The organism is Paenibacillus sp. SRL342 (assembly GCF_984798905.1).
This window is the reverse complement of the sequence record NZ_OZ481790.1, coordinates 461373-692058: the sequence shown is the minus strand read 5'-3', so window position 1 is coordinate 692058 and position 230686 is coordinate 461373. Positions and strand designations below refer to the sequence as shown.

Below are 230686 nucleotides of genomic sequence, written 5' to 3'. Positions count from 1 at the left end.
TAGCATCTCCAGAGACGCTTTCAACCGAGATCCGTACACTGCTTGGCGACAGCCCAGTGTATGACTTCTCACTAGGTCTAGACAGTACTCCTCTTCAGTGGTCGGGTCAACCGGTCACCTTGAAGCTACCGTATATCCTTGAAGCCGGATTCCATCCGAATCAGGTGGTAGTTTACAATGTGGATGAAGGTTTGCATATTATCAAGTATTCTTCTTACGATCAAAAGTCGAATACAATCCATTATAGACCCGAGCAATTGAGTAAGTATTCAGTAACTTTTAACCATGTTGGGTTTACCGATATCGGTTCCCTTCCGTCCGCAACAAGCGATGCCGTTCGTGCCATTGCGGCCAGAGGCATCATCACAGGGAAATCCCCCGAGACATATGATCCGGCTGGAAAACTCACCCGAGCTGAGTTTGTACAGATGTTAGTGAAGTTCTTTGATGCTAATGATGCTGCCGCTGTCAGCCAATTTTCAGATGTTAAAAAAGATGCTTGGTATTACACCGCTGTGGCCTCAGCCGAGAAGCTAGGAATCGTTCAGGGTAGAAACAGTAGCACGTTCGGAACGAATGATATCCTGACAAGACAAGAGATGGTTGTACTCCTCCACCGCGCACTTCTTGTAACCGACCACTCTTTGCAAGCGACTGAACAGGAATTATCGCTTTTCACCGATCAAGTAGATATCTCTGAATATGCTCAGCACGCTGTCACAGATCTGAAACAAGCTAATATTCTGGATGTAAATCCGAGTGGAAGCTTCGATCCTAAATTACAAGCAAGTCGTGCAGAAGCCGCAGTCCTGATCTATAATCTCCTGCTTGTTAATTTGAAGTAAATGATGTTCAATTAAATCAGGATCACCCGTCCAACGGGTGGTTGCCAAACTGCGCCTAAAGACGCTAGCCTGACAGCAGGGCTGTTCAGGCTCAGTGTTATTTGTCACTTTCACTCACCAGTTAAACTGGTTTTACTTCTTTTTGCTCCGATTACTGCTGAATGGATCTTCGTATTCTTTTACACTCAGCTTATCTAACGCTTGATCATGTGCTTCTTGTTCACGAATATACTTTCTTACCGTTGCTTCATTTAGACCCACTGTACTCACATAGTACCCTTCTGCCCAAAACTTTCGATTGCCGTATTTATACTTGAGCTGAGCATGCTTCTCGAATATCATTAGTGAACTTTTTCCCTTTAGATATCCCATGAACGTGGAGACTGCCATTTTCGATGGAATCGCTACCAACATGTGAACATGATCGGGCATCATATGACCTTCTATAATTTCTACTCCCTTGTACTTACACAGACGTTTGAAAATTTCGATTAAATCTTTTCTCACTTGATTATAGATTTCTTTCCGTCTATACTTCGGGGTAAATACAATGTGGTATTTGCACATCCTCTTTGTGTGAGCTAGGCTATAGCTCTTGTTTGCCATCTAAGACCATTCCTTTCTTTTGAGCCTGAACATCTCAATTTTATCGGAATGGTCTTGGTGGTCAAACCCTCGATCCCTCCACCCGCATAGCGGGTGGAGGGATCGAGGGTTTCACGCACTCAACTGGCTAAAGCCATAATCAAAAAAGTCGCTGTAATAGCGACTTAGAATGGAACAATGTTCTTGTCCCCCGACACTATTATCACCTCAAGGTAGACAGTAGAAAAAGAGAGCGTGTTGAAATGGACTAAATACTGAAAAATCGGAGGGTTCTTCACTGTTGTTTCAAGTTCTCTAAATCTTACTTGGCCTTCGCTTATTTGCCCGAAGACTCGGCACCCTCTTTTCCCTTTTGCAAAGCTTTTTGAAGATGTAACAGGCAGGATCCCCAATGAAAGAGGAAAATAGCTTATTAAAAATATGTCGATTTAATAAGCTATTTTAAGAAAGGCTTTTAACGTCATAATAATCAATACTTTTTGCTAATGGGTTGAAATAGATGAATAAGCTTCTTTTAAGATCTCATAAGAGCGAATTTTTATCTCTTGATAATAAATGAAAGAGCCAACCATTAATTCATCTGCCTCATACGTTTTTTAAGAATCAATCAACTGTAATGTAACGCATCTTGATCGCCACTAATCGTTATACCCATTTGTGATGCAATTTATTTTTGCTCAGCAGGGTCTAGGTTTTCAAAAGATTTGTTATGACCAGTACTTGTGTTCAGAAACTGTTGAAACATTTCTGCGAATAATATTTCAACTTCTTCATTCGTATCAGCTGCAATAACATTAAGACCTAAGATCACATATGTTTGTCCGTTATATCTCGTCAGGTCGGGAACAGATCCAATCGTAAACCGGCACTTCCTTTTTTTCCTCTAGAGATTATAAAGGAGAGCTGTTTAGCTGGGGACCATTTCAATTCTTTTGTCATTTGATTCTTTTCCCCTCGCTATACTTGATTGATTTCCCCGCTCATGTGTGGAAGAATCGCCTTGAAGATTACCTTTACAATTATAATTTCTCTTTGTAGGATAAATTAATCAATTAAATATATATTAAAAATTACTTAAATTCACGATATCAAAGCTTTAAGTGAAGCTAAGTTATTCAACAAACGAGTTCATTATTATGCTGAAGAGCAGATTAGATTATGATAATTATTAAGTATGATAACAATGACTTAATGATTCCCTGGTGTCTATTTCATCGTCTTGAAAATGAATCCACTGTCAATGAGATAATCGATTATTTCAGGTAAAGCTTTTGCAGTCTCTTCTTTACCATAAGTATCATGCATTAAAATCATGGCTTTTTCTCTTCCATTTACGGTTCGTTTCAGTTCGTTAAATAACTGTTTTGCATTTTTTGGAGATCCATCCGCATCCCCAGTTAAGGTGTTCCAATCTACTTGGTGATAATCATTTTTTTCCAATATTTGATCTAACTCTGCCATACCGCTAGGATCTTTCCCCCCCCATGTCATTCTTCCTCCTGGTAATCTAATCGTTCTAGTTTTGAAATCCTTGCCAAGAATTTGTTCTATCGTTTTTTCTGTTTCTTTTATTTCACTCATTATATTTGTAACATTAACCTTTCCATTAGGGTACAACTTATCATAATTATGCGAATACGTATGATTACCAATTTGATGCCCTTCCTCATGTATTCTCTTCATTAAATTTTTACTTGTATCATCACGATCAATTGATTTTCCTAGTACAAAAAAGGTCGCTTTCACATTCTTCTCTTTCAAAACCTCTAATATTGTCGGCGTAACTGTCGTTGAGGGACCATCATCGAAAGACAAGTATGCTACTTTTTCACCATTTGCTCCCTCAGGCATTTCTCCTCGCATTTGCTGGTTTAAATATTTCTCTACATATGCTACGTCTTCTTCTGTTTGATTAAACGTCAATTCACTATCTTCTGTTCCTTCGGGTGCGGTGTTCACTTTTACTTCTGAGTCTTGCTGATTTCCCATACTATAATCTTTGGATATTATAGTTAAAGCATGTTCATTCGTTTCAGTTCTCGGTTCTTTCACAGTTAACATTCGGATCACAAATAAAAGGGCTATTATTATACTCACCATTAAAAACAATCTAATTACTTTTTTTCGACGAGATGAAGACCTAAACTTCATATTTTGTTTCATATGTTCCACCAGCTTTTCTTTTCTTTTCTTTTCTTTTCTTTAAACTAATTAACTAGATTAACTATAACAATGAGTTGTATCCCCCCATGGGTGTTATGTATCGAAAATGTAAAATGTTTTAAATCTCTAAATATCTCAAAAAAAGTGTACTAAAAGCAACTAGTTGCTTTTAGTACACTTTCAATCACCATACATTAAATGTAAATCGATACAACTCGCTTTTTTTAATTGAAGTTTCACTTATGAAGAGTTCGTTATCCATCCAAAATATTTGGTTGAAATCCCGAATATTGAAAAAAATTGTAGTGTCACTTGAGAGCTTATCTTCTTTTAGATATGCTGCGTGTAACTCATTTTTGTCCCGATGACTGCTCAGCACTTTAACATATGCTACTCTAGATTTAACACTATCAAGATCAAAGCCAGATATTTTCCCATCAACTAATAATTTATAGTCGTTATGAGACGGCTTGTACAGATACAACCCTTCAACGCCTTTTACCACGCCTGAAAATAAAATGTCATTATTATTCATAATCCTAAATTCTTCAATATAATCCGCATTAGCTAATACTACATCTTCTTTACCAGAATTTAAAGGATATTGATATATAGCATCTCCTTCTCCATTATAACTAACTGTCATATATAAATTTTGATTTTCATCAACGAATGTAGTATCAGCAAATGCTATCATCTGATACTTTGTGAGTTGCTTTAGCCTTTTTTCTAATTCTCCAATAGTAAAAAGAATTTTTCTTTTATTTGAAGAAATATTATATTTATAAAACTGCTGATTATCAAACTCTAAAAACTGACTCCCTGAAATCAGGGTACGAAGTCGTACATTTTTCTGCTCTAACAACTTTGTTTTTTGACTCTTCCAGTCATATTCATATGTTCCTAAGGTTTCACCATTCTTCGCGTATTTATTATATAGTATCTTCTTGTGATCCGCAGTAAACTCCATACCATAATTAACATTGGTGTCAATTTCTTTTGCTTCACCACTGTTCATATTCAGCATAGAAATCTTGATGCCTGAATAAGAAGGGTGCATTTGATTGACCAATACTGTATTAGAATCTGCTACCCAGATTCCATACATCGGAAAATCATAACTTTGTTTTAAAACACTATCTAAACGAAACGCGCTATCTCTTGTTAAACTCGTGTTTGTAGTTAGTATTTCATCAGTCATAATCACGAGCTTCGTTTTTGAATTGCTTTCCGAGAATAAAAAACTGATTGTATAGAGACCTAAAATAAATACAAATAAAAGTATTGTAAGAACAATTAGGTTATTGTACTTTTTTACGCCGTTTATTATGCCCTGCATGACTTATACGGTTCGAGCGTTATTTCAAATTCGCTACCTACCCCTATTTTACTGGTCATCTTTACCTTACCCCCGTGTTAATTAATTATATTTTTTACAATAGTGTCCTAGTCCTGTACTTCCCTTTTCTGAAGAGGTGATCTCAGGATTCCTGTAATAAGGTTCAAATAATGCCATCGCCCTGATCACGGATTGTAGTTGTAGTTGTAGTTGTAGTTGTAGTTGTAGTTGTAGTTGTAATTTTAATTTTATCTTTAACATGAAAAGACTTAACAAATATAGTTGAATTCACAGTTCCAAATTTAATAGAGTTATCAAGAATATTTATAAAAACTCATTTAATCTATCTTTATTACCTAACTAAGAGATCCCTCTCGATCTCGGTAACTAATTTAATGTTATGCTTTGATGGATAGTTCTTCACACGTGTCTTGTAGGAGCACTGACATATCCATTTTCTCCATCGCATACATTTGATTAGATACAGCTGACACAGATCTTTCGAGGATATCTACAACCTTCGCATTCACTCTGCGACTTTCATTAATAATATAAACTATACCTTTTTCAATGGTTTGACAATCCGTATTAATTAATCATTTCTTTTTCGATTGCCCTATACATGTTATTCATACTGACTTTTTTAAAGATGACTAAAAGGGATGCATAGCCCACAAACATGATGATGGTAAACACGACAACCATTCTTATCTGAATAGTCCATCTCATCTTTGTACAATACCAATGTACTTATAGTCCATACTGATAACAGCTTTGTTGTTTGAATCAACACTAATCTACCATAGTTGTAACGACTACCTTCATAACGAATATCTTGTAACATTGTTTAAAACAGATTTCCTTATTTTAAAATACTTAATTACTGGCCTTTCAGCCTAAAAGTACAAGTCTACTAAAATTATATGTAAGAGATGTAACCATCTTTAGAATTTTTGTATCTAAGTTGTAACATTCTTAAAATCATTTTATCCAATTAATGAATTGTAATGCACAAAATATAAGCAGATACAATTCAATTACTCATTCCTAATCCATAAACGGACCAATGTGTCTTTATCCTTTGAGAGCCGACAATTAACAGAATTCGATCAAAGACAGGTGCTATTATCATAATTCATCAGCTCCAGTATTATCTCTCAAAAATAAAAAAGTGAAGGCTCGCTGATCACAGAGTGCTGATCAGCAATCCTTACTTAATTAAGAAGTTGAGATACAGTAACAAAGGAGTAACCCTTGTATTTGTAGCTTTTAATTACTTTATTCAAGAGTTTAATATATTCATTGCGATCATTTCCATGAGGAGACACATCTACTATCATTTTTTTATGAGTATGCTGTTGAATTTCTCCTATAACATCTTGAGGTGATATATTGGCTGTAGCAAAAAAACTTACAAATTCGTTATTTATGAATCCATGAGAGTTCGCTATATCACTACATATCCTAGCTTTAATCAACGCTATTTTATCATCCGTATTTTGCGATTTTGAACAATAAACTAGTTCATGTGCTTTTCTAAAGGAAGTTTTTATGCTATTGAAGTGGTCAAACCCTTTTTCATTATTCGCATAAAAAGTCCCAGTAAGTTCATATGTCTCTAGGGTCCTCATTATATCTTCTATATAGTTAGTACTTGCTTCATGATTAAAAGTTATAGCTACGACTCTATTCGTTAAGTTAAAATTAGTATTTCGGTTCTCAACGAACAAGATAATTATCATAATTGCCGAGCAGATAAGGAGTATGACAATCATCAAGCGAGATAACAATGCTTTCATATTAAAACCCTTTCTGCTATAAACAGATCATATCCATTTGATATACTATATCCTTAAGCTATTATCTTCATTTGTTTACTTGTAGCATCATTTTGATAATCTCCAATCCGTAAGAGGAACTAGGTGCCCAGGCACCTCCAAGTGATTCAATTGTAGGGGCAGTGCCCCAGAGATATGAAAAATGTCTTGGATCTGATGTGTCAGTCTTTGGATAGCCCGGGGCACCTGCATATAAAGCTAAATGATCAACTTGTGCTCGGACACCTTCTTCCCAACTTTTAAATTGTTGATGCGCTCCTGGATCTATATCTGTCCCGCCTTCTGTAGTTTTAAGTCCGGCTGAGTTCAAAAATGTATCATCTAAAACCCCTCCAAATTTACCAAACCCTGTTTCTTTGGCAGATTGAGCATATACGACCAGTGGATCTACACCTACCTTAATCGATTCTCTCCATATAATATCTGCCAAACTCACAAATAATTCTGTAGCTCCTTTAGATTTAGCCCATTTTTTTGCATCAGACACAGAAGATCTTGGCACAGATAAGATCGCATACGAATTCATAGGATTTTCGATAACATTATGATTTGAATCGGTTACGGTATTATCAGTAATGATTACGCTATTTGCAGCGGTGTCCCAAGTTACTTCCTTTGTCACAAGTTCACCTAAGTATCTTAAAGGGACATACGTTTTACCTCGAATAATGAGAGGACTTGTATCCCATACAATCTTCTCATTGTTAATCAAAACTGAATTGACTCCAATTTGCATATGAACATCAACTTGATCATTATTCAGAGTTATTGTCTTCGGAGTACTATTTTGATTCCAATTGACTTTCAAATTTAAAAACTCTGCAATGAATCGCAACGGTACCTGTACTCTATTGTTCTGATCCATAAATGGTTTTTCATCAGGAAAACTAATTTTTTCCTGATTATAAACTAATTGAACCTCTCGCTTAGTATCGGAAGGAGGCAATGAGGAGCTTGGTGCCGTTGGTGATTGATATACAGTTATATACTGTGCATTGCCCCATCCACTCCGGCCGTCAGATAACTTAATGCTGTACCAGTCACCCTCTTTGGAAATTATTTCAAGTTCAGTTCCTTGGAAGATTTTAAATTTGATAGGATACTCCAACCCTTGACCTGACCTTACGTTCAGTACATCTGCAGTAACCACACCGGTTTCTTTCTGATTTGTAGGGGATGGAGAGAATTTGGATTCACTTGACAATCCATTCAACTCAGATAAAGTGACAAAGCTATAGTTTTGGGATTTATAATACTCAATTATTTGAGGAAGAGCTTTTACTGTTTTTTCTCTATTTCCTCCACCGGAATGCATTAATAAATTGATTTTAGCACCTTTATTCGATTTAACAATTTGAAGAACATCGGATACCGAATTTTTAGTCCAATCCAACGTGTCCACAGTCCACAACGACTGAATCAATCCGAATTTTTCAATTTCTTCCTTCACTTTTGGGGATGTTGCTCCATAAGGGGGACGCATGAATCTAGGTACAACGCCGGTACTATCATGAATAGCTTTATTTGTAAGACTTAACTCTTCACGAATTTTGGTTGTACTAACTTTGGTCAAATGGGGATGACTCCAAGTATGATTTCCTAGCTCATGACCTGCACTTGCAATACGTTTCATTGTGTTAGGAAAACGTTTCACTTGCTCACCTATGACAAAAAAAGTACCTTTTATTTGGTGTTTACTAAGTATATCTAAAACCATATCAGTATATTTGCTGTCTGGGCCATCATCAAATGTTAACGCTACTTTTTTTATATTTGCTGTAGTGCTACTTTTTGAGCTCGCTGCTGTTTTTTCCGTCACAGATGCAAAGATCATAACCATTACAAACAAAATATAACCAATTCGTTTGAAAGTGTGATCTCTATCTCTAAATCTCATTTTGAAATACCTACTTTCAGTTATATAGTTTAGCTTTACTGAAAAGTATAGGTAACAGATGTATCTAAGGTTAGTTCTTTTGTATCCAAATTGTAACAAAAATATTAATAATCCGTAATCATCAAGTCTTGATTTCAACTAAGTCACTATAGTTAAAATACAAAATAATAAGTGATACTAAGATCTAAAATCATCAAGTTATGAACAAACCTCTGATTCTAACTTAAGTCTAACTAATTAGCACTACGCTCTAGATTCAAATCCAGTCCAATACTTCTAACCTCAGGTGAGTCTCTTAGTTGATGTATACTGTTCTTTGTCATAATCATATAGTATATCTGCTTTCATAGTTATGCGTTTACAAATTAGAATAGGAATAAATAGTGAGCACTTAATGCCCTCTTACATCTTTCTCTATAGAAACCAAACTTTCCCACATTTCGAAACTCACAAAACAGTAATATGACAAGATTCATAATGTACTAAAGTACAGAGTAAAAACCACTTCAAAAGAATCCCCTTAACTTAGGTTAGGTTCAATTACTTGAAGTATTTTATCAGTATCACGTTAAAGATACACTGTTTGAGATTTTTAATTCTGCAGATAAGATGGATTATTCACCTAGAAATTTCAATCGCCTGCGATTAAAGGTGCATTCAGAAAATATGAGTTGAAGTTTCTTCAAAAAATGGGCGACCTCTCCCAGATTAAATCAGGAAAACAGTCGCCTCTTAATGTATTTTTTTATTATCTATGTCGTAGAGCTATTATCAATGATATGTTACTTATTTATTAGCACTTTTACGATAATTTTGCTTCTCACTCATATCTGATTTTTTTATTACCATGTAATCAGTTTGAAGACACACCCTAGTTGAAGTTGAATTATTATCAAGGTAATCCCACGTTCGAAAATTTAACTAACAACATCCTATTGAGGTCTCTAACTAACTCCAAATCTAATATCTACTACCGATATATCACTTTTTTCAAACAACAAGACATCACACCTAATAATGAAAAAAAAAAACCAATCCTTTATTAAAATGTACCCTATAAGATGGACACTTTGAAAAAAGCCCATCTTATAGGGTATTTTGTTTATAATGAAAAAAAAGAGGTTGGAGCGGAATTGTTATGACGAAAAGATTACTGACAAAGAAAGAACAAGAACTGCTAAAACGGAATCCAAATGTAATCGCTGTTAGCGAAAAGGCGATTACGTACACCGATGAATTTAAGCGCCATTTCATTGCACAAAATGAACAGGGGAAACTGCCACGAGACATTTTTGAAGAAGCAGGCTTAGATGTTGAATGTATTGGTTTGGAGCGTGTTCGTTCTTCCGGAAAACGTTGGCGTGCTTCGTATCGTGAAGCGGGTGTAGAAGGCTTACAGGATACACGTAAGACAAATTCAGGCCGCCCATCGGAACGTGAATTAACATTAGAGCAAAAGATTGAACGATTAGAAGCAAAAAATCAATTGTTACGAACGGAAAATGAACTGCTAAAAAAGCTCGATCTACTCGAAAGGCAGATGTTGAAAAAGAAATAAAAGTGGCACCAGAGCTGAAGTTTGAACTCATTGATCGGACGATCAGAACGTATAAAATGAAACGGTTAATCAGCTATCTATGCGATGTTATGGAAGTATCACGTTCTGGATACTACAATTACTTCTCTGAAAAATCAATGCAGAAGCGTGTAGCTAAAGCCAAAACAGATGAGATTGTAAAGGGAATTATTTTAAAGGCGTATCATTTTCGTGGACGAAAAAAAGGAGCACGTCAAATCAAAATGACGTTAGAAAATCAGTACAAAATGACGTACAACTTGAAGCGGATTCGCCGGATTATGAAGAAATTTGAGATCATCTGTCCCATTCGAAAGGCTAATCCAGCCCGTAGAATGGCAAAAGCAACGAAAGAACATCGCACATGTCCAAACGAATTACAGTGCAATTTTAAGCCAGGCGAGGCGGGAAAGGTGTTATTAACCGATATCACCTATTTAACGTACAAAGGCAATAAACGTGCGTATTTATCGACGATTAAAGACGCACAGACGAATGAAATTTTGGCGTATGAAGTTTCTTCTTCGTTAAGTATAGGAATTGCGCTAAACACGCTTCGTAAATTACAGAAGCATCGCCATTTAACCAAAGAAGCCTTGATCCATTCCGATCAAGGCTTTCATTATACGAATCCAAAATTCCAATCCGTAGTGAAGAAAATGGGATTAATACAATCCATGTCACGTCGAGGCAATTGTTGGGATAATGCTCCCCAAGAATCGTTCTTTGGGCATTTTAAGGATGAAACGAATATCAAAGAATGCGAAACATTAGAAGAAGTAAGACGAGAAATTAAGAGTTATATGACGTACTACAATCATTATCGAGGGCAATGGAATTTGAAAAAGCTGCCGCCTGTAAAATACAGACAGCAGCTTCAACAAGTTGCCTAGTTTTTTTTCAAAATGTCCTTTACAAAGGGTACACTTTATATCAGAACAGGCTTCTTATTGCGTTTCGCGGCAGAATCTCATGCTCAATTGATGCCACCCTGCTTTATTGAGAAGTTTGGTGCGTTCTTTTCTTTTTTCTTGGCTGCCCTTTCCAGGACAAATATGTCCCAATTCGTAGGACGTATTCGACTGGTCCGCTGCTGATTTTTTTGAGATATAGCGGACTGAACCATAATTGAATACCGTATACAGAAAGCGCAATAATCGCTCCAAAGAACACTCCAGCGCGGCCAAACACTCCCAATCCGGATCCGTAATAAACCGTTGTACAGATTACACTCTGCATTAGGTAATTCGTCAATGACAGACGACCAACCGCCTCAAACTTAACGAACAGGCTGGCGCGGCTGTTTACCGTATACAGCAGAGCAAATACGTAAATGTGCCCTAGTGCAAGCAATGTCCCTCCGAGAGTCATAATCATGCCTTGTCCCGCGATCATTAGTACAGTGACTGACGTATCAGAAACGAAGATTCCCGCTTTTACACTTTCCCAAAACGTTCTTGTCCCTCACGTAGTCAGCACTTAATACACAAAGACCCACCGTTACCAATAAAAGATTGGACGATGAGTCTCGAGCGAATATTCTCATGCAGTCTTGACTTTTCGTTGGACTAACCTTCCTTTTTTAGAAATAGTCTCACATAAGTCCGTTATGACGATAATGTCTCGTTCTTAGGCCGAAGTTTTTTTAAATTCGGTTCAAGCGATACATAACAAACAGAAGCTAATAATAAAATTAAGGCAATAATTTGAAGAATACTCAAACTTTGATTTAGAACGATAACATCAAGAACAGCCACCTGGACCAAAACTAGGTTATTAAGGACACTACTTTCATATGCTCGTAATGTTTTTTGAATCCAAGTCCATAAATAGAAAGCTAAGGCACCATTGATAATTCCAAGCCACAATAAAAGAATCCAGAGTTTAAGAGAAATTGTTGGGATACCTGCCTGCAATAAACCTACAAATACCATGAATAACGCCCCAATAAGCATTGGCCGTAGAACAAGATGTTTTGCTTGAGCCATACCATTTGAGATAAAATAACGATCTGCCATCAAATTTATAGAATAACCAATGGATGATAGAAGAACTAAACCTATTCCAATTAGAGCCCCTGTCTCAAAATGCCAAGGATAATAGTACAATATAATACCAACTATTAAACCGAAAACGCCAATGGAAATCCCTCGACTTTTAACTTCACGCAACCATATTATGTCTAAAAGAATAATGAATAAATTGTTTCCTATGCTAAGCATCATACTGGTTTGCGTAGGAGATATAAAATATTGGCCAGCATATTGTAAACCTTGGGCCATTAAATATCCGGTTATACCCAGTAAAATATAGTGCCACATTTTTAATTTCGTTTCAGGAACCTTAGTTACTGTAGAATGTTGTTCTCTCCTATTCTTACGTCTCTGTAAAAAATAAGATAGAATAAATATTACGATTACTGCAATAGGATAACGCAAACCAGCCAGCATAATAGGACTAATTCCCTCATCAAAGGCTAGTTTGTTCAATATATATGATGATGACCAAAGAAAAGTTACAAATACTCCTATCCAAACAGCAACTGTACGGCTCATCTAATGCTATCTCCTTTTGCTATAAATAGCGTTTCAGGTTTTCTATATCTCATATATAGTGTTGTGGTGAATTAAACACAAATTCGTCCCTGGTCCCTGTTTTGTTTAATTGCAGTAAGTGTGGCACATCATATTAAAATCCGTCATTAATATTTGATAATGTTTTCATATTTCTTGTAGCTTCTGTGATATTGGAATATCCAAAAATTCCTATACCAGAGACCACACCATGAATACCTAATGCAGATATTTCTGAAATATTGTGTATTTTAACCCCACCATCAACAATAACTTCAATATTTTCAAGATCCATTTCTTTTAACTTTTTCACTAATATTAGATATTGAAAATAAAATACGCAAAAGAGAAATATTTTGAACGTTTGGTGTGTTTATAACATCAGAAGTCGAAATATCACTTTCTTCCCTTGTTAGAAGAAAAAATGACAAGTCTTCTTTTGTTCCACCAATAGTTACTATGGGTATTCCTTGGGTGGAGATGTGCTCTGGGATTAATAATGATTCTTCCGTGACATAAAAATAAGCATCGATCTTTTCATGTGAGGAAGAGGTTACAAATTTCATATCTGTAACTGGATTGCATGAACGAGTGCGTTTGAAATAGGTCCTTTGCCAATTACACTAATGTGTTTAATAATATCTCCTCCTTATGCAAACAAGAAACTTCTGTAAGTAAATATAATTATATGCATTCAAATTATAAACATCAACAAAAATATCCAATTTTACACAACTTTTACCATTGAGTTCACAAAACTTAAATTGTTATCCTCTTGTTAAAAACGCATTGTAATGTGAAGTGTGAAGCTTAACGAAAAAAAAGGGTAGCCTGTTCTTGTGCCGCATCGGCAAGTCGATGTTCTTTCTCCTGGAGCTGCGACACATCTCTTTCAGTTCTGCTTCGAGTTCCTTCAGTTATCCCATACTGGGAGTCGATTGGTTTTCGAGTTTACGTTATTGGCTTAGATATTGATGTAACAGGATGTTACGCTCATCTGAAAGATCACTGAGCGTGTCCACCTACGGTTAGTCTTATTATCTTGCTTTCGTGAACTGGGTGTCCTTTAGCTCCAGTCAACGTTCTACTAATAAGATTTTTTAACACTCTATATTGTTTTGGCTCCGTCAATCCATAATGATTGGTTTAACGCGCATGACTAAGCAACTAACTAATTTCTCATTTAAAGCTACTACTAGAATATAATCTTTCATCCAACCCTGCTTTTCCGGCATACTCTTTAACAATATTTGCAACAGACTTTCCAGATAGTCGAAGATTTCTAAGTTGACCATGTCTATTAATCGGTCGAAATAAAGCCCCTGTATGGAATTCTGAAACTGCTAACCATTCGTTCAAGGCTAACACAGGACAGTTCTCTTTTTGCACGTTTAAAATTACATATTCTTTTTTTTGATTATGCCCTTGATTAGTAATACCTTTTTTCCAATAGCCAATCCTTACGCTTTTTTTATCATTTGAGAAATCTAAATCTTCCACATTAAGCGTAACGATTTCTTCCCTCAACAATTTGCTATGATATGCCAAAACCAATAAAGCCTTATCACGTACCCCTTTCAAATTCCTAGGTATTGAGTCTAACATTATATCTATGTCTTGTTTGTTAATTTTCTTTTTACTTTCTCTGCCGGTCTCTAATGCAATTTTTGATCCATCAATAATAGAATAAATTATCTTAGTGTTAGGCGGAGGATATCCTTGGGTGAAATGAGCGTGCCTAATCGAGGCAAGTTTCCTAAGGATAGTGCTGGACTTATAACCTTCTAAAACCATTGATACAATATAAATAGATAATTCTCCCTCGTCAGAAGGATATGGATTATAGCCATGAGCAGAACACCACTCTTGATACAAACGGTTATCTGTTTCATAAGATTTGTACGAGGAGGACGATAATTGAGCATTAATTTTTTTGTTTTGCCTCTCCGTAATGTGGCTAAGTAGGCTTGCTATCCTATCCGAATTAAAATTTGGTTTCATATATGAACCCCCTTAATTATTCGCTTTCCCTGAAGTTAGATGAAGCAGTGGATATCAGTTGAGTGATCTTATTTAGAAAGATAGATTTATGCAATTGTTTCTTGCTATTCTTCTCATTTAGATACATATCAATCTCATCTCTAACTGAACTGAAGCAATCCAACGTAAGTTCTTCCTTTAGTCTGATTAATCCGTCACTAAATATCGATTTATCTAATATAATAAGCAACTCACTGAGTTGCTTATTATAATTAGAAATATAGGAAAAGACTCTCTCTAACGAGAGTCGCAGCACTTCATCATTTGGATGATGTGCTGTTAGAAGTGATATTTGATAATTATTCTGATAATCTATGTTAACCAGCCTAAAAAGCAACTCTACATACTCTCGATATAAAAACGAAGATACGTAGTTATTAAGGTGAGAACCTTGTATCAATTGCTTATTAAACAGGGTTTGGAAAAAAGCATTGTGATTAACCTTCGGCTGTTCAATTATATTACGCGGTAAATCCTTCAGTTCTAAGCCACATTTACATTTTCCTAACTCAGGAGATAAACATACTATTTTGCGACCACACAAGCATTGATTTTGCATAAGGCAATCATGTATATGACATGTTGTATACCCCAAACATCTCCAAACACATCTATAATACAAATTCTCGGACAAGCATTGAGGACACACCTTCGTATAATGCGATGAAAAAAGAAACTTTCTGAGGTATTCATTGCTAAGGCACCATTTTCTCTTGTCCTCATCTCTCCATAACTCCACCGTAAATGGAGAATTCATTCGCTTCCTTAAGATTCCTTTATGTGATGAGTTAATTGTGACATGAATTTTTTCATCTAGTTCAAATAAGATATTTAGATCACTAATACTTGTATAACAATTGCCTACCAGTATCCTGCTGAGATAACTCTCGATGGTTTCGTTAATCAGTGGATGAGGTAAATGAAGCACATGCATCAAAATTGCCCCTTCATTACAGTTGTTTTTTTCTTTTCTTTCCCTTTTCGATGAGCTTTTCTTTATGTTTTGTTTCAGCATCATGTTCCTTCGTAAATAACAAACTAAGATCAAACACCTCATGTAGAAAAGGATTACTCACGAATGGTCGACCTACTTGCTTAATTTTGGTTAAAGCTTTAGCTAGATCAATCTGACGGATGGAGTCGGAGCCATTCATAGCTGCAATAACCGTGGCTTCCTCTAAAAGCTTCATCACATAAAATGGAACCCCTTTTGTAACATAATATATTTTTCCTGATAACTCCGGATCAGCTAAATTAGATACTTCTGAAAATGGTAGCTGGCCATCTATTTTTTTCAAGAATGTCCTAAAACTTATGATTTCTTCAGTAGTTCCATATGAGAAGGGCAGTAACTCTATTTTATTGCAATATCGCCGATCCAATTGCGGATTTGCCAAAAACACATGGAGAGATTCCGGCATTCCGCTCAATACAACAGCAATGCCAACCTCTTCTGTGAAAGTTTTAACCCAATTAGAAGCTGTCTTAAGAACATGTTCCGTTTCCGCATCAATTAAATGCTGTAGTTCATCCAGGATTAACATTTTAATTCCTAACTTTTTGACGTAGTGGTGAATGCGGCTGGTTAAGAGTGCTTCGGTACCCTTATAGTGCAAAGGGTCACCCATTTTCTCAAGAATTTTGGAGGCTAACATCCGATTTGTAGCTTTAGGTGGAACACGAACATGCAACACTGGAATACGCGTGTATTCTTGCTCCTCTTCTATGATGTGTTCTTTAGGGTACCTGTCTCTGAATTTTAGAGTAAGCGTACTTTTACCCACACCCGTGTCTCCATAAATATACACTCCTTCGGGACTCACAGAACCTTCAGAGAAATAGAGCATCATCTCTAATTCATTTAGCAATTCTAGAAACTGGGGATGATGAACAATGATCCCTTTAACATGCTCTTTTCTTTTCACCAATTCCTGTATACTCGCACCTTGCCCCATCAGTGATTCGAACAAATGGAACCCTGCCTTTCATCTATAAAGGATTATTCCCATTTTTCATCATCAATTAACCTTCAAAACCAGTTTGTGATTACTTTTATTCGTCCTTACTTTTTCGACTAACGCCCCATGTTTTAGATAATTCATCCAAATCTAAATCCTCAATAATTAAATCGCCAGGCTCAGGAGATGTACTCATTAAAGCATCAATTGTACTGTTACTTTCCTTCTCAACAGTTACACTCTTTTCGGATAAGTTTTCAGTAATATTACTTATAATCACATCTGCGGGAACCATTTTCAGATGCTCAGCGTCGACTCCCTTAGAGGCACTATACATGGTGTGTTCTGCTGCCTCCTCTTTAGCTTTTTTATTTTTGAATTTACGATTCAGCTTTTTGTCCTCTTTCTCGATCTCTTGCACTTCACGAATGGCTTTACCAATATGGGTATCATCAAATGCATAATATTCACTGTGATCCTTGTTATCCCAATATTCGAGCACTTCAGGAAGGATAGGATAGTTTTTATCAATGTTTAATCGATGCAACCCTCCGTCTTTGATATAGGCCTGAATGTATTGATTGTTCTCTTCGTCTCGAACATATATAGTCCTCATATCAGAGCCATAACGAACAGTAATTTTTGTATTTTTTCCAGTTCTCTCTAACTTTCTTCGTAATTTCATTAATTCCTCACTGTAAAAAAAATGCCCCATTAGCTTAATTCCTCTTGAACTAATTACGCGTAGCGCCGTTTTTGTGGAAAACAATACTTCTAAATATTCTCGGCTATGCGGTATTGCGGGATGAATGTGATTTTCTATTAATCCTTTTTTCCATAATTCTTCTGGTACCCCTTGGATACCCTCACCCCGATTGTAATTATTTGCCATTCTATCTACGATGGTAATATGAGCAATATGAAGTAAACTCTTCAAGCTCACTGTTGCTTTTGCTTTAGAATCATAGTTCCCCTTTTCTTGGACATTCGAAAAAAGAGAGCCCGCAAGACCTTGAAATGCCTTATGATTGATATTCCCCAGTGCTTGCTCCACTTTTCCTTTCTGATTACCAGCGCCAATTCCAGTAAACCTGATTCCGATTCCTAAAAAACTACATATCTCTTCTAAATTTTTTGAATCATTCACTTTTGCATTATCCAAAACAATCGTTTGTGGGACACCGTATGCTGACCATTCCTTTTGTACTCGTGGATACAGCTCTTTAAGATACGTTTTAGGAAGAATACAATGTAACAGTAATTGCAAAAAATCTCCTACATCAGGTTCCTTTTTCATAATGATATGAAGTCCCATAGGTTCATTGGTAGCCTGATCTATTCCATACATAAGTATTGGACGGTATAATTCATTGTTTTCAAAGTCTTTAATAAGAGAATCCACGGGAGTCCAATCTATTTCAAGAACTTCAAGCGGTAATGTAGCCCGTTGTGGAGTCTGGACCCCGTTGTGCTTCAAACTAGCATTTGCATATCCCATGATTTCTTTATCTCGCAAAAATGTATTCACATGTTTGTTGTGAATTCGTCGGAATGTGGACTCAGAGGGCAGGTTCAATTTATGTTCCTCTTCTCTCATCTCATTCATATCATGAATGACACTTTTTAAATCTAAATACTTATCGCGAACTGTAAATGTCTCCGATCTCTTTTCATATTTTTCAATAATCTTATGCACTTCGGAGAGCTCCGGATCAAGTAGGCGATTACGTTTTGGACCCATTTTTTTCGGAATAAGATCAATTTTATTGTTTCGTTTTGACCAGAATTTCAGCCAACGATAAAATGAGGTTACAGACAACTTTTCATCTACCTTCAAGTGATCTGGATAGTTATCAATATAAGACTTAATTTCAGAAGTTTTTAATTCACCCTTCAAAAAGGGTTCAATCACTCGATACCGCTTGTTCATGATTTCAAGTTCATCAACTTCATAATCCCCCGGAACATACTCAATGGATAGATGGTTATAATCAGATCCTGAAAACATAAGCCTTGATTTAGGATCATTAGAATTGTAGGCGGCTAGAATATCTTGAATCGGCATTAACTCCTTTTCACCATATGCCAGATTTAAAACTTCAACATCCATATCTCTTTGCAACAAATATTCATACTCTGTTGATCCAATATGAAAACGTGTACCATAAGTAAATTTCATAAACATTTCAGTTCACCTCAACACGGAATATTCATTCAATTTTTCATGAACTAAATCGACTTTGATCATATTGTCATATACCAAACTGTGTAAATGTAAGTAAAATAAATGATCCTCTACATCACTACAACGGTTTCTGAAGGAGATCAGATCGATTTCATCGCATTTACTAAACTCATCTAACAGAGCTTTGAGTATCGCTGGATCCGTTCTATGAAGTTTAACGCGCCTTAATATAGATAAATTCTGTTGGAGTTCACCAGGTCTTATCTCTCTCTCAGTAAACACTTGATATAACCAACCTTTCTCTTCACAGTACCTCCTCCCCACCTCAAATTTGATTTGATTTTTTGGATCATTTAATAGTTCAAATGGTTTGACCTCTACTATAATTGTTTTTCCGTTTTTTAAAATCACTTTGGAATCAGGAAAGTACCGAAGTCTCTCCCCATTTTGCATGTAATGTATACAAAGTGGCTGATGATACAATTCGTCCACATCCTGATCAAAATCAGCCAATCTGATATAATCACGCTCCAAGAAGCTATCCCAGTGAATCATTAAACCCGAACTAAAGAATGGCTCTTTCCCTCGATATCCTTTAACTTTGGCTTTAATCTTCCTAGCGGGTATATACATCAGTCTGTACCTCCTAAGAATATTCAGGCTAATAATAGAAAATTGAGATAGTAGAAAAAAAACAGCCGAAGGTAGAAGTGTGTCTCCCCGGCTGTAATTATGACTTCAATGTATTATTATGTTTTCCAACTTGATGAGTAATATACCTAGTGATCTCTAGTGCCCAATCACTTAAATAAGATTGTTTTATACCTAGATGGTCGTAAATATCCTTTGCTCTCAGTAATGTTCCAGCAAACTTTTGGTTCTCAATTAATCTATCTATCTCAATAATCAACTGTTCCTTACGCTTTTTTAATCGTTCCGATTTTTGTAGGGCCTTAGCATTCGTGTATTCCACATAACCTTCGTTCCAATTTTGGAGTGTGGTCGGTGATATCTCCAAGTAGCTTGCGAATTTGTTTAACGTGATTGTCTCGTCCTTGTCCAGGAAATGTTTCGTCACATGTATTAACATGGCTATTTGATTCGTATGTTTTTTTGGCTTAGTGACTTCCCTCTTCTTAAAATGTCTGACTCTAAGCACATCAATATGATACCTATATAACAAATATTGATCTGCTGAAGTCCAGCAGCTCCAACTTTTAATCTGATTTAGACTGTTGCCCTTAATAATTGCTTTTATAACCCTATCCAATAGTTCCTTTTCAATCAGTATATGATTTTCTAATCTCGTCTGAAAATAAGCCCATACACTATTAGGAATTGAACCTGGTTTGAATTGTTTATCGTTTTGTATATGTTCAATATTCAAGGAGTGTATGATACTAAAGCCATCGATGAAACCATCCCTCTCAAATTGATTGCCCTGCTCACCAAAGTAATACGTACATCCACATTGAGTGCAGAATAGATAATTTTTTTGGACCGAGCCATCTTTTAACTTTTTATATCGTGTTCCCGTCTTCTTCAAGAACTCACCTGAATTATAGTATGGACACCAAGGTGCTAAGCACACCGCATGATCGATACCAGTTGCTACAGAGCTAGCGCTTGATGACAGTTGTGAGCTGATTTGTTCTGGGATAGTTATGGAGAGGAATTGGTGTATCTCTACCTCACACTTAAAAAGTACATTCAGCAATTTGTGAAGATGAAAGCTTCTTTGATGATTTAATGTCCCCCGAGCGAATTGTAATAATTCTTGATAGTTCACTTCATAATTCACACAAGCCTCTTTTAAGGTTAACTTTTGGTCGATATTCTGAAGCAAAAAAGCAACTCTGTATGCTATATCCCTAGGCGAAAAAAACGTTGTACTCGTTCTCAATAAATACTCCCATTGTGAAACTAGCCATTTCTGCTGAAGGAGAGCAGATACATCTTTTATAAGAAGACATTCCCCTTGGCCAAGAAATAATTTACATGAGGGACAACAATTATCCGCCTGTATCTTGTTCAGATCGATAGTTTCACTACAGTAATCACATTTTTGACGTAATTCACAATGGTGTTCTAAGCATAAATTGATGCCATCTATCTTCCACATTAAACGGATATAATTATGCTCTACTAAACACTGTGAACAATAAAAGAGATTTCTTCTGGTGAGTCCGTTCATAAAACGGGAATATGATTCCTTTTCACTGTGACTAAATTTAGAAAAAGCGTAGTAGCATGTCATCTGTAATAATTGTTTTTCTGTTTGTTGAGTACGTTCAGCAAGAACTTCAAGATCTAGCGTCACATGAGGGTGAAGATCTATAAGATACAAACGATCGATTCGTAAGGTGTACTTTTTACTTTTCACATCCTTGATCACATCAGTTAAAGAAAACTCGTTCGCTTCAGCAGTTCTACTCAAGTAACTCAACAAAGACTCATTGTGGTTTGGTTTCAATCGTATTAGATACACCAACTCACTCCCAATCTACCTTACTTCGTAGGGATGACCTCAGAAATCAAATCTTGAGCAAGCATTCGAGAACCACTAATTCCTTTAAGGTACTTAAGAGGACCTTCGGCGGACCATTCTGTATTTTTCATTCTTTTAACACTCTTCTCTATAAATGAGTAATCCATTTTTCCCTTTTGTCGGCTTGTGGCTTCCTTCAAGATCTCCGCGCCTACCATTGCTAAGGCATTAAGACAAACGATATGGGTTAAACGATATTCTTTATAGCTAAGCCATTCGGTATTAAATTGTTCTTTAATAGCATTAAAGTACATTAGACTCCAGGTTAGTTTGGTTTCTTTGTTCAGATGAATAACGGCTTCTGACTTTGTAAGTAATTCAATCACTTTATATAAATTCTGAAGGGTAACATGACGACCCGAGCTGCGTTTCCCAGTTAGTGTCCCTATAAAATGGAAGGGGCTAGCTCCACGAGTTATCAATTCCGTTGCAATCCAGCTCAGTTCATCCGTATTGCGATGAAGATATTTACTTAGTGAGGTGCCTATTCCTTTGGCCATCGTATTAATAATGTCAAATAGATGGATTTCTTCATCTTCATCTAGGTAGTGGTATGCCAAGAATGGAACATTAATTTCAGAGTTTGTGTCCTGTGTATATCGTTTAATCCCGCCCACTCGATGTTGTCCATCCATTATCGATGCCTTGCCTTTGCAAATTAAACGACCTAAATGTGGTCTGGCTTTGTCATATGCGCTGAACTCCCATTGAGATTCAGCATTTAACATGATCGGAGCAAAGAGTGCATCCTCTCCCTTCGAGAGATATAAGGCAAAGTCATTACATCTCTTACTATCCACCGGTCGTTGATACCCTTTTCCCGAAGGATGATCAAAAGGTTTTACGTAGGTAAGTTGTAATACCGATGTCGCAGTTACATTACCTAGGTAAGTAACCTTACCGCGCATTTTGGATTGAAGCACATTTTCAATTACATGTTGTTGTGTCATAGATGTTAATCTCCTTATTGTCATATGCTATTTTCATTTTAGGATATATAACACCTATTTACAAATGGAATTAAGTAGTTAAACATTCTTCATTCCAGGACATAAGTTACCTACTCTTAAATAGAGGTGGCATGAATGTCCAACATATTTTTAAGAGTAGGTAAAAAGGTTCGCTTGTATCGGAAAGCAAGGAAATTAACCCAGGAAGAATTAGGAGAACGACTTCAAATAGATTATTCATACTTGGGAAGAATCGAACGTGGAGAAGTTAATATCACGATAGAGACCTTAAATAAAATAGCCAATGCTCTTAACATTGCACCTTCACAGCTACTTGAAGATGACAAACACGATTCTAAAGATAAATCAAAAATGGCTATCATGGAGAAAATTGATACAACTCTGTTATCCCTATCTAGTAAGGAACTTGAAGTGCTCCACCGATTAATTAAAGATGCACTTGTCTTGAAGGAAATATGATCCATAAAAAATAAAAGCATCTCCTAATCTCTCACGCAAAATGGAGAGTAGGAGATGCTTTTTTATTTCTTTTTACAGATCATCCGATAAGCTTAATGTTCTTTCGCAAACATCACATTTGACTTGGATCACTACGCCAATACTTGTTGGAATGAATGTGTATGCTAACTTAGCCCCTGTTACATCAATAGGTTTGCAATTATCCCAATCGAAAATTTGCTTCTTCATGCCTTCTGTAATTTCAAATTGCATAGTTCACCTCCAGCTGCCCGTCTCACCTATCGTACTCATTGAGAGTGATGACCAATGTTCTAGTGATTTATTTTTTTCTCGACTGAACGATAAGGGCGATTAAGGATACAAATATGCTAACAAGTGTTACGTTTGCAGACAATATAGTGTACTCTTCGGCAACATTCATGTAAATAATTAAAATCATCGCAACTATCACTATAGTATAGATATTAGTTGCAAATTTAATTAACTTTGCTGACATGCCTATAAATATTCCTTGATCTGTTTCAGTAATAAGACTTTGTTTTTCAATCTTACATTTCTCTAATGTATCCTTTAACATTTCCATTGTCATACTATGTTCATTTTCATTTACAAGTTCCGTATTTCTTGTCAGTACCAGCCCTTCTGCGTTTAGATATGTATCTTTTATATAGACCATCAATTCTAGAATATTATCCTTTTTCTTATTTTTTAAGAGATACATAAGATCATCATCAAGAAATTGTTTAATATTTTGAATCAATTCTGATTCTAACTCAGAGCTTTTAAATATAAAAACATTATTAACGTTATTTTCTAAAGTTCCTAAGTACCTTGTCAACTTTCTTCTTACCATTTCAATTTTTGAAAGGCTCTTACCTTCTTCTATAAAATCTTTTAATAAATCAAAATATATATACAATTTATCATTCAGTTCTTTAGATATAACATCTCGTTCTAGTAAGAATGCCGCAATAATAGCCAAAGGTAAAGTGGCAAATGTTATACCAAGAGACGCAGAGGCCCATGTAGTATTTATAAAAGCAAGAATAAAAATAAGACTAACAGAAACTATACAAATAATAAGGAAAGTATACAGTAATCTCAATAAGAATACGTTTAAAGTTATATTGGAAATAATCTTAGATTTTTCATCATAGTTTAATATTTTCCCCTTATATCTCAGTTCATTTTTAATCATTTTCCACCTCATTAGTTGTATTTTTCACGAATTTTAAAAGAGCAGAGAGCTTATGCTCCCTGCTTTTATTCTATCGCTTTGATATCATGATTCCATTTATGGATTCAGAACTATCATGTAAATCTGAAGTGAACTCAATAGAGATCTGCCCGAAGGTATAGGAGATAAGTACATCCCCGTCATAATTTGAGCTTTCATACCTTTCTGTTTTCCCCAACACTTGTTCAATATCCTTGAACGTTTTCATTGGAAAAGCTTTTTTTCCAAGATAAACATTCCTAAGAGAGTCTATACTTTCATCGTCAAAGTTAAAGGATGCATAATCTATCCCTTTTAAGATCCAGAATAGACCTCCACTCTCGTAATAAGACTGCCCCGCACTTGTATTCAGAATACGTGTAACTTCGGCCTGGCTTTGTCCTAAACGAACTCCTTTGAAGCCTGGTATGATCCCTTGGCTTAACATATCGAGAGTAGTTTTGTTTAAATTAAATAAAGGAACTTCGGAGACTGCGTTGATTTTCATTAATGGTACTTTCACTTCAATGAAACCGGCGGCATACGGCCCCACTTCATAAGGATTAAAAACGACTACAACTCCATCATTATAATAATAGAAACTGGACTTATTCGTTAATGGAAAATTATGAAATAAGTCTGAATAGGCTTCTTTACTCACTTTTAAGCTGGCTTCTACTTCATTCAGTAGATTGTACTTTTGTTGATTGTTTTCAGCGACATTATTTAGAAACAATTGTTTCCCTGTCTTCAGGTCAAAGTTGTACGTTGTTGCTATCTCATTACTATGAGCCCCACCACTGTATAGCGAGTCTTCATATACTACTGATAACTTTTGGTCCGATGCATATTTGGTTTTGGCAGTTGAATTTAGGTAGTAATGCTTTTGCAGTTTCTTTACTTCAGCATTACCTTTGGCTGCTGCTACAGCGTGAGATTTTAAGATTTTATTAATTTTTCCAGATACCTTTTTATTCCCACCATCGATCTGAACATATTGTTGACCCTTGTATGAGTATGTTTTCGTTTTAATTGAACCTGTATTAGCTGCATGAATACTATGATTAGGTAGTAGAAAAACAAAAAGAAGAATTAGAACAACGCCTATAATTGACTTACCTTTCATTCCAGTAATCTCCTCGACAATTTAAATTGTTATACGAATTTTATGTTTTACTTAATTAGAGGAATGCAAAAAGAGTCATTTGGTACATCTCACTACTGGTTTAGATCTGGATGTCCAATGTGTTATTGCTTGGATCAAATTCCATAGTTGCTCCCAGGCCTTTGATGGACTGTACTGGGATGTATGTAATTCCATTTATGACCTTTGGAACTACGCTTAACGTGTTGCTGGCACCATTATAAAATACCTTTTTACTTCCTAGGGTCAACGTAACCTTGTGTTTATCTTTTGTTATGCCAATTGTTCCGCTTTCAGGGTAGTAAGCAAATGTCGCTTTCAATGCATCCGTAATATCACGTAAAGGAACTAGATTATTCCCCTCATATTGTAAAGGTTTATTCGTAAAATCTACTTTCTTATCATTGATATACACCTTTAGATTAGATTGCGTATACTTTGGTTTCGACTCTTTAGGTTTTGTAGCTTTTGATGTGGATGATGAACTAGAGCTTTTTGACGAAGAACTACTAGAAGATTTAGTAGAACTGGATGAAGAACTCCCGCCATTATGATAGTGATATTGTCCGTATTCCAATCCCCATTTTGTACAATTAGTCCAGCAAGTGTGACCACCATAGGCATCTGTTCTTCCTGGATGAGCTAAAACAGTTGTTGCATTTAAAAGTAGAGATACAGAGACCAAAGTAACAAAAACTTTCTTTTTATTCACTATAACATCCTCCTAAGGAACTATTTACCTTATCTTATCATACAGATTCTTTTAAATAAATATTCAAATCAAAACACATAAAAAATAATCCATCAAAATATTTGACGGATTATTAGGATTACTGGCTTCCAAAAACTACATAAAATGTAGTCGACTTAAGTTATCTAGCTTTGTCATGATATACGATACAATTCAGCGTCTCAGTGCACCACTCATAAAAGGAGACTAACTCTGTTTTCTAAACAAACTCCTCACTAGATCTTAGATAAAAATAGATAGAATATATAACGCATTCTCGAAATAGTCTAATTACGTCTTACGAAGAAAACAAAATAAAAATTAGTTATATTTCTTATGAGTAGCAAAAGAATATGGAGAAGAGCGTAGGTTTCGATGAAAAGACCTATCGAAATAAAAGGATTTGTTTTCGTAAGTTGTAGAAAAAAGGCAACAAAGAAAACAAAAGCTAGTAGAAATACTTGAATAATTAAAATATACACAAAGGTTATAAGCATCCACTGATACAACGAAATAACTTTATTTCTTACCACTCTATTATCCGAGCTAGTATCTTTAAGATACTTAATTGTATTGTTATCACTAGAGACTAAAATTGTGACACAAGAGATAGTGAAACCAATCAGTATGGCTAAAGCATTTGGTAAGATATCTCTTAATTTCATCAAGGCTCTAAGGGAATCACCAAAGAAAAAGTATATGACCGTAGTAATAACTGCAGTTATTAGGGGAATAAGGATTTCATAGTTTTTCTCATTCTTCTGCAGCGTCTTATAATAATCAGCAATTGGGATTAACCATTCTCCGTATACTTTAGCACCTATCATTGCGCTTCCTCTATAATACCTAGTACCACATACATCTTTTCAAATATTGATTCTGTTTTAATGGTACCATTCTGTTCTAAATCGGCCGTAACGTAATCAACCTTTTTTAGTGGTTGGCTATCAATCCTTAACAGATTACTGTTTTCGTCATGTCCATAAAGTCTAATTCGGCTTACTTTGCTTTCTTCAGATGTTAACTCTCTAAAAATACGTCTGAAGACCCTTTTTCTTAAAGATTCTTTTGGTTGTGCCTTAATAGTAATCACAATTTCCTCTTTCATAGAATTGTCCTCTTCTTGGACAACGTCCATAGCTTCACTTCCTAAATAAACTTTACTAGTATGAAGTTCAGCCACTTTTATATCTTTAGCTGCTTCTAACAGAGAAAGAAAATTCCGAGAAGGTTCCGCACCATAAATAATTTTAAAATTTTTACGCATTCCTCTAATTGTTAAGTATTCACGCAGCATTTTGTTCAAATAATTTGTGACTTCATTAATTGTCACTCCACTTCTTCTCTCTTCAAGCAATAAACTAGCATCAAATGTTGAAATTCTTATGCAAAGGTGAGTTTTTTCTTTGTCACCTTCATGAGGCAGTTTATCACTATCTCTTTCAGTTCCGTCGAGACTAGACATATACTCAGGATTATGGTTGTATTTACATGACTTAAAAACAATTCTAACAACATGATCAGCATGGAACTGAGTAATTAAGTGACTATCAATTGTTATAGCCTTATTAAATCTAGGTATAGATATAATCTGTTGATTAGAAGGCAATAGTAATACATATTCAATAAAATTCTTAAAAACATCCTTATCAAAATACTCTTCTAATGATGCGTGTTTTTTAAAATGGAAATTATAAAATCCTACTTTCCTATTCTGAGTACTCAAGAGAAACCCTCATCTCAATTTTATATTTAGCTAAATTTCTTCCTGTATGTATATTGTCCCTTAATTTTACTACAATATCTTCATTTCTGTAACTTATTGTTTTACAAAGTAGATTGCACATTATTTGGTCTAAACTGTTTTGTAGTGAAGTTCCCTCACTCTTCCATCACATGTGCTTTGGAACGTAAGCATTAAGAAAAATAAATTAACTAACCAACTAAAATTATAAGAGATAAAGGCATGTGTCTCCGTTTTTTTTATGTAGTTTTTTTTATGTAGTTTTTTTTATGTAGTTTGTCTTATGTAGACTGCTTTTACATATAAGTAGTTTTTCTAATGAAAAAATAATATGTAGATGCTAGCCCATTCTATAATAGCACCTACATATTATTTAATCCGCGGATCAACAATAACGAGAATAGCTCCAGCACCCAACATTGCCCCTTAAATAGCCTCCTTAACTCAAGACCAACTGTTAATATTATTTTATTTTGTCGGTGGAATGAGGTATTTCCACTTATAATTTAGATATATTCTGTCGCATTCTTAATTGTATAATGTCGTTTATTAACAAGGGACCACTGAGAATGAAATTGTTACTTTGTATTTAATTAAACCTCCTTGTTTTTATAACTCTGAAATAGAAAAAATCCACACTCAATTAAATGTAGATTTTTTAGGAGATCACCAAAAGGTGATTTTTCAATAGATTTAAGAAGATACAAGCAAGTAAAACCCTAAAGTCAAAGTACTCGTTGCATATTTCAACACGTATTGCCCTTTCACAAAATGAATTCGCAATTATACCGATAAATCTAAATACACAATAGTGTATCCATCCATGCTTTCACATTCGAATTATCGGCATCTAACAATTTGAAATTAATGCAATAATTGTAGTTAATTTTTCAAGTGAGCCTATTGAGTGAAGAGATATGAAATAAAGAGTCATCGGACTGGTTTTTCCACCATTGCAGGTAGTAAGCTGATTATCTGAAGAAGAATTAATGTTAGATAAACAGGTTCAGGCTGAAGTATATCTGAAGATAACAATTTTATATTTTCGAATTTTTTTTATTTACTCTTATAAAATCCATCTTTCCAGTCGTCTTTCTACCTGTAAAATAATGTCCCTTCAAAATGGGCTCTTCATCGGCATCTAAGCTAATGCGTAACTTTGCTGTTCCATCATGATTTGGGTTAGTATCTCGATTTTCATCTGCGTCATTATAATATGTATAACACAGATACTTGCGGCCAGCTTCATCAATCCATATATCGCTTGTGTAACTACTACTGAAACTTTTATCTGTCTCAAGTGTCACTTTAATTCTGTCAAACTCGTGTCTTATTTCCATACTAGTACGTATAGGCTCTACCTTCTCTCCTGTTTCTCTATCAATGTAATCTGATTGAATTATCCCTTCCCATTTCCCTCCGATGTAAGGTACTGTGCACAGCCATGGATGGAATAAGTGGGGGAATTTCATCCATATTATTCGCTTAAATAACAGAGCTTCAATTAATAGAGAAATTCCCGCAGCACTGGCAGCAGAAACAATGATAAAGATGTTATATGGTGGCCCTTTAAACAAGACAATCGTGATAAATATCAATATACCTAAAATAATCCATATTCTCCAATAAACACCTGAATTATACATTAATCCTTACCTCCTTACTCATATTCATAAAAAATTGTGAGAGAATTGATAAACGATTCCAATTTTTTTATCATATCAGGGTTGGGGCACAACATTTTTATACCATTCGCTTCTTTATAAGTACTCAGAGCGTACAAATTACCATTCAAGTAACCTATTAACTTGTAGAACATAAACACTTTACGATAATCTTTAAATTCCAAATAATATTCATCCGGTATATTCCACATTAAAGATTCTAACGCAAATGAACTAACTCCATTTGCAGATGAAATTCCCTTATCTTTCATTAGGTATCTCATTTTTTTCATGATTCGAACCATTTTTTTATAAAAGTGATTTGTTGAAACGTTCTTCTCTTTACCGTTCCTGATGTGTTGCTCTGGGTAATTTATAATTTGTTCTCCAGAGTCCGCCTGTATAATTATTCCACCAACATAATTTGTAGAGTTATTGTAATAATCCGAGCTAAAATCTTTATATCTACGACATGGAACTGCATCCGCATCTTTTCTATACGAATTACCATTAATTTTAATTGATTTATTTTCTCTACTTACATCAGTTCCGAACGTGTTTGTTAACGCAATCTCAATCTCATCTTTAAATGATTGCGAACGAGGTTGGGCATTTACAAATCCATAGTTCGCGTCACCCACACCCGGTCTATAATTAATAGTAAATATATCTTCTTCCACAACTGCTATGTCTACATCACTTTGAGTCCGAACATTTGTATTATTTGCATATGACCCTTGCAGAAACACTTTTATCTTTCTATTGTTAGCAGTTGATTCCAACACTTGGTAATAAGAATATGTATCATCATACATCTTTTCCAAACTTGCACTCTTTTCTTGAAATCCTAAAGGTTTTATTGAGTTTACTACCATGTTAATTGCATTCTTACATTGTTGATCCTCTGTATTACTGAGTGGTTGAGAATAATTATTCAACATGCTTTCAGTGAATTTCATGTGATTACCTCCATAAAACCATATAATAAAAGAACAAACGTTCCCTTTCATTATACCTTTTAAAATTAAAATAGACAATGGAAGAATTAATAAGATTCTTTTTTCTAAATTTTAATGAATCCATCATGATTTATTGCAGTATAAAGTGCTAATTCATTTTAGAGTAGCACCCACATTAACCTAATCTTTTTCACCCACCATATAACTCCTTCGCAAATCAAGGAACACTTCTTTAACTCTCGGATGGGTACTAAAGTACTTTTCGGGCACTTCACTCATTTCAACTATACGTTCATAAGAAGCTTACTCCCCGTGAGTTGAGTTATTAGATCAAATGATTTTTGATGCGTTCAAGGATATACCAGGGTTCCTCCTAAATTTTCATCTTAGAGACATCACCGCTTGTAGCTCTTAGCAAGCGGTGATTTGCTTCATGACAAAGATGGGTAGCCAAATTTTAAAATATTATTCATTTGCTCTAAACCAACATACAATTTCAGAGCAATACAATTGCCAAGTTGAGTCCATGGTTCTTGATTGTTGAGTTCACATTAATCATATAATATTTGGTACCACCTTATATGAAAAAACGAGTATTTAAGTAAGTGAATAAGTATCGTCGATTACAAATAATAGTGAACCTTTATGATAAGTATTTATCACCTCATACTTAAAAGTAAATTATATCTTCCCACTTCGATCATCTAAAACCAAAATAAATAGAATTCAAAAAAAAGACGCCACTCCATTTCTAGAGTAGCACCTCTCTTCTTTTAACTCTACTTATTTCTTGCTACCTGCCAACGTTGTTTTGAATGAATAACTATGCATAAACATACATTTCTCATCTATTGTGACAAAGTTTTTTCATCTATTATGAAAACTTTTTCACCTATTGTGACGACGCACACCTTACCTTCAAACACTCAACCTAGATCTTATATGCCTTCATCGCTTTAAACAATTCCTTGAAGGTTGGGCGTTTACCGTACATCAACACACCTGTGCGATAGATTTTGGCTGCAAGCCATCCGAAGACGATAATGGATACAATGAGAATCGCTAAGGACGTTAGAATCTCCCAAGTTGGCGCAACTCCTGCGCCAATTCGTACCAGAATCGCGGTCGGCGACGTGAATGGAATGAAGCTTGCGATTTTCAACAACAGAATGTTTGGCGTAGAAATACTGAAGATCGCAATATAGAAGGAAACAAGTGACAACATTGTAATCGGCAGAACAGCCTGACCGAGTTCTTCAGTACGGCTTACCATTGAACCAATGGCAGCGAACAACACGGCATACAGGAAGTAACCCAGAATGTAGAATATGAGTCCGTACACAATAACCGCAATATTCACATCACTCAGACTCATATTGAAATCACCTAATACTGCACGGTTATGCGGCAGCAGGATATTTCCGGCAACCACCGCTCCGAAGATCCCGATTTGCAGCATCCCCACCATGAAAATACCGATGATTTTACCAAACATCTGACTGAGCGGTGATACACTCGTAATCAGAATCTCCATAATACGCGAGCTCTTCTCAGCTGTGATCTCGGAGGCAATCATGTTACCTGTCATCATCGTCGAGGTAAACAGCAGGATGATCAGCAAGTACACCACAATATAGTTAATCGGGCTCATTGCACCTTCAGACTCAGTACCTGCTCCGCTCTCATCTGTACTCAAATTTTGCTCGGTGAGCTTCACAGGTGTTGTAATCAGTTCCTTCTGCTCCGCTGTGAGTACATCCTTCACAACCACATCCAGCTTTACACTCTGTAATGCCGCTTCAATGGATGCAATGATCTGAGGTGATACGTCATCTGCAGAATATAGAATGGGCTGCGGGAACTCTTGCCCGGAAACAGATTCAAACTTCAGATAACCATCGGTAAGCCCTGCTTCCACATCCGCCGCAAGAGCAGCTTCATCTTTGTCACCACTGGCAATAAATCGATAGGCCTGATCTCCTTGAGCCGCAGAGAAGCTCTCCAATTTCTCGGAAACTTCAGGCTGCCCTGTACTCAGAAGACCGATATTTACAGGATTACTGCTTGAAGCTCCACCGATGGAACCCCCATTAAATAAGGTAATGAAATACGGGACATTGAGTCCGATTGAAATTAAAAGTGCAAGTACAATGGTCGTCACCATGAATGATTTCGTTTTAACTTTGTTTTTAAATGTAAAACCCGTAATCGTTCCCATTTTATTCATTCGACTCACCTACCTCACGAATAAAGATTTGGTTAAGCGTTGGTTCCTTCAGTTCAAAGTGTTCCACTGTCGTCTGAGTCATGGCTGTTCTCAGAATCTCTTGAGCCGCTTCCACCTGACTAATATGTATCAGGTAACCGCGCTCATTCCGCTCGACTTTCTTCACACCAGACAACTGTTCGAGTCCTTCCACACTACCAATCGTACCCAGGAATACCTGTTCACGCGGATACCGGCTCTTGATCTCCTTGATCTCTCCTTGTACGACTGTGTTGGAACGATGCAGAATGGTAATCTGACGACACAACTCTTCAACGTGCTCCATACGGTGTGTTGAGAACAGGATTGCTGTACCTTCGTCACGCAATTCTTTGACGGTGGACTTGAGTAATTCCACGTTGACAGGATCCAGTCCACTGAACGCTTCATCCAGAATGAGAATCTGCGGTCTATGCACTACAGCCGCGATAAAGCCCATTTTCTGCTGATTACCTTTGGATAACTCCTCGATCTTTTTATCGTAATACTCAGGTACCTCAAACCGATTCAGCCAGTACTTGAGGCTCTGATCTGCGTCCTTACCATTCATGCCACGAAGTCGTGCCAGGTAATTAATCTGTTCGCTGACTTTCACCTTCGGGTACAATCCGCGCTCTTCCGGAAGATAACCCATAATCTGTTGCAGTTCCGTATTATAGGGCTTGCCGTTGTACAGGATATTCCCTCCGTCCGGGTGAATCAGTCCGAGCACCATGCGCATTGTTGTTGTTTTACCTGCACCATTGGCTCCGAGCAATCCGTAAATCTCCCCCTCTTTTACATTGAGCGTGACTCCATTAACGGCTGTTTTGTCTGCATATTGCTTGACGACTTGCTTCAATTCCAATCGGTTCATCATTTATCGTCTCCCTTCGGTTATTTCCACTGTACGGGTGCATACCCGGCAATCCAGAATGCCAGCACTTCATCCAATTCCAAGTTACGGATTTTCAATACTCGGTTATTCGACAGCTCCAGCCTTTCCTGCGCTTCGCTGACCCGGGTTGTAATTACGCGAACCAGACCGCCCTCTTCCAAAGAAGATTCCACAACACCAGGGATGCTCTCTGGCCTTAAGTCTCCTTCATACCAGACTTCCTTCCACTGATCGAGCACCATATCTTTCTCGGCCATCCCCAGCGACTGACCACGGTGCATCAATACGATGTAATCCGCAAGCCTTTTGACTTCGTCCGCAATATGTGTGGCAATTAGAATCGTGGTGTCACCACCTGCCATGAAGGTACGGAACTGCTCAACCATCACTTTCCAGGCAAAGGGGTCCAATCCTGACGAAGGCTCATCCAAAAGCAATAGTCTTGGGCGAGCTGCAATTGCAGCTGCAATCTCAAATTTACGCCGCTCTCCCTTGGACATCTTGTTCAGCTTCACATCAACAGGTACTTCCATATCCTGAATCAGTTGGTCGAACAACTTCATATCCCAACGTGGGTACCAGTACGCCCGGAAATGGGCTGCTTCCTGTGCTGTTATCCGGTTCTCTTCTGAACCAGCGTTATCTGCCACAAAACCAATCTGTTGTCTCAGTTCAATGGGAAGTGGCCCATCATGTTCCTGACCAAACCATATAATCTGCCCAGCATCTGGCAGCACCACTTGCTGCAGCATGTTAAGGAGGGTGCTTTTGCCTGAACCGTTGTGACCGAGAATAGCCACTATATACCCTTCCGGGATGGTCAGATCAATTGGGCCAATAACTCTGCGTTTTCGCATTTTGGATACGCCGTTCAACTGGATTGCTATGGGTTCCACGTATGAATCACTCCCTTACTTCACGTAAATAGCCTTCAGGACTTCCCGGAACAGGCTCTCCATCTCTTCTTCCGTACAGCCTACCGATTTCCCGGACTGCACCGCTGCCTGCATCGCTTCTTGTGCGGCCTTTAATCTATAATTTTCTCTATCGCCGGCTTCTACTTGGGCCACAAATGTCCCTGTCCCCTGCTTCGTACGAAGCAAGCCTTCATTCTCCAGATCCTGATAGACCCGTCTAACCGTAATAACACTGCAATTCAGTGCTCCGGCGAACTCACGAATGGACGGCAAATGTGTTCCCTCCCCCAACTGACCCGTAATTATTAACGATCTTAACTGATTTTCAATTTGGTGATATAAAGGTTCAGCGCTATTTTCATTAATTTGAATGGGTATTTTCACATCTTGCACCTCGCCCTCCGGTACACTCCAGTCTGTTACCTGACCGTGCCGGTTTCATCCTGTATTCGTACATAAGCTCAATTCTCATTTTAATTCAAATCCCGATGAACCAGCTTCTTCAGCGTCAAGCGACTAAACAGCCATAATCCCGCTACGCCAGCCACCAGAGCAATCCACATGATCGGGGAAAGTAGCCCCCATGATTTACTTCCATCCATTACAATCCGTAATCCGTAACTGCCTGACATTCGAATCAGTATGGATATGCCAATGGCGATGGGTATAAAAAGCGTACTGAGAAGCAAGTATTTCTTGCCACTGTTCAGAAACTCACCGTAAATATACAATCCTGTTACCAAAAGGCCATAACCTGTACAGGTAAGGCTGAAGGCCAGGTACTGATCCCATCGGAATCCTTCGGCATGAAAGTTAACCACGTATAACGATCCGTAGAAAAAGATTCCATTGTACGTAAACGCCATCAGAGACTGCTGTAGCCTGGACCACATCACCACTTGTTCAGGGATGGGAATTCTACGATAGTAGGCCAGCATCTGCGTATAAGAATCCTCCTGTATGTAACGAAAGGAACGCCTGCAGAACATGAACCCTTGAAATGGCAACATGATTAAAAAGAAGGAATCCACTACTGGATTAATGATTTCTGTCTGTTGTTGTCCTAAAAACATCACACCGCTCATGCTGCCAGTGTATATCATGAATAATGCAGACCATAGCCATTGGAGCTTATCCTTACTCGTCTGGCTGCGGGTCAACCACCACGCCTGCTTCCATTCGTTCATATGCATGCCTGCCTTTCACCTGTCATTCACTCACTCATCTTGCTTACTGTGTTCACTGTGTTTACTGTATATATCAATATACACAGTATACAGACCAAATTCTCATCCCGTCAACCCCTAAATTTCCTGAATCAGGAAGATGGGATGGGACACTTTTCAAATTTACGTTAAAATAAACTATAGTACCGAATCAAAGAAAGGAAGGTTACAGCTATGGATTGGTTGGTAGAGATCGGATTTGTACTCCTTTTCCTTATCGTCGTTATCTGGTTGGTCCTCCGGGATGAACCTCATCGTCATTCTGCCAAAAAAGGCAGACACCGCATTCGCCGTAACAACGGTTATACGGACTCTGCTTCGGGATACCCGGTCATTATGGGAGATGACTCCTACGATCGACATGCCAGACACACACCGGATCACAAACATCATGATTCGGATTCTTCATCAGGCACACATTCTCATCACAACAGCGATAGTGGTAGCAGCAACGACAGCAGTGGAGATAGCGGTGGCGGAGACAGTGGAGGTGGCGGGGATTAGACTTCATTCGGCAAACACAAAAGAAGGGCTGTACCCATTATTGTGTAAACACAATTCGGGTACAGCCCTTTGCCGTTCTCTAGCACCTGTTTACAGAAGAGGTCTTACGATTAAACGAGGTTGTAGCCACTAGGCAGACTGCGATCCCTGCGGATTGCACGAATCTGAGCCAGCGTTAACCGTTGATTGGTGGAGATCAGGGATTCCACATCATTGCCACGGATAAGATCATCCAAATCTCTCAAGTTGGTGTTGCCTCGGAAGACCCGGAATCCACCTTGGAAGTTAGGACGTGTAAACACAACCAGTGTTGCATTGGAACTTGTTGAGAAAAAGCGCAGGCTCTCCACCCCATCCAAAATATTGTCCAGGTTGCGGAGCCCCGTGTTGCCACGATAGATGCGGCTTCTCCCTCTGTAGTTCTCTTCTGAATACACGGTAAGACGTGGATACGTTTGACTGACGTTGACTGTTTTTTTCATTTTGTTTCCCCCTCTCGAAATCATTCTATGAATGAATGAGAGAGGAAGCGTGGACGAATCGTCTATTAGATTAGTCCATTTTCATATTTTCGGAAGGTTATAGTGACGCACGCCCAAGTAACCGGAGGTTATATCTATACTTTTATACGCCGAGGATAACTTCCCATACCGGACGTGTATGACCACCAGGATATAAGAGATATAGAAGAACATACACAACAACACCCGTTAACGCTGATCCGAACCAGATCATGGACGTGAACTTGCCCCAGCGGCGATGTGTTCCGAACTTCTTTTTGAACCCCAGCACCAGTGTGGAGATGCCGAATATCGCTGCCACGGTAGCCAAGATAATATGAAAGATCAGAAATATCCGATAAAAGATCTCCAGATCTGGGTCCCCACCCCAAGCTGTATTGCCCACAAATACCGTGCGCGACATATAGATCACAAAGAAGATTAGAGCTGCAATCGCACCTGCTACCATGGCGGACTGATGAGCCTTACGCTTACCCCGAATAATCAGTACCCATCCAATCCCTACCAGCACTGCACTAATCACAATGAAAGAAGTACTGATCGTTGGTAGCCAAAAATACATATCCATCGTGTGTTCCCCCTCTTGTCAGAACATTACTTCATTATTTGGCAGCCGGATTGAGCGGCCCCCCTGTGTCCCCTGCAGGATACGAATCATCATCATCTTCCTGCTTCTCTTTCCGATACCATTGGAAAAAGACATAAGCCAGCATGGAGGCAAAGATTCCTTCCTGAATAAACTTCATGACAATGCCACCGACCTGCTGATCTTCTTTCGCAGAAGACAGGAAGTTGAAGAACGCAGGCCCACCGAATGAGCGAAGTAACGCCGTAGAATCTCCAGACACACAATACCGCATTGCTTCAGCCCATACTGCCGGGTTGCTGTACGTCTGATACAACGGCTCGGCCGCAAAAATAATCAATCCACACGCAGGCGTGAGCAGTACCATATTCAGAAAAATAAAACCGATCTTGGATAACCCCGATGCTTGTCTGCCTTCTGGCAACGGATTCAGCAATGTCCACCACATGAGCATCGAGGTGATGAACAATGCAATATAATACAACCGGTGAACGGTAAAATTCAGCATGACGTAATCATGTACAATCGGTAGGTGATACAGCGAGAACAGCCCGTTAAAGAGCACTGCCGCAACGATTGGATGAGCCAGGAACGATAGCTGACGTGTAGGCAACCAGCGTACGACTCTGCGCCATACCCATATCGGCAAACCTTTCATCATCAGCGGCGGAGCTACCAGATAGGAGAACGCCATGCTCACCATGTGGAAGCTAAACATCACGTGACCAAGCAGATTAAATGGTCCAGCTTGAGCCAGATACAGGACAAACAACCCTGTAATAAACATGATTTTCTGTGCAGCACTCGCAGGTTCTGCATCCTTTATTTGCTCGCTTAACGGTCCCACAAGCACCAAATAAGCCGCAGCAATGATCAGAAATAAAGCCAATATAAGCGGACTCCATAAATCGTTGAAGCTAAAATATTGCAACCCGAGCATACGGGAAACCTCCCCGTGACCTGATTTGGTTGTTGCCTTCATTACTTTGTGAAGATTCATTCGCCAAAAAGGGGAAAAGACGGCGGCAATGCGCCGCCGCCATCTCTTTTACCACCAGACCCAATAGAGTGCCATAATGATGCACGTAAAGGCTACGAAAAAGCCAAAGGCCATGAACAGAATCGGCATTAAGTGCCCTTTGTCCTTTAAGTGCATCCAATAACCCAACTGAACGAATACTTGAAGAATAGCCATGACGAGCAAAATAATAATGATAAAGGTTGTGTTGACCCCTCCGGCAGAAGCAGCCGCAAACGCAATCAGCGTGAGAATAATGGAGAAGATAAACACCACGACGTGTTTCTGTGGCCCTTCCGTCCGGTGACGGTGTTTCACAGGCTGTTGATCTGTCTTATCCTGTGCCGACATGTGTTACCCCACCTTTCCGAGCAGGTACACGACCGTAAAGATGAACACCCAGACCACGTCAATAAAGTGCCAGTACATTGCGGAGACGTATACTTTAGGTGCGGTTACGACCGTCAATCCTTTTTTGAACAGCTGACCGATAATGATTCCGATCCACACAATACCAAAAGCAACGTGGGCTCCGTGGAACCCTACCAGTGTGTAGAATGCTGAACTGAATGCACTCGTGGTCATGCCAAATTCTTTATGTTTCACATACTCGTAGAACTCGTAGATTTCCAGTGCGAGAAATCCCATACCAAGTACTACCGTGATGCCAAGCCACAACGCCAATGCATCTCGCTTACCCTTATGCATGGCCTGAATCGCAAATACACTCGTCAAACTACTGACCAGGAGAATGAAAGTTGCAGCGGCCACGAGTGGCAGGTGGAACAGTTCATTCGCCGTAGGTCCATCATTGGTTTGGCCACGAAGAGCCAGGAAGGTAGCAAAGAGTGTACCGAACAGTACCGTCTCGCCGCCAAGGAACAGCCAGAAGGCGATAAGCTTGTTACGGCCTTCCAGCGTTGCTTTCTCCGGTTCATGCGGCAATTTGTCGTTCACCGGTTCGGCATGTGAGGTTGTCATGTTCTAGCCCCCTTCTCATCCTGATCCTCCGGTTCAATATGCCAGCCATGATCATCATAAAGTGAACGAAGTGCCATTGCACCAAATGTGATTACGAGACCAATAATAACTACAATATAATTGTTAAAAATGACGTTCATAAATGCATTACCAAATTCATCGTTACTGAACATCAAGCCAAGTCCGGCGATAAAGATACCTACTGACATTACAAACGGCAACGGCGTTGCTGAAGGCATATGAATCGAACCTACAGGTTCTGCCGGTGTCATCTCCGTATGTCCTGCCATTTTTTCCTTCCAATATGCATCAATTCCGCGTACCAGCGGCGTCTGCTTGAAATTATATTCCGGCGGCGGAGATGGAATAGACCATTCCAGTGTACGGCCGTCTTCCCATGGATCGTTTGGCGCACCAGCCGGTTTTCTCATTGTGATTACGATGTTCACGAGGAACATGATAACCCCAACACCCATTAGAAACGCACCGACGGAGCTGACCAGATTGAGCAGGTCAAAGTCCTGATTCGGCAAATATGTAACGATCCGGCGCTGCATCCCCATCAGACCGAGGAAATGCTGTACAAAGAACGTTAATTGGAAACCGATCATAAACGTCCAGAACGTCCATTTTCCCAGTGTTTCACTGAGAATACGTCCGAACATCTTCGGCCACCAGTAATGTAATCCTGAGAACAATCCAAGTACGAGTCCCCCTACAATAACGTAGTGGAAGTGGGCTACAACAAAGTACGTATCATGGAACTGGAAGTCTGCCGGAGCAGATGCCAGCATAACGCCTGTAACGCCACCCATAACGAAGGTTGGGACAAAACCAACTGCAAACAGGTTTGCCGCTGTAAAACGGATCTGTCCACCCCACATCGTAAAGAGCCAGTTAAAGATTTTGATCCCGGTAGGTACGGCAATCAACATCGTGGAGATGGAGAAAAGCGCGTTGGCTACATTACCCAGACCTGTTGTAAACATGTGATGCGCCCATACCATGAAGCCCAGGAAGGCAATCAGGATGGTGGCAAATACCATGGAGCTGTATCCGAACAATCGTTTACGCGAGAAGGTCGGGATAACCTCCGAGATAATACCAAATGCCGGCAAAATCAGAATGTATACTTCCGGGTGCCCGAAGATCCAGAAGATGTGCTGCCAGAGTACGGGGTTACCGCCACCTGCGACATCGAAGAAATTCGCTCCCAGTATACGGTCAAACGTCAAAAGTACAAGCCCTACCGTGATGGCAGGAAACGCAAAAAGGATAATGGCAGATGTAATAAATGTTGTCCATGTAAACATTGGCATCCGCATGTAGGACATGCCTGGAGCACGCATAGTAATAATCGTTGCGAGAAAGTTAATGCCCCCGATGAGCGTTCCCAGACCCGCGATCTGAAGGCCGATGGTGTAGAAATCCACACCATGCGTTCCACTGTACTCACTGCCCGAAAGCGGCGTATATGAGGTCCAGCCTGCATCCGGCGCTCCACCCATAACCCAGCTCAGGTTCAGCAGTAACCCACCAAACAGGAACGTCCAGAAACCCAGCGCGTTAAGAAACGGGAAAGCAACGTCCCGTGCCCCGATCTGCAAAGGCACGACAGCATTCATTATGGCAAAAATAAGTGGCATGACACCAAGGAAAATCATCGTAGTTCCATGCATTGTAATCAATTCGTTGAAGACCTGTGCCGATACAAAATCATTCATAGGCTTCATCAGTTGAATCCGAATCAAAATGGCTTCAATGCCGCCGATTCCAAAGAAAAATCCACCCGCAACCAAATAGAGAATGGCGATTTTTTTGTGATCGACGGTGGTGATCCAATCCATCAAGCCCCTGTACCTCTTGACGCTATGCGCATGAGCCAAGGTTGTGTACCCCCTTCTTCGTCCTTGCTGTTCTATTCATAGTCCAATTTGTAGTTGGCCAGATATTCGGCAATTCCGTCGATTTCTTCATCCGTCAACCCAAGATCTTTGGGATTCGGCATGGTATTGCCCGGCTTCACGGATTGTGGATCATGGAGCCATTCTTTCATGTTATCCAGTACCGGACTACCTTCTTCCTGTCCCTCGCGAGAATTCAGCAAAATGCCTGCGACAGATTCCTTGCCGCCTATTCCCGTCAGGTTAGGTGCAACCGGTCCACCTTGATCACCAACAGCGTGGCAAGAAAGGCAGTTTGTTTTGAACTTTTCGGCCAATTGAGTATCTTCAGGAAGGACTGCGGGTGCTTTCATCTGGTTCACCCATCTGTCAAACGATTCCTGACTCACTGCTTTTACCTTAAACTCCATGAAAGCATGTGATCTGCCACATAACTCGGCACATTTACCGCGGTAAACGCCTTCATTCGGTGCAGAGAAACTGAACTTGTTAAGTGTTCCATCCGGGTTTGTGTCCATTTTGCCCGCAAGTGACGGCACCCAGAAGGAGTGAAGCACGTCAGCGGTTTTTAATTCGAATGCGATTTTGGTTCCGGTCGGGATGATGAGATCTTGAGCGGTGGTTACGTCATATTGAGGATAAGTGAATTCCCACCAGTACTGATGCGAGGTGACTTGGACCTTAAGTGCGTTTTTGTCATTGGACAGATCTTCGCCTTGGGCAAAAATCGTTTGGACCGTCGGTACTGCCAGAACAATAACCAGCAATAACGGAATGGCTGTCCATATTACTTCCAGCTTGAAATTACCTTCAACCTGTTCGGGCATCTCAGTCTGCCCGGCTCGTCTGCGAAACCGGATCAGAACATAGGCCGCTATGGCAAATACAATGATGAGCACCACGATCATAATCGCGATGGATAACTTCATCAGATCATATTGGCCTTGCGCTACAGGACCCTGAGGTTTCATTACCGACAAGTCTTCCCGCCCGCATGCGGATAGCAGCAAAGAGAACACCGCCAGCAAGGGGAGAATTCGCTTTGCAACCTGCCACTGTTTCATCATTGATCTACCCCACTTTTTTACGTTTTCGTAGATTACCGTTGTCGTTCGGTAGAAAGGCAACAAAAGGTACGTTTCAGCACGATACGCATAATCCTCTTCATCATACAGAACGCTTCCAAAAATAACGCTTCCAGTACTCCCGTGATTTCCTGCTCAGGGCATGTCTGCGCATTCTTCCAATTCATTCTATATGCTTCAATCACTTATTAAATATAAGTTGAGGGTATGATTTTGTCAATCTTTGGACACATGTTCACAAATTGTTCACTTTATGTAAAAAACCGCTCTGCAACTTGATTTGCAAACGATTTCAGTTAAAAGTATTACACTCTACATTTGAAAATTTTTGCCAAATTTCGGTGATAAAACTCGATTTATTGGTGATTTTTCTCACATTGAAAACATGTGCTATTATGCAAAAAAAAGATCAGAATTTATGGAAAACCTCTTCCATATCCATTCAGAAGACATGCCTATCGCTCCATACCGCTATCTTCAAGCTCAAAACAGCATGGAGCATGTCGGAGAAAGTTCAACTCAAGTCCTCTTCTTCACTGACTTCATCTCACGTGCCATCGGTCAGAATCAAGGGGCCATTCCCAGTAATCGCAACCGTATGCTCATACTGGACCCCCCAGCTGCCATCTACCGTCCTTACCGTCCATCCATCTTCATCCCACACAACGGCCCCGGAACTGCCTTTTGTAAAGATGGGTTCAATCGTAATAACCATGCCCTCTGTCAGCATCGTGCCCGTTCTGCGTTTGCCATAAGGCAACACATTTGGGGGTTCATGAATATATTGACCAATTCCATGACCAATGAGAGGCTTCACAATACCGTACCGATACAACCTGGCTGTTCGTTCAATGGCACTTCCAATATCTCCGAGTGTATTTCCTGGAACTGCCTGGGCAATCGCCCGCTCAAGGGCCTTCTCCGTTCGTCTCATCAGCTTGCGAATGGATCTGCTTGTTTCACCAATTCCATATGTCCAGGCCGAGTCAGCAAGCCAGCCGTCTTTGTTCACCACCATATCGATGGTCACTACATCCCCGCTCGCCAGCTCCTCTTCCCCAGGAAATCCGTGGCAGACCACTTCATTAACAGAGGCACATGTCGCGTACGGATATCCTTTGTACCCTTTTTGCTCCGGTGTGGCTCCTCGTGCTGCCAGAAACTCTTCCACCCGCTCATTAATCGCTGCTGTCGTGATACCGGGGATCATCCACTGCTCAATATGCTGGTGACAACTTCGCAAAATTCGGCCAGCTTCCCGCATGTAGCCAATCTCTTCTTTGGTTTTCAAAATAGGGTCCACATGCATTCATCCTTCCCGCTGTAGGTGTACTCCCATATATATGCAGCAGGAACGCAAAAAAAACCGCCTGCCGGAGCTTATCGCCCGGGAGACGGTTCTATTCATTATCGGAACAGTATAATCAGAGTTGTGTGTTGTTTCAGGACACGGAAGAATCCATCTTGACAAGCTCATGCTCAACCACAGAAGTCAATTCTTCCTCGTATCCACCCGTAATCCGGTATTTTCTCACGTACTCCTTCACGAATTTTTTTGGATCTTTAGGACGGAAAATCCGAGTCATTTCCCTCAAACTTTCTTTGACCTCATTGTGACCTTTCGTTGCCATTGTAATTCCCTCCCAAAACGTTGAAAGTGAATGCTCCGTTTAGAGAATGCCGAATAAGTCTTAAATGCCATCCATGAAGTTGTGTGCGCGGCTTAAAGCAAGCTTTAGGTCGGGAACCTCGCTAGAAAGCAAGTACCTGACACTATAAATACCCGATATGATTCGGAATGAATCATAATCTTATTGTAGCATATTCGGAAGTATCTTACGACTTGACGATTTCCTCTAATAAATATAACGGTTTTCAAGCCCAAAAAGTTTAATTCCGAATCATATGTTATGAATGCCGCCATTCTATACGGAATTAATATATCCAGCATAACACTGAACTATTCGGGGGATATTATCACGGACAACCCATACAGTTAAATTACTGGTATCCAAAGGAGGCGTCGTCTCATGGACCGCAAAGAACAGGATATGCTGCCCCTTTCGCATGAAAAGGTGGAAGTAGACGGAGTTTACATTAACGAAGCCGGACGAGAGGAACATCTTCACCGGGGGCAACACTTCCCGTCTGACCCCGTTCTAGGCAAGTCGGAATGGAAACTGACCGAATATGCATTTGATAATCACCACGAAGGACGAACCGATGAACGTTTGGTTCCCAAAGAAAACGACACCGATAAAAAAGGCAAGATCGACAGCCCACGCAGACAGTTTCAGGGTGGGTAGTGATTATTTTTGTTAGAAGTACCGAGTTCTTCATCCGGACAGGGGCAGATCATGCTGTAACTCAGCTGATCCTGTCCCTGTTTCTTGTTTTTGACTGTTCTTTCACTCCATCCTATTATAGGCAAATAAATTCATCGGTTCAGTTCTGTCCACCTCTCTCATAGCCTAGTTAAAAAGGTCAAAGGAGGCTGGACCGGATGTCCCCCATGAAATCGTCTAGCGGTCTGGATGAAAATATTGCTGGCATGCTTTGTTATCTGTTTACCTTTGTAGGTGGGATTGTCTTTCTCGCTGTGGAGAAGCGGAGTCGGTTCGTGTTATTTCATGCGCTACAATCTGTAACGGTCTTTGGCATCATTATGGTCGGGCATGTATTATCAGCTTTCCTTCCGTTGTTCGGACCACTGGTGGCATCGCTGTTATCCCTGCTTGGTGTAGTGGTCTGGCTGATTATGGTCGTTACCAGCCTGCAGGGGAAATGGCTAAAACTGCCGTGGGTTGGTGATTTTGCAGAGAAACAGTTGCGTCATCTGTAGTCCCGCTCATCATAGTTAAATAAAACAAAAACACCGAAGACACAACTCTGTTGAGCCTGTATCTTCGGTGTTTCGCATCTAAAATTGTCTCTTTCTTTCATTCGTTCATGCGCTTGAACATTCATAGCATAAACGATGTATGTCATAAACCATTCATGCTGTATATCATCATGATTAACCTGATTCATTATTCATCTTGTGAATCGTCTATTCATAACAGTTAACATAACAATCCTGCTGGATGATAAGCCAGGCCTAATTCGGCTAATTAAGCTGACTTGCCTGTTTCTCCAAGAATGGCATCTGCCTGTTGTTCAGCCATTTGGGCGGCTGTTTCCTTGGTACCCAGACCGTTGAACAGCAGGTTCATGAAGATCGCTGTGAAACTGCCTGCAATGATACCATTACCGAGCATAATCTGAGCCCAAGCCGGTGCACCTGCGAACAACTCAGGCACAACGGTAACCCCAAGCCCCATACCTACAGAACAAGCGATGACAAACAGATTCTCATGTCGGTTCAGATCGACCTGACTGCCGATAATTCGAATGCCTGATGATACCACCATGCCAAACAAGGCCACCATGGCTCCGCCAAGTACTGCCCCTGGAACGAGTTGTGCGAGGGCTGCAATTTTGGGTACAAATCCAATGACCACCAGGATTCCACCAGCTACTACAATGACATCACGTGTCTTCACACGTGTCATCTGTACCAGTCCTACATTTTGCGAATACGTTGTATACGGGAACGAGTTGAAAATACCGCCTAATACAATAGCCAGACCTTCCGCGCGATAACCACGGGCCAGATCCTTGGACGATAGGTCCTTGTCCAGGATTTTGCCCAGAGCCATAAATACGCCTGTGGACTCGGCCACGCTGACAATCGCCACCAGAATCATCGTCAGAATAGGTACAATCTCAAACGTCGGTCTGCCGAAGTAAAACGGCTGAACAACATGGAACCAACTTGCATCGCGAATAGGGGCAAAGTTCACTTCACCCATGAACCCTGCTGCCACCGTACCTGCCAGCAGACCAATCAGTACCGAGATGGAACGGATAAAACCTGTAGTGAATCGAGTCATTACAATGATAAAGAGCAGCACGCCGAAACCGAGTAACAAGTTCACTCCACTGCCGAAATCTTCTGACCCCTGACCGCCGCCCAGATCGTGGAAAGCAACCGGAATCAAGGTTAAACCGATGATTGTAACCACCGAACCCGTAACCACTGGTGGAAAGAGCCGAATAAGCTTCCCAAAGATTCCGGAGAAGATCAATACGAACAGCCCTGAAGCGATGATCGCTCCGTAAATGGCAGATACTCCACTGTTCATCCCGATTAGGATCATCGGAGACACGGCCTGGAATGCACAACCGAGCATGACAGGCAGCCCTACGCCGAAATATTTATTTCCCCATACCTGAAGCAGTGTAGCCACACCACATGCGAGCAGGTCAATGGCAATGAGATAGGTTAGTTGTTCCTGTGTAAAACCCAATGCATTACTGACGATCAATGGGACAACGACGGCTCCTGCATACATCGCAAGCACATGCTGTAGTCCGAGGGAGAACGTTTTGATTGGATGCCGATGCCGCTGAAAAATACGTTCGCGTGCCATATTAGTTCGTGCCCTCCTCGTCCGCAAATGTAACCTGTCCATCCGACAGTGCCCCGATGCGAACCAATGATTCCACACGGTATCCTGCTTCTTTCAGCAAGCGACCTCCCGGCTGGAATGCTTTTTCAATAACAATACCGATACCCACCACTTCGGCTCCAACCTGCTCCACAATACGAGCCAGACCAAATGCTGCTTCACCATTTGCCAGAAAATCATCAATGATCAGCACACGATCACCAGGCTTCATGAACTTCTTGGCAACGGTAATTTCATTGGTCTCCTGCTTCGTGAAGGAGTAGACCCTCTCTACCAGAATGTCTTCTGTCAGTGTGAGCGACTTCTGCTTCCGAGCAAAGATCAGCGGCACGTTCAGCTCCAACGCAGTCATGATGCCTGGTGCGATCCCTGACGACTCGATCGTCAGCACACGTGTGATATTCTCACCTTCAAAGCGGCGAATGAATTCCTTGCCCACTTCCTTCATCAAAACCGGGTCCATCTGGTGGTTCAGGAATGAATCCACTTTGAGTACTTGCTCGGACAGGACAATGCCTTCCTGTCTTACCTTGTCTTTTAACAATTGCATTGTAATTCTTCCCCCTGAATGCCCTCCGCACAGTAGCTTACAAGCTCTTCCAATCGCATGGTAAAAAAGCAAAAAGCCCGCCTTTTCACACGCTGCGGAATAACCGGAGATGGGAAAGACGGACTTGTACATATATGGACAAGCCGTATGGATGCTGCAAGTGTGCTGGATGGACAGGATGACAAGAGTTCAATCCTGTTGTGAGAAACCTCAAACAGTGTAATCGGAAACAGATAAAAACCACTTGAACCTGCTCTTCAGTCAAACTGCCTGAGAATGATCTCATGCCAACCATACAAACATTGCAACATCTTTCCCGTAGTCCGATCATTCCGGTGATCGGGTAGAGACATGCAGGCCTATTCCTGCACATATACGAGTAACGGCATATTTAATTTTGGCTCCATGATTCGTTACAATGTATGATCGCGAACCTGAATATAAAAGGTTAAACATAACTGACAATGTTAGAAGTATACCGAATCGGCGGCGTGAAATAAAGAAGTATTTTCATGGAAGTTGCGGAAACTTGTCTTAATTTGCAAACAGGGGGTGATTGGAATCACTTTTTTATGTACAATATGAGAACGGAAGCGCGAATCCGAACGGAGAATAGATGGAAACGCGGCCTATATTTTGAATTGAATGATCAAAGGAGATATGCAAACATGAAAGGCGTACTTAAAGAATTCAAGGAATTTGCCGTCCGCGGCAACGTCATCGATCTGGCGGTCGGTGTCATTATTGGAGCTGCATTTGGTAAAATTGTCACATCCCTTGTGAATGATATCATCATGCCCCCGGTTGGAAAACTGCTGGGCGGGATCGACTTCAGTCAGAAAATCATCAACCTGGACGGGGATATCAAAACAGCAAACGGACAGGACATCACCACACTCGCTCAAGCCAACGAAGCTGGGGCTACCGTGATTGCTTATGGTCAGTTCATCAACGTCATGATTGATTTTCTTATCGTCGCGTTCTGTATTTTCATGCTTGTGAAGGGCATCAACTATCTCAAAAGCAAAGAACACAAAAAGCCCGAGCCGCAAAAAACGACCAAGGCTTGCAAGTATTGCCTATCGGAAATTCCAGCCGCAGCTACCCGCTGCTCGCACTGTACTTCAGAGCTTGAAGCTGAAGGCACCGGCGCTCCGGCATAATCACGATAAACGTTTTAAAGACGCGCCGAGTTGAATTACGGATCTAAATCCTGATGCGAGGGACAACCTCTTACTTGCTAGGGTTTATGTATGAAAAGCTAGCCATATGGGCTTCATTAACAATGGGTTGCGTAGCTTAAAGGTTTGAAGGTTCCACCGTAAAGGTGGGGCCTTTTTTGTGTCTATCATACATGTATTACATATGCTCCCCCAAGAATTTCATTCGCGGCCATGCTCATGAATTAGAAACGGCGTGGCAGCAAATGCTCCAGGATCGACTTCAGATCTTTATCTTCTTTGTAAACTTCTTCCCCAGTATCAAGCTCTGTCACACGAATATATTCAAAGTTTGCCGAAGCATCCACTGGCTTGAACAACAACTGTGCCTCATCTTCCAAACGTACATTAAATCCCATATCCTTAAACATGCTGCTTAACTGACTGTTAGCCGGTTCCTGACCTTGCCCTACAAATATAAGTCCTCTAAGACTTTTACGTTCCTGAGGTTGCGGATAAATCACCTGAAAGTGTACAATGCATTCCATACGATGGTTCCCCTTTCGTTTAAAACATACTTTGTGAAATTTTGAACTTTAAAAACTGCTATATAAGGAGATACGTTTCATGACCCCAGAACGTTTCGACATTTATGACGATCAGCAAAATTGGATCGGCACTTCACTACGCAACGAGGTCCATGCCAAAGGATATTGGCACCGTTCATTCCACTGCTGGATCGTGCGTGACGAAGGCGAGCAACGACAGGTTCTTTTTCAGCGGCGACGTGATATTAAGGATACCTTCCCCGGATGTTACGACATTACAGCAGCAGGTCATCTCACCGCAGGTGAACAACTGCAAGACGCCAGTCGTGAGCTGGAGGAAGAACTGGGTGTCCATGTATCTTTCGATGCACTAACCTATCTACTCACAGCTACACAGCAACTCCAAGGAGAGGTGCGTGGTGTTCCATTCATAGATCGGGAATTCAGTGCCGTCTATGGACTATGTCTGAACCAGCCGCTCGAAGCCTACGTTCTGCAGCCCAGCGAGGTGGATAGCCTGTATGAAGTTCCGCTGGATGATCTACTCGCTTTGTTTCGTAATGAGATCGACGTGATTCAAGCTACCGGAGTTCAAGCCCAGCCATTGACATTAACACCACATTCCATCGGTCATAAGGACCCATTAAGTGATCATGCAGCTGATGATCCGGAACGTATCGTTCGCGAGATTCGGGCAGCAGAATTCGTGCCTCATGGCACAGCTTATTATACGGAAGTGCTGGAAGCTCTGTACCACGTGCCCAAAGATTGATCACGTACAATCTTGTTCAACCCGATCCAGTTCAATCGAATGTTCATAGCTTCATTTTCTCAAAAATAGCATAACTTCATACCTTTACTATCGACTTGACTGGGAACAGATGCTGTGACGAACATCACTGTCATATCTCAAACCAGCACAAACAGGCGTCTGCCTTCGGGCAACGCCTGCTTTATGTACACACGTATTCGTTTCATCAAGATAGGTACCTTTGTGCTGGCATGCTCCATCAGAGGTGAATTAGTCGCCGATCTGTCTAGCTCTGTTCACCCTCTCCTGAAGGAGAAGACCAATAACGCGCAGAGAGTTCTTCGTACCGGTGCCCATAGCGGGACTCCAGTTCCTCACCCATATCCTGTTCCAATTCGTACAACACCAGCTCTTGAGCAAAATGATTCAGCAGCAGTCCGGTCATCACCGGATGCTCCGTCACCACTGCCTGTGTGGCGCATGATTCCCCGCGCATGCCCAGCATGCACCAGCGGCGGTCCACCACCAGAGAGAATTTCCGACCATTACCTGTGCCGTACAAAGGCAGACCCGGCAAAGGAACAGGCTGATCGAGCATGCCTTCGCCACCATCACACGACCATAACAACCGCACACCGCGAGCTTCAGCCTGCTGTAAGTCATTACGTAACAGTTCCGCCTCTTCACGCCAGACGTCTACGACAATCTCATGCTGAGCCTCAGCCAACTCACGGCTCAGATTCTCAAACACATTTTTGTCCCCTTCGACGTTATAGAAGACAGGTTTCTCCGGTTCACTCTTAGGCATGCTGCTCTGGACATAATCCAGCGAGGTACGCATTTGATCAGAGATCATGCGTGTCATCTCCTCCGGCTTCAGCACACTATACTTCGCCGGTTCCCCCGGACTACACCGCAAGAATCCACGCTGTTCCAGCCGTTGCAGGGTCGCATATACATTAGAACGGGACACGCCAAGCCGCTTCGCAACCTCATAGCCTGAGGCTGATCCCTGACGGGCGAGTTCCACCATAATTTTAGATTCCATCTCGGTAAACCCAAGATGACGCAAATGATGCAGCAGTTGGTCCATATTCCCGTCCCCCCATGCTGTCAGCAACCCGCACTGCCTCACAATGATGCAGCAGTGCTTCTACTGCATCAGATCAGATCTGTTCGGCACCACAACGCGGGCACCACTTCGAACCTTTGGGCAGCTCGGCTGCACAAATCTGACAATTCACCATTTCGCGTGATACTTCGGTCTGTACGTCCACCGTGTTCACGATCGGGTTGTTTTCTTTCCAGTAGCGGATGCGTTCGTCCAGTTCCTGCTGACGCTCACGTTCCCGTTGCATCTCTTCATCTCTGCGACGTTCCCACTCCGCATCGAACGCTTCCTTTTCTTCCTGGGTAAATTCCGTACTGTTATATTCCGATTCCGTTTCCAGATCCGCTATGGACGGAATGACCGTATGATACGGCTCATCTTCCTCCAATTCCAACTCAGGTGGCGCATCGTAGAAGTCCGACTCTGGAGTTGGGGTCTGAGCTACAGCTGCCTCCTGTCTCGCAGCTGTGGTGGCTCCTGCGACTCCTGCAGCTCCTACTGTAGGTGCTGGCTTCTTGAGTTCACCCAACTTACGTCCGCATTTAGGGCAGAAGTTGGCATCCAGGGAAGCGACGTGTCCACACTCGCACAACCGTTCGTTCTTGAGTTGTGCAATCTTGTTGCGCAGACCATCAATCTCGTCCTGCAATTCGTCGCAGAGCTGCGACAGATCCACCATCTCTTTTTCTGCACGCGTCATATCCTGTGCCCGATAACCCTCATAGAAGATGCGACCCATATCTGTAAAATGGACTTCCTGTTCCTGTTGCAAGCCCACAATCTGGTTGTTCAATTTCCCAATCTCAACGGCGTGCTGGGCACGCTCTGTTGCTTTGTTCGCTCCGTCTTTGATGCGCTGAAGCAGTTTCATGACCATTCCTCCTCTGTCCCGTCAAAACCAATATTATCATTTCAAATTTTAGAGGTTATTCAAAAAGTCCGCTTTTGATTACGAAGGATGCCAGTGGCATCCTCAGCATCGAATATGGCATTCAGCCGAAATGTCCGTTGCTCACGTAGTTTTCCCTACGCTCCGCTACTCCATTTCTAGCTTCATTCCATCTTCTCGGTACTGAAAACCAGACTTTTTGAACACATACTTGTGGTAAATTAGCATATTACATCCTTCATGCAAAATGCTTAGGCATATAACTTATACGAAATCATGCCAAAAAGTTGCGTAATCTCGTGTAGGTGCCCGTTTTATACCGATACTGGATGAAATCGGGGGCTTTCGTCAAGACCATACGTTCGGGTATAATGAAGCTTTGACCATACTTAACCGCCTGATTAGGCGACTAACTCTATCATACCAATTTACAATGTGATTGTGAAAAGGGCAAATGGTTTACTTTTAGCCGGGATAGTCCTATCCCTGAATGCATACAGAGGTGGATGAAACATGTTAAGTCCGAACTCAACGTTCTACCCCCGTCCGCTCGGGGTTACCCCGGCGGCGTCCCTGCCCCAGTCCCCGTCTGCTCCGCTGGAGACCAGTCGACAACTCGTGGGCAATGATCAACAGGATGCCTTTTATTTTCGCTCGCTGGAAGAGGCAGGTATCAAGTTAAACGCACCACAAATCTCGGCAGTCCGTCACGGCAGAGGACCTATTCTGACGCTCGCCGGAGCCGGTTGTGGCAAAACAACTGTACTGGCTGCAAGAGCCGGTTACCTCATAGAGGTCAGCGGCGTACATGCAGGCAGTATCCTGCTGGTGACGTTCACGAACAAGGCCGCCACCGAGATGAAAGACCGGATCGCCGCATTGCCAGGCATACGTCCGGCAGCCGCGAGAGCCGTACAGGCTCGCACCTTCCACTCTTTTGCGCTGACATTATTACGTCATTACGGTGTGCAGGAAGAGATCTTTGGCGAGTCGCGAGCCCAGCATACGGTGCTGAAGATGCTTCTTCGCCAAAATGGCATGAGTGAAGCCTTCCAGCCTGAAAGTCTGCTGGCCATGCTGTCCGCATGGAAGATGCAAGGATCGGAAACAACCGACTTGCCTGAGAAATCGCAGGAAGAACGCGATGCGAAGCGTGTCCTGCTTGGTTACGAAGCCTGGAAGCAAGATCGGGGCAAAATGGATTTTGATGATATTTTACTGCGGGCAGCCGCGCTGCTTCGTGATCCTGCTGTTCTGGGGCCGCTTCAGAAGCGTTTCCAGTACATTATGGTGGATGAGTTCCAGGATACCAACCATCTGCAGTATGAAATTGTGCAAAAACTGGCTTCCGCTCACCGCAATCTGATGGTTGTGGGAGACGATGACCAGACGATCTATACCTTTAATGGCGCACGCCAGGAATCGATTTTGGAATTCGATAAAGTATACCCCGGTGCACGCATCGTGACGCTGGATATCAATTATCGCAGTGATGCACGCATTCTGGGACTCGGAAGTGAACTGGTCGCCCGCAATAAACGCAGACGTGACAAACGGCTACGTGCCGCTGGAAACCGCGGCGATGCCCCCCGTTTCGCTACACCCTCCAATGCGGAGGAAGAAGCAGCGTGGGTCGTAAACCAGCTGTGCCAGCAGGTTGAAGAAGGACAACACACCTATCGTGATATTGCGATTCTTCACCGGACAGCCAGCAGCAGCCGGGCTGTATTTGAGCAGCTTGTGTTGAAAGATGTGCCTTTTGTACAGCATGGTGCTTCTCCGGTGTTCTATGACCAGTCTCTCATCAGACCCCTGATGGATCATTTGCGTCTGTCTCTTGATCCACGTGCCATGGATGCTCTCCCAAGTGCATTAGGACCGCTCTATGTATCACGGGATGCAGGGCTGGAGTGGATTCAGCGCTGTGAACAACAACAGGCGAAGAAATACCCACTCATCCATCTGGTGAAATGGGACAAGCTGAAACCGTTCCAGCAGGAACAGGTCAAGGAACGCATCAAGCTGATCAAATCACTGCACAAACTAAAGCCCATCATCGCCATTCAGGAGATGCGCAGGCAGTTCTACGACAAGTACATGGAAAGTGGTGATCCCAGCATCTTCACCCATTATAAGGAAACGATGCTGGAAACCCTGGATGAATTCGAAGCTGCTGTCAAAAAATTCGAAACGGTAGAAGAGTTCATCCAATTCGCGGATGAGCTGTCCCGCAGACACCGTGAGATGGAATCTTTGCGTCGTGCGCAGGATAGTGACGCGGTACAGCTGATGACGATCCACCGGGCCAAAGGATTGGAGTTCCCTTGTGTGTACTGGATTGGAGCCAGTGAAGGCATTGTGCCTCACAGTACAGCACTTCGCCAGGATATTCCCGAGGATCAGAAAGCTGCGCTTGCTATGCAGCAGACAGATGCCGAACTGGACATGGCGCTGGAGGAAGAACGCAGGCTCGCCTACGTTGCCATCACACGGGCCAAGCAGTACTTGTATGTCACCTCACCGGCGAGCCATCACGGAAAACCAGCGGATGTGTCCCGTTTCCTGCTTGAAGCCTTCGGCATGGAAGTACCGGACAAACGCAAACCTCGTGAGGAGAGCCGGACGAGCAGTCAGGCTTCATATGGTAAAGGCAACGGACAGTATGCCCGCTCGTCCGGCTCAGGTGCCCGTTCAGAAGGTCGGGATGCAGCACAGCGTCGTGCCATCAGCCACAGTGACCGTCGTGACTACGAGGTCCACAACGAACGTGATGAGGATCGCCTCGGTGAACGGCGTGGTAGTGGGGAGATTCGCAACCATAAGGCATTCAGCACCACAGGTCTGAGTCCAACAGCTGCAAGTTCCTCCAGTTCACATTCGCACACTTCAGGTTCAGGTAATGCTGAGCGTACGGAGACCGTTGCGGTCTGGAAGTGTAGTTCATCCACCTGTAAAGCTTGGCTAAGACAGAAGCCGGCTGTGCCTTCAAAAGCAACCAAGAAGGCATCCTCAGGCCCTCCCGCCTGTCCCCTGTGTTCAGGATCGATGGAGGCTGGCACCCGCCAGGTTCCCGTAACGGGGAGATTTGGGAAATAACTCAAAGGAAGAGGTCCCTTATGGAGTTAGCGATGAACCATCTCTCGTGTCAGTCAGTATTACAGTAGATGGAATTGATTTTTTTGAACAAAGTCGATTAGAAGGAAAAGGTAATGGCTGGTCATATGTGACTGAACATGTGGATGAGTAAATAACACACGAGCATAGTAGCTCGTTTCAGGGCGCTTTTTGCTGTTTATTAACAGTAGAAGCGTCTTTTTTCCATTTCAGAATGGGGGTTGGATTATGCAGGACGACAAACAACATCTGTATGTATCGGTAACTCATAATCTTATTGAGCAAACAAAGAACGAATCTACACCCTTTGAGGTGTTGGTGGATGACGAACAGTTGGGCCGATTAAAAGATCTGATGAAGGTGCTGGAGGATGACGATGCCTATACATTGCAACGGGCACCGGTACCCTACAAATCAGCAGACCATGATGAGGCAACAGAGCAATTTTCGGATGGCATGACCTTGCTGTATACCTTTCTGTATGACCATGGCACGCCGGATACCCGGCAGGCAATTGAGAGCATGAACGTGCTTCCAAGGCTGCAAGATACGGATTATGATGACCCTGGGTACGAGAATTCACCGTTGAACAAATGACCTGATGCCAAAAAGCATGCGTAACCGCAGATCACGCGGAAGACGCATGCTTTTTAATATGATGAAGGACAACGGCCATGTAAAATGGACTCAATCCAGACGAATCTCCTGCCCTTTCTCAGCGGATTCGTAGATTCCGCACAACATGCGTGTGGAAGCCACGCCATCCGCAATTGGGCTGATCGGCTCTGTACCGTTCAGGCAGCAATCCACAAAGTGGTCAATCTGGTTCTGGAATGCACTATGAATATGGAGACCCGTATTGTCCGTCTGGGGTTCAATATTCAGGATGGTATTATTTTTCTCCGTGACGATCAGTGTCTCCGGCTCCAGTTCGAACCCACCACGCTCGCCGTATAATTTCACCGAAGATTCATCTCCGCGTGCATGCAGGGTAAAGCTCACATCCACCGCCAGCGAAGCCCCGTTTTCAAACCGAATAAGTGCATTCGCCATATCTTCCACGTCATTCACAGCTGCGCTATAGTCGGCTGCTTTGTAAAAAGAAAGATGTTCGATATGGGCACGATTGCCCAACTTCCGATACGTATTACCACTGACCGAAACAGGTTTCGGCTTGCCCATGAGGTACCAACACTGGTCAATAATATGTACGCCGAGATCAATCAGGGGGCCTCCGCCAGAACGGCTTTTATCAGCAAACCAACCGCCTGGATTGCCGTGACGCCGCAGAATGGAAGCTTTGGCATAATACAGTTCACCAAACTCCCCGGCATCAATGAATCTGCGCATCATCTGCATATTATTATCATACCGGCGCACAAATCCCACGATAAACGTACGTCCGCTCTTCTTCACCGCTTCTTCAATCCGGAGCGCATCTTCCACATTGGTTGCGACCGGTTTCTCCAGCAACACATGCTTACCTGCCTCCAGTGCAGCAATGGCAAATTCCGCATGTGTATTATTCCAGGTACAGATACTGACAGCATCCACATGCGGGTCCTCCAGCATCTCCCGATAATCGGTGTACACGGATTGAGCATCGTACTTCTGCGCAGCAGCCTTAGCCCGTTCTTCGTTCAGATCGCAGATGGCATAGATGACGGCATCCTCGTTTTTGGCATAACACCTCATATGAAGATCCGAGATTGATCCTGTACCAATCATTCCGATGTGCAACATTTGTTTCGTGCTCATCATCGTCCTCCCTTCCTTTTCCACAACTTCCAGAACATCATTATCGTCTAGTCTGCCCGCAGCATGCCTTCGTAAATACCCGGCGTTGAATTTTCAATCTTCACGGCACCCAGCGTCCGGGCATAGAAATCCACAGGTCCCGCTGATCCGATAATGGCATACCCGTAACCGTCCGCCTTCATCGCATGCATACAGGCCAGTAACAGGGCTGTGCCTACACCTTTGCCCCGTGCATCCTGGCTCACACCTGTCGGTCCGAAGAAGTTGCGACATGTCGCTTCGTAACAGGCAAATCCAATCATTTTCCCATGCTCAACCGCAATATAACAGGACACCGGCTGACGCGCAAAAGCGACCTCACATTCATCCACCCAAGCCTGACTAAAATGTGACCTCACCCAATCCAGTACAAGCTGTTTTTCTGGTGCAATGGCTCTACGAATCACAATGGAGGATTCCTCCAGCGTTCTCAGTCCACTCTCTTGCTCCGGCAAACGATAGAGCGCTACCAACATATCACTCATCTAATCCGTTCCTCCTCGTACTTGAATGTGAAATAGGACAATGGTTTGGCCACTACCTGAAATTAACCTGATCCTGCTGCGGATAACCTGCAATACAAGCGATATTTCTAATTTAAAATAACCTACCGCTTACGTTCATTGCATTTCAACTGCAACACTTAGACGATTTGTCCCGTCTATTAACTTGAAGCGCGGCCCTAAGGAAGATTTTACCGCGACAGTACACAGATTAGAAGGGATGAATATTGATGAACAACAACATGAAAAAAGTAAGTGCACTGATGGCCCTATCCATGGCATTGGGTGGCGGAGCCGCTTATGCAGCAACACTGGACAACACACAACCAGCCCATCAAACATCCGTTTCAGCAGATAGTAACGCAGTGAGTGTAGTAAACGTATCCGTGAATGGTGCATCCATCTCTGATGGTTATTGGAACAAGGATGGCAAAGTAGCCATGATCCCGCTGCGTGATCTTACCGACGCACTGGGTATTGAACTGGAATGGAATAAAGAAACCAAAACCGCAGAGCTGACTCGTGGTGCTCTCTGGACACAGGTAATCACAGGCAAGGATCAATATTCTGTGAATAAAATGCTGCTCACGCTGGGCACAGCGCCCGAAATCACAGGCGGCAAATTGTATGTACCGGCATCTTTTGCTGAGAAAGCACTGCATGGACAAGTGAACACAACAGGAAATCAGGTGACGATCTCCAGTGAAGAGGACGTGAAGACGGTTACTGAACGTGGTGTAATTACCAGAATCTCGAACCAAGATAAATATAAGTCCATCCAGATTGGCGGTGCAGGTACGGATGGTATTGTGCTCAATCTGAGCGATGAGACAAAATTCATCTCAGTTGAGGGGAAAGAGATTGCACTGACTGATCTGGCCATTGGCATGAACGTGGAAGCTGAGCATTCCCTGATCACTACTCGCAGTCTGCCACCACAAACGCCAACCTATACAGTCACTGTACTGGATGCGGCTACAGCATCTGAGGCACAACCTAAAGAGCTTCTGGGCACAGCGGGTACAATTGAAAATGTAAAAACAGCTGAAGGCAGCATCTCACAGATTGAAATCACAGGTACACGGTTAACAGAAACAGCTCCTGACCATGTCGTGCTGAACATCGACAAAGACACACTGATCGTGAACCACGAAGGTGAAACGGTAAAAGCTGAAGAACTGACCAAAGGCGCTAAAGTCATTGGGTTCTACAGCCCTGTGTTGACACGCAGCCTGCCTCCAATCGGAACGGCTTGGAAAGTGGTTGTTGAAGCACCTGCAACAGAGCTGGAAGCGAAATAATACGATTGGAAAAACGTCTGGCTGAAACACATGTTATATGTTGTTGCAGACGACCGCGTGCATCGCTTAGCACGGGGGCATGAGTGTGGAGCATCATAATGACCAGCCATCCGCATGTATCTCCTAGCGCGCGGTGTCATGAGTTTGGTGCATCAAGAGCTCAGCCGTGCGGCCAGGCAGCGAAGTTAATTCAAAACAACCTTATCCGCTTGTCTTCTGACAGGCACGGGTAAGGTTGTTTTTTGGTTTGGTTTTGGTTTTTTTTAGAGCGTGTCTACAAACTGCTTCAAACCGAAGCGTACCTGAAACTTGTCCAGAGCAGACACGCGCGATGTGCGCTACATACGAAATAGGTTTCATACTGAATGTGAGAGCAATTGGATTTAGCGCTAATGAATCTGAGGCGTCTTATTCAAGGATTTGAAGCACCCGCAAAAATCTAAGGAATCTGAGACACGCTATCTTAGAATAAACAGCTGTTTACAGTGTTTTTATCAGAATTCGAGAAATAACGTGTCTGGTGTTCTTTACATTTTAAGAAGAGGACCTGAGGGCCAGATAAGACGTCCTGTGTTCCTTAGAATATCTTCCGGGTATTCGCCAGAATCAACCGGCTTGGGTTTCATCTTCAACGATCGCTTCCACTTCAATCTCAACCATCAACAAGGGATCAATGAGTGCGCTAACTTCAACCATGGTGGCTACAGGCTGGATCTGTCCAAAAAATTCACCGTGCGCCTTGCCAACTTCCTCCCATCTGGAGATATCGGTCACAAACATTCGGGTTCTCACCACATGCGACATGTCAGCCCCCAGTTCTTTCAGTGCATTCTCGATCGTCTGCAAAACGAACCTTGTCTGTGCGTACGGATCACCTGCCCCAACAACTACACCATCTTGCATCGCGGTTGTACCCGCCACTTCAATTCGGTTCCCTACACGGATGGCACGGCAATATCCCACCAACGGTTCCCATGGGGAACCGGTAAAAACCTGCTGTCTGCTCATTCTCTCGTCCCTCGCTTTGGTTGTATTTATATCTAAATGGATTAAACATGAATTATATCAGTCCACCATCATCTCAGACAATGGAATGAAATTAATTCTATCTTAATTCCATTAACATTTTTGCACAGAAAAAAATCCCTGAATGACTGCCCGTTGTATAGATCAAGGACGGTTCATTCGGGGATTTTATGAGAAATAGTATCTTTTCTTTTTCTTTAAGGATGAAACATCCAAATTACAACTTGATATTAGCCTCATCGAAGTATTCTTCCAGAGTTAACCCACTCTTCGCCACATCCGGTGCCAAATCTGTACCGATGTACCGGATATGCCAAGGCTCATAGACGTAACCTGTAGTATCTTCTTCACCTTGCAGATAACGGATGACATATCCGTATTCTGCAGCATGTTCAGCCAACCACTGGCCTTCCTTCGATGTGCCAAATACCTCTTCCAGCACATTGCCCACACTCGGACTCGATACATCGATGGCAAGACCCGTCTGATGTTCGCTTCGGCCTGGCACAGAACTCACACGATCTGTGTATTCTTGACCTTTGGTTTTGACATTATTGTTATAGATGGATACCTGACGCTGATATGAACGATAACCGGACACCGCACGAAGCTCAATGCCATCCGCTTTTGCACCTGCAAACAACTTCTCCAGCGCCTCCGCAGCTTCCTTGCGCATATGCCGCTTCTCGTGTGGTTCGTCGAAGGAGAACGGTACATTCGGCTCTACCAGATCGTTCGGCTCGTAACCGTCAGGCAGACTCCGTTGTTTGTTCACAATGACGGTCATAGACTCCGCATTGGTCACCACGGATTGTGCATCAATCGTCGTTTGCAGTGCGCTGATACTGCGTTTCTCCAGCAATGGGTCTTCCGCTGTCGCCCCGTTACCATTGTCCGAAGAGCCCTGCTCTCCGCCCGCTGAAGCATTCCCAGACTCGCTATCCGTGCCTTCACCGCTGTTGCCAGAAGATGATGTGTCATCCCCGCCAGCATTGTCGCCATCAGTTCCTTTATCCTCCGTAAAATGAACCGTTGTGCCGTCCGTCTCCTGTTGTGTGTTACCTGTTCCATTCGGATTCTGGCTTTCCTCTGTGCCTGAACCGTTCTGGCACGCGGCAAGCAATGCTCCGCATATCATCAATGAGGACAGCATAACCACCATGCGGCGCTGTCTTCCTGTAGTTGATTTCATGTAAAAACTCCTATCGCAATAATATAAATGTTGTCTAGTTGTTGTATGCAATGTTCCCTGCGACAGTATACCTTAATTGGGAGCGAAGCTCCACTAGTAAAGACGTCCTTTAGAAGAGATCCGAATGAACATATACGGGCTGTACAGCCTGTATGATCGTTTTTTGGACTTTTAGAGCAACATGCTGCAATAAAAACAAGCAGGGGTGATCTGAGATCTCCCCCGCTCTGATGGGTGCATCATTTGGTTGCCGGGCTGTCCGTCTTCTTCTGGACAGCCTGCCACATCCGCGTGGCTACACGCTCGCGGATCAAATCCAGCCCTGCGGTGGCCGGCACGCCCGGCAGCAGCGCCGTCAGCTCCGGCAACGCCGGCGGCTTGCCCGGCCGCGTAAGGCGCACCTCAACGGCCCCAAAGCCCGGCCCCGGCTGGTGCATGGCGCCGTCCGCGGCCGCCTCGGCGATCCACTCGCCGACGGCCGCGCCGCCTTCGCCGCCCCGCACTTGCGGGCGGCCAGCCGTTTCCGCTGCGCGGCCGGGGCCGCTGGGATCATGCGCGAGTTCCTCCGCCCATGATCCCAGCACGCCGGCGAGCAGCGCTTCGCGCGGCAGGCCGGCGTGCGCCAGCTGCAGCAGCGGCTCGGCCGCGAGGCGCGAGGCTACGGCGCGCTCAGCGGCCGCGGCATGCGCGCAGCCCGGGCGGCCGCAGGTGCACGCCACGGCCGCGCTGGCCGTTGCTGCACCTGGCGAGCCCTCGGGCGCTTGCGCAGCCGGTAGTAGCCCCGCGAGCTCCTCGGGCGCCGGGCCGCCGCGCAGCAAGGCGTACAGCGTCAGCGGGCGCTTGCGCAGCTGAGCCAGTACAGACTCGCGCTGCGCTTCGCTCAGTCGCGCCGGCGTTCCCGTGACTGTGAACATGCCTGCGGCTGATCCAGTCTTGCCCTCAGCAGCGGAAGCGGAAGCAGAAACGGAAACTTCCTGATCCGCATCCGCTGCTGTATTTACTTCTGCTGTCCATCCACCGGGGGACATATGCAGCTCGATCTTCCATTTTTCACTCACAACAATCCCCCTTTCTCAACATCTATATTCCTCTGAATGTTCAAGGTCACAGCCACGTCTCACCCTGAAGAGAGATCAGACCACGCAGCTCATCATCCGACATCTCGGTCAGCCAATTCTCACCCGAACCAACGACCTGCTCGGAGAGTGCCTTCTTACTTTCGATCAGCTCATCAATCCGTTCTTCCAGTGTTCCCTGACAGATCAACTTATGCACCTGCACGTTGCGATTCTGTCCAATTCGGAATACACGATCCGTTGCCTGATTCTCAACCGCAGGATTCCACCACCGATCATAGTGAACGACATGACTCGCGCGTGTCAGATTCAGACCTACACCTCCGGCACGAAGAGATAGAACAAACATGGACGGCCCCTCTCCTTTTTGGAAAGTCTCCACCATATCATCTCTTTGCGCTTTCGACACACCACCATGCAGGAAATAAGGTTCTTCCTCATATCGCTGTTTCAACCTCGATACCAACAGATCTCCCATAGCAACATACTGCGTGAAGATCAGAGCCGATTCCCCGTTATCACGGATGGCGTCCAGCAGTTCAAGCAAACGTTCCATCTTACCAGATGCCTCTGCCTTGCCATGGTCTTTCCGATTGCTGTCCGCCAGCACCGGATGATCACAGATCTGCTTGAGCTTGGTCAGGGAGGACAGAACAATCCCCTTCCGGGCAATGCCATTTCTGCCGTCCAAACCACCCATCAGATCATCCACTACACGCTGATACAACACCGTCTGCTCCGGCGTCAGGGAACAATAGGATTTCAGTTCAAGCTTCTCTGGCAGATCCTTGCGAATATCCGGATCACTCTTCAGCCTGCGCAGCATGAATGGAGATACCAGTCGATGAAGTTCACGCAAGGATGCTGCATTTTCTTCGGATGGCCCCAGTCCCGTATACCGCTGGCGGAACGATGAAGCTGTGCCCAGATACCCCGGATTGAGAAACTGGAAGATCGACCAAAGTTCGCTCAGCCGGTTCTCTACAGGCGTTCCCGTCATCGCAATACGGTGAAGTGTAGACAGGCGCATGACACTTTGCGCTTGTTTGGTACGGTAGTTCTTAATATATTGTGCCTCATCCAGCACTATGGTGGACCAGTGCAACGAAGCCAGATCCGGGCCATCTCTGCCTGCCAGATGATAGGTCGTCAGTACAATGTCATGCGTCTGCGCTTCTGCCTGAAAATCATTCCCGTGCAACCGTTGTCCGCCATGATGAATGTACAGCGACAGATCCGGGGCAAACCGCTTCAGCTCACGCTGCCAGTTTCCAAGCAGCGAGGTAGGACACACAATAAGTGCTGGCAGATGAACAGGCTGCTCATTCGCGTGCTGATCCGCCGGGAAAGAATCATCCAATCCATTCAACAGCTCATTCTCACGGGCTTCCTCTTCAGCTGCCTGGCGTTCCTCGTGTTTGCGGTCCAGCAGACAGGTAATTACCTGAATGGTCTTCCCAAGTCCCATATCGTCCGCCAGACATACGCCAAAGCCCAGCTCACGCATCGCGGATAACCATTGGTAACCTCGTTCCTGATAAGGTCTTAGTTCACCATGCAATTCTGCCGGAACCTGACGAGGCTCTATGCTGCGAAGCACCTGTCCATCGAGCAGGAAAGCAAGCATCCCATCAGATTCGGCGCCAAAGACGGAAAGGCCCTTCCATGCGGAATCCTCCCCTTCATCCGCTGCCAGATGCAGCCATTCGGAGAGAGGCATATATTGTTCTTCTTCTTTTTTCATATAACGCAGGACTTGGCGAATCTCTTTTGTATCCACTTCAATCCATTCACCGCGGAACATAACATACGGAACTGTGGATTCAGCCAGTGCTGCCAGTTCCTCCGCCGTGACCGGTTTCCCATCCAGCATAGGCTCCGTCTTGAAAGCAACCAATTGTTCCATGCCCAGTGCCGATGTGGCTCCAGGCAACCGCTCTGTTCCCCGATTCAACATCTGCAGACGCAGTCCCGCACGACGTTTCCCGGCACGACTCCACCTTGAAGGCATGAGAACGGTTATCCCGGCCTTCTGCAAACGTGGAACCGCATGCGTGAGAAATTCAAAGAAACCCTGCTGCTCCAGCTTAATTTCCTCCGGACGGGCGGTAAGCAGCGCCGTCTCCAGTTCAGGTGCCAGTTCTGCTGCTTGCCCGAGTGCCATCAATAATTGCTCTGCCGCCGAGGTATATAACACCTTCCCCCGGTCCAGATCTCGCTCTGGATGTGCCCAGATAGTCCGTGCAGGCAACCTCAGGCTTGGTTCCTGCTCACTGTCCACCCAAAAGCTTATTCCCCAGATCGTTTCATGTTCGCCCAGTGGAGGCTCCAAGCGGAGCACCAGCTTCAATTGGCCTTCAGCAGGTGCCATCTCTTCTGCTCCCACGATTGGCATTGACGTTCCACCAACTTCTTGCAACGTATGAATAAACGCTGTCATATCGTCCGTCGGCCCTTGCACCGTCACAGGACGGAACATCGAGATCAGACTGTTCCACCAGAGTTCGGCTACTGGCGAAGATCCTCGTCGATATGGGGTGCGGTAACGGGACAGCTCACTGTCCATGCCCTCCAGTTCACTTGTCACTACAGCATGAATCATGCCACTCATGAATGAAAATAATACCGCAGCCCCTGCTTCTTCACGCGTTTCCGGTTCCAATGAAGCATAAGCTCCAGGAGCAGCCAACCCAATCGGAGGCATCGCTTCAGCAAGATCGCGGAAGCGTTCGATGTCCTCCTCCTGCTGCAAGCGTGGCCGCCATACGCCTGTTAATGTCTCTTGCCCGGTCCGTCGCCGTGCTCCGGTCTTTGCTGCGAATTCAGCCGATGGAGCAATTGCTCCCCGCAACAGCAGCTCCTGTGTGAACTGCGCTGCTTTGATCCAGTAACGCATCTCTTCTCCAACCTGAATTCCGGCTGCATTTAACAAACGGTCATCCCATTGCAGCAGCAACCTGAAGGCATCCTTAGGCGAGACTGCCAATCCTTCCAATGTGCGCCCCAGCAGTTGACGCCGCTTCGTGTTCTTCGCTTCAGCCGTGTTCCTCAGCGGATTCGGCCAGCGCAGCTCCGCAAGACGCAGAGCGGCAGGCTGAAACAGACGACCCCCGTCGCCAAAATTCAACCTTCTTACCACGTGGCTCCATGCATCCACACGTGGTTCCGATGTTTCACCGGAAAAACAAAAAAATACGTCACCAAGCCATACTCCATACAGCGATTGCATCATTAAAGTCTCCCGTCATCCCTTCGCATTGTTACTCTCCATCATATACGAAAATGACCGGATTTAAAAACCTTTGCCCATAAAAAGTGGTTATTTCGATGGTTAGGGGGTGTCTCAAAACGCCCTAGAGGCACAAAAAAATGTCCCTTCTCCCGAAAAGCGGATGAGGAACATTTGGGTCAACCGAAGGATAATACTGAATATTGAAAGAATTACGGATTGTTATACTCCTATGATCTGATCAAGCTGCCCAGTAATACATCCAGGTTCAAAATACCTGCACGATGATCTTCACAGAACCCGATTTTGTCAAAAACGCCAAGCATGAAACGGCGGTGTTCCTCAGCGGGTTCCTCGAAACGATCGTAACTTACGACAGAATCGACCATATCTACGATCAGCGGTACAAATCCACCTTTGTAAGGCACCACAATAATACGTGTAGAAGAGGTATCCTCCTGGTCTGGCATGCCTAACAATACACGAAGACTCACCACTGAAACGACCTTACCGTACAGCGAAGCAAAACCTCGGATCTCCGGGCTTCCAAATGGAACTGTTGTCACCTGCACCATTCTGATGATCTCATGAACTTCATCGATTCGTAGTGCAAAGATCTGGTCTCCTACCGAAAAATTAATATATTGCATTCCCTCGTCCATAGTTATCCCCATATCCTCTCATTCCGTATAATCAGACTACTTTCGTCCCATTAGATGTTACTTTGGTGTATCGGTTATTTTTGACCAAATGTTTAGGCTTCAGATCAATTTTGCCAACTTCAACAGACGTTGCATTACGGTTGCTGTCTCCGCTCTGTTCATTTGCCCTGTTGTGGAGGGTGGTGGAAGTTAATCGTTTTAATATTGAGCGTAAGTAACCTGACATAGGATTGAAAAATTATATTCAAAAAAAAGACCAAAGATCAGCTTTATACCGATTTTTGGTCTTTTTTATCCCCATATATTATGGATCTGTTTCTATGTTTTCAAATACTTGGAACAAAAAAACGGAATTTCTGTGGATAACTTATATTTTCGCTCCAAAAGGGCTGTTTTATGGAGTGAAAACATGAGTTATACCTGATTTGTGGATAAGTTGTGCACATATTGCACACATGCTGTGGATATGTTTAGCATTTCATGTGGATATTCATTATTTTAATGTGGACATGTTGTGTATTTGTTTGTAAATCTGACGTAAAATCTGAATTTTCGCCCCAGTTATCCATTACTGTGGACACGTTGTGGACATGCCTGATTTCCTTCACTCTGGTTATTCCACCAGTTCACCCTGACGCATAATCAGCTTATCATCGATATACACATCCGGCTTTTGCACAACTGCATCGATATGCACACCGGCGGCAATCGTTCCACCGAATGTATTATTGCTGCCAAAAGCCACATGAATCGTACCATACACTTTCTCATCTTCCAGCACTACACCCGTGATTCTCGCCTTGTTATTGGTTCCAATTCCGAATTCGCCGAGAAAGCGACCATCCCCCTCGCCAAGTGTTGCCAGTAATTGTGCCCCATCCGGGCCTTCAGCTGAAACTAAACGTCCTCCCTTGACGGTTAATATCATCGGTTCACGAAGTGCACCGATCCCAGCAACGGAGCCATCTACAACAATACGGCCTTCGCCTTTACCCTCAACCGGAGCAATATAGGCTTCTCCAGATGGCAAATTGCCTGATTCACCGGGGTTCAAGTACATGCCTGTGCTCGGTACACCGTTACGATCTTCAATGGAAAAGGACAGACTATGCCCCTGCTTCTCTATTCGTACATGACGACCTGCAGTTAATAGAGCTGTCACCTTCTCGGTTAATGCCTTTACTTGTGAGTATTCAGCCGTAATTGCTCCGTTCACAAACATTTCCTCTGTCATGCCAGGCATGGTTGCCACTCGGGTCCCTGATGCAGCGGCTTGTTTGCGTGCTTGGGTATGCGTTAATGAATATCGCGTTACACACACGGCTACATCTGCCCGAATCATGGCATCCGCGATTGGCGCAGGCGGCTCTTCGCCGGATCTGCTGCGTTCCTTCATGATTAATAGGACTGATTCTGCTCCAAGTGCTTTGCCTGCCTCATAGATGGATTCGGCCAAATCCCGTTTCATATCGTCTGCGACAACCACCAGATTCTCTCCGCTACGTAGTCCTAGACACTCGATTAGTACATTTTTACTAATCTCCACACGTTGCTGACTCATACATTCATCTCTCCTGTCTTTGGTTCATCTCTTCACAACTCGACTTGACCCTTTCGACAGTTTACACGGGATTCCTGCATATCCGAACCGAATCTGAACTCATCTAACGTTATCAAACCATTCAGCGAGGATTACAGCTGTTTCCTTATACTGAAACGTCGGAAAGTAATGCCCATAGGGCACATCTATGCGTTTGATCTTCGGGTTCATATCCCGGGGATAGTGATATTCCGGATCTTCCTTGGCCCATACGACCAGCGCATTCTTGGCATAATGCTGACTTTCCATTTTCGCCCACAACGTTGATCTGGCGCCTTTCCTCTGACCCGAGTGGATCCAGCGCAACAAGTCTGCATGCGCTCCTGCAATGCGAGGGGATTGGAGACTGGAACGTATTCTCTTGCCCATGGTATGGGCCATAACACTGCCGTCGCCTACGCCGCTATAGGCACTGAACATTTGAATCCAACTTTTCTCCGATCTGCCACGCAGCAGAGAGCGCATCAGCCCTCTTGGCAAACGCGAAATCCATCTCAGCACATTCGGATTCGAATTGTTAGCCACTGGCTGAAGCAACCCCAACCGAATGTCTGTCCGCCCGCTACGCATATGTGCCGCAGCTGCAATAGCTGCACCGATCGAATGACCCACCAGCTGCACCGGACCTTCAAACTCACCGAGCGCCTGAAGCAATGCAACAACCTGACCTTCAAATGCTTCATCCCCCTGATGTACAGGGGACCGTCCAAATCCAGCGAGATCGATTAACCATACCGGGTTTCCAGTACGTTCCCTAAGCTGTTGTCCCAAAGGTAACATCTCATCCGCAGATTGAAGCAAACCATGTACAATAATCCAAGGCTCTCCCTCACCCTCCCAACCAAGCATAGCCATATTTCCGCTCCGCGACCGAATATAATCTGTCGGAAAACCCTCAGGTAGCGGCGTATAACGAAGACGATAGTCCAGATCGGCTGTAACCAGCGGAAGCTGTTCCCTTATGTCCGGCCAGGATTGCCCCATACGTGTGAACAGAGCCTCCGTCTCTTCAACCGGGAATGACCTGTTGGTAATAAAAGCAACCGACTCCGCTGGAACACCACTGATGCGTGTGCCCCCAGATTTCATGATCCATTGAATCCATGGTAATGGCACAGCCCCTTTGGGCTTGGGTACGTCCAATTGCTGTGCCAGAAGCTGCAACAGTTCCTTCATATTGGGACTGTTTTCCTTCCGCGCCAATAGTGGATAGGTTCCTCCGACTGGAGCGGTTTCCCTCGATAGAAAAACAAGCGTCTGTGCAACAATGTCATTCTCCACAAGCGGTAACCAATAGGATGAACCTCCCGGCACGACCGGCATAAGTCCTTTCTGAATCGCCTGAATGAGCAGGCCAATCCCACCCGTTTGCTCGGTTTCACCGGTGGGACGCGGTCCAACCACTGTACTCGGATTCACAACGGATAAGGGATAGTTATGCTGCTCTGCATGCTCGCGAATATGCAGATCGGCATGAAACTTCATCTCTTCATACGCACTTTCATTGTTATCCACATGCTCAACCTGTAGATAATTCCCCTGTGCATTCCGCTCTCCATAAGGACTCATATAACCAACAACGTGGATAAAGTGTCTTAATCCGTGGTTACAGTGGATTTCCCTTGCAAGCTGTGCCACTTCTCTGGCCCCGTTCATAAATATCTGCTCTGCTACTTTTCGGTCCAAGGTAACGTCCATGGTTCCACCCGCATGCATGATTACATTTGCTTCAAGAGCACGCTCCCGATCCGCTGTAGTCATTCCAAGACCCGAATGGGATAAATCACCCGTAATAAATGTAATTCGGTCGAAATCCTTCACTCCGTAAGCCTTCAGCACCGTTCTGGCTCGCTGTTCCGAACGAACCAACAAGAGCAATTGTGCGTCTCCCTGCGTGAGTTGTTTGACCGTTTCTTTGCCGATAAAACCTGTACTACCTGTCATAAAAATGGTCGTAGCTGCAATATCAGACTTGCTTATTACCTGATTCATATTTGTTGAATTTGCTGCTGCGTTTTCTTCATTGGATACACGGTTAGTATGTATAATCATTCTGTTACGGCTCCTTTTTAGTACTACATAGTACTAGTTATATTCAAAAAAAGAGCTTCGATTAACGAAGTATCTGACAAAACGTACGCGCCGATTGTTCTATAATCCCAACATCACGGGCAGTTCCCGCTAGGATTAGCGAACCTTCCAGTGCTGCAATAAACAACAACGCAGCTGGCCCCGGTTCGATTTCTTTGCGGAATTCACCGCGATCCAAACCTTGCTGAAACAACTTCTCCACCATAGGTCTAAGCTCACGAAAGAATCTGGATATGCTCTCTTTCACTTGGGGTGCACTATCCGGTGTCTGCATATATAACGTAACAAAAGGACAGCTCCCTTCGTAATTTCGGCCCTCAATACCTGCCGACAGTAATGCCATGAATGAGTAGATACGCTCCTCCACTCCTCGCTCACGCTGACTGAGCAGCAGATACAGCTCCGACTCATACTGGGCAATCCAGTATTGTACCACGGCCTGAAGCAGTTCCTCCTTGTTTTTAAAATGATAATAAATATTTGACTTGGATACCCCACTCACTCGCACGACCTCATCCATGCTGACGTAGCTGTACCCCTGACGCAGAAATAATTGTGCCGCCACTTCAACTGCCTTGGTCCGGTTCACCGGATTGGAACTCTTGGATTTGGCAGGTCCTGTGTTCATTTTTGGATTTGTCATATTTAGAACTATACAGTACTAGTCAATTGAAAACAAGTACTTCTGTTAACAAAAGATCCTCTCTGGCTTAAGCTTCTCGTTACTTGTCCACATTTAGGTCATTATACACACAGGATATCCACATATAGTATTAACTCTGTGTTAAATACGTCATGAGATCGTTAAACTGCTTTTGGGTTATCCACATTTCAGGGATATTACCATCTATCATTTTTCCAGTAAGCACTTTTTAGCTCCTCGGAAAAACAAAAACAGGCCAACCAGAATAAAATTTTTGGTTGGCCTGTTTAAATTAACTTATATATCAGATAGACTAACTTTTCTATCCAAAAATTTTGAACAGTTTTCGGTAACCTGTGGATACCGTCCATGATCCAGATTATTTTTTCAGACTATCCCAGTTCTGTTGCAACGCATCGAGCAATCCGGCTTTATCCGATTTGCCTGCAACGTAAGCCTGAATTGTGCTGCCGTACTCTTGTGGAACCCCTTCAGGGAAACGGTTGAAGTTCCAGCTGAGTGTTTTATTTTCCTGGCTATACTTCATGATCTCTGTGGCGAGGTCACCCAGATCCTCTTCGGATGCCGTGATGGAACTGAACGCCGGGATGAATTTGAATTCTTTCGTCATGTATTGTTTCCCGATATCCGAAGTTACGAGCCACTCCAAAAACTCTTTTGCTTCCGGTTTCACTTGAGAGTTCTTGTTCACAACCCAATAGTTCGGCACGCCGACAAACAATTTGTCATTAGGTTCATTGTTAATTGGCATTGGGAGGATACCCAGATTCAGATCCGGATCGATTCCATCGATCTGTACTTGAGTCCAGTTCCCTTGTTGCATCATCGCCGCTTCTCCACTCGCAAACAACGTAACTTGCGTATTGTAGTCGGTTGTCAGTGGGTTTTTGTTGCTATATTTCAACGTTAAGTCGAGCAAGTTGATCCAGTCGGCGAACACTTGGTTGCCAGGAATTTTCTCCGTACTTTCATTGAGTCCTTGGATGAATTTCACCGGATCTGCCTGATTTGCAAATGCGACGTTTACGTTATGATTGCCCAGCACCCACCACTCCTGATATCCGTTCGAGAAAGGCGTAATGCCTGCGGCCTGAAGTTTCTGTGCAGCTTGATCCAATTGTTCCAGTGTCGTTGGAATTTCGGTAATACCTGCTTTTTGGAAGAGGTCTTTGTTATAAATGAAACCATAACCCTCCAGCGCGAGCGGCTGTCCGTAGAGCTTGCCGTCTTTGGTCATTGGCTCTTTGGCTACTTCGAGTGCATCCTTCGCCCATGCTTCTCCAGACAGATCTTCCAGATATTCAAGCCATGTATCCAGCTCACGATAACCACCTACGTTGAAAATGTCCGGTTGTTCGCCAGCGGCAAACTTGGCTTTTAATGCAGCACCGTAGTCACTGCCACCACCTACAGTTTGAATGTCCAGTTTGACGCCTGGATGGGAGGATTCATATTCAGCTTTGAGACGATTGAGCGCTTCCGCAATTTCGACTTTAAATTGGAATATTTTAATGGTTTTATCTCCAGCAGCAGCCTCTCCACCACCTTGAGCATCCGTGTTGACCGGACTGCCACTCTTGTCTCCATTGCCACAACCCGCGAGCATTACCGAAAAAGCAATCAGCATAAGCAACGTCAACTTGGTCATTCTTTTCATACATACACTCTCCCTATAGTAGTTTCAGTATAACAGTTCCACTAATGAATATTTACACTGGCACTCCGATGACAGAATAACCTTCCCTTGAAGCGTGTTTTCATCCTAACGAACCGAGCGCACGTTATTCGCACCTATTTGCACAGGCTCCCATTCTAACGAATCACAGCGATGTTATTTCGTCGATTTGGTCGATTTTCAAGGCTCTGACGCCGTTTTGTACCCGAATAACGTTGCTGAGATTCGTTACAATTTGTATTCCTTGATTATCCACCTATTAAGATGCGGTGGATTCGTTAGCGCTTTGAAAAAGGAGCTTACCATCACTTCACTCTGCAGAAGAAGTTCCTGGCTCTACAAGCGTCTTTCTTGGTCATTTCTCTTTATCAGTCTTTTCTCTTTATTGCTCTTTTCCCCAGGAGTCATGCCCAAGCTATGCGGGCATGACTCCCTTTGCACACCTCCATGCGAGGTGGGAGCAGAGGGATCAGGATGCGATGGAGGAGCGGAGCGTTCGCCTTTGATACTCGGTGGCTTCCTTGCCCCAATCCATTCAGGCCACCGAGGAGCAACAGCGACCGAAAGCGCAACTTGATCCCGGAGCGACCTGCACTCGCACTCACCCTTTAACTGATCCAGCCGTAATCCCCTGAATGATGTATTTCTGCATCAGCAGGAAGAAGATAATAATCGGCATAATACCGAGCACAAGTGCCGGCAAAGCCAGATCCCATTGCTTCGTATATTGACCGAAGAGTGCAAAGGTCGCAATTGGGATCGTACGCAGGTTGGAGCTTTGCAGGATCAGGGATGGAAGCAGATAATCATTCCAAATCCAGAGTGTGTTCAAAATGATGACGGTTACATACATCGGTTTCATGAGTGGAAATACGATCCGGAAGAACACCCCGTAGACAGAGCTTCCATCCACACGAGCCGCTTCCTCAATCTCCAGTGGGACGGATTTCACGAATCCATGGAACAGGAAGACCGACATCGGTGCCCCGAAACCGAGATAACAGATAATGAGGCCGCCAAGGCTGTCGATCAATCCCAGATTACTGGTTACAGTAACGAGTGGAATCATGATAGACTGGAACGGAATCACCATGGCTGCAATGAACATGCCGAACAAAATCCGGTTGAACCGGGTATTGTTGCGAACCATTCGGTACGCGGCCATGGAACTGATCAGCACAAGCAACAGATTGCTGACCACAGTAACGATAAGCGAGTTCATCAGCGCGGACGGGAAGTTAATTTTCTCCCAAGCGTTAGCATAATTGCCCCACTGAAATACTTCCGGCCATGCAGCCGAATTGGTGAGCAGATCACCGAAGGTTTTGACCGAATTCACGAACAGGAAGTAAAACGGAACAAGGAATAAAAGTCCAAGGAGTACCATGACAATCTCGGTTACAATGGTACTGAAGCGGTAATTTTTTGTCGTCTCCATTAGGCTTCTACCTCCTTGCTCTTCGTCAGACGTACCTGAATCATGGTGATGATGGCAACGATTACGAAGAACACGAGCGCTTTGGCGGTTCCGATACCATATCTGTTATTCACAAAGGCTTCATTGTAAATATTAAGTGCAACCGATTCTGTTGATCCGAACGGTCCACCTTTGGTTAGCGACAGATTGAGATCGAACATTTTGAACGACCAAGAGATCGCCAGGAACAGACAGATCGTTACACCCGGCATAATGAGCGGAAGAATGATGCTCCGCAGTACCTGCCAGCGACTTGCGCCATCAATCTCGGCGGCTTCCAGCAGATCAGGGGATACATTTGTCAGAGATGAGATGTAGATGACCATCAGATATCCTGCGGTCTGCCATACAAACACAATCACGATTCCCCAGAAGGCGGTTGGTTCGTCTCCCAGCCAAGGAAGGTTGAAGAAGGACCAGCCGGTTACATCGCCTACTGCTGAAAACCCTTTCACAAATATGAACTGCCAGATAAAGCCGAGCAACAACCCACCGATCACGTTAGGCATAAAAAAGATCGTACGCAGAATGTTTCTCGTCTTAAGCGGTTTGGTCAGGAAATACGCCAGGAAAAAGCCAATCACATTGGTCAGTACTACACCAACCACGGTGAAGCGCACCGTAAACCAAAACGCCGTTTGGAACTTGGGATCATTCGCAAAAACATGCACGAAGTTGTCAAACCCTACCCAATTAATGTTCTCGGATACCCCGTTCCAATCCGTGAAGGAATACACCATGCCAAGCAGGAAAGGGACCACGATGATGAGAATAAAAAACACGATGGAGGGACCCACGAACACAAGCTGCTGTAACAGCTGTGAAGATTTGCGATGCTTCATATCGTTCTCCCCTTCTATAGATGGATGAAATTGGTCTCTTTTTCTATTAAACCCCATTATCGCCGAGGGAAACACCGACCCTTGTGAACAGTTGGGGGTAAAATATTGTCCTCTCTTAACCTGCAACCAGAAGGGGTGTTCCGATGTCCAAATACTACAGTATACGCACCAAATTAATTGCCTTTATGCTCATTGCTACCACCCTTCCGCTGCTCGCATCGATCAGCATGACGTTTATCCAGACCAAGACAGCCCTGCGTGAACAAGCTGTTGAAGAGAACAAACGTCTGATCTACCAAGCGTCCACCAATCTCAATAACTATGTGGATAACGTGGCCCGAGCGTCGCTCGCTGTGTATAACGACCCGAACTTTCTGCGTAACTTGGCAAAGATTCCTGGTGATTATCGTGCGGTTGCCGAGGTGTACACCACTTTGCAGACGATCCGCGCGGCTGTGCCGGATGTATTCCAGCTGTATTTGCACTCTTTTGCCGCCAATCAATCCACCTTAATTACCAATCCCTTTCCGAAGCGGGAGGAACGCAAACAGGCCTATTCCGGCTCGCTTCATGGAAAAACAAGTGGTGACAGCCCGGATATCTGGGTGGAATCGGCACATATGAGTCACACGTACGGATTCAAGGCTGCTTCCCCCGATGATCCTGAAAGAACGGTCATTACCCTGCATCGGGTGATCAAGGATATTCCGTCCACTGAGCGTCTGGGTGTACTCGCCATTGATCTGAATATGAATACCATTGCAGCAATCTGTGGCAGGCTGTATGATCCGGCTAAGGAACAGATCTATGTTGTGGATGGTCAGAATCAGATCATTTACCAGGGGCGTTCCGAGGTCAATCATACGGATGCACTACGAGAGGAAACGGCTAGTGAACTGAATATCGCACGATCTGGCGAAGGTACAGCCCAGAATGTCGCAGGGCATTTTGAACAGGATCGTTCCATGTATGTATACCAGCAACTTGGCAGCACGTACGCTGACTGGACCATCGTCAAACAGATTCCGAATGAGACGTTATATGCCAGAGCCACCACACTTACGTGGAATAACGCAATGATTGCCATTGCAGCACTTGTATTGGTCATTGTCGCAACCTTATTCATCTCCATCCGAATCACCGGTCCGCTCAAGCAACTTATGCGATATATGAACCAGATTCAAGCCGGGCGTCTGCATGTGGATATCCATCTATCCAGCCGAGATGAATTCGGGGTGCTCGCTCGTCATTTCCGAGATATGATGGATACGGTAAATAATCTTATTTTGCGGGAATATCGACTCGAAATCGCCAATAAAACAAATCAGCTTAAAGCGTTGCAAGCGCAGATTCATCCGCATTTTCTATATAACACACTGCAATCCATAGGTACACTTGCCCTTCAACAGCAAGGACAACGGGCGTATACACTACTCTCTAGCCTGTCCAAAATGCTGCGCTACAGCATGCGGGATCAGACCTGCGTGACTTTACGCGAAGAGGCGGAGCATGCCCGGTTATATCTGGAACTGCAGCAGGAGCGGTTTGGTGACCGCCTTGAGGTGGATTTGGATTTTGCCGAAGATACCCTGTCTGTCGAAATGCCAAGAATGACGTTACAACCTTTAATTGAGAACTATTTCAAACATGGAGCAGATATTCAGCCTGGCAAAGGTCACATATCCCTATCCAGCCGCCGGATCAATGATCATTGGATTGAAATAGAACTGAATAATAACGGCCCCTCCATACCAGAAGATAAATTACTGGAGATCCGCGGATGGCTGCATCAAAGTCATACAACAACCGGGTTATCCACACAAGAATCCAACGAGTCTGAATCCATCGGTCTACGAAATGTAATACGCCGACTTCAATTGAACTCACACCCCGGTCATTCAGCCAGGCTTGAGATCAACAATCAGGAACCCAATGGTGTGAAGATCACGGTTAAACTATACGCGGGAGAGTGAACAACATGAAGGCACTGCTTGTAGATGATGAAAAACATGTCCGCGACGCCATAAGGTTGCTTGGTCATTGGGAAGAGTTTGGCATTGATACTTTACTTGAAGCAGCAGACGGGGATGAAGCCATCGCCGCCATCACGGCACATCAACCTCAAATCATACTCAGTGACATGCGTATGCCGGGAAAGGACGGTATGGCATTGCTTGAATGGATATCGGCTCATACCCCACACAGCAAGGTACTGGTCATTAGTGGATATGTTGATTTTGAACTCGTGAGGCATGCCATCAGACATGGTGGTATGGACTACCTCCTGAAACCTGTGGAAGCAGATGAGCTGAATGCATCTCTATTAAAGGCCGTTACAGCTTGGGAAGAGGAGGACGCCATTCGGATACAATCCACCAGGCAATCCATTGTCGTTAATCGAATGCGCCCCCACTACCAGGATCGACTGCTCACCGAACTTGTCGTCGGAAGAGGCAGCAGCCCTTCACACATGCAGCGATTGCAGGATGAGTTAAATCTCCCCTGTCTAATCCCTGTCTGTAGTGTCGCTGTCACCAGCCTGTCCCACCTGGATGCAGATTGTCTGGCAAAATACCGCAGTCAACCGGACCTGCTTGTGTTCTCCGTGCTCAATATCGGTGCCGAGATGTTATCCACACCAGACGAAGGCGTAATGTTTCGTCAGTTGGATCAACCGGACGAGATTGTTCTGCTGCATTGGGGTCCATCCACTTCATTGGAACATATTCTGGACAAGGTCAATCATGGATTGGAACAGACGATTCAGCGCCGGCTTCATTTTGGCATCTCCACCTGTGAGTCTTATCCTGGCGGAATCTCAGCGGCCTATCTGGAAGCAAGTTCAAGGCTGTGGCGACGTAATGCTGTGCAAATTAAACAGCGAATCCATGCCTCAATGGAATCATCAAATGGGAATAAAATCAGGCGTTTAACCGCCCATGAAGAACCCCTGCGTATGGCAGCCATGAGCTGCCGGGCTTCCAGTGTATCTGCTGCGGCCGCCGAGTGGCTTGACCCGATTACTGATCTTGAGGTTGTCAGTGCTGAGCAGATCCAGCAATGGATCGACGAGCTGGAATGGATGCTGAGCCGCTGGCTTGATGATACGGCAGGTTCGTCATTCCAAGAGGAAGAAGTGACGGAGGAACAGTCTATTCCCTTTGCCGAGTTACCTTTGGACGCTGAAGGACTGTTATCCTTCCCCCTGCTTCGTTCATTGTTGGAACAACGACTGCTTGCGGCCGGTAAGGCGCTCACCGCTCATCACCACGCCAATCCTGATCCCATGAGTGAGATTGCACGTTATATGGACGCCCATTATCAGGAGGACCTGTCCTTGCAGCAGATTGCCGCGCGTTTCTATCTGAGCCGGGAGTATATCTCCCGCAAATTCAAACAGCAATTTGGTCTGAACTGGTCGGAATATCTGGGCAAACTGCGGATCAACAACGCCAAGCTTTTACTGCAAAATCCTTCCCTGCGTGTCGCCAAAATCTCGGAGATGGTTGGATTTCAGGATGAAAAGTATTTCAGCAAAGTGTTTAAAAAGATGGAGGGCATCACGCCAGCGGAATATCGTAAAACATTATTGGAGGCTGGTACGTAACGAGTACCTGATCCGAATTAAAAAGAGTACTCCCGGCATGGCCCATCGGAAGTACTCTTTTTGATTTTACTTTTACAGAAAATAGCCTATATCATGACGACTTGTTGGCTCTTTCTTTTCTAAGATAGGATACGATCCGAGAGATTGTACCTATTAAAATTACACCCATAAATCCATAAGCCATATTATTTCCTGTCTTATGAGCTACTACGGGGAAATAGATGAGGCTGAACAGTAATAGGACAATATCCAGGTAGAACATAATCTTTCGATAAATAGGGATTCTCACCTTCCCCTTTTATTTACCAAAAATGGTTTTATTAATCATGTTAGATCATAACATAGATACACCCTAGTACGCTCACCGATCCCGCAAAATCACCGCAGGTACAAGTCGAATGTAGATTAGCTCCCCTGCAAGCTCCACCAGAGTCTGTGTAACAATAACAGCCGCTGCAATGGTTGCCCATTCTGGTGGGAGTGCCAGCGCTAGCGGCAGAACAACCAGCGAATTCCGTGTGGCTGAACTGAAAATCAACGCCCGCCCGGCGGCTGGATTCAATCGAAACCCCTTAGCAATGATCCGAGATATCCAAGGCATAATGATCAGAAAAGAAACGTAGATCGGAATCACGTTCACGATAATCGCCATATCATTGTAGACTTTGCCAATCTGGGAAGCGACAACCACGATCAGCGCAAGTGCCATCATCGGAACCGGGAGCCATGCCGTCCCATTCATGACCCGCTCCCCGCTCACCTTACCTCTGGAGAAAACTTGTGTAACAACAGCGAGCAGCAGTGGAATAACGATCAGGAACAGAAAAGCCTCTACAAACGGCCCTACCTGCATGATCTGCGCCACCTCAGTACCCATCAATAGCCATAAATAAAACGGCAACAGGATCATTTGTATAACGAATAAAAGTGGTGTTGCGGCGAGCATCAGCTTCTCATTGCCCCTGCCGAGTTGTGTGAACACAATGACGTAATCAATACAGGGCGTTAACAGTACCAGATAGACTCCGATCAGAACGCCTGGTGATTGCGGAAAGACAAGTGTGAGCAACCATACAACTACAGGTACTACGATAAAATTAGCCACCAGTAGCGCCCCCATAAATCGAAGATTCGACCAGGACTCTTTTAACTGTAAAAAGGGAATCTGTACAAACATGCTGTATAACAGAACGGCAAGAACTGGGGACACGGTGTAGTGTAAAACATTCCCCCATACCGGATTACTCAGCCCTATCGCTGCTCCTAAAAACAATGCAACTACATAGAACCCGGTTTGCTGTCGCTCCATCGTTTCTCTTGTGAGCATTATCTTCCTCCTCTTCTGGTGGGACATCGTGGGCATGGACATATTTCCGCTTCGTTTCGCGTACATTGGGACAGAGTACCGTTCCAACGTAGTGGCAGAGCACAAGGATCTGAAAGATCCCACTTGTGAATTTTTTGCGGCTGTTATTAGAATGTGCAAGAACTGGGTATATTCATTGTAGACTGACCCGTGGTTCATTCATTCGTTAAACCAAGGAGGAAACACAATGTCACGTAACAATCCGTACAAGTGGTTAAACGCCATTGGTTTTATCGCAGTAATTATCGTGAATTACCTCTCCAACGCTCTTCCAATCGGGGGCAAGACCAATAAAGAAGTATCGGATATGTATCCTGTGCTGCTCACACCTTCTGGCTATGCATTCGCTATATGGGGTTTGATCTACTTGCTGTTGGCAGGGTTTGTGATCTATCAGTTCGTGCCCGCTTCCTGGAAAAGGGACTCGATTACCCGTCTCGGGTACTGGTTCCTGGCAAGTTGTGCCTTCAACGTAGCATGGATTTTTGCTTTTCAAAACTTGCAAACTGGTCTCGCTTTACTGATTATTGTACTGCTTCTATTGTCCTTGATCATGCTGTATGTAAAAACACGTACTATTACCGTGCCAACCACTGCTGAGATCTGGCTTGTGAAGCTGCCATTCAGCATCTATCTTGGATGGGTTAGCGTGGCAACAATTGTCAATGCAGCTGTTCTGTTATATAAAATTGGCTGGGATGGTTTTGGTCTCAGCGAACCGACCTGGACGATCATCATGCTGATTGTGGGTATGGTGCTGGCTGTACTCGTTAGCTTCCGTTATCGCGATAGCATATACCCACTTGTATTCACATGGGCGTATATCGCCATTGCACTTAAACAAAAGGATGTCACTTCCGTATATTATACGGCAATCATCATTGCGATCGTACTAGCGATCTATGCGGTATGGTTGTTCTTCGCCCGTAATCAGGATCGTGATTGAGCGACTTCCATCATATATAACGCTTAAATGTAACGTAAAAACGTAACGCAAACAGCCGATTCTGGTCTTCGACCTGAAATCGGCTGTTTATGTATAAAAAGAACGAATAAGGTTGTCCTATTTCAGGGCAATAACTTCAATCTCCACCAGTGCATCTTTTGGCAAACGAGCAACTTCCACTGCACTGCGTGCAGGGTACGGCTGTTCAAAGAACGTGCTATACACTTCATTCACAGGAACGAAGTCGTTCATGTCTTTCAGGAACACCGTCGTTTTCACGATTTTATCCATACTTGTACCTGCTGCTTCAAGAATAGCCTTCACATTGCTCAAAGACAGACGTGTCTGCTCCTGTACATCTGCGCCGAATTCTCCCGTTTGAGGATTCAGACCAAGCTGTCCGGAAGTGTAGATGAAATCGCCTGCATCAACGGCTTGACTGTATGGACCAATGGCGCCTGGCGCCTGATCGGTAGAGATTGGTTTTTTCATGGGACGAGTTCTCCTTTGTGTTCGTTATCCTGCTGCCGCATGGAGTCAGGGTTCGAACTCATTTTTGTTGCCTATTATACCACGATCTACCTCAAGCGAGAAACGCTCCTGCCTTTACAGATGAAGCAAACAGCTCGTTCAAAGGTTTCTTAACCTCCGTCCGCGCCAAGGACATGAATGACTTCATTCGCATACACATGGTTTCCCTTGGCTTGCACCAGTGCAATATTTGTCATGGCCTGTGCAATGGTTGCGGCGTGGACCGCCCGGTATTTGTCCGCTCTGCCTTTCATCCAGCGATCCAGAAACTTCATGGCATGGGCAGCCATCTGCTCACCGAACCGCTTCTCGTTTCGATCTCCCAGAATTAAGGAAGGGCGGAAGATATGCAATGACGGTAAACCGATATCGGATAACGCATCCTCCATTTCCCCTTTGGTCCGACTGTAAAAGACTCTGGAACCTGCACTCGCTCCCATGGAGGAGATCACCAGCATCTGTGATACACCATGTCGCTTCGCAATCGTAGCTGCACGAACCGGGTAATGATAATCCACCTGACGGAAACTGTCCTGACTGCCTGCTTTTTTGATCGTTGTCCCCAAACAACAGTACAGGTCATCGATTCCATCGAATAAGTGGTCTTGGCTCTCCAGCTGTTCCCAGTCCACCACATGCTGTTCCAGTTTGGGATGTTGCAGCTCAAGCGGACGTCTAACCAGAACGCGAACCATGCTGTATGCCGAGTGTTCCAGCAGATGATGAACCAGTAATTCGCCTACAAGCCCCGTGGCTCCAATCACCATGGCTTTCCGTTCGAGACGATTCAAATGCATCCCTCCACTTCGCCATCTTTTTTTGAAGTCATACCAGATATATATGATCAACCTAATCATTTACACGATAACGGAGAGGACAGAAATAACCTGAAGAAGCGAAGCGTTCGCCTTTATCCCCGGATTTTCCCTTTTCTAAAAGGAATCAAAAAAATCTGGGGATAACAGCGATCGGAAGGTTGTTCTGTCATCGAAGTGCCAGTGTAAATATTCATGAGTTGAAATTATATCGTTTCTATTTTAACAGTACACGACGTCCAAGGGTAAATGTCAGAATCAGCATCACGACACCAACCCCCACCTGAAATCCATAGGCTGAGATCCAGGCGAGCGCATCAGACCAGGTTTCCATCTTTTCATACAACCAGCCACCCAACAACGGCCCAAGAAACGAAGTGACTCCGGTCAGAGCCGAATACACCGCGACAAACATCGGTCTTTCACTTTTGGGTGTGTCTCCAATCGTAAAGTTAAATGCCAGCTGATTGAATCCACCTACACCGATCCCAAGGAAAATATGAGATAGAAATAGTGCGATCAATACGGGCATGAACGACATTAACCCCCACGACAAACAGGAGAGTGCAATGACTGGCAATGTCCAAAATAGGAGGGTTTTGTTGCTGAATCTGGCATTCAGATTGCCCCAGACATAGAACCCGGCCATCATAACCAGCGTCTGGACTACCGTGATCAGGGATACCGTCTGATAATTGATATTCAGCAGATCAAGCATCACATAGGAATAGAGCGGAACAATCAAGGTCTGGATCAATAACCAGACAGCCAGGAACAGCGTTGCTTTCAGGAAAGAACGATCCTGGAACGGCTTGATAAACATGCGCCAGAAAACCTTTTCGGTAGAACGTTCAAAGGGCACGTCCGGATAAAAGAAATAGATGACTGTATTGGCAATGGCACAGATCCACACCGGAATAAACAGGATCAGAAAGCCCATTTCTCCAGGGTAACGGTCCAAAACAATACCGCCTGCGAATAAGCATACGCTTCCAAGAGCATTCAGAATCGTATTTCGAATTCCAAAATAACGCCCTCTCACCTTAGCAGGTACGATATCGCCAATTAGTGAAGTCCAGATCATACCGCCGATGGTATTTGATATAAAAGCAACCGTATACACGCCAATATATACACTTACCCACCACTCTTTGGGGAATATAAACGGAATCAGTCCCGTTGCACTCCACAAGATACGATGTGTGCCCACAAATAACAGCAGCATGCGTTTTCGGCTGCGAATACGCTGCATCCAGTAAGCTGCTCCGATCTGGGCAATGTTCACAAACGTGGTAATCGCGAGCACAAAGCCGATATGTCTCGACCCGGCCCCAAGGTACAGCAGAAATCCGGTTAAAAACGGGCCTCCCAGCAAGGTCTGTAAAATAATAGCTGGTACACCCTCCCATGTTGCAATCGATAAATTCGTGCGTTGTGTCGAACCCTTGCGCCGTGGTTTGCTTGCTGACGGGGGAGGGGTAACGTTGACCGTATTCTGTATGGGGATACACTCCTTAGACCGGGTCTCAAAAGCCGGTCGATGCTAGTTGTCATCCCAAATTCTACTCACGGCGCGAAGGTTGTCAACTCATTTTTTCACGGTCCAACGGGAGATAGAGATAGAAGGTGCTTCCTTTACCTTCAGTGCTCTCAAGTTCAATCGATCCCCCCAGTAATCTCGCTAAATCCCGACTGATCGACAGGCCTAGTCCGGTACCGCCAAATTTCCGACTAATCGACCCGTCAGCCTGCTGAAATGCTTCAAATATGGAATGATGCTTGTCCTCAGAAATACCAATACCTGTGTCCTGAACGGAGAAAATGAGCCATCGATTCTGAATACCTGCATTCTTAATCTGCTTGGTGCTTACGGTCAGCGTGACCTTCCCCCGGTGAGTGAACTTGATGGCATTGGACATCAGATTCCGCAAAATCTGTTGAACCCGCTGGGGATCAGACCAGAGCGTATCGGGCAGTCCCGGTTTCTTATCCATTTGCAACTGAATACCTTTTTTCTCGGCAACAAGCTGAAAGTGGCTCATGGCATCTTCTGTAAGTTGTGCAACACTGATATCCTCCAGTACAATATCCAGCCGCCCCGCTTCTACTTTGGAAAGATCCAGAATATCGTTAATGAGCGTAAGAAGTTCCTGCCCGGAGTGGTCGATCATATTGGCAAAACGTACAATATCCTCCTGATCCATGTCGGCATTCTCGCTGATCATCTGGGCAAAGTTAATGACACTGTTCAGTGGTGTACGCAGTTCATGGGACATATTGGCGAGAAATTCGGATTTGTACTGTGAGGCAATCATCAATTGTTTCGCTCGATCCTCCAGTACAATCTGGGCTTTCTGTAACTCTTCCTTTTGCACAGACAATAGCCGGTTTGTACTCTGGATCAGCAAAATACGATTCTGTTCATTCTGAAAATCACGTAAAATAAATGCAAAAACAAGACTTAACACAATGCCTGTAGGGAGTGTATAAGGCATAATATGTGAAAAGAAGTATGTAGCCGGGATCACACCAACGATAGCAATGTTTACACTATTGACCACATTGACGATAACTGTAACAAGGATTCCTTTAATAATCAGCCTGTAGTTGCTGCGTCTCATCCATATATTCAGACCTGCACACATCACGCCCAAAATAGACATGTTAAGTACTGCCGCCAATGTAGCATCCGTGATGCCAAAAGTCAGCCTCGACAACCCGATTCCAATACCCACGATGATTACGCTATAGGGTTGTCTATACGTTAGAACGGCAACAATTAAAGGAACATATCGAAGATCAAAGACCACTTCATCGGTGAGTTGAAACCCAAACACCGTACTGATCCAACCTGCAAATATAAGGACAAGCACGGAACTGATCTGTTTCACTCGGGAAGAGGTACGTATTACGACATATTTATAGAACACACTGGCAAGATATGCAATGGTAATAAGCATCCCCATATTCAATACGAACATTTTTGAAAATTGCATTCACTCACTCCTGTTGTACCGACTTTACTGGCCAAAGTGCCTTCATCCGTATGTGTCTCTATCATATCATGCCCATTGAAACTTCCGCATTCCTTCTTCGTCAAAAAAATACACAAAAATACACAAATCAGGATTCAATTTGTGCGCTGGTCGTAGTAGAATATATTGTTGTTTAAATTTAAACTACTATATAGATTGAACTAAAGAATAATTACACTTGCCACTCCGATGACAGAACAACCTTCTGGTATTTCTGCCTCTGCGTTCTCGTGTAAATGAATGTATAGTGCAACTTATATAGTTATTGCTGGGGTCATGTTCCTCTGGAACATGAATGAAAGGAGAAAGATGTTGTGCAATTGTTAAAAAGCAAATCCTATTGGCTGTCATTGAGTTTAATGCTGTCTTTGGCCGTCATGGGGCTGTTCTATGATATTCTTAATAGTCCAGAACGCGGGTTCGTAGTGCTTGATTCGCCGCTCGACCGGATCATTCCCTACGTGCCTGGCATGTCCATTCCATATTTGGGCTGGTACCCGTTTGTATTCGGTGTGCTCGCCTACCTGTGTGCCAAGGATCGACTGACGTACTACCGCGTCTTGTTATCCATGAATATCTGTGTCTGGATCTGTTATCTGATCTACTTCAACTTTCAGACCATGGTACCGCGCCCGGAACTGACGGGTACTGGCTTGGGAGCATCTGTTCTCGGATGGCTCTACAGCCAGGATCGTCCTTATAATTGTTTTCCAAGTATTCATTCTCTTCACTCTTATCTGGTTATGCGTGCCGTTCTCTCGGTTCCAAGCATCCGCAAACCCATCAAGATTTTGGTAGCCGCCGGGGCAGCAACCATTATAGTATCCACGCTAATGATTAAACAACACGTGATCTATGACGCCTTGGGTGCAGTCATACTCGGCGAATGTGTTCTCACCATCATAACAGGCCTCGCTCTTCACCGGAGACGCAGAAAAGAATCGAAGTGGACCGAGGGAATCAGCTGATCCCTCACTTCGATGGTTTCTGAAGATGCTGTTGTCGTCTCCATTCATCAATAAACAAACCTGCAAAATAGGGGTCCCATTGGGTCCCTTTTCCTTCTTCCAAAATCGTTAGCGCTTTCTCGTGACTCATCCCATTCCGATATGGTCGATCAGACGTCATGGCATCAAAGGCATCCGCTACCGCAATGATGCGGCCAAAAAGGGGAATATCGTCACCAGCCATCCCATCCGGGTATCCTTTGCCATCATATCTCTCATGGTGAGATCGTACACCTGGCAAAAAGTCGGCCATGGCATCAATAGGCTCTATTTGCAACAAAATACTCTCTCCCTGCACGGGATGTGTGCGAATAATCGCGAATTCCTCATCGCTTAGTTTTCCATCTTTCAGCAGTACCTCATCAGGAATGCCGATTTTCCCGATATCATGAAGCAGGGCTGATTTGTACAATAAATCCGCCTGTTCCTCATTCATTCCGCTAAGCTTGCCAATCATCAGCGAATACTCTGCCACACGCATGGAATGCCCTGCCGTGTACTTATCTCGGGCGTCTAAAGCAGCAGCCAACGTAGAAAAATAACTTTGCAATAACTGTCGATTGCGTTCCTGTCTCATCTCCAGCCGGTTAATCATCATATTAAAGCCGGAGATCAGTGCCGAAAACTCATCCGCATATAGATCCGGAGCTCGTCTGCCAAGATCTCCCCCCTGAATTCGGTTCATCTCATGTGTCAGTTCAGCAACTGGATCACGAACATCACGAATCAACAGCCAGCTTCCCACCAGCGCAAACCCCGCGCCCAGAACAACGATGAGAATTCCCCACAGTATGTACTCTTTCGCAAATTCACTGTCCATATACTGAAGTCGGATATATGTAGCCAGGAAAAATAGAAATAAAGGAAATAAGCCAATCAGTGCCGTACTTAGCTGAAATTTACGCTGGATCGATACGAGAATACGCCCTCCCAGTGAAGGTTCCATCCCGTATTGGACTTTGCCTCGATGACGAATCTCAAGCAACAGGGGTCTAATCGCCCGCACCGTTAGGTAATACTCAATCAGCGCATGCATGACGGCAATCAGAAAGGCACACGCAGCGGCCACGACAATATACAAGTAAGGGAATTCAAGCCACCCTGTGGATATCATCCATATTGTTAATCCGGCTGCCGGAAGTGAAAAACCAAGCATGTGCGGACCCATGATCCGATATATGGTCTGTCCCGGGAAACGATGAATTTTCTCATACATGTGGTTCAATTCGTCTCTCTCATGATGCTCGGAAGTGAAAAATTGTCTTATAGGGCCAAGCTGCACCCACAGGGTAATTAATTCTGCAACCAGCATGAACAAGAGTGAGATCAGTACAATGAAGATGAGTCGAACAAATTGAATATTGGGTATCTGCAGAGTAGATACCATAACTACTGTACCGACAACAAAAACAGCTGCCAGTGAACCGATCAGATAATTGCGTATCAGGCGAAAGATAAATGAACGGTATGCTTCCAACTGAACCCCTCACTCTCTATGTGCAACCAGTTCTCCCTTGAGACACAGGGAGATTAAGGGTATTGCCTTCTATTTGTTTATCGGTTACTCCGACTAAAAAAATTAATAAAATCCAATGGGTGGGCACCAGAACTGGGAAACACAAGAAGGCTGCTCCACGAGGGAGCAGCCTTTGGTAATATATCCTATATTTATCCTTTAATCTTGGCAGCCAGAATCATTGTACCGCGCGGCTCATCTCCCATTGCATCCGGTTCAAGCGTGATGGCAACCGTGTCATAGTCGTTGACCGAATCCAATGTGTAGTATACTGCTCCCGTTCCGTCACGACTAAGGAAAGTACCCGCATTCTGAGGGGTATCTCCTTTGATCAACCAGACCTGAAAAGCCTCGTTGCCTTCCAGGTTCGGCAGGTTCTCAGCCTGCACAACCAGGTGAGTGCCTTTGCTGTCAATAACGATGGTTGCGAGACCCTGAGCTACAATGTCCTGCGTTGCAGGATTCAGCTTCACTGCCTCGCCAGTCTGCATGCCCTGTGCGGGCTTCAGTGCTGATGCCAGCTGCTCTTGCAGCTGTGCATTCTGTTCCTGTGCCTGCACCAGTTGCTCTTGCGTAGCCGACGAGCCCGCCGCTTGCTGCGTCAGCGAGTCGATCTGGCTCTGCAGCTGCGCCGTGTACACGCCGAGCACCAGTGCCGCGGCCGCAAGGCCGGCACTGGCCACGCGCCAGGCGCGGCTGCTGCGCGCACGCGCGCGCGCTTGTGGCTGCCATGGCTGTGCCTCGGCAGCCTCTTCCACCCGGGCCGCAGGCACCGCCGTTACCGGCGGCAAGCCTGGCCCGGGCTGCGCCGCACGTTCGTGCTGCGGCGCAAGATCCTCCTGAAGCACCACGGGTGCTTCAGGCTCTGCAGGAGCAGCCGCTGGCTTCGCCTCGGCGCTCTCCTGCACGTGTCCGAGCACGTTGCCCAGTACACGTGCTCGCATGCCTGGCGGCGGTGCTACAGGTTCCGCCGCAAGTGGCAGGAAGCCAGTCACTTCCTGCAATTCCCTCACCTCTTGGCGGCAAGGTTCGCAGGTTGCCATATGCGCTTCAAACGCCGCCACTTCCTCTGCTTCCAGTCCGCCCAGCACATACATCGGTGCCAGATCAGACCACTCCTCATGTCGTTCTATCATGGATGTATGCCCTCCCTTCCCGCGTCCGGATGCAATTCAGCATCGGCCAGCAACTTTTGAAGCTGTCGCATGGCAAGCCTGACACGGCTCTTTACTGTACCCAGCGGAATCCCGAATCGGCTGGATACTTCCTGCTGGGTTAATCCCGCATAATAAATCGATTCTATAACTTGTTGCTGATCACCGTTCAATTGGGACAACGCCTCTTTAATCCGGGTGCCTTCCCATTTACGCTGCACTTCTTCTTCCGTATTTGTATGCTCATCGGCATAGGCCGCCAGTGTCTCGTGTTCAACTGAAGTAGCCGCTGCCCCTTTTGATTTCCGCCTCAGCATGTCCACTGCAATGTTACGCGTGATCGCAAACATCCATGTGGTCAGCTTCCCCTGTGAGGCATCGTAACGTTCGGCATTATTCCAGACCCGCATAAAAAGTTCCTGAACGGTCTCTTCTGCCGTCATGGGATCACCAACGATCCGGTAGGCAAAAGAATACACCGCTCGCTCATAACGGTCATATAAAAGCTCCAGTGCGGAGGCATCACGTTCCGCGATCTGCCGCATTAACCTGCTGTCCTCCATCGATTCAGTCATGCGAGGGCCCCTTTCTGTTTCTTCCCTCTTATTATAACCTACGCAGAATCTTTTGAAGAGGATTACCCCTATGAAGAAATAGTTTGAAAATTTTTCTGTATCTTTTCAAACTAACCTTTCACTTTCTATCATAAAAACAGTCCGAATACATGTTGCTCTGGTCGCGCTTTCCTTTTTATTGCAGAAAATTACAACCTGTGGTATACTATAAAAGTTGTATTAAACAACCTCATATGATTTCTGTCTTCTTTAAACCCCGGAATATTTTCTTCATGCTGCGACCGCAGCGAACTCTAAGCACAATTAACCTATGAAGATTGAAGAACCTGAATCACAATAACCCGGTAGTACAGAGTTTCACAAGATGTTCCCATTCACACTGGCGCGGTCATCGGAGCCGCAAGGACAAAAGAGAGGTAGGGCTTTTGTTGTTTTGGATATCACTTATTCTTGAGAAGATTGAAAACATACACAAAGCACCCGGAATTGGGTTCCGGGTGTTTATCCATGTCTACATATCCAATTTAGCAACATCTACATACTGTCGGACACCGTTCCTTTCTTTGAGAAAAGTCTTCCTTTCACTTATCAGACGCTACCGAATCCTGCACACCTTATATTGAGGATTTCTGTGCTATGTAAAATCTAACGAATCTCAGCCACGTTAATCCATGTCACTTGATGAATATAGGCTCCAAACATGCCCAGATTCAGATAATAAGACGTCTACGATTCGTTAAACTTTTGAAATGGAAAAATGCATGGAATAGCGTCTGTGGAGTTCGTTAAAGAAAGTAATCCCAACGCTCCTTCACTTCTAATAAAAAAGGAACAACGCAGGATGAAATCCAGCGCTGTCCCTTTCTGAAACATAGGTACGTTATGCCCCAACATGGAACTCAAACTCGGAGTTTATTTAGAGCACCTGTCGCAACGATCCACGATCAGCAAAGTCTCCTTGCATTCACAAATCCTTAGATAAACATCGTTTTGGAGATGATGACCAGCAAGATGAACAGTACAAGGATTGTGCCCATGGAACCCCAGCTTCCGCCGCCATGACCATAGGATACTCCACAACCCTGTTGATAACCGTGCATCATTGGAGCCTGATTGGCATGGTGTCCGTATCCATAGCCATATCCCATTGGCATTGTTCCACAACCATATCCATACCCATGTATTTCATGACCTGTGTATTGGTATCCTTGCATATGCTCATAACCTCCCATATGTCCGTATACGTGTCCCTGTCCGTTCGGTGAATTCGGTTTTACTTCGCTCATTGTTCATTCCTCCTTAACATTTGCCTACACCCCTAAGCTATGTATTCAGCCTACCTCTGGACCGGGCTATCGCCCTTATCTTGACAAAATGGGCGTTTAGCCATGAGGTACCTTCCCCATTTTCGAAGCATACGCCATCCTTCCATTTCTTGAATTCCACCAATTCTTCCGTTCAACCACAAGCTATCTTATCTTCCTGGCTCTCCACCATGCTTGTCCTCTAGAAAAAAAACCCCACCGGTTGCCCGGCAGAGCTCGCCATATTATACCCAGAAAGATTTAGTGATGATTACGAGCAGAATGAACAGAACGAGGATTGCTCCAGTCGATGTCCAGCCGCCGTATCCTGCGCCTCCGACTACTTCACTCATACAGAACCCTCCTTTACGAATATATTAGGGTCCAAGCGTTTATTAGATCAAGAATGCTTTAGAGATGATGACCAACAAGATAAAGAGAACCAAGATCGCGCCAGTCGATGTCCATGCGCCGCCGTATCCACCTACTACTCCACTCATGTAAACCCCTCCTTTGATTTGAGGTACAGTTCACTATATGCACCAATCACACATGGGACCGGGCTCAGGTCGAAAATGGGCTGTTTTTTTCACCGACTATTGGCTAATTGCACCTACATAAAGGGTTAGTCCTTAAGTCGGAATGTTATGTTCGAATACGTTTAAGTCATAAATAAATCTCACGGTTATATCCATCAAATGTATGTACTATCGTTCAAAATGGATACCCATACGGTCTAGTATTAGCTTCTAACTTGTTAAATACAGATAAATTACCTTTTTAGTAATTATGAATACTGAAACCTTTATATATGTTATTATTTTACTAATAAAGTAGAAAGGAGTTTCTATGCCCACCGCCTAAACTAGATTATCCTAAACGAAATGATGACCTTAGAAAAAATCCCAACCGATGGGAAACACATTAGGAGAAATTAGACATAATGAAGAAACTTATTACGATTTTGGCATTAGCCACATTGCTTAGTGCCTGTGGTAATTCAGAAACAAACACAACAGCCGATAGCCAAACGACCGAAGCATCCAAGGCAACTGAAACTGTCTCAACAGAAGCAAAAGCTACGAAATACACTACATATAGTGGAGAAGGATTTTCTTTTGCCTATCCTGAATCCTGGAAAAGTGTAGATACAAGTCAAATGAATGCTCCATCCATTAAAGCTGCTTTTTCAAACCAATCTTCATCAGCCACATTTGCAGATAATATGAATCTGACGATTGAGGCCAGTTCAACCGGTTCAATCAATCCTGAAGAATACGCCAATAATATAGTTGATTATTACACACAGAACGGTTCAAGCATCGGCATTTCCGATTATACAAAAACCAGCTACACGAACAAGCCTTATAAAGAATATAGCGCTGGTGTCTTGGAAGGAGCCTATAAACACACCTCGGGTACAGATGTTGTCCTTGTGCAGTATCTGATTCCGACCAATACAGAACTCTATACCATGACGTTAACCTACGCCAAGGATACTTATAATCAGGATGAGATCAAAGATATCCTTGATTCCCTGAGCATTACTGTTCCTTTGGAGCAAACAGCACCAACTGCAACGACTGGAAATTCATCTGCCACAGCATCAGTTGCCGATTTCTTTAATGAGTTAACTCCGTACATTACGGAAGATACAGCTTTCATGGAGCAGGCTTCATATGATTTCTTTGGCAAGCATAGCGATGTGTTCCCTGCCAGTACAGCAGAACTCCGCAAAAAGGCAAAGGGGCTCGTTGACTCCAATGTAACGACCCGTCATCTGAATAAAAATGTAGCCAACTATTACAATACTTTCGTACAAGTTAACGGGGAAGTCATTTCCGTTGAAGAAGATAGCTCTCTCGGAGCAACTTTCTCTGTCGTTCATGTCATGGATGAGAACGGAAACGATATTATAGCGTTATATCCTGCAACGACCGGAGATTTGCTTGATGGTGATTATGCCACTGTTATCGGTGCTCCAATTACCAACTTCTCTTTTGAAAATGTTGGCGGTGGTTACACCAACGCCACTTTGATTGGAGCCTCATTGGTAGTTGCAGATTAATTAAAATGTTAAATGAGTACACAAAAAGACCAGCTTAATGGTCATACCCCTGTCAAGTAGACAGATGAAAAAAGCTATGCTGCCAGCGCGCATCGATATTCAATCGGTGCGCGCTGTTTGAGTTTGGCTTGAAATCGTCGGTAGTTGTAATGGTACATGTAATCTTCCACGGCTTGTCGAATCTCTGCTTCTGAATTACACTGGTTAAGGTACAGCTTCTCTGTCTTGAGATGCGAAAAGAAGGATTCGATGCATGCGTTATCCAGGCAGGTTGCTTTGCGAGAGTGGCTGCCCTTCACGCCGAATGCTTCTAATCGTGTGTTGTACGCCTGAGACGTGTATTGGAAGCCTTGATCCGAATGGAGCACGGCTTCCGAAACGTCTCTTTTTTGTGTCCATTGTTCCACCGTATCCAATACGAGCTGAACATCGTTCCGTTTAGATAATTGCCAAGCTACAATTTCGTTGTTGAACAAGTCTTGAATGACAGACAGATAAACGAATGTGTTTCCATCCGAAATATAAGTAATATCCGTCACCATTTTTTGCTGGGGGGCTGTGGCATGAAATTTACGCTTAAGGCGATTCGGATAAATCACAGATGGCGTATAGCTGGACTTCTTCCGCTTCTTACGAATGACCGATTGGATCGATAGTTCCCGCATGATTCGCCATACTTTCTTGTGATTAACGTTCAGACCAGCCTCCCAGAGCGCCGTTGTCATGCGAGGATAACCAAACTCTCGGTTTGCAAAATGAATAGCCATCATGTGTTCTTTGATCTCACGATCACGGTCTTGTCTTGCGTCTCGCTGCGGCTGTGTTGCCCGCCATTTGTAATAACTGGAACGGGGTATTCCTGTAATCGATAATAGGCGTGTAATGCTATGCGAGCAGCGCAATTCGTCTATGATATCGTAGTTCTCCCGTTGGCTCAGCGCTTCTCCTTTACTAGATTTGGATACCGCTTTTTTAAATAATCCACCTGGCTTGAAGGTAGTCACGTTCTTCTTCTACACTGCTAAAGGCAGTACGGGGACGTCCTTTCATTGGATTCGGAACATTGTTTTTTCGCTCATCGAACGCTTCCCCGTTTTTCCACTTTTTCACCCACACCTTCAGTTGTGAACAGTTTCGAATTCCTTTGCGTTCAGCTACCACTTTATAACTTGAAGACCCTTCGACATAGGATCTAACCGCATTCAATTTAAATTCTTCGGTATACGTCTGAAATGTTTGTCCTTTTTTTGCCATAAAAATATCCCCTCCAAGTGTCACTTGAACCCTCATGATAACATGAAGGCTTTTTCAAGTGTCTACTTAAAGGGGATAATACCATTAAGCTGGTCTTTTTATTTCTTTCGGTTTATAGATGTCAGAAATTCACGTTAACTACACAGACAGACACAATCTAACCTTTAATTAATGACTTATAACATACCGAATAACCGAATATACGGATGTTTACACTAAACCATTAATTCGGATGTGCCTGAGGTGATGTCAGTTTATCCTGAACCGATTGTAACTTCTGTATACTTGAGGCATCCGGTTTATCACGACGGTCGTCAATTTTGACGGATGTGGAAACACGCTGAGCTCCTGACAAAAACGGCGCTTCATGCAGAGCCGCAATTGCTGTAAAAGATCTCGTTATGTGTGTCTTCACTATTATTGCCTAGCCCCTATTCATATTCAAAATTGGTGATTTTAGACTGAATTAATTCATCCTTATTATAATTCCATACTAATTGTTCAAATTATCAGTGGTTCAGCAAAATTATGAGTCGTAAGAAGCAAAAAAATAATAGTTTCCGCCCGTGTCAACGCTTCCTAATTAGGGTATTATTCTCAGGTATAATACATTTACATAGGAGTTGATGATCAAGATGAAAATGAAAAAGGTTTTTGTTGCTTTATCTATAGGGATGTTGGTTGGTTCTTCTTCAATGGCTGTGGCTGCTACCTCACAAAAAGTTCAAGCAACTTTGGCAAACTTTAAAGTTATTGTTAACGGTCAGTCCAAAACTGTTACGTCAGATCAATTGCTTTATAAGGGCAATACGTATTTACAACTTCGTGAAGTTGCCAAGATCCTTGGCTATGAAGTTAATTACACCAGTGCGTCCCGTTCCATTGAGTTTTCTGCGAAGAGTCAATCACAAGCCGATTGGATTAGCCTGATTGATCTATCCGCATCTAATGGATATAAAGTTGCTCTAAAAGGAGATTCGGCGGATGTTTACAACGTCTCAAAAAATCTAAAAACCATCCTTAGTGTCAACGCCAATGGTCTTAAGGAAAACGAGGAAAAAGTTGTCGCGGATCCCTCAGGTAAAACAATCCGTTACAAAAAATTACAGGGTTCCCTAGTTCTGAATCGTGGAGATCTAAAAAAAGCTGGTTTGATCCAATAGTCTAATAAAACAAAACAATCCTCGGTGAGAGAATTTCAACGAGGATTGTTTTATTTTTCTTTGTCGTAAAAATATCGATAGTTCCATTTCTGATATATGAAGAATTTGCTTCTCTTCTAGAACAATGATTAGTTATTAATTGGGGCTTGCCTGATGTGATGTCAGTTTATCCTGAACCGATTGTAACTTCTGTATACTTGAGGCGTCCGGTTTATCACGACGGTCGTCAATTTTGACGGATGTGGAAACACGCTGAGCTCCTGACAAAAACGGCGCTTCATGTAGAGCCGCAATTGCTGTAAAGATCTCGTTAAGCGGTCCCTCAATAATGGTGCTCATGGAAGTTAACTGATATGTAATGCCCCGTTGATGTTCCAATACCTTTTGCATATCCGCCACATAACTGCTTAGACTGGTTGTACCCGTTCCAATTGGAATTACAGTCACTTCTGCTATTGCCATTTTGCTCCGCCTCCTAAGGGCCCCGTGAACAACCGCTGCCGCTAATTTTAGTCGATTTTTGACTATTTTTATTCTACCAGTTGAATGCGTTACAATTCAAACTGACGTGAAGACGTCATTCAAATTGTTCAAAATTTTTTTTTGATAAATCTTCAAATCTTCCAGTCCTTTTCCTTTGCGGATTCCTGGCTTAAATGGTATACTCGGAATTACGTTTTACTGGTTCTGCCCACTTTACAAACACAATATGTTGGGTTACAGTATGTTGACAGCTACAAAATGTAGTAACACTAGATTTCTCCGCTTCTATTAGTCACCTTCTGCATTCTCGCGAAAAACAGGATGAAATCACCTCCAAAGGCACGTCCCTGTAGGTGTAAATCGCTTTCTCGAAACAGAGTTGACATGGAGGTTAACGGGGCTGTTTGGACTGCATCCGGTATCCTCAAACTACAGACACATCTGCAATAGACAAAAGCTTACATAAGCACCCTTTTCTGTCGATATTCTGAACCTCTAAGACAGTAAGGAAGCCAGAGCATCCATGGGCATTTTCAGCCGCGAGGCGGGGAGAATGCTTTTTATATGAGTATGTTCTGCATTGTGCTGTTTTGTGCTCCTCAAGTTGAGCGATTTAAGACATGAACTTGTCACCGCCGTTTCAGTCTGCCAAAAGCAACCTTTACCTTACTCTCACCGTAAGACAACACTCAATTCTTTATATAAAGAATTTCTCCAATTTATCTCTTAAACATGCGAAAGCGAGGAATATTCATGCCACAAGTTGTGACCAAGCCGAACAACCGCCAGCTTGCCTTTGATGATATGCGCATCTCGGTATATGCCGACCGTACTCTGGAAGGACTGGAAATGCTGGACAAGGAACGTCTGGTACGTGGGGTAAACAGCAAGCTCCGCCGTGATGAAGTTACCGGAGACGAAATCAGCAACGCTTTTATCATGAGCGCACTGGAACTGGTAACCAAAGAGGAGCCTAATTGGAAATTTGCAGCGGCGCGCTCCCTGCTCACTTCCCTTTACAAAAAAGCGGCTACCAACCGCAGATACAAGTCTTACCCGGACGAGCCTTATGGCGCATTCCATCCTCTTCTTGTAGATCTCGTGAAAAAAGGTATCTACCGCGAAGAATTGCTGGAATGTTACACCAAAGAACAGATCGATGAACTTGCTGAGTGCATTGACTACCGCAACGATCTGCTTTTCGATTACATCGGCTTGCTCACACTGGCAGAACGTTACCTCGCACACGATTTTGATGGAAAAGTAATGGAATTGCCGCAAGAGCGTTATATGGTTATCGCCATGTTCCTAATGCACCAAGAGCCTGCCGAGAAACGTATGGATCTCGTCAAGGAAGCATACTGGGCAATGAGCAACATGTACATGACCGCAGCTACTCCTACGATGTCCAATGCAGGTAAAAAAGTAGCCGGTCAACTTTCCAGCTGCTTCATTGATACGGTGGACGACTCACTCGAAGGTATCTTTGATTCCAACACGGATGTAGCTCGTCTGAGCAAAATGGGTGGCGGCATCGGCGTTTACCTCGGCAAAGTCAGAGCTCGTGGTTCGGATATCCGTGGTCACCAAAATACAAGTTCCGGTGTAATCCCTTGGATTCGCCAACTGAACAATACAGCGGTCAGCGTAGACCAGCTCGGTACGCGTAAAGGTGCCATTGCTGTATATCTGGACGTCTTCCACAAAGACATTCTGGCCTTCCTCGATCTGAAGCTGAACAACGGTGACGAGCGTATGCGTGCGCATGACGTATTCCACGGCATCTGTCTGCCTGACTTGTTCATGGAACGGGTATCCAGCCGCGGCGAATGGAGCTTGTTCTGTCCACACGAAACAAAGAAAGTGATGGGCTGGAAGGACGAGAATGGTCGTGCACTCGGACTGGAAGATTTCTATGATGAGTCCTTTGGTGCAGGTGCGTTCCGTGATAAATACGAAGAAGCAGTGAATCACCCACTGCTGTCCCGGATTACAGTACAGGCGATTGACATCATGAAGCGAGTACTGAAATCCCAACTGGAGACAGGTACGCCATACATGTTCTACCGGGATACGGTTAACCGCTCGAATCCTAACCGTGCACACGGTATGGTATACTCCTCCAACCTGTGTACCGAAATTATGCAGAACCAGTCTGCTACTGTAATTGAAAAGGAAGAACTCGTAACCAAGGATGGACAAACTCGCATCGTGATTTCCAAAGTGCCTGGCGACTTTGTTGTCTGCAACCTGAACTCCATCCATCTGGCACGTGCTATACCTCATAATGTATTGGAGCGTCTCGTTCCGATTCAGGTGCGCATGCTAGACAATGTTATCGACATTAACAACATTGAAGTGTTGCAAGCCCAATATACCAACAGCCAATATCGTGCAGTCGGTCTGGGAACATTCGGACTACATCACCTGCTTGCTCTCGAAGGCATTCATTGGGAGTCTGAAGAAGCTGTAACGTATAACGATAATCTGTATGAAAAAATTAACTACCTGCTCGTGAAATCCAGTATGGAGCTGTCCAAGGAAAAAGGACATTATCCGAAATTCAAAGGTTCCGATTGGGAAAGTGGTCATTACTTCGACCAACGCGAGTACACATCAGGTGAGCGCGTAGGCGAATTCGTGACAACCGAACAGTGGAAAGAACTGCAAGCCGAAGTACGACAAAACGGTGTACGTAATGCCTGGTTGTTCGCCATTGCACCTAACGGTTCCACGTCCATTATTGCTGGTTCAACGGCTAGTATTGATCCGCTCTATGAGCTGTTATCTTATGAAGAGAAAACAACTTACAAAATTGCCAATCCAGCTCCGGATCTGTCCGAAAAAACAAGTCCTTATTACCAAACGGCGTTCCAGGTGGATCAACATGCTTCCATTAATATGGCGGCTGCCCGTCAGCGCCACGTCGATCAGGGACAAAGTTTCAACTTCTACGTTCGACCAGATATTAAAGCAACAGAATTCCTGGAATTGCATCTGCACGCCTGGAGAGCCGGCATGAAATCAACTTATTATGTTCGTAGCCGGGCATTAACAATTGAAGAATCTTGATTTTTGCGCAATTTACGCTTTATCCATGATAGAGAAGATATACTAGATTCGAGGTGACTACCAGGGCATCCTGTTTTGATTGCAAAATGGCGTTGCCCTGGTTCTTTTTTGCCTAAAACACGATCACAGCATCGCAAGATGTTGATATAGATGATTCCCCAAAGTTCTGTCGGCAGAACATTATGAAATTTCAAGGAGTGAACGGAACAATGCAAGTACAGAAAATTTTCAACACCGAAGCCCCTAACCAATCAACACGTATTATTGAAGGTGAATGCTCCGGTATCCTGAACTGGAACGACATTCGCATGCCTCATATGTACAAATTATACAAAGTATTGCTGCTCAATCACTGGATCGCAGACGAGATTCCAATGTCCAAAGATGCTTCCCAGTTTGCTCAACTGGACGAGGAAGAGCAACGTACGTTTAAAATCAACATCTCTCTGCTCGCGGTACTTGATTCCATGCAGACGATGTTTGTTGGTGACGTAAAACGTTACTTTACCGATTCTTCACTCGAAGCGATCTCGGCCATTATCGGACAACAGGAAGTCGTTCATAACCAATCGTATTCCTACGTCCTGTCTTCGATCGTATCTGATCGGGAGCAAAAGGAAATTTTTGAATACTGGAAAAATGATCCAGTTCTGCTTGACCGTAACCGTTTCATCGCAGACATCTACCAAACATTCCGGGATGAGCCGTCTCCACAGACGTTCTTCCAGGCTATGGTAGCCGATCTGGTACTCGAAGGTATCTTCTTCTATAGTACGTTTGCCTTCTTCTACAATCTGGCCCGTGACCAGAAAATGATGGCAACCAGCCAGATGATCTCGTATATCCAGCGGGATGAAAACCAACACTGTTACTTCTTCGCTGAAGTGTACAAACAGTTGCTGGTAGACTTCCCTGAACTGAACACACCTGAGAACATGGACTATGTATACAAAACAATCCATCGTGCTGTTGAACTTGAAACCAACTGGGCACATTACACACTCAGCAACGTGCGCGGTATTGACCTGAACGAGTTGGAAGATTACATCAAGTACATCGCCAACAAACGTCTGCGTCTGATGGGGATGGAAAAAGCATATGAAGGTGTGGATGTAAACTGCATGCCTTGGATCAAACCATTCTCCGATGAAGCATTGAATGCAACCAAAACCGACTTCTTCGAAGCTAAATCCCGTAACTACGGTAAAGTTGGCGACGATAACGGATTTGACGATTTGTAATAAAGAATAGACTATAAATAAAAACAACACTCCCTGAACTGTGGCTATCATGCCTAAGTTCAGGGAGTGTTGTTTAATTCGTATGTACAAACATTATATCAGCGTTGAACTATTATAATTTAATAGAGATATTTCTTAATCTAATAAATTCAAGAATCGTATATAATTCTTGAAATTTTTCATTATTCAATCTTCTTTCATTTGCCGTATGAATATGAAACGGGTCATACATCGTGATATTAGCGGGTGTTTCATCAGGATGATAGTGAGCATGGAATTTCATAACCAACTCCTTTTGATCATCATACCAATCATACCAATATAACTCGATGAATCCCCCGTTTCGATCTATCTCCTCTACACAGTACATCCTTCGATAAATCATTAAAGACAATTGTTTTACGAATAGTTCTAGTGCTGCTTGGAAGACCCTGGTCACCATCTCGAATCTCCATAATAATATCTGAAAAATCATTCTCAATAAAACGAAAATTACTTTTCGGTATCTTTAAAGCCAAGATGCTGCCTCCCCAAATGGTGTTTCCAAACTTGTGCATCGGTTTCTTCTTCAGGTGTTAAATTCAATTTAGTTCCGAGTGTCCGTTCGAATTCCCCTTTGTATTTATCTTCGTATAAGGCAATTTGCCCCGTGTGGTAATCCAGGTCACTGACTTCTATTGTGGATTGGCGTCCTGCCTCTTCCTTTTTCCACATAGTCACAATCTCTTTAATCGTCGTTCTTTTACCTGATCCATACACATATGTAGTATCGTCTGGGATGAGATTATGTTTGTTGGACCCGGCTCTTTGAATCCCCATAAAACGGCCTTGATCAATCCAGTTAAAAATCGTCGTAATACTCACTCCAAAAAATACAGATAATTCTTTAGGAGTATAAGAACGTACAGCTTCAATAGAAGGAACACCACTGTCTGTAATTCCTGTCGGTACATTCACTGCTTGACTTAACGCATGTTTGAGAAGAGTAACATACTTTTCTCTAAAGATATCAGCATCTTCAAAGATAGATTCATCCAGGCTACGAACAAATTCAGTATTATTCTTGACTGCAAGTGCCAGCACTTTGAACAGTAAAATGCTATTATCCGTATTGCTCAAGCTCTGAACTAACTCAGAAGCAATCTCATCTGTGTTCTGACTAAATATATTCTTTTCAACTCTTGTAATTCCCATATCCATCTCACCTCACACTCCTAGTATAGGATAGTAAAGTTTAACTTTCAACATATCACTTAAACAAAGTTAAACACAACTTAAAGTATACTTAAACAGTATGCTACGAAGATCTTGATTTATACATTCTCCAACCAACACGCACTTATTATATAATGAAAGAGATTCATACCCCTCCTACGGAAGTGAGGCCTATTCATGGAAAAAGAACTGCTGGAACAAATTAATTTGTGGCATGAGCAGGACCAATTCAGTCTCATTATTGAACATATTGAACGTATCCCCGTCTCAGAGCGGGATTATGATCTGATTGGTCAACTCGCCAGAGCCTATAATAATGATGCACGTTGTCACAAAGCCATTCAACAACTGTTGTCTGTCGAGGAGCAAGGAGTAAACGACCCGCTCTGGCAATACCGCTTGGGTTATGCATACTGTCATATAGCGAGTTATGAACAGGCACTACTGGCTTTTGAGAGAGCTAACGAACTTCAGCCACATGATGAATCAACCCTTGAATTTCTAAGTCAGATTCGACCTTTCGCTGAGAAGATGCGGCGGGATCGACAACGCCATGAAGAACAAGTAACAGAATGGGAGCAGCGTGGCACGTTGAACCATCTTCGTGCTGCTTCAGGAACCTACGACCCAGGGACATTCTGGAAACAGAGTGATTATGCACGGGACAACCATGTGTCGGCTCCCTTTGACGAAGCCACGATTGTTTCGATTGAACACGAATTGGGTTACAAGCTCCCTGCCTCCTATATTCAACTGATGAATACGCAAAACGGCGGTATCCCTGCGCTCACTGTATTTCCCACCCAAGAAGCGACTTCCTGGGCTGAGGATCACATTGCCATTTCAAGCATTATGGGAATCGGACACGATAAAACATACGCACTCGCTGGTGAGCTGGGAAGTCGGTTCATGATCGAGGATTGGGGATACCCCGACCTGGGGATTGTGATCTGTGATTGTCCATCCGCTGGTCATGATGTCGTTATGCTGGATTATCGCTTCTGCGGCCCTGAAGGTGAACCTTGTGTCGTTCATGTAGATCAGGAAAATGATTATGAGATTACATATCTTGCGCCGAATTTTGAAGCTTTCATCCGTGGATTGGTCGATGAGGATACGTATGACCTGTCTGACGAAGAGAATGAGGACTAATATCCAGGAGGGTCCGGCCATATGACAACCCGTATATATTTTGGTTCCAATCAACTTGGCGAAGTGGCCGCAATTCCATTGCAGGATGCGCTGAATGAGCTTGATCTGGGAACCCTTGAAGATTATCGACGAACAGATAAAGGTGTTATGGGTCAGACACTGCTCATTCGCTCTTCCCGTGGAGAGTATATTCTGAAAGGCAATCCTTTATATGCAGGACAGTTGCAGGAAGAAAAGTTCTTTGTAGAACAACTGGCAAAACATACGTCCATTCCTGTCCCTGATCCATATTTATTACATGAAGATACCCATCTGCTAGGCTGGAGTTATGCCATAATGCCGCGCCTGCCCGGGAATCACCTGTATGATCCAGCATTCCAGGCTTCACTGTCACAGCAAGATCAGGAAGAGATCGCCTGTATGTTTGCCCATACTTTGGCTGAACTGCACCGCTGGAAGGTGCCCGATGCCGGGGAATATGATCCTGTAGCGCAGCAGATTGTTTCCTTTGCAGGCGATTATCTGGACTGGTTGTACGGGACCATTCGTCACTGGTTACATGATGCTGAACAGTACTCGGTGATTACGGATGAAGATGTTCAGTGGGTGGACGAGCAATTCAAAAATGCTGAACCGGCATTTCGGTCCAAAGCTGTTCCATGTTTTGTCATGGGAGACTTCAAGGTCGAGAATATTTTGATTCAAAATCCGAATGACCGTTCTTCAGGGTGGCAGATTAGTGGTTTGTTCGATTTTACAACCGCCTACTTCGGAGATGGCACAGCCGACCTAACCAAAATATCCACCAGGTATGTTCGTGAGGGTCAACCAGAACTGGCCGCACAGTTCCTTCGCTGCTACCGGGATCTGGTCTGTGCAGCAGATGAAGAGAAATGCCAACACTTCCGCACACGTCTCAGCATGCATCTGCTCTATCAACGTATCTTATGGTGGGGGGAAGCCAAAGCGACTGGACAAGTGACGTGGGCAGCCGACCTGCCTTTGGCACAGTGGGCGCAGCAGTCCATTAATTCAATTGTCACATTGCTGGATTAGTAGATTAATTAGTAGATTTGAACAGGTCGCTCAATGGATAACAGTCTTCCAAACTAACGCATGTATCGTTCCATATATGCCGCCCAACAAGCGGGCGCACGCATAAAACCGCCAAAGATCAAGGATGATCTCTGGCGGTTTTCCTCATCTCACTATATTTTGTTCAACGATGGAATCCCTCAACTTAAGCTTGTGCAATCGGTGCCTCCTGATGTTTCTGCAAAAACTCCAACATCCGGCGGTATACGAGAATCTCATTTGCCTTTCTGGAGAATCCGTGGCCCTCATCGTCCAGAACGATGTATTCCACATCCATTCCCTTGGACTGGAGCGCGGCCACGATCTGATCGGATTCGGCCTTCACGACCCTTGGATCATTAGCACCCTGAATGACCAGCATTGGATTCACCATCTGATCGAGATACGTAATCGGTGAATCCTTCGTTAAACGTTCGCGGTCACGGATCGGATCACCCAGCCAGTTATCCATCATCGGCTTCCAGTCTTCCGGCACGGATTCCAGGAATGTGAACAGGTTACTTGGCCCAAAAATATCGACCGCAGCCCGGAACAGCTCCGGATGGCGACCTGCCAATAACAGGGTCATATATCCCCCATAACTTCCCCCTACCACAAACAACCGTTCTGGCGAGGTGATTCCCTGATCGAACAACCAGTTGATCCCGGCAACACAGTCCAGCCTTGGACCATCACCCCAATCACGCTCAACCATCTTGACGAATTCCGCACCATATCCGGTACTGCCCCGGAAATTCGGTGCAAAGACATGATAGCCCTGAGCGAGCATCATCTGGAACATCGGCCGAAAAAACTTCGCTTCGGATGCTTGCGGCCCACCATGAGGCCAAAATACGGTGTAGCCATTGGCCTGCTCTGGTTTTGCTTTGAACAAGAGAGCTTCGATCTCCAGTCCGTCGTAGGAGTTATACCGAATAACGTCAGGGTACACGAGATCACTTGGGTCCAGTCCGGTTACCCGATTGGCAGTCAGCGGCTCCCAGGACTCATCACCTGCGATTTTGCGATAAATGTTATGCGGTTGGATCGCTCCACGTCCGAGGATATACACATTACCAGCCTTCGTAACGTTCACCTGCTCTATCGTATCCAGCGGCATCTCTATGCGCCGAGGCTCATCGGCATTTTTGCCCAATACGTACATACGATTCTCCGGCCCTGTAAGTGTCCAGAAATATAAGGTCTCGGAAGCCTGATGCCAGCGGATAAACTCCACATCTTCCCCTTCGATTCGGCACAATAAACGGAATTCGCGGGTATCAATACGGTACTCAGCCACATAAGCGTATGCGGAGTCATCATTGGTAATGAACAGAAGACGATTATCATCTGCAAAAATCAGATCGGATACCTGACTATGACGTTCTGAAGCTGGCAGAATCTCCATTTCTTCATTGTTACGATGCAAATGCGCCGTCTGATACGTATTGGAGTACATTTTTAAAATGACATAACTCTTCTCGTCAGGACTTACAGCCACCAGGCTGCTCGTAACCTCTTCTCCACTGTATAACAGTTCATCTTCTCCTGTCTCCAGATCGATGCGGCGTGAATTCAGATAATTCGGATTACCCGCGTTGGTGACATAATAGAGACGTTGTCCATCCTCGGACAAATCAGCGAAATAACAGCGATCATTAGGTTCTGCCGGAACCACAGGCAGTGGGACACCACCCTCGGGCGGAAGTGCATACAGATGATAGTTCTCATCTCCATCCCGATCAAACGCGGTAAGCAGATGACGTCCTTGCGGGTCTGCTTTGATAAATTGACTGCTCTGATTCAAGTACGTTAAAGGATACGGGTATCCTCCAGGCAAATCCATCGCCCAAATATTCGGCTGACCGTTCAGGTTGCTGTCCATGAACAAACGTTTCTCGTCTGCCGATACGGCAAAGTGCGAAATACGGTACGTCTGAAAATATTGCTCGACATCCGGTTTAGGGAACTGAATCATGACAAACCTCCTTGGAATTGAACCAACGAATTTAACATTGGTAAATTAAGGTACCTTTTGTCCATATTATAGGTAATGCCAATGTTTAAACAATAGATATGTGAGTTATAATTCCAGATTTTATCAATTTGTACATGAACTCACGGATAAAAGGTCATATGAGCCTTGTCTTCGCGATAATAATCCAGCCTTTGCTTCATCGTACCTGTATGCAGTTCGAACAGATGACCATCCGGATCGGTGAAATATACAGATAATGCATCCCGCGGATCTCTTGGCCTTCCGGGAAGAATGTCAGCACCCGCTGCTCGCAGCTGCTGCACAGACGCGTCGAACTCCTCTTCTGTAACGGTAAATGCAATATGGGTATAGGTTCGTTCCGTATAGTTGCGAATAACATCCTCCTGATTCAGGGCAATCCACACACCGGCAAGCTCAAAATAAGCCAGTTTGCGTCCTTTCACCTGAATTCGGGCACCGAGAGCCTGCTCATAAAAGGTAATGGCCCGCTCCAGATTGGATACGGAAAAGCACAAATGATTAATTCCTTGAATATTCATGTGGCTCCTGACACCTCCATCGATTTAAGGATCTATCCTTATTATGGTATATTCTGTGCAATAAAAACAACCGTTCTGCTGCTTCCTCCCGCACCTTCTTCTGGGCGAATGCATAGGTTATCCGTATCAATGAACGTTCGAGGAGGATGTAAAGCGAATGAATCCTGTCTATCCTTTTTATGGTGAGAAAACGGTATGCAAGGAGCAAAAACTGGCATTTCCACCCCAGCATCAGGACCAGCAACCCGGTCTGGAAACCCTGATGGTGCCTGAACCAATTAGTGAAGATCCTGCCTATATCGGCAGCTGTAAACTCCAAGGTAAAGTTGCCATTATTACGGGTGGTGACAGTGGAATCGGCCGGGCGGCCGCCATCGCTTTTGCCAAGGAAGGTGCGGATATCGTCATTGCTTATCTATATGAACGGACAGATGCCGAAAGGACTCGTGAACGGATCGAAGAAATCGGACAGCGCTGTCTCTTAATCGAGATTGATCTCCGCTTAAAGAAAAACTGTGAAGCCGTCATTCGCACAACCATGGAAACCTACGGGAAGATCGATATTCTGGTCAACAATCATGGCGTACAGTATGTGCAGCCAAGCATCGTTGATATTACAGAAGAACAGCTGTATCACACCTTTCAGACCAATGTGTTCGCTTATTTCTTTCTGATTCAGGCCGCTCTCCCCCATCTGTGCAGAGGTGCCTCCATCATCAATACGGCTTCCATTACGGCATATAAAGGCAATACCCAACTGATCGACTACTCTTCTACCAAAGGAGCCGTCGTATCGCTGACTCGTGTACTCGCCCAATCGCTCGCTGCACAGGGAATCCGTGTGAATTCCGTCGCCCCGGGACCCATCTGGACACCACTCATCCCTGCCAGTTTCTCCGCTGAGGATGTACAGGTATTTGGAACAGATACGCCTATGGGTCGGGCTGGTCAGCCTTACGAACTGGCGGCAGCCTACGTTTATCTCGCTTCCCGCGATTCATCCTACGTCACAGGTGAATGCATTCATGTGAATGGCGGCGATATGGTAACGACATAGGCTGATGTCAGGTTGGATTTGGCAGTTGTGGCAGGATATCGGTTATCCCGTTGCGAAGAGGGTTAGGAGTATGATCCGGTTATGCCGGAGCCTGACATCTTGCGACAAGGAGCTGAACAACCTGATGAACTTCGATCCACTCTACCAACCGTACCCCTCTTACCGCGTGCCTGTGTATGCGAAACAAGGCATGGTCGCCACGTCTCAGCCACTGGCTGCACAAGCTGGTCTGGATGTATTGAAAAAAGGCGGCAATGCCATTGATGCCGCCATTGCAACTGCTGCAGCACTCACGGTGTTGGAGCCCACGTCTAATGGCATTGGAGGCGATGCTTTTGCCCTCGTCTGGACCGAGGGCAAACTGCATGGCCTGAATGCCAGCGGCCCTGCGCCTCAGGGCATATCCATTGAGGCGCTTCAAGCGGCAGGCTATACGGAGATGCCGAAGCTTGGGGTTGTTCCGGTGACGGTGCCTGGCGCACCGGCGGGTTGGGCTGAGTTGAGCCGCCGTTTTGGGCGGCTCACGCTGGCGGAAGCGCTGGAACCGGCCATCCGCTATGCGGAGGAAGGTTATCCGCTTGCGCCTGGGCTGGCCCGCCATTGGGCAAGGGCAGCCGAGATCTATGCACGCCAGGGTGATGCGGAGGCAGGCCGTGCGTGGTTTGAGACATTTGCTCCAGGCGGGCGTGTTCCCGCAGCTGGAGAGATGTGGCGCTCGCCGGATCATGCGGCGACTTTGCGCCAGATTGGCGAGAGCGAAGCGCGAGACTTTTACGAAGGAGAACTGGCAGAGCGCATTCATTCCTTTATGGCAGAGCACGGTGGTTATCTGACTCGCGAAGATCTGAAGGCTTTTCAGCCGGAGTGGGTTGATCCCATCTCCGTCTCCTATCGTGGTTACGATGTATGGGAGATTCCGCCGAATGGACAAGGACTGATTGCTCTCGCGGCGCTTAATCTGCTGAAGGGATATGATTTTGACGAGAAAGAATCCGTTCTGGCGTATCATCAGCAACTTGAAGCCATGAAGCTGGCGTTTGCCGATGGGGAGAAATATATTACCGAAGAACGCAAAATGGGTGTGACCGTGGAGGAACTGCTGTCCGAGGCATACACAGAAGAACGGCGCAAACTCATTGGTGATACCGCACGCGCACCTGAGGCAGGTGATCCACGCGCAAGTGGAACCGTCTATCTGGCTACGGCCGATGGTGAAGGCAATATGGTTTCCTTTATCCAGAGTAACTATATGGGCTTCGGGTCTGGACTCGTTGTTCCGGGGACAGGCATTGCATTGCAGAATCGTGGACACAACTTCTCACTGGACCCGAATCATGCAAATGCACTGGAGCCGGGCAAACGAACGTATCACACGATTATTCCGGGGTTCCTCACCCGTGGCAGCGAAGCGGTTGGGCCATTCGGTGTCATGGGTGGTTTCATGCAGCCGCAAGGTCATGTGCAGGTGGTCATGAATACGATCGATTATCATCTGAACCCACAGGCCGCCTTGGATTCTCCGCGCTGGCAGTGGACGAAGGGCAAAACAATTCTCGTGGAACCGGGTTTCCCACAGCACATTGCACAGGCACTCGCCCGCAAGGGACATGATATTCAAGTGGCACTCGATCCATCCCAGTTTGGACGTGGTCAGATCATCTGGCGCAACCCGGACAATGGCGTATTATGCGGGGGGACGGAAACCCGAGCGGACGGCTCGATTGCGGCTTGGTAAAACTCACGTAATTTTATAATAGGATGATCACCTTATCATCCGTATAGGGTGCTATTCTATGGCACAAGAGAGATGATTCACGTCATCTCTCTTGTGCCTTTTTTTCGACTTCTAACATCAGTAAACAACATACTGTAGATATTTATGTACCCTTTTTACCAGAGAAATGTAAAAATAATGTGTAATTCATGAAAAATATTTATTTTTTCGTAAATTTTCACTACATATCATAAATCACAGTGCCTTTCTGACCGATATAGATAAAGGGAAATCCTCACCATACGTGTCATCATGTACACGTTATTCCCTGAAACTAAGAAACCATGCAAAACAGAAAAATGCGACTACAGAAATGAGGGTACCACATATGAAAACAAACAAGAACAGACGCGCAGGTCTAGGTCTCACCCTAATGTTGATCCTGACGGTACTGATCCTGGGGGCATGTTCGGCCAATAATACAACAACGGCAACAGACACAAGAACGAAGGTTGGAATCGTGCTTACGGAAGTGGGTCTGGGTGACCGTTCTTTTAATGATGCTGCTTTTGATGGACTGGTTCAGGCCAGAAATGAGAAAAGCATTGTCTTTGACTATCGTGAACCAGGCGAGAATGCCGAAGTTGCATTTGAAGAGTTTGCGGAAGCCAAATTTGATCTGGTTATCGGCCTGAGTGATGTTGTCCAAGCGGATATGGAGAAAGTTGCAGCCAAATATCCTGACCAGCAGTTCCTCATGATTGACAGTCAGTCCGAACTGCCTAACATCGCCTCCATTTCATTCCGGGCGGAAGAAGGAAGTTATCTGGCAGGCGTTATTGCTGCTATGGCTTCAACGGAAGATCATGTTGGCTTCATTGGTGGAATGGAGATACCTGTCCTTCGTAATTTCGAGCAGGGTTTTAAACAAGGTGTTCTGGCTGTCAAGCCGGATGCAACCGTTGATGCCGTCTACGCAGGGGACTTCGGTGATGCTGATCTCGGTGAACAACTGGCTGCACAGATGATTCAGGAGAAGGGCGCTGACGTGATCTACGTTGCTGCCGGTCTCACAGGCGTAGGCGCACTGACGGAGATTCAGAAATTAGGGAAATACGCCATCGGTGTAGATACCGATCAATTCTTTTTGGCGGAAAAAGCCATTCTTACGTCCATGCTGAAAAATGTGGATGTCTCTATCTATAATGCCGTTAACACGTTTGTTCAAAACAATCATACCTTCCCTCAAAAGGAAATCGTGGAGGGGCTGGCGGAGAACGCCGTGGGTCTGACTGCTCTACATAATATCACGCTCAGTGATGAACAACAGCAAACCTTCGAAGATCTGAAGGCAAAGATCTCTTCCGGTCAAATCAAAATTAAGCTTGATCAATAACCCATCGGATACGAGGAGGTACGCTCATGAAACTACAGGGAAAACTGATATTTAATGCTCTAATTTCACTGCTTCTATGCCTTGTGCTAGTGGCTTATATCATCATGCAATTGCTCGGCATGAATGCCAAAAATCAAAATCTGGTACCCGCCATGCTCAAGGTGAGTGAACTGAATGCCAATCAGATTCAGACCCAGCAGGCGCTGGATGTCTACTCATTCTCCATGACAGCAGGAAACCAGGACGCCGTACTTCGCTTGCTGGATGAAGGCCAAACGATGATTCAGGAGCTTACGGACGGATTGCTCGAAACAGATCAGCAGTTACAACTTATTCAGTCCATCGAGACAAAATTAGAAGCTCTCAACCAGGGAGCCACAGAAGCGATGAGCAAGATGAACAGTGCGGAAGCAAAACGTTACAGCACTCGGGTTCGGGGCATACAGAATGATATCTATTCGTTAGATGAGATGACTCGGGATCGTTATGATCAATATACGGTTGATTTGGAACATGACATTCAGCAAACGTGGCAAGCCGCTCTGGCAGGAGCCATCGTATTGCTCGTCGCCGTAATGCTGTTTAATATGTATACTTCACGTCAGATCGCCAAACGTATTCGTACACTCAAAGACGCCGCTGGACAAATTGCGGACGGTGACCTGACCGGACAATTACCGGAAGCTCGGGGCAAAGATGAACTCGATGACCTGAGTCGCTCCTTCGGTATCATGACTCATAATATTCGTGGCATTATTCAGTCGATTGGTGAAGCGGGTCAGCGGGTCGATCTGATGGCACAAGATATTGACCGCGGTAATGATACAGCCCAAGCGATCGTACAGCAAGTATCCCGCACCACGGAGGAACTCTCGATTGGCAGTCAAAAGATTGCCGAGGATCTGAGTGAAACGGTGATGGTTGTGGACAAAATGCAGTCTACTTTCAATAGCAATCTGGAGGCCACTTCCCAATCGGTGATCGATGGTCGTGAAGTATTAACTACCGTTGAGGAAGGTAATAAGGCTGTAGCAGAGCAACTCCGCCTGGCCGAAGTGAATCGCATGGCGATGTCCGAGGTGGAACAAACGGTGCGGGAACTGGAAGAAAGCGCGGTTCGAATCACTACGATGACGGCATATGTATCGGAGATTGCCAAACAAACGACCATGCTCTCGTTAAATGCCTCCATAGAGGCTGCTCGCGCTGGAGAAGCCGGACGTGGCTTCGCTGTTGTTGCCGGCGAGGTGAACAAACTCGCCGAACAATCTGCGCAATCGGTCAAACATATCTATGCGGCTGTGGGCGAAATCACAACCTCCATGGACAAGGTGAAGAACTCTGTAGCACAGAGCATGCAGCTATTCGGCGAACAGGAACAAGCCACAAGCCAGACTCGTGAATCCTTCTCCGCCATTCGTGGAAGTGTGGAGCGGATTAGTACCGGCATCCATCAGCTTGCTGAGGACATGCAACACTCCAATGAACTCAGTACACAGGTGCAACAGGCCATCGAAAATATCAGTGCCATCACCCAGCAGTCAGCTGCCAGCAGTGAAGAGATTACCGCCTCCACGTCGGAACAACAACGTTCCTTCGCTGATGCAAGTATCAAGGTGAAGTCATTGCGTGATATCAGCGCAGAGATGCATCAGGAGCTGCTGCGATTCCGGTTGTAATCAAGATGTCGGGAGAATTCGGACCGGGCGTAGTTCGGATGTCGTTTAGATGCAGGTTAGATGCAGATTATAGGCAAGTTATGGGCAGGTTATAAGCAAGCCAGGATCAGGTAGCGTGAACATACAAACATAAAAACAAATAAAGGGGAGTCTCCGTCATGGATCATGACAGGGCTCCCCTTTTCAATAGCTAATCGCTGTTTCATCTAATCATCGTTCCCATGGCACGCGCAAGACGGTAAGCAGACACGAAAGTTGATAACAAGGTATCAGCGTTTCAGATCCAAACGTTTAACAAACTGAGCAAACCTTATTGGGCCACTCATTGCAGATTCTAAAAACTAACGAATCTCAGGCATTCTATTCCCTAATTCAGCCTGGTTTTACAGGTATATTCTCTGAAATACACAGAAATAACGTGGATAAGGTTCGTTAGCTTTTGCTCCTCCATGTATACCGTGGCATAAGGTGTGTAAGATTCGTTAGAGCACTGACGAGCTTGTCCCACACCTGCCCCATCCTCACAGTGCGTCGATGATGTCTCCGGCCAGTAGAGACGACGGGTCACCGCGCAGCAGGGCTGCGCGTTCGGCGGCCTGTCCGTGGAGATATACGCCGAACGCGGCGGCTTGCTCCGCGCTGAGCCCTTGGGCAAGCAGACCGGCGATGATGCCGGTCAATACGTCTCCGGCACCGCCAGTTGCCATGCCGGCGTGCCCGGTGGTGTTGATGTACGCCTCGCCGGTTGGCGTTGCGATGACCGTTCGTGCTCCCTTGAGCACAAGGGTCACGCCCTGCTCGCGGGCGTATTTTGCAGCGTGTCCAATGCGGTCACGCTGCACTTCCTGGGTCGACATGCCCAGCAGTCGGCCCATCTCGCCAGGGTGCGGCGTCAGGATTGTCGCCGCACTTCGCTGGCCCCAGTCGCGAGGCCCCTCTGGGCCAGCGTCTGCCAGCATGTTGAGGGCGTCCGCGTCGATGATCAGCGGACGATCCGTATGTTGCCACAGACGGCGCAGCCATTCTGTGTCGCCCTGGAAGCGGCCAAGGCCGGGGCCGGTCGCGAGCACGTCGCGGCTCTCCGCGAGACGCAGCACGGCGTCGGCGGAAGCCGCGTTCCATTCGCCGCTGTCGCCATCGGCGGCGGCAGCGAGCATGAGCTCGGGTACGGTGCCGATGACATGCGGCAGCAGTGCCGCGGGCAGCGCCCATGTGGCGAGCCCGCAGCCTGCGCGCAGCGCGGCTTTGGCCGAGAGCAGGCCAGCGCCGCTCATCGGCAATCTTCCTGCGGCCAGCAACACGTGGCCGTAGGTGCCCTTGTGGCCGTCCGGTGCCCGGAGACGGCCTGTATCCACGCGCAGCGCACCGCGCAGCACCTCGTCCGTCAGCAGACGGACCGAGGGGCCATGCTCTGGCGCAAGCCGCGCGGGAATGCCGATGGCGCTCACCACGATGCGCCCCGCGGCAGAAGCACCCGGGTACTGCACCAGCCCACGCTTAAGCAGCGCGAGGCATACGGTCACCCGGGCTTGAATGCAGGGCTCGTACACCTCTCCGGTGTCGGCGTCCAGCCCGCTTGGCACATCGGCGGACACGACCGGCTTGCCGCTGTCGTTCGCCGCCTCGATCAGCGCCGCGTAAGCTCCCCGCGGCGCTCCCTTCGAGCCGGTGCCCAACAGCGCATCCACGATGCCTGTGCACCGGCTGAAGTCCACGGCTTCGCGCCCGTGGACAAGAGCAGGGATGCCAAGCTTCGCGGCGGCATCCCGTTGCATTGCGGCTTCGCCCCGCAGTGCATCAGGGGCATCGGCATAGACCAATGTCACGCCAAGCCCTGCTTCAACCAAATGGCGCGCGGCCACCAGCCCATCGCCGCCATTATTGCCCTTGCCGATCAGCATGTACCACTGCTGATCTCCCGGGCGCTCCATCACCAGCGCCGGATCGGCGATGATGTCGCCACCATACCCTTGCCGATCACCGGGCCCGGTGTGTGCCCGCCTCGCATCTGTCTTGCTGTTATAGCCAAGCCTTACTGAATCCGCAAGCCTGCCTTCTGCCTGCCCTTCCCGGCACAGCTTGATCACTTCCTCAGCAATGGCTCGTCCTGCATTCTCCATCAGACTTGCTGCCGGAATACCGAGCTGATGAATGGTATGCTCGTCCACAGCTCTCATCTGTTCAGCGGTTACGATAAACAACGTTCATCCCTCCCCGTGACAAGCTCATCTCATACCTAAAAGCAACAACTTCACACTAAACGCTGCATCCTATATTTGTATCTCTATCTTTCCCTTAACCTCATATAGTTACCATGATGCGCTCCATGCATCATTGGAAGCTCTATTAATCCCGTGTACGAGACCTTCAGATTAAATCATCCATTCCAAAGCCTGTCTACGCTTAATAACCTACCGTAAACCGAGCTTGGATAAATTGCGGATCGTCCAGTTCATCCACCAAAGCCGCTGCAAAATCACCAACCGAAATCGAGCTTTCCCCGATATCATCCGTAATCACACGGTTCATGCCAACCCGGAATTGGCCTGTCCGACGTCCTGTTGTGATTGTCGCAGCAGGGCTCATGTAGGTCCAGTGAATACCTGATGCTTCAATCAGGTCATAGGCTTCTGCATGTGCTCTTGCCAGTGGTTTGACTTCCTCCGGGAATCCCGGCGTATCCATCAGCATATCACTGGAATCAGTCAGCAAGCTTCCTGCTCCACCAACCACAACCAGCCGTCCTGCTTTTGCACGGCGCACACCTTCAATTAATGAGCGTGTGACTTCCAGCATTTCTTCTTCTTCTCCAAACTTCGGTCCATACGCACTCACAACCACTTCTTGACCCGCTGCAAAATCTGCCACCTGATCCGGGTTAAGCAGATCTCCCTGTTCTACACGCAAACGCTCATGAACCATCTCAATCTTCGACGGATCACGCACCACCGCTGTCACTTCATGCCCACGATCCATCAGCTCCCACAGTATCGTCTTGCCAATCGCTCCGGTTGCTCCAAAAATGGTTACTTTCATATGAATTCCCTCTTTTCTGTAGATATCATCTCATCAACTTACCGTTATTTTAATACTTAATCCTATTGTTATATACCTTAAACGGCTCACGCCATCTTAAACCGGATGTGAACAACTTGTAAACCTATCTCTTACAGCTTATATGTAGAAAAATAATCTTTACTTCAACTAGCGGAAGAAACACTGACACTCTTAAGTATCCCCTCTCTCCGCCAGCACTCAACACGAATCATGAAAAAAGCCGCTAAATGCGGCTATACTAAGATAATTTCATACGACCTAAGTCTATTCTTATCTTAAAATTTCAGTTTTCGTTCCGCTAGGTAGTCGATCCTTCTTCTCCCTGCCTCCACCACATACCCTCCGATTTTGGGCTGGTGTATTCAAATCCAAATTGAGCATACAGGCGATCAGCCGGAACATCCGCCAGCAGACTGACCAGACCACGGGCAGGTACTGCTTCACGCAGATAATTCATAATCTCGCTCATGATCAGTCTTCCATACCCCATTCCCTGAACATCCGGGTGTACAGCAATATCGACGACCTGAAAGAAACAACCTCCATCTCCAATCACTCGCCCCATGCCTATCAGCATATCCTCTTCACGCAGACATACGGCAAACAGGCTATTCGGTAATCCAATCTCCGCCCCTTCCCTGCTCATTGCACTAAGGCCGGCAATCTGCCGCAAGGCAAGATACTCCACCGCTGCGGGTGGTGTGTGTTCAATATTCACATGATCCATGAATTGTGCCCCTTTCTGCTTGAATTCATCTACTTCCTGTGTAATAGTGAGAGAAAGCTTACGTGAAGCGTGTTTCATGATACGTGAAGTTGGTGCAAAGGAGGAACAAGTGTGTTTCAACGTTGGATTGAAGATCTAACATCGCGCCCAGGCACTGTGGCTGTGCTGTTTGGAGTCATGGCTTTGCTTCTGGGGATATACATATGGTCTGCCACTGAAGTTCGCCGCAGCCACGAAAGGCGAATGAGAAGGATACGAGATACATTATACATAAGTACAGCCCTCTTGGGACAACTTACCATCCAGGAAAATCGGAATTATGAACGATCGGAACACGAACATGACGATCTGATAACAGCAATGTTAGCCTGCAAAGCTGCATCTTACCTATCCCCTCAGCTACAGGACCAGATCCGTGACTGTATTAAGGATCATGATTCTGCCCGACTTGGCCTGATGCACAGAGCACTGGAACGGGAATGCACCGTATTATCGGATGAACTCAGCCGGGAGACTTATGCAGATCATTGGGGCACAGCGGTCTGGACCATCCTTCGGCCCATAGCCGAACCAGCCGCACTGGCGGCCACAGGGTTTCTGATTACAGATCTGGTATTTCGTCAGCGAATGTTGGACGTCCCTGTGGACTCATGGGACAGCATCTTGCCATGGATTCGCGCGATTTCCCTGATGATCACCATAATATATGGTTACCTGCTCTGGGCCAGCCCACGACGCGATAGGTCAAGTACAGTAACCAAAATGCTCTCCTTGCTGATCGCACTATGCTCCTTGCTCCATCTGATTGGACCTGCTGCTGCGCCCTACGCCCTTGGATTACAGCTGATTATATTTACTTCTGGTTTCGGGTTGACTGGGACACGCTCTCGAAGTGATCGCCCCTACGCAGGACATACGGATCTGGAACCAACAAAGCAAGTCTCTACGGAACTGGAAGGGAATACACGTCGTACATCTGGTACCAACACCGAAGAATAACCTACGCATCCAGCCGCTTCCGTATGATTAAACTTAGATAGATAGGAGACTCGGTCCTCCCTCGCTGGATTTTCACTGATCAGGTCATGTCTCCTTACTCGGCATGTTATACGATGATGGATGTCAGTGTCCCAAAATTGTAAAGAACCTCAGACACGTTATTTCCCAAAATCGCTCGATAAAAACGCTCTAAAACGCCGTACATTTCGATATAACGTGTCTCAGATTCGTTAGCGCTCACTCCCTGCTCATGCTCTGTTCCAAGCGCACTGAGAGGACAACCTCGTGTCCCTCTCGTACAAAGCGAAAATTTTCATTAATAGAAGAAAATAGGAGAATCGCCTTTGCGACATCCTGATCGCTAGCTCGTACATTCAGTATGCAGAGTATGCAGCATGCTTCCCTACTCTGGACCCGTTCATGTAAGCGTCGGCTTTCAGTAAGTTTGAAGACACGCTTTAAATTCTGCAAGTCTGTACGCAAAAAGGGCTGAAACTACATTGTAGCTTCAGCCCTTTTCTATATTACTAATTTTGTCTTGCGAAGAATGATCGGAAGGTTATTCTGTCATCGAAGTGGCATGTGTAACATACTTTAGTCACTTTATATCATGGATAATTACTTCACTTATTTGGCTACAACATGTGCAATGACGCGGCCCTTTTCGTACGTGACAGTCACGTCATAACCATCTGCCGTTACACTGTCGAATTCACCTGTGATTCCATTAGCCGTGATTAACGTAATATCTTTGGAACCTTCAATCTTATGCTTGGACAAGTCGAGTTTGAGACTTCCTCCATCAATATAGAGCTTTCTGCCGACATTCAGCTGACTGTTGTTATCAGTCACTACCAATTCCAACGTACTGTTATCCATGGTAAAGTTTCTATTTAAGTTGAGTGCGCCGTCGACATCAACGACAACTGTTCCATTTTCTACATACAGATCACCTGTACCAAAAGCAGTTTCAGATTCGGCTACCAGCGTTCCTGCTTGCAGTAATGTTCCGCCAGTGTAGCTATTTTTCCCTGTCAATGTAAGGGTTCCTGTTCCTTTTTTCGTAAGCATTCCACTACCGGTAATATCATTTCTCCACCAGTCTTCTGCATTAAAGCGCCCTTTGGAAGCGTCCATATCCACAGTTACATTGTTCAAGAATGCACCGTATCCATCCGCAGCCGTGACCAGATCAATTCTACCCCAGCCCTTGGATTCATCCAGTACAGGATATCCAGAGTCAATGGATGTTGTATACAACACTTGTCTGCGTTGCTCATCTGTTAAATACGGTTGACGCGTTTCCAACAGGACTTCTGCTCCTTGCGGTACAACTGGAGCCAAACCTTTGGTTCCGGTTTGTGGTAGACCGTAAGTCATCTTTTCTCTATAGAAGGCTTTATTGGCATCATGATCTTCCCATTTGTGTTCATCATAAGCACTCTTGAACGTGTAATCCTCAGTTACGGTGTGTGCATACTCATACAGACTCATATTTTTTTCCTTGGCTGCAGCTCCAAATACTTCTCCGGCATTCTCATAACCTTTCTCTAACACATCTTTGTTCTCAGCCTGATTAAGTGCATATGCAGCCATGGCTGTGGATTGTATTCTTCCTCCTATAACATCAAGCGGCGAGTGCATCCCCGTTACGACTCGATTCTCTCCCAACTGAGCTGCTCTCGTTAACAATTCAGCGAATCGTTCTGGTGTAGCGTATGCCAAAGGAAATACGGATAAGTAAGCTGCACTGGTATGTCCGCTCGGAAATCCGCCATCTTTTCCTCTTCCATCCTCAGCGATTCGTTTGACATAACTTAAGGCAGGAATAAGCTTAACGTTGGTTTCGTATTGCTGGTAATGTTTTTCTCCTGTAGATTTGGTGCCGCCTGAAGCCAAAGGTACTTCTTTTTTCTCACCTTCGCCCATGGTTTCCCATACAGGCAATCCTTTGCTGTCAACAACTTCTTTCACTTCTCCATTGGAATTCATTCTCCACGGTCTTGGGGAAGAGTAGAAATATTTAGAGGGATTAGATGAGGCAGGAATTTTGAATCGAACCAGATCAACCAAATTAACCAAGTCTGAAAGCTCCGTTTTTTCATCCCAATCTCCAATACCTTGGCTTTCATCTTCCACTGTTTCTTCGGTCAATACCACATTCATCTCGTCCACCGTTCGTTCAACGTTGGTCTTTGGCTTGATGATATCTACATACGTGTTAGCCAACGGACCAAAGCCCTCCATCACGCTATAGATCTTATCTCTTTGGTCATCATAGTAGGCTGCCAAAGCCTCTTCACCCGTGCGGTTTTGCGTGACCTTTTCGACATATTTGATATTGGCTTCCCAAGTCGCTTTGTTTCGGATCTCTTCATTTGCATATGTTTTCTGATCAGCGACGGCTACGGTTGGGTCATTTTTAAATCCGTCATAATAAGGGGACGGTCCATCTCCATACTTTGCATTTTTTCCGTCAGCTCCAATTTTGGTTGCCGCTGTTCCATCTCGCCAATCCGCTTGGTTCATGGACCATACTTGATCAAAACCGTCCAAAATATCAATAAATGGATTGGTTTCCGCAATATTTTTCAAGGTGTCGTCTCCAGCATTGGCTCCGTGCTTCACGGCGGACAACCGAGCTTCATCTGCTGGGGGGTTAACATTCAGCACGGTTGCCGTTCCTTTTGGCTTAGCTGGTTTGGCAGCTGTAGTAGCATCTGTTTCCACAGCCTTAACGAGCGCAGACACCGCTTCGGCACGAGTAATGGAATTAAGCGGTTTGAAGCTTCCATCTGCATAACCAGCGATAATTTTCGCTGCTGCCGCTCCACCTACCGCTCCCTTGCTCCACGCCGCAATAGACGATGAATCGCTAAATACATTCGCTGCTGTTTCATTTAACTCCAAGTTCAAAATGCCAGCGATCACTTTAGCTGCTTCTTGACGGGTAATCGGATCTTGCGGCTTCATTGTGCCATCGGTGTATCCATCTATATATCCATTCGCATTTGCAATAGAAATTGCTTCGTAATACCATGCACTCTCAGACACATCGTTAAAGGTAATTTTAGCTTGTCCGGAATATCCAAAAGCACCGTTTACCAAATTCATAAATTCTGCTCTGGTAATATACGTATTTGGTTTGAAGGAATGATCCAGGTAACCTCGAATTAATCCTTCATCACCCCATGCTTGAATATTTGCTTCCGCCCAGTGTCCCTTAATATCAGAGAACTGAATCTTCTGATCGGCTGCAAAACTCTTCTCTGCAAATGTCGGACCTACCATAGACAACATTAGAAGTAATGCCAGTGACTTTTTAAGTGGTTTTCTCATGGCTTGCAAATACACGCTCCCGTTATGGTAAATTATTTTTTTGCTTCTGCATCTGCAAATGAGTAAGAAAGACTCTATACAGATGTCTGATCTGCCGTTACTGTAGCATTAGGGAGCGTTTCGCATCTATAGAACAAATTCCGTTTTATATCAAAATCGTACGTTTCGGAGCTTATATGCCAAGAAAATGGAGTTAGATACTACTTTATCAATTAAAATACCTACTTTTGTAAACGCTTTATTAACTGAAAGTAAATTATGGAGTGGGAGTTTGTTAAATTTCGATCAACATGATTTCTAGTCCTCGGCCTGCTATATAATGATGAAGTTGTTTAGAAAAGAGACATGAAGGGGGAAAAAGAATGCATAAGCCATTTCAATCTGTGAGATCCAAAATGGTTCTTTCCTACCTTGCAGTCGTTCTTGTCATTGCGCTTCTTTTCGGCTCCATTCTATACCTTTTCTTCTCCCATCAATACAGCAAAGAGATTCGAATCAATAATCAACTTTCGCTGAAAAGCACCGTCAATACTATTGAGAGCTCCGTGATCCAGAAGGTGAATCAGGTCTATCTGTCCCTGGCACTCGGTAACGCAGCAAGTATCGATTTAGATAGCTTAAAAGGAAACCATAGCAAAATCTTGGACATCGAACAGTCCCTCAAAAATATGGTGCAAAATTATTCGGATCTCATTGAAGCTATTCATGTGTACGATACGAGGAACCACTTCATCGTCTCATCTGTATATGGGCTATTGCTCTATGAGGACACGCCTTCGAGTGTGGATCATACGACGGATTGGATTGCTGCGATGAAAGAGACTCCAGAAAGCTCCTTATGGATGAAGACTCGCATGGTGCCTCAGGATGCTTATATCGAATCACGGGAACAGGGCAATATGAGTCATCTAATTTCCTATGTCCATAGTTACCCGTTTCAATCGTCTGGACAAGACAGTAAGGCCATGATTGCGATTGATATCAAAGAATCAGCGATCAGTCAGATCATTAAAAATATGATCCCTGCTGACTATGCAAATACATTAATCATCGATCAGGACGGAACCGTCATATCTGCCGCGGACAAAACGTTGATAGGCAGCTCCACGGAGGAGAATCTAACGCAGTCGCTCCTTGCCTATCATTCTTCAGATGAGAGCTTCGCACCTGTATTTAACTATGACTCTCATGTCGTCACCCAAGATCAATTTAAAGGAAATGCATGGAGAATATACACAACCACACCTAATGAAAGCTTCTATTATAAATTGGATAGCTTAAAAGAAATTTCGGTTTTTCTTGGCTTGTTGGCTGTCGCAGTTGGGATCGTGATGTCCTCCATTTTTACCAGGGCCAACTATAGTCCTCTTAAGCGAATCATGAATAACATCAAGAGCCGGATGGACAGCCCAACCAGCTTAAAGCAAGACGAATATCGGTTCATCGATACAACGTTTAACAGTCTGTCCAATAAAGTTGATAGTCTTGAAGAAACCTTACAGGCCAATCACAGAATGATTAAGCATAGTATCATGCTTAATATGTTAAATAATCGATTTACACCCGAGGAACTTTCAGAACAGCTCCAGTCTGTTCACATTTCAATGGCTTACTCTCGCTTCCGTTGCATCGTCATTGACCCCGTCAATGAGAAGTGGAAGGATCTGCAGCCACGACAGTTGCAGCATACGTTGTATACGATGATCCAGCAACTGGAGCTCACAGAAATGGATGAAACTCAACTACTGGCAGAGGAATTGCAGGATCACAAAATAGCAGTAATCATCTGTACCAACCAACCCGAAGAACCGCTCTCTGATCACATTGTTGACTTTATTCACGCTGAGGCGAGCAGCAGATTTGGCCTGGAATTTGTACTATCGTTAGGCGGATGGGTAGAACACTTCACGAAGATTCACACAAGCTATCATCAGGCGAATATCCTGATTCGCTACAGCTACTTCTTTCCCGAGCAGTCTGCCATTCAGGATCTTGATCTTCTGAACAGGGAAGCCAGCAGTTTGGAAATTCCGGAGTCCTACCTCGTCAACTTTGAAAAGAAATTGCAGACTCGGGATGTGCAAGGTACGGTTGAGGCCATTCAGAAATTGGTCGCGACAATAAAGGAAGGCCCCTATTCCGCCGAATACAGCCGTATCATATTATTAAAAACGGTATCTATTTACGCGGAGTGTATTAATCAGGTGCGCCTGCAACCCGCCGAGGCGAGTTCATTGAATATGTACAAGCAACTTTCATTGTTCTACAATATCAACCGCTATTCGGAATGGATGATTCATCTCGTGACCGAATTTGTGATGCAGATGGAGAAGCGCAGCGAGGTACGAAGTGTGGATACCATCTCGGCTGTCAAAGCCTATATTCACGAGCACTTATCGGGCGATCTCACGCTGGATCATGTCTCAGAGCAAGTATTCATCAGCCCTAAATATCTCAGTAAACTTTTCAAGGAAGAAACCGGGATTGTTTATTCCGAATATGTTACGAATCAGAGAATGGAACGCGCACGGGAACTCATGACACAACGCGAAATTACAGTTGAGCAGGTCGCAAGTTCGGTCGGTTACCGTACCCCTGCTTATTTCATTAAGAAGTTCAAAGAAATTCACGGCTGTACACCAAAAAACTTCATGCGCAGTCTAATGGAACAGGGATCTATATAGGTTCAATTAGGAATATTTACACGGACACTCCGATGACAGAACAACCTTCCGATCGCTGTTATTGTGTAAATGTTAAATTGAACCTATATAGAATTTAAAATTAGTAAAGGAGCTGCTATGAACCTTAACCTGTCAAGAAAGCTATGTCTATTGATTGCTACATCTATTCTTATAGGATTGATGAACGGTTGTACCTTTCTAAACAGGGAAGGATCACAAGTGCAACAGCAGGACCATTTGGAAAGTCCTGAGAAGGAGACAGTACCGCAATATACGATATCCTGGACCATGCATCAAAATATTGCTGTTCCTGTGGACGCGGAGATGATTGCATATATTGAGGATCAGTTTGATGTCGATCTGGAGGTGTGGAATCTTGAGAACAAGCGGTACGAGGAACTGCTGGACCTGGAGCTTGCTCAAGGGAAGATACCCGATCTGTTTCGAATCAGACAACCGCATGATCTGCTTAAATATCAAATGCAAGGGGTATTAGCGGAAATCTCCCCAGAAGTCCTTGAACAATATGCGCCAAATATCGTGCAGCGAATTCGCGATTATGATTCACGTTATTTAGAGTTAGAGTATGGAAAAATAAACGGTGGCTTATATGGAATTCCGGTCATTAATCAGACCAATATCTATCGAACTCCTGTTGTATACCGAGAGGACTGGCTTAAGCAGCTTGGTCTGGAGGTTCCGAAGACATTAGATGAATTTGAAACGGTTATGTATGCTTTTGCCAAAGATGATCCGGACGGAAATGGTAAACAGGATACGTATGGCCTATCCAGAGAGGGCTTAAATGTCGTGTTTGGCGCTTTTGGACAGTCCGTTTTCACCGAGCAACTATATTTTAATGAAAAAAACAACCAACTCGTGATCGGCGCTTTGGAGCCTGAGATGAAAAAAACCCTGACTTATATGCAAAAGTGGTATCAGGACGGGATTATTGACCCCGAGTTTATAACCGGCGAAAATAAAGGTGGATATAAACATCTATCCCATACTTTTATTAATGGAAAAATTGGGATGACCTCAATGGGCAACTACTATCATTGGAATCAAGAGGGAGACTACAGTGTCCTTAATGAAAATGGTCAAGAAACCCCAGTGAGAGCCTCGTTCAATGTTAATGAGCTGTTACAGAAGAACGCAACTGCAGAAGTTGTATTTGGTTCTCCTGTTATTGGTCCTGATGGACATAGCGGTTCAAAAGGGAACAATCTGCTGATGAATTTTATTGCTATAGGTGCTGAGGCTGCGAAGGAGCCGGGAAAACTGGAGGAAATTCTGGAGATACTCGATTATGTAAGTGCCAACCCCGATCCGGAGGAGCAGATCAAAATGGAGTATGGCCTTCCAGGAAAACACTGGAATTGGAGCGCTGAAGATTCAAACTCGTTCCATTTACTTTACCCATACAACAGAATGGAGAATTATATTAATAGGATCGGCTCAAGTATCGGCATGACGGTTCCAGGTACACCCTCGGATAAACGTGAACAGTGGGCTGCATCTGCAGGGTTGACGGAGAATGGTATCTATAATCGCCTGGAGGTTGCAACCCCTGCCCTGATTCAATATTCATCTGAATTGATTCGCATGAGAGACAGAGCGTACATCTCCATCATCACTGGCGATCAGCCTGTGGGGTATTTCGATACCTTTGTGGAAGAAGTCATGGATGCAGGTGGGCAACAGGTGCTGCTTGAAGCGAATCATTGGTATAAGGAGCATATGGAGACAAGTCGCGCACAATAGATAGGATGATTTGGAACATGCATTTCCCATGAGTTTCTGAAAAGTATACATTTGTGTTCCTATGCACCCATTCTCGTTTCCTGACGCCGTGTCACTCGCTATCCCTTTGCACTCGCATTGGATCCGCGTAGTGAACGGGCTGAACTGCTTCGTGCCGTGCTTCCGGATTTGGAGGCGCTGCCTGAGGGCGTGTTCTCAAAACGCTTGCGTTCGGTCCGCTCCATCTGCACAATCTGACCTTCGTGCACTACGATATGCAATGAACCAAACTCCATGTCATTCAGCTGTCCGGCAATTCGGTCCAACCATACCTCATCCACTTTTAACGGCTTAGCCATAGAGCTGCCTCCTCTTCTCGGGCTATTGCCCGCCATATTCCTAAGTACGCTGTCATCCAACGGATTTATAAATCATTCTTTTCCAACCTATATACTTGGTTTATACATTATCAGGGCTTCCAGTAGCTGTCAATCTGTATTTTCTTCTTCTCAAAATCACTTTTCTGAGACGGCTTTGTGTCCAAGCCAGCTCTTGAGCAGCAACGTGGCAAGAGCCAGAATCAGGAGCAGGGAAGCTACAGCAAACGAAGCCGAGAATTGATATTCGTTATACAAAATCTCGACATGAAGGGGTAACGTATTGGTCTCCCCGCGGATATGCCCGGATACCACAGATACGGCTCCGAACTCGCCCATAGCACGGGCATTACACAGAATAATGCCGTACAGCAGCCCCCATTTGATGTTGGGCAAGGTTACACTCCAGAAGATTCGCCACCCGGAAGCACCTAGTGTAACCGCCGCTTCCTCTTCCCGGGTTCCCTGGTCCTCCATTAGTGGAATCAGCTCCCTCGCTACGAAGGGGAAGGTAATAAACAGCGTTGCAATCACAATGCCTGGCAGCGCAAAAATGATTTTGATATCATGTTCGGACAGCCACGGCCCTAACCACCCATTCGAACCAAAGACCAATACAAAGATCAACCCGCCCACCACAGGCGAGATGGAAAAGGGAAGATCAATCAGGGTAATCATGAGTCCTTTGCCCTTGAACTGGAACTTGGTAATGACCCATGCAGCGGCCACACCAAATATCGTATTCAGCGGCACTGTAATCGCCGCAACCAATAACGTGAGTTTCAGTGCAGACATGGCATCCGGCTCGGTAAGAGCCGCGATGTACACAACCCAGCCCTGCTTCAACGCCTCCATGAGCACAATGGCCAGTGGCAAAATAAGCAGCCAGATGAGTACCAGGCTTGCCAGTCCGATTAACAACCATTTGACCCATCGAGCCTCCGTTGTTGCACGATTAGTTCCACGCCTGGTCTTTACGGGTGGAACAGGGCTCAGTGGGATAGAACCCGCCATATGCTGCACCTCCTTTGGTTTCGGTGAGTGACGTCTTTTAATATACTTATTCCACCATGCCTCATTGTCATGCTCTGCCCGCCTTTCGGCTCCAACGTTGCAAGGAATTAATGATCAGTAGCAGGATGAAAGAAACCAGAAGCAGCAGCAAAGCTACAGCTGTAGCGCCTGCATAATCGAACTGCTCCAGCTTGGCCATGATCAGCAAGGGGGCAATTTCTGTTTTCATCGGCATATTACCTGAGATAAACACAACGGAGCCATATTCGCCAATGCCCCGGGCAAAAGCCAGAGCAAACCCGGTCAGCAGCGGTGGGATCAGATCTGGCAGCAGAATGGTACGGAATATCCGCCATCTTCCTGCCCCCAGTGTGGCAGCCGCCTCTTCCACCTCCGCCTCCAGCTCCTCCAACACCGGTTGCACCGTGCGAACTACAAACGGAATTCCGATAAACATCAGCGCCAGCGTAATCCCGGCCTGTGAATAGGCGAGCTTGATGCCCAATGGCTCTACAAACTGCCCAATCCAGCCATTGCCGGCATAGATCGCCGTAAGAGCAACCCCTGCTACTGCCGTTGGCAAGGCAAAGGGCAGATCAATGACTGCATCAAACAGCCTTTTGCCCGGGAATTCATACCGAACAAGCACCCATGCCAGGAGCAGTCCCAGCACGAGATCAATCAGTGCCGCTGCACCTGCCGTCAGGAAGCTGACCTGGAAGGAAGCCAGCACCCTGGGATTGGTTGCAACCTCAATCATGGTTGCCCACGTCAGCCCTGTGGAGTTAAATAACAGCGCAGCCAGTGGAATAAGTACAACCAGGCTCAGGTAGAACACACTGTAACCCATCGTTAATCCGAATCCCGGCAATGTGCGTCTCCGCGCCACCATCACCTTGCTCATCCACGTTCATCCTCTCTGCCTTCAGCCGGTAAGGCTGGTTGGCCGCTCACAGCGCGATTGATCGGTTGTTCATTGAACAGAGCAACCTTAGCTGCCTGGAACATAGATCTGGTCGAAGATACCACCGTCATTGAAATGTTTGGCCTGGGTATCCCGCCATGTACCGAATACATCTTTCAACGTGAACAGCTCAAGTGCCGGGAACTGATCTTTGAATTTTTCCTCCACGCTGTCCAGCGTTGGACGGTAATAATTTTCAGCAGCAATTGTCTGTCCTTCTTCACTGTACAAATATTTCAGATAGGCATCCGCCACGTCGCGGCTTCCTTTTTTGTCTGCATTTTTGTCCACAATCGCAACCGGTGGTTCAGCCAAGATACTAACCGAAGGCACGACAATATCGAATTTGTCCGGGCCCAGCTCTTTTACGGATAAGAAAGCTTCATTCTCCCAAGCAAGCAGCACATCACCAATACCACGTTCAACAAACGTCGTCGTAGATCCGCGAGCACCCGAATCCAGTACAGGCGCATGTTTGAATAATTCTCCAACGAAAGCCTTCGCTTTCTCTTCATCATTGTTATTATGCTTAAGGGCATATCCCCATGCCGCCAGATAGTTCCAGCGTGCTCCGCCGGACGTTTTGGGATTCGGGGTGATGACTTGCGTATCCCCTTTGATCAGATCATCCCAGTCCTTGATGCCTTTTGGATTACCCTTACGTACAAGGAATACAATCGTAGAGGTATACGGAGCGCTGTTATGCTCGTATTTGTCCTGCCAGCCTTCGTTAATCAGACCTTTATCTTCAATCGCATCAATATCGTATCCCAATGCCAGCGTCACCACGTCTGCATCCAGTCCGTCAATAACAGAACGACTCTGTTTGCCCGATCCCCCATGGGACTGCTTGATGGTCACTTCCTGGCCTTTCTCTTTCAACCAATGCGCCGCAAACGCTTTGTTATATTGCTCATAGAGTTCCCGTGTTGGATCGTAGGAAACATTCAGCAGTTCGATGGCCTTGGCCCCTTCCTTGCCGCCTTCCGCTCCCCCCGATGTTCCTGTCGCACTGGACCCCCCGCTATCCGATCCGCATGCTGCCAGAACTCCTGTTAATACCAGTGCCAGACCAACCAGAATACCCTTGTGAATTCTCTTTTTCATTAAATACACTCCCCCGATATAGATCTGCATGACTACCTCAGGCCGGCTGAACAGGATGTAACGGCCCATAAAAAACAAGAAGACGGAGGAACCCCCGCGCACTTCTCCCCATAAAGTCATGCCGGCTTAAGGCCGTGCATGCTCCATCTGAAAAGGATGCGCTGCGGTGTTCCTCCGTCTATACGGTGAGAACGTTATTCTGTTCAGGTTGCATGGTTGCATCTGTCTGTAAAATGATCGTTTTCACAATGAAAACAGATTCGTTTTTATTATTCCTACCTGTTTAGTAAGTTATATACGTATAATAAAGGCAGTCTATATACCTGTCAAACGTTTTTTCCGATTTTTACCGTATTTCTGGGCTATTGGCAAAAAAAGAGGAACAACGAACCAGCGTCCGTTGTTCCCTTCAGCGAATCCCATACTTCGCTGGCTATTGTAAACCTAATCGGTAATGGACGGCTACACGTTGTCCATTCTCATCTGTCCGCATACCGAATATTGGGTACCGGTGGTGTGCTCATGCCTTCTCCCAGATAAAAACCAGTGTGTGGCGGTTGATTGTAGGCTACATTTTGCCAAGCGACGCCAAGTCGGTACACCGGATCATGCATCAGCGTATAGATGCGTTTGTCCGTAACTGCTGTTGTGGTATAGATCCTCAGTGCTGAGCTGTCATTCGTCCGCCATACCACTTCTTCTCTCCAGTCCCCGAACAGATCGGCCTGCAGATTCGGCGTAGACTTGGTTCCGTTATTGGAAGATACGCCGGAAGCGGTGAGCAGGTTCATCGTTGTGCTGTTGGCATAATTCCACTTGTCGATTCGGTTGCTGTCCAGCAGTTCACGAAGCAGATCCCCATCCCACCAGATCCCAAAATTCGTGGAGGACGGCAGAGTTGTCCCGAGTTTCTGCCCTTTGGCCGTATACAGACTGCCGTCTGCCCATACTTCAGCGCCTTTATATCTTGGATCAATATCTGCTGCCATTCCGCGTCCAATATCCTTCGTTGTTTTGACTCCCCAGATTAACTGGCCTGTACCTGCATCCCGGAACTCCACTCCGGCATTGGATGGCGTCTCATGAACCTGAAATACCTCAAGTCCAGGGCGATCCGGGTCGAGGTCACTCAAATGCATGGCATCGCCATGATGAAGTCCTGTTGTGTACAATCCTTTGCCGTTGTCATCCACTGCCATGGCACCATAAACGATCTCGTCTTTCCCATCTCCGTCTACGTCCGCCACACTCAGATTATGATTGCCCTGCCCGGCATAACCCGAGTTACCGGAGGTATTGGAATCAAATGTCCATTGTTTGGTCAGCTGTCCATTACGCCAGTTATAAGCCACGAGCACTGTGCGGGTGTAGTACCCACGCGCCATGACCAGACTTGGGCGCTCTCCATCCAGATAAGCAATGGCGGCAAGGAATCGGTCCACCCGATTGCCGTAGTTATCCCCCCAACTGGATACATTGCCACGCGCCGGTTCGTAGTTCACCGTGGAGAGTGCTTTGCCAGTCTGTCCATTGAAAACCGTCAGGAATTCGGGACCAGACAACACATAACCGCTGGAATTGCGGTAATCCTTGCTTGCATCCCCGATGACTACGCCAGTGCCATCCTTGGTGCCATCGGCTGTTTTCATCGCAACTTCGGCTTTGCCATCACCGTCGAGATCATAGACCATGAACTGGGTGTAGTGAGCGCCGGCTCGGATATTTTTGCCCAGACTAATCCGCCAGAGGCGTGTTCCGTTTAATTTGTAGGCATCGATAAACACTTCCCCGGTATAACCACTCTGGGAGTTATCCTTAGAGTTGGAAGGGTCCCACTTCACAATCAATTCATACTCACCATCACCATCCAGGTCACCTGCACTGGCATCGTTGGCACTGTAGGTGTAGGCTACTCCATCGGCCGTTGTCCCGCCTGCGGGTACACTGAGCGGTACAGATAGATAGTTATTGCCCCATACGCTCGCTGCCGCTGAAGCAGCCTGCTCCGTTCCACTGACGACAGCGCGAACCGTATATTTGGAACTGCTTGTCCCGCTTGCATCCTGAAGGTTGGTGCTGTTTGTTATGGGCGTAGCGTTCACCTTGGTTCCATCCCGATAGACGTTAAACGATACATTCGACCCTTCCGTTCCCATAAGCCGCCAACTGACAAACACACCTGTCCCGGTCTTCACAGCCACCACACCGCGATCCAGATATTCCATCTGCCTTGGACCCGCTGCATGTGTTACCGACGTGTTGCCAAGGCCAAGCGAAGTAATCAGTAACGCGGAACTCAGCAGGGATACTCCCGCTGTACGTAATGTGCGCTTCCACAATGATGATCGATTTCCCATAAACAATTGCCTCCCCAATTGTATTGGTAAGCCCGATGCCCTTGTAGCGCCATCTTTTTATGTAAGCGCTTTAATATATTCATTTTAAATTAAACATATAATTCCATCTATAGGTCTAATTTAGTAATTGAATGGTTGGTACATGAAAAAAGCCAACGGATTTCTCCTTTGGCTTCGTAAAGTATATTACAGTGTAATCATAATGCTAAATAGATTCAGAACTAAAGTACTTGTTATTAAGCATTAATTCGCTGCATTTCATTAATTAGTAATTTAAGCTTTTCCTTGTCTTCAAAATTTTCACTGCTAAAGCTTTTTTCAAGAAAAGCCATTACATATTTAATGAAATTGAGATCATTATTTTTTTGAATAGAGAAGTTCAATCCTTCTAAAATTCGACTTATTGCAACATCGCGATTGTGGTTTAAATAGTATATCGCCAATTCCCCTAGAAGTTTTGCATAATTTTGATTCATCATTGAAGAATTGTATTGTCCAAACTCTGTCTTGTATGTACGTAAAGGAATGTAATCCGAGAAACGCTCTAAAATATCATCAATATTCCAGTTAAACTTATTCGCTGCCTGGATGATGTAACGTAATGCCAAAAATATCTCATCCGGGTATTGTGTGATGTAATTTGCATATTCGTTAACAACATTTATATCTCCAGATAACATCTGATAGAGATACTTATTAGCCGTTGCCCATTCTTCGAATTGCTTCAGCACACGTCGAGACTCATCATCGTCCTCCCGCACCCAGCTCTGTCCACTTGCATAAAGCCCCACAAGTTCTAATGCTTTAGTATAGTCTCCCTGCTCCTCAAATACCGTCGACTGAATCAACCAAGCATATAGTATATAAAAGTAAAGTGGCCGCACTGTTAGTTTCCACTCCTGATTTTGTCGTTCCGAAATGTTAATTGTATTATATTGAATTTTGGCTAACTGTAACATCTTGTCAGCAAAATATTTAACTTCGCTCCATTTATTTACCGAGCCAAAAACATGAATTAGATCTTTGAAGGCTTCAAGTTGGTATCCCTCATCCAACCGGTCAACATAGGGCTCGAACAAGATAGCCATCCTTAGATTTTCCTCCAGGTTCTCACCTTGTCCAATTAGAAACATGCGATACTGGCACATGGCAAGCCGTTCGGAATGCTGATATTTCTCAACTTCACTCACACTCTTATATAACAACGCCGCCGCAGACCGCTGATTTTGTTCAAATAATTGTTCAGCCATCTCAAATAGTTCTGTCGCATAATCCAGGTCGTCCAGTAGCCGATAAAGAATCTGCTCGATGCAGTCCAGCCGATTCAACTCCGCACTTCTGAGAATAAATGGTCTGATCCGCCGCATAGATACGGTATAAGCAAAACATTCTTCCACATAGTCGGCAAAAAAATGATCTGCTGCCACGCCCATTCCTGATGATATCGCAATCAACTGACTCACGGATATGGGACGATTTCCATGTAAAATACGACTAATTGTGCCTGTATTAATGCCAGATACTTCCGAGAATCGGGAGAGCGTCATGCTGTTCTTATCGATATACTGGGTTAATTGCTCCCGAATTGAATTTGCAGGTATCAAGGAAAGCACCACCCTTCGTGCAACATCCAGATTTTAGGTTTTATCCCTATATATCCTGATCATAATGAACGTTCAAACGATGGTCAATAAAAAAATGTGATAATTGCCACTATTTTCAAGTTATTCGCATAAAAAGACTAAAAAAGCTGTAAAACCATGTGTTTCTCCATGATTTCACAGCTTATAGACCACTTTTACACCACAGGCGCAATACATACCGGACGAGGCAGTTCCAGCTTGAACCCGTTATGCGTCAGGCGTCCGTCTTCTTCACTGATCTGGAAACCTACGAGGTTATTGCTGTCCTGATTCGCCACAACCAGAATCCCACCTGGCAAAATATTAAAGTTACGCGGTGTCTGCCCAATCGTGGACGTCCACTCTACGGCTTCCAACTTACCGCTCTCTTGGTCAATATGATAGAGCACGATGCTGTCATCTCCCCGATTGGATGCATACAGGAAGCGTCCACATGGAGATACACGGATGTCCGCAGCTGTCCCCTCTCCTTTATGCCCTTCTGGAAGTGTGGAAATGTGCTGTACCGTAGTGAACTCCCCTCTGCGCTCATCGTACAGGAATGCCGTAACCGTGTTGTTCAATTCGTTGATTACATATGCCCACTTCGAGTTGGGATGGAACACAAGATGCCTTGGCCCTGCGCCTGGTGGTTGATCCATCTCACGATGGGTAACCAGACGTCCCTCTTCCAACCGATACACAATGATCTGATCCAGACCGAGATCACATACGACAGCATACTGCCCGGACGGATCTGGTTGAATGGAGTGTGCATGCGGCCCTTCCTGGCGTTCTTCGTTGATTCCACTTCCCGTGTGCTCCACCCATGCACTCATCTCACCAAGCGTCCCCTGATCGCCAACCGGGAATACATTGACACTGCCGCTGCTATAGTTGGATGAGAACACCCACTGACCATCCGTGGAGACAGACACATAACATGGAGAAGCTCCTCTGGTCTGTTTTCTATCCATCAGGTGCAGCTCACTCGTTGCCGCATCTCTCCGATAGACCAGTACCTCTCCCTCGTCCTTCTCACTCGCCACATACAGACAGTTTCCATCCGGGCATAGCGCCAGATAAGACGGATTATCCACACCATCCATGTGATTGACGATTCGCATCTCTCCTGTATCCGCATTCAACGCACATAGGAATATTCCGGGTTCATCCGCTGACGCATACGTACCTGTATAGAAAAACGTTTCCTGAGTTGTGACTGGTTCCATAACTATATCTCTCCCTTATCCTATATATTCACTGTTCTGATTCTTCTCACTGGTATGTACTTACCCAATTCACGGGCAACTGCTTCACTTCCTGTCCTATAACGTGGCTTTCTAAATCGATAACAACCCCGGTGTGCACTCTCATATCTGTCATTGACTCCCTTATCCCCTCTCACCATAATACAAAGTATGAGACCTAACAACAGACCACCCCTACAGCGTAAATCTGACGGATTTCGTATGCAAAAACTCATTGTGCTTCCGGACGCCCTGCTGCAAGAAACCGCAGCTTATCCGGTCACGTCCGGATTATACGTAACCGATATCGGTTACTTTCACGAAGCGGAACATCATTACCGTGACCGTCCCGATGGTTGTGAATCACACATTCTGATGTACTGTGTCCAAGGCACAGGCTGGTATACGATGGATGGCAGCAAGACATATGATGTCAACCCGGGAAACCTCGTTATATTACCTGCACATGTCCCTCATGTGTATGGTGCCAACGCAGCTGAACCATGGAGCATCTTCTGGATTCATCTGCGCGGGGAACACGCTTTATCCTACATAGAACCCTTGTTAACTCATCATATTACTACCATGCCACCGGCCAAGGCTCAGAAATGGCTTGAGCTGTTCCATGAATGTTACGGCGCGTTAGAGACGGGTTACTCCATACAGACGATGACGTATGCCTCCCAGATTATCGGTTATATGCTTGGTATGCTGGCTTATGGACCGGAGACGACAGGGACAGATGGTGGGATCGTGAGCAGCAAACGGGCGGCTGAACAATCCGTTCAATATATGCTGGAGCACCTGGAGAATGGAATCACGCTCAAGGAACTCGCGGCACACGCGCGGCTGTCTGTCCCTCATTACTCTCAGTTATTCAAGCAAGCTACGGGGCATTCGCCCATCGATTATTTCCTGCGGCTTAAGATTCAGCATTCCTGCCGCTATCTGGATTTTACCGATTGGACCGTGAAGCAGATCAGTTCCGAGCTTGGATTCAAGGACCCTTACTACTTCTCCCGTCTGTTCAGCAAAATGATGGGACGTTCACCCACGGATTATCGAAATAAATCCAAAGGTTAAAGGCAGTGTCTTCACTTAGCCCCTTCTGAATGATTATGAATTCCGTTGGAAAATTCCAGCAACTTTTTGAACAGAAGGGTCGTCTATAGGGGCAAATAACTTTTATATAAAGGGATCATCCCTGGAAAAGTGAGGCGCACCTTTCATGAAAAAAAATATACTTGCTACATTAACTGCGGGAGCTCTGCTCACGCTGTCTCTGAGTGCAGGCCCGATCAACGCTGCGCAAGCCCAATTCACGGATATTCAAGGTATCGCAGGAGCAGACAAAATTGAATCTCTCCATCAGGATGGATTCATCAAAGGCGTGAGCGACAGCTTGTTCAAACCTGAACTGGAGTTAAATACCGCTCAGGGCATTCAACTGATTGCGGACGGCCTGAATCTGAATCTGGACACGATTCGTTTTATCAAACAGCCGCTGCCAAGTGATCACTTCTCTCATGTAAAAGATGGCGTATGGTACAGTGATGCATTTATCCGTGCACAATATAATGGCATTCAGATGTCACAGGATATCGATCCGTCCAAACCGCTTACTCGTGAACAATTCACACTGTTTCTGATGCAAGGCATCGAGGCCAAAGGCGGTCTGCCGATGATTAATATCAAACCTGTGGACATTACCGACGAACAGGAACTTACGCCAGAGTATCAAGGTGCCATTCAGCGTTCACTCGTTCTCAAAATCAATCAACTGGATGCCGACGGCAACTTCAATCCCAAACAAACGATTACTCGTGCCGAAGCAGCAGTGATGATGTATAACGCAATCGAGTACATGGAATCGTTCCATGCACCACAAATCCCGGAAACACCTGAGGAGTAATATTTCCTTGGTGGAAGCAGTATGCCAAACAGCCGCACCTTCCCTCAACAGGAAAGTGCGGCCGTTTGTATTATACCGTTATTTATACCTATATCACTGATGCAATCATCAGATTTAACTTTCTAACTTAGAAAGAACCTTTAACAACAACCTCAGACAACGGTAAACGTCCTGACGGGCGAGCTGGCTGTGCAGCTTTACCTACAGTAATCAACAACGTTGGCACAAATCGTGCAGGAATGTTGAATGTTTCGATCAGTTTTTGTGGATTATATCCACCGATTGGACATGTATCGTAACCCAGGGAGCGTGCAGCAAGCATAATATTTTGGGAAGCAAAAGATGCATTGCGGATCGCTTCATCGCGAGCGATTTGCGGGCTTTGGTAAGCACCGTTGATCTGTCCAACCAATGCGTCACGAACCTCAGCAGTCAGTGCGCCTGCCTCAACAGCTTGATCGTAGATTACGGTGTTTCGGTTTGCTTCCAAATCTCCAAGAACAGCAATCGTAACCGAACTTTCCACGATCTGACTTTGACCGTAAGCAACTGGCAGCAATTTCGCTTTGTCTGCTTCAGATTCAATTACGAGGAATCTCCAGTGTTGCAGGTTCCATGAAGATGGTGCTTCCGCTGCTGCTGTCAGAATCGCATTGAGATCAGCTTCAGGCAATTCAAAACCTTTTTCGTACTTTTTGACAGCATGGCGTTCGCTAATAACGCGAAGTGTTTCATTTTTTTCAATGCCTGACATGTGTTCCACTCCCCAGAATCTAGTTTGTTTATACTTCTTTACTTTCGCAAGGTAATCTTGAAGAATACTACTCTCCCAAGGATTTGCCTTCCGAAAATAACATCAGCGCAGATAATCTCTCCCCATCTGTGTTCACGTTATGCCCGGAATCGCCTGAGAACATCAATGGATCTTTCACCGGAGCACACGCCAATGCCATAACTTGTCCACCATGCCTGACTCAACCAAGGCCATGTCATGAAGGACCATTCGTTGTGGACTCCGTCAGGACTTCTCCTTTGCAGGCAATCCATTCAGCGACAGGGTTATCGCTTCCCCATGACCTATGCGCTCTTTCACATCCTGAATGGATATACGGTCAAAATAAGCGCTGAGCGCCTCTTCGCCTCCGTTATATATGTTCCCCATCACATCCTGCATATTGGAAGATACTACGCACGATGAACCGGACTCCCCTGAGCACCAGTTGGGACCGAGTGAACCACCAGCTACCAGTCTGTACAATTCTCCCAGCTTGATCTCTTCACTTGGACGGCTAAGCAAGTACCCACCATGAGCACCTTCCTTCGTCGTCAGGTAACCATGTTTGCGCAGAACACTAAGTACCTTACGGACTCTGGCCGGGTGTGTACCCACACTCTGGGACAAATCTTCACTATTGGCCATACACTCATTTCTCATCGACAGAAAAACAAGACAATGCACCGCTATGGTAAATTCGCTGTTCATAACTTACTCCTTCCCGGCTTACAACACCGATGAACTCCAACCCAAGGTAAGTATAACTGTCATTATATGAATAACAGTTATGTTTGTCAACTTTCATCCCGAATGGAGATCAAACGTGATTTTTCCTGTTATACCAATACTTACAGCTCATCAACACAATTAAGCTAGGATGAACATCCTGTCTTCATTTTTATCCAAAAAGAACAAAAAAGTGAGCCTTTCGCTACGCGAAGGGCTCCAATAAGATAGACATATGAAAGGGCTTACGTGATTATTATAATCGGTAATCCTCAATTTGAAAACGCTTTTTTTGTAAAGTGCATCATTATTTTAAATTTTTTTTATTTGAATAAAATGAACAATAGGTATTGATAAAACTAATGTCATTAGTTATGATACTAATACCATTAGTTTTAAGGAGGGTTTAACGATGCGTATTACCCGAGAATTTGATGTCGTTCAAGTTACGTTTTTCCCAAGACTTTTCCCTGTGAACGTATACCTGATTGAAGAGGAAGATGGATTAACGCTGATTGATGCCGGAATACCGGTCAGTCTTAAGGGGATTTTGGCAACTGCCCAGTCCCTTGGAAAGCCCATTACCAAGATCATTCTGACTCACGCGCATAGCGACCATATTGGTGCATTGGATCGTCTCAAAGAGGCACTGCCCCAAGCCGAGGTCTTCATCTCCAGACGGGATGCCCGGTTATTGGCGGGTGATACTTCCCTTCTTCCCGGTGAGCCACAAACCCCGGTACGCGGCGGCGTGCCTAAGCCCAAAGCGGTGCGCACCCAGCCAAACCACTTGCTGGATGACGGTGACCAGATTGGTTCACTGGTCGCCATTGCCTCACCAGGACATACGCCGGGGCATATGTCCTTCATGGATGCGCGCAGCCGCGTGCTCATCGCTGGCGACGCGTACCAGCTGCAAGGCGGCCTTGCCGTATCCGGCCGCATGCGCCCGCTCTTCCCGTTCCCCGCGCTGGCGACGTGGAACCGCGAAGCGGCTCTGACCAGCGCGAAGCGCCTGGCGGAGCTGGAACCGTCCGTGCTGGCGGTAGGCCACGGACGGATGCTGCGCCAGCCCGCGGCCGCCATGCGCGCGGCAGCCGCTGATGCACAGCAGCGGCTCGGCCTTGCCGGGGGGCATCTGTGAGCCCCCGGCAAGGGCTGGATCGCGGCGCTCTGCTCAGCGCCGCCGCCCAGCTTGCTGACAGCGACGGCTTTCAGGCGCTGACACTCGCCGCGTTGGCACAGCGGCTGGATGTGCGCTCGCCGTCGCTCTACAACCACATCAGCGGACTTCCCGGGCTTCGCCAGGAAATGGCGCTGATGTCCGTACAACAGCTTAGCCGCGCATTAACCGCGGCTATCGCTGACCGCACTGGCGATGATGCCATCCAGGCCATCGCTGCGGCATACATTGGCTTCGTCCGCGAGCACCCCGGGCTGTACGAAGCCTCATTTCATGCCCCGGATCGCGAGGAGCCACAGCTCGCCGCGGCCAGCACAGCTACGCTGGAGTTGCTGCTGTACAGCTTGCAGCCCTACCCGCTCACCGAAGCGGAAGCATTGCACGCCGTTCGTGGTTTGCGCAGCCTCTGCCATGGATTTGCCTCCATTGAGGCACAGGGCGGCTTCGGCATGAACTTTGATCCAGACGAAAGTCTGCGTCTGACCATATCCGCCTTCCTGCACGGACTCCGGCATCTTCATCAGGACTAGTTGAGGCACGCATTGCATCATGAAAAAGGACTGCAGAGGATCTGCAGTCCTTTTTCATTGCGGTGTACTGGTACATCCCATAGATTGGACAGTAATAATGTTATAGTTACGCCGATGACTTTTAGCAAATTAACATCCACTTTGAATTCATCTTTCATCGGCTTGTGTTCATTTAACGTGTCTGTGATTCGTTACATTTACCAACGTACCCAAATTAGGCCAAATAAGATGCGCTGAGTTCGTTAGAACGTGCTACATACAGTGCTTCAGATCACGATGTCATAGACACTCGTCCACTCATCATAGCGGGACACGGCTAGATAAGGATCTTACTCTGATCGTGATGCACATACTAGTACAAGCTTTAATACTATTCATGTATAGATCAAGCTACCGTTCAGTGCACACATTGAGACGATTCCCGATACGGAGCTTACCCTGATCGTGATGCACACTTTAGTGCTTGTTTTAGTACTTGTTCTAATACGAATCTTTATAGATCACACTGCATCTACGCCGCAGCGGGATGATTCTTGTTGAGGATCTAGCTACAACTCCCGTTGTTCAGTGGTAAGAGTCTGAAACGTATCGTTCTCCCCAGTCCCAATCCCATTTCACTTGGCAATCTGATCCTTACTTGATTCGCCCTGTCTCTCAATTACACTTTTGCCACTCACAACGACGCACTTCTCTATTATGTACATCTCTCGTTCCTCTCGAAGGCTGGAATGGACTTTGGCTTCCCTCTTTCCATCGAAACGGTTCTCGATAGCCTATCTATGGCCATTGCTGCCGTCCATCCTGCACTTCTTTCAAAATATGCTTCATCACGGGCACGTACACCTTCCAGTAGAACATGTCCGGGATACCTTTTTGATCTGGCGTAAGTTTGGACCGGACGACCTCCCAACCCCGGATTCGGCGCCAGAAGGAATAATGCTTCATCTCTCCGAATGACCCTGCCATGTAATATGACCGATTATAGTCGTCGTAGCGGACAAGTGCAGCAAATTCCGCAGGAATTCCTGCATCCACCAGCTTCTGCTCGCCTGTCTCCGTAAGATCCGTCTTATACCAGGCCAGTATGGAATTCTTCTGTTGCGGCACAATGATATCGAACCAGCCATTGTAATGTATATCCTGGGTTATACCGCTCCAATCGCTGCCTTCCGGTGTAAATGCAATCTGTATATTGCCTGTCTTCACATCCGGACCTTTCTCCAGTACCATGACCTGTCCATCCATATGGATCAGCAGCATACCCGCTCCGCGATAATGCCATTTCTTCTTCTCCTGCTGCTCATAGTGCGCCCTAACCCAGCGGGGTACTTCTTGTATACTTTGCAGATTAGATACCGATTTCCCCTGCCATCCACTGCTGTCCACACCCAAGATGGGGTATAGCTGCTCTCTTGTCATCTTGGAAGCCGTATTCGCCAATGCACTGTATTCGGCAACAATCGTCACGCCTTTATACGCAGCCTCGCGAATCTTCTGCACATCATATATTGTTAATTCTTCATAGATTTCGTCTTGCTTCCGTTCATTCTTTTGTGCAGACAGACTACTTCGATTCGCCGTCAGATAGATCAGATCCGTGTCCGTCACCTCATCAGGCAACAATCGCTTCATCCGAGGAAGCCCGTCCTGAAGATCATAACCGTAATAATCCTCTTCATAGGAATAGTGTTCCCCTGTTTGCTGTACGATCTTCTGCTGATTCAGCAGCCAGACCAATCCCTTGTGCCCCTGATAGGACTGGTCAGGTCTGCTCTTGTCAATAATCATGATGTTAAGCGGAACCGGGGCCTGGGATTGCCACATAATCCAGGGGACAACCAGCACCACCGATACCACTGTAAAACAAGCCAGCGTCCACATCGTGGCTGGCCTGTAACTTTTTTTCATTAAGCGTCTTCCTCCTTGCTCTGTTCCAAGGTATTACCAGGATTGCCGATAGATTACCCCAATCCATTCCTGATTTCCTTCTCCTTTTCCTTCCTCAATCCCATAGCCTGCAAAATGCCAAACATGCGGAATATATTGTTCAGCGGTCTGAACCAGAACGTCTCCGAACAAGCTTACAATAACAGACGCGTCACTGCGCTGGACGTATACGCTTTGCGTGAACACCATACTTCGAACATTACCATACCTGCGGACAACAGTGAACCATAGAGCGTCAGCAGCAGAACGAGAATGATGCATAGGTTGATATCCACCAACTGTAGCCCTATGCCTGAGATGAACAGCAAAATCACTCCCAGTTCCATCAAAGGGCCCAACAATTCGATCAGAATAAAATACGAGGATGGATACCATCCCCATCCAGCCATAGGCCGGATTGAAGATCATGCTCCGCTGGGCCCATAGACTGCTTGCAAGCTGCATGTGCCAACCGATACGTTGTCTGCACAGCTGACGCCATGTACCGGGCACTTCTACCCTGCAGATCGGATCGGGAATGTATATAATACGACCACGTTCCCGAGTTCGCTTCATATGTTTCTGCAACCGCATGACCAGTTCCATGTGAGCGACCTGGTCATCGCGCTTGTAACCGCCAACTTCCATCACCCGGTTTTTTTTGAATACACCAAATACTTCAGACGTAAATAAAAGCACATTAATATTGTAACGAACAAGTCCCACACCACCAATCAAAAAAGCACGCACGTATTCAATGGTCTGCATTACATACAACGTACTGTCCGTAGGCCTTGTGCTGTTATACGTTAAATCTGTATGATTCGTATTTCTGGGGGCCATGAGATCTACTCGTCCACTACAAGCAACAACCTCTTCTCCGGGGAGAGCATCCATAAAGGGTTTCATAATCTTCACCAATGCATCCCGTTCCAGAACTGTCCAGGGTCCAACAGAGGCGATATAAGGATATTGCGAGATATTCAGGCCTGCATTCAGGGAGTCCATTCGTCCACCATACGCCTTGTCGATCACAACCAGACGATGATGTAACCTGGATTGGTAGACACATTTAATCTGAGCTGTCTCCTGGCCGAGTCCCGAATAATGAACTTTACTCCGAATGGGCATCAGATCATAGGTTTCTTTTAGACGCCGCATTGTTCCATCCTCTGATCCATCATTAATGATGAGAACCTCATAGCGTGCATACTGAATATCCAGCAGACAATCAATTCGCTGTACGATCGTATTCTCACTATTGATGTGAACCGATAAGCTTGATATACATCCATTGTTGTCCAATCATTGCATGATTTCCCCTTAATCGAATAAACGGCCTTACAACAGGCACAATAATACAAAATTTTCAAATACACCCTGTGAATACATATCGGGTATATGATACACTAAGCTTTCTATCGGCTTTCTGCGTTTGTGATATAATAGGAACTGAAAATTCCGGCAATTCGTACTGAGTTCCGGATCACCGGATAACATATTATTCCAGAAAGAGGGAGTTCTACGTGGCTCAAATCAGTCCGTACTACCTGCAAATCGGAGCAACCGTGGGCATGCTCGTCATGGCACTGCTTGCCATCTTCATCCGCATGAAAGCCAGTCACAGACCGGTGACCATTCGCAAAATCCTTATTCCTCCGCTCGGCATGAGCACAGGATTTCTCATGTTTGTTGTACCGGCAACTCATGTTCCTCTACTCTGGGCATTCATTGCGTTTCTGGTGGGCTGGTTCCTTTTCTCCTATCCCCTCATTCGCAGTACACGGTTTGAACGAGTAGGTGAAGAAATTTTTGCCACACGTTCTCGCAGCTTTGCTTTTATCTTGCTTGGACTGTTGGCCGTACGCCTGATCCTGCATGAAGTCATTCAGCGATATGTAAGTATTCCGCAAACGGGCGGATTGTTCTTCCTGCTGGCTTTTGGCATGATTGTACGCTGGCGTGTATATATGTACAAACACTACAAAGAAGTGCTGGTCGCCGAACACTAGTCATCATACGCAGACCACGCACAGATTTACAGATAAAAAAGACACGTTCTGCTGCACCCTCGGTGTGCAGAACGTGTCTTTTCGTTTTCAACCTAATTTGTACATGTAAACCATTCGATATCTATTCAGGATCTGCAACCTTAACCAGTTGCTTGCCCAGATTATCTCCCGAGAAGAGACCCATGAATGCTTCCGGCGTCTGTTCGAACCCGTCCACAATGTTTTCTTCATACTGGATATGACCTTCCTTGATCCATTTCGCCAACTTGGCGCGGCCTTCCTTGAAGGATTTCGTATAGTCACCCAGCAGGAAACCTTTCATTAATGCTGTATTTGTTAACAGCAATGTCTGTGGTCGCATCCCGATATCCGGCTTCTCCAGATTATAGGACGAGATCTGACCGCATAACGGAATACGTGCATTCCGATTGATGTGGCGCAAGACTGCATCCGAGATGTCACCGCCAACATTGTCAAAGTAGACATCTACACCATCCGGGCAAGCCCGTTCAATGGCTGCTGACATATCCTGCTCCTTCTTGTAATTCAACACCACGTCGAAGCCCAGCTTTTCTTTCAAATAAGCACATTTCTCATCAGAGCCTGCAATACCAACCACGCGTGCTCCCACAATTTTACCAATCTGACCTGCAATCATGCCTACCGCTCCGGCTGCTCCCGATACAACGACCGTTTCGCCGTCCTTCGGTTTGCCGATGTCCTCCATACCAAAATAAGCCGTCAGACCCGTCAGACCCAGCGCACCCAGGTAAGCCGTGATTGGTGCTTCTTCCGTATCAATCAGCGACAGATCAGCCGTATTCACTGCGGCATATTGCTGCCAGCCCCACATACCGGATACGAGATCTCCTTTGCGCAGATTGGGTTCCGAAGATTCCACAACCTGTCCAATGGCTCCACCCTTGATCACTTCATTTAACGCGTACGGTGCAGCATAGGATTTTGTATCTTTCATGCGGCCCCGCATATACGGATCGACCGACAAATATAATGTACGTACCAGAACTTGCCCAGCTTCCGGTTCAGGAAGAGGTGCATCAATGAAGTTAAAATTCTCTCTGGAAGGGGCACCTTCGGGACGAGACGCAAGTACGATCTGTTTATTTAAAGACACCAAAATTACCTCCTTGTTGCCAAGTGGACACAAGGTTAACCCTTGTCAGCTGAGATCACTTACCACTGGCTCTGTGTTATCACTTCTTAATAGTTTAAACCGAAACAGGCGGATCACAAACGTGGGCCGCCTTGAAATATGCAAATATCGTCACATTGTAGCTGCTTTTGGCTATTATTGTGCTGTCAAAATCACTGGACCATCCGCCGTAATCGCAATCGTATGTTCATACTGGGCAGACAGACTTCCATCCAAAGTACGAGCAGTCCATCCATCTGAATCCAGCTTACTTCGGAACGTACCAATATTCAGCATCGGTTCGATCGTAATAACCATGCCTTCCTTGAGACGCGGACCCCGATGAGGCGGACCGTAGTGAGGGACTTGTGGTTCCTCATGCATCTTCTCACCAATGCCGTGTCCGATAAACTCACGCACAACCGATAGGCCTTCACCTTCTGCATACACTTGAATCGCATTGGAGATATCTCCGATCCGGTTGCCCACCACGGCAAGTTCAATGCCTTTGTACAGAGAGTTTTTGGTTACATCCAGCAGATGTTGTGCTTCCGGAGTCACTTCACCTACGGCATATGACCAAGCCGAATCCGCCAGCCAGCCATTTAGATTAACCACCATGTCGATTGTAACGATATCGCCGTCTTTCAGTGCATATTTTCCCGGAAACCCGTGACAGATCACATCATTAATCGACGCACATGTCGCATATTGGTATCCGTTATATCCCTTTTGTTCCGGCGTAGCGCCATTTTTCTTCATAAAAGCTTCTGCAAACTGGTCGATCTCCTGTGTCGTAATGCCTGGACGAATCATCTTTGCAATTTCTCTATGGCATGCGGCGAGAATTTCTCCGGCTTTTTTCATATATTCAATCTGTTCTTTGGTCTTCAATGTAATCATAATAACTACTCCTGTCCGTTAAAATCTTATCCTGTCCTCTATTGTAACGCTAAACACTCAAAATAAAAAATTCCGTGCAATCAGCAACATCCTATTATACGCCAAGCTCCTGTCCAATGAATACAATTATCCATGAAAAAATCGAAACCCCTTCTGATCTAGCCACGTATATGCTTAAAACAGTTGAAGTCGAAAGGGTGAAAGCTCATGTTCAAAAAGATTATCGGCAAACTTATCGATTCCAAATCTTCATCTCACCGCAAACGTTACAGCTCCTCGGACAGGCGCTCATATAAACGTCACAGCAGTTCCTCAGGCAAGCGTTCCTACAAGCGCTATTCTTCTTCAGATGTGAAATACCGGGACAGCCGCAGTGGCTCCGGGTATTACAAAAGCAGAAAATACAGCTCCAACTAAGCTGCTAACACGACTGCTTTTAAAGAGCAATGATCACACCAGCTTATTAGACGCTACAATAAATGAAAATGTAATAAAGGGTTGTTCGCCAGCCGTACTTACGGCCAGCAGAACACCCCTTTATTGTTTCTATATAGCAAAAAGGAAAAAGACCCCTACAGGTATCATACGAAGAGGTCACGGATAACTAGTATAGGTCCGCCTACAGAGCTTATTTCATTGTAATCTCAGCAACACATTCTCAATCTCTGCCTGTAACTCTGTCGCCCCACCCTCATAACCTGGACGGAGTCCAAGGAGTCGCTCCAGCATCTGGTGCAATTCCGGCGTAAGCTTCAGTTCCTCCTGCCAGCTGGCGGGTTCACGGCCCTTATCTGGCTCATAAGCCGAATACAGCAGAAAGAGAAGAAAGTGGCCGATATCCTGCAAATCATGATCCGGTGTAGCCCGTTCATCTTCAGGCTCAGGGACTTCACGCATACGTCGCTTCAGCTCCGGCAACAACGGCTCCCCCAAGCGTCTTGCCAGGCCAAAGTCAATCAGATGCACCGTCCCTTCACGTAAAATAACATTGGGAATCCGCACATCTCCATGAATATATCCCTGCTCATGCACATGAGCCACCGGAGCCAGCAGTTGACCTGCCAATTCCAGACATTCCCGCTCCGTATATCGAAGACCTTGCTCAAATATGCAATCTTCCAGCGTCTGTCCACGAATATACTCGGTGACGATATAACTTCGTCTCCCGGATGTGAACACATCCAACAGTTCAGGGATCGCCGGATGATGAAGACGTCTCATCACGTCCGCCTCCCGCTCCAACAGGTGCGCAGAGAGTCTGCCCTTGCTAGGCTTGGATTCCTTCAACGCCACTTCCCTGCCGTTCTGATCATCTGTACACAGGTATGTCAGCCCATAGCTCCCCATACCCAGTAATTCCTGTATTGTATAACGCTCAGCAATGGTCATGCCTTCCCGCCGAGGACGATCCATCCATAATCCGAGCACTCTTTGCCAACTTCGTCGCAGCTCCACAGATCCTCCCACGCCAGCTTCCTAATCCACTCAGTCTTTATCTATACTGAGCAGTCGGTTGCCAGTCTTCATGTTGTATGGAGCTTATTATATCAGGCCAATACTGTAAAATCACGATGGGTAAATGCCTGTTGCTCAAGCTTCCTTATGCTTCTTGGGCAGGAACCCGAACAACATACGCAGGGATATTCCTTTGGGTTTGCGTTTTCTTCCCTGGAAACTGCGCAGATTGGTCACGAGTTCACGATCCCGCTCTTCCTCCAGCTTCTCATTCATCCACAGGCGCTGTTTCTCCATCTGTTCCTGGAGCGCCATATGTGTATCAGCCAGATGCTGAAGGGTCAGCTCCAGTTCATCGACCCGCTGTTGCAGCAGCTGTACCCGATCATCCTGCTGTTGTTCTACAGCACCATAAGTCACCTCACTTACCAGTTGGCCCAGACCTTCATAGGATCTCAGATTACCCATTATTTCAGGTTCTTCAGGGAATACGGATGACATGACTGTCGCTGCACATTCCGTCTCTGACAGACCTTCAATTCCCACCACCGGTACATCTACTTCTACTGCAGCTACAGGTACTTCTGGAGCCAATACAGTCACCACAGCATCAGCCAGGGGGAGATTATGCTCCCTGAGTTCAGTCATCAGGCGTTCAATGCACTCGATGTCGTCGGACTTGAATAGTCTGGATTTGTTGGCGGACCGTTCGAACCGGTATCCCTGTTCTTCCAGTGCCGCCGCATATTTACGAAGAGTACTGGCACCTATGCCCAGGCTCTTGGCCGTTTCCGTCGTTGCTCCTGCTTCTTCAATCATCATTAATTCCCTCCCGGAATGAAGTCTTTTGGGAATCCATTTCATAATACCTTTAGTGAGTTATGAAATGGATTCTTGAATAAAAACATTATGGCTTCAGCGTTCCTTTTTGGAACCGTCATCGGATCGGGGCAACCTGTCTCATGGATCAAGTATGCTTATCTCTTGCTTGTTCGTATGTATTCGTCAGCTTCTCAGCAGATCCCTTTGGCGGTTTTGTTCTGTTTCTGCGGATTCCTAAGAAGTTTTGTCAGGTATATGATCCGCACAAATAACCCCCAATCCGACAACAAGCATGAATGCTGTCATGTCGAATGACACAGGTGCAAACGCCGTCAAATCATATGATCATGAATTATTCATGTCAATTTTGTTAACTCCTTTACTCCAATACGCTCCCGCGATAGCGGATATCATTGCTGTACAGCTTTTTCATGTGTTATCTTATGTAACGTAGAAGTACATTTCAGCATAAAATAAAGGACTATACTTAACATAGGACGCATGAGTAACGGGTTAAATATCAATCTAAATGGGGGCTGAACGGCAGTGTTAGGCAAATCAGGCAAAGTAGCGGTGATTGGGGCGGGTCTTGTCGGTTCGAGTTGTGCGTATTCCATGATTAATCAATCGATATGCAGGGAAATTATGATGGTGGACCGGACGTATGACCGTGCTGTAGCACAGGCATTGGATTTTTCCCATTGTATGGACTTCACACATAACCGCACCAAGGTATATGCAGGCACGTACGCCGATTGTGGCAATATGGATGTTATTGTCTTAACTGCCGGGGCGAATCCCAAGCCAGGACAGACAAGGCTGGATATTCTGGGGGAAGCGGAATCGATTACCAAAGACATCGTGGTCCCGATCATGAACAGTGGATTTAACGGGATTTTTGTCGTCGCTGCCAATCCGGTTGACATAGTAACTTATATGGTATGGAAATTATCTGGTCTTCCGAGGGAGCATGTCATCGGCACAGGGACGTCTATTGACTCTTCAAGGCTCAAAACGCTGCTGTCTGAAGTCTTCTCCATCGACCCACGCAGTGTGCACGGTTATGCTCTCGGGGAGCATGGAGAATCCCAGTTCGTGGCCTGGTCGCATGTGACCATCGGTGGCAAACCGATTATGCACATCATGGATCAGCACAAGGAACGCTTCAAACATCTGGATCTGGACGATATTGCACGCAAAACAAAGGATGCCGGCTGGGAGATCTTTACCCGTAAAGGTTCTACCCAATTCGGAATCGGCAATGCCCTCGCGCACATCACTCGTTCCATCCTCAATGACGAACACAAGATCATCGCCGTATCGGCTATTCTGGACGGAGAGTATGAGCAACACAACGTTTGCGTCGGTGTTCCTGCAATCATCGGTGGCAATGGTATTCAAGAGATTATCGAATTGAATCTGGATGCAACGGAACGTGAGAAATTCAACAACTCCTGTGAAATATTATCTGGTAACATTAATCGCCTGACATTGGCATAACTCATTCGTATACAGATCACTTCATATGCTTTCTGCTCAACTTCAAAAGCCTGTCCACGCAAACATGCCAATAACACTCCATGCGAGGAGTCTTATTGGCATGTTTGCGTTTATTATTTTCACAATCGAGTAGTTGTTCAATTCGGTGCAAGTTGAGGTTCGTCCCTTGGCCCCCATTGCTGTAACACCCGCTTCAACTCACTCAGCATAACCGGTTTGCTAATAAAATCACGCATACCAATCTCCAGACAAGCTTCCTTATCTTCACGTTTGGCATTACCTGTAACTGCGATGATTGGAGGTATGCGATCTTGTGGAATTAAGCGGTGTAACAGGTCTGTTGCCTTTAATCCATCCATCACAGGCATATGAATATCCATCAGGACAATATCATAAGCATTCTGAGAGATGGCATCAATTGCCTCCACACCATTAGTACACACATCTGCCTGATATCCGAGCTTCTCCAGATATTCTCGCAAAATTTTCCGGTTTACCGGGTGATCCTCCGCCACCAGAATACGCATGGCGACCTTATCACTCTGACGTGTACGATCATGATGGAACTGACTTGCTGTCTGTTCAGCTGAAGCATCTACACTCGCCGCAGGAACAGCAAACCGGAAGGTTGAGCCTTCCGCTTCTATACTCTCGACACTGATACTGCCTCCCATGATCTCTACGAGTCGCTTGGAGATGACCAGTCCCAGTCCAGTACCACCATACTTCCGGTTAATGACCGGATGTAGTTGAGAGAAGGACTGAAACAACTGATCCAGCTTGTCAGCCGGGATGCCAATTCCCGTGTCTTGCACCGCAAAATCAAGAACGCTGTCTTCAGGCTTTCTGCCCTTAATAATATCCACGGTAACATCAATGCTTCCCTGATCCGTGAACTTAAGTGCATTACCAACCAAGTTCACCAGAATCTGCCGTATACGTAAGGCGTCACCGACCATGAATTCAGGGATGCTTGGATTGAGACGATACCTGATTTCCAGATGTTTCTCATCTGCACGCGGTTTAAACAGTTCGGCAACCTGTTCCAGCATCTTGCGTAATGCAAATGGTTCATAAGCCAGTGCCATTTTCCCGGACTCCAGCTTACTGAAGTCCAGAATATCATTAAGGATGTTCAGCAGAGCATCACCGCTGTCTCGAATAATCTCGGCATATTCACGCTGTTCTTCCGATAAATCGGTACCGATCAACAATTCTGTCATCCCCACGATCCCGTTCATCGGTGTACGGATCTCATGGCTAACCATCGACAGAAATTCTGACTTGGCCTGAGCTGCCAGCTCAGCTGTTTCTTTAGCACGTACAATTTCACGTTCGCCAGTCACATCATTGAACACAACCACCGCGCCCTGAATCTGTCCCTGTTCAATAATTGGCGTCACCTGATATTGCACCAGAAAGCTGCTGCCATCTTTACGCCAGAATACATCTTCTTTGATTGAACGTCTCTGTCCATCCAACACAGTCATGTGAATCGGGCACTCTTCTTTTGGGAAATGACTTCCGTCTGCACGGGTGTGATGGATAATAGGATGTGAGTTTTTGCCAATGAATTCTTTCGCCTCATAACCGAACATCGAAGCTGCTGCAGGATTCATAAACATGGTGATGCCATCCGCATCCAAACCATATATTCCTTCCGTAACCGTGTTGAGAATCAACTCATGTTGCTTGCTAAGCTCCTGAATCCGTTCCGTATATTCCTTGCGCTCGGTAATATCGGACACGATCCCATAGACACCTACCATTTCCTTATCCACAATAATGGGCACATTCGTAACAGATACTTCGATCTTCCGACCACTTGAATTGACGATTCGGGTCTCATAATATTGCGGATCGCCTTGCTTAACCTTGTCAAAGTTCGTTTGACCGTGTTGAACTTCACATTTATCCAGATTGGACAAAAACGATTTGCCAATAAGCTTATTGCGCGGAACATCCAGCATTTGGACCAGCTTGCTGTTCACCGCACTATATTTGCCATCCAGATTCAATGAATACACCGCCGCCGGATTATGTTCGAACAGCGATCTGTATCGCTGACGGCTTTCCCGAAGACGTCTGTCTGCATCCTTATGCTGAGTAATATCCCTGCTGATGCTGACAATCTGGACACTCTTGCCACGCTCTCCAGCCACAGGTTTCGCCAATGTCTCCATCCAGATATAATGTCCCTTCTTGTGCAACACACGCATCTTGCAGCCATTGCCGATCTTGGAGAGATCCATAGGGTCCGGATAATCTCCCGGATAACAATAATCCTTGAAGGACTTTCCTATGACTTCCTCCGGCTTATAACCCAGTAAGGTGTACACGGAAGGGGAGACGTATAACAACTCGCCATCCTTAGCACAAGTTGTAATCAGATCTTGTGCGTGGTCAGCCAGCACCTGATATTTCTCCTGTGCCTCCTTAAGCTCACGTTGCACTTTTAGGATATCGGTAACATCTTTGGCAATGCCGTATATGCCGACAACTTCATCACTCTCTGTGATAGGCACATACGTTATCTCTGCCTGTTTCAGGGAACCATCTTTATGATAAAAAGTAATGGGATTACTGACTGAACGTCCAGCCAGTACCTCTTTAATATATTCTTTGCGTGAATTTTCACTGTCCGGAGGACAGATCTCACTCTGATTCATACGAATCAAGTCATCCAGTGTATACCCTGATATCCGCTCTACCGAGGGATTAGCATCAATATAGTTTCCACGGATATCCATTACATAAATGGCATCCGGATGGTTAAAAAACAGTGATTGGTAAGAACTTCCCTCAGAAATAATGCGCTTCAGGGTTTCCGTTTTATTAACATCCAAGGCTTACCCCTCTTTTCTCAGCCGATATCTACATCTAACAACAGGAATCTTTTTAGTTCCTTAGAAATAGGCCTACCCTCGAATAACCATGTAAGCCAACCTAGAAACAGTTTTTTTTATTTTACCAGATTCTCGTCTCATTTTGCTTACAATCTATGATTCAATTCACATGATGTGTGAGGTAATACTTGGAATTTTGATATTACTCAGGAGGTGTCTTCAAAGGCAGACAATTTATAAGGATCAAGTAAGCCTCTAACAAGCTTGAAGTTCAATTTCAAGTCAGCTGTGACTAAACGATTTTCTAAAGAACTCAGGACATCTTATTTGGCGTCCATGCGCCCTTTGTAAATTTTAAAGAACATCAGACACGTTAATCCCCATAATCTCCTGTCATAAACGCTGCAATCAGTTGTTTCATTGGATATAACATGTCTCAGGTTCCTTAGATTTCTGAGATCACTTCAAATCCTTGATTAAGACTCCTCAGATTCGTTAGCGAGTTGACCATTCATGATGGGTGGGTCAGACATTAGAAAAAATCCTCCTGAAGCCTACATACAATGGAGTTTGCATGTTTTGCTTTAAGAGGATTTTGATCTACGATAACCAAGTGTGTAACGAATTATTCAGATTTCTTTTTTCGCAAAATACATCATGCCGATTCCAATAAAAATAACAGCACTGCCTCCAACAACCGCCAGCATCGTCATCAGTGGCACGTTGTAGGCTCCGAAACCTCCGCCGTCCACGGGTGTCATCAGAATCATCGGTTGTGCCCATGGATAATACGGCCCATATGTCGCCGAGTTTACAATGAGAATATTCGGTATGGTCAGTGCAAAATTCAGTGCGAGCGGTGCGGCAAAGCTGCTCCACACCAATGAAACGAACATCTGCAGGGCAGCCAAGGGTACACAGGCCAGCAACCCAAGCAGTAGTTTGCCTACCAAGAATCCCCAAGGTACTGGCATCGTAATGCCGTGAATCATGCCTGCCAGCAGAATGGACATCAGCAACAATACTTGCGTACCCGCCAGAAGCATGAGTACAATCGTCAGTTTACCTGCATATACACCTGAACGTGTGAGCGGCAAAACTAGCATCTGCTTCCACCCTCCACCTGCATGTTCGAAACGGCAGACAAAGGACGTAAACACGCCAGTGAGCATCGGTAACAATAACAATCCGTGCAGGAAAACCATCGTAGTCATCAATACCTGCCAATTTCCCGATGGAGTGGACAACAGTCCGATGAGCAGCGCAATGAGTGGACTCAGCAGAATCAGGAGCCATATGGGCGATTTGCTCATTTTCAATCGTTCAGCGGACAAGATTCGGAAGTACGTTGTCGCAAAGCTCATATCAGGCCACATCCTTCCGGCTAAAATGCACCATACCCAGCAACAGGATTAATAACCCCAGACCTGCCCCCATGCCTGCATACAGGTATGGATTAGGCCCATTCCAGGCCATCTGTGCCCATGCGAGCGGAAAGCTCGGTGAGATACTGAGTGAGAACATACCCGTTATCGCGAGAACGATGCCCAGGGTGACGGGAAGCGCCTGATTCTTGTTAACCATCGTGAGCCACAACTCCAGTGACAACACCGGAAGTGCACCAGCTAAAGGCAATAGCCCCAGCTTGATCGCATGTGTCCAAGGTATTTCGCTGGCATGGAATCCGAGGATCAGACCCAGACCCACAATTCCTGCGGTTAGCAGCAGGCAGGAGATCACCAGCAGCACACAAGCAAGCAGGAACTTGGCTAAATACACGGCTGGTCTGGGAATGGGCATCGCGAGCAACTGTTTCCACGATCCCTGTTCATGCTCAACATTAGCGATCATGGAGCTGAGAATGGTTGCTCCCAGCATCAGAGACAAGGGCACAAAGACAACCACATTGCCCAATAATCCGCCCCACAGGTTATCTGCATACTGCTCTTTCAGATAGTCCAGCCGTAAGCCAAAATTAAGCGCCTGCATCGCTGTCAATCCAAGAGGGGCCAGAAAAACAAGAAACCAGATCCCTTTCCCCCGAATCTTGAGCCAGTCTGACGATAATGCACGCCCGGTCATATGGAAGCCCCCTCGCCAATGACCCGCATGAACAGATCTTCCAGCGACTGACGTTGTTCCTCTACACGATACACATCATGATCCTGCTCAATTAATCGGCGCACAAGCAGTGCCACTGAACTGTTATCCATATAAGGGAACGTTAACGCAGAACCTTGCTGCTGACCAAATTGTCCCTGTTCTCTCGCCAGCTTCATAGCCTCTTCCGGCTCGGAAACCGTTAACCGGATAGAGCTGCCCGTCTGACTATGCAGACTTGCGATAGTATCCTGGAGCACCATCTTCCCTTCACGGATTATACCAACACGACTTGCCATCTGTTCGACTTCACTCAGCAAGTGGCTGGAAACCAGAACGGTAATGCCATGTTCCAGAGGCATGCGTTTGATCAGTTCCCGAATCTCCTGAATACCGGCAGGATCAAGTCCATTCGTTGGTTCGTCCAGAATCAGCAGCTCCGGTTCACCCAGCAAAGCGCTGGCAATACCCAGACGTTGCTTCATCCCAAGGGAATACCCCTTCACTGAACGTTTGGCATCCTTGGTCAGATCTACAATGGACAGCACTTCAGCAATTCTTGATTTGGGTACATTGATGATGCGGCGCAAAGTTTCCAGATTCTCTACTGCGTTCAGATGTCCGTAATAGGATGGGTATTCGACCAAGGAACCCACACGGCGCAAAATATCCATGCGATCCTTGCGGATGTCCTTGTCGAAGACACGGATCACGCCTTTGGTTGGTTTAATCAAGCCGAGAAGCATGCGAATCGTTGTTGTTTTGCCGGCACCGTTGGGACCGAGGAAGCCGTAGATATCTCCCTTTTTAATATGCAGATCAAGTTCACGGACCGCTGCACGGTCCCGGTATGTTTTCCATAAATTCGCTGTTTGAATAATATTTTCACTCACTGTATGATCACCTCGGAACTATCGTAACCTTCCAAGGTTAAAGCCAAAGTAGTCTCTAGTTTAAGTTTAGTTTAAAAAAGCTATTTCAGCGGTTTGTTGTTTCCCTGTTTCCCTTACCACTGTAGATATATGTCTGGACACCCGTATCGGAACTGTCTACCCGCTTGCGCAGACCCATCTCACGAATCAACAGGTCTACAATGGATAAACCTAGACCTGTGCCTTTGGTGTCGGAATTCGGTTGCATTCCCGGACCCCGATCCTGAATAACGATGGCCGTCTCACCCTGAATCTCCTGAGTTGATATACCAATATATTTCCCGCTGGCGGCATGACGGATCACGTTTTGGAACAAATTATCAAGAATACGGCGCATGCCCTGTTCATCCATTTGCCAGATCAGCGGTTCCTCTGGCAGGTCAATATCAATCTCAAATTGTTCTTTCTCCCAGACCGGGTACCAGGCAGCCGCCGTTTCCCTGACGATCCGCAGTATATCTTTCTCTTCCAGCTTCAGTGTATATTTCCCACTTGTGAGCAAATTGTAGGATAACATGTTGTCAATGAGCCCGCCGAGGTCCTCCATCTTTGCTTCCATGCGATGTAGTGAACGGTCCCCTTGCTCGCTCAGCTCTTCCTTGTGCAAAGCATGCATATGTCCACGAATCACCGTTAACGGGGTACGCAGATCGTGGGAAAGCCCCGCAATGAGACGTTTGCGCAATTGTTCTTCCTCGCGTTCACGGTGGCGGCTGTCGGATAGTTGATGAACCATCTGATTGAAGGATTCCTCCAGTTGACCGATCTCGTCTGACCGTCGGATATCTACCGGAAGCGGGAGGCCTTCCTTGCCTGTGGTCATCATGGCCGTCTGCAAACGAATAAGTCGTTTGCGAATCCGTGCGAAGAAGAGAATCGACATAATGATGAAGATCAGAAAGATGAGGGTCATTACGATACCAAGATACAAAAGTTCCATCGGCCAGTTACTCTGATTCATTTGCAGAAGTGACCGCGGCACTTCAATGATGATGAATCCCTGTCCTTTGTCCTGCTCATCTCCGCCAATATATGCAACTACGGTCAGTGGATCGCGAAAGGAAGCTTCTTTCATGAATTGCACTGTATTGTTTACATTCCATAAGGATGGAATATGAGTCTCTGCCGTTTGCCCGGAATCCAGTGACCATCTCAATGTCGTGTCTGTCCTGCCATCCGGCGACGTGGATTTCAGAAGTGTTACATCTTCACCCCCAAGAATAAAGAGGGTTTCACCGCTCACATTCACACGATACATGGAAGATTTGGGATACGAGCCATGTAATTGCTCCAACCGGGCCTTGATCTCTTCATCCGAAGCACCATCCAGGTTCCTCGCTTCACGTGACCAGAGGTTACTGATCCGGGTAACATCACCGTAAGGTGCAGCTCGGTTCTTATTTGTGTCCGTGTTATTCACTACAACAATATATATAACGGATATGATCGGAAGCACAACGGGCACAAATAATACAGCCGCCAAGATCAGGAGGATGTATCTGGACATCAAGGACCGCCCAAAGCGAAGCTTGCGCCCCCCGGATTGCTTTTGATCCATGCTTCGTTCTCCCTTCATGATCTTCCGTTTGCTGAACCAGCGGATCATGGCTTCTTCACACGATATCCCACACCGCGGACCGTCTGAATAACTACAGGATTGGCCGGATCAAGCTCCAACTTTTCGCGTAGATGTCGAATATGTACCATTAAAGTTTTGTCCCCATCCAGATAGGGCTCATTCCAGACGGCTTCATAGATCTGCTCTTTCGTTCGAATCATGCCCATATGTCGTAGCAGGTAGGCGAAGATGTGGAACTGTTTTCCCGATAAAATAATCTCATTTCCCGTCTCCTCATTCACGATCAGGTTGTCCTTCTCATAGATGGAGAGATGATCCAGCTTCAGGGCTGTATCCGATGAGACCGCAGTTCCCGCCTTCCGCAGTTGTACTTCAATACGGGCAGCCAGTTCATCGGGGTGAAATGGTTTGGTCACATAGTCATCGGCAAAATCAAGACCGTGCAACTTGTCGTCAATGGACGTTCTGGCCGAGAGCATGACAATCGGCACCGCAGGATGCTCTTTTTTCAGTCGCTGACCCACCGTAAATCCATCCAGCCCGGGCAGCATGACATCCAGAATAATGAGTGAGCAACCGATAGCAGCCTCCGCTGCACCTTCACCACTGCCGAGCCATACCACCTCATAACCGCGCTCCTCCAGATCGGCTCTGACCCAAGTCGCAATTTCCGTATCATCTTCAATATATAACAGTTTGGTTTTCATCCGAATATTCGTTTCCTTTCTGCCCTCATTGGGTTAATGATACTGAGCATCATCATGATAAAAGTTGTCTATAACATATGGATTCATGTCTTGTTGAAACAATGTTGAAGTCCTTTACGTTACCACACATTCTAATTATAGCGTATTCATTAACGTGGGGAATGTCATATTAATCAAGTCTACCAAGTACATACTATATCCACACCTGACGGGAGGAAATTCATTATGCTGCTGGAAGCCATCTATCATCAACCGAAACGAAACTGGGCCTATGCCTATGACCAAGATACAATCCATCTGCGTTTGCGTGCCAAAAAGAATGATCTGACCGAGGTACATGCCCTGACCGGGGATAAATATGCGTGGGATGCAACCAAAGCGCTGGTTCCCTTAACAAAGTTCACCTCTGACTCCATGTTCGATTATTACGAGGGTGAGGTGAAACCTCCCTACCACCGACTGAAATACTCTTTTCTGCTCAGAAACGGAGACGAACAGATCTGGATGACCGAGACGGGCTTCCAGGAAGAAGAACCGGACGATCCGGGTCGTATGTTCCAGTTCCCTTATATTCATGCCGGAGCTGTATTCACAACCCCTGCGTGGGTTAAGGATGCGGTGTTCTATCAGATTTTTCCCGAACGATTCGCCAACGGCAACCCGGATATTAGTCCGGAAAAGGTAGAGCCGTGGGGCGGTGAGCCAACACCTTTCAATTTCTTCGGCGGTGACCTTCAGGGCGTGATCGACCATCTGGATTACATCAGCGATCTTGGCATTAATGCGATCTACTTCACACCCATCTTCGAAGCCACCACCAATCACAAATACGATACCGAGGACTATCTGCGGGTAGACCGGCACTTTGGTGACGCAGACACCGTGAAAAGACTGGTCGAGCTGTGCCATGCACGTGGAATTCGCGTACTTCTGGATGCTGTGTTCAACCATTCCGGGAAGACATTTGCGCCGTTTGTGGATGTGCAGAAGAACGGAGAGCAATCCAAATACAAGGACTGGTTCCATGTACACGAATACCCGCTGGACGTGAAGGATGGCATTCCAACGTATGAGACCTTCGGATTCGAAGCGCATATGCCAAAGCTCAATACGGAGAATGCCGAGGTGAAGGCCTATCTGCTGGAGGTTGCCGAGTATTGGATCAAGGAAGTGGGTGCGGACGGATGGCGGCTGGATGTGGCAGACGAAGTGGACGATGCATTCTGGCGTGATTTCCGCCGTGTAGTCAAAGCGGCTAATCCGGATGCCTACATTCTGGGCGAAGTATGGAACGAGTCTTCTTCCTGGCTGCAAGGTGACCAGTTCGATGCATCCATGAACTATCCGTTTACCGATGCCGTGAATGCTTTCTTTGTGAAAAATACAATGCACGCCGAACAATTCGCAAACTCCATCGGGCGACAGTTATCCCGTTATCCGCTCCAGACCAGCGAAGTGGCGTTTAACTTGCTCGACAGCCATGATACCCCGCGGCTGCTCACGCTGTGTGAAGGCGACCAGCGCAAGATGAAGCTGGCTGCGTTATTCCAGTTCAGTTACATGGGTGCGCCATGCATCTATTACGGAGACGAGATTGGCATGGACGGTGAACATGATCCGGGCTGCCGTAAATGCATGGAATGGGATGAAGCGAAGCAGGACCGAGAGTTGTTCGACTTTTATCAGAAACTGATCTCCTTGCGTCATGCTCATCCTGCCCTGCGTGCAGAAGGCACCGTTCGTTTTCTGCAGGCTCGTCCCGATGGCAGCCAACTGGTATTGGAGCGGCAAAGTAAGGAGGAACGAATTCTGGTTCTGTTCAATCGATCAGAAGAGACGGCTATTGTCGAGCTGGAGGCCGGTGACGAGGAATGGACCGAGTTATTCGGCGGAAACCATCGTACCGCCAAGGAAGATGGCGTACTCTCCATTGAACTGCCCGCGTATGGATATGCCGTATTAAGTACGGCTGTGAGCCAGGACTAGAGTTATAATACACATACGTCTGAGCCACATCTAAGTAGCCTATCTTCGCTTCATCTGCAGCATAAAACAAGCGTCCTGCATAACCCGGATTCGGGTTCGCGGACGCTTGTTTTTGTATTTTTGTATTCGCCGTTATACATAATAATGTCACTGATTTATATATAGGTGGTCCCGGTTCAGCTTAAACCTGAGTATCCTTGTCCACTTGAGCATTGTCCGCCCCACTTGTAGTTGTGTCAGAATCTGCTGGCTTCGACTCCGGCTCAGGCTCTGCACGCTTTGCCTTTGGTTTAGCCAGCTTTTGCATCATTTTGCGGCCGGTTGGCGTCTGGGCCAACCCGCCCTGGGCTGTCTCCCGATGGCGGCTCGGCATCGCACTGCCTACTTCCAGCATAACGTCGATGACTTCATCTGATGGAATAGCACTACGCACTCCGGCCAGGGCCATGTCAGCCGCAGCCAGCGCCGTGACTGCACCCAGTCCATTACGGACGATGCACGGGATTTCAACAAGGCCTGCGACCGGATCGCAGATAAGGCCCAGTGTATTTTTTAACGCCAAACCAACGGCATGAACGACCTGTTCCGGTGTACCTCCACGCAGTTCAACCATGGCACCCGCAGCCATGCCGATAGCGGAACCCACTTCCGCCTGGCAGCCACCTTGGGCCCCGGAGATAAATGAATTGTTGGCAATAACATAACCAATTGCTCCCGCACAGAACAACCCGTTCACCAAATGTTCATCCGTCCAGCCAAATCGCTCCTGTGAACTGATAAACACACCCGGGATAATACCACAGGAACCGGCTGTTGGTGTTGCCACAATCCGGCCCATGGAGGCATTCACTTCAGATACACACAGGGCATACGCCATGGCAAGTGCGGAAGCATCTCCTGAACAAGTCTCACCCTTGCGAATGTACTCGGCCATTTTTTTACCGTCTCCACCCGTTAACCCACTGCGTGATGTAGTATCTTCCGTTAACCCTTTGCGTACCGCTTCCTTCATCACCTGATAATATTCAGACATCTGCTTCACAACATCCGCTTCCGGTGTATTGGTCTCCTGAACCTGCTCCTCGATCATCAGCTGAGCGATGGTTTTGGATTCTGCTGTACAGATCGTATTCAGTTCGTGCAAATGTTTAAACCGCATCCGAATCAACTCCTCTCTTCAAATCGATAACACGAATGTCCAGCACATGGTCGAGCTCCTTTAGACGCTTGAGCATATCAGGATTAGGCACACCATCCATTTCCATCGCGGTGAGTGCTTCGCCATCACGGGCTTTCCGGTCCACCTGCATATACCCGATGTTAACCCCGGATGAACTGATCGTGGACGTCACTGACGCGAGTACGCCCGCTTTATCCGCATGCCGCAGAACCAGTGTTGGGAACTCACCACTAATCTGAACACGAAAATCATTCATCGAATGCACTGATACACTGCCACCACCAATGGATGCACCGATTAAGGAGCAGGCACGTTCTCCATGCCACAACTCAATTTTGACCGTATTTGGATGAGGAGCAGGCAGGCCACTTGTATAAAACTCAACCTCCATGCCCGCTTCCTCTGCGTATCGCTCCGCATCCGGGATACGCGGATCGTCTGTGACATAGTCCAGCAGACCGCCGATCAGTGCCAGGTCTGTTCCGTGCCCCTGATACGTATCAGCGAATGAACCGTATAACGTCAACCGGGCACGATCTGGCGTACATCCCAGCCACTGACGAGCAATTCTTCCTAACCTTGCTGCACCAGCTGTATGTGAACTTGAAGGCCCCGTCATCGACGGACCAATAATTGAGAAAACATCTTTAAATCGCACCTTGTAACCCTCCATTATTAATCATGATTCAATTTTGTAAAATGTATTCGTCATTTCGATCCAGGAGTTCCATCCACAATGACCCTTATTTAGGGTATGATGACATCAAAAAAGGACAGAAGAAGGCCTTAGGCCCTCTCTCTGTCCTCGATACCTGAGAGTTTCACGATCAGTAGTGTCTCACGACAAGGTGCACTGCCTGCAATTACAGACAAAGTCACCGGGCAGACTGATCATATACCCCTTGGGTGGCGCAGTTCGCGCACTCTCCAGAGTTGCGTCCAACGATGGTACATTTACCTGAGAGATTAACGACTGCATCGGGTGCGCAGCAGCTTGCTCCTTCGGTGCCTGGACACTAGCCATTGTGCTCAGCTAACCCAGATCTCTCCCGCTCGTTATCATCCGCTGTATTATTTTAATTCGATTCGAATGGGTATATATCTAAATTTTTGATCAAGTATACCCATAGAGTAATGCACAATATCATATATGTCAACAAAAGTGACGTGTAATTATCATAAGTTCGATGTCTATTTTAGCTGAAGCGAATAGCATTAATATTTCTCACTTCCGCTGAGGCACTAGTGACGCTTGTAGTGGTTGTAAATTGGATGCTTATCGTGTATGCGTTAGTCGTTGTAGCCGGGGCAGTATCCACGTAAGTGTTGGAGGAAAGAAACCTTAATGTGCCGGAAGCATTCCCTGTTCTGGAGATCTGCAATTGATTAATCAACACTCCGTTTCGCCTCAGATTAATGTTATACGCAACGTTCCAGTTCGAACCTACAACTACAGCCACTTGCGTACTATTATCTATTTTCACCCGTTGGCCTGCTACTACAGGTACATTAAGTGTCTGAATCGTCGTTTCAGCTACTAATGAAAGACCCAACGCCGCGGTCTGGCTATCAGCAAACAAGGAAGAGTCTGCCGGAGCCGAAGCTGCAGTTGATCCCGTAGCACCCGTTGCTCCTGTCGCACCAGTTACCCCAGTAGCTCCAGTCGTTCCCGTAGCACCTGTGGCACCTGTAGCACCAGTAGCTCCGGTCGCTCCTGTTACTCCCGTTGCGCCTGTAACACCAGTCACTCCTGTTGTTCCTGTCAATCCGGTTGCACCTGTAACACCAGTGACCCCTGTCGTTCCCGTCAGTCCTGTCGCTCCTGTAACACCAGTGACCCCTGTCGTTCCCGTCAGTCCTGTCGCTCCTGTAACACCAGTGACCCCTGTCGTTCCCGTCAGTCCTGTCGCTCCCGTAGCGCCTGTGACGCCTGTCGCACCTGTATCTCCAGTAATTCCGGTGGCTCCGGTCGCTCCCGTGACACCTGTCGCGCCTGTATCTCCAGTAATTCCGGTGGCTCCTGTCACGCCTGTTGCACCCGTATCACCCGTGGCTCCGGTCGCTCCCGTGACACCTGTTGCACCCGTTTCGCCAGTGATTCCAGTTGCTCCCGTTACACCTGTCGCACCCGTATCTCCAGTGGCTCCGGTCGTTCCCGTCACGCCTGTCGCACCCGTATCTCCAGTAACTCCCGTAGCGCCTGTGACACCTGTCGCACCCGTTTCACCAGTAATTCCGGTTGCTCCCGTTACACCTGTCGCACCTGTATCTCCAGTGATTCCAGTTGCTCCCGTTACACCTGTCGCACCCGTTTCACCAGTAATTCCGGTCGCGCCTGTGACGCCTGTTGCACCCGTTTCACCAGTAATTCCGGTCGCTCCCGTGACACCTGTCGCACCTGTATCACCAGTAACTCCCGCGACACCTGTCGCACCTGTATCACCAGTGACTCCGGTGGCTCCCGTTACTCCTGTCGCACCTGTATCTCCAGTCGTTCCCGTAACCCCTGTTGCACCTGTAGCACCAGTATCTCCAGTTGCTCCCGTCACGCCTGTCGCACCCGTATCTCCAGTAACTCCGGTCGCGCCTGTGACGCCTGTTGCACCCGTTTCACCAGTGATTCCGGTCGTTCCCGTCACGCCTGTCGCGCCTGTATCTCCAGTGATTCCAGTTGCTCCCGTGACACCTGTCGCGCCTGTATCTCCAGTAATTCCGGTCGCTCCCGTCACGCCTGTCGCACCCGTATCTCCAGTAACTCCGGTCGCACCCGTTACGCTTGTCGCACCTGTAGCCCCAGTCGTTCCTGTTATTCCCGTACTACCGGTGACACCTGTGGCTCCAGTAGACCCTGTCTCCCCTGTGCTCCCGGTGACTCCAGTCGTTCCTGTTATTCCTGTACTCCCAGTAACACCCGTCACTCCGGTAAGCCCTGTCTCTCCTGTGGTCCCCGTACTTCCAGTAGCGCCCGTGACTCCTGTCACTCCGGTAGATCCTGTCTCTCCCGTGGTCCCAGTGACACCGGTCTCTCCCGTCGATCCCGTAGTTCCTCCAGGAGGACCAGTAACTCCTGTCAGTCCTGTAACACCTGTAACCCCTGTAGGACCAGTTGTTCCCGCAACCCCTGCTGTCCCTGTAGCTCCAGTCGCACCCGTTACCCCGACTAGACCGGGGTTCGCTCCTAACAATTCCTCAGACACCAAACGATGTGCCGTTACCAGTTGACCGTTCTCGTTTTTCCCCCATACGGAAATCTGAACTTCATCCTCCGTATCATCACCTGTGATAAATATAAACTCAAATGCATCCAAATCTGCATAAAAGTCTTTTGTTATAACCTGGTTAGGCAAAACATTAAACAATTCCTCAACGTATAGTGTGCGAACACCATTCAAATAATAGCCTTGAACCAGAACGGTAGAGAAACTAGTGAGACTCCAATTGTCTAATTTCACTGTAATTCTCTGTGTAGGACGCTCACCGCTTCCCACCACTATATTATTTTCAATTGGCCCTGTTGATAAAACAGCCATCCAGCGATGCCCCCTTCTCCTGCCTCCATCACCAAATCAAGATTGTCTTCTATAAATATGCATATTGAACTGTAAACGTGAAGTTGCCCTCTTGCCAGATATCCACCACATCAAAAGGAGAATATACAAAAAAAGCTGCCGCTTCGTTTCTGCGGCAACCTTATTATTATTCTTTAGCTCATCTAGACGGTTTGGGAAGGGTCAGTTCTTCCGCCCAAGCTTGCAGCTTTGCCTTTGTCCATCCTTCGTTTTCACCCATGATAGAGTACCGCAAGCCATTCTCACTCCATGATATGTTCCGAATGCTCTTCATATATGAACCCTCGGTGTTACGAACCTTAATCTTGGCTTCATCCGGCATTAGTGTATCGTCCACATTTTCTTCTGGCATCTTGAATACCGTCAGGCTGACTTCTACCTTGTCGTTACTTACATAATACAAGGTTACTTCATCTCTGCTCAGCTCACCGTGCAATGTAGACATTTCGATCCGTGATAGTTCGAATTCTCCACTCATGTCCTGTAGGAACGGCTGTTCCAACGCTTCTTCCGCTTCCTCTAGGCTCACTTCGGAATTCTGCATCATATCGTTCAAGTCCTTCACATCGACCTCCTTAGGGATGTCAATTACGAAAGTATCCTTTGTGAATTCAGGGTCATACTGAATCGGATCATAGACCATTTCTGATTTTCCATCCCCATACGCGCTGTTTACTTTGACAATCATCCACGTTTTGGGATCTACCCAATACTCTGAAGATATGGAGAATGCGCCTTCTTCTTTTGGTGTCAATTCAATATGAATGACGTCCTGTCCATGAAGTTTCTCCTGTCCCATCATATTCACATCATGCGTAGTACGTAACCGCTCTAGTTGATCGAGCAATATTTGCTTCTGGGTTTGATTAGGTTGTTGTGACACGGATGATGCATCCATGGAATATGCTGCCCCTGTTTCTTTTTCATATATGATAATCTTCTTTCCATCATTAACTGCGTAACTGACATTGCCATTCTCTGATGTTTCCGTGCGCTTTCGTCCGGTTTCACCATCTACCCATTCCTTAATTTGCATCGTGTTAGTCAGCTTGTCATCCGCCCATATCTTCATCACACCTTCTGCATAATACGAGGCGGGTTCTGTTTCTGCTGAGACAACCTTCTCAATCATCTCATCTCCTGACATAGCCAGCATATCCCTCTCCGCGCAACCTCCAAGCAGGGCGCCTGCCAACACAGCAGTACCCAGCATCATCCATCCTTTTTTCATCATCTTATCCACCCTCTCTGCGTTTACATTCTCCATGTTCAGGCAATCGGCATGCTGCCAGCGTTCCATATCCTTCGTATGACCACATGCGCATATCCCCTCCGTGCTTTATTGCAACCCGTTTGGCTATACTCAATCCCAATCCCGAACCACCTGCATACGTCTTCTCCTCCTGATTCTGGTGTTGAACATAGGGTTCGAAGATACGAATGAGCTGTTCTTCAGGAATAGCAGGACCTTCGTTTTGTACTATGATCAATGTTGCTCCCGCCCTGTAGTTATCCAATTCAGCTCTAAGCGAAGGAATAATCCATTCAGGAAGCTCCCAATCTGAAGCAATAACCCCTAGTCCCATTACACCGTTCGTCCTTGTGTGGCGTAGTGCATTATTTATCAGATTATCTGTCAGGCGCATCAGTTGTTCGGGATGAACTCGGTACAGTTGATCTGTGCGGACATCCATCTTCACGTCAATCTGACCACGCTCGGCAAGTCCCTCATAGCTCCCAAGCAGCATATCAAAAAACTCTTCACCTTCCACCTTAACCATGGCCATCTCCGATTCACTGGAACCCAGCGCCGTATACATCTCAAGTTCACTAATCATCTGTTTCATCCGCTCCACATTTCCGAGCAGCACATCCTGATATTCCTGCCTTTCAAGGCGTTTCAGTTGACGATCACCGTTAAGTACTTCCGTATAGGCACTAATGGACATCAACGGTGTTTTCAGATCATGGGATAACGAGGCGATCATGAGCTCTTTTTCTTTTTGCTCCCTCTCCACATCGGCCTGAGTATGTCTGATCTTGTCTTGCATTGCATCAAACTGTTGGAGCAAGATGCCCATTTCATCATGACGAACAGGTACCACATCCGTAGAAGCCTCTCCCCGTGCAAAAGCTTCCATTCGTTCTATAAGATATTTCATCGGCCGAAAGAGCTTTCGGGATAGTAGCCACAGCACTGTTCCGTATAACAGGATAAAGAAAGTAGCAGCGAGACTCATGACCCAGGTAGTCCGCAAGGATATGCCTTCCAGCCAATCTCCACGCAGCATAACGATTTCGTAAATGCCCACCAACTCACCTTTTTCCCATACGGGTTTCTTCAACGAGAATGTACGATGACGAATCTGTAAGTTGTACAAATTACGATACAGCTCCGCCCCCCCAACGGTGTAAGCTCCAGCAGACCATGTACTCCCCCCTGATGTGTACACCCGAATCCCTGTTGGTAAATACAGATCAAAGTTCACCCGACCATTCTCCAATTCGGAGAGTGCAGCGAAAGCATCAGGCGAGTGCAGCTGGTACAGTCCCGGGTCAGATAAAGCCAGTTCAATAGGAGCCAATTGTCTGGACAACTCTACATATTCCGTTACGGCACGCTGATCATTGTAATAGTTATACAGGGAGTACAGCGCCCACCCAGCAGCGACAGGCAGCAGCATTACAATGAGGAAGGCAAGCATTAACCAGTACTTCAACTTCATTCCTCAGGCTCCCCCACGAACCGGTAACCACTGCCCCACACCGTCTGAATCCAGCGTGGATGATGGGGCTCGTCACCAAGCTTGGCCCGAAGGCTCTTCACATGAACTGTGACTGTACTCGAGTTCCCCGCCTCTGGCTGACTCCAGACATGTTCATACAGTTCCGCCTTGGTAAACACCCGGCCAGGATGAGAAGCAAGCAGTATGAGCAAAGCCCATTCCTTGTTGGTTAGTGCCACATGTTCTCCATGAACCTGTGCGCGCTGATTCAAATAATCAATCGATAACCCATAGTTATACTGTCTATCTGTTGAATCCGGCTCTACGCCCTGATATCTGCGGTACCTATTCAGATGAGATTTAATGCGAGCTGTAAGTTCCGTTAGACTGAAGGGCTTCGTAATATAATCGTCAGCTCCCAGCCCAAGCCCCCTGACTTTGCTCTCTTCCTCGATTCGAGCACTCATCATGAGCAGCGGAACATCGCTGATCAGTCTAATGTTTTTGCATACCGTGAACCCATCCATTTCCGGCAGCATCAGATCCAACAAGACTAATTGATAGGTTCCCTCCCTAAAGTCTTCCCAGCTCTCCAAACCGCTTGATGCCCAAGTTACCCCATATCCCTCATGACGTAGATGATCTCTCAAAATACGGGCAATCTCCGGATCATCCTCCACCAGCAATATATTCTCGCTGTCTCTCATCGCTGCTTCATCCTCCCATGACTATATTGTAGCTAAGAAAAGTTGACTCTCCTCAGAGTTTATACTTTCTTCATAAATGTCCATTAAGATCGTTATCTAATGCATGCAAAAAGAGCACCCCGATTGTTCAGGACGCCCAGGTAATATTCACAATCTTAATCCTAAGTTATAGCTCCTAGAAAAGGAAACACCTCATAACTCATAGAAGATGCTCTCGTTCTGTACATAGGGTCTACAATACTTGCTGCACAGCTTCGGCATGCGATCTTTCATCCATTCGTGCCTCGACTCGTTCGCCATCTGAAAGGCATAATAACCCAGTGTAAAGATCAACATGAACCCTTCCATCAATCGAATATCACGATCCGTCAGTGGTGCGATCTGTTGGGTATAACCGGATAGGAATATGTCACGTTCCTCCCGATTGAACATAAGTGCTGCCCCTCCGGCATCGAAAAGATAATAACCATAACCGTGTAGACAAAAATCAATCATGGATATGCCCTGCTCCGTTATCAGCAGATTGTTGCGAGTAATATCCCCATGAATGATCCCCCATGTCTCCGCATGCTGCGGGTACGTTGCCAGTTGTTCATTAATGTTCTCGAACGTTTCTCGAAGCAGATCAAAGTCTTCCGTTGTAAAAATCCCCAGTCGGACGCCTTCCTCTAACTGCCCGAGCATGACCAAGTTCTCGTGGGCATTGCCATATGCCGGCCGTACCTTTGTTCGATCTGTCTGATCCTGCTCACGCCCATATTGATGAAGCATCTGCAATTGTACCCCAAGATCATAGATCTGTTCTGTTGTCAGGCGTTCTCCCTGCTGGATGTCCCTTCCCTCAATCCACTCCAGTACTGTACAGCAGATTTCTTTCCCTGCCTCACTTGTCCATACCGTTACCCACTCTCCCGATACATTCCGTACCGGATGCTGCACGCGCAATGCTGTCGTTTCATTTAACTCATGAAGTAGATTCATCTCTGCCTCCAGCGCAGGAAGTGTATGCTGAATGCCTGTCATACTTGCATATGCGGCTTGATGGATACGTAGCAGATACTTCTGCCCGCTTGCTTCATCGACGACATGATACGTCAGATTCTCATTGTGGCGAATATAAGATACGACAGGTTTCTCAATAGTGTAGTTCTGTATAATCTGAGCTGCCATATGGTCGTAAGACATCTGATCTGTAGCGATGATCAACATCTCCTTCAAAGTAATGTAAACGTTCTCCTATTACTAAATATCGTAGCATGGTTGCTTTATATACAGCAAATTCTTCCAAAATAAAATTAAAAAAGCACAACCCCCGAACAACCGTCCAGGCATTGTGCTTTCTTTTGTCTTTATTATTTCTTAATTTCTCTGTCTATTACTCTATGTTACACTCCATGATCCAATTAACCGAAACGACCCATAATGTATTCTTGCGTCAGACGATTGTCCGGGTTCGTGAAAATATGCTCTGTATCCCCGTGCTCAACCATGCTTCCCAGATAGAAATAAGCCGTGTAATCCGAGATGCGTGCCGCCTGCTGCATGTTATGGGTAACAATAACAATCCGCAGCTCCTTCTTGAGCTCCGTAATCAACTCTTCAACTTTACCCGTAGATACCGGGTCAAGTGCAGATGCCGGCTCATCGAGCAGCAGGATCTGTGGTTCAACAGACAAAGCGCGAGCGATACATAGGCGCTGCTGTTGTCCGCCAGAGAGAGACAGAGCTGATTCATGCAGTCTGTCTTTTACTTCGTCCCAGAGCGCAGCACGACGCAAGCTTTTTTCCACAATTTCATCCAGTGCCTTCTTACTCTTCGTACCACGGTAGCGGGGGCCAAACGCGATATTGTTGTAGATGGACTTATGAAAAGGGTTCGGCTTCTGCCACACCATGCCAATCTTCTGGCGAAGCTTGATTACATCGGTTCCAGGCTCATTCAGATCGTTCCCGTCCATCCAGATATGTCCCTCTGTACGGGAACCGGCAATCTCGTCGTTCATCCGGTTGAGTGACCGGAGGAACGTGGATTTACCGCAACCAGACGGCCCAATAAGAGCCGTTACGCTTGCTTCAGGAAACGTCAGGCTAATCTGCTTGACCGCCTGGAAATGTCCATAATATATGCTTAACTGTTCCGTACCAAAAGGTATGGCCATGTTGGTTCCTCCTTATTTCGAAGCTGTCATGCGGCGGAATACAACCCGACCGATCCAGCGTGCACTTAGATTGAACGCCAGCACGAGAATGACAAGCACGGCGGATGCCCCTGCTGCCACTTCTTTGGAATCTGGCCCAATACCTTCACTGTTCACTTTCCAGATATGGACAGCAAGTGTCTCTGCCGGACGGAAAGGATTAAGCGGTGATCTTGGACTCGTGGGATTCCAATCTGTAAAGTCCAATGGTGGACTACTCATACCTGCGGTGAACATCAGCGCGGCTGCTTCACCGAAGATCCGGCCCGATGCCAGGATCGTACCCGTAATCAAGCTCGGCAATGCCACAGGCAACAGAATCGAAGTGATAATCTTCCACTTGGACAGTCCAAGCGCCAGACCTGCTTCCTTCTGTTCCTTCGGAACGGCCCGGAAGGCCTGCTCCGTTGTCCGTACCATCAGTGGCAAGTTAAAGATCGCCAGAGCCAAGGCACCCGAGATTAGGGAGAAACCAAGACCAAATTGATTTACTAACAGCAAGAGACCAAACAAACCGATAACGATGGACGGGAATGATGACAATACTTCAACGACCAGACGAATGAAGCTGGTAATCTTGCCTGGCTTGGCGTATTCCGCCATGTAAATCCCGCCACCCCATCCGAGTGGAATGGTAACAATCAAGGTCAGGACAAGCAAGAATACGGAGTTGAAGAGCTGTGGACCAATCCCGCCGCCACCCTTAAGCAACTGTGGTGCGCTTGTCAGGAAGTTCCAGCTAATATGCCCAATGCCTCTATACATGATGAAGCCAAGCAGACCGAGCAATAGAATAACAATGAACAGGGCCAGTACAACGATAACGGATGTTGCAATTTTATCTACCGTCTTTGCCTTCATTTTCATACCCGGTTTCTCCTTTCAAGCAGGCGAACCAGAATGACGAAGACAAATGTCATCACCAACAGGACAAGCGCCATACTCCACAGTGCATTGTTATGAACAGAACCCATCGTGGTGTTACCCATGCTGAGTGTAATTACACTTGTTAATGTTGAAGCTGATTCGAGCAAGGATGTTGGAACATGCGGTGCATTACCGATAACCATCTGTACAGCAAGAGCCTCACCAAAAGCACGGGCCATACCCAAAACGACACCTGTCAACAAAGCTGGCAAAGTGGTTGGAATAATGACACGGTAGATGGTTTGCCAGCGAGTGGCACCCAGTGCGTAGGAGGATTCACGCAATCCTTTTGGCAACGCGGACAAGGCATCTGCCATAATACTTGTCACCGTAGGGAGAATCATTACAGCGAGAACAAGACATCCGGCTGCAATCCCGACGCCTGTTCCACCAAAGATACTGCGAAGCAAAGGTACGATGACACTCAGACCGATAAATCCGTATACAACGGATGGAATTCCGGACAAGAGTTCAATCGCAGGCTGCAAGATCTTTTTGCCTTTACCCGGAACAATCTCTGTCATGAATAGCGCTGCACACAGGCCAAGCGGACTTGCGATCAATGCTGCAAGCAAGGTTGTAATGAAAGAACCTGTGATGAACGGTAATGCCCCGTAGAACGCAGGTTCTCCGGTCGGATTCCACGTTTTTCCACCAAGGAATTCGCTGATGCTTATTCCATTTTGGAAAAATGTCGATAGTCCCTTGGACGCTACAAAATAAACAATGGAAAACATGACAACGATCAGGAAAACGACACAAATCGACGTATAGATCCGTCCCGTCCACTCTTCCCAATAATGTTTCTCTTTTAAGGGCCGGCGCGGTTTCAACTTGTTATTCATTACCGTTCCCCCTTCGGTCTGTTCCATAACAACCATCCTTCTATAGTAGAATTAATGCAAAATATGGGATTATTTTAGAGCAAACCGCGTAAAGAGGCGGGACCTAAGTCCGCCTCTTTCGCTGTATGCGCAAGTTCAAAGATTACTGAACCACATTACCTGCTGCATCGCGTTTTACTTTCATACCTGACATTGGAATGTATCCAAGTTCTGTCACGTCGTTTTGTTGAATTTCGTCACTCAAGATGTAGTCCAAGAATGCTTTTGTTGCTGCATCAGGCTCACCTTTTGTGTACATGTGCTCGTAAGCCCATACTGGATAAGTTCCTGCTTCTACGTTCTCAACTGTTGCTTCTACACCTTCGTATTTCAATACTTGCAAGCTGTCATCCAAGTAAGACAAGGCGAGGTAACCAATAGCACCTGGCGTTTCAGATACCAATTTTTTTACGTTACCAGAAGAATCTTCTTGAATCGAACCTTGGATATCACCCATTTTTGCACCCAATGCATACTTCTCGAAAGTTGCACGAGTACCGGAACTGCTCGGACGGTTTACAATAACAATTGCTTTATCCGCGCCGCCAACGTCTTTCCAGTTCGTTACTTTACCGGAGAAGATGTCGACCAGTTGTTGCTTCGTCAAATCTTCTACACCTGCATCTTTGTTGCTAACTGGCGCCATAGCTACTACTGCTACTTGATGGTCAACCAATTCTTTTACTTTGGCTTCGTCCTCCAGTTTCTCTTCTGCAAATACATCAGAGTTACCGATTGTAGCTTGTCCGTCAGATACTTGTGTCAAACCAGTACCACTACCGCCACCTTGAACTTGAACCGTTACGTTCTTATATTCATCAACTGCCATAAATTTCTGTCCAGCTTGTTCAACCAGAGGTAGCAATGCTGTCGATCCGACTGCCAGAATGTTACCGCTAAGCTCAGTAGCAGCTTCTCCTGATCCATTGCTTGCGGCACCCTCTGTACCAGCGTCATTTTTCGATCCGCATGCTGCGAGAACCAGTACGAACGTTAAGGTCATCAAAATAAACGGCAACTTTTTAAACATGTTTTGTTTTCCTCCCCCAATGTAGTGATGGCGTTTTGTGAATTTGTTTGTTCACCATCAACTCTTTACTCATTGTAGTTTCAGTATGTCATCTTAAAATCAGTGTTTTGTAAACGCAATGTTAAAAATATCGGCAGCATTTTGAAATATCTGGGATTCAATCTGGCGCTGAAGTGGTCGCTATGGGAATGGACGTTGTTTTAATCCGTATTGTGTCCAGATTTCCATGAAAAAAATTTACTTATAGATATATGAAGTAAGCTGATACCCTGAGTGGCCGTTCCGGTTACGGATCGTTCTTCTGATCGCTGTTGTCTCCAAATTTCTTTGATCAATAATCTTAATTGTTGAAATTCGGATACAAAGGCGAACGCTTCGCTTCTTCAGAATCGATACCGTCCCCTCCACTACGATCGCGGTTTCCCTTCGCTGTGTCAGTGCTCGTTGAATCTCAGGCATCTCAATCTCCTGCCTGGGAAGTAGGCAAAGAAGGCCAGCCCTATAGTGGGCTGGCCTTATGTAAATGCTTTGTTGATTCTTTGATAGAGCAAGAAAATCTGTTTCTTCTATAGAAGTTACAAAAGCAGGAAATAAAAAAACTGCCTCGCTGCCAGTGCGTAGCACCAGCTGTGAGAGCAGCCTTTTACATTACAACAGATTATCTTATTCATACTCAATGTAAAATCTAATTTGCTAACCTAGAATCCATAACCACAATGCCAACCCGGCCAGGGTAATTAACATTGTCGGGATCGTCAGGATGATACCTGCTTTGAAATAATACCCCCATGTGATCTTCACACCTTTGCGGGATAACACGTGCAGCCACAGCAATGTGGCAAGTGATCCAATCGGGGTCATTTTGGGACCCAGGTCGGAACCAATGACATTGGCATAGATCAATGCTTCTTGAATGATACCTTCGGTATGTGCGCCCTGGATGGCTAGCAGGTTAATCAACACGGTCGGCAGGTTGTTCATCACCGATGATAATACAGCAGCGATAATTCCCATCCCGAGCGAAGCAGCCAGCAAACCATGCTCTGCTATGGCATCCAGCCAGCGGCTCAGATGATCCGTTAACCCTGCATTACGCAGTCCATATACGACGATATACATGCCCACGGAGAACACCACAATCGACCATGGCGCTTCCTTGATTACCCGTTTCAGATCAACAGCCTCGCTCTTGCGTGCCAATAAAGCGAACAGCAACGCAACGGAGCCAACGATAACCGACACGGGAATCGGCAGAAACTCACTGGATGCATAGGCAACCAACAACAGCCCAAGCATGAACCAGGCGATTCGGAACATCCGTGGATCACGTATCGCTTCCTTCGGGTCACGTGCAGCGGAGATGTCGTAGCGAAGGGGGATGCTTTTGCGATAGAACAAAAACAACATCCCCGTACTCGCTACGATTGAGAACAGATTGGGTACAACCATGCGTACCGCATACTCCACAAAGGTGATACCAAAGAAATCGGCCGATACAATGTTAACCAGATTGCTGACGACCAGCGGTAACGACGTGGTATCGGCGATAAACCCACTCGCCATCACAAAAGCCAGCACCATACGCTCATCAAACTTCAATGCACGCACCATTGCCAGCACAATTGGCGTCAGAATAAGCGCGGCACCGTCATTCGCGAACAGAGCAGACACCGCGGCTCCCAACAGAATGGAGTAGAAAAACAGTCTGCGACCGTCTCCTCCAGCCAGCCTCGCCATATGAAGCGCAGCCCATTCGAAGAAACCCGTCTCGTCGAGAATGAGAGAAATCATAATAATGCCGACAAAAGCCAGCGTTGCATTCCATACAATGGATGCCACATCCGAGGCATCGTTTAAGCTGACGACTCCACACAATAGGGCAAGTAATGCCCCACCAGAGGCAGTCCAACCGATACCCAATCCACGAGGTTGCCAGATCACCAAGGTGATCGTCACTACAAAAATCAGTATTGCTACGTATACCATAGAGCCTCCTGCTGTACCCTGTATCAATATATTATTTATATGCGCGGAATAACCAGACGATATATTTATACAGGGCAACAGGAACATTGTCTATCTTTATTTTCTTCTATTATAAAAGATGTGGTGAATTATGGCGTTCCAATGTTAGATTTTATTCTTTGCCCTTATCCTTCGGTGTGTCCTCCACCATCTTGAACATGCCAAGCAATCCTTGTAATTGTTCCGCCATGCTATTCAGATGTGCCGAGGATGATGCAATCTCTTCTACCGATGCCAGTTGTTCTTGCGAAGATGCCGACACGGATTCTGTATTCGCAGCCGATTCCTGGGTCACATTCGAAATATCACTCATCGCCTTGGCAACGTGGGATGCACCACTCTCCAGTTGCTTTGTTGTTGCGGACAAGTCATCCAATGTATGAACAGCATCTTCCACCGCCTCCCGAATCTGAGCAAAGGATTGTCCTGACGTATTCACAGCCTGAATTCCTTCTCCCACCCGAGTCTGTGCTGCATTCATGGCGATCAGAGCGGCATCCATGTCCTGACGGATATTATGAACCACCTCACCGATCTGCGCTGCCGAACTTCCGGATTCTTCTGCCAGTTTACGTACCTCACCAGCTACAACTGCAAACCCACGACCCGCATCCCCCGCTCTTGCCGCTTCAATAGAAGCATTTAATGCGAGCAAGTTCGTTTGTTTGGAGATGGATGCAATGACATCAACCATGCTACCAATCTCAACGGAACGGGCATTCAGAGATTGAACCACCGTCCCCAGCTGCTCCACCGTTTCCTGGATACTGTTCATCTGCTCCACAGCCTGTCCTGCTGCCTCATTCCCAGATGAAGCCGCTCCGGACGTATGCCGCATATTTGCCGTAATCGATTGTACACGCTCCGACATCATTCGAACATCTTCTGCCATTCGGCTCATCTGTCCCGATCCGTCTTTCACGCTGTTTACCTGCTGCTCTGCACCTTCAGCCAGTTCCTGAATGGCCAGTGTTGAATGTTCAATCGCTTTGGTAGTTTGTTCTGCACTGGCAGACAACTCTTGAGAAGAAGCAGATACCTGCTCTGTCGTTTCCTGTACGCCCAGAATCATCATCCGCAGGTTATCGACCATACGTTCAAAATACTTCGCCAGTTCTCCGACTTCATCTTTACGCCCTGTTTCCATTTTCACGGTCAAGTCACCTTTGCTCACGGCTCTGGCAGATTCCTGCAGTCGTTTAATTGGACGCAGCATGGAGCGTGTAAACCATATAATAAAGAGGAGTGTAAGGAACGTAGCCGCCAGAATAACAATAAATGTGGCCATGCGAATATCCTTACTTGCATTAGTTACTTCACTCTTGAGCATCGTGCCGGCAATTTTCCAGCCTGTTGCTTCATTTGTTGAAAAAATCATCATCTTCGGCTGATCGTTGTACACGTAATCGAATTGACCTTCTGGACCTTCATACATTTCATCCAGCAAGCCGCTCGTTTCCGGCGTACCTGCATCTGCTACAGGGGATACAACATAGTTTTTGTTTGCATCCATAATAATGACGTAGCCTTCTTTGCCCACCTTAATGGATGCCTGTTCTTGCAGGTCTGTCAGGTCGAGAGACAAACCGACAACACCGGATTGGTCCTTTAATGTTTTGGAGATAAACACAACTGCAACACCATCGGTATTAACAGACACAGCGGATACAACAGCTGTACCTGGCTTTTCCATCGCTAGTTTGTACCACTCCCGCTCCCTAGGATCGTATGCATCTCCCCGTGTGCTGCTCGCTGTTGGTTTACCTCGAACCATGACTCCGTCTGTTGTTCCTACAAAAATATTCATGGCATCGGGATGCAAGCCCAGGTATTGCTCCAGCTTCAACTGAAGCTCGGGACTATCGTTCTCTCCTTTGACCAAGTTCGGATCAAGGGCATCCGCGAAATAGTTAATGTCATGAATCTTGTATTTCACTTGGCTTTCTACAATGGTATTGGCAGTGCTCACACTTTGCATGGCACTATCCACTAATTGTCCTTGTACGCCATCTTCAGCCATCGTTAGTGTGATCAAGCCGATTGCCAAGCTTGGCAGAAGCAGTACGGCCAGGAAGGAGACCAATAGTTTGTTCCTTATATTCCAGACAAAACCTTTCTTTTTTTTCTTTTTATTTTGATTATGTTTTGCTTTGGCAGGTTTAGCTGCTTTCATTGGTTTATTATCCTGAGTTTCACTCATGTCTTTCTCCCCCTCAAAATGTAAAAGTGCCCTCTTTCTTTGTATGTATGGATCAATCTAAAAGGCTTATCTTATATATCGGCTATATGAAGGTTTTTATTTGAGAGAAAAATGTGCAGGCACGCCAAACAAGCCACCTCTGATCAGAAGCGACTTGTACAAGGTACAGGTTACTAATTATTACATGAATTAGATGAAGTATTGCAGTACGGACCGCCTGGCGGTTGTGCCGAGGGTTTACCAAAATAGTAGCCCTGTGCAAGCTCAATACCTATGGAACGACAGAATTCAAACTCTTCCATCCGTTCGATCCCCTCGGCAAGGACTTGCCCACCAAATCGACTCGACATCTCAACAATGTGAAGAATTTTCTCTTGTTTGGTCGAATCCTGATCACAACGGTCAATAAGACTTCGATCTATTTTGACAAAATCCGGTTCTAACCGATTCATCAACTCTATTGTTGAATATCCGGCACCCACATCATCCAGTGCAACAGACATTCCACGGGAGCGATACACCTCAAATATTTGCTGCAAGATGGGCATATGCTGAATCTGCTCTGTTTCCACGACTTCAAACACAAAATCTTTAGGGTCCAGCGAAAGGCGTTCAATCGCTTCAAACGTATGTGTCAGACAATATTCGGGATTGTATATGGAGGAAGGCAGGAAATTTACGAAGCGTTTGACACCATGCGGCAGAAAAATGGCACTGGTCTCAATAGCAGTAATACGTGCCAATCGATCCAGAAAAGAATGCAGTCCAGTCTCACGCGCCACTTCAAATAATTCATAGGAACTGAAGGATTTTCCATTCTCAGCAGGACGAAGCAAAAACTCATATCCGATAATCTGCTCTGATGCATCAACGATGGGTTGCATATGACTGCTGAATTGATGCTCCAGAATAATGGAAACCAGCTCCGCATGCTTGAAACGGGACTCCTGCATGGTTAGACTAATCCAGCTTTCTTCATTAGCCTGTTCGTATATAGGCATAATCTGAACAGTTAGGGAATCACGTAATGTCGGATCCATTTCGCCGATCTTTTCTATTAAGCTCTGAACCGTCTCCAGATTCGAAAAATGCATCCACATCATGTCATCCGACGTCTCGATAAGTCTTCCCGGCGTTTGTAGCGCTTCAAGCAAAGCGGGGGAAATGGGACGCAAGTACAAGGTACCTTGGCCCTCTATAGGATAGATTGGACTGCAGCCACTGCAATTCATGTAGGACCCCCCTTGCCAATTTAGATTCCATGTCCATTAGATTTCACTTGTATATACCCAAAGTTTGTAAATATTATATCATGGGTCTTAAAATTAATCTCTACTGTTTTGATGACTTCCTGTATGACGGTTCTTGAAACAATATATTCAAATTTGCAGAAAAAAAGACCGACAGTCTGATGACTGTCGGTCTCCCTCAACTTATTAAACTTTAAGAAGCGGGAATCACGATTTTCTGTCCAACTTTCAGGTTGTGTACATCTGAGATTTTGTTAGCTGTCGCAAGCTTGCGCCAGTCTACACCATATTTCAAACCGATGCGGTACAAGTTATCGCCTTTTTTCACCACATATACCACTTTGCCGCCAGCTGGTTTCTCAGGCTGTGGCTTGGTCGTTGGTTTGGTTGGAGTAGTCGGCTCTGTAGGTTTAGTTGGCTTTGTAGGCGTAGGAGCAGGCTCCGTACCTGGTTTCGGAGTTGTTGTTGCTTCTCCAGTCAATTTCATGCCGTATTCAGCAAAACCATCATCATTTGTACCGATGAAAGACATCGCCGGGTTTGCTTCAACCAGATCTTTTGCATCCGGGGAAGAAGCAAATACCACTTCAAGGTCGTTAAGTGCTGCTGCGGTTAACCCAGCAGATGGTTTAATTGGTGCCAGGGACCAGTTGCCGTCAGCGGTTGGGTTAATTGTTTTATTCTCACGGATATAGTCGATGATCACTTGACGGTTCTCATCCGGTGCAGCCAGAACGATACGTTTACCGTCCGGGTTAGCCAGCTTGGACGAAGAAGCACGGTAGTTATTCGTCGCTACGATGAATTTTTGCGCTGGGTCAATCGGTTTACCGTTAAAGCTCAGATCCTTGATCCGGCTTGCGGATGCATTAACAACGGTTGCTTTACCGTCATACTTGGCTGGTTGTGTCACATCGATCTGATACGTTACACCATCGATAACATCGAAGTTGTACGTCGGGAAGTCGTTGTTGATCAATTGTTGTTGTCCACCTTTAGCCGGGTCGATCTGGTTGAACTGGCCTGCAGACCATTCCAGCCACTCTTTCAGTTCTGCGCCGTTAACCATTACAGCATGTACCGTATTTGGATACACGTACAGGTCAGCAACGTTTTTGATGGCAATGGTGCCTTTAGGGATATTCGTGTAATACGAAGCGCCTGAACGTCCACCGGCTTTGAATGGTGCACCTGCGGACAATACAGGGATTTTCTCATATTCCGTACCTTGCATATGTTTTTCGACATACCATTTCTGTGCATTCGTTACGATCTGAATGGATGGATCATCCTGTACCAGAGCGAAGAAGCTGTTGATAGGTGCAGTCGTTTCGCCGACCGGGCCACGAACATACTCCAATGTACCTTCATGCTCTTCATGAACCGCATCAATGATGTCCTGATCCGCATCTACCAATGGCTTTTTGCCCGCTGTGTCATAGATTGGGCGTGCTTCCGTTTTGGAATCGACCACTTTCCATTTGCCATCCACTTGTTCTAGATCCAGATCAATAATCCCCAGGTGATCCCCCCAGAATCCTGGCTCTACAGCAGGAACGCCATTGATTGTCCCTTTCTCAAGGTCTACCCCTTTTTTGCCGGCAAAATCAGCACTTGGGAATACTTTGTGAGCATGTCCAAACAGAATGGCATTAATGCCTTCTACCTGGCTCAGGTACAATACGGAGTTCTCCATCAGATCCGTTTGAGGGATATCCTCAAATCCGGAGTGAGGGATGGCTACAATAATGTCGGCACCTTCGGCTTTCATTTTTGGAATGAATTTTTTCGCGGTAGCAATAATATCCTTGGCGATTACTTTGCCTTCAAGGTTAGCGCTGTCCCACTGCATGATTTGTGGCGGTACAAATCCGATCACACCCACTTTGATCGTATGTTCTTTGCCAGTCTCATCCGTTACCTTTTTATCCAAAATCTCATACGGTGTGAAATAGTTCTTGTCATTTGTCTCATCATCATCACCATCGTCTACATAGACATTGGCATTAATGTAAGGGAAGTTTGCTCCCTCCAGCGTCATGTCCAGGAAGTCCAGACCATAGTTGAATTCATGGTTACCGATGTTACCTGCATCATAATCGAGCAGATTCATCGCTTTATATACAGGGTGAGTCTCACCCTTTTTCAGTGGATCAATCTTCGCAACATAGTCTCCCAGCGGGTTACCCTGAATCAGATCACCATTGTCAAACAGCAAGCTGTTCTTGGCTTCATCACGCGCTTTTTTGATCAGTGTCGCTGTTTTGGCGAGTCCATACTGGTCTGTCTCTTTGTCGGAATAATAGTCGTAGTTAATCAGATTGTCATGAATATCTGTTGTCTCCATGATCCGCAGTTTAACTTTGGCAGCATCCGCAGCCGATACTGGTACCGGAAACACCGCAAGCACGTTTAATGCAACCAAAGCGGCAGTCAGGCTTGATAATACTTTTTTACTCGTTTTCAAAATAACCCCTCCCGGTTATGTACATTGAATCATGCATTAATGGGCAAACGAAGAGCGCAGAAAAAAGATAGATTTCATGGGTTGTGCGTACTGACGCTCTGATGACATGCATCGGAATTTCAGGTAAGTTTATCTCACATGAACATCTATTTAAGTCTGTGCTTGTCGTTTACATTCCAAATCATAACGCAATGTTCAGTCATTGAAAAGCATTATTTTTTACATTACCCGCACATACCTAGGCGGTTTTACATTATCATGCGTGATTTCGACATTTTTTTCAACATTTTAGTAGGTATATAGTGCTTATTATCTTTAAAATACGTATATTACATATGTCTTACATGTATATCCAATTCATCGTTATTCATCCATACCAAAAACCGTGAAACCTTAATGGCTTTCACGGTTGGATTAAACTCTGCGCGTATTTTCGCATAAGGACGCTACTTTGCAGAGGTTATGTTCATATTCGGATTATTGTTCCCACACATGATGTTCATGATCTTTCCCTGTATATTCAATACGAGTCGGGGTGATGTCCAGAATGACATAGTTTGGATCATTAGGTCCATCGAACCACGCCTTCAGTTCGTCGTTCCACACTTGCTCGCGCAAGCCTTCGTTCTTTGTCACTTCACAGGTTCCTTCGATCTCAACCACTTCTTTGGAGCCACCAGCCTCATAACCAAGTAGCAGGCTAACATTCGGATTATTCTCCAGTTCCTCTACTTTGTGTGTACGGCGGTTCGTTGCCAGATGAATGTTCAGTCCATCGTTGAAAAGCGCCATATAGCGGGATTTCGGTTTACCATTCTCCACAGTGGAGAAGCTGCAAAAAGGGTTGTTTTCCAATGCTTTTACAATGTTTTGTTCCAATTCAGTCTGGTTCATGGGAAGTGCTCCTTTCGGTTTGGGGGAATATTGGAAGGACTATGTAGAAGGCCGTTGCGGGTACGGATCGTTCTTTTGATCGCTGTTATCTCTCAATGATTGATCCTGATCTCTTCCTCGTATACATTGGATTAAAGACAATTTACACTGACACTACGATGACAGAATAACCTTCCAATCGCTGTTATCCCCAGATTTTTTTGATTCCCTTTTCTCAAGGGGAAAATCCGGTGATAAAGGCGACCGCTTCGCTTTTTCAGGTTTCTTCTGTCCTCTCCGTTATCGTGTAAATGTTTAATTCAATGGATATACAAGTGAAAATCCAGGATGCCAGCAGACACTTCGCTTCCTCAGAATCGATTCCGTCCCCTCCACTACGTCTACCGTTCTTCCAATTAAGGGTGAATAATAAAAAGTACAAGAGAAGTGTAGTTGTTACTATCTCTTTGTGTTTAATGACAGTTCATTAATCCCTTATTACTAGAGACAGCTTAATGCAAATGCTTTTGTAATAAGCCTGTACTTATAGTGTACCCACCTCACCTATGGTGAATCCATGAACCGATACGCTAACGTGACAAAATTGGAAAAGTTCTTTATAAAAATGTTTACATAAAGGGGTTAGCACGATATTTCTTCTTGGCTGGTTTAATTCAGATCTCCCAGATAGATTGATGAAGCGCCTGATTTAAGAAGCAATTCGCCAATCGTTTTTGGATATAAACGAATCTGGGACAGCTCTTCAAGTGCAATCCATTCCACGGATACTTGGTGGTCGTCTGGATTGGAGCCTTCAAAAACGCTTGCCTCCGGATCTATCAGGCTGCACGCAAAATAAAATTCAACCTGGTGGATATCTGCATCCCACTCGGCGAATTCATGATTTTTACCGATATACTCCCGGATATGTAACAGCTCTCCCACGTTCACGGCCTGACCAATCTCCTCCAGACATTCGCGCGCGACCGCATCCCTGAGTTCTTCACCTTTCTCCTGTCCTCCACCTGGGAACACATAAGCGGTACCATATTGGTCTTCCAGCCGGATGACCAGCAATCGTCCATCCTGCACAATGACAGCCTTTGCCGAGTTGCGTATGGGTTTCATTCTGTTCATTCACTCCTTGTCATTCCAAAATTTCAAAGTTCAATTCGAACAACCTGATAAAACTACTGTTTTCTACTGAACAGGCATATCATCCCGTGGTATGCGGGGATAACTTAATGCCTTCCGATTCCAACACACGACGAATCTCTTGAGCAAATGCGAGAGCGTTTGCTCCGTCACCGTGGATACAGACCGTCTCTGCCTTGATGGGAACCAATGTACCATCCGTGGATACAACTACTCCATCTTTCACCATCCGAAGCACTTGAGCAATCGCTTGTCCCGATTCTTCAATGAGGGCCCCAGCTTGGCTGCGAGGGGTTAGCTTACCATCCGCCCCATAGGTTCGATCTGCAAACACCTCGCTCACACTGCGCAGACCGATGCGATCCGCGGCGTGAATCAACTCACTGCCCGCCAGACCATACAGATACAGATCAGGCTGTACTTGATAGATCGCCTCGGCGATGGCTTCAGCAAGCTTCATATCTTCTGCGGCCATATTGTATAAAGCTCCATGCGGTTTTACGTGATGCATTCGCCCTCCACTTGCCCGGACAAAGGCATCCAGCGCACCGATCTGATACACCACCATGTCATATGCTTCCTGTGACGTAATGTCCATACGTCTTCTGCCAAACCCTTGCAAATCCGGCAACCCGGGGTGGGCTCCAATTGCCACCTGATGCTCCAATGCCCTCTCTACCGTCAGCCGCATTGTAGCCGGGTCTCCTGCATGAAATCCACAGGCAATATTGGCTGATGTAATCAAGGGTAGAATGGCCTCGTCCGATAGCGTGCGATATATACCATAACTTTCGCCCAGATCACAATTGATATCCAAGGTTTTCGAGGTATTCATTAAGCGCCCCCCATTCCTGCCATTCTTCTGCGTATCAGCTTATCTATGAGTTGCATATTGATTTCCTGTTCCATATACAACTGTCCGGCTTGATCATGCGTAATCTTTTTAAAAGAAATTTGGGTTCCTGGCCTAGCCTGAGCCAGGATTGGCATATCCACCCGAGCTACCTGTGCAATGACAGGATAACCTCCAATCGTCTGATGATCTGCCATCAAGATGATGGGCTGACCATCCGGTGGCACCTGCACCGTGCCATAGGTAACGGCTTCAGACAGCCGATCCAGGGGCTGATCCAGCTCCAGTCTGGAGCCTTGCAAGCGATAGCCCATCCGATCGGATTGTGGAGAAATCACGTATTTTTCCGCATAGAATTGTGCAAGACTCTCTTGGCTGAACAGCGAACTATCCTTGCTCTCCATCACACGAATAGCAGGTTGCCCATAATAGTCAGGTCTTTCACGTTCAGATAAAAACCACGCAGGCGCCAATATTCGGTAGTCCCGCTCACTCTCCTTTACCTGCTGCTCCATACGCTGCATCCATATTCGCGCTTCGGCAGAAGGTTCACCATTGGATAACAGATCGCCCACGCGCAAGGCTCGCCCATCCATACCGCCAAGACCTGTCTTAAGGTAAGTACTTCGACTACCCATCACTTCAGGCACAGCTATTCCACCCGCAATCGCCAGATATCCACGCAAACCATGACGACATGGGCCAAATTTCAGTACACTTCCAGCCCGCACCAACACAGGACGCCACAAAGGTACAGGCAGATGATCCACCGTTGCCGTCAGATCGGCTCCACATAATGAGATAAGTTGACTCTCCTGAAATCGAAGCTCTGGCCCCGTCATCGTCATCTCCAGCACTGCCGCATGTCGGGAGTTGCCCACAAGCATATTGGCTGCTCTGGCTGCAAAGGTGTCCATGACCCCGCCAGGATGAATACCATACCGGCGATAACCGGTTCTGCCTTCATCCTGAACGGTAGATAACAGACCAGGGCGAATCACTTCAATACTCATCGTTCGCCCTCCTTCCGCTTCAACGCCAGATAGTCCTGCATCGTTATCTGTTCAAATCGAACCCGATCACCTGCTGCCAGCATACTCGGTACGTTCTCTTCCGGCCGAAACAACCGGAGTGGCGTTCGTCCAATACATTGCCATCCTCCGGGTGTGTCCACCGGATAGATTCCCGTCTGTTTGCCACCGATACCTACTGTACCCGCCTCAACCCGAAGCCTTGGCGTTGCCCGTCTGGGCGTAGCAATCTGTTCAGACAACCCGCCGAGATACGGAAAACCTGGTGCAAATCCAATCATATGTACGAGATAATCCCCGGATGTATGAATCGCAATAACGTCCTCTGCGGTCAGTCCATGTTCACTGGCAACGTAGTCCAGATCAGGCCCCCACTCGCCACCATAACATACGGGAATCGTGACCGTTCTGGACTTGTCTTGTACGGATTCCTTCATTTGATTCAACTGCTGAAGCAGAATCCGGCATAACTCGGGGTACGGGGAGATGAACGGATCATAAAATACTGTAACGGACGTATATGAAGGCACCCATTCGATCATGGCTGGCAAAGTGCTTTTTTCCAGCAAAGCACATACAGACATCACTCTGCGCTGCACAGCATCAGACAATTGATCCCCGCAATGGATGATAACTGCTGTCTCACTCAGCGGAGATAGGACCTCCTCGGTCCATGAATACGGCTGTTTGGTCATGCGCCATCTCCTCCTTTTCCCCACATCCATATATCTAGTATCCCGTTACTTTTCTCTCTCCAATGCCTGCAATACCAGTGAACAAACCGCCGGAAAAGGTTCATCTTCTTCTGTTCGTATCGCAATATAGAGTGTCTGTAAAAACAGACGCACATTCAGGTTCCTATGACTGGTTTCCAGAAGTGATCTGTCCTCCGCCTGGTCTTCTTGATGAAGAGAATCGATCCACACCGTAATATCCTTTGGCTCCAACAGATTGCGACGAAGAATGGTAATTACAGCATGCGCTATTCGCTGATCTTCATCATGGATGTAAACCACACTTGATTCCGTTATTTTTACAGCGAGTGCGTGCAGAAGTTCCAGCAGATCCGTTCGCTCCAGATATGGCGACTGTGCCAGATCTTCAACCGCATCCGCCGCGTGTGCGGGGGCGTGCGCCCAGCCCTTGTTATCGGCGTAGCCACGAACATCTTTTTCACGTTCCAGATATTTAGTCAACCGATGATGAATCCCTGCGATATCCTCTCTGTCCAGGAAAGGTCGCTGACGATCCACATTCAGAATTGGAGGCAGTAATAATACGGAGAACGTCCGCGTAAACACACTATCCATTCCCTGCTCTCCGATCCCATAGAACAGGTGCTGATCGTCCAGCGCCAACTGTAACACATGCCTTAGCTGCTCTTCCGAAAATACACCCTGTCCAATCCAGGTTGCAAACGTAACATAGATCAATTCATCCCGCAGGACAGGGTCAGTACTACCAATATGCTTCATCATATGCAGTGACAATTCGTAAGGCTGTTTCTCGTGATCAATGGAATGATTAGACGACTGAATATGCTGTAATTTTTGTTTTAACGTCAGAGCATCCATCTATTAAGACTCCCTGGACGAATCCAAATGCAAGCTGCAATTGTACAGCTCGCATTGCCATGCATTCTCATTCTTGGCAATCCGGGTAATAGATGTGTTGGACAACTTCACGCTGATATCCAGTTCAGGCACCAGACCTCGCAGTGTATTCCGTAGAACGGCACCATGACTGACAACGATCACTCTTCCATCGGGGTGCTGCTGTACAATATCTTCAAGCACCGCACTGCCTCGAACAGTCCCTGCATCTGCAAGCTCACGTCCCAGATCCAGGGTACCCCAGTCCGCTCCCCACTTGGCTAACCGTTCCTCTTCCGTTGTTCCTTCGACCTGTCCTCCGCCCATCTCGCGAAGTCTAGGGTCCAGATGTATCTCCTGAATGCCCAAGCGATCACCAATGATGCGAGCCGTCTCACTTGCACGTTCCAAGTCACTTGCATAGATGGCATCCCAGGATTCTTCGGCCAGTCTCGCAGCAAGCAATACTGCCTGTTCCCTGCCATCCTGATCCAGCGGATTATCCGTCTGTCCCTGCGAACGTTTTTCCTTATTCCACGCTGTGCTTCCATGGCGGATCAATGCAATTTGAGTCATTGTTGTTCCTCACCTTTTTCTATATGAAGTTCATCTTCTGTAAAATGTTTACGTGCCTTCGGCTTGGCAAATTTGCCGCCATTATATTGAGAAGAGCCGTTTCTCGGAATGGAGAGACTGTCCCAAGCTGTTTCTTTAAGCATTTTCGCGGCAAATACAATCTGCCCAACATGATACGGATAATGCGCCAATTGACGAATAATAGCCTCCATGACGGTATGACCTTCATTCCGAATATATATGATATGAGACAATTGTTCCGGGGTAAACGAACGAATGGATTCGAGTAGACAATTCCAGCCTTCCTCCCATTTGGAGAGCAACTCTTCCCGGGAAGAAATATCATTCACGAACTCGGCGTCCCGTTCACGCCACGGTTTCTCACCATCTGTTGTCAGTACACCCGTCCAACGGGACAGCATATTGCCCCATAGATGTTTTACGATTACCGCAATGCTGTTTGCGTCTTCATTCCAGGAATGAAACAATTGCTCGGACTCCAGTTGTGCCATGGCTTTTTCTCCGAGCTGCTTGTAATACAAGAATTGTTTCTCCGCCGTCTCCAGAAAAACTTGATTCATATCCATCCGTTAACCACCCTTCGGAAAAGCATGTTGTCCATGGATCATGTTCAAACAGAAGCGTCACATGTTATTTATTCAGGAAATGAGAATGTGCCGTCTGCATTCGGTTCAAATGGAATGGCTTTACGAACCGCATCCAGATTGAGTTCTCCATAGATATGTGGAAATAGTTCATTCAATTCGTAGAGATCCTCATATACCAGCTCAGGCTTTAACGCCTTCTCATCAATACTGAGTAATAACAGATCCGTGCGGCCTGCATAATATTGCCCGGCTACCCATGGGATCTGTTCCTTGGTGGAGCAATGAATGAATCCGTCCGTCTCCAGGCTATCTGGTGCATACTCACTCCCCTTTGACACTTGCTCCCACAACGAACGGGAAATAATACTATAGATCATGATTCCGCCTCCTTCAATTTCTGCGATGTACCCTATGTGTTCATTGGAAGTATTATAGATCATCCCGGATACGGGAGTACAATTTTTGATCCGTAAATACACCTTTGATCTTTAACTGTTTGCGTAGCAAACCTTCGTACGACATGCCCAGCTTCTCCATTACGCGTGCAGAGCCTATGTTGCCTGCATTACATTTCCCCTCCAGCCGATTGCAGTCCAGTTCCCGAAAGCAATAATCCACGATGGGTTGCATCGCTTCTGCTGCGAGACCCTTCCCCCAGTGACTGCTGGCTATCGCGTATCCCAGTTCAGCACTCTGCATGGGTTCATTGAAATGAAAAATGCCACCTCTCCCGATCAAGGTCCCTGTTTCCTTTAAAACAAAACCCCAGATATGTACTGTTTGCCGTTCATAATTATCCAGTACCCGCTGAATATATTGAATTGAATCCTCCACCGTCTCATGGCAGTTCCACAAGCTTTGCTGACTTACTCGCGGATCAGAGGCAAATGCATAATATTCATCGAGATCATCCATCGCAAGCCGCCTCAGCTTTAACCGCTGTGTTTCGAATTCGGGCGATTCGTCAAAAAGTTTTTCTACATTCATACAGCACCCCTCCATGATTCACTTGAGTTCATGATCCAGCCATCTTATTTCTCAGGAAATAACGATCTATCATAACCATGCACAGAATACCAACCGTATATCGAATCAGATCGATCACCAGAAACCCATGTCCCAAAATAAGAGCACCTAATACGGTTGAGCGTATCTCAATCAGCCAAGGCGTCTGAATCAACTGTGAGAACTCAATCATCCAGCTGAATACACAGCTCAAACACATCGCCCATACCAAGCTGCGACGAGGCCACACCATGCGTACCCCGAAATAAATCATGCCCGCCCAACATGCATCTCCGAAATGTTCATGCACCCAACCCGGCAATCGTTCACCAAAGTGTCTGGATGCGAGTCCTGCCGCCATGGTCATCATGACTGCGAAGAAATAGATCAGCCTGTCTTTGATATGTACGCTTTTCAATCAATCACACGCCTTCATCAAGCACTTGTAAAATAAATTGCGTTTTGGCAGCGGTATACGATTCCCTATCTTCCTTGTTCTCATCAGCAAGCTTTGTCTTCAGGACGGCGTAAGCTTCCACCAGATCTGGGCGTTTTCTCAGCACATCCCGAAACCGAATTTGACGATCCCAGCGTTCTTCTCCCGGGCGCATAAGATGAAGGTGTACAGCTCTCTTGCCATCCTTAACCCTGACCCAGAATCGTCTGTACTCCCGTCCATCCAATTCAGGCGGAACATAGTTCCAGCCTAACGGATTCAGCTGATCCGCAATCAGATTCATGTCGTCCCATGACTGTACCTCTGCCATCAGATCAATAATGGGTTTGGCGGGTAATCCGGGAATGGATGTGCTTCCGATATGTTCGAATGAATGGATATTATACTGCTGTAGAAGACGTTTGAGTTGCTTGATTTCTTCCTGAGCCTGTGCGTCCCAATTGGGGTTGGCCGGAGCAATCTCTACCAACTCTGTCGCCCAGGCAGGCCAGTTCTCAGGTTGCATTGAATCTTTCATTCAGGTACCTCCTCTTCACCATGACATTTTAAATGGTAACCTTCTCTGTATTTTTCATAGGTGCTTTGCTTCATGCGCTCAATCGTAGTGCTCCGTTGAAATGTAAGTATGGAACTTAGGGATAAAAGAAGATATTTCAGGTAAGTCAGATCACTAGAGTTAGCGTCTGAGCTTATAATCGAAGCTTTCATATTCATCCCATCCAATCCCCTTATATAGTTGTTAAAGCAGAAGGCATTTCAGATACATATTTCTATATATCCAAAAAAGGAGCGTATGTCTACGCCCCTTGGTTGTCTGTTACCTTGATGATTTTAACGTGTCATGTACTGATTTTATCTTTGAATTGATGCAAAGCACTTCATTATATAAATATTTATTTTACTGTCACAGGGATCGTCACTTTTTTGTTGCCCCACTTGGCCGTGATAGACGTTTTACCTTTGCCTACAGCCACGATCTTGCCATTTGTTACTGTCGCTACGCCCGGCTTTGTGCTGCTCCACACCGCACTGTTGGTCACAACAGTGGTTTTGCCCGTATCATACTGGGCCATCAGACTCAGCGTTGTACTTCCCTGTGGGGACAAAACAAGTTTTTTCTGGCCTGTAATCAACTTTTTGAGCAAAGGTACAACGGTAACCTCTGCCTTTATTGTCTGATTTTGATAAGTTCCTGTCAAGGTTGCTTGTCCTTCTGTCAGCGTCTTAACGGCTCCATTTTTCACGATAGCTACATTTGTGTTGGAAGAGGTCCATATCACTTGTTTCGAAAGGTTAATGGTTTTGCCATTCGCGTAGGTGCCGATGACCTTCAACGCCTTGGACTTCTTGATGTTCAGCTGCATTGTGGCAGGAGTAACCTCAACTTTGGTAATCTCGTCCGTCACAGCAACAGGGACTTTCACAATCGTTGTTCCGTACTTGCCTTGCAGCAATACTCTGCCGGGTGTAACGCCTTTGATTTTACCGTTTTCCAGGACAGCCGAAGAAGTGGATACGGACCACACAATCTCAGAAGTCACATCCTCTTCCTTGCCATTCGCACGTGTAATGCTTACTTTCGGAAGGGTGCTTTCACTGCCTTTAACAAAACTGTAGGATTTCGGTGAAGCTTTGATGCTTTTGATCTTCTCCTGCACTTGCACAACCAATTGGGCTTTAGCCCCGTCTACTTCTGCAAAAATCGTCGCTTCGCCCGCGGCCACAGCCTTGACTTTGCCTTTCACCATCGTCGCGACTGCTGCATTACTGGTGGACCAAGTCACGCCTTGGGTAACATCCTGCTTGTTATCAAAACCTTCAACCGTTGCCATCACCTGAAGTGCAGCTGTTTCGGAGACACTCATTTTCTGCGGGCTGCTATTGGTTATTTCAATCGATGTCACGTCACCAGTAGCCGCCAAGGCCAACGAAGGGACCAGTATTGTTAATGCCATAATTAGAGCGAGCGTGCCTCGAAGCGCCAGTTTGATTCTATTCATTTTTAATTTCCAACTCCCATAATCCAATATTTTACTTCTATTATATTATATCGGATACGAATTGCATAAAGTTGAATAACATAAGTGGGAATCTTGGAACAATTCATGATTTTCATTGTATAATATGGGAAGGTCGCGTAATACTAAAAAATGGGGTGGGATATGTATGATCGAAAAGAATTTGCTTGATATGGTTTCACCTAAAAATAACCGTAAACGTATGAAAGCTATCGTCACTTCGACATCCACCAAGATTCGTCCTGAAGACGAAATGGTTCTATTGATGAAAACAGCCCGCAATCGTTTCAAAAAAGCCCTTGAATCTGGACAAATTGAAATCATTAACGAGCGTGAATGGAAGCTGCGTTAGCATTTAAGAAATAATTTTTACTTACTTACATAAACGAAGAAATTTCTAATCAAAGAAGTAAGCCATATCTTAGGTCCAGCACTCAGTTAAATTAAGTACAAATTATTAGGAGAACAGATCGTTAAATACTCTATTTCAGTTTAAAAGGGGATGTTCCATCGTCACATGCAACATGACGTGTGGAACATCCCCTTTTTGAATTCCTAAAACGTTACCTAACCTCTCTACTTCACTTCATCCTGCTCTGGCAAAATCAAGCTCTCGGCACCGCCCATATAGGGCCGCAGGGCTGCCGGAATGTGAATGCTTCCATCCTCCTGCTGATGATTCTCAAGCAACGGTATCAGGATACGCGGCGATGCTACCGCCGTATTATTGAGCGTGTGACAATAGGCCAACTTGCCTTCGGCATCCATGCACCGAATATTCGAACGGCGCGCCTGAAAATCATGCAGATTCGATGACGAATGCGTTTCTCCATATGCACCGCGACTTGGCATCCAGGTCTCGATGTCATATTGTTTATACGTTTTCTGCGACATATCTCCGGTACATACAGCGACAACACGATACGGCAGTTCCAGTAATTGCAGCAATTCTTCGGCGTGTCCTGTAATCTCTTGCAGCATGCGTTCCGATTCTTCCGCCTCAGGAGCACAGAGAATGACCTGCTCAACTTTGGCAAATTGGTGCACACGGTATAATCCGCGTACATCCCGTCCGCCGGAGCCAACTTCACTGCGGAAACACGTCGATACCGCGGCCAGCTTCACAGGCTCTTGAACATCAACAATCTCATCCGCATAATACGAGACCAGCGGCACTTCAGAAGTTCCCACCAGCCACTTGTTCTCCCCTTCAAGTTCATAGACCTGATCTCGACCGGTTGGGAAGAATCCGGTGTTCACCAGTGCATCCTCCCTGACCATCAGAGGTACCTCCATCGGTGTAAACCCATGCTTCAGCAACAGATCCAGCGCAAGTTGCTGTACTGCCCGATGTAATAACAGGCCAGCACCTTTTAATACATAACTTCGTGTACCGCCAATCTTAACTCCACGAGGAATATCGATGAGATCATGCAACTCCCCAAGTTCCACGTGATCTTTGGTGTTATACTCGAACGTTGGCACCTCTCCCACACGTCGCAGTTCTACATTATCTGCATCCGACGAGCCATTGGGGGTATCCGGGGATACGATATTGGGTACCAGCCATTGCAGCTTGGTTACTTCCTCCTGCACAGGGGCAAGCTTCGCTTCCACCTGTTCCAACTGTTCATTGAGCTGTTTCACCTGAGCGCGCAAACCCTCGGCCTGTTCCCTATTCCCCGCTTGCATTAGCTTGCCAATATCAGCAGATAACGTATTGCGCAACCTGCGACCTTCTTCAATTTCCTGCAAAAGTGCTCTACGTTCTTCATCCCGCTCTAACAATGTGCGAATGTTGATCTTGATTTTTTTCCCGTCTGCTGCGGCCTGAACCTCTTCTGCATGTGCACGAATCCACTTCATTTCCAACATGGTCACCGTCTCCTTTGGCTGTAAAAATACAAAGAGCGCCCTCATCCCTTGGGACGAGGAGCGCTCTGCTCGCGGTGCCACCCAACTTGCTGAATCAGGATATCCTGCTTCCAGCCTCTTGGTCCGCGATAACGGGCGGTTCCGGTTAACTTGGGAAATATCGCTCCCCTGGCGAAAACGCCTCCGAGTTGGATGCTCTTCAACGGCATGGTCCGATCTGTAATTGTTGGTCTCAGTATATACGAACGCCGGACCTAATTGCAACCTTCTGTATCGATCAGGAATTCATGGCACAACTTAACATGTACTGTTATGATAGACTTTGTCTTCAAGATTGCGCTTTATTGTGATCCTCAATTTATGTATATAAGTAGAAGGAGTTCTTTATGAAAAAATTACTTTGGATCGGATGTCTGTCCTATTTCCTGATTGGACTTGCCCACGTTGTGCTCGGTTCCATTCTGCCGGTTACACTTGAACATTATGGCAAAGATTATAGCCAAGGCGGAACGCTGATCTTTGCTCAATTTGCCGGATTCCTGGGTGGTGTATTGTTATCTCCATGGCTGAACAGACGCTTTGGTAAACGGGGAGGCCTGTTAATCGCCACAGCACTTCTCTGTATCGCAGAATTATCCTACATGCTGCTGCCACCATGGGGCTGGATGTACGTCATCGCACCCGCAGCCGGCTTTGGATTCGGAATGGTTGAAGCTGTTATTGGAACCATTATCATCGCTGCAATCAAAGACAATACAGCCGTTGCCATGAGTCGACTGGAAGTGTTATTCGGGATCGGAGCGATGGTCATGCCGCTCATTGCCAGTGGTCTGATTGCTGCCGGGTACTGGCGCCTTTCCTTTCTCGTTGTTGCGATCTGCGCAGCGCTGACCTTTGTTTTCTGGGCAAAAGGATCATTCGGTGAACTCGATAAGTTTCTGGAGCGACGTAGTTCTAATAACGGTTCAGTACATGCCCACACTGCTGGGACATCGGGTGAGATGCATCCCCCATCTGCAAGTACATCCAGTCCAACCTATCGTGGCCTTAACAGGACTCTTCTGGTATTATTCGTCCTGTTCTTCTTCCTATATGTTGGCACAGAGATGAGTCTTGCGAACTTCATGCCAGCGATTCTGATTGAGAAAATGAACATGAAGGAAGCCGGAGCAGCGCTTAGTGTCACCTGTTTCTGGATTGCCATGTCTGTGGGACGACTCTTCGCCGGATATATCGCAGAGAAATTCCAATACCGCGTCTATGTCCTGTATAGTTGTCTCGCATCTGTTCTCTTGTTAATGGTATTTCCATTTACAAACCAAATCTGGTCTGCATTTCTCATCATCTTGCTGCTTGGGCTTGCGATGTCAGGCATTTTCTCCATTGCCCTTGTCTTCGCCAGTAAACTGCTTCCCGGAACAGAAGAATCCACACCCAGTATTTTGATTGCCTCAGGTGGAGTTGGCGGTGCCATTCTGCCTTTGACTACGGGATGGAGTCTTGATCATCTGGCGGTTAATCAGTCTGCATGGATGCTTGCCATTTTTGCAGTTGGCCTGCTTGTCATTAGCTTAATCACGTATCAATGGCAGAACAAACATATAGCGAATTCTGCGACTTAACAGTTATGTGTCGATCCAGTCCTGAGGATTAGAAATACCTATTAAAGAAATCGAAATGTCTACTGTCATAACTTGACGGTGGGCATTTTTTTGTAGCTTTACTTTGTTCTAACAAATCTAACACACGTTATTATAGATAATTATCTCAAATTCAAGGTCTCGTTGCAGTTTTTTAGCATAATAACGCCGCTGAGATTCGTTAGATTTTTCGTTCCCTAAAAACTGGCCTAATAAGATGTTCTCGATTCGTTAGCGCTGTAATTGTGGTGGAAGGTAGCCTATCTTTGCCTCTGATCACCTTAAATCAAGGGAAAGAATTCGCTCTATTCATTTGCACAAGATTGCCCAGGAAATACTTATGGCCAACCGAATCAAACACTTTTGTTAACGACAGGCACTACAGGGCCATTGCCTTTGATGAATTTACCGAATACATATCGGACGAGGGGTCCCAAAATGATCAATTGATATGGCAGCGCCAGGCTGAAGTTACGAGCAATGGTATGGAGATACGTACGGAATACGGATGACCCACTTAATTGATCAGCGAGATATGCTGAAACCATCCCATACAAGGACATGATCAGAACCATGCCAATCACCATAAAAAATGACATGGCTAGCACACCCAGAATTTTGTTGGACTTGTCAAAGGGCAAGGAAAAAGCAATCTTTCTCGCCACAGGGCCAACAATGAAAGACTCCACCAGAAACGCGATGACAAAACATAATATGAATTGAAGCAGTATCTCAAGCGGGGACATCTTACCGAGTAACCCACTGTGCCATAAATTGAATGTCATCATGACGACAACCATTCCTGTACACATCATTAATCCGAAAATAATTTGTTCCTTCTTGCTTGTTGGCAATTCTCTCATCCTCTCTGTTTACCTTCGTAATTATAGAGATGAGGAAACCCTCCACATAAGTGAACATTCTGTGAACAGTTGTGATTTTTCCAAATTAAAATTTGTAAAAGTAGCTATATCTATTAGCTGGTTCTTCTCTACAACAGAAATCTCCAGAGAAAAGACAGTTTGGATAAAGCTGTGATTGCCATTCGTTTGAAAACAGGGCCTTTCTGATTCGTAGATTCTGCTGGATACTCACCATTATTCACACGTGTACTATGTGCACGTTTGATATCCATAGCTTCTGTTAGTTCGTTGGCGAATGCAGAACCAGAAATGACCACAGCAGATTCGGTATTTAGAAAGGCGGATCTGGGATCAAGGTTATACGAACCAACCATGCTGAGGTAATCATCCATGACAAATGATTTGCCGTGTATGGAATAAGGGCCTTGGTATTCATAAATGGCCAGATTGGTATCAAGCAACCGTTTCTTAGAGCTTAAGTATCCCGCGAAAGCCAAAGGGTTAGGGGTCTGCTGGATTGAATTGGTTACCATGACCCATTCTGCTTTTGGATTCATCGACAGATGTACGGCTTTCTTCATTTTCTTGGTAGGAATGGCATATGGCGTCTGAAGGTACACCTTCGACTTTGCTTGATTGGCGAAATGAACAAATGCTCTCCACATGATCGGGTCTTTATACAGCCTTTGGATTGGATTGTGAATGAAAGCGACGTGGTCGGAACGAAGAGCCTCTTGAGCCCATTCCTTCGGCAACACTTTAACAAAAGGATCGCTCTGAGCCCGAGCTTTTTTATATAACTGAGCCAGCCGAGCCAGCTCTTTTAACCCCTTTGCATGATGTTGACGTTTGGCATGTTTTTCTGGTTTGGTGAATGGATGTTCCCATAACAGATCTATATATTTTTTCATTTCAACAACTGTGCTGTTCGTATTATGGTTTGGATTGTAAACAAGGACATCCCGATCGAATACATAGTCTTTTTTGGGTTGCAATGCCATGTATCTATCACCAATATTTTGGCCGCCAATGATGCCATATGTGTTGTCGACAAGAAAGATCTTGTCATGCAGACGGTTATGCCATGTCCATGGCATAACTATGTTGAGTGGTTCATAATACCTTAACTCCACATTGGGGTGAGCTGCAATGGCATTAGGAATATCACGCAATTCTCCGCGCATGTTGTGAAAAATCCCGTCTAAAATGATTCGAACATGAACACCCCGATCAGCTGCATCGAATAAAGCAGCAAAAAAGAGTTGAGATGTTTTTCCTTTTTGGATGGAGTAATAAGCCAGGTCGATGCTTGTTTTTGCCTCTCGAATGGTCTGGATTCTCACCTGACCGGATTGAAAGCCGTCCTCCAAGAGCAGTACGCGATCTGTCGTACTTCCTGCGGTTAACAATTTTTGCATATCCGTATTTTCAATAGTAGATGGAGACGGAACCAAAAATAAAAGGTAAGCTGTGAAAAAAACGTAGACACAATAGGACAGAATAATTGCGAATATGGTTTTAAGGATCATTCAGTACGCCCCCATTTTTATGTAAAAAGTAATTATTTGTATAGCAGTACTATCTCCTTTTGTATCTAAATTATGTTGTTTAAATGAAGCAAGCGTCTCCGGTCAAGGTCAATCGATCAAGAGCTGATCACTGAAATAGGGAAAGCAGCCCTGATGCGACGAGATATCAAACATCGGATTTGATCCAAGTTTTTGTTGAAAACCTTCCAGATCCTCAGCACTGAGGCTATGGCCCACTATCCGATGCTTTTGCACTCAGCCAGATTTCCTTATATGATTCGCCACGATAATTATTGAAAATAACACATCTAAACAGGCTGATATACATATGTATAACGGCCTGTTTGATAAGTTCATACGTGTCCCCATCCAGTTCCTGACTGGACACGTTCCACCCGCTGGCCTATAATTACACCTAGTAATGCCCGTAACTTCATAGTTTCCCAGGGGAGTCGGAATTGGCCGGCTGAGAGTGTATCCCACCAAGATACTAACCCTTAGACCTGATCTGGATCATGCCAGCGTAGGAATCGGAGTATATCGAAATGGCACAGCCCTATGGCTGAACGCCACCTCTCTAACGCCTGCACGCGTCCCGGAATACGGGGCGCTTTTTTAATGTTCTTTTATATAGCCAGAGAGCTAAAAAAAGTGACGTTATCCAGATCTCAACTGGTATAAATCTGTCGATTTATGCAAGATGATTGGATATGAAGCCAAGGAGTACCCCGTGCCAATCGGCCGGACATACCGAAGGAGAGAACCACAAATGAAATGGCGTAAAACGATGGGATTGTTGCTCTTATGCGTGCTTATGGTGACTGTAGCCGCATGTGGTGGCAAAGAAGCTGCCCCAGCTGGGCAGAACGGCAACACAAATACGGAAAGCAGCAACGAAGGTGACACTGCCGCCCTGAAAGATATTAAAGTGGTGCTCGACTGGACACCAAATACGAATCATACCGGCCTGTATGCAGCTGTAGATCAAGGTTTTTACAAGGCCGAAGGCTTGAACGTGGAGATTGTACAACCAGGTGCCGGTGGCGCAGATACGATGGTTGCCTCCAATGAAGTACCGTTTGGCGTAAGTTATCAGGAGAGTGTAACTCAAGCCCGCACACAGGGTGTTCCTCTCGTCTCCATTGCAGCAGTTATTCAGCATAATACATCCGGGTTCGCCGCTCCGGCGAATCGGAATATCAAATCACCGAAAGATTTTGAGGGTAAAACCTATGGCGGTTGGGGTTCCCCTGTGGAAGAAGCCGTGATGCAATCCATTATGGAAGGCGACGGAGCCGATGTATCGAAAGTGAAAAACATTAACATGGGTGACGCTGACTTTTTCACCGCAGTGAAACGGGACATTGATTTTGCGTGGATTTTCTACGCCTGGACAGGCATTGAAGCCGAACTGCGCGGGGAACCGATCAACATGTTATATGTGAAGGATTATTCAGAAGCATTGGATTACTACACGCCTGTCCTCGTAACCAACGAGCAAACGATCCAAAACGACCCTGAGTTGGTGAAAGCATTCCTGAAAGCCACCTCCGAAGGGTATCAATACGCAATTGATCATCCCGAAGACGCAGCCAACATTCTGATCAAGGCTGTACCGGATCTGGATAAGGAATTGGTGCTGGCAAGCCAGAAATGGCTTAGTCCAAAGTACACAGATGACGCCCCGCGCTGGGGAGAACAAAAACAGGAAGTGTGGCAAAACTACACTGACTGGATGTTTAGCAAAAAACTGCTGGATGAACAGATCGATGTGAGCAAGGCATATACAAACGAGTTTTTACCCCAATAAAATTTCTCATATAAAACGAACTTAATATTTACACGAGGACGGAGAGGACAGAAATAACGTGAAAAAGCGAAGCGGTCGCCTAAAAGCTTTCTGAAAGAAAGCTTCATCGGAAGCATACGCTATCACCGGATTTTCCCTTTAGAGAAAGGGAATCAAAAAAATCTGGGGATAACAGCGATTGGAAGGTTATTCTGTCATCGAAGTGGTAAGTGTAACAGTCATTAGTTCATTTTATATATCACGAAAGGAGCCGTGATCTCTCATGGCAAGCACATTACTTAGCATTCAGGTTATTCCCAAAACGCCAAATGGCGAGAACTCTTATCCTTACGTAGATCGCGCCATTGAAGTTATTCAGCAATCCGGCCTGAAATATCAGGTGAACGCACTCGACACCACGATGGAGGGGGAACTGGAGGAACTGCTGGAGGTTGTCCGCAAGATGCACGAGGTACTCGTGGAGGCTGGCAGCCCAAGCATCATCTCCCAGATCAAAATCGCCCATAGCCCTACTGGCTTCAGCATGGATACCCTGACGGAGAAGTATCGCTAATGCATGCCTATTTCAAAAGTGTATGGCCGCCCATTGTGGCGGTTATTCTCTTTATAGCGATATGGCAGGGAGCCGTCTCCCTCTTCCATATTGAGAAATGGATGCTGCCTGCACCGTCCGATATCGCCCGCGAAGCAGCAACTCAGGCCGAACGGCTTGGCATGCACGCTTCCGCAACCATTCAGTTAACGCTTATCGGATTCGCCGCTGGCACGGCGGTCGGATTGCTGATTGCGATGGTGCTGCATTTGGTCCCTTTTCTCAAGTCAGCCCTGTATCCTTTACTTATTCTTAGTCAAAATATCCCGACCATCGCGCTCGCACCGCTCCTGTTAATCTGGTTCGGATTCGGGCTGCTGCCCAAGCTGATTACGATCATCCTGGTCTGTTTCTTCCCCGTTGCGGTGGCGGCTATGGACGGCTTGACCCGTACTGACGCGGCCATGATGAACTATATGCGCATGGCTGGTGCGAAACGTCATCATATCTTCTGGAAGCTGGAGCTCCCCCATGCGCTGCCATCCGTGTTCTCCGGTGTCAAAATCGCCGCTACCTATAGCGTGATGGGTGCCATCATTGCCGAATGGATTGGTGCAGACAAGGGTATTGGTTATTATATGATGCTGCAAAAGTCGGCTTATCGTACGGACCGCTTATTCGTGGCGATCATGATTATTGTCGCGCTCAGCTTGCTGCTCTTCCTGTTCATTGCCCTGCTGGAGAGGCTGCTCGTGCGCTGGCGGCCACAGAAGCGGTAGTAAAGCATGTAATCTGTATATAGGAAGTGATGACCATATGAATCGACAACAGGATGAACAAGTCCAGCCTGGACGAGGAGCAAGTGTAATAGAGCCAACGCACGGTGAAAAGTTTAACTCGGCTACGCCTGATCGACCTGCCAACACGACTCCTGCTCCGGTTCCACCTGCACTGGACGTTGTTAATGTTCATGCATCATTCCGTGAACGGCGCAGCAAGCTACCGGTTCTGAACGGCCTGTCCCTGACTGTGGAGCAAGGCGAGTTTGTTGCTATCGTTGGACCTTCTGGCTGTGGCAAAAGCACTCTGTTCCATATCATCGGCGGTCTGCTGAAGCCACAGGAAGGCCAAGTGCTTATGAACGGTCAGAATGTAACGGGACAGCGTGGCAAGATAAGTTATATGCCCCAACAGCCCGCCCTTTTCCCTTGGCGTACCATTGAAGATAATGTACTGCTTGCTGGAGAAGTAGCTTCAAGCGCTCCCCCTCGGAACGAAGCACTTGCAGAAGCTCGTAAGTGGTTAAGCAGCGTGGGTCTTGCCGGGTTCGAGCAAGCCTATCCTCATATGCTGTCGGGCGGAATGCAGCAGCGTGCGGCATTTTTGCGCGCCCTGCTCAGTCCGCAGGAACTCATGCTGCTGGACGAACCTTTCAGCGCGCTGGATGCACTGACACGCAGCGACATGCAGCGCTGGCTGCTCGATATCTGGGAACAGAACCGCCGCTCGGTGCTGTTCATCACCCATAATATCGAAGAAGCATTGCTGCTAGCGGATCGGGTCTATGTATTATCCAACCGACCTGCAACGGTGTTGCACGAGGTACATGTTCCTTTTGATCGCCCAAGACGAGAAGAAATTACGGAGGAATCCGCTTTTCTGGAGCGTAAACGGCAGATTGCACAGTGGATGCGAGAAGAACAGCAGAAAGCCCGCCTATCATAATAGCGCGGGTTTTTAAGTTATTATTTTCCTTTAATGGGTGATCCACTACAAGAAATTCTGCGTAACATAGTTAGAATATAAATGACCACAAGGAGGAATTCCCTCGTGCATTCTCAAGCTTTTGCACCATTAATTGATGCTCATATTCACTTCGATCAGTATACCCCTGACGAACAACGCGAGATGCTGCTATCTTTCCCGTCTCAACAAGTCGAGGCAGTCATCGCCGTGTCCATGAATCTCGCTTCTTCCCAGGCCAATCTGGAGCTTGCAAAACAACATCCACGTAACATCTATCCAGCCTTCGGTTTCCATCCAGAACAGGAACTGCCGTCCGTTGTAGAAATGGACCTGTTCTTCCAATGGATCGAGAAGCATATTGGACAAGCTACAGCCATAGGAGAAGTCGGCCTCCCCTATTACAACCGTCAGGAAGCGGAGCAGGCAGGGCAGCGCTTCGATCAGAGCGGGTATATCGAGTTGCTTGAACGTTTCATCCAGCTCGCCAAAAAGCACAACAAACCACTTGTCCTTCATGCGGTATACGAAGATGCGGATATCGTCTGTGATTTGCTGGAGCAAAATCAGTTCCGACGCGCCCATTTCCACTGGTTCAAGGGTTCTCGCGAAACCATAAGGCGTATGGCTGATAATGGCTATTTCATCTCTTTCACGCCAGATATTCATTACGAAGAAGAGATTCGTGAACTCGCCCGGCAATATCCATCGGAACAAGTCATGGCCGAGACCGACGGACCTTGGCCCTTCGAAGGACCATTTCAGGGACGAATGACACACCCTGCCATGACCAGACAGGTCATCCAGGCATGGAGTGAGATCACCGGCATGGGAACCGAGCGGGCCGCCCGGCTCTTTTATCAGAACACAAAGCGTTTCTATGGCTTAACTTGAGTACAATCAGGTAACAGCAAGTACTATCGCTTGTCCTGCCAGCACAACACAAAGAAGCCAGTCGGCTTCGCCCCGACTGACTTCTAGTCTACTATTATATATCAGTTGAACTAAATTTTTACACAGGAACGTAGAGGACAGAAATAACCTGAGGAAGCAGAGCGGTCGTCTAAAAGCTTTCTGAAAGAAAGCTACTTCGGAAGCATACGCTATCACTAGATTTTCACCTTCACAAAAATTGGATCAAAAAATCTGGGGATAACAGCGATCGGAAGGTTGTTCTGTCATCGGAGTGGCAAGTGTAACTACCTTCAGTTCAACTTAACGCTTCAAGAATCCTTTGCCTTCCAGGAACGGTCTCACTTGCAACCGTGTCGGCTCAGTCAGGCGCTTCGCCATCAGTTCGGACCATGGAGTCGTTCGTTCACCGTTAGTCCGTTCTTTCATGTACGCCGTCGTTGTCTCATCATACTGCTCAACACCTTTGATGCTCTGCTCGGCATTATAACGATTATGATGCAGGATTGCATCCAGCGGCAGACGCGGCCGAATTCCCGTTTCCTGATCTGCAACACCAATGCACATGCCATACACCGGATATACTCCTTCCGGCAAATCCAGCAACTCAGCTACTTCCTCAATCCGGGTACGAAGCCCCCCAATATATACGATTCCGAATCCTAGTGACTCCGCTGCAAGAGCGGCATTCTGGGAAGCCAGAGCAGCATCAATCGTGGCTACCATGAAATTCTCTGTTGAATCAGCATACGATTCCTTTTCAGGAAGATGACGTTTCGCAGCATCACTCAGCCGATACAGATCAGCACACCATACGAGAAACACCGGACATTCATTGACGTAGGCCTGATTGCCTGCCAATTCAGCCAGCTTGGATTTCTGCTCTATGTCAGTCACAGCAATGACGGTATAGGCTTGTACACTACTTGAAGAAGAAGCCATCTGACCCGCTGCTACGATGGCTGCAAGCTGCTCATCACTCACCGGGTCAGGCTTGAATTTGCGTACAGAGCGGTGTTTCATCATTAACTCAATGGTTTCATTCATGGCTGTTCACTCCCAATCCTCGAAGTACGAACTCAATTGTCTGCTCAGCGAGTTCGTCTGTATTCATATCCTGATATTCAAAGCCAAACCGTGAATTCTTGGCCCGTTTGTGTGCCAAGGCCACACCCATTACCTGAAGCATCGCATAAGTTACGGACTCAATCTGAAACAATCCCTGGTCTTTTCCTTCTTGCAGAAGTTCCTTAACTCGAGTCCAGACGGGGTCCAGAAAACGAAATACGGTAGCTGTGCGATGTGTACGAAGTGTAATTTCAAGCTGCACAATATCGCTCATCTCCCGATCCGTCATCGTGAACTTCACAACTTCACCAATAATTCGTCGGATGCCTTCCACAGGCGAGGACATGGATTCTTCCGCCAGCGAGTTCATCATATGCCCAGGGAAAAAATGCTCAAATAAGGCTTCGAACACCTTTTCTTTGCCGCCAAAATGGTATGAGACCAGTGACACGTTCGCACCCGCCTCATCACAGATTTGACGAACACTCGTCCCGTCATACCCCTGCTGTGCAAAAAGCTTCTTGGCTGCAAGCAATATCCTCGTTTTGATATCCAATTCCGGTTCAGTCATTCCGTCCCGCTCCCTCTTATCCGTTCATTTCATCCGCTTCAGCTCAAGGGCTGTAGTCAGGTACTGTATCTGTCTATTATATTACACCAAGCACCCCGATGAAAATCATCGGGGTGCTTGTCCTATCTATGAAGCAATGGTATACATCTGCTGTATTAGTTGTTTGCCTGAGCCGGGCTTGGAGCCATAGCTGGCATGCGTTGTTTTTTCAACAACGTCACGACCAATGACAACGCAACGGCAACCAACAGTACAATCACGATGGAACCTACAGCAGACTGAACTCCTGGGCCTCCCAACTGCACGCTCAGAATACCCTGAACGGCGTATGTTGCAGGCAGGTACTGCCCAATGCCGCTATAGAAGCTGTTCAGCAATTCACGCGGTACCATAGCACCGGAGGATACCAGTTGCAAGGACAGTGAGATGATGTTGAACAGACTTCCCGCTGGTCCGAAGCAGATCAGGAAGAACTGGGAGAAGAACATGAACGTGCACAGGAAGAGCGCCTGGAACAACCAGAATGCAACGAATCCTTGTGCAATCTGTCCTCCCAGTGCCACGATCAATGATGATCCCAGCAGGGAAACGACCAATGCAGAACCCACGTTAATGACTACTCTCGCGCCAAACAAAGTCAATCGGGAATAGGTAGATGACAGCATACCCATGGCTGTCTGGAGGTTCATCCCCATGATCATGGCACCTACATAGGAAGCCAGTACCATCATCATCGGCACCATCTGATTATTCATCCCGTTAACCGGGTTGATGGACGTTGTCGTTCCTTCCACTCGGGTAGTCAGGTTTGTCGCGGCTTCAGCAGCCTGATCGGCAGGCGCACCTGAAGCGGTCAACACCGTCTGTACCCCTTGTGCTGTAGCTTGTTTGTTAATTGTGTTTGTCACACTTTGTGATACACCTTGCATCATGCTTTTGATCGTAACCGGGTTCGCTTCATTAATGGTGTATTTAATCTCGGCGGTTGAGCCAGCCGTCTGAAGCAATTCGTTAAATCCAGCCGGGATATCCAGCACCATGTGTACTTGGTGATGATTCAGCTGATCCAACGCTTCAGCCGCACTCAGATTGGATACGGTATGAAAAGGCAGTGTTCCTGCGAGCGAATCCGCAATTCCTTTGGACATTTCGCCGTCCTCATTAACAATCGCAACCGTCAATTCTTTCGCACGGTCATTTACTCCAGAATATGCGGTCATCCAGATCACGCTAAAGATCACTTGGAACATAAGTGCTGTTACGATCCCTACAATCACTGGCGGTTTTTTAAACAATGTACGTAAAGCCTGTAACATAAAAGGTGTCCTCCATTACTCAAATAGTTCTAATTTGATTTAAACAGTTGTTTGAATCAAACGATCGTTTAAATTTTATGTGAATATGTCCATATTGTCAACTCATTTTTGAAAAATTCAGAAAACGTAAGCTTTATTCATGAATACAATCGATCCATTTTCACAAAGGTGCATTATGCTATCCTTTCTCCGTAGAAAAGAACATCTATATCAACGATTCAGGCTTACTTTCTGGCGACTCAACTGTATTTTTCTCAACAAAAAACACGGTCCGTCACAGCGGACCGCGCATTTATTCATCCTCACTTCATTGACAATAAGGCGTTGAATATATCTCCAAACAAAGGTCAGTCAGTCATTTCTCTTCAGCTTCATGCGTTGCAGACGTAGGGAATTCAGGACAACCGACACGGAGCTGAACGCCATCGCCGCCCCTGCCAGCCATGGAGCCAAGAAGCCAACTGCCGCAATGGGAATACCAATAACGTTGTATCCGAGTGCCCAGAACAGGTTTTGTTTGATGTTCCCCATCGTGCGCCGGCTCATCTCAATGGCATCTGCAATGCTGTTCAGATCACCACGCATCAACGTAATATCCGCCGCTTCCATCGCTACATCTGTTCCTGTTCCGATGGCCATCCCAATATCAGCAGTAGCAAGTGCCGGAGCATCATTAATGCCGTCACCTACCATCGCAACTTTCAGGCCACTCTCCTGAAGTTTCTTCACTTCCGCAGCTTTACCTTCCGGCAGCACCTCAGCCAGAACTTTACCGATCCCTGCCTGTTCTGCTACAGCGCGAGCTGTTCGCTCATTGTCTCCCGTGATCATGATGACATCAATCCCCATCGCCTGAAGACGCCCAATGGCTTCGCGAGAGGTATCCTTGATGGTGTCAGCCACAGCCACGATCCCTGCCCACTGACCATCCACCGCTACCAGCATCGCTGTACGCCCTTGTTCCTCCAAACGGTTCATCTGCTGAACGGTTTCCTCAGAGACATTCACCTTCGCATCTGCAAGCAAACGACGTGTGCCGACCAGAATCTCCTGCCCTTTTGCTGAAGCTCGCACGCCGTATCCCGGTATGTTCTCAAACTTCTCTGTTGGGGTTAGCTCCAGGCCCTTGGCACGAATACCTGCAACAATTGCCTCTGCCAGCGGATGCTCGGAACTCTGTTCGGCCGCTCCCACTCGCTCAAGCAGATCGGATTCCGTCCAATTCGGAGCCGTGATAACATCGGTAAGCACCGGTTTACCCTGGGTTACTGTACCTGTTTTGTCGAGCACCACGGTCTGAATCTGTTGTGCTGACTCCAGATGTTCGCCGCCCTTAAACAGAATGCCATATTCAGCGGCACGTCCTGATCCAGCCATGACAGAGGTCGGCGTTGCCAGCCCCAGTGCACATGGACAGGCAATGACAAGCACAGCAATCGCTTTTTCAAGGGAACCAGCGAAGTCACCTGGACTTGCAAACAGATACCAGATCAGGAATGTCAGCGCGGCTATGCCAACAACAATGGGAACAAATATGCCTGAAATGACATCTGCAATCCGCTGGATCGGTGCTTTGGAGCCCTGAGCTTGCTCGACTACTTTAATAATCTGGGACAAAGCCGTGTCCGATCCCACTCGGGTCGCACGTAGTCGTAATACCCCGTTTTTATTCAGCGTAGCACCTGTAACAGGATCTCCAGGCTTTTTATCCACGGGAAGGCTCTCTCCGCTTAGCATGGATTCGTCCACAGAGGATTGCCCCTCTTCAACGATACCATCCACCGGGATACTGTCCCCCGGCTTCACCAGGATCAGATCACCCACCGCAACATATGCGGCAGGAACCATCACTTCCTGTCCGTCACGGATGACACGAGCTTCACGTGGAGCCAGTTCAATCAAGCTTTTAATAGCCTGTGAAGAGCGACCTTTCGCCACAGCTTCGAACCATTTTCCCAGTAAAATTAACGTAATCAGAATTGCACTTGTCTCATAATAGAGTTCTACCGAAGGCATGGCGGCTGTGCTCGTTCCCATTGCACCATGATCCATCGTTGTAGAAGGTAAGTACCCACTGGATAACGTCAGATAGAGACTATAGAAAAACGCTGCACTGGTACCCAATGCGACGAGAACGTCCATATTGGCACTGCGGTTACGTAGGGCTTTGTACGCCCCCACATAGAATTGCCATCCAATCACGAACTGTACTGGCGTTGCCAGAATCAGCTGGAACCAAGGGTTCATGAACAGATCTGGGACATAGATTCCGGATGTGAACGAGAAATGCCCGACCATTGCCCACAGTAAAGGAATTGATAACAACGCAGATATCATCCATTTCCACTTTTTGCGTTGCAGCTCACGTTCACGAACCGATGTGGTCTCTTCTTGCGTCAATTGCAGTTCAGCACCGTAGCCCATCTGCTTGATCTTGGCGGTAATATCCGAAGGTTTCAATGTGCCAGCCGCATATTCGATATGCCCTGTTTCCAGCGCCAGATTCACATTCGCCTGAGATACCCCCGGTAGTCGGGAAAGTCCTTTTTCAATCCGGGCAGAACAGGCAGCACACGTCATACCGGTGATGTTCAGATCAACCGATTCGGACACCGTACCGTAGCCAAGCGCCTCTACTTTATCCCGCAACGCGTTCACGTTAGTTGTCTTCGGATCATAAGATACGGTTGCCTGTTCGATGGCAAGGTTCACATTGGCCTGATGCACACCTTCCATGCGGGACAATCCCTTCTCTACTCGCGTCGAACAGGCAGCACAGGTCATCCCCGTGATGTGCAGTGTTGCCTTCAGCCCTGGTGCTTCTGCCATAGGTGGTATTGGGGTGGGTTCAGATGATCCATCCATCGGTTTATTCGTTGAGTTATCCATCATGTCAGCTCCTTTCATATCGATTCAATTTATTGTATCTCTTATCAACATACCCCTCAGGGGTATATACCAGACAGAAAATTAGGCTTAAACCTGACTCGTGGGAAAAGGGGTTTGCCCTCTTTGTGCCCATGAGCATGTTCGGTTTAAGCCTGTGATCCCGTTAGACTACATCGTATCCCTGATCTTCAATCGCAGCTTTGATCTGATCCACGTTCACTTTCTGCTCATCATATTCCACCGCTACTGTTCCCGCTGCCAGATCAACCTTACCACTCGCACCGGCATTCTTCACAGCTTCTTCAACTGATTTCACGCAGTGATTGCAGGACATTCCAGTAACGTTCAACGTAACATTAGACATTGTAAATTCCTCCTTGGGGTATATTAAAATGATAAATTAAATAGTTGAATTGATTTAGCTTACTTCATTAACTTCCTTACTTCATTAACTTCCGCATCGTAACCAGCAGTTCATCTACAACCTCATGTTCACCAGCCTGAATACGCTCAACGATACAGCTCTTCATATGGCCTTCAAGCAAAAGTTTGCCCACTGAATTAAGAGCAGACTGAGCCGCCGCAATCTGCGTCAGTACATCATCACAGTACGTATCCTTTTCGATCAATCCTTTGATCCCGCGAATCTGACCTTCCACACGGTTCAAACGAGAGACCAGGTTACTCTTCATCTCCTGCGAATGGTGACTCTTGCGCACATGCTTCCCATCACTGCCCTCGGCATGACAGGATGCCGCTTCTTGAACTGTAACCGAAGCTTCCGTTGAATCTGAAATGGAGGATTGCATAGGTTCCTCGGGATGGCTCTGATGTTCCATCTGAACACCCCTTTTCTTTCGTTCTTTTCTAAGAGTAACATACCCCATGGGGGTATTCAAGACTATTCTGATATTTTGATAAAAATGGATGAATCCTTCCTAATTAAATAGAGCGATGCATCTTACAAGGTATACTCCATCCTGCTGCTGCGGACGACCAGACCCATCTGTTCATAGAAAGCCTGTGCCCCAGAGTTAAACGTCGACACGGATAATTCCACGCTGTCTGCCTGAAGCTCTCTCCCTAGCTCGATGAATGCTTCTAGTAACTGTTTGCCTGTTCCTTGGCCCCGATGTTTGTTATCCACTACAAGTTCATGGATGTACAACATCTTGCGATCCACCATCAATGGGTTATCCTGAATTACACTTAACTGCGCACTCCCGTAACCCAGAATCAGCCCCGTTTCGGAAGACTCGGCAACATATAGGTAACGCTTGTCCGTTTCCAGCAGTTCAGTGAACTCCTTTTCCTCCATTCTGGTCTCTAACGCAATGTATAGATCGGGCCGTCCCTCGACATGCATCCGGTGTAGTTCATCCATCAACAATGACACGCCAGAGTAGTCCCTCATTTCTGCCTTTCGGATGTTAATCGTACCTGTACTCATCCCCATCACTCTTTCGTCTACTGAATTTTACATTATTATACAACCAAAAAGCAGATACCATAAGGGTACCTGCTTCGCTACATTTATTTTCATTCCATCAAGCCCGTAGGATGCTCATGTTGTTTATTTTTTCGAAGAAGTATTTCCTTCATTAAAAGCAACAGGTGATGGCTTCGCGGCCCATTCATCCGCCTGCGGCTCAATGTCCACTCCGCTCAAAATCTTCTTTTTCTCCATCAAGGAATCCCCGTCTTCATCCAGCTTGTTGCGAATTTCCGCCTCGTCCTGAGGTTGATTGTTCTGTGTCATCGTAGAATCCTCCCTTATGTGTTTATCTTCAATATGATGTTCCTTTATATAACTTACCCATTTTTTGCTTTATCATTCTCCGCGAGGGACATGCGATCCCCAAGTTATGTGTTATTTGAATTAAACATTAACTTTATTAAGCTAAATCCATCTCTAAACCCTTGCTCGTACATTACTGACTCTGCTGTACCATGAAGAAGGGTTATTACATTACAATAGTCCAAAAATAAAGCCATCCCCTCTGGCTTAACATATTCACACAGCTCCATAAACAAACGATCACTTTCTTGACTCAATCTTTTATATTCTTTTGAATTATAAATCACAAGATTTCCGATACTCTCCATACGAAGAGCTTTGAACTGGTTAAATATTTCTTCGAAGTCCTCCATGTTCCCCTCCAAAAAAGTGACGTCACTATGAATATAAATATTAGAGTGACGTCACTTAGATGTCAATATGATTGTATATTGAATTATTTTGTAATGATACAATATGAACATTACTTTTTGAGGAGATTTTATTTCATGGCTACAGATAAAAGAGTCTTTACACTTAGGCTGCGAGAAAAGAATTTTGAGAAAATTAAAGTGATTGCGGACAAAAACAAACGATCTATTGCAATGCAAATTGAGTATCTTATTGAACAACATATTGAAGAATTTGAGAAAGAACAAGGTGTTATTTACCCAGATAAACATAATGACGTATAGGTTTTGCGCCCTTAGTACATGCGCATTATCCATACGTCATTTTTCATGATATATCCTGTTACCCGTTAATCGAAATCAACCTGTTTATCCAAAATGATTTCCTCTACTTTGTATTCCATCTCTGGTATTGAGGGAATCAAGGAGAATCGAACGTTTTCCAGAGAAGAAGGAAGAGCAGGAACCACTCGGAAACTAATTTGCGTCTCCCCACCTCCTCCACGACTGCCATGTCTCATGGTGATATGTCTCTGTTCGCTGAATATTTCCAGAGCCAAATGTGGAACCATTTGTATACGCTCAGCTTCATTCCCCTTATATTGAATCTCCACATAAACGAGGCTTTCGCCTTCATATTGCATTGAATGCGTGATCATATACTCACACGAATCTTTGATCATTTTCTTCATAATCGGCACCACACTCGTCAATTGAAGAGGTTCACTTGGAAAGTAGTGTCTTTGCGGCATCGGTTGCACGCTACGGAGAACATATCGGATATCTTCCTCCTTCATATCCAGTAAGCTCACCCATTCATCGATGGTATTTTGAGGGGGTTGGTATTGGACTGCTCCGGTTATGTCCTTTCTGGCTGCAACCAGTTTCAAAAGTTGCTCATCAATCCGCTGTACCTCATCGCTGTATTCATTAGGAATTTCACGTAATTCACTCCAGCCCATATTTAATCACTCTCCTAATTTAATGACATGCCATGCAAATACAATTCGCTACTGTACCTGCATCCCCCTCTTAAAAAGGAAAAGACGCCCCCTGGGTCAAATTCGTGACCTTACGGGACGCCCTTTTTATATTGTCCACCTCAAATGGACATCATCTACCGGTTTGCTTGTAACACTGAGCAAAAATGCATACTTGCCTTAACCAACCTATGCCTGATCCTGGCGAGCAAGCGTGGCAAGTGCGCGTAGCGCTGCATTAATCTCACGCTCCACCGCTTGTCCAACCGCATCCGTATGTGGATCATACTCGGCAGCCAGGTCGCTGTCCGCGAATCCATCGATCGCGACAATGGCTCCAGCACGCGCGCCACGCAAGGTGCTGACAATATAGAGCGCTGCAATTTCCATCTCAGCTGCAAGTGCTCCAGCCTGCTTATACTTGCGGTGTGGAATCTCTTCCACGCCTGCAAAGAACGCATCCAGCGTTACGGTGATACCTACGCCCACTTTACCTGCAAAGCTTGCAGCATCCGCGCTTTCTTGCTCACCAGCAGCTTCGATCAACGCTTGTGTCACCCCAATGTCCGCTACCGCTGGAAAACCTTCCGGCACCAGTTGGCGAGTCAACCCGTCCGTACGAACGGCTGCTGTACTCACTATCACACTGCCTGCCGGATAATCGGCTGTATACGACCCAGCTGTACCTACACGAATCAGAGTTGTTACACCCGCGCGAATCAATTCCTCGAAACACACAGCTGCTCCTGGTGAACCTACACCGTGGCTGACCACAGCGATCTGTACCCCTTCATACAATCCAACAAATGTACGATACTCCCGACTGAACGCCAGTTCTCTCGCCTGCTCCAGCTTGTTGGAAATCTTCTCCGCACGTGCCGGATCACCACAGACGATGGCGTATGCCGGCATGTCTTCCGAATGAATCTGCAAAATAGGCATTAACATCTTAATCAAACTCCTTCTTCGTCCACTCGTCTTCCGGAATCGGCAGATCTTCACCGGAGAAGCGTTGTTCCTTGAACGGATCGGCAAAATGGTGGAAACCATTCACTTCCCAGAATCCGTTCCGATCTTCTGTCATAAACTCAAGACCACGTATCCACTTGGCACTCTTCCAGAAGTAAAGTTGTGGCACAACCATACGCAGTGGAAAACCATGCTTGGGTGTTAGTGGCTCACCGTTATATTTGAATGCAAGTAATACATCATCATGCATCAATTCTTCAAGCGGTACATTTGTCTCATAATCATGATCCGCATGGATCATGACGTATTTTGCCTCCGGCTTAACCCCAAGAAGCTTCACAAAATCGGAAAAGCGAATACCTTCCCACGGCGTATCAAATTTCGACCAACGGGTAACACAGTGAATATCACTCACCGTGTTCACCTGTGGCATCGCCTGCAACTCAGCTAGGGAGAACACCTTCTCCTCTTCCACTTCGCCGAATACCTTCAAGTCCCAAGTGGACAGGTCATATTCCGGCACTTCCCCTTCATGCAGAATCGGGAATTTCTCCGTCAGCATCTGTCCTGGCGGCAGCCGATCTCCGTGATCGTAACCTGTTTTGGGTGCCGGGGTTTTACTTTTTTTCAAACGTTCAGCCTTGTTATGCAAGTGGAATTCCTCCTTCTTTTACTGTCTCTAACATAGACATTCAGGAATTAACGCGAGCTTCCGCCCGCTTTCAGTGCATCCTGTGCATAGGTACGGTCTTTGAAAAAGAACATCGCGACAAGCGTTACAATATACGGCAGCATCAATGTGAAATGGGTTGGCAGGGAGAATCCTTGCAGACGAATACTTAATGCTTCCATGAAGCCAAACAGTACACTGGAGCCCATCACACCAAGCGGATTCGCTTGCCCCAGCATCGTTGCCACCAGCGCGATAAAGCCACGACCAGCAGTCATGCCTTCCGTAAACATCGTTACCTGACCGAGCGACAACTGTGCTCCAGCCAGAGCACACAACACACCGCACATCAGAACGGCACCATACTGGATGCCGCGTACCTTGATCCCGATGCTCTGCGCTGCAATTGGGTTCTCACCGACGGAGCGCAGGCGGAAGCCGGATACACTTTTGAACAGATAAAATTGCAATGCAATCACGAGCACAATGCCGAGGTAGACTAGCGGACTATGTCCCGATATTACATCGCCCACCCACGGAATGTCCTTAATCAATGGAATATCCCACTTGGGAAGTCCCACCATGTCTTTGTCGTAGTATGCACCTTTCACATCAAAAATCGCACGCAGTGCAAAGGTCGTCACCCCTGCAGCCAGGAAGTTGAGCGAGATCCCGACCACGATGGCGTTGGCCTTCAGATTAATGCTTATAAAGGCAAAGAGCGCTGAGAATAACATCACAATTATAATGGAAAAGAGTACAGCCAGCAGCACATTGCCAAACAGATAATTACCAACAATCGCGGAGAACGCACCGATCAGAACCAGTCCTTCAAGACCGACGTTGAACAGACCGACACGAGAACACAAAGCCCCACCGAGCGCTGCAAGCAGGATTGGAGTCATAATCCGCAAGGTTGAGCCAAACATGGCTGCATCAAACAGTTGTTGCATTGGACTTTTTCTCCTTTCTCCGCTTCAGGAATGAATAACCGATCTGAGCTGATACAAATAACGTCAATACAGCCTGGATGACACTGCCAACTTCCAGCGGTACATCCGTGTTCCGTTCCATCCCCATGGCACCTGTCTGTAACGCAGCCAGCAAAATAGCTGCCACAGCAGTACCGAGTGGATGTGAGCGGGCAAGCAGCGTTGCCATAATGCCGCTCCATGCGTAACTTGCCGATGACAGCGAGCCATCAAGGAAACGGTACTGTGTACCAAGCACTTCCCCCGCACCTGCAAGTCCAGCTAGTCCGCCACTGATGACCATGGACAGCATCATCATGCGAATGCGTCGAACACCACCGTAGGTTGCAAAGGACGGGTTGCTGCCGAGCATGCGGATTTCATAACCAGTCACCGTTTTATGTGTGAACCAGTAGATCAGAATAGCTGCTACAATGGCAATAATGAAGCCTGCATGCAGCCCCATGCCCTGGAACAACTTTGGCAACCAGATACTCTGGTCAATCATGGGTGTCTGAGCCATCGCAGCAGATCCTGTAGTGTCCTTGAATGGATAGGAGACCATGTAGCCCCCGAAATAAATGGCAATATAGTTAAGTAGTAAGGTTGTGATCAACAGATTCATGCCGAAACGCGCATCCAGCCACCCTGCAAACAGGGACCAGATTCCCCCGGCAAGAATACCTGCCATTATCGCAGCAATACACACAAACCAGCCTGGGCCTGGCAGATAGAGCGCCGTGAGCGCGGCACTAAGCCCGCCAAGAATCATCTGGCCTTCCGCTCCCATATTGAAGAATCCGGCACGGAATGCCAATGCTACGCCAAGCCCTGCCAAGATAATTGGTGTGGAACGAGCCAACGTATTCGTGAAGAAGTAGAAGTTGCCGAAGGCCCCTTTCCACATCTCCGCATACGTATCCACCACATTACCGCCAACGATCAGAATCGCCACAGCCCCTGCAATCAGACCGATGAATACGGCAAGCAGCGGCTGCACGAGTCCGCGAAGTGTTTCTTTTACCCGATTCATATCCGCTCTTTCCCTCCTGCCATTAACAAGCTGATCTGTTCCTCAGTCGCTTCCTCTGCTCTCAATTCTCCCGCAATCTCACCTTCATACATGACAATAATCCGATCAGATAATTGCAAAATTTCGGACAACTCTGATGAAATGAGTAGAATACCCGCACCCTCGCTACGCTTGCGCAGCAATTCGGCATGAATCGTCTCCATCGCTCCGATATCCACACCACGTGTTGGTTCGGCTGCAATCAGAAACGGTGTATCCTGTGCAAATTCACGAGCGGCAATCAGCTTCTGCAAGTTTCCTCCGGACAGAAACTGTGCCTTGGTCTCCGCAGAACCTGTCTTGATGCTGAACTGTTGGATCCAACTCTCTACCATTGTTCTTGCTGCTTTGGCTTTGATAATGCCGCGTGACTGCAAGCGATGATGGTGTCCCATTAGCCCGTTCTCGCGAACACTCGCATCCTTGGCCGCTCCCCACATGTAACGATCTTCCGGGATATGAGCAAGTCCATGCTCCCGGATGCGCCGTACAGGCCAGTTGGTTGTATCCTGCCCGGAGAGCAAGACGCGACCACTATCCGCCTTACGCAGTCCGGCAATGACCTGAATCAGTTCCGACTGGCCGTTACCCGAGATACCCGCTATGCCAACGACCTCACCTTTTCGAACCTCCATATGAATCTCCTTGAGCGCCGAACGATCCTTCGCTCCGGACAGATTAACCCCTTCCACCTGAAGCACCGCTTCCGCTGGAACCGATGGCTGCTTGTCCATACGCACAAGTTCACGACCAACCATCAGACGGGACAATTCTTCCACATGTGTATCTTTGGCTTCCAACGTACCTGTCACCTGACCATCCCGAAGCACCGTGATCCGGTCGGCTACATCCATGACTTCTTGCAGCTTGTGCGTGATCAGTACAAAGGTTTTGCCCAGCTTGGCGAGAGATTTCATGTTCGCCAGCAGTTCTTTCACTTCAAGTGGTGTCAATACCGCCGAAGGTTCGTCCAATATAATGATGTCTGCGCCCTGATGCAGCACCTTGAGAATTTCAACACGCTGCTGCATGCCAAGCGGGCACTCGGACACTTTTTTCCACGGGTCGACCGGCATACCATATTTTCTGCCAAGCTCGTTTACTTGAGCCGCTGCTTTTTTGCGGTCAAATGCGCCTGCCTTAGCCGGTTCGCGTCCGATCACGATGTTCTCCGCCACCGTAAAGGAAGGGAACAGCATGAAATGCTGATGCACCATGCCGATGCCACTTGCCATCGCCTGGGACGGCGTGGCAAAGCTCACCTCACGTCCGCGGACTTTGATTGTGCCTGACGTGGGCTGTTCCATACCGTACAGCATACGCATCAAGGTTGTTTTACCGGCCCCATTCTCACCTACCAGGGCATGAATCTCTCCCTCACGCAAATTAAAACGGATGTCACGGTTAGCGGTGAAGCCACCGTACTTCTTCGTAATCTGCTCCATCTCCAACAGCATATCTCGCGTTCGCTCCCCTCAATTCAACTTAAAAAGGTTACACACGCCACTACGATGACAGAACAACCTTCCGATCGCCGTTATCCCCAGATTTTTTGATTCCCTTTTGACACGGGAAAATCCGGGGATAAATGCGAACACTTCGCTTCTTCAGGTTATTTCTGTCCTCTTCGTTATCGTGTAAACGATAAGTTGAACATATACTGGTCATTTAATAGCAGCAAAACCGGCTGCCTGATCGGGCAGCCGGCTGATCATTTCCATCACTCATTCATTGAAAAGAACATTCAAAACTATTGTTGCAATGGATCTTTGACTACAATTTTGCCGGATACGATATCATCCTTGATTGCTTTAACCTTGTCGATCACTTCTTGTCCGACGAAAGCATTCAATGGAGATTCGCTATCACGTGTAACGTAAGTCAGGCCTACACCGTCTTCTTTCAAACCGTAGTTTACTGCACCTGCTTTGAAGTTGCCTTCTACAAAATCTTTCACGGTCTCATAAGCAACCGTATCGGTTGACTTCAATTGAGACAATACGATATGTTCCGGGTCTTCAACTGTACGGTCCGTATCCTGACCTGATGTGTAGAATCCTTTTTCCTTGGCTGCTTCGAACACGCCGAGATCACCTACAGCGGATGCGCCAGCGATGAAGTCAGCGCCTTTGCCGAATTGCACCAGCGCCAATTCTTTGGCTTTGGCCGGGTCATTAAATCCACCTACATAGTTCACGAGGAATTCTGCATCCGGATTCACGGATTCCAATCCAGCTTTGAAACCTTCCGTATATTTCTTGATCAATGGTACATCCATTGCTGCGATCATGCCGAGTTTGTCTGTTTTGGTGGACAATCCAGCAGCTGCACCGAGCAGGTACGCCCCTTCATATTCACGGAAACCAACGCTACGAACGTTAGGAAGATCAACGGTTGTATCTACAATTGCAAAGGACTTGTCCGGATTTTCTGCAGCGACTTTCTTCAATGCATCTTCTGCCTGGAAAGTTGCTGTAATAATCAGATCATAATTCTCGGCAACCGCTGCACGCAGATTTTGTTCAAATGCTGCCGGGTCTGTCGATTCAATCGTCTTGGTGTCTACTTTGAATTCTTCACCTGCTTTTTTGAAGCCTTCATCCATCTGTACAAAGAAAGGGTTAACCCCTATTTTTTCGGGAAGTACGAGGGCCATCCGAAGAGATTTCTCAGAATCACTGCCTTGGGCGGATTGTTCGTCTTTGGAAGCCGAATTTCCACAAGCTGCTAACAAAATAGCCAACATGATGATCGATAAGACGAACGATAAACCTCTTTTCATTTTGAAAATACCCCTTTTCAACATTCTTTTTTCTTATCCTAGCGGATACTGTCGATCCTTGTCAATAAATCTTTGAGCGTATACACTCAAATAGAATATAATTGACAATTCACTTTCTACCAAGCTTTGGAAACCGTTCTGTATCAAGCTTTTTTTCGTTGACATCCAGCGCGTCTCCGTGCTAAAGTCAATCCAATTATTCTATTCTGATAGGAATTGTCAGAATTATAACCCAAAGCTAATTATTTTCCAACCCATTTTAAGGAGGCTATTCATTTGAAAAAAATCACCCAGATCACACTGGCGGCTCTACTCGCCGCTCCGGTAACACTCGGCAGCCTAAGCTTGCCCGCTTCCGCTTCTGCAGCATCTGCAACTCCGGCTAAACCAACCACATCACAAAGTGTCAAAGGACCGGTAGCTCAGGCGCCAGGCGCTTATACGGAAAGCGCAGCGGATTTTGCTCAATTCTTGCAAGCGAAATACAACATTCAATTGCCGCAACAGATTACCAAAGGTGATTTCATTCAAGCCATTGCAGCCATCACGGAAGCAACTCAAGCAAGTGACATTGAAGCCAAAGCTCCAGTCTTTACCGATCTGTCTTCTGGTGATTCTTCATATGATGCTGCCGTATCCTTATACAATAATGGGGTTCTTACCGGTACAGAAGTACGTGCCAAGGATCATCTGAGCACTTATGCAGCGGTCTTCATCGCGGTGAAAGCAGCCGGATTCAAGGAACTGGCTTATACATATCCTGCAGAGAAAACAGCCAAAGCGCTTGCCAAAGTTGGCATTAGCCCGAACCGTGTTCAGGGACAAGCCGCACAGGAACTGGCTGCGGCGATCGATACAGGCCTGATTCCCGAAAGCCTATACCCCGCTCTCCTTAAAGGTGGCGTAGCAAGTAAAGATTTCGCTAATACTTTGCTTGGACGCGTACTGGTCAGTCAAGGGAAATACAAACATGAGATTGGGCGTTCCGGCGATGCGGACATCTATTCCAAACTATACGCTGCATATCGCACAGCGGATCTGATCGAGTCACCTGAGCTGAGAAAGATTGTGGATCAGGCCCTGCGAGATGATCTCGTAACAGGTTATAATCTGAAGGATAGCCGCTTTGATTCCAACTTTATCGATGAACTGACACTTACCTATGGCCACGATAATATTCAACATGCTGTACAGTTGGTTGGTTTGTTGCGTAGCGAAGGTATTGATGCTGATGTACAATTCCAGCCGAAGACATCTGCCTTCATTTATTTGAAGGAATGGGGCGAGCCGAAGGAAACACCTGATTATAAAGTGACACAGATCGAGAACGGCAACTATATTGCTTCTGCGAAGGAATATGATATTCAGTTCGAGTTCAACAATGTGGCAGACAAAGTCCGCTTCAACGACATTGTGCTGAAATATGCCAAAAAGAACAGTGACAGTACATCTCCATTGATTCTCAGTTCCTGGTGGCAACCGCTGTATTATTCACCAACTGCATTGGCGAACTATCCTGTCATTTCCAATAATAAGATCGCGCTTGGCAATTACTATGCTCAGTCCTTCTCTCTGAAAGAGAATGCCAAATCCATTCGTGAAGGTTTCCTGAAGTTGGCACCTGATGCGGACATTACAACGTATGACTTCTGGGTGGACCAGCCTTTCTTCAACTATCTGAACGGTGGATCCGAATAAAATAAATTCCGTCTCCAACCGAATTAAAGCTCGTATTTTGGCACCATAAGCAGCCGTCCTTTACCGAATTTTACAGGGGTTTCGACCCCTAGATTCGTAAAGGCGGTTTTTTGTTCAGCATTTTGCAAATTTCTTCTACAAAATCATTTTCCTCATGCAGGAATTACCAATATAAGGTCGAATCCTATATGTACACAAACACGCAATCATATTGCATATCTCCGCACGAACAGGAGTTACTCCATGGTATATGACGGTATTCTACTAGGCTTAATCGTTGGATTTTTTCGGGGCGGGTTGCGGCATGGGCTCAACCAGTTTGCAACACTCAAACTGCGAAGCGGCTGGATTTTCCCTGTATTGTTACTAATCCAGTTCTTTATTTTCTATCTCCAGGAACGATTCGAATGGGTGGCATCCATTAATGGATATCTCTTTGCTGCCGTTTACATTACAGGGCTCGCTTTCCTGTGGCTCAACAGACACCATACCGGGTTCATGCTCATCTGGATTGGGGTATTTCTCAATTTTGCCGTTATGGCTGTAAATGGTGGGCGCATGCCTGTTTCTGTGGAAGCCTCCGCTGTACTGGGTCCCTATTATGTAGACATGCTCAGGGAAGGCGGCGCCGTATCGAAGCATTTTATGATGGATGCATCTACAAATCTGCCTTTTCTCGGTGATATCATCCCACTCTCCAGCCCTTATCCACGGACTCAGGTGATCAGTATCGGTGATGTGGTCATGAACGTTGGCATATTCCTTTTTATCCAATACATGATGGTGAATCGGGACAAAAAGGCTGTACAACCTGCTAAAACTCATCAGGCTTGAAGAAACAGGTAGACTCCAAGGAAGGGAGGTCTTCTCCATGAAAAAATTTGAAGGTATGAAATATTCCCGCATTGTCATCAACGCAATCATCGTGGCTTCTGTCGTTGTAGCGTTAACTTCGGGATACAAGCTGGGCGGCTAGTATCCATACCGCCAAACAAGACAAACAGGCTGCCAGCGGCCTGTTTTTTCTTTCTGGATTTTTGGCAGGCAACTTGGTATGTTATACATCTATATAGTATATCCATATACAAAACACCAATTATATACACATCAAGAGTAGACTAAACCCAAGCAGGAGATTTTTTATGAACTTTATTCGTAACCTTATCCATAAGGCAGATCGAAGCAGTCTGTATGTTATTTTGCTTAGTTTTACCGGGATCGGTGTTTTTCTGTACATGAACAAGTGGTCTTATCTTCATCTAACCACGGCGGATTGGGTTATGGTCTACACCATGCTGGGTGCGGCGTTAATTCTGGATTATTTCACGTTCCAGATTCCACCCAAAGGCAATCAGCAATCCATGGATTCATCGGTATACCTTGCCTGTATATTTATGTTTGGCGGAGCTTTCAGTTTATCTGTGCTGCTTCCTGTCTCCATCATCCTGTTAATCAAAGAGCGCAAGCTTACCTGGTGGAAACATATTGTCAATTTCAGCATCTACAGTCTCATGATTACGGGAGCAGCTGCCGTGTTTGAGTGGACTGGCGGGCAATCGGGAACTCTGGACGGTTATAACCTGATTCCTTATTTTGCAGCACTCGCAGCCTACTTCATCATCAACACGATTACACTTGGCTTATTCTTTCATTTCTCAACAAAGGATGCATTACAGCAGATGAAGCGGGCATTCGTTACCGAATCCCTGCTGGTTTATTTATGTACGCTGATTCTGGCGCTTGTCCTGACGATTCTGGTTGTACACAATGGCGTGCTCGGTCTGTTGTTGTATCTGAGTCTCAGTATTCTGCTCTCCCATGCATTCAAGCAATTGTTTGTCATGTATCAGACCATCGAGGAGAAAGCTAACACGGATCAACGCACAGGTCTGTTCAACCATAGTTATTTTGAAAGTATGCTGGAAAATGAACTGACTACCGCTCGTACGCAAGGAACACCGCTCTGTCTGGGGCTTATTGATATTGATGATTTCAAAAAGTATAACGATCGGTTTGGCCATCTACAAGGCGACAGTCTGCTGGCCCTGCTGGGAGATTTTCTGATGCGCAAGACGGAAGGCACACCTGTTACCGCCTTTCGTTATGGAGGGGAAGAGTTTACTTTGCTCATGCCAGGCATGGAACTGGACGAATCCTACAGGTTCATGAACAAGCTTCGTAAACAACTGAACGACACGCCGTTTGAAGGTGTTGAAGTGTTTCCACACGGTTGTCTCTCCTTCTCTGCTGGCGTCGCGCCCTATCAGGTGGATATGTATAACAAATCCCAGCTCGTGGATCAGGCGGATAAAGCACTGTATTATGCGAAGAAACAGGGCAAGAATAACGTGCACCGCCACGGTAGCAATGATGGCATGGAACACGAGATTGATCTGGTACAGGACGTTCGTGACATTGAGCAGCAGCTCAATCTGTTCAGATACAAGGATATGGATACTTTTAAACATTCCAAACGGGTCTACAAATATGCCCTGGATATCAGTGAATTGCTTGCACTGGACAATGCGGAAAAACGTCGTTTCGTGCTGGGAGCACTGATTCATGACATCGGCAAACTGGAGATTCCTTGGTCCATTCTGAACAAAAAGGACAAGCTCACTGCAGAAGAATGGGAAACGATCAAAGGACATGTCACTTGGGGCAAAAAAATGGTGATCACCAACGATCGCTTCGCCGATCTGATTCCGTATATTGAACTTCACCACGAACGCTATGATGGCAAAGGCTATCCTTACGGCCTGAAGGGTAACGAGATTCCCCGGCTCTGCCGGATGCTGACCGTGATTGACTCCTTTGATGCCATGACGACAGAGCGGCCATATCAGGAAACCAAGAACGTGGAAGAAGCGATTCGGGAGCTACGCGCATGTTCGGGTTCACAGTTCGATCCGGAGCTTGCCGAGTTGTTCATTCAATATATTGAGAAAAGAACCGCTCAGCAACAGTTGCAGTAAGATGAACGGAGCTTCTTCTATAAGCCCCTAAACAAGTCAAAGCGCTATCCCCGGTCTGATCGGAGATAGCGCCATTTTCATTTTCATGGAATGAATCGTACACCAGACAACTTCATTCTCGTGCAGATTCTACATTAAGATTTGGTATTCAGTTCATGTGAGGTCTGATGCAGCTCTTTAATCATCTGCTGCAAAAACATGTTGTCTTGGCGACTGATACCGTGCTGATTGTCTTGAACAAGCATCTGGTGAATGTTCTTTTTGAGCAATTCACTGCGACGTTCCAATACTTCTTGACTCATGTTGTTGCTTCACTCCTTAACATGTTTTGTAATGAATTCACGTTCTATATAAGTATAGAGGACCTTCTCCGATAGGGAAAACGGACTCAGCCTTCCTCAGCTGGTCACACCAACCCTCACCTAGCGTGACAACATTTCACCCCTTGTCATTCTTAGATATCCTTTTAAATACTCCCTGATCCTCCCCAGCTTTCTCCAAAGACACAGACTAGGGTCTTGGACAAGCTTGCGTTATAATGGTCCCATCCCTATATAAATAAAGTACCTAATTAAGCTAATCCTAGATCAAAGGAGTTCTGCATTCATGTCCTATAAACAAATTAAATGGATGATTCTGCTGATCCCCACTTTCACGGTTGGCATCTGGGAATATATTCGCCATCAGTTTCTGATGCCATACCTTTCGATGGACGCCGGGAACTGGTTAACACCCGTCATTGTTTATCTCGTCAGCGTGACACTGCTCAGCCGATTGTTCCACATGCTCGAAGGTGCCAGGGCTGCTCTGGAGCAGGAACGTGCAGCGAAAGCAGCTCTGGAAGCTCGTGACCAATTGGCACGGGAACTTCACGACGGCATATCTCAGTCTCTTTTCCTGCTCTCAGTGAAGACTGATAAAGCAGGCCGTAGTCTGGCAGGCAGCGGACATGAGCATGAGATCCAGGAGATTCAAAAAACCGTGCATGAAGTCAATACATATGTAAGGCAAGCTATCGCCCAGTTGCGTTTTGTTCCTTCCTCTACGGTAACATCAGAAATTATTTCACTGCATGCGCAGGTTGAAGTGCTCGTCAAGGAAACGGTACCTGGTGCACAGATTCATTGGGACCTCAAGGGTGTAACGTTCTCTGCCAAGGAACAAGTGGAACTGCTCGCTTGTATCCGGGAGGGTTTACTGAATGTACGCAAACATGCGCAGGCTACCCGCGTTCAGGTTCACGCGGAAGGTAACCCAATTGCCTGGTTCATTTATATTCAGGATAATGGGAATGGACTACCTGGAGATCCTCTTCATCTGAAGGATCGGTACGGACTGCGAATTACGAAAGAGCGTGCTGCCGAGATGGGGTGGTCTTTTACCCTCGATTCAAGATCAGGGCATACCCGAATGACGATAGGAAAGGAGCATACTTAATATGGAACATGTACGTGTATTGGTTGTTGATGATCATGCGCATGCGCGTGAAGCGATCTGTAGCATTTTATCCGAGGACAGCCTGTTTGAAGTGATTGGTACAGCTTCGAATGGACAGGAAGCGCTGGAGCTCACCGGGCAATGGATGCCCGACCTGATCCTGATGGACGTGCAGATGCCGGGCATGGATGGGCTGGAAGCCACCCGTCAGATCAAGCTGCGATTCCCTTATGTTATTGTTGTTATGGTCACGGTATCGGATGATGTAACGTTTCTGTTCGAAGCACTGAAACAAGGTGCTCAAGGCTATTTGCTCAAAAATCTAACGCCTTCCACCTGGCTTGAATACCTGCGCGCCATCGTCAGTGACGACGCACCGCTCAGTAAGGAACTGGCCTACCGGATTTTGCAGGAGTTTCCCGCACCACGCAGTGAAGATATGCAAGATAACCCGCTAACGGCACGGGAGCTTGAGATTCTGCAATGGGTATCCGCGGGATATACCAATCGGGAGATTGCCGATCAACTCGGTATTTCAGACCAGACGGTGAAGAATCATCTCAAAAACATTTTGCAGAAGCTCCAGCTTGAAAACCGGGTACAGCTCACCCGCTATGCGCTAGAGAGCGGGCTTGCGGGACGTAAACTTCGCAAATAGCGCAGTTTCGTAGTGATATGTGAATGGTAGCACGAACGTAACACATACCTATATGAGATTTGTAACATGAGACGAGATGTTGTTCTGCAACATACACATTCATGCTTTTGTCACATTTATGTAGACCAAATCGTTTTTTTATAGCCCAATGTAGTCATACGCAGTCATTTTGGACAAAGTTATAATGGGTTAGATTGTGCTTAGAGGACCATGAATGACTACAAATCTATAACCTGAGGGTGATGATTTTTTGATTTTCACACGCTTTACCCTGAAATGGGGCAAACGGCACTGGGCATTGGTCACCTGCCTGTTGCTCTTATGTTGCCTTGTTATGCCACAGTGGGCATCTGCCCATGCTTATATTGTTAAGGCTTCGCCAGGAGAAAATGAGATCCTCGTAGCTGCTCCGGAGCAGCTGACGCTGGAGTTTAACGAATCCTTGCAGACGGCCTTTTATGATATCAAAATTACCGGCCCTGACGGCAATCAGGCAGACGATGGAAATGTACAGATTGATGTGGATCGCCCTCATATTCTGGAGACTGGCCTTCAGGCTGGACTCGGGAACGGGACTTATGCCGTTAACTGGAAAGCTGTATCTGCCGATGGGCACCCCATCCAAGGGACATATGTTTTCCACATCGGTGAACCATCCGGTTCTCCTGCCGGACTGAGTGATCTTACATCCGGTTCCGGTTCAACAGGTGGACCGCTGAAATGGATCGTTTCCCTGACAGACTGGATTCAGTATCTCGGATTGTCTGTCATTCTGGGGACACTTGCATTCTTGCTGCTGCGAATTGCACCGACATCCATGACAAGAGAACCTATGGACGTTCCGGGTAGCTACAGATTGTTATGGATCAGCTATGCTGCTGCTTCCTTTGCCGCCTTGGTCAGCCTGCCACTGAATACATTGTATGAATCTGGTGTGGCTCTGAACGAACTAAGCTGGGGACTGATCGGAAGTGCGCTCAAGCTGACATCCTTTGGCCAGATCTGGATGTTACAGATCCTCATTGTAATGCTGCTGGCTGTCACGATTCTCTCCGGATATGATCGCGATCGATCCATCCGTGCTCGCATCTGGTCTTCTTACGGCTCACTTGTGCTCGTGCTTGGATGGCTGTTCACGCATGCCATGACGGGACATCCGGCTGCGGCGGATCAACGTGCGCTCGCGATTGCCATGGATTTCACACATCTGATTGGTGCCGCTTTCTGGATTGGCGCACTAACCGCCATGGCGATATGTCTGCCTCCACTGGCGGATAAGCTGCCATCGAAGGTGCGAGGAGAAGTCTACTGGGTTGCTATTCGCAGGTTTACCGCCTGGGGAATTGGCGCCGTAGCCGCTCTGGTTGCTACTGGGATATACAGCAGTCTGATTATTCTACCAGCACCTGTGCTGACTTCCTTGTTCACTACAGCCTATGGCCTTGTCCTGATTAGCAAGATCGTCCTGCTGATTGTGATGGTTCTCTTTGCATGGCGTCATGCCAGATTAGCAAGAGCAGCAACAGGAAGCAGATTATCCGGCAGCCTGAAAGCTGAGCTTGCTACTGGTGCTGTGATTCTCGCTCTTGCTGCCGTACTGACACACCTGTCTCCAGGACAACCGGCTGCGGTCGGACCGTATCAGGAGACCAAAACTACCGAAGATGGCTCAGCGATCACACTTCAGGTGAGTCCCAATGTAACGGGAGAGAACCAATTTGAAGTCGATGTGAAACGTGCAGATGGAAGTATCGTTAACGATCTGGAACAGATCACCCTGTCACTCACACATCTGGACATGGATATGGGAATCTATGAGATCACCATTCCGAAAAATGACACCGGTGTGTACAAGGCTGAAGATTACATCTCCATGCCTGGACGCTGGAATATCAAGGTACATCTCCTGACCAAAACGTTGGATGCACTAGATGCCGAATTTGAGATTGATACCGCCAAGCCATAGTTACACAACGTTTAAATTGAAAAGTGACCCAATCTAAAATTAGTGTTTCTACAAACTGCAAATGTAGTGAAGTGAAGGGAATGAAATTGATTCTGGAGAAGCGAAGCTAAAAGTTTTCTGATCTACACGAGAACGGAGAGGACAGAAATAGCGTGAAGAAGCGAAGCGTTCGCCTTTATCCCCGGATTTTACCCTTTAAGAAAAGGGAATCAAAAAATCTGGGGATAACAGCGATCGGAAGGTTATTCTGTCATCGAAGTAGCAAGTGTAACCTGCTTTTAATCATTCGAAAGAACCAATCGTAACCGAAGCGATGCTTTGCAGAACGTAGACACTCATTTAAGAAAATGGGCCGAATCATATATGATAAGAACTGAGAGGGGTTATTTATTTTGAAGAAAACATCATGGATTTCCAAACTAACATCCACTATCGCAACAGGTACCGCAGCATTCATGTTATTCGCCGGATTCGCGAGCGCTCACGTTACCGTTAGCCCATCCGTTGCACAGACAAGCGCATGGCAGACGTACACGATTAAGATTCCATCCGAGAAAGAACTGCCTACGACCAAAATCACCATGAAAGTTCCGGAAGGTGTTGCATTCAAGCAATATCAACCACTGGCAGGCTGGAAAATCACTACAGAGAAGAACGATTCCAATGAAGTAACATCAATTACGTGGGAGATTGACGGCGATAACGAGGGAATTCTGGCAGGACAATTCCAGCAGTTCAACTTCGTTGCACAGAACCCTAAGGCGGAAAGTGAAGTAGCTTGGGATGCATTCCAATACTACAGCGATGGCAGCATCGTAGAATGGACAGGCCAACCAAGTGATGCCAACCCGCACAGTATCACAACGATTAGCGAAGATCCGGCTGCTGCTGGTAATGCTGCGGCAGGTGGAGGTCATGCCAACGATGGACACGATAGTGCAGGTACAGAAGGCGCCACTGGGGATAATGCAGCTACCGACGATAGCAAAGCAAACGATGACACCACGCTGGGCGATGCCCTCAATGACACCGTTACAGGTGAACCAAACAACACGGATACAGACCCGGGTACGCTGAAGCTTCAACAAGCAACGTTGATCGTATCCATTCTGGCTCTGATTCTGTCCTTCTTGGGAATCGCGTTGGCTACACGCCGCAAAAAACGTTAAGAACTAACTCACAGATTTACGAAAACCTGAGAAAAATTCAGATAACAAAGAAGCCTATGGCACCGGGATCAAACCCGGTATGCCATAGGCTTTTTTAGCTATCATCATCTTGATTGGCTACCCATGTTCTTTACAATCCGTGGTTAAGGCTCTAATCATGCCGCTCCACGGTCACACTCTTATCCAAGCTGATTGCCATCCGCAATATGGCATCAGCCTTACCACTCTTTAGCGTTCCTGATCCGTCTGGATCATGATCTCAATGTATTGCAGCAAGCTTTTCTTCTGCTGTTCGATGGATTGAATACGTCTGGACAGGCCCGCAAAAAACTCTTCAATCTGCTGTCTTGTATGATCAGCAGACTGGCCTTTCCAATCGTTCAGGCGACTGTATAACGCCCTCGCTTCCTGTTCATCGGCTTGCAGACGGGCAAGCAGCTGTGTCAGTTCTTTTTCCGCGATTCGAAGATCATTCAATTCCACCAGCAATTGTCCACCCACTTGCATTCCCCTCCCCCATGTACGTGATATCGACATTAACCAACGTGGTTCCTAATTAAAATGAACCGGACTCTCGTCCGCCTGCCGGAAAGCATCTGCTTTCTCATCAATAAAGTTCAGGAACTGACTGGTATGTTTCATATGCCATGTGCTAAGTTCTTGAATCGACGCGTCCAGTTGGGTGACAATCGGCTCCAGCCTGCGACTGCGACTTGTATGCAGGTATTGAGCCATGCGGCTTCGTACCTGGTTTAGCTCAGCATTGCATTGTTGTGCATTTTGCTTCCACCGCGAAGCGACACTTTTCAGTTCTTCCGGCGTTACCTGAATCAGTCCTGAAGCCGCAGCAGCCGAAGCCATACCTCCACCGCCGCCAGACTTGGAACGTAACGGACCTAAGTTCTTGCTGAACGGTCCCATGTGATCCATAAGGCGTGGTGAATAGCGGATTCTCTCTCCAGTAATCGGATCGTACAGGTCATTGGATATGTAACCATTTTTGAAATCATATTGATCCAGACTGTGATAGTTTTCCCCGCCAAATGAGTTCTTGGCTTTATCGATAATACTCACGCCGTCATTCGCCGAGTCATAATCGGAGTTGATGTAATAGGTCGATCCCACATGCCGGTCATATCCTCCCAGCGTTCCGCTGGCTACCAGATCACTTGGATTGGCATAGTTCACAACCTGCCCGTCAAATGCACCCGCTTCTGCCCGGCGCCGCATTTCTGGCGTCAGATTACCCATTACAGATGGTGCACTAAACGTCACGGCTGGAATTCCGGTATAAGCAGATGCATATTGTGCATTTCCCCCGCCCAAGGAATGTCCGGTCATCGAGAAATTCAGATCCTTATGCTTGTTCTGCATGTGATTTGCGTAGTCTTCGGATTGATACATCTGATTGGCCCAGCCTGTAGGGGAAACGGTTTTTTCAATATCCTTTACGCGATCACCCGTCCAGTTCTCCACGTCTCTTACCCTGTCACCAGCCCAATCCTCCACTTTGGATATCCCCGTGAAGTCCTTGACACCTTCGACCCCTTTGTCGAGCCAATCCGGCGTAAGATTATTGACAAAATTCCCGGCCTCCTGCTGGCCCTTACGAATCAATTCTCCGCCCCCAATGCGGCCATCCATGACAAAGTCAGGTACAGAGCGATCCAAGGACGCACTTCCTTCTGTACCACGATAAGCAATGACAGCTTCCTTGGTCTCGGGATTATAAAATGTTACGGCATCAAAACCGGAAAATTTATTGCTTTCCGTCCCCTCAAGGACCTCCCATCCGGGAAGTTCCGTTAATTTGTCTCCAGCCTTTTGATCCTGGTAGGCTAGATCAGACATCGTTTTATACGTTTCATCATCAATATTGGACCCGTTACTCAATAACTACACCTCCCTTTATTTGTCGTATGGATTATGTCCCTTGGCCATCATCACTTCCTCAATCTCAGGGCTAATGACCAGGTTCTTGGTTACTTTCTTTTTATAGTCGTACGAAATGCCAAAGCTCTGATCTTCATGATCTTTCACATGCCCTTTCAGCCCAATCTGGGACACTGCCATTTCCGGCAACAACTCTTTGCTTGTAATCACAACATCCAGTTCAAACTTCTGCTTGAAGTGCTGAATTACGGTTGCTTCAGCTTCTTGGTATAGAGCTTCCTTCTCACTTGCATTCATGTTCTGACAACCTCCCAAAAATATAGTAAACACCATCATTAGTGTGAACAAACCCTTCAACCACCCTGCACGTTTAATACGGATCCCCCCTCATGATAGAATAGAGGCATTCACTATATGTGAAGTACACCCTATTCATCTGTTACCTGCATCATAGTACAAAATCAACATGAGCCATATCGGCTAACAGAATCGTTTTCATGTAACTTTCTTCCTATATGATTCAAATAGGACACTTTGGTGTACATTACCCACTTTCCTAATTCTTGCATCAAGTACATCATAATTTTCCCATCCACGACAAAAAGAGCCTGCTCCTCGAAAGAGCGGCCCTCCTTTTGCATGATTTACTGTTATGCCAATGCCATCTGCAGCGCAGTCAGCGCAATCCCGATAACAAATCCGGTAACGGCTCCGTTGATCCGAATCCATTGCAGATCCTGTCCAACCTTATCCTCAATCATCGAAACCAAAGTGGCATTGTCCATTTTGTCCACATTTTCGCGTACCAGTTTACCGATTTTGGAATGGTTTTTCTCCAGCAGTGTTGTGACGCCATTTATAATCTTGGCATTCATGCCTGTCATCAACTCGTCATCTGCCCGCAGATCAACCAATACCCGCTCAATGGCAGGCAGTGCATACGTATCTACATACTGTCCATCTTCCATCGCGGCGAGCGCCTTGTCTCTCAGTTCGGTGAGTTTGTTCAGCACCGTTTCCTCTGCGTTCCAACCCTCCAGCATATTGTTCTTCCAATTGTTGATTCCATCTTGCATAGCCTCGCTCATTGCCAAACGCACCGTCTGGGTACGTACCATGTCAAGCACCTTGTACCTTAGAGCGCTACCTTCACGTTTCATATCCTCTACCCGATCGAAGAGGTATCCTTGTAAAATGCCACCCAAACGCTCCTCGTTCATATAACCCAGGAACGCATTCATCGCAAACTGCATCAACCCGTTCATCTGAATGCCACTAATGGCTTTCATGCCGCTTTCACCCAAAAACATGATCGTCTCGGGTTTAACCAGCCACTCCTCCGCTTGCTTCAGTCCGTAGTCCAGCGCTTTGGCGTCATAACCCCGCTCTGTCATCTGGTGGGCAGCCCGTTCCAGAATCGGACCCAGATCAAAGGCGCCCGCTTGTGACTTGATCTCACGTGCTACAAGCGGAGCAATCTGCTCTAACGGCAGACCCGCCAGAATTCGCTTGCAGAGCGTATCAATCATCGTCTTGATCCCGTCACTGTGAAGCTCACGGGTCAACGTATCGAGCACCGTCTCTGCTGCTTTGAAATCTGCAATTTTCTCGGTAATGCTGTCTTTGTTGAGCAAGTTATTCTCTACTGCGGAGACCAGACCTTCCGTCATTTTATCGCGATTTTTCGGCAGCAATGCCGTATGTGGAATGGGAATGCCGAGCGGGTGACGGAATAATGCGGTAACGGCGAACCAGTCCGCAAGTCCACCCACGAGTCCCGCTTCAAATGATCCTACCAGCAACTTGCCCACAGGAACGCCCTGGAACGGCAAGGATGCAGCAAATCCTGCCCCCATCACCACGAGAGACCAAGCAGCTGCTTTTTTGGTTTGTTTAGGTTTAGCCATTGTATTCTTGCTCCTTTATCGTTAATCGTACGGCCCGGTCTGTACCCGATTCCGCACTTCTTCGTTTCTTATGTAAATTCTCCATAGCAAAGTCTTGACTTCCATATTTCGTATACTTCATCTTATCACCCACAAGCGTCAAAACCAAACCTCTGGTTGAAGAAAAAAGATAATAGCGGCGTTTGTTTCGTAAAATGGATCGCTCCCTTTTCCAATACAAGGAAGAGTTTAGTATAATCATTCAAGACGGCCCTTCGATATCGATTGGCTGCTGAACAGCAGGGTAATTACATAGTGGAACAATGAATCAATAAGAGGAGGAATTTCGGACCATGAAACACGTGCAGGACACAACCACGCTCTATAACGGAGTCAAAATGCCATGGCTGGGTTTTGGGGTATTCAAAGTTAAAGACGGAGACGAAGTCGTTCATGCTGTCAAAACAGCCATTCAAGCTGGTTATCGCAGCATCGACACAGCCAAAGCGTATAACAACGAAACAGGTGTCGCTCAGGGTATTCGTGAATCTGGAGTAGCTCGTGAGGATCTGTTCATTACCACGAAAGTATGGAATAGCGATCAGGGATATGAATCCACGCTAGCTGCCTTTGAAGCCAGTATGGAACGACTCGAACTGGAGTATCTGGATCTCTATCTCATCCACTGGCCGGTTAAGGGCAAGTACAAAGATACATGGCGAGCGTTGGAGAAACTCCATAAAGAAGGACGCATCCGGGCGATCGGTGTGAGCAACTTCCAGATTCACCATCTGGAAGACTTGATGATCGATGCCACGATCAAACCGGCAGTTAATCAGGTGGAGCTTCACCCACTATTAATTCAGTCAGAGCTTCGTGAGTACTGCAACAAACATCAGATTCAGATTGAAGCCTGGTCTCCGCTCGGACAAGGTCATCTGATGGATCATCCGTTGCTGAAGGACATCGCCGCCAAATACAGCAAGTCCCCCGCACAAGTGATTTTGCGCTGGGATCTGCAGAACGGCATCGTGACCATACCGAAATCCGTCACGCCTGAGCGTATTCGCGCGAATGCCGATCTCTATGATTTTGAGTTAACTTCGGAAGAAATAGAGCAGATTAACGGCCTGAACGAGAACAAACGCTTTGGTTCTGATCCAGATAACTTTAACTTCTAATATAAGCAGATGAATTCGATTACACCCGCCTTCGATCTTAGAAGAGCGGGTGTTTTGGTATGTGATGTTATAGGCAAACTATTCGTTGTTAAGAATGGAGGCGAGGCTCATTATCCTATTCAGTGCCGAAAGAAAAAAGTTTTTTTGACCGTTTAGAACTATTTCATCTCCTCATCAGTCTAACGAGTGTCAAGCGAACTCAAGCACTTATATAGAATCCAGGCCTGGAACGAGCGGTGACTTGAATATTTAGGTTGATCAGGGGGGATCAGGAGTGATTAGACTGAACCATAAAAAGACAAAAGAAGAACAGTTCAGCGAAAAAATAACAGAGATTCAAAATAAATTATATCGACTGGCATACTGCTATGTTAAAAATGAACAAGAAGCGCTGGATATCGTATCCGAAGCGGTCTACAAAGGGTTCATCGCTTATGGAAAGATGGAGTCCATGACTTATTTTGATTCCTGGATGTCACGAATTGTGATTAACACAGCGATAGATCATATTCGACGTAACCAGCGAGTGACCTATATGGAGGATCATGTGCAGGAGTTTGTGGCTCCAGAGCGAGGGGCGTCGCTGGAAGAGAAAATGGATCTATATGATGCACTGGACCGGCTTATCCCCGAGGAAAGAGCCTATATTATATTAAAATTCTTTGTGAATCTTCCTTTTCGAGAGATGGCTGAAGTGCTCTCCATACCGGAAAATACAGTTAAGTCCAAATTCTATCGTATTATCAAAAAATTAA

The 230686-nt window shown here is 45.9% G+C and carries 207 protein-coding genes, 2 pseudogenes and 4 riboswitches (2 of these 213 only partly in view); of the genes and pseudogenes, 55 read left to right on the top strand and 154 right to left on the bottom strand.

Features of this window, described 5'->3' with window-relative positions:
• Positions 1 to 845: the end of a glycoside hydrolase family 9 protein gene (locus tag AC4E8D_RS03260; protein WP_490205846.1), read on the top strand. The gene continues 2977 nt to the left of window position 1, outside the view; the window shows 845 of its 3822 coding nt (coding positions 2978-3822); the start codon falls outside the window, past its left edge; the stop codon is at positions 843 to 845.
• 132 nt (positions 846 to 977) lie between these two features.
• Here the strand turns inward: AC4E8D_RS03260 and tnpA are convergent, their stop codons facing one another.
• The 5 genes from tnpA to AC4E8D_RS03235 form a co-directional block, all read right to left on the bottom strand.
• On the bottom strand, positions 978 to 1451 hold the full coding sequence (tnpA, locus tag AC4E8D_RS03255) for an IS200/IS605 family transposase (protein WP_490205845.1): 474 nt from the start codon (positions 1449 to 1451) through the stop codon (positions 978 to 980).
• Between the two features lie 1206 nt (positions 1452 to 2657).
• Entirely contained in the window at positions 2658 to 3614 is a 957-nt protein-coding gene (locus AC4E8D_RS03250; RefSeq protein ID WP_490205844.1) for a polysaccharide deacetylase family protein, read from the bottom strand.
• Between the two features lie 184 nt (positions 3615 to 3798).
• A complete protein-coding gene (locus AC4E8D_RS03245; RefSeq protein WP_490205843.1) occupies positions 3799 to 4815 on the bottom strand; it encodes a hypothetical protein in 1017 nt (338 codons plus the stop codon).
• Positions 4816 to 6167: 1352 nt separating this feature from the next.
• Positions 6168 to 6752 (bottom strand): polysaccharide deacetylase family protein, encoded by a 585-nt coding sequence (locus AC4E8D_RS03240; RefSeq protein ID WP_490205842.1) that lies wholly within the window; start codon positions 6750 to 6752, stop codon positions 6168 to 6170.
• 67 nt (positions 6753 to 6819) lie between these two features.
• The gene (locus AC4E8D_RS03235; RefSeq protein ID WP_490205841.1) at positions 6820 to 8688 is read right to left on the bottom strand and encodes a polysaccharide deacetylase family protein; all 1869 of its coding nucleotides are present in this window, start codon (positions 8686 to 8688) and stop codon (positions 6820 to 6822) included.
• Positions 8689 to 9826: 1138 nt separating this feature from the next.
• Here AC4E8D_RS03235 and AC4E8D_RS03230 point away from each other — a divergent pair.
• Positions 9827 to 11157 (top strand): IS3 family transposase gene (locus tag AC4E8D_RS03230; protein WP_490205840.1). Its coding sequence is split into 2 segments (ribosomal slippage): positions 9827 to 10208 and positions 10208 to 11157, totalling 1332 coding nucleotides; the frame shifts between segments, so codons are not numbered across the junction.
• Positions 11158 to 11260: 103 nt separating this feature from the next.
• Here AC4E8D_RS03230 and AC4E8D_RS03225 read toward each other — a convergent pair.
• From AC4E8D_RS03225 to AC4E8D_RS03175, 11 genes are all read right to left on the bottom strand, one after another.
• The gene (locus AC4E8D_RS03225; protein WP_490205839.1) at positions 11261 to 11659 is read right to left on the bottom strand and encodes a DUF418 domain-containing protein; all 399 of its coding nucleotides are present in this window, start codon (positions 11657 to 11659) and stop codon (positions 11261 to 11263) included.
• 212 nt (positions 11660 to 11871) lie between these two features.
• Positions 11872 to 12819 carry a DMT family transporter gene (locus AC4E8D_RS03220; RefSeq protein ID WP_490205838.1) on the bottom strand — a complete coding sequence of 316 codons (948 nt, stop codon included), beginning with the start codon at positions 12817 to 12819 and terminating at the stop codon, positions 11872 to 11874.
• A gap of 133 nt (positions 12820 to 12952) precedes the next feature.
• The gene (locus AC4E8D_RS03215; protein WP_490205837.1) at positions 12953 to 13132 is read right to left on the bottom strand and encodes a hypothetical protein; all 180 of its coding nucleotides are present in this window, start codon (positions 13130 to 13132) and stop codon (positions 12953 to 12955) included.
• Complete coding sequence (locus AC4E8D_RS03210; protein ID WP_490205836.1) at positions 13122 to 13403, bottom strand: hypothetical protein; 282 nt, start codon at positions 13401 to 13403, stop codon at positions 13122 to 13124. Before AC4E8D_RS03210 ends, AC4E8D_RS03215 begins: the two co-directional genes overlap by 11 nt.
• A 613-nt stretch (positions 13404 to 14016) precedes the next feature.
• On the bottom strand, positions 14017 to 14838 hold the full coding sequence (locus AC4E8D_RS03205) for a tyrosine-type recombinase/integrase (protein ID WP_490205835.1): 822 nt from the start codon (positions 14836 to 14838) through the stop codon (positions 14017 to 14019).
• A gap of 16 nt (positions 14839 to 14854) precedes the next feature.
• Complete coding sequence (locus AC4E8D_RS03200; RefSeq protein ID WP_490206461.1) at positions 14855 to 15811, bottom strand: TniQ family protein; 957 nt, start codon at positions 15809 to 15811, stop codon at positions 14855 to 14857.
• 16 nt (positions 15812 to 15827) lie between these two features.
• On the bottom strand, positions 15828 to 16847 hold the full coding sequence (locus AC4E8D_RS03195; protein ID WP_490205834.1) for a TniB family NTP-binding protein: 1020 nt from the start codon (positions 16845 to 16847) through the stop codon (positions 15828 to 15830).
• 82 nt (positions 16848 to 16929) lie between these two features.
• On the bottom strand, positions 16930 to 19020 hold the full coding sequence (locus AC4E8D_RS03190; RefSeq protein ID WP_490205833.1) for a TnsB C-terminal domain-containing protein: 2091 nt from the start codon (positions 19018 to 19020) through the stop codon (positions 16930 to 16932).
• A 6-nt stretch (positions 19021 to 19026) separates the two neighbouring features.
• Entirely contained in the window at positions 19027 to 19653 is a 627-nt protein-coding gene (locus AC4E8D_RS03185) for a TnsA endonuclease N-terminal domain-containing protein (RefSeq protein ID WP_490205832.1), read from the bottom strand.
• Positions 19654 to 19750: 97 nt separating this feature from the next.
• Entirely contained in the window at positions 19751 to 21493 is a 1743-nt protein-coding gene (locus AC4E8D_RS03180; protein WP_490205831.1) for a TniQ family protein, read from the bottom strand.
• A gap of 35 nt (positions 21494 to 21528) precedes the next feature.
• The gene (locus AC4E8D_RS03175; RefSeq protein WP_490205830.1) at positions 21529 to 22518 is read right to left on the bottom strand and encodes a DGQHR domain-containing protein; all 990 of its coding nucleotides are present in this window, start codon (positions 22516 to 22518) and stop codon (positions 21529 to 21531) included.
• Positions 22519 to 22653: 135 nt separating this feature from the next.
• On the opposite strand from AC4E8D_RS03175, the gene AC4E8D_RS03170 reads away from it, so the two are divergent.
• Positions 22654 to 22998, top strand: coding sequence for a helix-turn-helix domain-containing protein (locus AC4E8D_RS03170; protein WP_490205829.1), 345 nt, complete (start codon positions 22654 to 22656; stop codon positions 22996 to 22998).
• 72 nt (positions 22999 to 23070) lie between these two features.
• Here AC4E8D_RS03170 and AC4E8D_RS03165 read toward each other — a convergent pair whose 3' ends face one another.
• From AC4E8D_RS03165 to AC4E8D_RS03105, 13 genes are all read right to left on the bottom strand, one after another.
• Positions 23071 to 23250: a hypothetical protein gene (locus AC4E8D_RS03165; protein ID WP_490205828.1), complete on the bottom strand. Its 180-nt coding sequence runs from the start codon at positions 23248 to 23250 to the stop codon at positions 23071 to 23073.
• 67 nt (positions 23251 to 23317) lie between these two features.
• A complete protein-coding gene (locus tag AC4E8D_RS03160) occupies positions 23318 to 24196 on the bottom strand; it encodes a hypothetical protein (RefSeq protein WP_490205827.1) in 879 nt (292 codons plus the stop codon).
• Between the two features lie 70 nt (positions 24197 to 24266).
• The gene (locus AC4E8D_RS03155) at positions 24267 to 25340 is read right to left on the bottom strand and encodes a DUF3298 and DUF4163 domain-containing protein (protein ID WP_490205826.1); all 1074 of its coding nucleotides are present in this window, start codon (positions 25338 to 25340) and stop codon (positions 24267 to 24269) included.
• A gap of 100 nt (positions 25341 to 25440) precedes the next feature.
• Entirely contained in the window at positions 25441 to 26070 is a 630-nt protein-coding gene (locus AC4E8D_RS03150) for a copper amine oxidase N-terminal domain-containing protein (RefSeq protein ID WP_490205825.1), read from the bottom strand.
• Between the two features lie 305 nt (positions 26071 to 26375).
• On the bottom strand, positions 26376 to 26915 hold the full coding sequence (locus AC4E8D_RS03145; RefSeq protein WP_490205824.1) for a hypothetical protein: 540 nt from the start codon (positions 26913 to 26915) through the stop codon (positions 26376 to 26378).
• Positions 26912 to 27814: a hypothetical protein gene (locus AC4E8D_RS03140; protein WP_490205823.1), complete on the bottom strand. Its 903-nt coding sequence runs from the start codon at positions 27812 to 27814 to the stop codon at positions 26912 to 26914. The genes AC4E8D_RS03145 and AC4E8D_RS03140 overlap by 4 nt, the downstream gene beginning before the upstream one ends.
• 1055 nt (positions 27815 to 28869) lie before the next feature.
• Positions 28870 to 29478, bottom strand: a complete 609-nt coding sequence (locus AC4E8D_RS03135; protein ID WP_479491793.1) for a Cap15 family cyclic dinucleotide receptor domain-containing protein — start codon at positions 29476 to 29478, stop codon at positions 28870 to 28872.
• A 14-nt stretch (positions 29479 to 29492) separates the two neighbouring features.
• Entirely contained in the window at positions 29493 to 30455 is a 963-nt protein-coding gene (locus AC4E8D_RS03130) for a nucleotidyltransferase domain-containing protein (protein WP_490205822.1), read from the bottom strand.
• 931 nt (positions 30456 to 31386) lie between these two features.
• A complete protein-coding gene (locus tag AC4E8D_RS03125; RefSeq protein ID WP_339306701.1) occupies positions 31387 to 32682 on the bottom strand; it encodes an ABC transporter permease in 1296 nt (431 codons plus the stop codon).
• Entirely contained in the window at positions 32675 to 33577 is a 903-nt protein-coding gene (locus tag AC4E8D_RS03120) for an ABC transporter ATP-binding protein (RefSeq protein WP_036668607.1), read from the bottom strand. The genes AC4E8D_RS03125 and AC4E8D_RS03120 overlap by 8 nt, the downstream gene beginning before the upstream one ends.
• A gap of 20 nt (positions 33578 to 33597) precedes the next feature.
• Positions 33598 to 34494: an ATP-binding cassette domain-containing protein gene (locus AC4E8D_RS03115; RefSeq protein WP_221825741.1), complete on the bottom strand. Its 897-nt coding sequence runs from the start codon at positions 34492 to 34494 to the stop codon at positions 33598 to 33600.
• A 15-nt stretch (positions 34495 to 34509) separates the two neighbouring features.
• A complete protein-coding gene (locus tag AC4E8D_RS03110; protein WP_036613231.1) occupies positions 34510 to 34899 on the bottom strand; it encodes a GntR family transcriptional regulator in 390 nt (129 codons plus the stop codon).
• Positions 34900 to 34988: 89 nt separating this feature from the next.
• Positions 34989 to 35702 (bottom strand): hypothetical protein, encoded by a 714-nt coding sequence (locus tag AC4E8D_RS03105; RefSeq protein WP_221825740.1) that lies wholly within the window; start codon positions 35700 to 35702, stop codon positions 34989 to 34991.
• Between the two features lie 213 nt (positions 35703 to 35915).
• On the opposite strand from AC4E8D_RS03105, the gene AC4E8D_RS03100 reads away from it, so the two are divergent.
• Positions 35916 to 36245, top strand: coding sequence for a hypothetical protein (locus tag AC4E8D_RS03100; protein WP_221825739.1), 330 nt, complete (start codon positions 35916 to 35918; stop codon positions 36243 to 36245).
• Between the two features lie 110 nt (positions 36246 to 36355).
• Here the strand turns inward: AC4E8D_RS03100 and AC4E8D_RS03095 are convergent, their stop codons facing one another.
• From AC4E8D_RS03095 to AC4E8D_RS03055, 9 genes are all read right to left on the bottom strand, one after another.
• Positions 36356 to 36727: a hypothetical protein gene (locus AC4E8D_RS03095; RefSeq protein WP_036613171.1), complete on the bottom strand. Its 372-nt coding sequence runs from the start codon at positions 36725 to 36727 to the stop codon at positions 36356 to 36358.
• Between the two features lie 142 nt (positions 36728 to 36869).
• The gene (locus AC4E8D_RS03090; RefSeq protein WP_221825738.1) at positions 36870 to 37334 is read right to left on the bottom strand and encodes a DUF420 domain-containing protein; all 465 of its coding nucleotides are present in this window, start codon (positions 37332 to 37334) and stop codon (positions 36870 to 36872) included.
• A 34-nt stretch (positions 37335 to 37368) separates the two neighbouring features.
• Positions 37369 to 38292: a cytochrome c oxidase assembly factor CtaG gene (gene ctaG, locus AC4E8D_RS03085; protein ID WP_221825744.1), complete on the bottom strand. Its 924-nt coding sequence runs from the start codon at positions 38290 to 38292 to the stop codon at positions 37369 to 37371.
• Between the two features lie 108 nt (positions 38293 to 38400).
• A complete protein-coding gene (locus AC4E8D_RS03080) occupies positions 38401 to 38721 on the bottom strand; it encodes a cytochrome C oxidase subunit IV family protein (protein ID WP_036613178.1) in 321 nt (106 codons plus the stop codon).
• A 3-nt stretch (positions 38722 to 38724) separates the two neighbouring features.
• A complete protein-coding gene (locus AC4E8D_RS03075) occupies positions 38725 to 39351 on the bottom strand; it encodes a cytochrome c oxidase subunit 3 (RefSeq protein WP_047840264.1) in 627 nt (208 codons plus the stop codon).
• Positions 39348 to 41198 (bottom strand): cytochrome c oxidase subunit I, encoded by a 1851-nt coding sequence (gene ctaD / locus AC4E8D_RS03070; protein WP_397376306.1) that lies wholly within the window; start codon positions 41196 to 41198, stop codon positions 39348 to 39350. The genes AC4E8D_RS03075 and ctaD overlap by 4 nt, the downstream gene beginning before the upstream one ends.
• A 71-nt stretch (positions 41199 to 41269) precedes the next feature.
• On the bottom strand, positions 41270 to 42322 hold the full coding sequence (gene coxB / locus AC4E8D_RS03065; protein WP_047840266.1) for a cytochrome c oxidase subunit II: 1053 nt from the start codon (positions 42320 to 42322) through the stop codon (positions 41270 to 41272).
• 565 nt (positions 42323 to 42887) lie between these two features.
• Positions 42888 to 43649, bottom strand: coding sequence for a type I methionyl aminopeptidase (gene map, locus AC4E8D_RS03060; protein ID WP_076329704.1), 762 nt, complete (start codon positions 43647 to 43649; stop codon positions 42888 to 42890).
• Positions 43650 to 43782: 133 nt separating this feature from the next.
• On the bottom strand, positions 43783 to 43971 hold the full coding sequence (locus tag AC4E8D_RS03055) for a hypothetical protein (protein ID WP_017690840.1): 189 nt from the start codon (positions 43969 to 43971) through the stop codon (positions 43783 to 43785).
• A gap of 399 nt (positions 43972 to 44370) precedes the next feature.
• Between AC4E8D_RS03055 and AC4E8D_RS03050 the strand changes: the two genes are divergently transcribed.
• Positions 44371 to 44646 (top strand): transposase, encoded by a 276-nt coding sequence (locus tag AC4E8D_RS03050; protein ID WP_221825736.1) that lies wholly within the window; start codon positions 44371 to 44373, stop codon positions 44644 to 44646.
• 197 nt (positions 44647 to 44843) lie between these two features.
• On the top strand, positions 44844 to 45182 hold the full coding sequence (locus tag AC4E8D_RS03045; RefSeq protein WP_047840268.1) for a DUF4870 domain-containing protein: 339 nt from the start codon (positions 44844 to 44846) through the stop codon (positions 45180 to 45182).
• Positions 45183 to 45450: 268 nt separating this feature from the next.
• Here the strand turns inward: AC4E8D_RS03045 and AC4E8D_RS03040 are convergent, their stop codons facing one another.
• Complete coding sequence (locus tag AC4E8D_RS03040) at positions 45451 to 46812, bottom strand: nucleobase:cation symporter-2 family protein (RefSeq protein WP_221825732.1); 1362 nt, start codon at positions 46810 to 46812, stop codon at positions 45451 to 45453.
• A 1-nt stretch (position 46813) separates the two neighbouring features.
• A complete protein-coding gene (locus AC4E8D_RS03035; protein ID WP_221825729.1) occupies positions 46814 to 47401 on the bottom strand; it encodes a xanthine phosphoribosyltransferase in 588 nt (195 codons plus the stop codon).
• A gap of 57 nt (positions 47402 to 47458) precedes the next feature.
• Here AC4E8D_RS03035 and AC4E8D_RS03030 point away from each other — a divergent pair, with 57 nt between their 5' ends.
• The gene (locus AC4E8D_RS03030; RefSeq protein ID WP_221825726.1) at positions 47459 to 47605 is read left to right on the top strand and encodes a hypothetical protein; all 147 of its coding nucleotides are present in this window, start codon (positions 47459 to 47461) and stop codon (positions 47603 to 47605) included.
• 95 nt (positions 47606 to 47700) lie between these two features.
• Positions 47701 to 47800: riboswitch (purine riboswitch) on the bottom strand.
• A gap of 269 nt (positions 47801 to 48069) precedes the next feature.
• Positions 48070 to 48564 (top strand): large conductance mechanosensitive channel protein MscL, encoded by a 495-nt coding sequence (gene mscL / locus AC4E8D_RS03025; RefSeq protein WP_221825723.1) that lies wholly within the window; start codon positions 48070 to 48072, stop codon positions 48562 to 48564.
• Positions 48565 to 48806: 242 nt separating this feature from the next.
• Here the strand turns inward: mscL and AC4E8D_RS03020 are convergent, their stop codons facing one another.
• Positions 48807 to 49109: a hypothetical protein gene (locus tag AC4E8D_RS03020; RefSeq protein ID WP_017690846.1), complete on the bottom strand. Its 303-nt coding sequence runs from the start codon at positions 49107 to 49109 to the stop codon at positions 48807 to 48809.
• 79 nt (positions 49110 to 49188) lie between these two features.
• On the opposite strand from AC4E8D_RS03020, the gene AC4E8D_RS03015 reads away from it, so the two are divergent.
• Positions 49189 to 49881, top strand: coding sequence for an NUDIX hydrolase (locus AC4E8D_RS03015; RefSeq protein ID WP_221825721.1), 693 nt, complete (start codon positions 49189 to 49191; stop codon positions 49879 to 49881).
• 265 nt (positions 49882 to 50146) lie between these two features.
• Here the strand turns inward: AC4E8D_RS03015 and AC4E8D_RS03010 are convergent, their stop codons facing one another.
• Both AC4E8D_RS03010 and AC4E8D_RS03005 read right to left on the bottom strand, forming a co-directional pair.
• A complete protein-coding gene (locus AC4E8D_RS03010; RefSeq protein ID WP_221825743.1) occupies positions 50147 to 50953 on the bottom strand; it encodes a TrmB family transcriptional regulator in 807 nt (268 codons plus the stop codon).
• Positions 50954 to 51026: 73 nt separating this feature from the next.
• A complete protein-coding gene (locus tag AC4E8D_RS03005; protein ID WP_221825719.1) occupies positions 51027 to 51842 on the bottom strand; it encodes a zinc ribbon domain-containing protein in 816 nt (271 codons plus the stop codon).
• 531 nt (positions 51843 to 52373) lie between these two features.
• Here AC4E8D_RS03005 and AC4E8D_RS03000 point away from each other — a divergent pair.
• From AC4E8D_RS03000 to AC4E8D_RS02990, 3 genes are all read left to right on the top strand, one after another.
• A complete protein-coding gene (locus AC4E8D_RS03000) occupies positions 52374 to 54956 on the top strand; it encodes a UvrD-helicase domain-containing protein (protein WP_237177723.1) in 2583 nt (860 codons plus the stop codon).
• Complete coding sequence (locus AC4E8D_RS02995; RefSeq protein ID WP_339306684.1) at positions 54946 to 55107, top strand: hypothetical protein; 162 nt, start codon at positions 54946 to 54948, stop codon at positions 55105 to 55107. The genes AC4E8D_RS03000 and AC4E8D_RS02995 overlap by 11 nt, the downstream gene beginning before the upstream one ends.
• Positions 55108 to 55202: 95 nt before the next feature.
• Positions 55203 to 55571 (top strand): hypothetical protein, encoded by a 369-nt coding sequence (locus AC4E8D_RS02990; protein ID WP_449005117.1) that lies wholly within the window; start codon positions 55203 to 55205, stop codon positions 55569 to 55571.
• Positions 55572 to 55661: 90 nt separating this feature from the next.
• On the opposite strand, the gene AC4E8D_RS02985 is transcribed toward AC4E8D_RS02990, so the two are convergent.
• Both AC4E8D_RS02985 and AC4E8D_RS02980 read right to left on the bottom strand, forming a co-directional pair.
• Entirely contained in the window at positions 55662 to 56732 is a 1071-nt protein-coding gene (locus AC4E8D_RS02985) for a Gfo/Idh/MocA family protein (protein ID WP_076215533.1), read from the bottom strand.
• A gap of 47 nt (positions 56733 to 56779) precedes the next feature.
• Positions 56780 to 57256 (bottom strand): GNAT family N-acetyltransferase, encoded by a 477-nt coding sequence (locus AC4E8D_RS02980; RefSeq protein ID WP_062837317.1) that lies wholly within the window; start codon positions 57254 to 57256, stop codon positions 56780 to 56782.
• A gap of 260 nt (positions 57257 to 57516) precedes the next feature.
• On the opposite strand from AC4E8D_RS02980, the gene AC4E8D_RS02975 reads away from it, so the two are divergent.
• On the top strand, positions 57517 to 58575 hold the full coding sequence (locus AC4E8D_RS02975; protein ID WP_490205821.1) for a copper amine oxidase N-terminal domain-containing protein: 1059 nt from the start codon (positions 57517 to 57519) through the stop codon (positions 58573 to 58575).
• A gap of 606 nt (positions 58576 to 59181) precedes the next feature.
• Here AC4E8D_RS02975 and AC4E8D_RS02970 read toward each other — a convergent pair.
• The 11 genes from AC4E8D_RS02970 to AC4E8D_RS02920 form a co-directional block, all read right to left on the bottom strand.
• A complete protein-coding gene (locus tag AC4E8D_RS02970; protein ID WP_076332718.1) occupies positions 59182 to 59583 on the bottom strand; it encodes a RidA family protein in 402 nt (133 codons plus the stop codon).
• Between the two features lie 235 nt (positions 59584 to 59818).
• Entirely contained in the window at positions 59819 to 60793 is a 975-nt protein-coding gene (locus AC4E8D_RS02965) for a M15 family metallopeptidase (RefSeq protein ID WP_127551134.1), read from the bottom strand.
• 239 nt (positions 60794 to 61032) lie between these two features.
• The gene (locus AC4E8D_RS02960) at positions 61033 to 61851 is read right to left on the bottom strand and encodes a hypothetical protein (protein ID WP_490205820.1); all 819 of its coding nucleotides are present in this window, start codon (positions 61849 to 61851) and stop codon (positions 61033 to 61035) included.
• A gap of 46 nt (positions 61852 to 61897) precedes the next feature.
• On the bottom strand, positions 61898 to 65101 hold the full coding sequence (locus AC4E8D_RS02955) for a DEAD/DEAH box helicase (protein ID WP_339181617.1): 3204 nt from the start codon (positions 65099 to 65101) through the stop codon (positions 61898 to 61900).
• A 227-nt stretch (positions 65102 to 65328) separates the two neighbouring features.
• The gene (locus tag AC4E8D_RS02950) at positions 65329 to 65748 is read right to left on the bottom strand and encodes a chemotaxis protein CheW (RefSeq protein ID WP_164783412.1); all 420 of its coding nucleotides are present in this window, start codon (positions 65746 to 65748) and stop codon (positions 65329 to 65331) included.
• A gap of 625 nt (positions 65749 to 66373) precedes the next feature.
• Entirely contained in the window at positions 66374 to 67321 is a 948-nt protein-coding gene (locus AC4E8D_RS02945; protein WP_490205819.1) for an aminopeptidase, read from the bottom strand.
• Between the two features lie 99 nt (positions 67322 to 67420).
• Entirely contained in the window at positions 67421 to 69412 is a 1992-nt protein-coding gene (locus AC4E8D_RS02940; RefSeq protein WP_339181611.1) for an alpha/beta fold hydrolase, read from the bottom strand.
• 61 nt (positions 69413 to 69473) lie between these two features.
• A complete protein-coding gene (locus tag AC4E8D_RS02935) occupies positions 69474 to 70040 on the bottom strand; it encodes a TetR/AcrR family transcriptional regulator (protein ID WP_339185308.1) in 567 nt (188 codons plus the stop codon).
• Positions 70041 to 70473: 433 nt separating this feature from the next.
• Positions 70474 to 71772 carry an ABC transporter substrate-binding protein gene (locus tag AC4E8D_RS02930; protein WP_237177715.1) on the bottom strand — a complete coding sequence of 433 codons (1299 nt, stop codon included), beginning with the start codon at positions 71770 to 71772 and terminating at the stop codon, positions 70474 to 70476.
• 619 nt (positions 71773 to 72391) lie between these two features.
• Positions 72392 to 73228 (bottom strand): carbohydrate ABC transporter permease, encoded by an 837-nt coding sequence (locus AC4E8D_RS02925; RefSeq protein WP_339181606.1) that lies wholly within the window; start codon positions 73226 to 73228, stop codon positions 72392 to 72394.
• Positions 73228 to 74109, bottom strand: coding sequence for a carbohydrate ABC transporter permease (locus AC4E8D_RS02920; RefSeq protein ID WP_036607341.1), 882 nt, complete (start codon positions 74107 to 74109; stop codon positions 73228 to 73230). Before AC4E8D_RS02920 ends, AC4E8D_RS02925 begins: the two co-directional genes overlap by 1 nt.
• Positions 74110 to 74252: 143 nt before the next feature.
• Here AC4E8D_RS02920 and AC4E8D_RS02915 point away from each other — a divergent pair, with 143 nt between their 5' ends.
• Both AC4E8D_RS02915 and AC4E8D_RS02910 read left to right on the top strand, forming a co-directional pair.
• The gene (locus AC4E8D_RS02915; RefSeq protein ID WP_339181604.1) at positions 74253 to 76082 is read left to right on the top strand and encodes a cache domain-containing sensor histidine kinase; all 1830 of its coding nucleotides are present in this window, start codon (positions 74253 to 74255) and stop codon (positions 76080 to 76082) included.
• A gap of 5 nt (positions 76083 to 76087) precedes the next feature.
• On the top strand, positions 76088 to 77716 hold the full coding sequence (locus AC4E8D_RS02910) for a response regulator (protein ID WP_490205818.1): 1629 nt from the start codon (positions 76088 to 76090) through the stop codon (positions 77714 to 77716).
• A gap of 361 nt (positions 77717 to 78077) precedes the next feature.
• On the opposite strand, the gene AC4E8D_RS02905 is transcribed toward AC4E8D_RS02910, so the two are convergent.
• Positions 78078 to 79043, bottom strand: a complete 966-nt coding sequence (locus AC4E8D_RS02905) for an arsenic resistance protein (RefSeq protein WP_445252488.1) — start codon at positions 79041 to 79043, stop codon at positions 78078 to 78080.
• 226 nt (positions 79044 to 79269) lie between these two features.
• On the opposite strand from AC4E8D_RS02905, the gene AC4E8D_RS02900 reads away from it, so the two are divergent.
• On the top strand, positions 79270 to 80028 hold the full coding sequence (locus tag AC4E8D_RS02900) for a TspO-related membrane protein (protein WP_221825712.1): 759 nt from the start codon (positions 79270 to 79272) through the stop codon (positions 80026 to 80028).
• 117 nt (positions 80029 to 80145) lie between these two features.
• Here AC4E8D_RS02900 and AC4E8D_RS02895 read toward each other — a convergent pair whose 3' ends face one another.
• The 4 genes from AC4E8D_RS02895 to AC4E8D_RS02880 form a co-directional block, all read right to left on the bottom strand.
• Complete coding sequence (locus AC4E8D_RS02895) at positions 80146 to 80520, bottom strand: RidA family protein (RefSeq protein ID WP_017690870.1); 375 nt, start codon at positions 80518 to 80520, stop codon at positions 80146 to 80148.
• A 149-nt stretch (positions 80521 to 80669) separates the two neighbouring features.
• On the bottom strand, positions 80670 to 81356 hold the full coding sequence (locus AC4E8D_RS02890) for an oxidoreductase (protein ID WP_221825715.1): 687 nt from the start codon (positions 81354 to 81356) through the stop codon (positions 80670 to 80672).
• Between the two features lie 235 nt (positions 81357 to 81591).
• Entirely contained in the window at positions 81592 to 82749 is a 1158-nt protein-coding gene (locus AC4E8D_RS02885) for an MFS transporter (protein WP_197997917.1), read from the bottom strand.
• Positions 82750 to 82957: 208 nt separating this feature from the next.
• The gene (locus AC4E8D_RS02880; protein WP_221825945.1) at positions 82958 to 84370 is read right to left on the bottom strand and encodes a sensor histidine kinase; all 1413 of its coding nucleotides are present in this window, start codon (positions 84368 to 84370) and stop codon (positions 82958 to 82960) included.
• Between the two features lie 353 nt (positions 84371 to 84723).
• On the opposite strand from AC4E8D_RS02880, the gene AC4E8D_RS02875 reads away from it, so the two are divergent.
• On the top strand, positions 84724 to 85377 hold the full coding sequence (locus AC4E8D_RS02875) for a phosphatase PAP2 family protein (RefSeq protein ID WP_036607365.1): 654 nt from the start codon (positions 84724 to 84726) through the stop codon (positions 85375 to 85377).
• Between the two features lie 4 nt (positions 85378 to 85381).
• On the opposite strand, the gene AC4E8D_RS02870 is transcribed toward AC4E8D_RS02875, so the two are convergent.
• The 7 genes and pseudogenes from AC4E8D_RS02870 to AC4E8D_RS02840 all read right to left on the bottom strand — a co-directional run bounded on the left by AC4E8D_RS02870 (position 85382) and on the right by AC4E8D_RS02840 (position 90465).
• Positions 85382 to 86893, bottom strand: coding sequence for an HD domain-containing phosphohydrolase (locus tag AC4E8D_RS02870; RefSeq protein WP_221825929.1), 1512 nt, complete (start codon positions 86891 to 86893; stop codon positions 85382 to 85384).
• A gap of 191 nt (positions 86894 to 87084) precedes the next feature.
• A complete protein-coding gene (locus tag AC4E8D_RS02865) occupies positions 87085 to 87615 on the bottom strand; it encodes an anti-sigma factor (RefSeq protein WP_445252500.1) in 531 nt (176 codons plus the stop codon).
• 348 nt (positions 87616 to 87963) lie between these two features.
• A pseudogene (locus AC4E8D_RS02860) lies at positions 87964 to 88068 on the bottom strand (zf-HC2 domain-containing protein); the annotation flags it as partial.
• Positions 88065 to 88661 (bottom strand): RNA polymerase sigma factor, encoded by a 597-nt coding sequence (locus tag AC4E8D_RS02855; protein WP_076215584.1) that lies wholly within the window; start codon positions 88659 to 88661, stop codon positions 88065 to 88067. The gene AC4E8D_RS02855 and the pseudogene AC4E8D_RS02860, both read right to left, overlap by 4 nt.
• A gap of 974 nt (positions 88662 to 89635) precedes the next feature.
• Positions 89636 to 89947, bottom strand: coding sequence for a hypothetical protein (locus AC4E8D_RS02850; protein WP_260633066.1), 312 nt, complete (start codon positions 89945 to 89947; stop codon positions 89636 to 89638).
• A 263-nt stretch (positions 89948 to 90210) separates the two neighbouring features.
• On the bottom strand, positions 90211 to 90318 hold the full coding sequence (locus tag AC4E8D_RS02845) for a YjcZ family sporulation protein (RefSeq protein WP_221825910.1): 108 nt from the start codon (positions 90316 to 90318) through the stop codon (positions 90211 to 90213).
• Between the two features lie 42 nt (positions 90319 to 90360).
• Positions 90361 to 90465: a hypothetical protein gene (locus tag AC4E8D_RS02840; RefSeq protein ID WP_017690880.1), complete on the bottom strand. Its 105-nt coding sequence runs from the start codon at positions 90463 to 90465 to the stop codon at positions 90361 to 90363.
• A 443-nt stretch (positions 90466 to 90908) separates the two neighbouring features.
• Here AC4E8D_RS02840 and AC4E8D_RS02835 point away from each other — a divergent pair, with 443 nt between their 5' ends.
• Positions 90909 to 92033 carry a PsbP-related protein gene (locus tag AC4E8D_RS02835; protein ID WP_221825907.1) on the top strand — a complete coding sequence of 375 codons (1125 nt, stop codon included), beginning with the start codon at positions 90909 to 90911 and terminating at the stop codon, positions 92031 to 92033.
• A gap of 74 nt (positions 92034 to 92107) precedes the next feature.
• Here AC4E8D_RS02835 and AC4E8D_RS02830 read toward each other — a convergent pair whose 3' ends face one another.
• From AC4E8D_RS02830 to AC4E8D_RS02820, 3 genes and pseudogenes are all read right to left on the bottom strand, one after another.
• Entirely contained in the window at positions 92108 to 93037 is a 930-nt protein-coding gene (locus tag AC4E8D_RS02830; RefSeq protein WP_490205817.1) for an IS3 family transposase, read from the bottom strand.
• Positions 93006 to 93287 (bottom strand): transposase, encoded by a 282-nt coding sequence (locus tag AC4E8D_RS02825; protein ID WP_260632931.1) that lies wholly within the window; start codon positions 93285 to 93287, stop codon positions 93006 to 93008. Before AC4E8D_RS02825 ends, AC4E8D_RS02830 begins: the two co-directional genes overlap by 32 nt.
• Before the next feature lie 223 nt (positions 93288 to 93510).
• Positions 93511 to 93681: pseudogene (locus AC4E8D_RS02820) on the bottom strand (thiamine-binding protein); the annotation flags it as partial.
• Between the two features lie 241 nt (positions 93682 to 93922).
• Here AC4E8D_RS02820 and AC4E8D_RS02815 point away from each other — a divergent pair.
• Positions 93923 to 94450, top strand: a complete 528-nt coding sequence (locus AC4E8D_RS02815) for a stalk domain-containing protein (protein ID WP_221823682.1) — start codon at positions 93923 to 93925, stop codon at positions 94448 to 94450.
• A gap of 135 nt (positions 94451 to 94585) precedes the next feature.
• On the opposite strand, the gene AC4E8D_RS02810 is transcribed toward AC4E8D_RS02815, so the two are convergent.
• The gene (locus tag AC4E8D_RS02810; protein WP_221823684.1) at positions 94586 to 94912 is read right to left on the bottom strand and encodes an MTH1187 family thiamine-binding protein; all 327 of its coding nucleotides are present in this window, start codon (positions 94910 to 94912) and stop codon (positions 94586 to 94588) included.
• Positions 94913 to 95686: 774 nt separating this feature from the next.
• On the opposite strand from AC4E8D_RS02810, the gene AC4E8D_RS02805 reads away from it, so the two are divergent.
• The gene (locus AC4E8D_RS02805) at positions 95687 to 98005 is read left to right on the top strand and encodes a ribonucleoside-diphosphate reductase subunit alpha (RefSeq protein WP_221823685.1); all 2319 of its coding nucleotides are present in this window, start codon (positions 95687 to 95689) and stop codon (positions 98003 to 98005) included.
• A gap of 209 nt (positions 98006 to 98214) precedes the next feature.
• Positions 98215 to 99246 (top strand): ribonucleotide-diphosphate reductase subunit beta, encoded by a 1032-nt coding sequence (locus tag AC4E8D_RS02800; protein WP_145325587.1) that lies wholly within the window; start codon positions 98215 to 98217, stop codon positions 99244 to 99246.
• A 492-nt stretch (positions 99247 to 99738) separates the two neighbouring features.
• Here AC4E8D_RS02800 and AC4E8D_RS02795 read toward each other — a convergent pair whose 3' ends face one another.
• Complete coding sequence (locus tag AC4E8D_RS02795; RefSeq protein ID WP_221823690.1) at positions 99739 to 100446, bottom strand: helix-turn-helix domain-containing protein; 708 nt, start codon at positions 100444 to 100446, stop codon at positions 99739 to 99741.
• 192 nt (positions 100447 to 100638) lie between these two features.
• Between AC4E8D_RS02795 and AC4E8D_RS02790 the strand changes: the two genes are divergently transcribed.
• Positions 100639 to 101613, top strand: a complete 975-nt coding sequence (locus AC4E8D_RS02790) for an SMI1/KNR4 family protein (protein WP_221823692.1) — start codon at positions 100639 to 100641, stop codon at positions 101611 to 101613.
• Positions 101614 to 101634: 21 nt separating this feature from the next.
• Positions 101635 to 102669 carry a phosphotransferase family protein gene (locus AC4E8D_RS02785; protein ID WP_221823694.1) on the top strand — a complete coding sequence of 345 codons (1035 nt, stop codon included), beginning with the start codon at positions 101635 to 101637 and terminating at the stop codon, positions 102667 to 102669.
• Between the two features lie 184 nt (positions 102670 to 102853).
• On the opposite strand, the gene AC4E8D_RS02780 is transcribed toward AC4E8D_RS02785, so the two are convergent.
• Both AC4E8D_RS02780 and fosB read right to left on the bottom strand, forming a co-directional pair.
• Positions 102854 to 104665, bottom strand: a complete 1812-nt coding sequence (locus tag AC4E8D_RS02780) for a S9 family peptidase (protein ID WP_221823696.1) — start codon at positions 104663 to 104665, stop codon at positions 102854 to 102856.
• Between the two features lie 140 nt (positions 104666 to 104805).
• Positions 104806 to 105225 (bottom strand): metallothiol transferase FosB, encoded by a 420-nt coding sequence (gene fosB / locus AC4E8D_RS02775; RefSeq protein ID WP_221823698.1) that lies wholly within the window; start codon positions 105223 to 105225, stop codon positions 104806 to 104808.
• Positions 105226 to 105382: 157 nt separating this feature from the next.
• Between fosB and AC4E8D_RS02770 the strand changes: the two genes are divergently transcribed.
• The 4 genes from AC4E8D_RS02770 (at position 105383) to AC4E8D_RS02755 (ending at position 111071) form a co-directional block, all read left to right on the top strand.
• On the top strand, positions 105383 to 106282 hold the full coding sequence (locus AC4E8D_RS02770) for a glucose 1-dehydrogenase (protein WP_221823700.1): 900 nt from the start codon (positions 105383 to 105385) through the stop codon (positions 106280 to 106282).
• 124 nt (positions 106283 to 106406) lie between these two features.
• Positions 106407 to 108017, top strand: coding sequence for a gamma-glutamyltransferase family protein (locus tag AC4E8D_RS02765; protein WP_221823755.1), 1611 nt, complete (start codon positions 106407 to 106409; stop codon positions 108015 to 108017).
• A gap of 367 nt (positions 108018 to 108384) precedes the next feature.
• Positions 108385 to 109392: a BMP family lipoprotein gene (locus tag AC4E8D_RS02760; RefSeq protein ID WP_221823701.1), complete on the top strand. Its 1008-nt coding sequence runs from the start codon at positions 108385 to 108387 to the stop codon at positions 109390 to 109392.
• Between the two features lie 26 nt (positions 109393 to 109418).
• Positions 109419 to 111071 carry a methyl-accepting chemotaxis protein gene (locus AC4E8D_RS02755; RefSeq protein WP_221823703.1) on the top strand — a complete coding sequence of 551 codons (1653 nt, stop codon included), beginning with the start codon at positions 109419 to 109421 and terminating at the stop codon, positions 111069 to 111071.
• 521 nt (positions 111072 to 111592) lie between these two features.
• Here AC4E8D_RS02755 and AC4E8D_RS02750 read toward each other — a convergent pair.
• The 3 genes from AC4E8D_RS02750 to AC4E8D_RS02740 form a co-directional block, all read right to left on the bottom strand.
• Positions 111593 to 113272, bottom strand: coding sequence for an NAD(P)H-hydrate dehydratase (locus tag AC4E8D_RS02750; RefSeq protein ID WP_221823705.1), 1680 nt, complete (start codon positions 113270 to 113272; stop codon positions 111593 to 111595).
• A 202-nt stretch (positions 113273 to 113474) separates the two neighbouring features.
• Entirely contained in the window at positions 113475 to 114107 is a 633-nt protein-coding gene (locus AC4E8D_RS02745) for an NAD(P)-dependent oxidoreductase (RefSeq protein WP_490205816.1), read from the bottom strand.
• A gap of 319 nt (positions 114108 to 114426) precedes the next feature.
• Positions 114427 to 114855, bottom strand: a complete 429-nt coding sequence (locus AC4E8D_RS02740; protein WP_221823708.1) for a GNAT family N-acetyltransferase — start codon at positions 114853 to 114855, stop codon at positions 114427 to 114429.
• Between the two features lie 111 nt (positions 114856 to 114966).
• On the opposite strand from AC4E8D_RS02740, the gene AC4E8D_RS02735 reads away from it, so the two are divergent.
• Positions 114967 to 115854, top strand: coding sequence for a hypothetical protein (locus AC4E8D_RS02735; RefSeq protein WP_221823710.1), 888 nt, complete (start codon positions 114967 to 114969; stop codon positions 115852 to 115854).
• A 627-nt stretch (positions 115855 to 116481) separates the two neighbouring features.
• Here AC4E8D_RS02735 and AC4E8D_RS02730 read toward each other — a convergent pair.
• Positions 116482 to 119193, bottom strand: coding sequence for an S-layer homology domain-containing protein (locus tag AC4E8D_RS02730; RefSeq protein WP_260632932.1), 2712 nt, complete (start codon positions 119191 to 119193; stop codon positions 116482 to 116484).
• Between the two features lie 362 nt (positions 119194 to 119555).
• Between AC4E8D_RS02730 and AC4E8D_RS02725 the strand changes: the two genes are divergently transcribed.
• Both AC4E8D_RS02725 and AC4E8D_RS02720 read left to right on the top strand, forming a co-directional pair.
• Complete coding sequence (locus tag AC4E8D_RS02725) at positions 119556 to 121877, top strand: helix-turn-helix domain-containing protein (RefSeq protein WP_221823714.1); 2322 nt, start codon at positions 119556 to 119558, stop codon at positions 121875 to 121877.
• A 219-nt stretch (positions 121878 to 122096) separates the two neighbouring features.
• Positions 122097 to 123641, top strand: a complete 1545-nt coding sequence (locus tag AC4E8D_RS02720) for an extracellular solute-binding protein (protein ID WP_490205815.1) — start codon at positions 122097 to 122099, stop codon at positions 123639 to 123641.
• 98 nt (positions 123642 to 123739) lie between these two features.
• On the opposite strand, the gene AC4E8D_RS02715 is transcribed toward AC4E8D_RS02720, so the two are convergent.
• The 7 genes from AC4E8D_RS02715 to AC4E8D_RS02685 form a co-directional block, all read right to left on the bottom strand.
• The gene (locus AC4E8D_RS02715) at positions 123740 to 123979 is read right to left on the bottom strand and encodes a YezD family protein (RefSeq protein ID WP_036607453.1); all 240 of its coding nucleotides are present in this window, start codon (positions 123977 to 123979) and stop codon (positions 123740 to 123742) included.
• A 156-nt stretch (positions 123980 to 124135) separates the two neighbouring features.
• Positions 124136 to 125011: a sulfate ABC transporter permease subunit CysW gene (gene cysW / locus AC4E8D_RS02710; protein ID WP_221823718.1), complete on the bottom strand. Its 876-nt coding sequence runs from the start codon at positions 125009 to 125011 to the stop codon at positions 124136 to 124138.
• Between the two features lie 67 nt (positions 125012 to 125078).
• Positions 125079 to 125915, bottom strand: a complete 837-nt coding sequence (gene cysT, locus AC4E8D_RS02705; protein ID WP_017690928.1) for a sulfate ABC transporter permease subunit CysT — start codon at positions 125913 to 125915, stop codon at positions 125079 to 125081.
• A gap of 87 nt (positions 125916 to 126002) precedes the next feature.
• Positions 126003 to 127082 carry a sulfate ABC transporter substrate-binding protein gene (locus AC4E8D_RS02700; RefSeq protein ID WP_490206460.1) on the bottom strand — a complete coding sequence of 360 codons (1080 nt, stop codon included), beginning with the start codon at positions 127080 to 127082 and terminating at the stop codon, positions 126003 to 126005.
• Between the two features lie 479 nt (positions 127083 to 127561).
• Complete coding sequence (locus AC4E8D_RS02695) at positions 127562 to 129439, bottom strand: rhamnogalacturonan lyase (RefSeq protein WP_397376290.1); 1878 nt, start codon at positions 129437 to 129439, stop codon at positions 127562 to 127564.
• Between the two features lie 236 nt (positions 129440 to 129675).
• Positions 129676 to 130902, bottom strand: a complete 1227-nt coding sequence (locus AC4E8D_RS02690) for a transcriptional regulator (RefSeq protein ID WP_490205814.1) — start codon at positions 130900 to 130902, stop codon at positions 129676 to 129678.
• Positions 130903 to 131237: 335 nt separating this feature from the next.
• Complete coding sequence (locus tag AC4E8D_RS02685; RefSeq protein WP_221823724.1) at positions 131238 to 132293, bottom strand: lactonase family protein; 1056 nt, start codon at positions 132291 to 132293, stop codon at positions 131238 to 131240.
• Between the two features lie 240 nt (positions 132294 to 132533).
• Here AC4E8D_RS02685 and AC4E8D_RS02680 point away from each other — a divergent pair, with 240 nt between their 5' ends.
• A complete protein-coding gene (locus AC4E8D_RS02680; protein WP_221823726.1) occupies positions 132534 to 133394 on the top strand; it encodes an AraC family transcriptional regulator in 861 nt (286 codons plus the stop codon).
• A 145-nt stretch (positions 133395 to 133539) separates the two neighbouring features.
• Complete coding sequence (locus AC4E8D_RS02675) at positions 133540 to 134223, top strand: S-layer homology domain-containing protein (RefSeq protein ID WP_221823728.1); 684 nt, start codon at positions 133540 to 133542, stop codon at positions 134221 to 134223.
• A gap of 127 nt (positions 134224 to 134350) precedes the next feature.
• Here the strand turns inward: AC4E8D_RS02675 and AC4E8D_RS02670 are convergent, their stop codons facing one another.
• From AC4E8D_RS02670 to AC4E8D_RS02660, 3 genes are all read right to left on the bottom strand, one after another.
• Positions 134351 to 134977 carry a nitroreductase family protein gene (locus AC4E8D_RS02670; RefSeq protein WP_076215923.1) on the bottom strand — a complete coding sequence of 209 codons (627 nt, stop codon included), beginning with the start codon at positions 134975 to 134977 and terminating at the stop codon, positions 134351 to 134353.
• Positions 134978 to 135044: 67 nt separating this feature from the next.
• Positions 135045 to 135176, bottom strand: a complete 132-nt coding sequence (locus tag AC4E8D_RS02665; RefSeq protein ID WP_260632933.1) for a hypothetical protein — start codon at positions 135174 to 135176, stop codon at positions 135045 to 135047.
• 65 nt (positions 135177 to 135241) lie between these two features.
• Positions 135242 to 135706 (bottom strand): RrF2 family transcriptional regulator, encoded by a 465-nt coding sequence (locus tag AC4E8D_RS02660; protein ID WP_076215926.1) that lies wholly within the window; start codon positions 135704 to 135706, stop codon positions 135242 to 135244.
• A 430-nt stretch (positions 135707 to 136136) separates the two neighbouring features.
• Here AC4E8D_RS02660 and AC4E8D_RS02655 point away from each other — a divergent pair, with 430 nt between their 5' ends.
• A complete protein-coding gene (locus tag AC4E8D_RS02655) occupies positions 136137 to 136868 on the top strand; it encodes an MBL fold metallo-hydrolase (protein WP_221823729.1) in 732 nt (243 codons plus the stop codon).
• The gene (locus AC4E8D_RS02650; RefSeq protein ID WP_221823731.1) at positions 136865 to 137437 is read left to right on the top strand and encodes a TetR/AcrR family transcriptional regulator; all 573 of its coding nucleotides are present in this window, start codon (positions 136865 to 136867) and stop codon (positions 137435 to 137437) included. Before AC4E8D_RS02655 ends, AC4E8D_RS02650 begins: the two co-directional genes overlap by 4 nt.
• Before the next feature lie 777 nt (positions 137438 to 138214).
• On the opposite strand, the gene AC4E8D_RS02645 is transcribed toward AC4E8D_RS02650, so the two are convergent.
• Together AC4E8D_RS02645 and AC4E8D_RS02640 are read right to left on the bottom strand one after the other, a co-directional pair.
• Positions 138215 to 139345 carry a hypothetical protein gene (locus AC4E8D_RS02645; RefSeq protein ID WP_221823733.1) on the bottom strand — a complete coding sequence of 377 codons (1131 nt, stop codon included), beginning with the start codon at positions 139343 to 139345 and terminating at the stop codon, positions 138215 to 138217.
• A 33-nt stretch (positions 139346 to 139378) separates the two neighbouring features.
• Positions 139379 to 140668: a glycosyltransferase family 2 protein gene (locus AC4E8D_RS02640; protein ID WP_449004336.1), complete on the bottom strand. Its 1290-nt coding sequence runs from the start codon at positions 140666 to 140668 to the stop codon at positions 139379 to 139381.
• Positions 140669 to 140889: 221 nt separating this feature from the next.
• Here AC4E8D_RS02640 and AC4E8D_RS02635 point away from each other — a divergent pair, with 221 nt between their 5' ends.
• Entirely contained in the window at positions 140890 to 141375 is a 486-nt protein-coding gene (locus AC4E8D_RS02635) for a CcdC family protein (protein WP_179088578.1), read from the top strand.
• Between the two features lie 121 nt (positions 141376 to 141496).
• On the opposite strand, the gene AC4E8D_RS02630 is transcribed toward AC4E8D_RS02635, so the two are convergent.
• Together AC4E8D_RS02630 and map (AC4E8D_RS02625) are read right to left on the bottom strand one after the other, a co-directional pair.
• Complete coding sequence (locus AC4E8D_RS02630; RefSeq protein WP_076215938.1) at positions 141497 to 142510, bottom strand: NADP-dependent oxidoreductase; 1014 nt, start codon at positions 142508 to 142510, stop codon at positions 141497 to 141499.
• 174 nt (positions 142511 to 142684) lie between these two features.
• Complete coding sequence (map, locus tag AC4E8D_RS02625) at positions 142685 to 143431, bottom strand: type I methionyl aminopeptidase (protein WP_449004335.1); 747 nt, start codon at positions 143429 to 143431, stop codon at positions 142685 to 142687.
• Between the two features lie 207 nt (positions 143432 to 143638).
• Between map (AC4E8D_RS02625) and AC4E8D_RS02620 the strand changes: the two genes are divergently transcribed.
• A complete protein-coding gene (locus AC4E8D_RS02620; protein ID WP_449004334.1) occupies positions 143639 to 143848 on the top strand; it encodes a hypothetical protein in 210 nt (69 codons plus the stop codon).
• 216 nt (positions 143849 to 144064) lie between these two features.
• Here AC4E8D_RS02620 and AC4E8D_RS02615 read toward each other — a convergent pair whose 3' ends face one another.
• Both AC4E8D_RS02615 and AC4E8D_RS02610 read right to left on the bottom strand, forming a co-directional pair.
• Positions 144065 to 144886 (bottom strand): serine/threonine protein kinase, encoded by an 822-nt coding sequence (locus AC4E8D_RS02615; protein WP_449004333.1) that lies wholly within the window; start codon positions 144884 to 144886, stop codon positions 144065 to 144067.
• Positions 144887 to 145021: 135 nt separating this feature from the next.
• Positions 145022 to 145708, bottom strand: a complete 687-nt coding sequence (locus AC4E8D_RS02610; protein WP_449004332.1) for a MerR family transcriptional regulator — start codon at positions 145706 to 145708, stop codon at positions 145022 to 145024.
• A 546-nt stretch (positions 145709 to 146254) separates the two neighbouring features.
• Between AC4E8D_RS02610 and AC4E8D_RS02605 the strand changes: the two genes are divergently transcribed.
• Entirely contained in the window at positions 146255 to 147208 is a 954-nt protein-coding gene (locus AC4E8D_RS02605; RefSeq protein WP_449004331.1) for an L-lactate dehydrogenase, read from the top strand.
• A 137-nt stretch (positions 147209 to 147345) separates the two neighbouring features.
• On the opposite strand, the gene AC4E8D_RS02600 is transcribed toward AC4E8D_RS02605, so the two are convergent.
• The 6 genes from AC4E8D_RS02600 to AC4E8D_RS02575 form a co-directional block, all read right to left on the bottom strand.
• On the bottom strand, positions 147346 to 150054 hold the full coding sequence (locus AC4E8D_RS02600) for a PAS domain-containing hybrid sensor histidine kinase/response regulator (RefSeq protein ID WP_449004330.1): 2709 nt from the start codon (positions 150052 to 150054) through the stop codon (positions 147346 to 147348).
• Positions 150055 to 150683: 629 nt separating this feature from the next.
• Positions 150684 to 151418 carry an ABC transporter permease gene (locus AC4E8D_RS02595; RefSeq protein ID WP_339181512.1) on the bottom strand — a complete coding sequence of 245 codons (735 nt, stop codon included), beginning with the start codon at positions 151416 to 151418 and terminating at the stop codon, positions 150684 to 150686.
• Between the two features lies 1 nt (position 151419).
• Complete coding sequence (locus tag AC4E8D_RS02590) at positions 151420 to 152136, bottom strand: ABC transporter permease (protein WP_047840344.1); 717 nt, start codon at positions 152134 to 152136, stop codon at positions 151420 to 151422.
• Positions 152133 to 153047 carry an ABC transporter ATP-binding protein gene (locus AC4E8D_RS02585; RefSeq protein WP_036672188.1) on the bottom strand — a complete coding sequence of 305 codons (915 nt, stop codon included), beginning with the start codon at positions 153045 to 153047 and terminating at the stop codon, positions 152133 to 152135. The genes AC4E8D_RS02590 and AC4E8D_RS02585 overlap by 4 nt, the downstream gene beginning before the upstream one ends.
• Positions 153048 to 153132: 85 nt before the next feature.
• On the bottom strand, positions 153133 to 154644 hold the full coding sequence (locus tag AC4E8D_RS02580) for a HAMP domain-containing sensor histidine kinase (RefSeq protein ID WP_449004329.1): 1512 nt from the start codon (positions 154642 to 154644) through the stop codon (positions 153133 to 153135).
• Positions 154645 to 154688: 44 nt separating this feature from the next.
• Complete coding sequence (locus tag AC4E8D_RS02575) at positions 154689 to 155372, bottom strand: response regulator transcription factor (RefSeq protein ID WP_490205813.1); 684 nt, start codon at positions 155370 to 155372, stop codon at positions 154689 to 154691.
• Between the two features lie 225 nt (positions 155373 to 155597).
• Between AC4E8D_RS02575 and AC4E8D_RS02570 the strand changes: the two genes are divergently transcribed.
• Positions 155598 to 157358 (top strand): alpha-glycosidase, encoded by a 1761-nt coding sequence (locus tag AC4E8D_RS02570; protein ID WP_221823750.1) that lies wholly within the window; start codon positions 155598 to 155600, stop codon positions 157356 to 157358.
• A 181-nt stretch (positions 157359 to 157539) separates the two neighbouring features.
• Here the strand turns inward: AC4E8D_RS02570 and sdaAA are convergent, their stop codons facing one another.
• The 29 genes from sdaAA to AC4E8D_RS02425 form a co-directional block, all read right to left on the bottom strand.
• Positions 157540 to 158517 (bottom strand): L-serine ammonia-lyase, iron-sulfur-dependent, subunit alpha, encoded by a 978-nt coding sequence (gene sdaAA, locus AC4E8D_RS02565; protein ID WP_490205812.1) that lies wholly within the window; start codon positions 158515 to 158517, stop codon positions 157540 to 157542.
• A complete protein-coding gene (gene sdaAB, locus AC4E8D_RS02560) occupies positions 158507 to 159196 on the bottom strand; it encodes an L-serine ammonia-lyase, iron-sulfur-dependent subunit beta (protein WP_221823754.1) in 690 nt (229 codons plus the stop codon). The genes sdaAA and sdaAB overlap by 11 nt, the downstream gene beginning before the upstream one ends.
• A gap of 139 nt (positions 159197 to 159335) precedes the next feature.
• A riboswitch (glycine riboswitch) is annotated at positions 159336 to 159471 on the bottom strand.
• Between the two features lie 4 nt (positions 159472 to 159475).
• A riboswitch (glycine riboswitch) is annotated at positions 159476 to 159600 on the bottom strand.
• A 134-nt stretch (positions 159601 to 159734) separates the two neighbouring features.
• Positions 159735 to 162068, bottom strand: coding sequence for a beta strand repeat-containing protein (locus tag AC4E8D_RS02555; RefSeq protein ID WP_490205811.1), 2334 nt, complete (start codon positions 162066 to 162068; stop codon positions 159735 to 159737).
• A gap of 178 nt (positions 162069 to 162246) precedes the next feature.
• Entirely contained in the window at positions 162247 to 163341 is a 1095-nt protein-coding gene (locus AC4E8D_RS02550) for a LolA family protein (RefSeq protein WP_486094424.1), read from the bottom strand.
• A 1-nt stretch (position 163342) separates the two neighbouring features.
• Entirely contained in the window at positions 163343 to 164833 is a 1491-nt protein-coding gene (locus AC4E8D_RS02545; RefSeq protein ID WP_221823948.1) for a sensor histidine kinase, read from the bottom strand.
• The gene (locus tag AC4E8D_RS02540) at positions 164830 to 165540 is read right to left on the bottom strand and encodes a response regulator transcription factor (RefSeq protein ID WP_490205810.1); all 711 of its coding nucleotides are present in this window, start codon (positions 165538 to 165540) and stop codon (positions 164830 to 164832) included. Before AC4E8D_RS02540 ends, AC4E8D_RS02545 begins: the two co-directional genes overlap by 4 nt.
• A 192-nt stretch (positions 165541 to 165732) precedes the next feature.
• Positions 165733 to 166749, bottom strand: coding sequence for a phosphotransferase enzyme family protein (locus AC4E8D_RS02535; protein WP_449004352.1), 1017 nt, complete (start codon positions 166747 to 166749; stop codon positions 165733 to 165735).
• 194 nt (positions 166750 to 166943) lie between these two features.
• Entirely contained in the window at positions 166944 to 167699 is a 756-nt protein-coding gene (gene pstB, locus AC4E8D_RS02530; protein WP_145152038.1) for a phosphate ABC transporter ATP-binding protein PstB, read from the bottom strand.
• A gap of 12 nt (positions 167700 to 167711) precedes the next feature.
• Positions 167712 to 168599, bottom strand: a complete 888-nt coding sequence (gene pstA, locus AC4E8D_RS02525) for a phosphate ABC transporter permease PstA (protein WP_026081329.1) — start codon at positions 168597 to 168599, stop codon at positions 167712 to 167714.
• 2 nt (positions 168600 to 168601) lie between these two features.
• Positions 168602 to 169537 (bottom strand): phosphate ABC transporter permease subunit PstC, encoded by a 936-nt coding sequence (gene pstC / locus AC4E8D_RS02520; RefSeq protein WP_017690972.1) that lies wholly within the window; start codon positions 169535 to 169537, stop codon positions 168602 to 168604.
• 115 nt (positions 169538 to 169652) lie between these two features.
• The gene (locus tag AC4E8D_RS02515; protein ID WP_237177637.1) at positions 169653 to 170579 is read right to left on the bottom strand and encodes a phosphate ABC transporter substrate-binding protein PstS family protein; all 927 of its coding nucleotides are present in this window, start codon (positions 170577 to 170579) and stop codon (positions 169653 to 169655) included.
• 237 nt (positions 170580 to 170816) lie between these two features.
• Positions 170817 to 171038, bottom strand: coding sequence for a hypothetical protein (locus AC4E8D_RS02510; RefSeq protein WP_339306610.1), 222 nt, complete (start codon positions 171036 to 171038; stop codon positions 170817 to 170819).
• A gap of 234 nt (positions 171039 to 171272) precedes the next feature.
• The gene (locus AC4E8D_RS02505) at positions 171273 to 172565 is read right to left on the bottom strand and encodes an arsenic transporter (RefSeq protein ID WP_339306608.1); all 1293 of its coding nucleotides are present in this window, start codon (positions 172563 to 172565) and stop codon (positions 171273 to 171275) included.
• Between the two features lie 151 nt (positions 172566 to 172716).
• Positions 172717 to 174804: a methyl-accepting chemotaxis protein gene (locus AC4E8D_RS02500; protein ID WP_449004324.1), complete on the bottom strand. Its 2088-nt coding sequence runs from the start codon at positions 174802 to 174804 to the stop codon at positions 172717 to 172719.
• Positions 174805 to 174977: 173 nt separating this feature from the next.
• The gene (locus AC4E8D_RS02495) at positions 174978 to 176036 is read right to left on the bottom strand and encodes an EAL domain-containing protein (RefSeq protein ID WP_449004323.1); all 1059 of its coding nucleotides are present in this window, start codon (positions 176034 to 176036) and stop codon (positions 174978 to 174980) included.
• Positions 176037 to 176247: 211 nt separating this feature from the next.
• On the bottom strand, positions 176248 to 178521 hold the full coding sequence (locus AC4E8D_RS02490) for a bifunctional 2',3'-cyclic-nucleotide 2'-phosphodiesterase/3'-nucleotidase (RefSeq protein WP_449004322.1): 2274 nt from the start codon (positions 178519 to 178521) through the stop codon (positions 176248 to 176250).
• Positions 178522 to 178998: 477 nt separating this feature from the next.
• A complete protein-coding gene (locus AC4E8D_RS02485; protein ID WP_074093246.1) occupies positions 178999 to 179415 on the bottom strand; it encodes a pyridoxamine 5'-phosphate oxidase family protein in 417 nt (138 codons plus the stop codon).
• Between the two features lie 648 nt (positions 179416 to 180063).
• Entirely contained in the window at positions 180064 to 180522 is a 459-nt protein-coding gene (locus AC4E8D_RS02480; RefSeq protein WP_449004321.1) for an NUDIX domain-containing protein, read from the bottom strand.
• 88 nt (positions 180523 to 180610) lie between these two features.
• The gene (locus AC4E8D_RS02475) at positions 180611 to 181384 is read right to left on the bottom strand and encodes a LamB/YcsF family protein (RefSeq protein ID WP_449004320.1); all 774 of its coding nucleotides are present in this window, start codon (positions 181382 to 181384) and stop codon (positions 180611 to 180613) included.
• Positions 181384 to 182415 (bottom strand): 5-oxoprolinase subunit C family protein, encoded by a 1032-nt coding sequence (locus tag AC4E8D_RS02470; protein WP_490205809.1) that lies wholly within the window; start codon positions 182413 to 182415, stop codon positions 181384 to 181386. The genes AC4E8D_RS02475 and AC4E8D_RS02470 overlap by 1 nt, the downstream gene beginning before the upstream one ends.
• Positions 182412 to 183128, bottom strand: a complete 717-nt coding sequence (gene pxpB, locus AC4E8D_RS02465; RefSeq protein WP_449004318.1) for a 5-oxoprolinase subunit PxpB — start codon at positions 183126 to 183128, stop codon at positions 182412 to 182414. The genes AC4E8D_RS02470 and pxpB overlap by 4 nt, the downstream gene beginning before the upstream one ends.
• Positions 183129 to 183173: 45 nt before the next feature.
• The gene (locus AC4E8D_RS02460; protein WP_339306602.1) at positions 183174 to 184007 is read right to left on the bottom strand and encodes a DUF2785 domain-containing protein; all 834 of its coding nucleotides are present in this window, start codon (positions 184005 to 184007) and stop codon (positions 183174 to 183176) included.
• A gap of 3 nt (positions 184008 to 184010) precedes the next feature.
• A complete protein-coding gene (locus tag AC4E8D_RS02455; RefSeq protein WP_221823925.1) occupies positions 184011 to 184601 on the bottom strand; it encodes a histidine phosphatase family protein in 591 nt (196 codons plus the stop codon).
• Positions 184598 to 185188: a DUF1572 family protein gene (locus AC4E8D_RS02450; RefSeq protein ID WP_221823923.1), complete on the bottom strand. Its 591-nt coding sequence runs from the start codon at positions 185186 to 185188 to the stop codon at positions 184598 to 184600. The genes AC4E8D_RS02455 and AC4E8D_RS02450 overlap by 4 nt, the downstream gene beginning before the upstream one ends.
• Positions 185189 to 185256: 68 nt before the next feature.
• Positions 185257 to 185586, bottom strand: a complete 330-nt coding sequence (locus AC4E8D_RS02445; RefSeq protein ID WP_221823921.1) for a DUF952 domain-containing protein — start codon at positions 185584 to 185586, stop codon at positions 185257 to 185259.
• Between the two features lie 52 nt (positions 185587 to 185638).
• Positions 185639 to 186196: a GNAT family N-acetyltransferase gene (locus AC4E8D_RS02440; protein ID WP_221823919.1), complete on the bottom strand. Its 558-nt coding sequence runs from the start codon at positions 186194 to 186196 to the stop codon at positions 185639 to 185641.
• 28 nt (positions 186197 to 186224) lie between these two features.
• Complete coding sequence (locus tag AC4E8D_RS02435; protein WP_221823917.1) at positions 186225 to 186632, bottom strand: ribosomal maturation YjgA family protein; 408 nt, start codon at positions 186630 to 186632, stop codon at positions 186225 to 186227.
• A gap of 4 nt (positions 186633 to 186636) precedes the next feature.
• Positions 186637 to 187188: a GrpB family protein gene (locus AC4E8D_RS02430; protein WP_221823915.1), complete on the bottom strand. Its 552-nt coding sequence runs from the start codon at positions 187186 to 187188 to the stop codon at positions 186637 to 186639.
• Positions 187189 to 187564: 376 nt separating this feature from the next.
• Positions 187565 to 188671 carry an Ig-like domain-containing protein gene (locus AC4E8D_RS02425; protein ID WP_339306598.1) on the bottom strand — a complete coding sequence of 369 codons (1107 nt, stop codon included), beginning with the start codon at positions 188669 to 188671 and terminating at the stop codon, positions 187565 to 187567.
• Positions 188672 to 188837: 166 nt separating this feature from the next.
• Here AC4E8D_RS02425 and AC4E8D_RS02420 point away from each other — a divergent pair, with 166 nt between their 5' ends.
• Positions 188838 to 189041: a hypothetical protein gene (locus AC4E8D_RS02420; protein WP_076253873.1), complete on the top strand. Its 204-nt coding sequence runs from the start codon at positions 188838 to 188840 to the stop codon at positions 189039 to 189041.
• 224 nt (positions 189042 to 189265) lie between these two features.
• On the opposite strand, the gene serS is transcribed toward AC4E8D_RS02420, so the two are convergent.
• On the bottom strand, positions 189266 to 190564 hold the full coding sequence (gene serS / locus AC4E8D_RS02415) for a serine--tRNA ligase (RefSeq protein ID WP_339306596.1): 1299 nt from the start codon (positions 190562 to 190564) through the stop codon (positions 189266 to 189268).
• A 386-nt stretch (positions 190565 to 190950) separates the two neighbouring features.
• Here serS and AC4E8D_RS02410 point away from each other — a divergent pair, with 386 nt between their 5' ends.
• Positions 190951 to 192186, top strand: coding sequence for an MFS transporter (locus tag AC4E8D_RS02410; protein WP_339306593.1), 1236 nt, complete (start codon positions 190951 to 190953; stop codon positions 192184 to 192186).
• Between the two features lie 371 nt (positions 192187 to 192557).
• Here the strand turns inward: AC4E8D_RS02410 and AC4E8D_RS02405 are convergent, their stop codons facing one another.
• Both AC4E8D_RS02405 and AC4E8D_RS02400 read right to left on the bottom strand, forming a co-directional pair.
• Positions 192558 to 193067 (bottom strand): DUF2798 domain-containing protein, encoded by a 510-nt coding sequence (locus AC4E8D_RS02405; protein ID WP_339306591.1) that lies wholly within the window; start codon positions 193065 to 193067, stop codon positions 192558 to 192560.
• Between the two features lie 128 nt (positions 193068 to 193195).
• Entirely contained in the window at positions 193196 to 194485 is a 1290-nt protein-coding gene (locus AC4E8D_RS02400) for a phospholipase D-like domain-containing protein (RefSeq protein ID WP_339306589.1), read from the bottom strand.
• Positions 194486 to 195031: 546 nt separating this feature from the next.
• Positions 195032 to 195144: riboswitch (TPP riboswitch) on the top strand.
• 221 nt (positions 195145 to 195365) lie between these two features.
• Between AC4E8D_RS02400 and AC4E8D_RS02395 the strand changes: the two genes are divergently transcribed.
• The 5 genes from AC4E8D_RS02395 to AC4E8D_RS02375 all read left to right on the top strand — a co-directional run bounded on the left by AC4E8D_RS02395 (position 195366) and on the right by AC4E8D_RS02375 (position 199575).
• On the top strand, positions 195366 to 196406 hold the full coding sequence (locus tag AC4E8D_RS02395) for an ABC transporter substrate-binding protein (protein WP_449004314.1): 1041 nt from the start codon (positions 195366 to 195368) through the stop codon (positions 196404 to 196406).
• 262 nt (positions 196407 to 196668) lie between these two features.
• Positions 196669 to 196959: a thiamine-binding protein gene (locus AC4E8D_RS02390; protein WP_017690996.1), complete on the top strand. Its 291-nt coding sequence runs from the start codon at positions 196669 to 196671 to the stop codon at positions 196957 to 196959.
• Positions 196959 to 197717 (top strand): ABC transporter permease, encoded by a 759-nt coding sequence (locus AC4E8D_RS02385; RefSeq protein ID WP_490205808.1) that lies wholly within the window; start codon positions 196959 to 196961, stop codon positions 197715 to 197717. The genes AC4E8D_RS02390 and AC4E8D_RS02385 overlap by 1 nt, the downstream gene beginning before the upstream one ends.
• Before the next feature lie 37 nt (positions 197718 to 197754).
• Positions 197755 to 198663 (top strand): ABC transporter ATP-binding protein, encoded by a 909-nt coding sequence (locus AC4E8D_RS02380; RefSeq protein WP_221823897.1) that lies wholly within the window; start codon positions 197755 to 197757, stop codon positions 198661 to 198663.
• Positions 198664 to 198744: 81 nt separating this feature from the next.
• Entirely contained in the window at positions 198745 to 199575 is an 831-nt protein-coding gene (locus AC4E8D_RS02375) for a TatD family hydrolase (RefSeq protein ID WP_221823895.1), read from the top strand.
• 321 nt (positions 199576 to 199896) lie between these two features.
• On the opposite strand, the gene nfsA is transcribed toward AC4E8D_RS02375, so the two are convergent.
• The 9 genes from nfsA to AC4E8D_RS02330 form a co-directional block, all read right to left on the bottom strand.
• Entirely contained in the window at positions 199897 to 200640 is a 744-nt protein-coding gene (gene nfsA, locus AC4E8D_RS02370) for an oxygen-insensitive NADPH nitroreductase (RefSeq protein ID WP_221823893.1), read from the bottom strand.
• A complete protein-coding gene (locus tag AC4E8D_RS02365) occupies positions 200633 to 201232 on the bottom strand; it encodes a TetR family transcriptional regulator (RefSeq protein ID WP_076216037.1) in 600 nt (199 codons plus the stop codon). Before AC4E8D_RS02365 ends, nfsA begins: the two co-directional genes overlap by 8 nt.
• 155 nt (positions 201233 to 201387) lie before the next feature.
• Positions 201388 to 202548 carry a YhgE/Pip domain-containing protein gene (locus AC4E8D_RS02360; RefSeq protein WP_221823891.1) on the bottom strand — a complete coding sequence of 387 codons (1161 nt, stop codon included), beginning with the start codon at positions 202546 to 202548 and terminating at the stop codon, positions 201388 to 201390.
• Between the two features lie 351 nt (positions 202549 to 202899).
• Positions 202900 to 205377, bottom strand: coding sequence for a heavy metal translocating P-type ATPase (locus AC4E8D_RS02355; RefSeq protein ID WP_490206459.1), 2478 nt, complete (start codon positions 205375 to 205377; stop codon positions 202900 to 202902).
• A gap of 223 nt (positions 205378 to 205600) precedes the next feature.
• On the bottom strand, positions 205601 to 205801 hold the full coding sequence (locus AC4E8D_RS02350; RefSeq protein ID WP_221823889.1) for a copper ion binding protein: 201 nt from the start codon (positions 205799 to 205801) through the stop codon (positions 205601 to 205603).
• Positions 205802 to 205877: 76 nt separating this feature from the next.
• Complete coding sequence (locus AC4E8D_RS02345; RefSeq protein ID WP_313771497.1) at positions 205878 to 206276, bottom strand: metal-sensitive transcriptional regulator; 399 nt, start codon at positions 206274 to 206276, stop codon at positions 205878 to 205880.
• Positions 206277 to 206398: 122 nt separating this feature from the next.
• Positions 206399 to 206887 carry a GNAT family N-acetyltransferase gene (locus AC4E8D_RS02340; protein ID WP_339306575.1) on the bottom strand — a complete coding sequence of 163 codons (489 nt, stop codon included), beginning with the start codon at positions 206885 to 206887 and terminating at the stop codon, positions 206399 to 206401.
• A gap of 123 nt (positions 206888 to 207010) precedes the next feature.
• Positions 207011 to 207196: a hypothetical protein gene (locus tag AC4E8D_RS02335; protein WP_036616704.1), complete on the bottom strand. Its 186-nt coding sequence runs from the start codon at positions 207194 to 207196 to the stop codon at positions 207011 to 207013.
• 104 nt (positions 207197 to 207300) lie between these two features.
• Entirely contained in the window at positions 207301 to 207588 is a 288-nt protein-coding gene (locus tag AC4E8D_RS02330; RefSeq protein ID WP_339306573.1) for a hypothetical protein, read from the bottom strand.
• A gap of 135 nt (positions 207589 to 207723) precedes the next feature.
• On the opposite strand from AC4E8D_RS02330, the gene AC4E8D_RS02325 reads away from it, so the two are divergent.
• Positions 207724 to 207909, top strand: coding sequence for a hypothetical protein (locus AC4E8D_RS02325; protein ID WP_076319539.1), 186 nt, complete (start codon positions 207724 to 207726; stop codon positions 207907 to 207909).
• 65 nt (positions 207910 to 207974) lie between these two features.
• Here AC4E8D_RS02325 and AC4E8D_RS02320 read toward each other — a convergent pair whose 3' ends face one another.
• The 7 genes from AC4E8D_RS02320 to AC4E8D_RS02290 form a co-directional block, all read right to left on the bottom strand.
• Entirely contained in the window at positions 207975 to 208586 is a 612-nt protein-coding gene (locus tag AC4E8D_RS02320; protein WP_221823887.1) for a hypothetical protein, read from the bottom strand.
• Positions 208587 to 208793: 207 nt separating this feature from the next.
• Positions 208794 to 209552, bottom strand: coding sequence for a nucleoside phosphorylase (locus AC4E8D_RS02315; RefSeq protein WP_221823886.1), 759 nt, complete (start codon positions 209550 to 209552; stop codon positions 208794 to 208796).
• A 1-nt stretch (position 209553) separates the two neighbouring features.
• Positions 209554 to 210225 carry a sulfite oxidase-like oxidoreductase gene (locus tag AC4E8D_RS02310; protein ID WP_221823885.1) on the bottom strand — a complete coding sequence of 224 codons (672 nt, stop codon included), beginning with the start codon at positions 210223 to 210225 and terminating at the stop codon, positions 209554 to 209556.
• A 47-nt stretch (positions 210226 to 210272) separates the two neighbouring features.
• Positions 210273 to 211196: an ABC transporter permease gene (locus AC4E8D_RS02305; protein ID WP_017691011.1), complete on the bottom strand. Its 924-nt coding sequence runs from the start codon at positions 211194 to 211196 to the stop codon at positions 210273 to 210275.
• Positions 211180 to 212247, bottom strand: a complete 1068-nt coding sequence (locus AC4E8D_RS02300) for an ABC transporter permease (RefSeq protein WP_221823884.1) — start codon at positions 212245 to 212247, stop codon at positions 211180 to 211182. The genes AC4E8D_RS02305 and AC4E8D_RS02300 overlap by 17 nt, the downstream gene beginning before the upstream one ends.
• On the bottom strand, positions 212244 to 213743 hold the full coding sequence (locus tag AC4E8D_RS02295; RefSeq protein WP_221823883.1) for an ABC transporter ATP-binding protein: 1500 nt from the start codon (positions 213741 to 213743) through the stop codon (positions 212244 to 212246). Before AC4E8D_RS02295 ends, AC4E8D_RS02300 begins: the two co-directional genes overlap by 4 nt.
• Before the next feature lie 293 nt (positions 213744 to 214036).
• Positions 214037 to 215068, bottom strand: coding sequence for a BMP family lipoprotein (locus tag AC4E8D_RS02290; protein WP_221823881.1), 1032 nt, complete (start codon positions 215066 to 215068; stop codon positions 214037 to 214039).
• A 276-nt stretch (positions 215069 to 215344) separates the two neighbouring features.
• Here AC4E8D_RS02290 and AC4E8D_RS02285 point away from each other — a divergent pair, with 276 nt between their 5' ends.
• From AC4E8D_RS02285 to AC4E8D_RS02275, 3 genes are all read left to right on the top strand, one after another.
• On the top strand, positions 215345 to 216766 hold the full coding sequence (locus tag AC4E8D_RS02285) for a hypothetical protein (RefSeq protein ID WP_221823880.1): 1422 nt from the start codon (positions 215345 to 215347) through the stop codon (positions 216764 to 216766).
• Positions 216767 to 217009: 243 nt separating this feature from the next.
• On the top strand, positions 217010 to 217600 hold the full coding sequence (locus tag AC4E8D_RS02280) for a DUF5317 domain-containing protein (RefSeq protein WP_221823878.1): 591 nt from the start codon (positions 217010 to 217012) through the stop codon (positions 217598 to 217600).
• A 308-nt stretch (positions 217601 to 217908) separates the two neighbouring features.
• Positions 217909 to 219741 carry a bifunctional diguanylate cyclase/phosphohydrolase gene (locus AC4E8D_RS02275; protein ID WP_221823876.1) on the top strand — a complete coding sequence of 611 codons (1833 nt, stop codon included), beginning with the start codon at positions 217909 to 217911 and terminating at the stop codon, positions 219739 to 219741.
• Positions 219742 to 219875: 134 nt separating this feature from the next.
• Here AC4E8D_RS02275 and AC4E8D_RS02270 read toward each other — a convergent pair whose 3' ends face one another.
• A complete protein-coding gene (locus tag AC4E8D_RS02270; protein WP_017691019.1) occupies positions 219876 to 220043 on the bottom strand; it encodes a hypothetical protein in 168 nt (55 codons plus the stop codon).
• Between the two features lie 304 nt (positions 220044 to 220347).
• Between AC4E8D_RS02270 and AC4E8D_RS02265 the strand changes: the two genes are divergently transcribed.
• The 4 genes from AC4E8D_RS02265 to AC4E8D_RS02250 all read left to right on the top strand — a co-directional run bounded on the left by AC4E8D_RS02265 (position 220348) and on the right by AC4E8D_RS02250 (position 224971).
• Entirely contained in the window at positions 220348 to 221178 is an 831-nt protein-coding gene (locus AC4E8D_RS02265) for a sensor histidine kinase (RefSeq protein ID WP_221823874.1), read from the top strand.
• 1 nt (position 221179) lies between these two features.
• Entirely contained in the window at positions 221180 to 221836 is a 657-nt protein-coding gene (locus AC4E8D_RS02260; RefSeq protein ID WP_211084473.1) for a response regulator, read from the top strand.
• A gap of 250 nt (positions 221837 to 222086) precedes the next feature.
• A complete protein-coding gene (locus AC4E8D_RS02255; RefSeq protein ID WP_221823872.1) occupies positions 222087 to 223802 on the top strand; it encodes a copper resistance CopC/CopD family protein in 1716 nt (571 codons plus the stop codon).
• 392 nt (positions 223803 to 224194) lie between these two features.
• Positions 224195 to 224971, top strand: a complete 777-nt coding sequence (locus AC4E8D_RS02250; protein ID WP_260632942.1) for a YcnI family copper-binding membrane protein — start codon at positions 224195 to 224197, stop codon at positions 224969 to 224971.
• Positions 224972 to 225199: 228 nt separating this feature from the next.
• Here AC4E8D_RS02250 and AC4E8D_RS02245 read toward each other — a convergent pair whose 3' ends face one another.
• The 4 genes from AC4E8D_RS02245 to AC4E8D_RS02230 form a co-directional block, all read right to left on the bottom strand.
• Positions 225200 to 225478: a hypothetical protein gene (locus AC4E8D_RS02245; protein ID WP_237177562.1), complete on the bottom strand. Its 279-nt coding sequence runs from the start codon at positions 225476 to 225478 to the stop codon at positions 225200 to 225202.
• 45 nt (positions 225479 to 225523) lie between these two features.
• A complete protein-coding gene (locus tag AC4E8D_RS02240; protein ID WP_237177561.1) occupies positions 225524 to 226864 on the bottom strand; it encodes a Tle-like phospholipase domain-containing protein in 1341 nt (446 codons plus the stop codon).
• A 15-nt stretch (positions 226865 to 226879) separates the two neighbouring features.
• Complete coding sequence (locus AC4E8D_RS02235) at positions 226880 to 227161, bottom strand: hypothetical protein (RefSeq protein ID WP_100527832.1); 282 nt, start codon at positions 227159 to 227161, stop codon at positions 226880 to 226882.
• A gap of 353 nt (positions 227162 to 227514) precedes the next feature.
• Entirely contained in the window at positions 227515 to 228771 is a 1257-nt protein-coding gene (locus tag AC4E8D_RS02230) for a DUF445 domain-containing protein (RefSeq protein WP_490205807.1), read from the bottom strand.
• A gap of 332 nt (positions 228772 to 229103) precedes the next feature.
• Here AC4E8D_RS02230 and AC4E8D_RS02225 point away from each other — a divergent pair, with 332 nt between their 5' ends.
• Complete coding sequence (locus AC4E8D_RS02225) at positions 229104 to 229931, top strand: aldo/keto reductase (protein WP_221823867.1); 828 nt, start codon at positions 229104 to 229106, stop codon at positions 229929 to 229931.
• 274 nt (positions 229932 to 230205) lie between these two features.
• Positions 230206 to 230686, top strand: partial view of a sigma-70 family RNA polymerase sigma factor gene (locus AC4E8D_RS02220; RefSeq protein ID WP_405131248.1) — the 5' portion only. 38 nt of this gene lie beyond the right edge of the window; only the first 481 of its 519 coding nucleotides appear in the window; it begins with the start codon at positions 230206 to 230208; its stop codon lies off the right edge, out of view.

What these genes read in the sequence shown, in the direction of transcription:
- tnpA (WP_490205845.1), bottom strand. Translation starts at nt 1,451, where the DNA reads ATGGCAAACAAGAGCTATAGCCTAGCTCACACAAAGAGGATGTGCAAA.
- AC4E8D_RS03250 (WP_490205844.1), bottom strand. Translation starts at nt 3,614, where the DNA reads ATGAAACAAAATATGAAGTTTAGGTCTTCATCTCGTCGAAAAAAAGTA.
- AC4E8D_RS03245 (WP_490205843.1), bottom strand. Translation starts at nt 4,815, where the DNA reads ATGACTGATGAAATACTAACTACAAACACGAGTTTAACAAGAGATAGC.
- AC4E8D_RS03240 (WP_490205842.1), bottom strand. Translation starts at nt 6,752, where the DNA reads ATGAAAGCATTGTTATCTCGCTTGATGATTGTCATACTCCTTATCTGC.
- AC4E8D_RS03235 (WP_490205841.1), bottom strand. Translation starts at nt 8,688, where the DNA reads ATGAGATTTAGAGATAGAGATCACACTTTCAAACGAATTGGTTATATT.
- AC4E8D_RS03225 (WP_490205839.1), bottom strand. Translation starts at nt 11,659, where the DNA reads ATGATCGCGGGACAAGGCATGATTATGACTCTCGGAGGGACATTGCTT.
- AC4E8D_RS03220 (WP_490205838.1), bottom strand. Translation starts at nt 12,819, where the DNA reads ATGAGCCGTACAGTTGCTGTTTGGATAGGAGTATTTGTAACTTTTCTT.
- AC4E8D_RS03215 (WP_490205837.1), bottom strand. Translation starts at nt 13,132, where the DNA reads ATGGATCTTGAAAATATTGAAGTTATTGTTGATGGTGGGGTTAAAATA.
- AC4E8D_RS03210 (WP_490205836.1), bottom strand. Translation starts at nt 13,403, where the DNA reads ATGAAATTTGTAACCTCTTCCTCACATGAAAAGATCGATGCTTATTTT.
- AC4E8D_RS03205 (WP_490205835.1), bottom strand. Translation starts at nt 14,838, where the DNA reads ATGAAACCAAATTTTAATTCGGATAGGATAGCAAGCCTACTTAGCCAC.
- AC4E8D_RS03200 (WP_490206461.1), bottom strand. Translation starts at nt 15,811, where the DNA reads ATGCATGTGCTTCATTTACCTCATCCACTGATTAACGAAACCATCGAG.
- AC4E8D_RS03190 (WP_490205833.1), bottom strand. Translation starts at nt 19,020, where the DNA reads ATGTTTATGAAATTTACTTATGGTACACGTTTTCATATTGGATCAACA.
- AC4E8D_RS03185 (WP_490205832.1), bottom strand. Translation starts at nt 19,653, where the DNA reads ATGTATATACCCGCTAGGAAGATTAAAGCCAAAGTTAAAGGATATCGA.
- AC4E8D_RS03175 (WP_490205830.1), bottom strand. Translation starts at nt 22,518, where the DNA reads ATGACACAACAACATGTAATTGAAAATGTGCTTCAATCCAAAATGCGC.
- AC4E8D_RS03170 (WP_490205829.1), top strand. Translation starts at nt 22,654, where the DNA reads ATGTCCAACATATTTTTAAGAGTAGGTAAAAAGGTTCGCTTGTATCGG.
- AC4E8D_RS03165 (WP_490205828.1), bottom strand. Translation starts at nt 23,250, where the DNA reads ATGCAATTTGAAATTACAGAAGGCATGAAGAAGCAAATTTTCGATTGG.
- AC4E8D_RS03160 (WP_490205827.1), bottom strand. Translation starts at nt 24,196, where the DNA reads ATGATTAAAAATGAACTGAGATATAAGGGGAAAATATTAAACTATGAT.
- AC4E8D_RS03155 (WP_490205826.1), bottom strand. Translation starts at nt 25,340, where the DNA reads ATGAAAGGTAAGTCAATTATAGGCGTTGTTCTAATTCTTCTTTTTGTT.
- AC4E8D_RS03145 (WP_490205824.1), bottom strand. Translation starts at nt 26,915, where the DNA reads ATGATAGGTGCTAAAGTATACGGAGAATGGTTAATCCCAATTGCTGAT.
- AC4E8D_RS03135 (WP_479491793.1), bottom strand. Translation starts at nt 29,478, where the DNA reads ATGTATAATTCAGGTGTTTATTGGAGAATATGGATTATTTTAGGTATA.
- AC4E8D_RS03130 (WP_490205822.1), bottom strand. Translation starts at nt 30,455, where the DNA reads ATGAAATTCACTGAAAGCATGTTGAATAATTATTCTCAACCACTCAGT.
- AC4E8D_RS03125 (WP_339306701.1), bottom strand. Translation starts at nt 32,682, where the DNA reads ATGAATAAAATGGGAACGATTACGGGTTTTACATTTAAAAACAAAGTT.
- AC4E8D_RS03120 (WP_036668607.1), bottom strand. Translation starts at nt 33,577, where the DNA reads ATGAACCGATTGGAATTGAAGCAAGTCGTCAAGCAATATGCAGACAAA.
- AC4E8D_RS03105 (WP_221825740.1), bottom strand. Translation starts at nt 35,702, where the DNA reads ATGAACGAATGGAAGCAGGCGTGGTGGTTGACCCGCAGCCAGACGAGT.
- AC4E8D_RS03100 (WP_221825739.1), top strand. Translation starts at nt 35,916, where the DNA reads ATGGATTGGTTGGTAGAGATCGGATTTGTACTCCTTTTCCTTATCGTC.
- AC4E8D_RS03095 (WP_036613171.1), bottom strand. Translation starts at nt 36,727, where the DNA reads ATGAAAAAAACAGTCAACGTCAGTCAAACGTATCCACGTCTTACCGTG.
- AC4E8D_RS03090 (WP_221825738.1), bottom strand. Translation starts at nt 37,334, where the DNA reads ATGGATATGTATTTTTGGCTACCAACGATCAGTACTTCTTTCATTGTG.
- ctaG (WP_221825744.1), bottom strand. Translation starts at nt 38,292, where the DNA reads ATGCTCGGGTTGCAATATTTTAGCTTCAACGATTTATGGAGTCCGCTT.
- AC4E8D_RS03080 (WP_036613178.1), bottom strand. Translation starts at nt 38,721, where the DNA reads ATGTCGGCACAGGATAAGACAGATCAACAGCCTGTGAAACACCGTCAC.
- AC4E8D_RS03075 (WP_047840264.1), bottom strand. Translation starts at nt 39,351, where the DNA reads ATGACAACCTCACATGCCGAACCGGTGAACGACAAATTGCCGCATGAA.
- ctaD (WP_397376306.1), bottom strand. Translation starts at nt 41,198, where the DNA reads ATGGATTGGATCACCACCGTCGATCACAAAAAAATCGCCATTCTCTAT.
- coxB (WP_047840266.1), bottom strand. Translation starts at nt 42,322, where the DNA reads ATGATGAAACAGTGGCAGGTTGCAAAGCGAATTCTCCCCTTGCTGGCG.
- map (WP_076329704.1), bottom strand. Translation starts at nt 43,649, where the DNA reads ATGCATGTGGACCCTATTTTGAAAACCAAAGAAGAGATTGGCTACATG.
- AC4E8D_RS03055 (WP_017690840.1), bottom strand. Translation starts at nt 43,971, where the DNA reads ATGGCAACGAAAGGTCACAATGAGGTCAAAGAAAGTTTGAGGGAAATG.
- AC4E8D_RS03050 (WP_221825736.1), top strand. Translation starts at nt 44,371, where the DNA reads ATGGACCGCAAAGAACAGGATATGCTGCCCCTTTCGCATGAAAAGGTG.
- AC4E8D_RS03045 (WP_047840268.1), top strand. Translation starts at nt 44,844, where the DNA reads ATGTCCCCCATGAAATCGTCTAGCGGTCTGGATGAAAATATTGCTGGC.
- AC4E8D_RS03040 (WP_221825732.1), bottom strand. Translation starts at nt 46,812, where the DNA reads ATGGCACGCGAACGTATTTTTCAGCGGCATCGGCATCCAATCAAAACG.
- AC4E8D_RS03035 (WP_221825729.1), bottom strand. Translation starts at nt 47,401, where the DNA reads ATGCAATTGTTAAAAGACAAGGTAAGACAGGAAGGCATTGTCCTGTCC.
- AC4E8D_RS03030 (WP_221825726.1), top strand. Translation starts at nt 47,459, where the DNA reads ATGGTAAAAAAGCAAAAAGCCCGCCTTTTCACACGCTGCGGAATAACC.
- mscL (WP_221825723.1), top strand. Translation starts at nt 48,070, where the DNA reads ATGAAAGGCGTACTTAAAGAATTCAAGGAATTTGCCGTCCGCGGCAAC.
- AC4E8D_RS03020 (WP_017690846.1), bottom strand. Translation starts at nt 49,109, where the DNA reads ATGGAATGCATTGTACACTTTCAGGTGATTTATCCGCAACCTCAGGAA.
- AC4E8D_RS03015 (WP_221825721.1), top strand. Translation starts at nt 49,189, where the DNA reads ATGACCCCAGAACGTTTCGACATTTATGACGATCAGCAAAATTGGATC.
- AC4E8D_RS03010 (WP_221825743.1), bottom strand. Translation starts at nt 50,953, where the DNA reads ATGGACCAACTGCTGCATCATTTGCGTCATCTTGGGTTTACCGAGATG.
- AC4E8D_RS03005 (WP_221825719.1), bottom strand. Translation starts at nt 51,842, where the DNA reads ATGAAACTGCTTCAGCGCATCAAAGACGGAGCGAACAAAGCAACAGAG.
- AC4E8D_RS03000 (WP_237177723.1), top strand. Translation starts at nt 52,374, where the DNA reads ATGTTAAGTCCGAACTCAACGTTCTACCCCCGTCCGCTCGGGGTTACC.
- AC4E8D_RS02990 (WP_449005117.1), top strand. Translation starts at nt 55,203, where the DNA reads ATGCAGGACGACAAACAACATCTGTATGTATCGGTAACTCATAATCTT.
- AC4E8D_RS02985 (WP_076215533.1), bottom strand. Translation starts at nt 56,732, where the DNA reads ATGAGCACGAAACAAATGTTGCACATCGGAATGATTGGTACAGGATCA.
- AC4E8D_RS02980 (WP_062837317.1), bottom strand. Translation starts at nt 57,256, where the DNA reads ATGAGTGATATGTTGGTAGCGCTCTATCGTTTGCCGGAGCAAGAGAGT.
- AC4E8D_RS02975 (WP_490205821.1), top strand. Translation starts at nt 57,517, where the DNA reads ATGAAAAAAGTAAGTGCACTGATGGCCCTATCCATGGCATTGGGTGGC.
- AC4E8D_RS02970 (WP_076332718.1), bottom strand. Translation starts at nt 59,583, where the DNA reads ATGAGCAGACAGCAGGTTTTTACCGGTTCCCCATGGGAACCGTTGGTG.
- AC4E8D_RS02965 (WP_127551134.1), bottom strand. Translation starts at nt 60,793, where the DNA reads ATGAAATCAACTACAGGAAGACAGCGCCGCATGGTGGTTATGCTGTCC.
- AC4E8D_RS02955 (WP_339181617.1), bottom strand. Translation starts at nt 65,101, where the DNA reads ATGATGCAATCGCTGTATGGAGTATGGCTTGGTGACGTATTTTTTTGT.
- AC4E8D_RS02950 (WP_164783412.1), bottom strand. Translation starts at nt 65,748, where the DNA reads ATGCAATATATTAATTTTTCGGTAGGAGACCAGATCTTTGCACTACGA.
- AC4E8D_RS02945 (WP_490205819.1), bottom strand. Translation starts at nt 67,321, where the DNA reads ATGAGTCAGCAACGTGTGGAGATTAGTAAAAATGTACTAATCGAGTGT.
- AC4E8D_RS02940 (WP_339181611.1), bottom strand. Translation starts at nt 69,412, where the DNA reads ATGATTATACATACTAACCGTGTATCCAATGAAGAAAACGCAGCAGCA.
- AC4E8D_RS02930 (WP_237177715.1), bottom strand. Translation starts at nt 71,772, where the DNA reads ATGAAAAGAATGACCAAGTTGACGTTGCTTATGCTGATTGCTTTTTCG.
- AC4E8D_RS02925 (WP_339181606.1), bottom strand. Translation starts at nt 73,228, where the DNA reads ATGGAGACGACAAAAAATTACCGCTTCAGTACCATTGTAACCGAGATT.
- AC4E8D_RS02920 (WP_036607341.1), bottom strand. Translation starts at nt 74,109, where the DNA reads ATGAAGCATCGCAAATCTTCACAGCTGTTACAGCAGCTTGTGTTCGTG.
- AC4E8D_RS02915 (WP_339181604.1), top strand. Translation starts at nt 74,253, where the DNA reads ATGTCCAAATACTACAGTATACGCACCAAATTAATTGCCTTTATGCTC.
- AC4E8D_RS02910 (WP_490205818.1), top strand. Translation starts at nt 76,088, where the DNA reads ATGAAGGCACTGCTTGTAGATGATGAAAAACATGTCCGCGACGCCATA.
- AC4E8D_RS02905 (WP_445252488.1), bottom strand. Translation starts at nt 79,043, where the DNA reads ATGCTCACAAGAGAAACGATGGAGCGACAGCAAACCGGGTTCTATGTA.
- AC4E8D_RS02900 (WP_221825712.1), top strand. Translation starts at nt 79,270, where the DNA reads ATGTCACGTAACAATCCGTACAAGTGGTTAAACGCCATTGGTTTTATC.
- AC4E8D_RS02895 (WP_017690870.1), bottom strand. Translation starts at nt 80,520, where the DNA reads ATGAAAAAACCAATCTCTACCGATCAGGCGCCAGGCGCCATTGGTCCA.
- AC4E8D_RS02890 (WP_221825715.1), bottom strand. Translation starts at nt 81,356, where the DNA reads ATGCATTTGAATCGTCTCGAACGGAAAGCCATGGTGATTGGAGCCACG.
- AC4E8D_RS02880 (WP_221825945.1), bottom strand. Translation starts at nt 84,370, where the DNA reads ATGCAATTTTCAAAAATGTTCGTATTGAATATGGGGATGCTTATTACC.
- AC4E8D_RS02855 (WP_076215584.1), bottom strand. Translation starts at nt 88,661, where the DNA reads ATGACTGAATCGATGGAGGACAGCAGGTTAATGCGGCAGATCGCGGAA.
- AC4E8D_RS02850 (WP_260633066.1), bottom strand. Translation starts at nt 89,947, where the DNA reads ATGAGCGAAGTAAAACCGAATTCACCGAACGGACAGGGACACGTATAC.
- AC4E8D_RS02845 (WP_221825910.1), bottom strand. Translation starts at nt 90,318, where the DNA reads ATGAGTGAAGTAGTCGGAGGCGCAGGATACGGCGGCTGGACATCGACT.
- AC4E8D_RS02840 (WP_017690880.1), bottom strand. Translation starts at nt 90,465, where the DNA reads ATGAGTGGAGTAGTAGGTGGATACGGCGGCGCATGGACATCGACTGGC.
- AC4E8D_RS02835 (WP_221825907.1), top strand. Translation starts at nt 90,909, where the DNA reads ATGAAGAAACTTATTACGATTTTGGCATTAGCCACATTGCTTAGTGCC.
- AC4E8D_RS02825 (WP_260632931.1), bottom strand. Translation starts at nt 93,287, where the DNA reads ATGGCAAAAAAAGGACAAACATTTCAGACGTATACCGAAGAATTTAAA.
- AC4E8D_RS02815 (WP_221823682.1), top strand. Translation starts at nt 93,923, where the DNA reads ATGAAAATGAAAAAGGTTTTTGTTGCTTTATCTATAGGGATGTTGGTT.
- AC4E8D_RS02810 (WP_221823684.1), bottom strand. Translation starts at nt 94,912, where the DNA reads ATGGCAATAGCAGAAGTGACTGTAATTCCAATTGGAACGGGTACAACC.
- AC4E8D_RS02805 (WP_221823685.1), top strand. Translation starts at nt 95,687, where the DNA reads ATGCCACAAGTTGTGACCAAGCCGAACAACCGCCAGCTTGCCTTTGAT.
- AC4E8D_RS02800 (WP_145325587.1), top strand. Translation starts at nt 98,215, where the DNA reads ATGCAAGTACAGAAAATTTTCAACACCGAAGCCCCTAACCAATCAACA.
- AC4E8D_RS02795 (WP_221823690.1), bottom strand. Translation starts at nt 100,446, where the DNA reads ATGGATATGGGAATTACAAGAGTTGAAAAGAATATATTTAGTCAGAAC.
- AC4E8D_RS02790 (WP_221823692.1), top strand. Translation starts at nt 100,639, where the DNA reads ATGGAAAAAGAACTGCTGGAACAAATTAATTTGTGGCATGAGCAGGAC.
- AC4E8D_RS02785 (WP_221823694.1), top strand. Translation starts at nt 101,635, where the DNA reads ATGACAACCCGTATATATTTTGGTTCCAATCAACTTGGCGAAGTGGCC.
- AC4E8D_RS02780 (WP_221823696.1), bottom strand. Translation starts at nt 104,665, where the DNA reads ATGATTCAGTTCCCTAAACCGGATGTCGAGCAATATTTTCAGACGTAC.
- fosB (WP_221823698.1), bottom strand. Translation starts at nt 105,225, where the DNA reads ATGAATATTCAAGGAATTAATCATTTGTGCTTTTCCGTATCCAATCTG.
- AC4E8D_RS02770 (WP_221823700.1), top strand. Translation starts at nt 105,383, where the DNA reads ATGAATCCTGTCTATCCTTTTTATGGTGAGAAAACGGTATGCAAGGAG.
- AC4E8D_RS02765 (WP_221823755.1), top strand. Translation starts at nt 106,407, where the DNA reads ATGAACTTCGATCCACTCTACCAACCGTACCCCTCTTACCGCGTGCCT.
- AC4E8D_RS02760 (WP_221823701.1), top strand. Translation starts at nt 108,385, where the DNA reads ATGAAAACAAACAAGAACAGACGCGCAGGTCTAGGTCTCACCCTAATG.
- AC4E8D_RS02755 (WP_221823703.1), top strand. Translation starts at nt 109,419, where the DNA reads ATGAAACTACAGGGAAAACTGATATTTAATGCTCTAATTTCACTGCTT.
- AC4E8D_RS02745 (WP_490205816.1), bottom strand. Translation starts at nt 114,107, where the DNA reads ATGAAAGTAACCATTTTTGGAGCAACCGGAGCGATTGGCAAGACGATA.
- AC4E8D_RS02740 (WP_221823708.1), bottom strand. Translation starts at nt 114,855, where the DNA reads ATGGATCATGTGAATATTGAACACACACCACCCGCAGCGGTGGAGTAT.
- AC4E8D_RS02730 (WP_260632932.1), bottom strand. Translation starts at nt 119,193, where the DNA reads ATGAGAAAACCACTTAAAAAGTCACTGGCATTACTTCTAATGTTGTCT.
- AC4E8D_RS02725 (WP_221823714.1), top strand. Translation starts at nt 119,556, where the DNA reads ATGCATAAGCCATTTCAATCTGTGAGATCCAAAATGGTTCTTTCCTAC.
- AC4E8D_RS02715 (WP_036607453.1), bottom strand. Translation starts at nt 123,979, where the DNA reads ATGGCTAAGCCGTTAAAAGTGGATGAGGTATGGTTGGACCGAATTGCC.
- cysW (WP_221823718.1), bottom strand. Translation starts at nt 125,011, where the DNA reads ATGGCGGGTTCTATCCCACTGAGCCCTGTTCCACCCGTAAAGACCAGG.
- cysT (WP_017690928.1), bottom strand. Translation starts at nt 125,915, where the DNA reads ATGAGCAAGGTGATGGTGGCGCGGAGACGCACATTGCCGGGATTCGGA.
- AC4E8D_RS02700 (WP_490206460.1), bottom strand. Translation starts at nt 127,082, where the DNA reads ATGAAAAAGAGAATTCACAAGGGTATTCTGGTTGGTCTGGCACTGGTA.
- AC4E8D_RS02695 (WP_397376290.1), bottom strand. Translation starts at nt 129,439, where the DNA reads ATGGGAAATCGATCATCATTGTGGAAGCGCACATTACGTACAGCGGGA.
- AC4E8D_RS02685 (WP_221823724.1), bottom strand. Translation starts at nt 132,293, where the DNA reads ATGGAACCAGTCACAACTCAGGAAACGTTTTTCTATACAGGTACGTAT.
- AC4E8D_RS02680 (WP_221823726.1), top strand. Translation starts at nt 132,534, where the DNA reads ATGCAAAAACTCATTGTGCTTCCGGACGCCCTGCTGCAAGAAACCGCA.
- AC4E8D_RS02675 (WP_221823728.1), top strand. Translation starts at nt 133,540, where the DNA reads ATGAAAAAAAATATACTTGCTACATTAACTGCGGGAGCTCTGCTCACG.
- AC4E8D_RS02670 (WP_076215923.1), bottom strand. Translation starts at nt 134,977, where the DNA reads ATGTCAGGCATTGAAAAAAATGAAACACTTCGCGTTATTAGCGAACGC.
- AC4E8D_RS02665 (WP_260632933.1), bottom strand. Translation starts at nt 135,176, where the DNA reads ATGGCATTGGCGTGTGCTCCGGTGAAAGATCCATTGATGTTCTCAGGC.
- AC4E8D_RS02660 (WP_076215926.1), bottom strand. Translation starts at nt 135,706, where the DNA reads ATGAACAGCGAATTTACCATAGCGGTGCATTGTCTTGTTTTTCTGTCG.
- AC4E8D_RS02655 (WP_221823729.1), top strand. Translation starts at nt 136,137, where the DNA reads ATGCGTATTACCCGAGAATTTGATGTCGTTCAAGTTACGTTTTTCCCA.
- AC4E8D_RS02645 (WP_221823733.1), bottom strand. Translation starts at nt 139,345, where the DNA reads ATGAAAAAAAGTTACAGGCCAGCCACGATGTGGACGCTGGCTTGTTTT.
- map (WP_449004335.1), bottom strand. Translation starts at nt 143,431, where the DNA reads ATGATTACATTGAAGACCAAAGAACAGATTGAATATATGAAAAAAGCC.
- AC4E8D_RS02620 (WP_449004334.1), top strand. Translation starts at nt 143,639, where the DNA reads ATGTTCAAAAAGATTATCGGCAAACTTATCGATTCCAAATCTTCATCT.
- AC4E8D_RS02610 (WP_449004332.1), bottom strand. Translation starts at nt 145,708, where the DNA reads ATGATGATTGAAGAAGCAGGAGCAACGACGGAAACGGCCAAGAGCCTG.
- AC4E8D_RS02595 (WP_339181512.1), bottom strand. Translation starts at nt 151,418, where the DNA reads ATGAGCTTTGCGACAACGTACTTCCGAATCTTGTCCGCTGAACGATTG.
- AC4E8D_RS02590 (WP_047840344.1), bottom strand. Translation starts at nt 152,136, where the DNA reads ATGACCGGGCGTGCATTATCGTCAGACTGGCTCAAGATTCGGGGGAAA.
- AC4E8D_RS02580 (WP_449004329.1), bottom strand. Translation starts at nt 154,644, where the DNA reads ATGGATCAAAAGCAATCCGGGGGGCGCAAGCTTCGCTTTGGGCGGTCC.
- AC4E8D_RS02575 (WP_490205813.1), bottom strand. Translation starts at nt 155,372, where the DNA reads ATGAAAACCAAACTGTTATATATTGAAGATGATACGGAAATTGCGACT.
- AC4E8D_RS02570 (WP_221823750.1), top strand. Translation starts at nt 155,598, where the DNA reads ATGCTGCTGGAAGCCATCTATCATCAACCGAAACGAAACTGGGCCTAT.
- sdaAA (WP_490205812.1), bottom strand. Translation starts at nt 158,517, where the DNA reads ATGCGGTTTAAACATTTGCACGAACTGAATACGATCTGTACAGCAGAA.
- AC4E8D_RS02555 (WP_490205811.1), bottom strand. Translation starts at nt 162,068, where the DNA reads ATGGCTGTTTTATCAACAGGGCCAATTGAAAATAATATAGTGGTGGGA.
- AC4E8D_RS02550 (WP_486094424.1), bottom strand. Translation starts at nt 163,341, where the DNA reads ATGATGAAAAAAGGATGGATGATGCTGGGTACTGCTGTGTTGGCAGGC.
- AC4E8D_RS02545 (WP_221823948.1), bottom strand. Translation starts at nt 164,833, where the DNA reads ATGAAGTTGAAGTACTGGTTAATGCTTGCCTTCCTCATTGTAATGCTG.
- AC4E8D_RS02540 (WP_490205810.1), bottom strand. Translation starts at nt 165,540, where the DNA reads ATGAGAGACAGCGAGAATATATTGCTGGTGGAGGATGATCCGGAGATT.
- AC4E8D_RS02535 (WP_449004352.1), bottom strand. Translation starts at nt 166,749, where the DNA reads ATGTTGATCATCGCTACAGATCAGATGTCTTACGACCATATGGCAGCT.
- pstB (WP_145152038.1), bottom strand. Translation starts at nt 167,699, where the DNA reads ATGGCCATACCTTTTGGTACGGAACAGTTAAGCATATATTATGGACAT.
- pstA (WP_026081329.1), bottom strand. Translation starts at nt 168,599, where the DNA reads ATGAAGGCAAAGACGGTAGATAAAATTGCAACATCCGTTATCGTTGTA.
- pstC (WP_017690972.1), bottom strand. Translation starts at nt 169,537, where the DNA reads ATGGAACAGACCGAAGGGGGAACGGTAATGAATAACAAGTTGAAACCG.
- AC4E8D_RS02515 (WP_237177637.1), bottom strand. Translation starts at nt 170,579, where the DNA reads ATGTTTAAAAAGTTGCCGTTTATTTTGATGACCTTAACGTTCGTACTG.
- AC4E8D_RS02510 (WP_339306610.1), bottom strand. Translation starts at nt 171,038, where the DNA reads ATGCCTGAGATTCAACGAGCACTGACACAGCGAAGGGAAACCGCGATC.
- AC4E8D_RS02505 (WP_339306608.1), bottom strand. Translation starts at nt 172,565, where the DNA reads ATGGTATACGTAGCAATACTGATTTTTGTAGTGACGATCACCTTGGTG.
- AC4E8D_RS02500 (WP_449004324.1), bottom strand. Translation starts at nt 174,804, where the DNA reads ATGAGTGAAACTCAGGATAATAAACCAATGAAAGCAGCTAAACCTGCC.
- AC4E8D_RS02495 (WP_449004323.1), bottom strand. Translation starts at nt 176,036, where the DNA reads ATGAATTGCAGTGGCTGCAGTCCAATCTATCCTATAGAGGGCCAAGGT.
- AC4E8D_RS02485 (WP_074093246.1), bottom strand. Translation starts at nt 179,415, where the DNA reads ATGAACCAGACTGAATTGGAACAAAACATTGTAAAAGCATTGGAAAAC.
- AC4E8D_RS02480 (WP_449004321.1), bottom strand. Translation starts at nt 180,522, where the DNA reads ATGAAACCCATACGCAACTCGGCAAAGGCTGTCATTGTGCAGGATGGA.
- AC4E8D_RS02475 (WP_449004320.1), bottom strand. Translation starts at nt 181,384, where the DNA reads ATGAATACCTCGAAAACCTTGGATATCAATTGTGATCTGGGCGAAAGT.
- AC4E8D_RS02470 (WP_490205809.1), bottom strand. Translation starts at nt 182,415, where the DNA reads ATGAGTATTGAAGTGATTCGCCCTGGTCTGTTATCTACCGTTCAGGAT.
- pxpB (WP_449004318.1), bottom strand. Translation starts at nt 183,128, where the DNA reads ATGACCAAACAGCCGTATTCATGGACCGAGGAGGTCCTATCTCCGCTG.
- AC4E8D_RS02460 (WP_339306602.1), bottom strand. Translation starts at nt 184,007, where the DNA reads ATGGATGCTCTGACGTTAAAACAAAAATTACAGCATATTCAGTCGTCT.
- AC4E8D_RS02455 (WP_221823925.1), bottom strand. Translation starts at nt 184,601, where the DNA reads ATGACTCAAATTGCATTGATCCGCCATGGAAGCACAGCGTGGAATAAG.
- AC4E8D_RS02450 (WP_221823923.1), bottom strand. Translation starts at nt 185,188, where the DNA reads ATGGATATGAATCAAGTTTTTCTGGAGACGGCGGAGAAACAATTCTTG.
- AC4E8D_RS02445 (WP_221823921.1), bottom strand. Translation starts at nt 185,586, where the DNA reads ATGATCTATAGTATTATTTCCCGTTCGTTGTGGGAGCAAGTGTCAAAG.
- AC4E8D_RS02440 (WP_221823919.1), bottom strand. Translation starts at nt 186,196, where the DNA reads ATGAATGTAGAAAAACTTTTTGACGAATCGCCCGAATTCGAAACACAG.
- AC4E8D_RS02430 (WP_221823915.1), bottom strand. Translation starts at nt 187,188, where the DNA reads ATGAAAGATTCAATGCAACCTGAGAACTGGCCTGCCTGGGCGACAGAG.
- AC4E8D_RS02425 (WP_339306598.1), bottom strand. Translation starts at nt 188,671, where the DNA reads ATGAATAGAATCAAACTGGCGCTTCGAGGCACGCTCGCTCTAATTATG.
- AC4E8D_RS02420 (WP_076253873.1), top strand. Translation starts at nt 188,838, where the DNA reads ATGATCGAAAAGAATTTGCTTGATATGGTTTCACCTAAAAATAACCGT.
- serS (WP_339306596.1), bottom strand. Translation starts at nt 190,564, where the DNA reads ATGTTGGAAATGAAGTGGATTCGTGCACATGCAGAAGAGGTTCAGGCC.
- AC4E8D_RS02410 (WP_339306593.1), top strand. Translation starts at nt 190,951, where the DNA reads ATGAAAAAATTACTTTGGATCGGATGTCTGTCCTATTTCCTGATTGGA.
- AC4E8D_RS02405 (WP_339306591.1), bottom strand. Translation starts at nt 193,067, where the DNA reads ATGAGAGAATTGCCAACAAGCAAGAAGGAACAAATTATTTTCGGATTA.
- AC4E8D_RS02400 (WP_339306589.1), bottom strand. Translation starts at nt 194,485, where the DNA reads ATGCAAAAATTGTTAACCGCAGGAAGTACGACAGATCGCGTACTGCTC.
- AC4E8D_RS02395 (WP_449004314.1), top strand. Translation starts at nt 195,366, where the DNA reads ATGAAATGGCGTAAAACGATGGGATTGTTGCTCTTATGCGTGCTTATG.
- AC4E8D_RS02390 (WP_017690996.1), top strand. Translation starts at nt 196,669, where the DNA reads ATGGCAAGCACATTACTTAGCATTCAGGTTATTCCCAAAACGCCAAAT.
- AC4E8D_RS02385 (WP_490205808.1), top strand. Translation starts at nt 196,959, where the DNA reads ATGCATGCCTATTTCAAAAGTGTATGGCCGCCCATTGTGGCGGTTATT.
- AC4E8D_RS02380 (WP_221823897.1), top strand. Translation starts at nt 197,755, where the DNA reads ATGAATCGACAACAGGATGAACAAGTCCAGCCTGGACGAGGAGCAAGT.
- AC4E8D_RS02375 (WP_221823895.1), top strand. Translation starts at nt 198,745, where the DNA reads ATGACCACAAGGAGGAATTCCCTCGTGCATTCTCAAGCTTTTGCACCA.
- nfsA (WP_221823893.1), bottom strand. Translation starts at nt 200,640, where the DNA reads ATGAATGAAACCATTGAGTTAATGATGAAACACCGCTCTGTACGCAAA.
- AC4E8D_RS02365 (WP_076216037.1), bottom strand. Translation starts at nt 201,232, where the DNA reads ATGACTGAACCGGAATTGGATATCAAAACGAGGATATTGCTTGCAGCC.
- AC4E8D_RS02360 (WP_221823891.1), bottom strand. Translation starts at nt 202,548, where the DNA reads ATGTTACAGGCTTTACGTACATTGTTTAAAAAACCGCCAGTGATTGTA.
- AC4E8D_RS02355 (WP_490206459.1), bottom strand. Translation starts at nt 205,377, where the DNA reads ATGGCAGAAGCACCAGGGCTGAAGGCAACACTGCACATCACGGGGATG.
- AC4E8D_RS02350 (WP_221823889.1), bottom strand. Translation starts at nt 205,801, where the DNA reads ATGTCTAATGTTACGTTGAACGTTACTGGAATGTCCTGCAATCACTGC.
- AC4E8D_RS02345 (WP_313771497.1), bottom strand. Translation starts at nt 206,276, where the DNA reads ATGGAACATCAGAGCCATCCCGAGGAACCTATGCAATCCTCCATTTCA.
- AC4E8D_RS02340 (WP_339306575.1), bottom strand. Translation starts at nt 206,887, where the DNA reads ATGAGTACAGGTACGATTAACATCCGAAAGGCAGAAATGAGGGACTAC.
- AC4E8D_RS02335 (WP_036616704.1), bottom strand. Translation starts at nt 207,196, where the DNA reads ATGACACAGAACAATCAACCTCAGGACGAGGCGGAAATTCGCAACAAG.
- AC4E8D_RS02330 (WP_339306573.1), bottom strand. Translation starts at nt 207,588, where the DNA reads ATGGAGGACTTCGAAGAAATATTTAACCAGTTCAAAGCTCTTCGTATG.
- AC4E8D_RS02325 (WP_076319539.1), top strand. Translation starts at nt 207,724, where the DNA reads ATGGCTACAGATAAAAGAGTCTTTACACTTAGGCTGCGAGAAAAGAAT.
- AC4E8D_RS02320 (WP_221823887.1), bottom strand. Translation starts at nt 208,586, where the DNA reads ATGGGCTGGAGTGAATTACGTGAAATTCCTAATGAATACAGCGATGAG.
- AC4E8D_RS02315 (WP_221823886.1), bottom strand. Translation starts at nt 209,552, where the DNA reads ATGTTAATGCCTATTTTGCAGATTCATTCGGAAGACATGCCGGCATAC.
- AC4E8D_RS02305 (WP_017691011.1), bottom strand. Translation starts at nt 211,196, where the DNA reads ATGCAACAACTGTTTGATGCAGCCATGTTTGGCTCAACCTTGCGGATT.
- AC4E8D_RS02300 (WP_221823884.1), bottom strand. Translation starts at nt 212,247, where the DNA reads ATGAATCGGGTAAAAGAAACACTTCGCGGACTCGTGCAGCCGCTGCTT.
- AC4E8D_RS02295 (WP_221823883.1), bottom strand. Translation starts at nt 213,743, where the DNA reads ATGCTGTTGGAGATGGAGCAGATTACGAAGAAGTACGGTGGCTTCACC.
- AC4E8D_RS02290 (WP_221823881.1), bottom strand. Translation starts at nt 215,068, where the DNA reads ATGAAAAGAGGTTTATCGTTCGTCTTATCGATCATCATGTTGGCTATT.
- AC4E8D_RS02280 (WP_221823878.1), top strand. Translation starts at nt 217,010, where the DNA reads ATGGTATATGACGGTATTCTACTAGGCTTAATCGTTGGATTTTTTCGG.
- AC4E8D_RS02275 (WP_221823876.1), top strand. Translation starts at nt 217,909, where the DNA reads ATGAACTTTATTCGTAACCTTATCCATAAGGCAGATCGAAGCAGTCTG.
- AC4E8D_RS02270 (WP_017691019.1), bottom strand. Translation starts at nt 220,043, where the DNA reads ATGAGTCAAGAAGTATTGGAACGTCGCAGTGAATTGCTCAAAAAGAAC.
- AC4E8D_RS02265 (WP_221823874.1), top strand. Translation starts at nt 220,348, where the DNA reads ATGTCCTATAAACAAATTAAATGGATGATTCTGCTGATCCCCACTTTC.
- AC4E8D_RS02260 (WP_211084473.1), top strand. Translation starts at nt 221,180, where the DNA reads ATGGAACATGTACGTGTATTGGTTGTTGATGATCATGCGCATGCGCGT.
- AC4E8D_RS02245 (WP_237177562.1), bottom strand. Translation starts at nt 225,478, where the DNA reads ATGCAAGTGGGTGGACAATTGCTGGTGGAATTGAATGATCTTCGAATC.
- AC4E8D_RS02235 (WP_100527832.1), bottom strand. Translation starts at nt 227,161, where the DNA reads ATGAATGCAAGTGAGAAGGAAGCTCTATACCAAGAAGCTGAAGCAACC.
- AC4E8D_RS02230 (WP_490205807.1), bottom strand. Translation starts at nt 228,771, where the DNA reads ATGGCTAAACCTAAACAAACCAAAAAAGCAGCTGCTTGGTCTCTCGTG.
- AC4E8D_RS02225 (WP_221823867.1), top strand. Translation starts at nt 229,104, where the DNA reads ATGAAACACGTGCAGGACACAACCACGCTCTATAACGGAGTCAAAATG.